The organism is Ensifer meliloti, from assembly GCF_030064585.1.
Lineage (GTDB): Bacteria > Pseudomonadota > Alphaproteobacteria > Rhizobiales > Rhizobiaceae > Sinorhizobium > Sinorhizobium meliloti.
In genome coordinates this window covers 115343-346028 of the sequence record NZ_CP120364.1, presented here as the reverse complement: position 1 = coordinate 346028, position 230686 = coordinate 115343, and the positions used below count along the sequence as shown (strand labels likewise).

Sequence of the window (230686 nt, the reverse complement as noted above, 5' to 3'; positions counted from 1 at the left end):
GCGACATTGAACACCAGAAGGACGCCGGCGAGGAGGACGAACAGCATGAGCTGGTAGAAGAAACTGTTGAGATCGCGCCGTTCGATCGCGTCGAAGAAAGGCCGGTACCAGCGGTTGAGAACGATCTGCCCGATGGCGGTGACGATGATTATGGTGAAGCTGCCGGCCGCCAGCCATAGGATAGGCTTCAAAACCGGCGAGGCGACGAAAGCGTGCCGCATCATCTCGAACTGCTGCCAGATACTGCTGCCTTCCGATGGGGCGGCGGGCGTTCGGGCCTGAGTCTCATTACCGATTTGGTTCTTCATCTCCAATTCCTTCCCCTCGGCGCACACCGCATCCCAAACTAATCCGACGGTCGGTACGCGCGGCCATTGGGCCCACGCGAAGCGCGAACGGACAGATCCGGGACGTTGTGTTTGCGGTCGCCTCTGTGGCTTGAACAATCTGCCGGCCAGGGCGAGTGCCGTATGGCAGCGCCCGGTTTCATGCTCGGCGGCGGCGATCCGCCAAGTGGAAATTCAGTGCCGAGCAGCAGTCGGTACGAAGCAAATAAGCCGTTAAAAATCTGTAATGCAGCTAAATTAGAAATCCCCATACCGTTCAATGTATGGATAACGGCGCCGCCTGAAAACCGGATTTTGGTCCGTTCCGAGGAAGTCAGACCCCACCGGCCTTGCGGAACGGCATCGGCGAGCATGCAGCCGCGACCTGCGACCCTTTGAATGTATTCGAGATTTCTTTTCCATATGTCGCATAGGAAGCGCCTGACCGACCCGGCGGGCTTTCCAGTAAACTTTTGTGATCTGCCGAGCCCAGCCGTTATCGCCGCCCTCATCCGCGCCTCGCTCGCAGTAGCCGGGCACGATTCTCGGCCTGATCGCCGAATCGAGACATCGCAACCCCACGGTGCCGAAACCGACATTCCAGTGGCCGGCTGGCGCTTTCGGTGCACAAGAGCGATTTCGGCTTGTCCATGTTACAACGATGACATAAAACGTTACCGCCGTCCTGCAGCACCGCGCGTCTCACGCGCACAAAGGTCGCTGCAGCACTTTCATCTGCTGCATGTTTTTTCCCTTGAATCGCGGTTCAGGGGGCATGCAGTGACGCGTGTCGACCCGTACTCAACAGCAAAATTCGTAAGAATTTTCATGCCAAGAGAAGGAGACATTTATGTCTATTTCACCCTCCAACATTGGCGACAAGGAAGCCGCTCCGATGCCCAACGGCGACATCGCCGCTCGCGTCAAGGCCGCGCGTGAAGCGGTCGGCTACAGCATCGAGGATCTCGCGGTCACCTGCGGCCTCGCCGTCGTCGAAATCAACGATATCGAGAATGGCACGGACTTCAGTCCAGCGAAGCTCAAGCGCGTCGCCGGCGCACTACAGGTGCCGCTCTCCCATTTCCTGCCCACAGAAATGTGAGATCGGCGGCAGTAGAAAAAAAGGGTGTGCGGTTCGTCACCCTCCGCCGCAACCGCTCAGCACCGTGACCTATTTGTAATCTAGCACCGGCCGGCTCACACGCCGGCCGGGCTGCCATTAAACGGGTGGAAGCCTCTTCTGGATGAGCTGCGTGCCGTCGAAGGGTTTTGCCAGGCGAGGCAGGGCACGAAATCGTTCAGGCAAGTCAAGCGCCGTATAACCGGTTAACAAAAGCACCGGCACCTCGCGCTCCATGAGTTCGTCGACAAGCGGATAGGCGAACTCGCCCCGCAGATTGAGATCGAGAGTAGCGATATCGAACGGATGCGCGCGGGCGGCGGAGATCGACTGAGCGAGGCTCGTGAATGGGCCGATTACCGAGTAGCCGGCAGCCACGAGATCAGCTTCAATCTGCAGTGCGACAAGAAACTCGTCCTCCACGACGAGCACCCGGCATCGGTCTCCGTGGTTCATCCGGGGGCTCCGCCCGGATAGGGAACATCGATCGTGCATACCAGCCCTTGCGGCGCGAACTCGAGATGCACTTCACCGCCAAGATCCGAGGCGAGGACCCGCTCGAGCAGCAGACGGCCGAAGCCATTATGCTTGGGCGCAACAACGGCCGGTCCGCCCGTCTCGCTCCAGCAGATCCGCAGCCGCTCACTTCCCACGTCGATCATCCACTCGATATCGACTTTTCCACTCTTGACGGAGAGTGCCCCATGTTTCGCAGCATTGGTTGCAAGCTCGTGCGCCGCCATGCCGAGTGTCAGCGCATGCTTGGGCGGCAGCATCGCCGGCGGGCCCGCAAGGGTCACATTCGTCCTGCTGTCGTCGTGATACGGCGACAATTCGTCGAACAGCACGGTTTTCAGGGAGACGCCCGACCAGCTCGCCTCCGCCAGGCGCGTATGGGTCTGCGCAAGCGCCCTTATGCGTGCATCGAAGGAACGGTGTGCCGTTTTGGCGTCGGGATTGGTCGAGAATGTCTGTCGTGCGATCGACCCGACGATCGCCAGCGTGTTCTTCACGCGGTGGCTGAGCTCGGCGACGAGGAGATTGCGCTGCGCTTCGGCCTCCCTGCGCTCCGTGATGTCCATGCAGACGCCGGTCAAACGCCTTTTGGGGCTGTTGCGTGGCGAAAGCTGTCCGAAAGCCTCCATCCACCGGATGGTCCCGTCGGGGAGCTGAGCGCGGTAGACGACGTGGTAGTCTCCGTCTGTCTCGATCGCCTTGGCCATCTCGCGCTCGATCAAGGGAAGATCGTCCGGGTGTATGTCGCGCTTGAAGTCGGCCAGCGTTCCTCCGAACGATCCGGGCTCAATACGGTGAAGCGCCTCCAGCCCCGGCGACCAGATCACCTCACCCGTTTCGAGGTTCCACTCCCAGGCGCCCATATGTCCGGCATCCAGTGCAAGCTGCAGGCGCCGTTCGCTTTCCTGGAGCGCCTCCTCCGCCTGCTTGCGCCCGGTGATGTCGACAGCGGCAGCGACAGCTCCGACTACTTCGCCTGTGACGTCGCGCAGCGGAGTCGCGTTGCCGAAAATATGTCGGGAGCTTCCGTCGTCGAAGCGCACCTCCTCCTCGAAATTCTGAACCTCTTCGCCGCGAGCCGCCCTTTGTACGGGCAGCTCCTCCGGCGACAATGCGCGCCCTTCCGAGAAAACGCGGAAGTTGGTGGGGTGCTCGCCGGGAGGCGCCGACATCGACAGGTTGCTGTCGTGCGGCAGCCGCAGAATCTCGTAGGAGCTGTTATTGCCGCTGATGACGCGGCAATCGGGCGTGCGTGCAATCCAGATCAACGCCGGCACGGCCTCCATGATCGCCGCCAACTCGGCCGCGCGCGCCCTTTCGCTCGCCTCGTTGCGGCGCAGCTGCTCCTCGGCCTGGCGCCGCGCATATTCGGCTCTCATGCGCTGGATGCTGAATCCGAGTTGTCGCGCGATGGTGAGCGCCATGCCGATCTCGGAATCCGCAAACCGGTGTGGCCGGTCGTAGTAGGTCATGAATTTCCCGATCAGCCTGCCTTCCGTGACGAGCGGGAAGAAGCCGAGCGCGGCGATGCCTTCGCCGACTATGCTCTCCTTCAGCTCTCGCGAGAATTCCGCGTCGTCGACATTCTCGACGAAGATCGGCTCGGGTTCGTTCGCTCCCGTAATCCAAGGGGAGTGTCCGTCGACAGCGCGCTGATAATGCTCCGAAAGGCCGCGCGCGGCGACGAACCGCATGGTCCCTGCCTCATCGAAGAGCAAAATTGAGGCGCGGTCGCAGTTCAACGCGCCCTGAATGGCGTCCAGTGTCGCCTCGTAGACCTCTTCTATCCGTTTGGTACGCTGTACCCTTTCGGTCAGCCGATATAACGCGGCCTGCTCACGAAAGCGGGCAGCCAGTGCCTCTGCTGCGCTTTTCGTCTCGGTGATGTCGCGGGCGATCTTGGAAGCGCCGATGATGCGGCCGGTGGCATCCCTGACGGGGGAAACGGTAAGCGAAATGTCCACCAGAGTCCCGTCCTTGCGCCGGCGCTTGGTCTCGAAGTGGTCGACCATTTCGCCTCTACGAATGCGTTCGAGGATGCCGGGCTCCTCGCTCAGGCGTTCTGGCGGTATGAGAATGGTGATCGACTCGCCGATAACTTCTTCGGCCGCATAGCCAAAAAGCCGCTGCGCGCCGCGGTTCCAGCTGGTGATGATCCCGTCCAGGTTCTTTGCGACGATGGCATCGTCGGAAGATTCGACGATCGCGGCGAGATAGCGGGAACTGCGCTCCATATCCTTCGCGCCACTGAGATCCATTAGGACATTGACGGCTCCGGTCAATGCGCCCGAGTCGTCGAAGATCGGCGTCGGATGCGGCAGAAGCGGGACCGCGGAGCCGTCCGGCCGGACCGCCACCACTTCTTCACCCCTGACCGGCTGTCCTTCTTTCAATGTGCGCGCCATTGGGCACTCGTCGTGCGGGAGGGGTGAGCCATCCGGCCGCCTCAGTTGCCAACTGACGCACCAGCGATCCTTGCCGAGCTCCGGCTCGCGCCCAGCAAGGGCTGCAGCCGCGGCGTTGCAGTAGGTGACGATGCCCTTGGCGTCGGTCGCATAAACGGGCACCGCAAGGGCGTCAAGCACGGCGCGGTAATCGGGCGTGTCTGAAGTCGTGACATCTTCAATCGTTGTTTTGGGTAGAATTTCTGCGCCGTGCATGTTCCCTCCGCAGCCGCCGCCAACTTCAAAAAACGCAGTAACCGCTGCTTTGTTCCCCGCCCGTCCCCCAAACTCTTGGGGGTTATTAAAACTTGAGCCCCGTCTAGATTAGGCCTGAGGACGCGATCAGCGGCCGGGGTGAGCGGAGGAAACCGACCATCAAACTGGAGACATTTCGATGAGCAAAACCGTATTGAACGCCGTGGGAACGCCGCTTTACTACAGCGGCAGTTCAACTGCGTGGTTCTCCGCCACCGGCTCTGGCCCCACACTCCATGGCACTGCCGGCAACGATTCCATGTGGGGCGACAGCTCCGTGAACGTCACCATGATCGGCGGTAGGGGCGACGACATCTACTATCTCTATTCGTCGATCAACCGGGCGTACGAGGCACACGGCGAGGGCGTGGACACGATAAGCACGTGGATGAGCTACACACTGCCGGCGAACTTCGAGAACCTCACGGTTACCGGAAGCGGCCGGTTCGCATTCGGCAACGATACGGACAACATCATAAAGGGCGGGTCGGGAACGCAGACGATCGACGGCCGCGGCGGCAACGATGTCCTGATCGGCGCGGGCGGTGCCGACACCTTCGTGTTTGCGCGAGGCAATGGAAGCGACCTGATCACCGATTTCAATTATGACGACATCGTACGCCTCGATGGCTACAGCTTCACGTCGTTCGAGCAGATTCTGTCCAATGTGGCTCAGGAAGGCGCCGATCTCCGGCTCCATCTCGCCGACGGCGAGAGTCTGGTATTCGCGAACACCACCGCCGACGAATTGCAGGCGCACCAGTTCAGGCTAAGCCTCGACCGTTCCGTCCTGTCTCAGACTTTCTCGGACGAGTTCAATACGCTTCAGCTCCGAAACGGTACAAGCGGGGTCTGGGATGCCAAATTCTGGTGGGCGCCGGAAAAGGGAGCGACGCTTTCCAGCAACGGCGAGCAGCAATGGTATATCAATCCGAGCTACGAGCCGACCGCTTCCGTCAACCCCTTCTCCGTCAACAACGGCGTGCTGACGATCACGGCCGCGCCGGCGTCGGAGGCGATCCGGGCCGAGACCAACGGCTATGATTACACGTCCGGAATGCTGACGACCTACTCGTCCTTTGCCCAGACCTACGGCTATTTCGAAATGCGCGCGGACATGCCGGACGACCAGGGCGTCTGGCCGGCCTTCTGGCTGCTGCCCGCGGACGGTTCCTGGCCGCCGGAACTCGACGTCGTGGAAATGCGCGGACAGGACTCGAATACGGTCATCGCCACGGTGCATTCCAATGAAACGGGCTCGAGAACGAGCATCGAAAATGCGGTGAAGGTCGCCGATGCGAGCGGCTTTCACTCATACGGGGTGCTTTGGACGGAAGAGGAGATCGTCTGGTATTTCGACGATGCGGCGATCGCGCGCGCCGATACGCCTTCCGACATGCACGACCCGATGTACATGCTCGTGAACCTGGCGGTGGGCGGCATCGCCGGCACGCCGCGTGACGGGCTCGCCGACGGGTCCGAAATGAAGATCGACTACATAAAGGCCTATTCGCTCGACGCGGACTGGCAGATCTGAACCAAGGAGTTCGAAGGCCGGCAGCCTGCGGCGCCGCGCGCGGCAGGATGCCGGCCTTCGACCGGCTATTTCTGGATGCAGGTATCCGCGGTCTCCTTGGTGCACTCGTCGAGGCCGGTAAAGACCGGGTCTTCGACCGGTTTGCCGGCGATCAGGTCCAGCATGACCTGCGGGGCCTTATAGCCCATTTCGAACGGCCGCTGCCCGACGAGAGCGGTGACCAATCCTTCCCTGGCGATCGCGACTTCCTCGCCGATCGTATCGGCGGCGCCGATGACGAACTCGTTCTTGGCGATCTTGTCGGCCATCGGCTTGAACAGATCGCGATAGGGCTGTGGCGCGCCGAACAGCGGCCATCCGCCCATGATCCCGAAAGCATCGAGGTCGGGATTGGCGGCAAGGATGTCGGTCATCGCCTGCACGCCCTTGGCGCCGTCGTCATTGGTGAAGACCGGGCAGCCTGCCACTTCCGTCCAGTTGCCTTCGCCCTTGAGTTCCGCCAGGCCCTTCTGGCCGGTCAGGGCGTCCCGCATACCCTGGGCGCGGCGCAGAATGTTGTCGGCGCCGGGATTGCCCTCGATGGTGCAGATCTTGCCGCCATCGGGCTTGGCCTTCTTGATGTATTCGCCGATGCGGTAGCCCATCAAATAGTTGTCGGTTCCGAGATAGGTCTTGCGCAGGGCAGAGTCTTCGGCGGCGAGATCCGCATCCACGGTCATGACCGGAACCGATGGATTGGCGGTCTTCAACGTCTGCGCGATGAGCTTCGCATTGGATGGCGAGATGGCGATGGCTGCGGTTTCCGCCTTGCCAAGCATGTCCTGGACGATCTGCGCCTCGCCGGCCTCATCCGAGGTCGAGGCCGGACCCGTGTAGAAGCACTCGTATTCCGAGTCCGGATTTTCCTTGTTCCACTTCTGGCAACCCTGGTTGATCGCTTCGAAGAAGGGATTGTCCAGCCCCTTCACCACGATCACGAGCTGTTTCTTCTGGGCCATGGCCGTTCCGGCGCTGAGTGCCAGAGCGGCAACGGCAAGCAATAGTGCCTTCCTCATTCCATCCTCCCTTGAAACAAGCGGACACGCGCGTGCCCGCGCCTTGAAATATGAGAATTTCGGTAGGCGGCGGCGTCGCGCAGCCGTCGATCCATCGAGGCATTGAAGAGCGGCCGGTCGCGCGCGGATCGTCAAGCAGCGCCGCGATGAAGTGCCGCCTGACCCTGCCCGTGCCCCGGGGACAAGGATCAGCATGCTCTCCTCCCACCACTAGCTAATATCCGCGCGAACAGCACGTCAACGACTATTTGTATGACAATATGAGTTTCAGCGTATGTGCGGAGCAATTTGTAGGACTATTGATTGACGCTTTCCCGCGCATTTGCGTAAATGGGAACGGTCGCCTTGCCGGGAGAGCGCGAAAGCGGGACAAGCGATCGAGGAGGCGGCCCGCTGCCTCGGGAGGCTAGACGGCTGTGGCAGTTCTCGAACTCGTCAACATTTCCAAGCATTTCGGCGCCATTCAGGCGGTCAGTGACGTGTCGCTCTCGCTCGAGCGCGGCGAGGTGGTCGGCCTCATGGGCGACAACGGCGCCGGCAAGTCGACGCTGGTCAAGATGATGGCCGGCAATTTCCGGCCGAGCCACGGAACGATCCGGCTCGACGGTGCGGAACTCGTGATGCATCGTCCGGTGGAGGCGCGGCAGCACGGCATCGAGATCGTCTATCAGGATCTGGCGCTCTGCGACAACCTCACGGCCGCTGCGAATGTCTTTCTCGGGCGGGAGATCAGGCGTGGCATCGGGCCGCTGCGCATACTCGACTACAAGGCGATGTACCGCCGCGCCGGCGAGATTTTCAGGGAGCTGAAGTCGGAGACGCCGCCGCGCAACCTCGTCAGGCAAATGTCGGGCGGTCAGCGGCAGGCGGTCGCAATCGCGCGGACGATGCTTTCAGAGGCCAAGATCGTGCTCATGGACGAACCGACGGCGGCCATTTCGGTGCGGCAGGTGGCCGAGGTGCTGAACCTGATCCGCGAGTTGCGCGACCGGGGCATCGCCGTCGTGCTGATCAGCCACCGTATGCCGGACGTCTTTACAGTCGCCGACCGGGTCATCGTCATGCGGCGGGGCAGGAAGGTCGCCGACAAGCCGATTGCCGCGAGTTCGCCTGAGGAGGTGACGGGCCTGATCACCGGCGCCATCGAACAGGTGTGAACCAATCGGAAAGAAAGCGAAGGTCGACAATGGCAATTACGCTCGATCGGGCAGTCGGACAGAGAGACCGGGGATGGCTCTCGTTCCTGTTGGCCAGCCAGGCATTCTGGGTCCTGGTGGCCGTCATCCTCGCCTGCCTCTTCCTGTCGGTAGCCACCGACTCCTTCGCCACGGCGAAAAACCTCTACAACATCACGCGCAATTTCACCTTCGTCGCGATCATCGCGCTCGGAATGACGCTGGTCATCATTACCGGCGGCATCGATCTGTCGGTGGGTTCGGTCCTCTGCCTGTGCAGCATGGTGCTGGCAGTGGTCATGCATGCCGGTTACGGCATCGAGGTGGGTATTGCCGCCTCGATCGGCACGGCGCTGGTCGCCGGCGCATTCAACGGCGTCATGATCGCCTATCTCGGCTTTCCGCCTTTCGTGATCACCCTCGGAATGCTCTCGATCGCGCGAAGCCTGGCGATGGTCGCTTCCAACAACACGGTCGTATTCGAGTTCGGCCCGGACCACGACACGCTCCTGGCTCTTGGCGGCGGCGCCTGGTTCCTCGGCATCGCCAATCCGGTGCTCTACATGATCGTCCTGGCACTTCTCACCGGCTTCGTTCTGCGCTGGACGAAGTTCGGCCGCTACGTCTTCGCCATCGGCGGCAACGAGCATGCCGCGACGCTCACCGGCGTTCCGGTGAGAAGGATCAAGGTTGCCGTATACATGATCTCCGCGCTGGCGGCCGGCATCGCAGGCATCATCCAGACCGGCTGGCTCGGGGCCGTGACGACCAATATCGGCGCAGGAATGGAGCTTCAGGTCATCGCCGCTGCCGTCATCGGCGGCGCCAATCTTGCCGGCGGCGCCGGCACGGCCTCCGGCGCTCTGATCGGAGCTGCGCTGATCGAGGTGATCCGCAACAGCCTCGGCCTGCTCGGGATCAACGCATTCTGGCAGGGCGCCTTCATCGGCGGCGCCATCGTGCTGGCGGTGCTTTTTGACCGAATCCGAAACTTCCGGCAAAGCGAATAGGCGAGGGAAGGGCGGGCTCGGCGCGGCCCCGCGCGTTCAAGAAACGGATCGCCGGCTCAGCCTTTGGCGAGGATGCGCCGCATCTCTTCCATGGCGGCTTCGCGCTGCGGATCGCGTCCGTCGGCGTAGGGCAGGGCGAACGGAACGGTTACGTCCGGCTCCACGCCGCGCCCCTCCAGCCGCACGCCGTCGTCGATCACCGCATCGGAAACCGCAAGCTCCAGTATGCTGTCGTCCGGCAGGAGATACGCGCGGCCGGCGAGAAGCGCGCCCGCCGTGCGCGTCCCGACAAGCGGGATTCCATTGGCCTTGAGCGCATAGGCGAAGAGTTCGAGGCCGCTTCTCGACCCCTCGTCTATGATGGCGACGACCGGACGGCGCCAGCGGACATTGGCGAGCATATCCTTGCCGCTGCGCGAGATCAGCCTGAAGTTCGGCGTATCGCCGACGAAGAGCTCCGCCGCGTCGGGCGGGCCGCCGCCCCAGCGTCCGCGCAGATCGACGACGACGCCATCGGCGTCCTTGAGACGGCCGGTCGCCAGTTCCCGTGCCGCGATATCGAGTCCGTCGGGACTGGAGAGCGTCCAAAGACGCAGATAACCGATGCGCCGCCCATCGCTCTCATTCACGGACACGCTGTTCTCGATCGCCTTTTCGAATGTGGGCAAAGGCCGCAGCCGCTCGACCGCGACACTGGCCGTGAAGGGTTGTGCGCCAGCAATGCGGCGCAGGCGGATCTCCACCTTTTGCCCGGTCCTGTCGCGGAAGGATTCGATTTCGCGATACGGCGCGCCATCCACGGACAGAACCTCGTCGCCCACCCGGATACCCGCCTTGTCCGCAGGCGAGCCGTCATAGACGTCGCTGACGAACGGCAGGCCGTTTTCCATCCGGGTAACCATGCCGACCCCGGCATAGCTGGCCCGGCCATCCGGCGGGAACAGCCGCTTCATGTCGTGGCGGATAGCGTAGCGGAATATGTCGGCGAGTTCGTAATAGGCAATCGAATCCTGCGTGAAGCGGGCCGTGTGCGACGCGTCGAGGCTCGCGAGGATTCTCTCGATCGCAGCATCGACACGGGGCTCCGTGCTCTTCGCGTTCAGCGGGTCGCCGCCATCGAGTTCCTGCCGTACCGCTGCGCCAAAGCCGTCGAGCGCTGAGGGATCGTGAAAGTTGTCGGCGACGAGCGTGACGACGCGGTCGAATATCGGATGACCCGAACGCGGCAGGTCGAGGCCGAAGCCTTGGGTGGGAACGAGGAGAAGCAGGAACCCGGCCAACAGGCCCCCGGGCATCTTCGCGTGCATGGATCGATCTCCGTTCTCCGAGGATCATACCGGCACATAGGCGGCTGCAGTGAGGCCTCTCTCAACAACATTCCGTGAGATCGGCGAGAGCGGCATAGTCTCTCTTTTTCCTGGAACACTTGCCCATCGCCAAAGTTGTAGGTCAGGCTGCCGATGACATGCGTAGAGGCGGGGAAATGGTCGTTTATCTTACAGGCTTGGTATCGCTGCTGCGCCGCTCTCAGCCTCGGCCCCTCCTTTGCCCATGTATTGGAGGCGCCGCCCCGGCTGTTCGTCTGGGCGCCGGAACTCCGGCGCGAGGCAACCGTCTTCAACGGCCAATTCGTGCTTTTTGCAAAGGTCGGCGGGCCGCTCGACGTGACGACGATACGTTCGGCGTGCTTTCTTTCCTACCTGCTCGCCAATGAGCGGCCGGCTTTCTGGTTCGCCCTCGCCGGCGCTGCTTTTTTCGCTGGAGGGCTGGCGGCGTGGTTCACGCTCGTCGCGCCGGCAAACGCGATCCTGGCCACCTGGAAACCGGGCCCGATACCCCCGGACTTCGAAGCGGTACGCCTTAGATGGGAGACGGGCCACATGGTCGTTGCCGCGCTGAAGGTCCTCGGCTTCGGGTCGATTTCGATCGCCCTGCTGGCACCGCGCCTTGGTGGTGGCACATAGCGCAGTGCTCAGAGAGCTATCGCCGTTGCGAGCAATACGAGGCTTACGAGGCCGAGAACGGCCCGCACGACGTGGGACCGCTCCCAGCGGTCCCGAAGGGCGGTCCAGTCCTCCTTGTCCGCGGCAGCAGAAGCGCGAGGGGCGCCGAAAGCGAAAAAGCGGGCGCCCGTTCTTCCCAGTTGCGTATCCTTGAGCCAGAAGTTGTTCACCGGGTGCGTCAGGATCCAGTACGCGGCATGCATCGCCAGCAATCCGGCGAATGCGCCGACTGTCAGCCAGAAGGCCGTGGTCCCGCTCGGCATGAGAAAGAGGAGAGCGGCAGTAAGAAGCAGCGCCGCCGGCTCTGCCGCGCCCCCGATGGTGAACCCCGGATAGTAGATTGCCTGCATCGCCAGATACTGTTCCTTAGGCAATCGCAATTTGCCCGGCAATTCGAGCGCATGGGCAAGGGCCAATGCCGTTGCTATCGCGACCAGGACGATCGTGAGAACTTCTACCGTCACGAGCATTGAGCCGATCCGATTTGTCTGCTGCAGGTTCTTCGACTTTGCGTGTCTTGCGAAGGCCCGCGGCGCCGTAGGGTTGTGCCCGAACTCCGGAGCGTCGATTCGGTTCCATCCACCTTCGGGCTCAGCTTCGGCTTCCGGTCTGCCGCAGGTGGCCGAACCGGAAGCGGCCCGGGGCGGCCGCACGCACCATCATCATCTCGCCGATCGTTTCGTGCGTCATCAGCCCGACGAGGTGGTTGGAGCCGTCCAGGACGGCGATGGCCGGCGAATGGGATTCCTGCATGAGCCGCAGGCTTTCCTCGAGGCGTTTGCGATGATGGATCGTCGGTAGGCCGCGGCGCATCGCGGCGACCACCGGTGTCGACGGGCCTTTCTCCTTCAGAGCGCGGATCATGTCGTCGCGCGTCAGCAGTCCCTCGAAGTGGCCCGCGGCATCGACCACCGGAAATTCGCGTTGCGTGGTGGCAAGCAGCGTGTCGATGGCGTCGTCGATGGTCGCCGAGCGGTCGAGGGTCGCGAATTCGGTGATCATCACATCTGAGATCATCACGCTGCCGGAGATCTCGCGGATCTGGGCGTTCTGGGCTTCCGCCGTTGCGGCCAGATAGACGAAGATGGCGATGAAGATAAGCAGAGGATTGTAGAACAGGCCGACGAAGCCGAAGACGAAGGCAAGGCCCTGGCCGATCGTTGCGGCGATCTGGGTCGCACGCGACCAGGTGAGCCGCGAGGCGAGTGCGGCCCGCAACACGCGGCCGCCGTCCATCGGGAAGGCGGGAATCATATTGAAGAGCACGAGGAAAACATTGACGCCGGCGAGCCTTGCCAGAAATCCGCTCTGGGGGTCTTCGACGCCCGCTATCTGCTCCATGCCCGCCGAGCTGCCGAGGATGGCGATGAGCACCGCGGCAATCGCCACATTGACCAGAGGGCCGGCGATGGCGATCACGAATTCCTGACCGGGCTCTTCCGGCATGCGCTCGAGTCTGGCGACGCCGCCGATCGGCAGCAGCGTTATGTCCGGCGTCTTGATCCCGAAACGCCGCGCCGCGGCGATGTGGCCGAACTCGTGGAGCACGACGCAGACGAAGACGGCGACGATGAAAGCAATCCCCTCCATCGCAGCCGGTGTCCCGCCGATCCGGTAGTGCATCAGCCATATCCAGATCAGAAGCAGCGCGAAGGTCACGTGCACGCGAATTGCCGTGCCGGCAATCGTTCCGATGCTGAAGGACCAAGCCATGAGCGATATGCTCCGTCCAGTTCTCAGGCGCGCTGAGGATGCGCCGTACCATCATGACAGTTGCGGCAGCGCCACACAATCGCAGGTGCCCTTAGCCGTCTAATCGGTTGGCCGGTGGATCGTTCCGCAGGCCTCGGCGAAACGCCGTGCACTTCCGGATTCCGGCACGCTAAAACCGAAAAAAGCGCGAGCTGCACCATGTGTATCGGGAATTTTGATATAAAACAAAACTCTTGAAATAAAAAATCATACAATTAGCTTCATCCAAAATCGACTTCAGTAAATGAGGAAACATCATGCGAGCGAAGGCTACCCTTAATCGGGAATATACAATCTCGTCCGTCGACAAGCGGGTCTACGGCTCGTTCCTGGAGCACATGGGCCGTGCCGTTTATACGGGGATCTATGAGCCCGGCCACGAAAACGCGGATAAGGACGGCTTTCGAACAGATGTTTTGGATATGGTGCGCGATCTCGATATGCCGATCGTCCGCTATCCCGGCGGCAACTTCGTTTCCGCTTACCGCTGGGAGGACGGGATCGGGCCGCGCGAGGAGCGTCCGGTGCGCCTCGATCTCGCCTGGCGCACGCGCGAAACCAACCAGGTCGGGGTCAACGAGTTCGCCGATTGGGCGAAGCTCGCGGGCACCGAGATGATGCTGGCGATGAATCTCGGTTCGCGCGGTCTCGACGACGCTCGCAACTTCCTCGAATACTGCAATCATCCCGGCGGCACCTATTGGAGCGATCTGCGCGCAAAGCATGGCTACAAGGAGCCGCACAATGTGCGCATCTGGTGCCTCGGTAACGAGATGGACGGACCTTGGCAGGTCGGTCACAAGAGTGCGGCCGAATACGGCCATCTCGCCAATGAGGTAAGCAAGGCCTTCAAATATTTCGACAAGACGCTGGAAACCGTCGTCTGCGGCTCCTCGAACGACAAGATGAAGACCTACCCGGAATGGGAGGCGACGGTTCTCGAGGCGAGCTACGACAGCGTCGACTACATCTCGCTGCACAAATATTTCGGCAACGAGGAGCAGGACACCCTCAATTACTATGCCAAGGCGATCGAACTGGACCGGTACATCGTGACGATCGGCGGCGTGATCGACTACATCAAGGCGAAGAAGCGTTCGAAGCGCGACGTCAAGATCTGCTTCGACGAGTGGAACGTCTGGTATCACGACCGCAAGGAGGACGGCGAGCGGATTGCCAGCTGGGACTGGCCGGAAGCGCCGCCGCTGCTGGAAGAGCTCTACAATCTCGAGGATGCGATCTTCGTCGGCTCTCTGCTGAACGTCTTCATCCGGAGATCGGACCGCGTCAAGATCGCCTGCATGGCACAGCTCGTCAATGTCATCGCGCCGATCCTCACCAAGGCCGGCGGTCCCGCCTGGCGGCAGTCGATCTACTATCCGCTTCAATATGCCTCAAAATACGGCCGCGGCACCGCGCTCACCGTGGCGCAGTCCGGCCCCACCTACGATTGCGAGGTGGCTCAGGACGTGCCCTACCTCGACCTGTCGGCGGTGCTGCACGAGGACGGCAAGTCGATCGCCGTCTTCGCGATCAACCGCAGCCTCGACGAGCCGCTCGGCCTCACCGTCGATCTTCAGGGCTTCAAGGGAGCGAAGATCGTCGAGCACCAGATGCTCGCGGGCGACGACCTGAAGGCGCGTAACTCGGTCGAGGATCAGAACCGCATCGTTCCCAAGGCCGGCAAGGAACTCGCCATAGACGATACGGGGACGCTGGTCGGCTCGCTGCCGCCGCGCTCCTACCACTTCGTCCTCTTGTCCGTCGCTTCTGCATAAGCCTTTCAGGCCCGGGCGGCCGGGTGACGCCCGGGCCACAATTCACTATCGGGGAGGTTCAATGTCCGGAATCAAATTGACCGGCGTCAGCAAGTCGTTCGGCGCCGTGAAGGTGATCCATGGTGTCGATATCGAAATAGGGTAGGGCGAATTCGCTGTCTTCGTCGGGCCCTCGGGCTGCGGGAAGTCGACACTGTTGCGCATGATCGCGGGGCTGGAGGAGACGACCGGCGGCGAAATCAGGATCGATGCCGAGGACGTCACCCACAAGGAGCCATCGAAGCGCGGCGTCGCCATGGTCTTCCAGTCCTATGCGCTCTATCCGCACCTCTCCGTATTCGACAACATGGCGTTCAGCCTTTCCAGCGCCCGCCGGCCGAAGGCGGAGATCGAGCAGAAGGTCAAGGCAGCCGCGGAAATCCTTCGGCTCTCGGACTATCTGGACAGCAAGCCGAGCCAGCTTTCGGGCGGCCAGCGTCAGAGGGTCGCAATCGGGCGCGCAATCGTGCGGGAGCCGCGGGTCTTCCTTTTCGACGAGCCGCTTTCGAACCTCGATGCCGAGCTCAGGGTCAAGATGCGCATGGAGATCGCCCGGCTGCACCGCCAGATCGGGGCGACGATGGTCTATGTCACCCACGATCAGGTCGAGGCGATGACGCTGGCGGACAGGATCGTCGTGCTGAAGGCAGGCGTGGTTCAACAAACGGGTGCGCCCCTCGAGCTTTATCGAAATCCGGACAACATGTTCGTAGCGGGCTTCATCGGATCGCCGGGGATGAATTTCCTGAAGGCCCGGGTCGTTCCCGGCAGCGGCGACAGGCTCACGATCGAGCTCCACGACGCCCCCGGGGTTCCGTTCGAAATTCCGGCACGGGCGGGTCTCGCCGTGGGCGAAGAGATTTTCGTCGGGGTGAGGCCGGAGCACATCACGCTCGGCGAACGGGAAGGCGGCGTTGGCCTGGACGTGACGGCCGAGTTCATCGAGGAACTCGGCGGGACCGGCTACCTGCATGCCCTCACGACGACGGGCGAGGAGATGACCATCGAGTGCCGCGGCGAGGAGCGGCCGCAACCCAAGCAGGCGGTCCGCCTGACCTTGGCACCCGAGGAGGTGTTCGCCTTCGAGGGAAGCGGCGAGCGGCTCCGTTGAAAGCGGTTTCGGATGGGGAGGACATCCGGGCGAGGAGCAATGCGGCAAAAGCCGATGGATTGAACTTCAAAACAGGAGGAGAGAGACGTGAAGAAGCTACTGAAATTTGCCCTTGCGGCTGCGCTGGCGGTCCTGCCTTCGGCAGTTGCCCATGCACAGACGGACATTACCTGGTGGGACTTCCTCAGCGGCGGCGACGGCGTCCGCATGAAGGCGCTCATCAAGGAGTTCAACGACACGCACCCCGACATCCGCATCAACGCGACCACGCTCGAATGGGGCGTGCCCTTCTACAGCAAGGTTCAGACGGCGGCCGCCGTCGGCCAGCAGCCCGACATCATGACCTATCATCTGTCACGCTTCCCGCTTGCCATTCCCTCGGGCGTTCTGCGGCCGCTGGCACCTGAGGAACTCGAGGCAGCAGGCATCAAGAAGGAAAACTATGTCGAAGCGAGCTGGAACTCGGCTTCTGGCGACGGCAAGACCTATGGCGTTCCCTTCGATGTCCATTCGGTTGTCCTCTACTATAACAAGAACATCCTGAAGGAGGCGGGCCTGCTCGGGGACGACGGCCTGCCGAAGGGCCTGGACGGCCTCGACAACTTCAACGCCGCCCTCGAAAAGATCAAGGCGACCGGCAAGGTCCAATATCCGCTTTCGCTCCACACCGACGAAGGCGGCTCGATGTGGCGGGTATTCTACACGCTCCTTTCCCAACAGGGCGCCAAGTTCATCGAAGGCGAGGAGATCCTGCCGGGGGAGGCCGGCGTCAAGGCGCTGACATCGATGGCCAACTGGGTTTCGTCCGGCTATTCGCCGCAGCTCATATCCTATGAGGCTTCGATCGCTCTCTTCACCTCCGGCAAGGCGGCCATGCACATCAACGGCGTTTGGGAAGTGCCGACGATGGTGGATCTCGAGAAGAACAACAATCTCGGCTTCGAATGGGGCGCTATCCAAATCCCGGTTCTGATGGGACAGCCTGCGACCTGGGCGGACTCCCATGCCTTTGCCGTTCCGAACAGCGAAGAAAAACCGATCTCGCCGGAGAAGCTGAAAGCCGTTCTCCAGATCATTGCCTGGATGAACGAACACAGCATCTCCTGGGCCGGCGCTGGCCACATTCCGGCCTACAAACCAGTAACCGAAAGCGCCGAATTCAAGGCCATGCAGCCGAATTCGACCTACGTCAAGCTCGCCGACACCGCGGTTTTCGATCCTGTCTCGCCGCTGGCAGGCGTTGGCGGACCGATCTACGAGGCGACGCAGAATTTCATCGTGCCTGCCTTGAATGGCCAGCTCGATCCGGCGGATGCCATCGAGCAGATGCGTGAAGAACTGAAGAGCCAGATGTAACGCGTAGATCAATGAACCGGCCGGCCACCGTTGCCGGCCGGTGGTTCGTAAATTCGGCACGGGAGGACTATTTCGGTGATGACGAGCGAGAGACGGAGCAAGACGCTGACCGCGGTTCTGATGATCACACCGTTCGTGATCACCTATCTGACGGTCTTCGCCTATCCCGTCTGTAAGATGTTCGCCTTGAGCTTTACCAACGCACCGCTGGTCGGCGAAGGCGAGTGGGTCGGCTTCGACAATTATCTGAAGCTGCTCAACCAGAAACTGTTCTTCACATCGGTGTGGAACACCGGCTATTTCGTCGTGCTCACCGTCATACCCAACACGCTGATCGGTCTCGGTCTGGCGCTGATGGTCGTACGCCTCAAAGGCTGGCTGCAGAGCCTCATCCTGGTGCTGTTCTTCCTGCCCTATATCCTGCCGGTCTCGGTCGTCACGCAGATCTGGGAGTGGGTACTCGACCAGCAGTTCGGGATTGCGCAACATGTCATCGAATTCGTCACCGGCAGGCGCATCAGTGTCTTTCGCGACCCCTTATGGGCAATGCCCATGGTGGCCCTCGTCACCATCTGGTGGACCAACGGGTTCAATCTTCTGCTTTTCATAGCGGGCCTGCGCAATATTCCGACCGACTATTACGAGGCGGCAATGCTCGACGGCGCGACGCGCTGGCAATGCTTCAGGCGCATCACATGGCCGCTGATCTGGCCGGTCACCGCGCTCGTCCTGACACTGCAACTCATCCTGCAGCTCAAGATTTTCGATCAGGTCTATCTGATGACGGAAGGCGGTCCCTTCAACTCGACCTACGTCCTGCTTCAGCTCGTCTATCGCGAGGCGTTCCGCCTCAACCACGGCGGGCTCGGCTCGGCTGTGGCGGTCTTCCTGTTCCTGATCATCGTGACCGTATCGGTGCTTCAGTACCAGCTTCTGCGCGTGAGGGGGCGCTGAGCGATGCAACGGAAATCCATCGGCAATATCCTTCTTCTGCTTCTTACCCTGTGCGTCGCCTGCATGTGGGCCTTTCCCCTCTATTGGGCGGCGGTGACGTCGATGAAGCCGGAACAGGAGGTTATCAGCAAGACGACCTTCATCCCCGACGTCTTCAACTTCTCGGCCTATTATTTCGCCCTGTTCGAGACCAATCTCGCAACCTGGTACGTGAACTCGCTCGTCACCTCGATCACGGTCACCGTGGTCGTGATCCTGATCAGCGTCATGTGCGCCTATGCGCTGTCGCAGATCGTCTTTCCTGGAAGGCGGCTCCTTTACGGGATCATTCTCGCGAGCTTCATGGTTCCATCCCAGGCGCTCGTCGTTTCGCAATTCGTGCTGATGTACCGCTTCGGCCTGATCAACAGCTGGGGCGGCATCATCTTGCCTCAGCTCATCGTCCCGGTGGTCGTGATCGTCTACAAGCAGTTCTTCGATTCCGTGCCGAAGGAACTGCGCGAGGCGGCAAAGCTCGACGGCTGCGGCGATTTCCAGATCCTGTTCCGGCTTTATCTTCCGCTCAACTGGGGGATCACGACGGCGCTGGCGATCATCACCTACATCATGGCCTGGAACGCCTTCCTCTGGCCGTTCCTCGTCACGAATTCGGAGGAGATGATGACGGTGACCGTCGGCATCACACAGGTCGACGACGCCTTCGGTGTGAAATATGCACGCGACATGGCCGTCGCCATTCTCGCGGCCATGCCGGTCGCGCTCGCCTATCTGCTCTTCCAGAAGAGGGTGACGCAGGCGCTCATGCTGTCGTCCGGCATCAAGGGCTGAGCCGACGATCCGCGGCGGTCTCGGCGGCCTCGGATCGGAATTCGTGAAACGAAACAATGCGACAATTGGCGGAAGGGCGTTACAGCGCAGATCACGCCTGAGCCGGAGCGGCAGTAGCAGAGTATGGAGACGAAGCTTCTTACAGTGGACCCGATCAAGGATGCGGATGTCGTCCAGGCCTTGGGCTCGGCAACGCGCATCGAGATCCTCAACCTTCTGCGCCTGAAGGGGCCTCTGAACGTCAACGAGATCGCGACCCATATGGGCCTGCCGCAATCGACGACGGCAACCAACCTCAAGTCGCTCGAGAGGGCCGGCCTCATCCAGACGCATACGATGAAGGCGACCAAGGGGAATCAGAAGATCTGTTCCAGCATCTACGGCGAGATCCTCATCCGCTTCGACGACCGCACCAATCTTTCAGACGACGTCGTGACCGTCAGCATGCCGATCGGCCTTTTCACCGAATTCGAGGTGGAAGCGCCCTGCGGACTCTGTTCGGTCAACAACGTCATCGGCATGCTCGACGTCCAGGAAGTCTTTCTCGATCCGCAGCGCATGCAGGCCGCACTGCTCTGGTTCACGCGCGGCTATGTCGAATACAAGTTTCCGAACAATGCCAAGGTCACGGGACGGACGGTCCGCAAGATCGAGTTCTCCGCCGAACTGAGCTCCGAGACGCCGGCCACGAACGCCAACTGGCCCTCCGACATCTCTATCTGGATCAACGGCATCAAGGCCGGCTACTGGACGTCGCCCGGCGACTACGGCGACCGACGGGGCATGTATTCGCCGGCCTGGTGGAAACTCAGCGGCTCGCAATACGGCAAGCTCAAGACCTGGACCATCGACGACCGCGGTACATGGATCGACGGCGCGATGGTGTCGAGTCAGACGATAAATTCCCTCGGCATACCGGATCATCATTCGATACGGTTCCGGATCGGCATCGACGAGAAGGCGGAGAACCCCGGAGGGCTCAACATCTTCGGCAAGGGTTTCGGCGATTTCGACCAGGACATCGACATGACGATCTATTTCTAGGTTTCCGGTGTCGGGCTCAGGTAGCGCCGTGTTCGTGGCCTCTACAAGCCAGGTCCGGAGGTGACGGATGCAGTGCGATGCCCAAGTTCTTCTAATGGCTCGCGCAAGATCTTGTCGTTTGTGAAATGCGCACAGGGCTCATATGCATGTCTCGTCCGTTTGCCTCTTCCGGTTCCTATGCGCCGGGCACGCGCCGTAGCTCCGGCGCATCCGGGCTGATGGACGGCCGCATCCGCCGTGCGGCAGAGATCCACACGAACACGAGGTCTAGACACCTGTCATGACAAAGTTTTCCGCGACGAAATTCGCAATGGCTGCGGCTGTTTTGCTCTGCTGCGGAGCCGGTGCGCACGCCGCCGACCGAGGCGAGCAAGGAGAGCTTGCACGCGTAGTGGATGAGACGATCCGGCCGCTGATGAAGGAGCATGGCGTTCCGGGAATGGCGATCGCGGTCACCGTCCGCGGAAAGAAGTACATCTTCAATTATGGCCTGGCGTCGAGAGAGAGCGGGCAGAAGGTCACCGACGAAACGATGTTCGAGATCGGCTCGATCAGCAAGACCTTCACGGCGACGCTCGCATCCTATGCCGCAGCGCGTGGGGATCTGGCCCTGTCCGATCCTGCCGGCAAATATCTGCCCGCGCTCGCCGGGACCCGTTTCGACGACATCAGCCTTCTCGATCTCGGGACCTATACCGCCGGCGGACTGCCATTGCAGTTTCCCGATTCCGTTACCGACCAGGAGAGCATGATCGACTACTACAGAGATTGGCGCCCGACCTATGCCGCCGGGACGCACAGGCTCTACTCGAACCCGAGCATCGGCCTCTTCGGCTATCTCGCCGCAAAGAGCATGGGCGAGCCTTTCGCCGATCTGATGGAGAAGAGCATATTCCCGGCATTCGGCCTGACGAGCACCTTCATAGCCGTTCCGCAGGACCGGGCGGACGACTATGCCTATGGTTATTCGAAAGCCGGCAAGCCGATCCGCGTCACGCGCGGCGTTCTCGACTCGGAAGCCTATGGCGTAAAGACGACCGCTGCCGATCTGATCCGCTTCGTTGAGGCAAACATCGATGGAACGGGCCTGGACGAGCGGATCCGGCGCGCGATCGCCGCAACGCACACCGGATACTTCGAGGTCGGCGCCATGACGCAGGGGCTCGGCTGGGAGATGTATCCCTATCCGACGAAGCTCGACGATCTGCTTGGCGGCAATTCCAGTCGGATGGCGCTCGAGCCGCACAAGGTGAGCAAGCTCGTTCCGCCCGCGGCGCCCCAGGAAAACGTGTGGATCAACAAGACCGGCTCGACCAACGGTTTCGGCGCCTATGTAGCCTTCGTCCCGGCCGAGCGCATCGGCGTCGTGATGCTGGCGAACAGGAATTACCCGATTCCTGCCCGCGTGAAAGCCGCATACCAGATACTGTCGACGCTCGAGAGCGACCCCGGATCGGCGGACGCCCGCTGAAGCCGGCCGCCATCGTACCGCGCTCCGATCGGGGCGCGGTGCTAGACCCGCATGACGAGAAGTGCGTTCCTCGACGCGTCGATTATTCAATAAGCTCTTGGGGGTACAAACAGGCAGATCGTCTTCCCATAGGCTTTGCCCGCCGCAGAGCACCAGTGGTACTCGCCGTCCGGCGACATTCGAACCCTGCTGTCGGCATAGGGGAGGACTTCGCCAGTAGCTCTGACGATATAGCCTTGCGGTCGCTCGCTGATCGCGGTCTGCGCGACCTTGCGGCAATCCATTGTTGAACAGCAGGCGCTCGGATACTGCCAACCGCTTGGAGCGTCGTGGGCAAAGGCCGTCGTTGCGGACAGCCCGGCGAGTAGGAAGAGAAATCCGCGCATGGGGTCTCCTTTCAGGAGCAGTCACCAATCCGGACTGCAGCCGGCAGGTTCGCTACGGCGGCCGTGCGTCCAAGCGCAGAACCCGCCTAGCACTTTGCGTGCTCCATGACATTGGCGCGCAATCGGCTCCGATTTAAGGAATCATGCAGCAAGCTTCAAACCTGCGGATCGGTAAGATGATCCACCCCGGCGGGGCTTATGTCAGCCGCGACTTTCGTCCCCATTGACGAGAAAGCCGTCGCTTTCGCCCTCGACCAGCTCCATCGGCCAGACTGCGTTTACCAGCGCTTGCGGATAATGGTCCTTGAAAGCAGGCATCGTCGACAGCAGCGTTTCCGCAAGCGCTATGCCGAGGTCGCGCAGCGACAGGCGGAAGCAGGTGAGCGGCGGCGAGAGAAAGTGTGCATGCGGGCTGTAGCGCCCGATCACCGCAATGTCGCGGCCCGGCCTGACGCCCGCTTCGGAGAGGCCCTGGTAGAACCCGATGGCGATCGTCTCATTGACGAGCAGGGCAGCCGTCGGCCGGTCCTTGAGGGCCAGGAGTTCGCGCGCGATCTGATAGCCGCCGGTCTCGTTCGGCGTCGATCGGAAGATCAATTCTTCCTCCAGGGGAAGGCCATGCGCGGCAAGCGCCTCGCGGCAGCGGTCGACGAAGACATAACCGAGGTTGGCATCGTCGTGCGGACGGGTGACCGCGATGCGGCGATGTCCGCGCGCAACCAGACGGTCGATGGCGATCTGCGCCATCCCCTCGAAATCGAGGTCGAGCCAGGGGCGGCCGGCATCCGTCAGGCTTCGGCCGAGCGTTACGAAGGGGATATTGCGTTCGGCCAGAAACTCTATGCGCGGATCGTGGCGCCGGGTTGCCGAAAGGATCAATCCGTCGGCAAAACCGCGCGCGACGACGCGGCGCAGGTAATCGGTGGGATCTTCCTCGGACGAGCAGAGCAGGGCGACAAGGTCGAGCTTGTGCCTGGCGAAAACTGCCTGCACGCCGTCGAAGACGCTCATGAAGAACGTGTCGCCCTGACCGGTGATCTCCGTTCCGGTCTGCATCATGAAGCCGATGATGTTGGTGGTGCCCTGCCTCAGGCTGCGGCCGGACTGGTTCGCCACATAACCGAGCCTTTCAGCCGCCTCCAGGACACGCCTGCGCGTCTCCTCATTGACGTCGGGGCGGCCGTTCAGTGCACGCGAAACGGTTCCGATCGAAATATCGAGATGCTGCGCCAGGCGCCGAATTCCCTTCATGCGAAGCGCTTTTCCTCTCTGATTACCGGTCAACCCGGTCACACCGACCCGCAATCGACGCGCCCGTTATACTGTGAAATTGAACCGGGCAGGCGGCCATAAGCAGCCCGCAATTTCCCTGACATCGACCGAGCTTTCCGAATCCCTATTGACATGTTTCGGAAAGTCCGCATAGTTCCGTAAACGTTTACGGTGGCCGAAACAAGCCGGAAACGCAGGTTTGTGGGAGGAGAATGGTGATTTTGCGCGCAGTTCTGTGCGGGTGCGGAGCTATGGCCAAAGGTTGGCTCAAGGCGATCGCCGCGGACCGCGAACTCCAGTCGGCAATCCGGATCGTCGGGCTCGTCGACGTGAATCCCGAAGCGGCTCGTGCGCTCGCGGCGGAATTCGACATCGAAGGCGCCGTTGTCGGTTCAGACTTCGATGCGGTGTTGACGGAAACGGCACCCGACATCCTTTTCGACATCGTCGTACCTGCTGCGCGCCGCGACGTGGTCGCCACCGCGCTCAGGCACGGCTGTCACGTGCTGAGCGAGAAGCCGATGGCGGCCTCGCTCGAGGCCGCCATCGAGCTGATCGAACTCGCCAGAAATGCGGGCAGGATCCATGCAATCGTGCAGAACCGCCGCTTCATCTCCGGCATACGCCGCATACGCCGGTTCATCGAAAGCGGCGCGATAGGAGATCTGACGGGCATCCACTGCGACTTCTTCATCGGCGCGCATTTTGGCGGCTTTCGCGAAGAGATGGAGCATGTGCTGCTTCTCGACATGGCGATCCACACCTTCGATGCCGCCCGGTTCATCGCCGATAAGACACCGCTCGCCGTGTATTGCCACGAAGAAAACCCGCAGGGCTCCTGGTACGCGCACGGCGCGGCCGCCACCGCGATATTCGAGCTTTCCGACGATGTGACCTTCACCTATCGCGGTTCTTGGTGTGCCGAAGGCGCCAATACGAGCTGGGAGAGCGAGTGGCGGATTATCGGCACCAAGGGCACGCTGCTCTGGGACGGCGCCGAGGCGCTGAGCGCGAACCGTGTCGCCGGCAGCGAGGGCTTCTTCCGTCCGCTCGTACCGGTCGAAGTTCCCGAAGCAGCCGATCCGCTTGAAACGCACGGGCATGCCAGCGTCATCGCCGATTTCGTCGCTGCGGTCCGCTCCGGGACCAAGCCGGAAACGGCGGGCGACGACAATATCAACAGCCTTGCCATGGTCTTTGCGGCGATCGAAAGCGCCCGCACCCGGCAACGCGTGACAATCTGAAGTGAGGCATCTGATGAGCAATCCAGCCAAATCCATCCGCGTCGGCACCATGGTCAGCGCCACAAAGGGCGAAGCCGCGAAGCGCATAGGCGAGATCGCCGATCTGGGTTTCGAAAGCTTCGAACCCTTCTTCTGGCAGACCACCAACGGGCAGGATCTTGCTGAGCTCGGCAAGCACTGCCGTGAGGCAATCGGCGACCGCGACATCACGATCTCGACGCTCGGCATGTTCGGCAATCCGCTGGAGGAGACCGACATCGACCTCCAGAGCCTGCAGGGCTGGAAGGACTGCATCGACAACGCCCATCATTTCGGCGCGACATGCGTCGCCGGCTTTACAGGACGCATCCGCAGCCGGCCGCTGACCGACAGCCTGCCGCGCTACCGCAAGATCTGGCGCGAGCTCGCCCAGCGCGCGGCCGATAAGGGCGTAAAGATCGCCTTTGAGAACTGCGCAATGGACGGCAACTGGGCGACCGGCGACTGGAACATCGCTCACAATCCGGACGCCTGGGAACTCATCTTCAACGAGACGCCGGACGACAACATCGGCCTGGAGTGGGAGCCTTGCCACCAGATGGTCTATCTGATCGATCCGCTGCCGCAGATTCGCAAATGGGCGCACAAGATCTTCCATGTGCACGGCAAGGACGCGACGATCCGCTGGGACGTCATCCGCGAGCACGGCATCTTCGGCAAGGAAAAGTTCGTCTTCATGCGCACGCCCGGGTTCGGCGACAGCAATTGGACCGACATCATCTCGGAACTCCGGCTCGCCGGCTGGTCCGGTTCGATCGACATCGAAGGCTGGCATGACCCGGTATATCGCGATGCGCTGGAAATGACGGGCCAGGTGCACGCTCTGAATTACCTGAAAGGCTGCCGCGGCGGCGACTTCGTCGCCGATCCGGCCTGAGACATGCCCGACGGCCGGCACGGGGGGCGCCGGCCCTCGGAAAAACCCGAAAGAGGAGGAGTCCATGGGTATCCGTAAATATGCAATGCTGGGCGCATTCGCCCTTGCCAGTGTTTCCTTGCCGACCTTTTCGGCGAGCGCCGAGGATGTAACGATTAGTGTCTGGTCGCTGGACCGGGACATCCAGCCGGCACCAAACTTGATAGAAGATTTCAACAAGCTGAACACCGGTATTAAAGTGGAATATCGGCAGATCCAGTTCGACGACGTGGTCAGCGAAGCGATGCGAGCCTATTCGACGGGGCAGGCGCCGGACATCATCGCTGTCGACAATCCCGAACACGCGCTCTTTGCGTCCCGCGGTGCATTTCTCGATCTGAGCGAGATGATCGCGAAGTCCTCGGTCGTCAAGCCGGAGAACTACTTCAAGGGGCCACTCGCCTCCGTGACCTGGGACGGGAAATATTACGGCGTCCCCAAGGCGACCAACACGATCGCCCTTTACTACAACAAGGACATGTTCAAGGCCAAGGGCCTGGACCCGAACAAGCCTCCGCAAACCTGGGACGAACTCGTCGAGGCGGCGCGCAAGCTGACCGACCCGGCTCAGAACGTCTACGGCATCACCTTCTCAGCCAAAGCCAACGAGGAGGGGACATTCCAGTTCCTCCCCTGGGCGCAGATGGCCGGCGGCGGTTACGACAACATCAACGCCGAGGGCGCGGTCAAGGCGCTCGACGTCTGGAAAACGATCATCGACGAGAAACTCGCCTCGCCGGATACGCTGACACGCAGCCAATGGGACGCCACCGGTACCTTCAATTCCGGCAACGCGGCCATGGCGATCTCCGGTCCCTGGGAAATCGATCGTATGCTCGAGGAAGCGAAGTTCGATTGGGGCGTAGCGCTGCTGCCCGTACCGGAAGTCGGCGCGGAACGCTCTTCGGCCATGGGCGATTTCAACTGGGCGGTCTTCGCGAATACCGAGCATCCGGAAGAAGCCTTCAAGGTCCTCGAATATTTCGTTTCGCAGGACGACCGGATGTTCAAGGACTTCGGGCAACTGCCGCCGCGCTCCGACATCGCCATCCTGGCGACCGGCGAGCCGAAAAAGGACGCGGCACTCCAGGTCTTCGTGGAACAGCTGAAATATGCGAAGCCCCGCGGCCCTCATCCCGCATGGCCGAAGATCTCCAAAGCTATTCAGGACGCCATCCAGGCAGCGCTTACCGGGCAGATGAGTTCCAAGGAAGCGCTCGACCAGGCGGCCGAGAAGATAAAGGCGGTTCTCGGCTGAGCCCGCAAGCGCTTTTCCTGGAATGATCTAAACGGCAAATGGAATTCACTGGTGGATTGTAGCGACGATCCGCCCAGGATTTTCTCCCGAGAGAGGCGATCCCCGGCTTCGGCCGGGGTCGCCGCTGCATAGGCCGCGCAAGACTCGGCCAAGGGACAGGTGATCGCCAATGAAAAGAATTCTATCGAGCATAAGGGATGGCAGGGGCTTCGATATCGGCCTTGTGAGCTTGCCGCTAGCATTCCTGTTCGTCCTCTCCGGACTGCCGCTTGTCTACAATGTCGTGATGAGCTTCCAGGAAGTCGACATGTTCAGCCTCGGCAGCTTTTCGCGGCCGTTCGTGGGCTTCAAGAATTATATCGACCTTTTCGCTCAACCCGAAACCTGGCCCATTCTCCTCAACACGGCCATCTTCGTGACCGCCTCGATCGCCGGGCAGTTCCTCATAGGCTTCGGTCTCGCGCTGTTCTTCTGGGTCGATTTCCCCGGTGCGTCGTGGCTGCGCGGCCTCTTCCTCGTCTCCTGGGTCATGCCGGGCCTCGTGGTCGGCGCCATCTGGAACTGGATTCTCTCGGGTGATTTCGGCGTCCTCAATTTTCTGCTGCGGGAAGCAGGCGTGATTTCCGCCAACATCTTCTGGCGTTCGGACCCGAACTATTCGCTCTGGGCCGTGATCATCGCCAATATCTGGCTCGGCACGTCATTCAACATGATCATGCTTTCGGTCGGCCTGTCAGGTATTCCGAAGGACCTCTACGAGGCGGCCGAGCTCGACGGTGCCAATGCGTTCCAGCGCTTCTGGACGATCACTCTGCCGATGATGCGCTCGACGATCGGTGCCATTGTCGCGCTCGGGCTCATCTTCACTTTGCAGCAATTCGATCTCTTCGCCGCCATCACGTCCGGAGGGCCGAACAATACCTCCAATGTCACGCAATACTGGGCCTGGGACCTTTCCTTCCGCCAGTATGATTTCGCCAAGGGCGCGACGATCTCGGTGATCATGATCGTCTTCGTGATGTTCGCCTCCGTCGTCTATGTCCGCTCAACGCGCCATGAGGTCAGAGGATGAGCGACACTTTCCGCAATCGGTTGATGCTGGCTGTCGCGCTCGTGCTCGCGGCCATCTATCTCTTCCCGCTCTACTGGATGTACATCACCGCCCTGAAGACCGGGTCGGCGATGTTTGCGACCCCGCCGAAATTCTGGCCGAGCGAGCCGCAATGGAGCATCTACGCCTTCGTCTGGGAGAGCCGCAACATGGCGCGGTATCTCTGGAATTCGCTCGTCATCGCTTTCGGCTCGGTGGCGCTGATCGCCGTGCTCGGCGTCGGTTGCGCCTATGTGCTCGCGCGCTATCGCAACGTTTGGGTGGACATCGGCCTGTTTCTCATCCTGATGCTTCAGGTGTTACCCGCTTCGCTGATGGTGACGCCAATTTTCGTCGGCTTCTCGCAAGTGGGCCTCCTCGATACGCCGCGTCTTGCCGTGATCCTGGCGATCGCTGCCAAAAGCATGCCCTTCTTCGTGGTCCTCGTCCGCGCGACCTTCATGAGCGTGCCGATGGAGCTCGAAGAGGCAGCGCTCGTCGACGGCAATTCGCGCATCGGCGCCTTCTTCAACATCGTGCTGCCGCTCGCCCGGAACGGCATTCTCGTGAGCGCGATCCTGATCTTCATGCAGGCCTTCGGCGAATTCGTCTATTCGAAATCGATGATCCAGGCCGTCGAACTGCAGCCCGCAAGTGTCGGCCTCAACACCTTCATGGGGCCGAATACCAATGAATGGAACAATATCATGGCCTATGCCACGATCTATGTGACGCCCATCCTTGCCGCTTTCATCCTCTTGCAGCGCCGCATCGTTTCCGGCCTCACTTCAGGAGCCCTCAAATGACCCTTCAGATCGAGCTCAACGGCGTCAACAAATTCTACGGTTCCTACCACGCACTCAAGGACATCGATCTCGCGATAGAGGAGGGGACCTTCGTTGCCCTTGTCGGCCCTTCCGGCTGCGGCAAGTCCACGCTCCTGCGGTCTCTGGCCGGGCTCGAGAAGATTTCGGCCGGCGAGATGAAGATCGCCGGGGCGCGGATGAACGACGTTCCGCCGCGCAAGCGCGACGTCGCAATGGTCTTCCAGTCCTATGCGCTCTACCCCCATATGACGGTGGAGGAGAATCTGACCTACAGCCTGCGCATACGCGGCGTCAAAAAGGCGGAGGCGCTGAAGGCGGCGGCCGAAGTGGCGACGACCACCGGTCTTTCCCACCTCATGAAGCGCTATCCTCGCGAACTCTCCGGCGGGCAACGCCAGCGGGTTGCGATGAGCCGCGCCATCATCCGTCATCCCAAGGCATTCCTCTTCGACGAGCCCTTGTCTAATCTCGATGCGGCGCTGCGCGTGCATATGCGCAAGGAGATCCGGGCGCTGCATGACCGGCTGGGGGCGACCTCCGTCTATGTGACCCACGATCAGATCGAGGCAATGACCATGGCGGATCATGTCGTCGTCATGCGCGACGGTGTCATCGAGCAGCAGGGCCGCCCGCTCGATCTCTACGACAGACCGGCCAATCGCTTTGTTGCAGGTTTCATCGGCTCGCCGGCGATGAACTTCATTCCGGCGGTCGTGGAGGCGGACGGCAGCCACTTGGCTCTCGACCTCGGGGCCACAAGGGCGAGGTTCTCGCTCATCGACCCGGTTCGGCCGGGGGCATCGGTCACGGTGGGCATTCGGCCGGAACACATCCGCATCGTCGGCGCCGGGCAGGGTGCATTCGATATTCCCGTCGGCGTCGTGGAGTCGACCGGCTCGGCCACCTACATTACCTCCGCGACCCAGCCGGAACTCATGGTCGTGGAGACGGGACGCTCCGCTGCATCCGGCGGGGAGCTTATCGGTCTGGCGATAGACCCGAAGCAATTGCATATCTTCGATGCGGAAACGGGCGTGCGGGTGGAAGCCGAAACGAGGCGCTCGAATGCGCCGTCTCCGTCGCGAGCCGCCCCTCATCCCGCTGCCGCGACCTTCTCCCCGTTTTGACGTCGTCTTGACGGGGAGAAGGGGCAAGCGGCTACGCCACAGTCCTCTCAGCGACTTGTAAGTGAGACAGAGGGCCCCGCGAGTTCCCTTCGCCCCGCCTGCGGGGAGAAGTTGGCCGGCAGGCCGGATGAGGGGCCATCGCCTCGCTAACTCTCCCGCCCCCTCAGATCCATGATCAACCGCTCCTGACCGACGCGGATCACGTGTTCCATCGCGTTGCGCGCGCCTTCTTCGTCGCGGCGCCGGATTTCCTCGACGATGCGGATATGCGCGATCGCGACGCGGTCGATCTCCGTTTCATCGGCTGTCGGACTGGTAAGCTGAAAAACGCCCATCAGCGCCGCCTCGATCAGGCTGCCGACCGTCCGCATGAACGGATTGAGCGAGGCTTCCAGGAGGCGGAGGTGGAATTCGAGATCTGCGAGCGCCAGCGTGTGGGGGCTGTGGCTGGCATCGCCCATCGCGACGGCAAGCCGCATCATCCGGGCGATGTCCGCGTCGCTGGCGCGGCGCGCTGCCAGTGCCGCCGCATAGGGTTCGAGGGCCAACCGCACCTCGCTCACATGACGCAGGAAATCCTCGTCGACACCGGCACCGAAATGCCAGGTGAGCACGTCGCTGTCGAAGAGGTTCCAGTGCGCCCGGGGCAGCACGCGCGTGCCGATGCGGGCGCGGGCGACGACGAGGCCTTTGGCGGCAAGCGTCTTCATCGCTTCGCGCAGTACGGTGCGCGATACGTTGAAGCGCGCGGCGAGATCCGTGTCGCCCGGCAGCGTCTCGCCGATCGCAAACTCCCCACCGACCACCGCCTGGCCAAGCTCCTCGACGACGAGCCTGTGGCTCGTGCGTTTGCCGCGTTGATTTCCGAAGCTCCCCGGCATGGCACCCGGTCCCGCGGCTACGCCCGCTGCCGTTCGGGACGCGACAGGTGGATGATCCCCTTCTGCAGCAGGATGAAGGCAAAGAGCAGGAGCCCGATCAGGATCTTCGTCCACCAGCTCGAAAGCGTGCCGTCGAACGTGATGTATGTCTGGATGAGACCCTGGATGAGGATCCCGACCAACGTTCCGGCAACGAAGCCGGATCCGCCGGTGAGCAGCGTTCCGCCGATGACGACGGCGGTGATGGCGTCCAGCTCGACGCCGACGGCGGCCAGCGAGTATCCGGCGGAGGTATAGAGCGAGAAGACGATGCCCGACAGGCCGGCGAGCAGCCCGGACAGCGCGTAGATCCGGATGGTGGTGGCGGCGACCGGAACGCCCATGAGCTTTGCCGTCGCCGTGCCGCCGCCGAGCGCATAGATATTCGTGCCGAAGCGCGTCCGGTGGGCGATGAGAATGCCGACCGCGAAGACGAACAGCATCAGGCCGCCTATGAGGGTGATGCGCCCGCCGCCCGGCAACTTGAAATAGAGGCTCTTTAAGGTCGCGTAGAAGGGGTGCTTGATCGGAATGGAGTCGATCGACAGTACGAAGGCCATGCCGCGGGCGAGGAACATGCCGGCGAGCGTAACGATGAAAGCCGGCATTTCGAGATAGTGGATGATCGCCCCCATCAGCGCTCCGAACAGCGTCGTGACGGCCAGCAGCAACGCGAAGGCGACGAGCGGATGCATGCCGCCATGCTCGAGTACGACGGCCAGAAAGACACCGGCAAATGCGATCACAGCGCCGATCGACAGATCGATGCCGCCCGAGAGGATGACGAAGGTCATGCCGACGGCGGCGATGCCGAGGAAGGCATTGTCGGTCAGAAGGTTTCCGATCACACGGGTCGAGAGCATGTTCGGATACTGCGCGACGCAGAGCGCGTAACTTAAGAAAAAGATCAAGATCGTCGCCGTAAGTGGAAGATATTTCTGCTTCATTTCGCTTCTCGCTCGGTCGGCTTGCCGGCTGCCTTCGGGATACTCAGAAACGAGACCCCCGTGCGGAAGCGCGGTGACTGGAGCACCAGGATGAAGATGATGATCGCCGCCTTGATGATGAGGTTGAACTCGGGCGGGAAGCCGGACAGGAGAATGCCTGTATTGATCGCCTGGATGATGACGGCGCCCAGTACCGACGCCGCAATGCTGAAGCGGCCGCCGAGCAGCGATGTGCCGCCGACGACCACCGCGAGAATCGCGTCGAGTTCCAGCCATAGACCGGCATTGTTGGCGTCGGCGCCCCGGATGTCGGCGGCGGCGATGATGCCGGCAATCGCGGCGCAGAGACCCGAGAGCACGTAAGCGGCCACGAGCAGGACGGGGGTGAGCACGCCCGAGAGCGTGCTTGCCTGCGGGTTGATGCCGATCGCTTCGATCAGCATGCCGAGCGCCGTCCGCCGAACGAGAAGGGCGACGAGCAGGCCGAAAACCAGCCAGATCACGATCGGCATGGGCAGGCCGGCAAAGGAACCGCTGCCGATGAAGATCAGGCCGGGATCATTGAAGGTGAGAATGGTTCCTTCGGTGATGAGCTGGGCTATGCCGCGCCCCGCCACCATCAGCACGAGAGTCGCGATGATCGGTTGGATGTCGAGGACGGCGACCAGAACCCCGTTCCAGATGCCGCAGATAATGCCGACCGCGAGCGTGGCGAGGAGGGTCTCGGTAAGCGAATGTCCGGACGTGATCAGCGAGGCGGCAACCGCGCCGCAGATCGCCATCACAGCGCCGACGGAAAGATCGATCCCCTTGGTGGCGATGACGACGGTCATTCCGATCGCCAGAAGAACGACGGGCGCGCCGCGGTTGAGGATGTCGATCATACTTCCATACAGACGACCATTCTGAATCTGCAGGTTTAGAAAACCGGGAAAGACGATTGAAATAGCTATGACAATTGCCGCCAATGCGATGAGCTGCGGCAGCAGGCGGCCGGCATAGGTCCGCATGATCGGAATCAAGACGCTTCCCTCCCGTTGGTCGCAGCGATCGCTTCGACGATCCGATGTGCAGTCAATTGAGCGCCATCGAGTTCGGCGACGTGGGCGTGGTCGCGAAGGACGACCACCCGCGTGCTGTAGGCGACGAGTTCTTCTATTTCCGAGGAGATGACGATGAGTGACATGCCCTTCTCGCGCAGGCTCTCGATGAGTCTGATGATTTCCGCATGCGCCCCGACGTCGATGCCGCGCGTCGGCTCGTCGAGGATGAGCAGTTCCGGTTCGGTCGCGAGCCAGCGCGCCAGAATGGCCTTTTGCTGATTGCCGCCGGAAAGCAGCCTGATCGGTTTCTCGCGATCCGCGGTGCGGATATCGAGTGCCCGGATGTAGTGGTCCGCGAGCCGGTTCTGCTCCGCGCGCGGAATCGGGCGGGTCCAGCCGCGCCTTGCCTGAAGGGCGAGCACGATATTCTCGCGCACAGACAGGTCGCCGACGATGCCGGCGGTCTTGCGGTCCTCGGGGCAGAAGCCGAACTTCTGCCGGATTGCGGCACGCGGCGAGGAAAGATCGACGGTCCGGCCATCGATCTCGGCCGTACCGCTATCGGCGCGATGGGCGCCGAAGAGGATTTCGGCGGTTTCCGTCCGCCCCGAGCCGAGCAGGCCTGCCATGCCGACAACCTCGCCGGCGCGGACATCGAGATCGAAGGGGTCGATCTTTCCGCGGCGGCCAAAGTCTCGGAAACGGTAGCGTGGCTCACCCGCGACCGCGTCGGAATGGGCGGAATGGATCTCTGTCGCCAGTTCCCGACCGATCATCATTGCGATCAGCTCGCGCCGGTCGAGATCGGCCACGTTGCGCGTGCCGACCAACTGCCCGTTCCGCAGAACGGTGATGCGATCGGAGATGGCGTAGACCTGTTCCAGGAAGTGGGTGATGAAGATGATGCCGAGCCCGCGTTCCTTGAGGCGGCGTACGATGCGGAAGAGCATCTCCACCTCGTGCGCGTCGAGGCTTGCGGTCGGCTCGTCCAGAATCAGGACCTTGCCGGAAAGATCCACCGCCCGGGCGATGGCCACGACCTGCTGGATCGCCACGGAATAGCTCGCGAGATCACGGGTGACGTCGATATCGAGTTCGTATTCCGCGATCAGTTCCCGCGCCTTGCGATTCATGGTGCGCGTGTCCACCATGCCGAAGCGGCGGGGCTGCCGTCCGAGAAAGAGGTTCTCGGCAACGGTGAGGTTCGGCAGCAGGTTGACTTCCTGGTAAACGGTCCCAATGCCCAGCCTCTGGGCATCGAACGTGTCGCGCGGGTCGGCCTCGGCTCCGTCGAGCAGCACGCTGCCGCCATCGCGGCGATAGGCGCCCGTCAGGCATTTGATGAGCGTCGATTTGCCGGCGCCATTCTCCCCGAGGAGCGCGTGAACCTCGCCGCGCCGCAGGTGAAAATCTACCCTGTCGAGCGCCTTCGTGCCGGGAAAGCCCTTTTCGATCCTTGTGGCCGAAAGGATATTGTCACTGCTGGTCTGCATGGCTGCCGTCTCTGGAATGCCGCCCGACGAACGAGCGGGTGTCCGTTCGATGGAATGGCCCGCGGCGGCTGCCGCGGGGCCGAGCGCTGAGCGGGATCAGTAGCCGAGGCCTTTCTTTTCTTCGTAAACCTTCATCGGGTCATCGGCCTGCGTGTAGAGTTTCGATTCCGTCTGGATCCATTTCGGCGGCTCTTTGCCGTCCTTGAGGAAGGCAGCAAGCGCATCGAAGGCGGGGCCCGCCATGTTCGGCGTGAGCTCGACCGTCGCATTGGCTTCGCCGGCAGCCATCGCCTGGAAGATATCCGGAACAGCGTCGATCGAGACGACGAGGATGTCCTTGCCCGGCTTCAGACCGGCTTCCTTGATCGCCTGAATCGCACCCACCGCCATGTCGTCGTTATGGGCGTAGAGAGCACAGATGTTCTTGCCCCCGTCCTCGGCCTTCAGGAAGCTTTCCATCACTTCCTTGCCTTTGGTCCGGGTGAAGTCGCCGGTCTGGCTGCGGACGATCTTCAGATTGTCGTTGCCGGAGAGCGCCTGCTCGAATCCCTTCTTGCGGTCGATCGCCGGCGAGGAGCCGGTGGTGCCCTGAAGTTCGACGACGTTGCACGGCTTGCCCGCGACGGTATCGACGAGCCATTTGCCGGCCACGCTGCCTTCGTGGACGAGATCGGAGGTGACCGCCGTCAGATAGAGATCGTCGGAGGCGTCGACGGTGCGATCGAGCAGGATAACTGGGATCTCCGCATCCTTGGCCTCCGCCAGGACTTCATCCCAGCCGGTCGCGACGACCGGAGCGAGAAGGATGGCGTTTACCCCCTGCGCGATGAAAGAGCGGATCGCCTTGATCTGGTTTTCCTGCTTCTGCTGCGCGTCGGCGAATTTGAGGTCGATGCCGCGCTCTTCCGCCTGCTGCTTCGTCAGCGTCGTTTCGGCTGCGCGCCAGCCGGACTCCGATCCGATCTGAGAAAAGCCGACGACGAGTTCGGCGGCCGAAGCGCTGCCGAAAGTGCAGGCAGCAAGGATCGTTGCACTCGCAAGTGCCTTCACGATTTTCATGATTTCCTCCCAAAGAAAGCTGCTCTTCCATGCAGCTGACCGAGAAAAAATCATACTATATTACTTTTGTAAACTCACTTTTATTCACGCCGGGACGGGCCGGTGGATTCGCCCACAGATCGTGCAGTGCGTGACATCCCGAAGGCACCTCCTCAAAGGACCGCCAATGTGCGGTTCGGAATGGCCCCGCGGTAGAGCTCCTGGATTCGCACTTTGTTTTCCAGCGCGATGATGATGTCTTCGCTGAAGTCCACACCGTGAAGCGCTGCGATCTCGGGAAGCCCCCCCGGCGTGAAGACATTGGCTTCCAGCACCTTGTCGCCGACTATATCGAGCCCGACCAGGAACATGCCGTCTTCGATGAGCTTGGGACGAAGCCGTTCCGCGATCTCGAGGATCTCAGGCGTAACCGTCGCGGCTTCGGGCGTGCCGCTCACATGCATGTTCGAGCGTACGTCGCCCTTGGCAGGAACGCGCCGGAAGGCGGCATAGACGCCGTGGCGCTCGAGCGGCCTGCCGTTCAACAGGAACAGACGAATATCGCCGGCGACCGCGTCGGGAATGTAGTTCTGCGCGATCAGGTAGCCGCCGCCGCTGGCGACCTCGAAGATCTGGTTGAGATTGGCCTCGTCCTTGGAGTTGATCTTGAAGACGTTCTTGCCGCCGGACCCTTGCAAGGGTTTCAGGATAGCCCCGCCCGGATGATCCTCGATGAAGCTGCGGATTTCTTCGATGCTTCTCGAGATCAGGCTGGTTGGCCGGATAATCTCGGGGAACTCCTGAAAATAGAGCTTGTTTTGCGCGAGCGACAACCCGTCCGGGTCGTTTACGACCAGAATGCCGCGCGCGGCGGCGAGCCGCCCGAAATTCGCGCCGACATAAACCGCCCAGGGCCGCGTGTCCGCGTCTTCGGAAGGGTCGTTCCGCAGAAAGAGCACCTGCACCTCACGCAGATCGAGCGTGCTGATCTGCGCCTGCTCGCCCTTGAGCGCTGTGAGCAGCGTCTCCGGCTTTTTCGGCTTCGTGCCCTTCAGGGTCGTTGCGCGGATCGACAGGCTGTCATCCTGGCGCAGCACGAAATCGCCCGGCGTGACGTAGCAGACCTCGTGGCCGCGTGCGAGCGCGGCAAGCGCCAGCCATGTCGTCGTATAATAGGGGGCTTCGCCTTCGATGGAGTTGACGAAAAAAGCGATGCGCATGTGTGCCGCTCCTATTGCCGCAGCATATCGAGTGGAGCCATCCGCCCGCGCGCTCTGGCAAGCCGCGACGGCGCTTCCGGACCATCCAGAAACATAGGCCGAACCGAAGGACCGCCGAGCAGCCCGCGGGCATGCAGTTCCTGCATTACGGCAAAATGGGAAGCGGCGATCTTGCCCATCCAGAAGGGCTCGAGCGCGCCCCCTGCTGCGAGATGATCGAGCAGCTGCAGAAGGCCCCGCAGGTAGATCGCGTCCTTGACGAGACCACCGCCGCGATAAACGCGCAGAACAACATTGAAGGCGTCCGCCCTCTGGAATCCGTGTTCGTCGACGAGCAGGCGGTAGACCTCCGGCAAGGAAGCGCCATCGATCATCGCGGCGCATGCGAGCACGCGGGCGGCGAGGAGACGCAGCCGCTCGCTGGTCATTCCCCCCGAAAGATATTCCGCGAAGACCGCAAGGCCCTCCTGCATTCCTTCATACCCGGCAAGGCCGGAGCGAAACAGGCGAAGCCCCTGCGCCGATCCATTGAAATAGGTCAGGAGGTGAACGCCGATTTCGTGGCTGAGGATCGGATCGACGCGATCGGGCTCCATGATCGTGCTGCGCGCGATCAGGAGCCGCCTTCCCGAAACCAGCAACCCGGCGGGAAGATCGTCCCGCACCTCCACGAGCGCTTCGAAGCCGGCGTAGCGCTGGGCATATGCGGCGATCATCTCGCCCGCCCGCATTTCGACGAAATGGCTGTCAACACGGCGTTCGGCGGGTGCTTGCGGTTGCGCGGCGACCTTCTGGCTGCGGGCGAGGACCTCTTCGGCCGCGCTGAGGAGGTTCGGCTCGACCGGACCGTACAGTGCACGGCCGAACTCGATGAACTTCCTCGTTTCACGGGCGGAGAGCATCGTCAGCTGCAGATCGACTTCCTGCTGCTTTTCACGGTAGAGTTGATAGAGCACCGGGTCTTCGAGGTGATCGAAGGGGATCGAGAACAGCGTCTTCTTTGCGGCTTCGATCTCGATGATCAAAGGCCGGTAGAGGAAACGCGGCGCGCGCGCGAAATCGCTTGCCGTGAATTCGCTCCAGGCGGCTTCCGCATTTATCGGCGTAACGGCGAGAAGAAAATCGAAGCTGGAGGCGACTTCGTCGATGCTGCGGTCGGTCCGCTCCACGGCATCGATGAATGCCTTTCTGCCGAGCGCGCGATGGGTCGGGAATTCGAGGCTGCGCGTCGATCGGGCGAAGGCAGAGAAGGCGTGCAGGGTGGCATCGAAGATGCTCGCGATCAGCCGCTCGCGCACTTCCGGGAAGATCCGGCCGGAATTGTGCTGCCGGTAGACCGGTGCGAAACGAACCCGCATCGAAGGGAATGGCAGATCGAGCGTCTCTCCCTCCAGGGCGGATTCCTGCGGCCATTCATGGAGCTCGACCCGCGGCGTCCGGAACTTCGCGGGGATCGCTTGGACTGCGTCGACGAATGCCATTGCTGCGGCTCGGATATTTCCCTCGGCGCCGGCCATCACTTCGACCTTGAAGGGCGGCAGCAAAGGAGCATTGTCGGTCAAGAGCTCATCCTGGGCGAGTTCGTCCGTTTCGAGCACCATGAAGGCGCCGAAGCGACGCTCGAGCAGTTTTCCGACGGCGGCGACGATAGGTTTCGCCGTGGCAGCGTCCGGTGCGAGCAGGTGAGAGGCGTTTGCGCGCACCACTTCGCGCGCCACAGGTGCCTCGTCGCTGCCTGACAAATGCACGCAGAGAAAGGGCAGGGGCCGGTCGATGTGAAGGCGTCCGCCGCCTTCGAACTCCTTGCGGACAGCTCTGCCTGTCTCGATTGCGGCCAACGCATCCGCCAGCCAATCGGGTGGATCGGCCTCGAGCTGGATGGGTGCGCGCGCAAGCTTCATCGACCTCGCTCCAAAGCGTCGATAAGTGCCGGCAGCGTCGCAGCGAGCAATCTTCTGAGCGCTACGAGCACCTCGGGGCGCGGCTCGCCCGTCCATTCCTCCATGAAGACCTTCTTGAATTCGACGGCGATGGCGCAGCCCGTGTCGGGGAAATGCTCATGGATGAAGCGCGTCTGCTCGCCCCGCCCCTGGAAGGCGATGTTTTCGCGCACGTCCAATGGTCCGCCGGGAAAATCGAAGGAGCGAAGCGCCGCCATGAAGCTGTCGACCACATGCGCCCATTTTCTGCGGTCCATCGAGATGGTGCCGATATTGATGTCCGGCGCATCGGTCGAAAGCGTCGGCTCCGCTTCAGGCCCGGCACGGCGATGATTGTAGCTGTGGACGTCGAGGACGACGAAGCGACCGTGGCAGCGTTCGATACCGGCAAGGAACGATGCCAGCATCTCATAATACTCGTCGTGCACGGAAAGGGATGCATCAACGACGGCCTGCGGCGGTTCTTCCGCCCATACTTGGAGACCCCAGGCCTGTTCCGGCCGCAGGTAGACTGCGCCGCCGCGGGGACGGTTGACGTCGACTTCGAACCGCGAGCGATGGACGATGATCCGGTTGCCGAAGTCGCGGATCAGGAACTCGGTGAAGGGGTCCTCCTCCCGCAGGCGTTCTTCTTCGGAAATCGCGAACATGCGCCGTACCGCGGCGCGCGTGGCATGGCCGTCGTGAATGGCGGTCGCGACGACGCTTGTATCGCCACGGTGCTGGGTCCACCAGGCGGATGTGGCGGGTGGCGTCAGATCCGCCAATAGTTCTGAGGCAAGATTCATGTCCATCGCTTCCGCAGGCGCGTTCATGGACTACAATTCCGGATCGCGATTTCGGTTCCAAGCGCCTCAGGCACGATTGATCGTCGGAAGGAGGAGTTCCACTTCGCGCTGCATCTGCGGCGACAGCGTCTCGATGTTGCTCTTCCAGAAGTCCTCCGCCTCCTTGGGCTCGTTCTCCCAATTCCTAATCGAGGTCTGGTTATCATCGATCACCACTCGGCGATGGCCGCCGAGGCGCAGGTACTCGGTCGCAAGTTTACGTGCGTTCGTCAGTTCCATGGCTGTACTCCAGGTCTTGAGATTTCGGGACGCCAGCCGGCTGCCACATATTCGAAAACGCTCCGGGCTCTTGGACGTTCCCGGTACATTGCGACTTTGATCTTGCTACCGGTTCTTCCGGCCCGGAAGAAAATCCGGTTTGACAATGACTAAGCCGCCAGTCTCACGACGTCAGAAGCCGGTAGGTCAGATAGGCGACGGCGAGGTTCGCAGCAAAGCCGAGCGCCATGAGGAACCCGTTTCTGACCAACAGTCCCAGCCCGAATATGGCGACGATCGTCATCGGAACGTTCGTTAGAAAGGGGACGAATTCGAGAAGGGGAATGGGTATGGCCAGAAAGATGCAAATGAGGCCGGCGAGCCCGTCGAAGCCGCCGAGTTAAAGGGCGCAGTCCGCGCGTCAGCCATGGATCCAGCCAGCGAGACCACTTTTTCATCGTCCTGCCCGTCCCTTCGACAAGCCGGCGAGACAGGGTCTTCCGGCGCAGAAACCGCGGCATCCAGATATGCCGCAGGCCGGCGACGATCTGCAGCGAAACGAAGGCGACGACCACCGCGAGCAGCGTGGACGCTGCCGGAATCACCCCGGCCGGTGAGAGGTTCGCGCCCGCAGCCAGGACCAGAACGGCGCCGAAACTTCGATCGCCGATCAGGAGCAGCAATTCGCCCAGCGACAAAGACGGCTGTCGGGCCGCCCGGCGACGAGCGCATCGGCGAGAGCACCAATCGATGGAGCGTCCTTCCTGTCGCGCCGGCCGCCTGAGCGAACAACATCGGTGGGCCGAGCCTTCATGAACCGATGACGCCTGGCGCGGTCGCATTGTTCGCGTCAGGCGTGGTCCGTCGAAGGCGCAGCAGAAAAATCTTATCCGTCTTCCGATGCGTTCCTCATGCCGCCTCGAGGCCGACTTTCTTGGCCTCGCCTTGCGGCGTGGAGGCGGTCTGCCTCAGGACACCCGGAAGGTTCTGGTAAATGTCTAGATAATCGCGTGTCATCCGTTCGGTGGTAAACCGTCTCTCGAAGCTCTCGCGAACCTTGCGTCTGTCGAGTTCCAGCACGCGTCCGAGGCTTTCGACCGCTTGCTCGACCGTGTCGACCAGGATCCCCGACACGCCGTCGTCGATCACCTCCGGCGCCGAGCCGTAGCGGAAGGCAAGCACCGGAGTGCCGCAGGCCATCGCCTCGATCATCACGAGGCCGAAAGGTTCCGGCCAGTTTATCGGAAAAAGGAGCGCTGCCGCATTGCCGAGGAAGTCCGCCTTCTGGCCTTCGTCTATCTCGCCGATGTATTCGACATTGGAATGGCTTACGATGAGAGGTTCGACAACTGCTTCCCAATAGGCGCGGTCCTGGGCGTCGATCTTCGCAGCGATCTTCAGAGGCATGCCGGTCCGTGCGGCGATCTCGATCGCGCGGTCGGGACCCTTCTCCGGTGCAATGCGCCCGAGGAATGCCAGATACTCGCCAGATCGTCCTTCCCGCAGCGGCAAGACCGTTGGGTCCAGCCCATGAAGCACAGTGCCCCTCCAGTTGACCGGAGGCATCGGCGCTCGCTGATGCTGCGATATCGAAACCAGAGGGATATCCGGGAAGGCCAGATAGAAAGGCTGCAGATCGGGCAGATCGAGGCGTGTATGAAGTGTCGTCACCGTTCTGTCGGCGAAATCTCTGATTAGGGGGAAATGCAGGAATTCGATATGGAAATGCAGAACGTCGAATTGAGGCGCGCGGCGGCGGACCTCTTCCAGCATCGCGATGTGATGGGGAAGGAAATCTTGCACTCTCGGATTGAGCCTGAGCGCGACATCGCAACAGGGCACCAGCTCGGCACTTGTAAGCGAATCCCCGCTGGCAAAAAGGGTCACGTCATGGCCCAGTTTTACGAGTTCTTCGGTAAGGCAATGGACGATTCGCTCCGTGCCTCCGTAAAGCTTTGGCGGGACGCGTTCTGCAAGGGGTGCGATCTGCGCAATTTTCATCGCTCAACTCCTGATATCGAGGGGCGTCGGCAGGACGTCCCTCGGCGATAAGAAGGATGTTCTCACCCCTGCACAATTGCCGGAGAGCCGCTCTTGTTCCGGAGTGCCAGCTGTGCTTGCAGAGTTGGGGCGCGCGCATGCACCTGCGGCTGCATGGGCGGCCGCCATGCAGCCGTAGGGAAGCTGCGCGCGCCACTGCCGGTAGTGATGGTGTGACGAGAAGAACCAAGAGTTTAGGATGATTTCGAAGAGACCTGAACGCAGATGATCGCAGCTTATGTAGGCCTCTTCCTCGTCGCCTTCGGGGCGGCCACCGTCCTGCCGTTCCAGTCCGAGCCGTTGCTGGTGGGGCTGCTCGCTTCAGGCAAGTTCTCGCTCGTGGCACTTATCGCCGTGGCGAGCGTCGGCAATATCCTCGGAGCCCTATGCAATTGGTTCCTTGGGAGGTTCATCGACCGTTTTCACGACAGACCGTGGTTCCCGGTGAAGGAGGCGTCGCTGGAGAGGGCAGGCGAATGGTACCGGCGTTATGGCCGCTGGACGCTGCTTTTCTCCTGGATGCCCCTTTTCGGTGACGCCTTTACCGTTATCGCCGGCGTGTTGCGCGAGCCGCTCTGGTCCTTCCTGATCCTCGTCGCCATCGCCAAGACAGGCCGATACGTCTTCCTTGCCGCGGCCACTCTCGGCGCCAAAGCCGTTCTAGGCTTCTGATGCGCTTACGTCAGCTATATCCGCACGCCTCTCAGTCTCAGTAACGCTATTTCAGCGAGGCGACGCCGAAGCGAGGATTGACCTCCATATTCACTTGGGCGGACGCGTTCGCGATTTCCTCGATGATCGGGCAGTCTGGCCGATCGTCGCCGTGACAATGACCCGCGAGATGCTTGAGAGTTCGCGTCATTTCCTGGATGGCGGCTATCTTGCGTTCCAGTTCCGCGATGTGTTCGAGGGCGACCGCCTTAACGTCGGAACTCGCCCTGGACCGATCGCGCCAAAGGGCAAGCAGTTCCTTGATCTGCTCCACCGAGAATCCAAGATCGCGTGCCCGGCGCACGAAGCGAAGCGTATGGACGTCGTTGTCGCCGTAAGTCCGATAGCTGGACGCGGTTCGAAGGGCGGGACTGATAAGCCCGATCTGTTCGTAGTAGCGGATCATTTTGGAGGAGACGCCGCTGGCTTTGGAGGCTTCGCCGATATTCATGTGTTTCTCTTTTCTGCGAGCGTTGGCGTCCGGTAGCCGGTAGCCAGTCTCGCCTAAGCATTTTTAGGTCGGGTTGACCGATTTCAGCCGCAGCGCATTGCCGAGGACGAAAACGCTCGAGAGCGCCATGGCCCCTGCTGCGAAAATCGGCGAAAGCAGGATGCCATTCACCGGGTAAAGGACGCCGGCTGCGACGGGTATCAGACTAACGTTATAGGCGAACGCCCAGAACAGATTCTGCTTGATGTTCAGGATCGTCGCCTTGCTGAGCGCGATCGCCTTCGCAACGCCGTTCAAGTCGCCGGACATCAGCACGACGTCGGCGCTTTCTATCGCGATGTCGGTTCCCGTCCCGACTGCGATGCCGACATCCGCTTCGGCGAGAGCCGGCGCATCATTGATGCCGTCGCCGATGAACGCGACCGACCGGCCGCCCTGCCGAAGCTTTCTGATCGCCTCGACCTTGCCTTCCGGCAAGACCTCGGCGACGACCTCGTCGATGCCGAGCTTTCTGGCGATCGCCTCGGCGGTGCGGCGGTTGTCCCCGGTGATCATCGCCACCTTGAGGCCGAGCTCGTGCAGGGACCTGATCGCCTGAGGCGTCGTTTCCTTGACCGGATCCGACACTGCGATGATCGCCGCCAGCCGTCCGTCGATGGCCGCATAGAGCGGCGACTTGCCGCTGGCGCCGAGCCGCTCGGCCTCGGTTGAGAAACCGGAAACGTCGATCCCGTTGGTGGCGAGCGCGCGGTCCGCACCGACCAGCACCTGCCGCCCGGACACCAATCCGCTTACGCCAAAGCCGGGCGTCGCTTCGAAGCCGTTGACCGCGGCCGTCGCGATCCCTTTGGACTTTGCCGCCGACACGATGGCCTCCGCGATCGGGTGCTCGGAAAGCGTTTCGAGACTCGCGACGAGGAAAAGCACTTCGTCGGCCTCGAAGCCCTCTGCAGCGACGAGGTCGGTCAGTTCCGGGCGGCCCTTCGTCAAAGTCCCGGTCTTGTCGAGCGCGACCACATCGGCGTCGCGCAGGCTCTGGAGCGCCTCTCCCTTGCGGAACAGGATGCCGAGTTCGGCGGCGCGGCCGGTACCGACCATGATCGAGGTCGGCGTCGCCAGGCCCATCGCGCAGGGGCAGGCGATGATCAGGACCGCTACGGCATTCACGAGGGCGAATAAGAGCGCAGGCGAGGGGCCGAAAGTGTACCAGGCGGCAAAAGTCAGCACCGCTGCGAGAATCACGGCCGGAACGAACCATCCGGTGACCCTGTCGACCAGGGCCTGGATCGGCAGCTTCGAGCCTTGGGCGGTTTCGACTAATTTGATGATCTGCGCAAGCAGCGTGTCGCTGCCGACCTTGGTGGCCCTGAAGGTAATGGACCCGGTCTTGTTGATCGTGCCGCCGACCACCGCGCTGTCGGCCGTCTTCTGGACGGGAAGGGGTTCACCGGTGATCATCGATTCGTCGACATAGGAGCTGCCGTCGATGACCGTACCGTCCACAGGGATCTTCTCACCCGGCCGAATGCGGATGACGTCACCGGCGACGACCTCGCTGATTTGCGCCTCGACGAATTCGCCGCCGCTCAAGACGAAAGCCGTCTTCGGCTGCAGGCCGACAAGCCGCTTGATCGCTTGGCTCGTGCGACCCTTCGCCCGTGCTTCCAGATAGCGGCCGAGGAGAACCAGGGTGACGATGACGGCGGCCGCCTCGTAATAGACATTCGCCGTTCCCGAAGGCAGAACTCGGGGAACGAAGGTCGCAACGACCGAATAGCCCCATGCGGCCGTGGTCCCGAGGACGACAAGCGAGTTCATGTCGGGCGTCCAGCGCAGAAGATTCGGCACGCCCTTTCGGAAGAACCGCAGCCCCGGTCCGAAGAGGACGAGCGTGGCGAGCGCAAACTGAAGGTACAGATTGTTTCGCATGCCGATCGTGCCCATGATCAGCTCATGGACGCCTGGAATGAAGTGTGACCCCATTTCGACCAGGAAGAGCGGAAGGGTCATCAGCGCCGAGATCGTCACCGCGGATTTGAGAGAGCCGAGCTCGGCTGCGCGATGGTCCTCGTCTCCTGCCGAAGCCTCGGCAGGCTTGCCCTTGCGAAGCTCGTATCCGGCACCCCGGACCGTAGCTTCGAGGGCGGACAGATCGACGGTTCCGGAAATCAGGCGCACGGTCGCCTTCTCCGTCGCAAGATTAACGGCTGCATCCGCAACGCCGGGGACGGCCTTCAGCGCCTTCTCTACGCGAGAAACACAGGAGGCGCAGGTCATGCCCTCGATCTGGAGTTCCTCAGTGGCGATCCTCGGCGCGTAGCCGGCTTTCTCGATCGCGTGGAGCACCGCAAGCGTGTCCGGTTCTCCATCGAATTGAACCGTTGCCCGTTCCGTCGCCAGGTTGACACTCGCGGACGCGACGCCCGGCACCGCGGTGATCGCCTTTTCGACGCGTCGGACGCAGGAAGCACAGGTCATGCCCTCGATGCCGAAGTCGGTGGAAACCGGAAGCGGAGCGGCTTTTTCGGTCTTTTTCAGTGCAGTCATCGGAACGTCCTTTCCCAAACTGCACCCTTCATAATCCTTCCAATAATGGGAAGGTCAAGCGCCTTTGCGCGTTTTCTTCCGGCGACGCACAAGATCGTAGTGGGAGTCTTAGAGCAGTTCCAGGAAAGTGCGGACGGTTTTCGGCCCGAAGCGCGTCGCTCTAAAGATTTAGAGCAGTTCAGTGCTTCAATGAAACACTAAACTGCTCTAGCGGTGCACGGCGTTCAGGCCCCTTGGCTGCAGCAGGCGTTGCTGACGGACGCCTTTTAGCCGGCATCCTCGATGGCGGCGACAAAGGCAGCGAGACCAATGTCGGACTCGATCGATGCGGTTTTCGCCAGGAGGTCGACGGTGACCTTGGCGTTCGGATCGACCGATTTCACCGCCTTTTCGACGGCGCTGGCACAGCGCCACAGCATGCATCTTCCAACGATGTCAGGGTCAAGGGAGCACCCGTTTTTATTTTCGGACGCTGCGGCGCGTTCGCCGGGGTCAGCGCCGATGCCGGCCGTTGCTCCATGCAAGAGCCAGCTGGCCGGCATTCATCCAACCTCGTCAGTGGCGAGACCACCCGGGTGCTGCAAACGGCTTCGACTTAGGCGCCGTCAGCCAGCCCGGCTCGCATGGCCGTTGGCTTCATTCGACGACGCAATCGTCAGACTTCGCGGCGGCCGTCTGCTCGCCTGACTGCTGAGCTTCGGCGTCCTGCTGCGACGTAGCGAGGTTCTTGTCTCCTCCGCCTTGTTGGTTGGCCAGAGGCATCGTCTGACCGTCCTTGCTGGCAGCATTGTTTTCGGTTTCCAGCGGGGCCTTGGTTCCGTCCTTGGCTATCCCCGGCTTTTCAGCACTGATGGAAGCGGTGGTGTCCGTCGAAGTCCCATCTTTGCAGGCGGCCGTGGCTGAACCGGATGCGAGGCCCGCAATCGAAATTGCTGTAAAGATCGTAGCGAGTACCCTCATTGTAATCTCCTTTATCTCCGAACCAGATGTGTGAAAACAATTCGGCAGGCCGATCGTTCCATGGCTTGCGCGGATCAAGGATTTGAAGGTCAGGAAGCGTGATCTCACTTCGGACTTGTCGATCTGCGTCAGGTCGGCTACGCATTAATTTGATTATTGTAGGAAGATTGAAATATGGAAGAGCGACAAGCCCGATCGTCCTTCGCCGCCCTGTCGCAGGAGACGCGCCTGGGAATTGTGAGAACACTCGTCGTCGCGGGACCGGTCGGCATGGCTGCGGGTGCGATAGCAGAAAAGATGGGCGTCTCACCCTCGAACGTCTCCTTCCACCTGAAGGAGTTGGAGCGGACCGGATTGATCACGCAGAGGCGCGAATCGCGCTCGATCGTCTACAGCGCCAGCTACGACGCCCTTGCCGATCTTGTGAAGTTCCTGATGGAGGACTGTTGTGTCGGACACGCCAGCGTACGTGCATCACTGAACGGGCAAAACCCGTGTCGCGTGGCATCCTCCACGCCGGCCGAAGGCGGGAACGGCTGATATGAAGTCCGGGGTCCCCGCGGGCATCGTCGCCGCACTCGGCCTCACCCAGATCATCGGCTATGGCACGCTCTATTACAGCTTCAGCATCCTTGCGCCCGCAATGGCACACGACCTCGGCCTGACCGTCGAGCAAGTGTTCGGCGTGTTTTCCGCTTCGCTGCTGGTGGGCGGCCTATCGGCTCCTCTCGTTGGAGGATGGATGGACCGGTTCGGCGCCGCGACGATCATGACTTCCGGCTCGGCCGTCTCCGCTCTGGCTCTTTTGCTATGCGCCTGGTCTCCCTCGACGGCTGTGTTCGCCATCGCCATAGTCCTCCTGGAAGTGGCCTCCGGCATGGTGCAATATCAGGCTGCCTTTGCGGCACTTGTGGAAATCCGTCCCAAGGCGGCTTCACGCAGCATCACCTATCTGACGTTGATCGGGGGCTTCGCTTCGACGATCTTCTGGCCGATTGCCGCGAGCCTTGGAGAGTTTCTCTCGTGGCGCGAAATCTACATCGCTTATGCAGTGTTGAACCTGCTTGTCTGTCTCCCGCTGCATCGCTGGATCATGCGAAGCCGGACGCCTGCAGCGGTCGAATCTTCCGGCCTGAACCGGGAAGCGATTGCCGGCGCGCTTCCCGCACACGCAAGGCGGCGTGGCATGCTTCTTGTCTCGTTGGCCTTTGCCTTACAGGGGTTCACACTTTCCGCGATACTGACGCATATGGTTCCGATGCTGGGAACGATCGGCTTCGGGGCGGCAGCCGTGATGATCGGCTCGCTCTTCGGACCTTCACAGGTTCTAAGCAGGCTCATCAACATGACATTCGGCGCAAACTTGCTGCCCCCCATGCTCGCGACCCTGTCGGCCACGCTCATCGTGGCGGGTGTCGTCGTCCTCGGTCTTTCCGGAACCTGGTTGCCAGGGGCTGTGGTCTTCGCGATCTGTCTCGGTCTCGGATCGGGCATCAACAGCATTGCGCAGGGATCGCTTCCGCTCTGGCTGTTCGGATCGGCCGGCTATGGTGCGATTACGGGAAGAATGGCCGCCGCACGGCTGGCAGCAGGCGCGATGGCACCCTTTGTCTTCTCCGTCCTGATGGAACGCTTCGGCACGGATGTCGCCTTGTTGGCCAATGCCTGCCTCGGCGCGGTCGGTATGGGGGCCTTCCTGGCGGTAGCATCGGCCGCCAAACGTCGGCCGGACGCTCTCACGCTTTGACGCTGCGCACTTCCGGACGGAAAACCGTCAACCACTTTCCTGCACGTGCTCCAGAGGTGCGATTGCCCGAGATGCGGACACTTGTTCGCGCCATCTTAGGTATGAAGTCAGATTAGGTGAGGGGGGGTGGAGTCCAGTCACAGTCTACCCAAGGAGGTCAGCTCTTGGGTAGACGGCATTTGGAAACGGTCTGGCAGGGTTCCTTCTCCGTGTCCTGATCATGGGTTTAGCAAGCTCACTTTGAGCCAACTGCTCAGCAACTTTACAAATATTCAAACTCCGCGGCTCTTTCGAAAACCGCCAGCGGACCAAGACTCTGGTCCACCGGTATACGGATCAAATTCGGGACGGTTATCAGTGACGAAAGAAGTGGGTCAGGCGCCGAAAGCGGACGATCCGACTGCGACCGGAAAGCTCACGGTGCATACGAGGCCTGTACGGTTGTCAGACAGAAAAATTTGACCACCGTGCAAATCCGCGACGGCTCTCACCAGACTCAGCCCCAACCCGGTTCCGGGTGAACCGAGCGTCTTGTCGAGGCGGTAGAAACGCCCGAAAACCTTCGTCCGCTCGGCAGCCGGGATGCCGAGGCCATTGGCAGAAACGATCAACTTCACCCATTCCGCGTCGCTGGAAAGTGTGAGTTCGACCGCCGTCCCGCAAGGAGTGTGGCGAGTAGCGTTGGTAAGAAGATTGACGCAAAGCTGCTTTACCAAATCAGCATCGCCAAAGATGAAAGCGGAGCTTTGGAAATTCAACGAGAACCGATACCCGAGGAAGCGAAGTAGGGGCCGCCATAGCCGCCATGGTAGTCAAACCGAATTTCGGCGTAGGTCTTTAGCGCGCCGTTTCGGTGTCCGAAGCGGTCAAGAAGCCGGGAAGCGCGCTTCACGACGCGGCCCAAGTCCGACCCCGATGTAACGTTCCGCACTCGACAATGGAAAGGTCGAGCGGACGAACAGCCGGCTTGGTACTGTCTTTATACCAGGCGGAATGGAGCCGGACGTCGCTCAGCAGATGAGCATTCGGTTGCGTAGCGGGGGCAATACCCGAGAGGGAGGGTGGCGCGACCGTAAGCGCTACTCACCCGGCGGGGTGAAAGCTCTTGAACAACGGTGCGAGATCCGGCTCCCAAGCTGTTTCGATCGGGTCTCGAGTCGTCGGAGGATGCGACGTTCAGTCGATGAACTCGGCGACCACCCCTGGCTTGACCATCGCCGCAAGTTCCTCCGCGTCCCAGTTCGTCAGGCGAACGCACCCGTGTGACTGAGCTTTATCGATCAAGGACGGTTCGGGCGTGCCATGGATTCCATAGGTGGGCTCCGTCAGATCGATCCAGACGGTTCCCACCGGGTTATTGGGGCCTTTGGGAAGCGTCAGGGCCTTGTCGTTGTCGCCCTGCTTGAAGTTGACGTCGGGGTCGTATTCGTAAGGGGGCATTCGCGCGACCCCCTTGACCTTGTGGGTGCCCGTGGGGGAGGGGGACCCTTCGCTGCCGATGGAGGCGGGATACGCAGCGAGCGGCGAACCATCTTCGGCGAATGCCAGAACTTGCCCGGCTCGCTTGCGCACTTCTATCCTTTTGACCTCGCCTTCCTTTGCGACGCCGGGCGTTGCAACCCAAACTGTCTCACCGACGGCAAACGACGAACCTGGATTCAGCGCCTTCAACAGGTCGAGGTCCATGTGAAACCGCTCGGACAATCTCTCCTCGACGCTCGTATAACCCAGGTGATCCATCTTGGCCTGCTTGGAATAGTCGTCGGGAATCTCGTCGACGAGATCCTTGGCGTCCTCTTCCGTGATGGCATAGGACTGGATGACAGGCTGGTCCTGCGGAAGCCGGCTGACGACCTCAGGGTCCAGCTTTCCATCGACAGGAAGACGCTGCATTGCCTCGTATCCCGCAACGGCCTTGGTGACATTCTCGCCGTAGTAGCCGTCGATCACCCCGGGAGAGGATCCCGCGCGATCCAGAAGAATCTGGAGGTGGACGATGGCCGGATCCGGGTGAGGCGGTTCCTTCGGTGGCCGTTCCGGCGCGATCGAGGCAATCGGAGCATTGTTGATCGCTTCCGGCTGAAGGTCTTCAGCACTGGCGGTGGAATGGAGGCCCAATGACAGGGCGGCTGCGACAAGGATGATGTTCTTCATGAACATCAAATGGACAGCCCGCCCGACTTGTTCCGCCCACTGATTTCCTTGCCTTGGCAGTGGATGCGGCGTGCATCTTGCACGCCGCACGGAGAAAGGCCGTCAGAGCGCCGCTTTGATCTTCTCGGCGGCTTCAGGCGAGACCCACTTCGACCACATGTCCTCGTTCTCTTCGAGGAAGCGCTTCGCACCTTCTTCACCACTGGCCTGATTGTCGGTCATCCAGGCCATGAGTTGGCTGACGGTCTCGTTGCTCCAGGAGCGCTTGGTCAGATAGTCCATGACCTCGGGGCCGACCCGCTCGGAGAAGGGCTTGGCAACCAGCGTCACGATCGTGTCGACCGGCCATGCATTCGGCTTGGGGTCGGGGCAATCCGCTACGGTGTTGCAGCGTTTCCATTCGGCCGCGTCATGGGGCACGCCGGGGTCCAGCTTGACCATCTTGTATTTACCGAGGAGGGCGGTAGGAGACCAGTAATAGGTAAGAAGACCCTCCTTGCGTTCATAGGCCTTGGCGATGGCGCCGTCCAGGCCGGCCGCAGAGCCGGTGTCGACCAGGGTGAAGCCGGCCTTCTCGCCGTCGAAGGCGCTAAAAAGCTGCGTCGTCACCACCGTGCCGCCCCAGCCCTGTGGCCCGTTCAGGATCGCGCCCTTGCTGGGGTCCTCGGAGGCAGGAAAGAGCTCGGGGTGCTTCAGCGCGTCGCCGATCGTCTTGATGTCCGGGTGTGCGTCGGCGAGGTATTGCGGGATCCACCACCCCTGTACGCCGCCGTCCGGCAGCGGGGAGCCGACTGTGATGATACGACCGTCGTCCTGGCCTTTCTTGACGACATCGGGCAGGAGGTCGATCCATGCTTCCGGCGCGATATCGGGTTGGCCCTTCTCGGCCATGGAGGTGATCGTCGGCACGGTGTCGCCGATCGTGATCTCGGCACTGCAGCCGTAGCCTTCATTGAGAATGAACTTGTCGAGGTTGGAGAGGACCTCCGCACTCTGCCAGTTCATGCTGGCAATGGTGACGGTCCCGCACTCGGCGGCACTCGACGTCGATGCTCCTGCGATGAGACCAAGCATCAGACATGTCGACGCAAGCAGCTTTTTCATTGCACTGTTCCCTCTTCTTTTTGCGGCGTCTTATCGGAAGAGCAGGGTGCCGCGTATACCCGCTCCTGCCTCGCTCGTTCCTTATCCTCCTTTGTCGCTATCCGGAGTAGCCATGCCGGGCGAAGAAGCGGTCAAGCTCTCTCTGCTCCGGGACTTGTCCGGTGAAGATCTCCACATATTCCGGGATGCGCTTCATCCGCACGGATACGTCTTCCTTCGTCTGCATCGAGATATAGCCGATCTGCACGAGATAGATCGTGCGCGCACGTACATCGGCCCGCGCCTCGTCATGCCCGAACCGCAGGAACATGCGCGTGAGCGCGTCGAGTCGCTGCTGATCGGCGCTCTGGACTTCCGCAAGAATTTCAGGCGACTGCAGGGCCCAGCTTCGCACCGCGAACTCGAACTGCGAATCGAACAGGCTGCCATCAAGCCAGCAGTCGAAAACGTTGAGCATCGCTTCGGCAATCGTCTCGGCATAGGCCTCGGATTGTCTTACCAGATTGCCGGTATTCTTTTCGCGCCAGCGCGAGACGAGCCTGTCGAGCAGTTCCTCGCGGTCCTTGAAAAACCAGTAGAAGCTCGTCCGCGACAGATTGAGCTTCTTCGCAAGCGGCTGGATCTTCACCGCATCGATGCCGGCGTCGAGCAGGGATTCGTAGGCCGCTCCAAGCCAGACATCCGGGGAACCGCGCCAGCCGCTGTCGCTCGTGATCTGCTCCATCGTTACTGTTTAACAGATCGAACGATACCCCGCAAGAAAAATGTACATCAGTGTCTCCGGTCCTGACTGCAATGCCTGATTTGTTGACACCCATGTACATTTTCACTTAGGCTGCCGACACGACCAAGCCGGAGCCCCGCAGATGCCGAACGACCCCCTCCTTCAACCGTACCAGCTGAAGCACCTGACGCTGCGTAACCGCATCATCGTGACGGCACACGAGCCGGCCTATCCGGAGGACGGCATGCCGAAGGAGCGCTATCGCGCCTATACGGTGGAGCGCGCGCGGGGCGGCGTGGCGATGACGATGACCGCCGGTTCGGCGGCCGTCTCGAAGGACAGCCCGCCGGTCTTCAACAATCTGCTCGCCTACAGAGACGAGATCGTGCCGTGGATCAGGGAGATGACCGACGCCGTGCACGAGGAGGGGGCGGCGATCATGATCCAGCTCACCCATCTCGGCCGGCGCACGCGGTGGGACAAGGGAGACTGGCTTCCGGTCGTCGCTCCCTCGCATCACCGCGAAGCGGCGCATCGCGCCTTCCCCAAGAAGATCGAAGACTGGGATATCGACAGGATCATCAAGGATTTTGCCGATGCGGCGGAGCGCATGAAGGCCGGCGGAATGGATGGCGTCGAACTCGAGGCCTACGGTCACCTCATCGACCAGTTCGCCTCGCCATTGACGAACGAACTCGATGGTCCCTACGGCGGCTCGCTCGACAACCGTATGCGCTTCTGTTTCGACGTCCTGAAGGCGATCCGGGCACGTGTCGGAGACGAGTTCATCCTGGGCGTGCGATACACGGCCGATGAATGCCTTCCCGGGGGGACCGACAAGGCGGAAGGCCTTGAGATCTCGAAACGCCTCAAGGAAAGCGGACTTATCGACTATCTGAACATCATTCGCGGCCATATCGATACCGACCCCGGACTGACGGATGTGATCCCTATTCAGGGCATGGCCAATTCGCCGCATCTCGACTTCGCCGGCGAGATACGCGCAGCGACGAACTTCCCGACCTTCCATGCGGCGAAAATCCCTGACGTCGCGACCGCGCGCCACGCGATTGCGTCCGGCAAGGTCGACATGGTCGGGATGACCCGCGCCCACATGACCGATCCGCACATCGTCCGCAAAATCATCGAAAAGCGGGAGGACGACATTCGCCCCTGCGTCGGTGCGAACTACTGTCTCGACCGTATCTACCAGGGAGGCGCCGCCTATTGCATTCACAATGCTGCGACCGGACGCGAGCTGACGATGCCGCACAGCATCGCGAAGGCGCACTGTCGCAGGAAAGTGGTCGTCGTCGGGACCGGACCGGCTGGTCTCGAGGCGGCACGCGTGGCGGGGGAGCGTGGCCACGAGGTAGTTGTCTTCGAGGCGGCGAGCGATCCGGGCGGCCAGGTCCGCCTGACTGCGCAGAGCCCGCGCCGGCGGGAAATGATCAGCATCATAGACTGGCGCATGAGCCAGTGCGAAAAACTCGGCGTCACCTTCCATTTCAACACATGGGCGGAAGCGGAGGCCATTCAGGCGGAAAATCCTGACGTCGTCATCATCGCCACCGGCGGGCTTCCGCATACGGAGGTGCTGTCGAGGGGCAACGAGCTCGTCGTGTCCGCCTGGGACATCATTTCCGGCGACGCAAAGCCGGGCACCAATGTCCTGATCTTCGATGACGCCGGCGACCACGCCGCTCTGCAGGCCGCCGAATTTCTCGCCACTGCCGGCGCCAGGGTCGAGATCATGACGCCCGACCGCTCCTTCGCGCCGGAGGTCATGGCGATGAACCTCGTGCCTTACATGCGTTCCCTGCAGAAGCTCGATGTGACCTTTACCGTCACCTACCGTTTGGAAGCGGTAGAGAAGAGCGGCAATCAACTGGTCGCCCATGTCGGCAGCGACTACGGGGGTATCTCCAAACAGCGGACTTTCGACCAGGTGGTCGTCAATCATGGGACCATCCCGCTCGATGAACTCTATTTCGAGCTGAAGCCCTTCTCCAGCAATCTGGGCGAGATCGCGCACGACGAAATGATCGCCGGGGAACCGCAATCGGTCGTCCGCAACGCCGAGGGCAAGTTCCAGCTCTTCCGTATCGGCGATGCGGTCGCGGCGCGCAACACCCACGCCGCGATCTACGACGCTCTACGCCTTCTCAAGGATATCTGACGCCAGGCAGGTCCCCAGACCTTTTCACGCCTAGAAGGACCTATCAATGTCACCTCGCAGCGATGCCCTTCAGTTGTTCATCGACAGTGCCTTTGAAGCGTTCAATCATTTCGCGCAGGCTCCGCAATCGTGCCGCTCGATCCTGCAGATTTCTTCTGCGCTCGAGGTGCCGGGCGTGGAAAGGCGGGGCCACGGAAGCCGCCTGCCGGTGTGTTCCCACCTTGAGACGGCGCTCTCCATCGAAACGGAACACGAGCCGCTGCGACGTCTGATCGATCGGTTCAGGGCAGTCGAGCCCTTTCTCGCATGGCGCCGGCGCACCGGTTGCGACGGTTCCGAGAGCGCGAATTTCCTCGAGGGCCATGCGAACGCGATGATCGTCGGACCTAGCGGTCTCGAAGAGCGCAGCGATGTCTGGCTCGGAGTTACATTGATGGCGCCGCATGTGCGTTATCCGGACCATGAGCACGCGCCTGAGGAGGTCTATCTCGTTCTGTCGAAGGGAGAATTCCGGCAGGGGGAGGGAGAATGGTTTTCACCGGGCCTCGGCGGCTCGTTCTACAACGAGCCGGGCATCAGGCACGCAATGCGATCGGTCGACACGCCGCTACTGGCATTTTGGGCATTACTGGCGGAGCCGTCTTAGGGCCTGTTGAGATTCGGGATACCCGCCGCGACTGTTTGATTTCCTCCTCCCTGTGCTCGTCATAGGGATCCAGCCAGACCGAGTCCTTGGTTTGAAAGAACTCTCCCCGCGCCGCAGACGCGGCGCTGCTGGATCTCTGTGACAAGCACAGAAACGAGGGCGAGGAGAAGCGCCATCATCCAGCTCCCAGCAGCCGTCATAGACTCCAGATCAAACTCAACAGGCCTTAGAGCGGGAAGACGCAAGCGTCCTTTAACGCCGGAACTCAGTGAATGTTGAATTCGCCATCCACCTGCCGCCACTCGTTCGGACCGATCAGCCGTTTGTGGGTGAATCGCACGGAGTGGAGCGGCCCGTCGAGATTGGTCTGCCAGAAATCGAGGAAATTTCGCATCTGGGGAAATTCCGGTGCGAGGTCGTAATCCTGCCAGACATAGGTCTGCAGGACGGATTCGAAATCGGGAATGCGGTAGAGGATATGCGCGGTTGTGAGACCGTAACCGTTGAGCTGGCGCTCGAGATCCGATGAAAATCGCATGCTTCATCTCCGTTACATATCATTCGCCGGCTCCCGGCTGATCTTGCGGGGGCGCCCCGGCATGACCTTAACGTCACAGCGAAATTCGGGTTCCTTTCCAGTCTGTTAGCAGCCGCCTCGAAGCGCTGCTAATTTTTTTGCCGGGGCCTCTTGAAATCCATTTTTAGCCCAACCAGATCATCCCGCGCGAAGTGCTCGAACGAGGCTTCGCACCCGTCCGGATTGGTCATCCGGTCCGGGATGGGGAACAAGATCATCAATGTTTGTCCATGGAGGAAAACATGGCGTTTCGACCGCTTCATGATCGTATTCTCGTCCGCCGCGTCGAGTCCGAAGAGAAGACCAAAGGCGGCATCATCATCCCCGACACTGCCAAGGAGAAGCCCCAGGAAGGCGAAGTCCTCGCTGTAGGTCCCGGCGCGCGCAGCGAACAGGGTCAGATCCAGCCGCTCGACGTCAAGGTGGGCGACCGCATCCTGTTCGGCAAGTGGTCCGGCACCGAGATCAAGATCGACGGCGAAGATCTCCTGATCATGAAGGAAAGCGATGTCATGGGAATCATCGAGGCCCAGGCCGCCGAGAAGATAGCCGCCTGATAACGCGAAGATACAGTCAACAAGCTGCCTATCAAGGAGTGAAGAAATGGCTGCGAAGGAAGTCAAATTCCAGACCGACGCACGCGAGCGCATGCTGCGTGGTGTCGACGTGCTGGCCAATGCCGTAAAGGTAACCCTCGGTCCGAAGGGCCGTAACGTCGTTATCGACAAGTCGTTCGGTGCGCCGCGGATCACCAAGGACGGCGTCTCCGTCGCCAAGGAAATCGAACTCGAGGACAAGTTCGAGAATATGGGCGCGCAGATGCTGCGCGAAGTCGCATCCAGGACCAACGACCTTGCCGGGGACGGAACGACGACCGCTACGGTGCTCGCACAGGCAATCGTCCGGGAAGGTGCCAAGGCCGTCGCCTCGGGCATGAACCCGATGGACTTGAAGCGCGGCATCGATCTCGCAGTCGATGCGGTCGTGAAGGAATTGAAGAACAACGCCAGGAAGATCTCCAAGAATTCCGAGATCGCTCAGGTCGGTACCATTTCCGCCAATGGCGACACCGAGATCGGACGCTATCTCGCCGAAGCCATGGAGAAGGTCGGCAATGAAGGGGTGATCACGGTCGAGGAGGCCAAGACGGCCGAGACGGAACTCGAGGTCGTCGAGGGTATGCAGTTCGACCGCGGCTATCTCTCTCCCTATTTCATCACCAATCAGGACAAGATGCGCGTGGAACTGGAGGATCCCTATATCCTCATCCACGAAAAGAAGCTTTCGAACCTGCAGGCCATGCTGCCGGTGCTCGAAGCGGTCGTCCAGTCCGGCAAGCCGCTCCTCATCATCGCCGAGGATGTGGAAGGCGAGGCGCTCGCCACCCTCGTCGTCAACAAGTTGCGCGGCGGCCTCAAGGTTGCTGCCGTCAAGGCGCCCGGCTTCGGCGACCGTCGCAAGGCCATGCTGGAAGACGTCGCCATCCTGACCGGCGGCACCGTCGTTTCGGAAGACCTCGGCATCAAGCTTGAAAGCGTCACGCTCGACATGCTGGGCCGCGCCAAGAAAGTCTCGATCGAGAAGGAGAACACCACCATCATCGACGGTGCGGGTTCGAAAGCCGAGATCGAGGGCCGTACCGCGCAGATCCGCGCCCAGATCGAGGAGACGACCTCTGACTATGATCGCGAGAAGCTGCAGGAACGCCTTGCCAAGCTCGCCGGCGGCGTCGCAGTCATCCGCGTAGGTGGCTCTACCGAAGTCGAGGTGAAGGAAAAGAAGGACCGCGTCGACGACGCGTTGCACGCGACGCGGGCGGCAGTCGAGGAAGGGATACTGCCCGGCGGCGGTGTCGCGTTGCTGCGGGCGGTCAAGGCTCTCGACGGCCTTAAGACCGCCAACAACGATCAGCGCGTCGGGGTCGATCTCGTGCGCCGCGCTATCGAAGCTCCCGTCCGCCAGATTGCGGAAAACGCCGGAGCCGAGGGCTCGATCATCGTCGGCAAGCTGCGCGAGAAGACGGAGTTCTCTTATGGCTGGAATGCCCAGACCAACGAATATGGCGATCTCTATGCCATGGGCGTCATCGACCCGGCCAAGGTCGTCCGCACCGCGCTTCAGGACGCAGCGTCGGTTGCCGGTCTTCTCGTCACGACCGAAGCCATGATCGCCGAAAAGCCCAAGAAGGAAGCCGCACCGGCGCTTCCGGCCGGCGGCGGCATGGACTTTTAAGCGATCGACCGGGCCCGTCCTTGCCATCGGGGGGCGGGCCTCCCTTCCGAGGGCATGTTCCTTAAAGCCTCGCTAGTCCTGGTTCCGGAACGCCGCCTCTCCGGCGTCCGACACTTCGACCCACTTCTTGTCCGGCTCGGCGTCTTTGACGTAGCTGTCGTGCCAGTTCCACCATTTGTAGGTCGGGGTCTGCGGATAGCCTTCGGGCGAATCCTCCCAGACTTCCTGCCGGCCGAGCGGCGTGATGTCGAGGTAATTCCACGTGCTACCCATCTGCTCGTCGCCGCGATTGTTGATAAAATAGGTACGGAAAACGCGGTCGCCGTCGCGATAGAACACGTTCGTGCCGTGCCACTCGTCCACCCCGAAATCGGCGTCGAAGCTGTCCGTCACGGTAAACCACGGGATCTGCCATCCCATGCGCGCTTTCAGCCGGGCGATGTCCGCCTGGGGTGCCCGCGAGACGAAGACGAGGGTTGTGTCACGGGCGTTCAGGTGGGCGAGGTGCGCAACCTGATCGGCCACCATGGAGCAGCCTCTGCAGGCGTGGTCGGGCCAGCCGAAAACGCCCGGTTCGAAAAAGGCGCGGTAGGCGATCAGCTGACGCTGACCGTCGAACAGGTCGACGAGGCTGACCCTGCCCGCGGGGCCTTCGAACGCATATTCCTTCTCTACAGCCATCCACGGCATCCGCCGGCGCTCGGCGGCCAGCGCGTCGCGCGCCCGGGTCAGGGCCTTTTCCTTGACGAGCAGCTGTTCGCGCGCAGCCTCCCAGGCCTGCGGCGGGACGACGGGTGGCGTGTGCATTGGTTTCGTCATGGCTCGGCACCTCCAGTTTGTGCGCTTCGGCAATCTGTACGCATTGGCGCCTCCTCGGGGCGCGATCCCGATCGCGCCATGGCCTGGCTGTCGGGCTTGAAGTAGTTTGGCACCGGAACGCCGATGATGGGAGTAACAAGTGTGGCGCCATTTCATTGGAGCTGCTGGTGGCCCGCGCGGCATTCCGACATATCGCGTGAGGTCGCCTTGGACATGTCGATCGAGCGGACTGACCTAGATTACGTTGGTACATTGGAGGAACGTGGCCGCGAATGATCGTATTCCTGGACTTCGAAGCGTCCTCTCTGAACAAGAAAAGCTTCCCCATAGAGGTCGCCTGGGTCTTCCAGGACGGCCGCTCGCGTTCCTATCTGATACGGCCGGCTCCGGATTGGACCGACTGGTCCGCCGAAGCCGAGGAAGTCCATGGCATATCGAGGGGTATGCTTCGCGCGGAGGGGCTCCCTGTCGCGTTCGTCGCCGAAGAAATGATCCGTGAGCTGGCCGGACACCGGCTTTATGCCAGCGCACCATCCTGGGACGGCAAATGGCTGAGCGTGCTGCTGAGAGCTGCCGGGCTGCCAAGGCATGCTCTACGGCTGAAAAGGTCCGACGAGGCCTTCCTCGATGCGGCACGGCGCAAGATGGGCGACAGATTTTCGGATCAGGAGATATCGGACCTGGTCCTCGGCGTCATCGGCGCAACCGGGCGGCCGCCCGTCCATCGAGCGCTTCCTGATGCGTGCCTCGAGCTGGATCGATTGAGAATGGTCACCAAGGCGGCGGCGGAGCGTGCCGGATCGTTGTAGCCCGTGCTCGCGTCCCCCAGTCTACGGCGCCGCGGCTTTACATTTCTTTACATTCGCCCAGAACGGTCGAAACGTTGCCCGGTTAGCTTTCCTCCATCGCAGCAGGTGCTGCGGAGCAAAGGAGACTGGCAATGGAAAACGAAGACAATGACCTGTCGGGCCGGGGCGCCGGCAAAGCCGTTTCGAAAGGATGGGGACGGCACGCCGCGATCGGCGGCCTCGCAGCCGTCGCGGCTGTCAGCGCGGTCGGATTTGCCGCCGCGCGTAGCGACGATTTCGGCTTCGGCATGGGCCGTTTCGGCATGGGCGGCCATGTGATGCACGCGCATATGGGAGGTGGCGGCGTTATGGAACACCGGATCGGCACCATGCTCGACGAGCTCGATGCGACACCCGAACAGGAAGACAAGCTTTGGGACATCATCGACAATGCCCGCGCCGAGATCAGACCGACTTTCCGGGACTTCCGCGAGACGCGCGAAGAGGTTATCGAACTCCTGGGCGCGCCGGGCATCGACCGGGCCGCCGCCGAGAAACTTCGCAGCGAGCGCATTGCAGCCATTGACGAGGCGTCGCGCAAGATGACGACCGCGCTGCTCGACGCGGCCGAAGTGCTGACGCCGGAGCAGCGCGTCAAGCTCGTCAAGCATTTGAAGGAGCGCGGGGGCCACGGCCGGTGGTAAATATGAGTCGGGCGGAAGTTTGAGCGGAGCACAGGGATGGCGGAACGGGTCTTGATTGTTGACGACGACACGCGCCTGTCCGCCATGCTGTCCGACTATCTCTCCGGAAACGGCTACACCGTCGATACCGCGGCGACCGCCACGGTGGGCATCGCCGAACTCGGGCGCCGCAACCCTGACGTCGTCATCCTCGACGTCATGCTGCCTGATATCGACGGCTTCGAAACCTGCCGACGCATGCGCGCGGTATCGGACGTCCCCATCTTGATGCTCACGGCCAAAGGCGAGGAGACGGATCGCATCGTCGGGCTGGAGCTCGGGGCCGACGACTATCTGCCCAAGCCCTTCAATCCGCGCGAGCTTCTGGCGCGGCTGAAGGCGATCCTGCGCCGCCGAAACGGGAGCGCCGCGGTTACGCGGACCCTTCGCTTCGGACGGCTCGAGATCGATCCCGGTTCCCGCTCCGTCAGGATCGACGGCCGCGAGTGTACGCTGACCAGCTACCAGTTCGATGTGCTTGTGGCGCTCGCCGAAAATCCCGGCCGCACGCTCTCGCGCGAACAGTTGATGGATGCAGTCAAGGGCGAGGAGCTGGATGCTTTCGACCGCTCGATCGACGTCCACATTTCGCGCATCAGGGCGGCCATCGAGAGCGATCCCAAGCATCCGAGGCGCATCATTACCGTGCGCGGCGCCGGCTATGTCTTCGCCCGCTATCAGGACGATACGAGATAGAGCGATGCGCAGCCGGCTGTTCCTGAAAATCTACCTGACACTGCTCGCGAGCCTTGCCGCGGTTGCCGTCGCCAGCGCCGCATTCGTATGGCTCGGGCAGGGCGAGGAGGAATCCGGCTGGCAAAGCCAGCGCGCCCGGTTCGTCGCCGCGCTCATTCCGCCGGACATGGACAACCGGACCGTCGAGGCGACCATCGAGCGGTTTTCACGCGCCTTCGATGCCGACATTGCCGTATACGACCCGCGCGGCAGGCTGATCGCAAGCGGCGGCAGCCCGATTCCGCGCGACATTCTCGACCAGCCTTGGCGCCACGGCCCGGGCAATTTTCACACCATGGTGACCGAACTGCCCGACGGCCGTACCGTGGCTGCGCGCATGGAGCGGCCCTTGCGTCCGTCCGGCCGCAATCCGCTCGCCTACCTGGCTTTGATCGCCGGTGTCATCGGGCTGGCCGCCTATCCGGTGGTCCGTCACCTGACCCGCCGGCTGGAGCGGCTGCGCGTGGGCGTGGATGCCTGGGGAAAGGGCGATTTCGTGGTTCGCGTGCCGGAGGACGGCAGCGACGAGGTGGCGGCGGTGGCCAAGAGCTTCAACAGGGCCGCCGACCAGGTCGAGCGGCTGATCAAGTCGCACCGGGCCTTGCTCGCCAATGCCAGCCATGAATTGCGCTCGCCGCTTGCGCGCCTGCGCATGGCGATCGACCTCTACGAGCAGGCGCCGAACGACGATCGCAAGCAGGAAATCATCCGCAACCTTTCCGAACTGGACACGCTGATCGAGGAGATCCTGCTGGCAAGCAGGCTGGACCACGTCGAGAAGCTCGATGCGCTGGAGTCCGTCGACCTTCTGGCTCTCGTATCGGAAGAGGGCGCGCGCAACGATGTAGAGGTTTCCGGAATGCCTGCGATCGTCGCAGGCGATGCTCGCCTGCTTCGCAGGCTCGTGCGCAACCTCCTGCAGAACGCGCTGCACCACGGCGGTCCACCTGTCACAGCCGCTGTCGCGCAGGCGGACGGTGCTGCGATCCTTAGGGTCCGCGATCACGGACCCGGCATAGCGGATAGCGAGAGGCACCGCGTTTTCGAGCCATTCTATCGCCCGTCGGGACGCAGCGAGGCCGCGGGCGGCTGGGGTTTGGGACTGGCGCTGGTGCGCCAGATTGCCGAACGTCACGGCGGCGCCGTCAGCTACGAATCTCCGCCGGACGGCGGTGCCTGCTTCGTCGTGACGCTGCCGGTGCAAAGCAAGCCTGTGAGGGATCGGTAAGGCACCGGGGTCACGATCCGTCCAAAATCCGGAGAGAGGGGCAGGACACTCTTACTTTGAACGATCACGGCACCTCGACGCGGCAGTTGGACTGCGGCAAAGTGGTGATGTACGCTTATGTGCAAAGTGGTGTCACGCTGAGCCGTTATCCGACCTCGTGCAAGTACACGCTACCGCCCACACGAGCCGTCACTTCACCAAACTATATATTTTGCAAATATTCGAGCAGTGCTAGCGTCCGCGAAGCTTGGGTTAGCTGCAGATTGAGAAGAGGGGACAGCCATGGGCGGGAAAGCGCTTGCGGATACGACGGCCCACATTCGTCGTTTGCAGCGGGGCTTATCGCCACCCCTTGTTCCAGAGGTGTTTTCGGATGATACGCGACTGGTCGGCCGGTGGTGGAACAAACCGTTCGAGTATGATTTGCCGCCGCTGGAGGATCATGTGCTTTCTGCGAAATACTCCGGGCAGGGCATGGCCTCGGTGAAGATCGGCGGTCAGACGATTTCCGCTCCCGCGGCGATGGGGACGATCACGTTGGCACCAAGAGGCCACGGTGGCTTTTGGCGTGCCGACGGCCATGTCGAGGTCTCGAACATTTTCCTGGGCCACAAGCGCCTTCTAGCCAGCGCGGATCAGGTGGGAAATGGCCGGGAGCCCGAGCTGCTTGACCGCGTCAACTTCAATGATCCCAAACTGTTCACCATCATGGCTTTGATCAATGACGAGATAAATTCGGGAGACGCGATCTCCCACTTGTACATCGATCAGCTCCTCGACCTTGTCTGTCTTCAGCTCCTCAGGGCTCATTCCGCAACTTCAATGCCTATCTCGCCTGGACCGCAGCGTGGTCTTTCGGGTTGGCAGGTCAAGCGTGTCACGGGCTATATGCGCGAGAATATGGCGGAGGATATCCGGATTCAGGAACTGGCGGACCTGGTAAACTTGAGCCGGTTCCACTTTTGTACGGCCTTCCGTATGGCCACCGGACAGACGCCATACGGATGGTTGACCCGTCAGCGCATCGCCTACGCCAAGACGCTGCTGAGAGATATGAAGCTGCGCGTCAACGATATCGCTCTGGCCGTGGGCTATGAAACACAATCCGCTTTTGCCGCTAGCTTTCGGAAAGCGGTGGGGATCACACCGACCGAGTTTCGCCGTCGGCTCTGACATCTTGCACCGGTCTCATCGGCGGAATGCTTCAGCAATGCCTGTGTTTGCGGCAGCTTGTTTGACGGCTGATGGCTGACTCTCGCCGCAGTTCTTGATCGTCACAGCAACATCCGAACAATTCCGAAAGACCGGAACAGTGAACTCGCGGCGCACGTCCTATTCTCTCTCGCCATTACTGAGCCGAAGGGGACCTTTCATGACTGACGAAACAGCAGAATTGCATCCGCCTGGTCTTACCATGTCACGCCGAGAAGCGCTTCAGGCAACCGCCGGGGCCGTGGCATTTGCCGCGCTGCCGCTCCCGGCCGAGGCAGCAGCGGATTCAACCGCAACGCCCGCGCCTCCCACGCACACGCTGCCGTTGGAAGTGACCGTGAATGGTCGAGTCCATCAGCTGGTTGTCGATCCCCGCTTGTCTGTTCTGGATATGCTGAGGGAGAGGCTCTCTCTGACCGGCACCAAAAAGGGGTGCAACCAGGGTGCGTGCGGGGCCTGCACGGTGCTGATAGACGGCCAGCGCGTCAATGCGTGCCTGGCGCTTGCCGTCATGTATGACGGCGCGAAGATCACGACCATCGAGGGCGTCGCAGAAGGAGAGGCGCTGCATCCGCTGCAGGTGGCCTTCATCGAGCATGACGCCTTTCAATGCGGCTATTGCACATCGGGACAGATCATGTCGGGGCTCGGCTGCATCAGCGAGGGTCATGCATCCTCGGCCGAGGAGATCAGTTACTGGATGAGCGGCAACATCTGTCGCTGCGGTGCCTATCCCGGGATCGTTGCGGCCGTCGCCCAGGCTGCCAAGGAGGATCGCACATGAGACCCTTCGAATTTCAACGGGCGGCCAGCGAGGCCGAAGCGATCGCCGCAGCCGCTGCCGGAGCCAGATATCTTGCCGGCGGGACGACCCTCGTCGACTTGATGCGCGAGGAGGTGGAGGCGCCGGAAAAGATCGTGGACATCAATCGCCTTCCGCTGAATTACATCCGGGCCACGGATGACGCGATCGTCATCGGCGCGCTGGCCCGCATGTCTGAGGTCGCCGCCAATCAGGACGTGCGCAGATTGCAGCCGCTCATTCCGGAGACGCTGACCGAGGGTGCATCGCCGCAGCTGCGCAACGTGGCGTCGATCGGCGGCAATCTGCTGCAGCGGGTCCGCTGTCCCTATTTCCGTATGCTGGACGCGCCTTGCAACAAGCGCGTACCGGGTTCGGGATGCTCGGCAATCGACGGCCTGAACGCTGGCCATGCAATTCTCGGCACCAGCGAGCACTGCGTCGCCACGCATCCATCCGATCTGGCCGTTTCTCTCGTCGCCCTGGGAGCGACGCTCTCCTTGAAGGGGCCGCGCGGCGAGCGAACCATTCCGGTAGAGGAGCTCTTCCGGCTTCCGGAGTCGACGCCTCATCTCGAGCACACGCTGGAACCAGGCGAACTCATCGTGGAGGTCCACATTCCAAACGGTCCCTATGCGAGAAAGGCGCGCTATTTGAAGGTCAGGGACCGATCCTCCTACGAGTTTGCCCTCGTATCGGCGGCAGCCGCTCTTCACGTGGAGAACGGAATAATCAAAGAGGTCCGCATCGCCGCGGGGGGCGTGGGCACCCGCCCGTGGCGCATGAACGCTGTCGAGCAGGCGCTGGTGGGAAAACCCGCCGCTCGCGCCAGCTACGAGATCGCGGCGGCGGTTTCGACGGAGGGAACGCGTCCGCTCTCCGGAAACGGGTTCAAGGTGAAGCTCCTTCCCGCAACGATCGTTCGGGCACTCGAAATGGCAGGAGAAGTGGCATGACGACGGCAATCGGTACCCCTTTGTCGCGCATCGATGGCCGCCTCAAGGTCACCGGCCAGGCAAAATATGCGGCTGAATTCAACCAGGAAGGCCAGGCCTATGCGGTCGTCGTGGGCAGCACCGTCGGCCTCGGCCGGGTGGAATCCATCGATAGCGCAGCGGTCGAGAAGATGCCGGGCATCTTGGCCGTCATCAGCCACGACAACGCGCAGCGGCTTGCCTATAACGAACACCGCGGCCCCATCGATCCGCCCGCCGGGGAGCGACTGCACGTCCTGCAGGATCCGGAGGTCCGTTTCTTCGGAGAGCCGGTCGCCATCATCATCGCCGAAACGCTCGATCAGGCGGAGCATGCGGCCAACGCGCTCAAGGTGACCTACTCCGCCCGCCCGCCGCAGGTCGATGCCCATGCCGGCGAGCAGGTCGTCCCGGCGGTCGCGCGCCGGCCTGGAGCCCGCACTGAAGCCGATGTCACCCGAGGCGATGCCGACAAGGCTTTCGACGCCGCGCCGATAAAGGTCGAAGCGGAATATGTCATTGCGCGCGAGAACCACAATCCGATGGAGCCCCACGCGACCATCGCCGCCTGGGACGGCGACCGCCTGACGCTTTGGAGCAAGAGCCAGTTCGTGGTCAACGAACAGGCCGAAATCGCCGCCGTCTTCGGGCTTCCGCCGGAGAATGTGCAGGTGATCTGCCCCTTCATCGGAGGCGCTTTCGGTACCAGTCTGAGAACCTGGCCGCATGTCACGCTGGCAGCACTCGCCGCGCGGCACGTCAACCGTCCGGTAAAGCTGGTACTAACCCGCAAGCAGATGTTCTTTGCGACCGGGCATCGGCCCTATACCCTGCAGCGCATCGCCTTGGGAGCGCAGCAGGACGGCAAGCTCACGAGCATCGTCCATGAAGGGGCGGGGGAGACGAGCCGTTACGAGGAGTTCATGGAGGCCCTCACTTCCGTGACGAGCTTCATGTATTCCTGCCCGAACGTCCGCACGAGCTACCGGCTGATTCCCCTCGACACCAGCACGCCGACCTATATGCGAGGGCCTGGCGAGGCAAGCGGCATTCACGCGCTTGAATGCGCGATCGACGAGCTTGCCTATAAGCTGCAGATGGACCCGCTTGCGCTGCGGCGCGCAAACGAGCCGCAGATCGACGAAGGGCGGCAGGTGCCGTTCTCCAGCCGATCGATGCTGAAATGCTACGATCTCGGAGCCGAGCGCTTTGGCTGGAGCCGCCGGACGCGCGAGCCGGGCTCGATGCGGGACGGGCGCCTTCTGATCGGTTATGGAATGGCCAACGCCTCTTATCCATGCCTGTTTGCCCCGGCAAACGCCCGAGTAAGACTTCTCCCAGACGGGACGGTGGAGGTGGAGGCGGCGGCAAGCGACATGGGGCCGGGCACCTACACCTCGATGTCGCAGGTCGCCGCAGAATATCTGGGAATTCCCGTCGAGAGAATCCGGTTTTCTCTTGGCCGCTCCGATTTTCCGTCGACGCCGCCCCATGGCGGGTCGATGACCATGGCTTCTGTCGGCTCCGCGATCAGAGCCGCATGCCTCGATCTTCAGGCGAAGGCGGCCGTGCTTGCGGCAAAAGGCGGCGGCAATGCGGGGCTCGCCGGGCAATCGCCGGAAGCGCTGGAATGGCGCGATGGCATGCTGTTCGTGAAAGGCCGGTCCGATCGAGGCGTCACCTATGCTGACCTCGTGTCCTATGGCGGGGAGAGCCCGCTCGTCGGGGAGGGGACTGCCGCCCGTGACGCCGAAACCGGACAGAAATATTCGATGCATTCATTCGGCGCGGTCTTCGCCGAAGTCGCCATCGATCCCGACGTGAAGACGATCAAGGTCAGGCGAGCCCTGGGCGCCTACGGAGTCGGCCGGGTCGTCAACCCGAAGCTTGCGACGAGCCAGTGCATCGGCGGCATGATCGGCGGCATCGGCATGGCCATCATGGAGCGAACGGTGCTCGACAGGCGCAACGGGCGTCCGATCAATGCGCACATGGCCGATTATCTCGTGCCGGTGAACCTCGATACGCCGCATATCGAAGCCCACTTCATCGATGAGGAAGACACGATCGTCAATCCGCTGGGGGTGAAGGGGCTCGGTGAAATCGCGCTTGTGGGAATGTCGGCGGCGGTCTCGAACGCCATTCATCACGCCACCGGAAGGCGGGTGCATGAACTTCCGATCATGATCGAGGGCCTGCTGTAGAACGTAGCCGCTTTCCTTTCCTCATTCCTGTGCGGGTCACAGGAATGAGGATCGCGGCTTCGACGCTGCCTCTGCTTCGTTCACGCCGAACCGCCGGGCGGCACGGCCTCCACCGGCTCCAATTTGCCGCTGAAGAGCGGCCGCCCGGCATAGAGGCCGCCGACCAATTCGAGCTCGAGCCGCTTCTCGTCCCGCTGCCGAACCTTCTCGATGATTTCGGCGACCTCCGGCAGATCCGCTCCCAACGCCTCCAGTGCTTTCTGCCCGAGAACCAGCGAGGATTCGAACGTCTCACGGATGTGGAAATCGGCGCCCGCGGTGATGAGATCCAGCGCGTGCCGCCGGTCAGAGGCACGCGCGAGAACCGGGATGAGAGGGAACTCGGCCTTGATGAGCTCGACGATTTTCGTGGCGTCGTCCGCCTTGTCCACGCAGACCACGATCGCACTGGCGCGCTCGGCGCCCGCCGCATGGAGGATGTCGAGGCGCTTGCCATCACCGTAATAGATCTTGAAATCGAATTCGTGCGCGGTGTTGATCATCTCCACGTCGGTATCGATGATGGAGATGACGTGACCTCGTGTCAGAAGGACCTGACTCACGATCTGGCCGACACGGCCGAAACCGATGATCAGGACATTGCCGCTGAGGTTCTCGGGCCGCTCCACGCCGTCCGTCGAGAGCGGAATGTTCCTTTCCACGAGACGCAGCGCCGCGATCAGCAGCGGCGTCACCATCATCGATACGATGATGATCGCCGTCAGAATGGCGTTCTCTTCGCCGCTGATGATGCCGGTGCCGAGGGCCGCGGCATAGAGCACGAAGGCGAACTCGCCGCCCTGCGCCATGAAAACCGCACGCTCGATCGCCTCCCAATTGGACGCCCTGAAGAGCCGCGCCACAAGGTAGATGACGATGGCTTTCACGACCATGTAGGCGGCCACGTAGAACAGGATCATCGCCCAGTTCCGGGCGATGACGCCGAGATCGAGCGACATCCCGACCGCAAGAAAGAAAAGGCCGAGCAGAATGCCCCGGAACGGTTCGACATCGGCCTCGAGCTGATGCCTGAACGTCGACTCCGACAGCAGGACACCAGCGAGGAAGGCGCCCATCGCCATGGAGAGACCGCCGAGCTGCATGACATAGGCCGACCCGAGCACGACCATCAGTGCTGCCGCCGTCATCACCTCCCTGGCTTCGACGCTTGCAATGAGGCCGAAAAGCGGATTGAGCAGATAACGCCCGGCGAGGACGAGGCCTGCAATCGTAACAAGCCCGATCGCGATCGAAAGCCAGTCGATCGCCCCGGACGCGGCAACGCTTCCGGGCACGATCGGTGCGAGGAAGGCGACCAGCGCAAGCAAGGGCACGATGGCCATATCCTCCACGAGGAGAATCGACACGATGCGCTGCCCCTTCGGCGCCGCCATCTCCCGGCGTTCCTCCAGCAACTGCATGACGATCGCAGTCGAGGTGAGCACGAAGCCGGCGCCGGCGACGAAGGAGGGGGCCACCGGAAAGCCGGTCAGAACGCCGACGCCCGTCAGAAGTATCGCGCAAAGGGCGACCTGTACGATGCCGAGCCCGAAAATCTCGCGGCGAAGCCCCCAGAGGCGAGAGGGCCGCATCTCCAGTCCGATGATGAAGAGGAACATCACCACGCCCAATTCGGCGACGTGAAGAATGGATGACGGCTCCTGGAGCAACCGAAGCCCGAAGGGGCCGATGGCAATCCCGGCGGCGAGATAACCGAGAACAGAGCCGAGTCCGATGCGCTTGAAAAGCGGAGCCGCGACGACGGCCGCTCCAAGCAGGGCGATAACCGGCAGCAGGTCTATGCCGTGGGACTCAGCAGCCATGTTTCGCTCCGAATTTCCAGATGACGACCGCCTCGTAGAGCGGCGCCAGCGACCGTTGAGGCCCGGACATCCTTCCACTCAACTTGCTTTGAATCAAGTTCGATCACTTGCGACAGAACCTCGATCCGCTGCAGATCCCGCTTACTCATCGCAATCAATCCCATCCGCAATCTCCCACGACGTCAAAACGCCGGGAGAGTGACGTTCTTACTTTGCAGGATCAGGACACTCCAACTTTGCGGTGTAAGCGGCGGGCGTAGCGCCGTCGGGCATGCCTCGGCCTGCGCCTCGCACGACGCTCCGGCAGGGCTTCTCGGCGATGACGGGGCGCTCAGGCCGGCCGATCGCCAGCGAGCGATCCTGCGACGTTCATCCATATCGATCTGGGAGTAGGTGCGCTCATGAGCCATTCCTGAGCATGATAGTCCATTGGCATCTATCGTAAGTCGCACTTCATCCTTAATCCGCAACTATAAGTGGTAAAATCAGATAACGCATGTTATGGAACATAAGACGGTTTGCGCAACTTCCTTGCAGTCATCATCAGCCTTTGGTCTTGGCCCTTCAATACATAACTGCATTGAGCGTGACGTAGACAGGCGAACCCGCTTCGAACCGTGTGCTGCCACGCGCGACCAGCCAGCCATCCGCACGCTCCAGGCGCGCAACGATCCGCAACGTTGGCGAAGCCTTCACGCTAACGGGCGGAGACAAGGAAAATGCTATCGACGTTGACGTGCCGTCGCTTTTGATGCGCGTTTCCGTGGCGCGACGTCGCGCTTCGTCCTGGATGGCAGGATCCTCGAGGTAAATTTCTAGATGACCTTCCGGGACCGCGCCGCCCTCGAATGTGACTGCGCCGCGAATATCCGGCGATTGTGCAGCGACTGGCCCGGCGACCGCGGCGACGGCCGCAGCTCCGACGGTCATCAATACTGTGCGGCGGTCGGTCGGGCGCTTCATCACACACTCTCCCATGGACGCCCCGCGAAACCCCTACGGTAGCGGCACTACCGCTCGGCTTGTAATTCGAAAGGATGCACGACGCCGTAGATGGGGCGCCTGGAAGCGCCCCATCTACTGTCGGGTTAGATAATAATGAAGTCGGCCGCCGAAAGCTTCAGATTTGTGCTCAGCTGCGCATATTGAATCGCCGCGATTTCTCCGGCGCCATCGGCGTCATAGGACAAGACGCCGCTATCGGCATCGTAGATGATGCGGTCGTCGGCGTCATGGGCGACGCCCCCCGCACTCCCGTAAAATGCACCCAGGGCGAGAGCGCCTTCGCCCCCCACGCTCTCGAAGATGAGGTTGTCCAGCAGGATCGTGTCGTCGATGACATTGAAGTCCTTGATCCAGTCGACATTGCCGTTTCCAAGCGCCGTCGAGAAGCGGAATGTATCCTCTCCCGCGCCGCCGGTGAGCGTGTCGGCCGCCAGACCGCCGTCCAGCAGATCGCTGCCTCCGCCGCCAATGAGCGTGTCGGATCCCGCAACACCCGGCTGGGCCGGCTGAGGGGGGAACTCGACCGATACGTTCAACTCATATGTCGAGCCAGCCGGCACGGCTTCCGCCCAGCCATCGCCCGGCGCCGTCGGTGACCAGCTGCCTTCCAGTATGTAATAGGTGCCGGTCTCCTGAGCCACGAATACCAGGCTCGAATCGCGGTTGCTTGTAGAGCCGGGGTCGCCGCCGCCGTCATCGTTCTGAGCGACGATGTTGCCGGCACTGTCGAGCAGCCTGACCCAGCTGTCATGGACATTCGGATCGGCAATTCCGTCAATGTCGATCGTAATGACCGTACCGGCCGCCAGATCGATCTTGTAGTACCCGCCCTGGCCGTTTCCGGTGGCGTTGACGGTCGTATGTAGGATCGTTGTCGAATCGAAGATGTCGGGGTCGCTGGTCAGGGAGAAGTTGTTGGAAATGTCGAACGCGGCTGCGATCGAGTTGTTCGCCGCGTCCGGTCCAAGCGTGGCGTAGCCGCTTCCCATGCCCGGACGTGGCGGCGCGTCCCCCTGATAGGCAAAATCGCCGAGCAGGGTGTCGTCACCGCGGCCGCCGTCGATCGTGTCGTTTCCGCCTTGGCCGGTCAACACATTGGCTGCGCCGTTGCCGGTCAGTCGGTCGCCAAATCCCGAGCCCGCAAGATTTTCGATGGAGACATATGTATCTCCGCCGGACTTGCCTCCAGCGAGACTGAGCCTCACGCCGCTCGTCGCGTCAGCGTAGTCCGCCGTGTCGCTGCCGGCGCCGCCGTTCAATCTGTCGGCGCCGCCGCCGCCGGTCAGCGTGTCGTCGCCAGCACCGCCCGAGAGCTCATTGGCCAGGGCATTGCCGATGAGATGGTCATCGAATGATGAACCGACGGCATTTTCAAAGCCGACGAGAATATCGTGCCGGATAACTGCGCCTCGGCCGACGATTTGCACCGGACCATCACCGTCGCCGCCGCTGGCCGTGCCGTTGGCAAGATCGATCGTCACGCCGTCCGGGCTGCCCGCGTAGACGACCGTGTCGATACCGGAACCACCATCCAGATAGTCCTGACCGGCGCCACCGATGACGGTGTCGTTGCCGGCTTCGCCATACAGGATGTCGCCATCGTTGCCGCCATCCAGAATGTCATTGCCGCCGCCGCCATTGAAATAATCACCGCCGCCTTGGCCCCAGAAATGATTTGCGGCGGTTGTGCCGATGAAGCGGTCGATGCGGTCATCGGAACCGATCAGGTTTTCGATGCTGTAGAAAGTGTCGCCCGAGGCGGTGCCGCCGCTGGCGACATTCGTGGCAAGGTTGACGAGCAGTTGGAAAGGGCTCTCCTTGCTGAAATCTACAGTATCGACGCCTGCCCCGCCCCTGAATATGTCCACGCCGTCCTGGCCGCTCAGCATATCGTCGCCGGCGCCCCCGTCGAGAATATCGTTGCCTTGGCCGCCCAGAATGGTGTCGTTGCCGCCGCCGCCGTAGAGCGTATCGTTGCCATCGTCGCTTTCGGTCTGGTCTTCAAGATCCTCGACATCGATCGTGTTGTTGATGTCGCGGCTGGCGAGCGAGTCGCGGCCGCCGATGATCAGGTCGTCTCCTCCCTGGCCGAAAATCGTGTCGTCGCCGGCGCCGCCGTCGAGCGTATCATTTCCGTTGCCGCCGAAGATGATGCTGGTCATCGTGTTGTCCCCGGCGTTGGGCGGGGACGCGCTGCCGCCGCCCGGCTGGGTCGCCGACTCGTCGGCATAGATGATGTTTTCGACGTTGGCGATTTTCCTGATTTTCAGGTTCCTGGACAGGAGGATGACCGTGTCGTTGCCGCCATTGGCCTCCTCACGCACGATGTCCTCCAGCGAATCGACGAAATAAGTATCGTCGCCGCCGTTGCCAGCCATGCGGTCGCCGCCGCTGCGGCCGTCCAGGGTGTTGGCGCCGTCATTGCCGATCAGGATGTCGTCAAACCTGCTGCCGATCCCGTTCTCGATGTAATAGTCGGCCGCATCCGCATTGTGTCCGGCGAAGATCGACACATTATTGCTGTGACCGTTGACACTGGAGAACTGTCCGGCGCGCAAGTCGAGGATCGTACCCGCGGTGGAGCCGGAGAAGTCGATCGTGTCGGCCCCGCCGGTGTCATGAATGGCAAAACCGATGTCGTGCTGCATGCCGGAGGAGGTCAATTGGTAGCCGTACTGCGTGCTCCCGAAGCCGTAGACATTGTTCCCTGTGTTGAGGTCGATGTGCTGATAGGTACGCACTCCATTCTCGTCGACGGTTGAGAAAAAGCGACGAATGATGGCCTCGATGTCGGCCATGAGCGGGGTCGAGGCAGACCAGCGGCTGGTTTCCCCGACATCGATCCCATCGAAATAGGACATGACGCTGTATTGCTGGCGATCATAGGTCCAGGTCGCATTGTTCAGATAGTTGATCTGCACGCCGCCGGGACCGCTGTAATTGTAGAGCCCGGGATGGTTCAGCCCGAATTCATGGCCGAACTCATGGATGAAGGAATCGAAGACATAGCCGCCGATATCCGTCTTATTGGGTTCCGTGTCGTGGAAACGCTGACCGATGCTGACATAGCGGTTGCTCGAATAGGCGCTGCCATCGTCCTCCTCGCCGAGCTCGGGGCTGACGACCTCCATCCAGTCCGTCGTGCTGTCGAACGGTGCGTCGTCGACGATCTCGAATTTCAAAGGGGTGACGGACGCCCACATCTGCAGGGCGCCGATCGCGGCGGCCTTGTACTCGGGGTGATCGTTGAGCTCGTAAACGTTGATCCTCAGCGTTCCCGCGGCCAGTTCCGGCGTGAGGCTGCGGGGCAACGCACCAAGGTAGTCGAGAAAAGACTCATAGTCCTCGCTCTTGCCGTAAGGGTTATCCGGCGTCTGATCGTTGATCCACCAATTGTCGCTGGTCTGGCTAGGGTTCGGCATCGTAAGCTTCCCTCTCTGACGATTGTGCGCATTTACGGCTGTGCCGTTCTGCAGCTGCCAATTTTCCACCCCGCACGCAAGGCGTGCGCCTGCCCGTCAGCCCCACCCGAAATAATGAGATTGGAAACTTCGACTTGTCACCCCCACAAAGGCGGGGGTGACGTCACGTTAGCCGGCTCGGCGGTCAGTGCGGAACGGTAGCCGCTGCACTCTGCGATACACGCCGCCAGCCCTGTGTGCGGGCAAGAAGAAGCCGCGATACAAACGCGTGAAGAAGTTTTGCCGCGACATTGGTGTAGAAGATCATCATGCCCATCGCGGCCGCCGGGGCTATGTCGCCCGCATCGTCCATGTTCAGGATCGCAACCGAGGCGAGCTTGGTGTCCGTGGCATAGAGGAACACGACCGCCGAGACAGTCGTCATGGCGTTGACGAAGAGATAGATCGCGATCTCCAGCACGGCAGGGAGGCAAACCGGCAGTGTGACCCGGAAGAAGAGCTTGTAGAAAGGAATCTTCAGAGAACCCGCCACCGCCTCGAATTCCGGGTCCAGCTGCTTCAGCGCAGTGAGCGCCGTCAGATGGGCGACGGTGTAGAAATGCGTGACCGTGCACAGCACCAGGATGGTCATCGTGCCGTAGATGCCGTGAAGCGGGTTTGCGGCACTGTTGAAGAAGAAGATATAGGCAAGACCCAGCACCATGCCCGGTACGGCCATCGGAAGCATGGCGAGCATATGGAATGTCGCCCGGCCGATGCCGAATCCCTTGGTCTTTTCGACCATGTAGGCGCCGGTGAACACGATCAGTGAGCCGATGACAGCCGTCATGAGAGCGAGCCGGATCGAATTGTAATAGGAGTCCCAGCCGCCGCCATCCATGAGATCGAAGGCATAGTTGCGCAGCGACAGGCTGAGATCGTAGGGCCAGAACTTCACGAGCGCCGCGACCTGGCACATGCCGATCATGCCGAGCACGAAGACTGCGACCAGCGTGCAGAAAGCAAAGCATGCCGCATCGAAGCCGCGCCGCGGTTTCGGCTCATAGGGTACGGCGCGCGCAGACAGCAGGGCCACTTGCCGGCGCTGTGTCAGGCGATCCACCGCGAAGGCCAGAAATGCCGGAACGAGCAGAATGACCGAGACGACGGCGCCCATTTCGAAATTTTGCTGGCCGATGACCTGCTTGTAGATATCGACGGCAAGCATGCCATATTGCCCGCCGATGACCTTGGGCAGGCCGAAATCGGTTATGACCAGCGTGAAGACGACGAAGGCGGCGGAGATCAAACCGTATCGGGCGCCGGGCACGGTCACCGTCCAGAAGGTCCGCCACTTGCTTGCGCGAAGCGACGTCGCCGCCTCGTAGTGACGGGCGTCGGCGACCGAGAGCGCCGTCGATATGATCAGAAAGGCGTGCGGCAGCGTGAAGAATACCGAGCCCACGACGATGCCGAGCGGCCCATAGATCGAATGGCCGAGCAGCAGATCCCTGAAGACGCCCTGGTTGCCGAACAGGTACACGAGCGCGATGCCCGGCAAGAGGGACGGAACGAGGATCGGGATCGTGACGATGAGCTTGAACAGCCCCTTCCCCGGCATCCGGCTCCTGTTCAGGGCATAGGCCAGCCCAAAAGCGACGACGAGCGTGACTGCGGTGCTGATCAGCGCCATCGTCACCGAATTCTTGATCGAACGGACCAGAGAAGGCGTTGAAAAATACTCGGCGAAGTTGGAGAGCCCGATCGAGCGCGAGGGCCGCAGCATCACCCGGCGGAAATTGTTGCTGTCATATTCCTGCCACTCGGTACCGCGCACCAGCTGCGAACCGGCAAGGAAGTGCGTCTCGTCGCTCGTGCCGCGGATGCGATATCTGACCGGGCTGCGGAAGCTGAAATCCGGGAAAAGCTTCGCCGCCTGCAGCCGCCCGTCGGCGCTGGCCTTGAGGTCGCTTTCCGGGAAGGCGGCGACGGCGGCATTGAGCGCCGCGGCGGTAACGGGATCGCTCCACCCCTGCCCGCTTTGGTCGCTCACCTGGAACTCGAACCGGTGGAGATCGAACGTGTAGGTGGAGAACGACTTCGACAGCATCACGAAGAGCGGTAGCGCAAGTGCAACAACCAGATAGATGCCGACGACGAGCATGACTGCGCGTTTGAGCCAGTCATCGCCGGAAATTTGCTGGCGAACGGCTCGGCCGGGCGGAAGGAAATCGACAGCAAGCGTCATTCGCGTCAGGCCTTTGCAAAAAGGAGCAGGCGTTCCTGCGGGATTTCGACCTGGATGGCGCTGCCGATCTCGATGCTCAGGCGGCGAACCGCGTTCGTCGAGAAGTCCGCCACGAGCGCCTTCTCTTTCAGGCGCGGGGCCGAGAGCCGTGTGCGCCAGAACATGCCGAGAAACTCCATATCCTCCACATGCGCGTCGATGAGATTGTCCGCATTGCCCACGGCATCGAGCCCGGTCGCCCGATGGGCGGCGGCGCCGTGCGGGATGATATCGGCCGGCCGGACAGCGGCCACGACCGATGCACCTGATGGCAGCCGGTGCTCGGCACAGGCAAATCGCGTGTGCCCGATCTCGACCTGCGCCCCCTTCCCGACCGTTGCGGGGAACTGATTGGTCTCTCCGATGAAGTCGGCGACGAAGAGTGTCTTCGGGTGGCGATAGATCTCGGTCGGCGTACCTACCTGTTCGATGCCGCCTTGGTTCATGACGACGATGCGGTCGGCCATGGAGAGCGCCTCTTCCTGATCGTGCGTGACCATGATCGTGGTGACGCCGAGCTTGCGCTGCAGCTCCTTGATCTCGTGTCTCAGATGCACGCGCACCTTGGCGTCGAGCGCCGACAGGGGCTCGTCGAGAAGCAGCAGGCCCGGCGAGATCGCCATGGCGCGGGCAAGAGCCACGCGCTGCTGCTGTCCGCCGGATAGCTGGGCCGGGTATTTCCGGCCCTGGCTGCTCAAACCGACGAGCTCCAGAAGCTCAGAAACGCGTGAGGCGATTTCGCGCCGCGGGCGGCCGATATTCTCGAGCCCGAAGGCGATGTTCTTCTCGATGGTAAGATTCGGGAAGAGCGCATAGGACTGAAAGACGATGCCATAGTCCCGCTGCGCCGGCGGCAACCTCGAAATATCCTGCCCGCCTTGGCAAATGGTGCCCCGCGACTGGATGTCGAGGCCGGCGATGGCCCGCAGTAGCGTGGTCTTTCCGCAGCCGGAAGGTCCGAGGAAACAGATGAACTCGCCCTCCTTCACCTGAAGGTCGATGTCGCGCAGCGCGACGAAATCGCCATAGGCCTTCCAGAGGCCGCCGATTTCGAGGAATGGCCGTCCTTCGATCTGACGGGTAGCGGAGGCGGGCATGGCCGGCTCCGCGGGGGCTGTTGCATGTTTCATCCGCAAGCTCCTTGGCAATATGCATTCGATGAGACTTGACGGGAACGCTCGTGGCCAAGCGCCGAACGTTCCCGGGAGATGCATGCGGATCAGGACTTGGGCTCGGATTTCGCGTCGTAACGCTTCTGCCATTCCTTCAGAATGCGGGAGCGGTTGTTTGCGGCCCACTCGAAGTCGTTCTTGATCATCTTGTCGGCGACGTCGTCGGGAAGGTTCTCGATCGGCTTTGCGACCCCGGGATAAGCCACGACGGCATAGCCGACATTGTACATCTCGTTGGCTTCCTTGCTGATCGACCAGTCGACCAGCGTTTTCGCCGCCTCGAGATTGGCCGTCCCGGCGATGATCGCCGTGGCCTCGGCTTCCCAACCCGATCCTTCGGAAGGAAAGATGATATCGATGGGCGCGCCCGACGTCTTGGCCTTGGCGCCCGGGAATTCGAAGGATACGCCTATGACGGTTTCGCCTGATGCCGCCATCTTGCAAGGCTTGGAGCCCGAATGAGTATAGGCGGCGATGTTCTCGTGCAGAGCGTCCATGAAAGACCAGGCTTCCTCTTCGCCGAACGTCTGAAGCCAGGCGGAGACGTCGAGGAAGCCTGTGCCGGAGGAATTGGGGTTGGGCATCACGACATGGCCCTTGTATTCGGGCTTCGTGAGATCCTTCCAGCTGGTTGGCGGCGTCAGGCCGAGCTTCCCGGCCTCCACGGTATTGTAACAGAGAGCCGCCACATATGCGTCCATCCCTACCCAGCTCGGCGGCTTGTCGCCGTCCACGAATCTCGGGTCGAGTGCCTCTACGTTCTTCGGAGAATAAGGTTCGAGCATGCCCTCTAACTTCAGCAGCAGCAGCGATGTCGCAGCCACGCCCCAGACCACGTCGGCCTGCGGATTGTCTTTCTCCGCCAGAAGCTTGGCCGTCATGACGCCGGTGGAGTCGCGGACCCAGTTGATCTTGATGTCGGGGTGGGCCTTTTCGAATGTCTCCTTGTAACGGTCGAGGTCGACCGCTTCGATGGACGTGTAGACCGTGAGCTCGGTTTCGGCATAGGCGGCGGAAGATGCGAGGATGAGGGCAGTCGCCGCACCCAGGAAGATCTTTGAAAACGGCATGCTAATTCCCCTTTTTGTTGGCATTCGAATTGGCAAGCTCTTGCGGCGGCAACGGCGACTTGCGCGCCCTGAAATCCGCCCTGCCTGGGAAATCTGCGGGGGATAGATCGATAAGTAAAATCTATTTATTTTATATAAGTATTGTTCCAGCTTATATAGCTTCGCGCAGGGTCTCGAGACGAAAGGAGCGGCCATCGGGCCGCTCCCTTCCTCTACTACTGGACTAGGGCATATACACATCTGACCCTCCCGCGGGACCATTGCCTTGGGGCAGACGATAAACGGTTTGACCTTCGCATGCCCAAAACGATGCCACGGGCAGAACGCAGAAGCGGGAGCGAGGGCCCGCCGCAGGTATTCTCCCCCCTTGTGGGGGAGATGGCCGGCAGGCCAGAGGGGGTCTGCTCTCCTGCTCGCCCATCAGGACTACGTGACGCAGTCGTATGACTGCATCTTCGGAGTGCTGCAGGGTATGCTCGCGGCAAATTCGTCTGCGGCAGCATGCAGAGTTTGGGTTTAACCCCCTCTGGCCTGCCGGCCATCTCCCCCACAAGGGGGAGACGACAAGCGGCTTGACCTTCACCTCTCCCAAGCGATGCCGTCGGCAGACCGCATAACTGGAAGCCGGTTTCTCCCCATGGCAACGGCTCCCGCCAGAGGAGCAGATATGAACATGCCCTAGTACTACTCGGGGGCAAGTTTCCTTACGGCCAAGGGAGCGAGAAAGTCTTGACGTTGGTGAAGCTTTTCATCGCCTCGATCACGCCTTCCTTGTAGCCGTTTCCGGAGTCCTTGATTCCGCCGAAGGGCGACATTTCTATGCGATAGCCGGGCACTTCCCAGATGTTGACCGTTCCGACCTTCAGCCCGGCTATGTATTTCTGCATCCTGCGGTAATCATTGGTGCAGACGCCGGAGGAGAGGCCGAAGGCCGTGGAGTTCGACAGGGTGATCGTTGCGTCATCGTCGTCGGGAACCCGCACGATCGGAACGATCGGACCGAAGGTCTCCTCCAGCACGAGGTCCGACTGATGCGGCACCCGATCGACGACGATCGGTGGCAGGAGCGCGCCGCTTCTCCCGGGATGGTAGAGAATGTCGGCCCCTTCCTCCGCCGCACGCATCACCCTCTCTTCGAAAAGTGCCGCCGCCTTTTCGTGAATGACGGTCCCGAGATCGGTAGAGCGATCCATCGGGTCCCCGAAACGCAAGCGTTTTGCCCGTTCGAGAACCATCGGCACGAAACGGTCCGCGACGCTCTCCTGGCAGAGAATGCGTTTGACCGCCGTGCAGCGCTGGCCGGAATTCTTCGTGGCCCCGGCTACCGCAAGGTCGGCGGCCCTGGCGAGGTCGTCGTCGGACAGGTCGTTGAGGATGATCAACGGGTCGTTGCCGCCGAGTTCGAGTACCTGGCGTTTGTAGTGCGCATTGGCGGCGATCAGTTTCCCGACAGGAACGCTGCCCGTGAAGGTGACGAGATCGACATGCGGGTTGGTGATCATTTCCATGCCGATATCGGCAGGCCAGCCGGTGACGACCGAAAGCATTTCCGGCGGCAGGCCGGCCTCGTAAAGAATGTCGGCGAGCAGCAGCGCCGTCATCGGCGTGAGCTCGGTCGGCTTCACCACCACGCAGTTGTTGGTCGCAATCGCCGGCGCGACCTTGTGCGCCACCATGTTCAACGGGTGATTGAACGGGGTGATCGCCGAAATTGCGGTCAGGGGCTCGCGCATCGTAAAAATCTTGCGCGCCTTTCCGTGGGGCGTGAGGTCGCAGGAGAAGATCTCGCCGTCGTCGCGGATGCACATCTGGCCGGCAAGGGTAAAGACATCGAAGGCGCGCCCGACTTCATAGAGCGAGTCCGCCTTCGAGATGCCGAGTTCCAGCGTGATGACGTCGGAAATCTCCTCCTTGCGGGCGGCCAGCGCCTCCGCGGTCGCCAGCAGGATTTTCTGCCGCTCGTAGCGCGTGAGCTTCGGCTGATAGGCGGCCGCGATCGCAAAAGCCTCTCTTGCGTGTTCGGCGCGGCCGGCGGGTACGGTGCCGACGACAGTGTCGTTCCAGGGATAGCGGACTTCTACGCGGTCGTCCGTGTCGACAAGGCGACCGGCTATTCGCATCGGTTCGTGGCGCACCGCGATTCTGACCTCCGCTTTCGTCATAGCCCGCCCTCCGCACCGGCCTCGGCCGCCGCCGTGACCGCGTAGAAAAACGCATCGAAATTGCGCAGCCGGGGCGCGTTCGGGAGTTCCGGCAGCACGCGGTTGACGATGAAGGGAACCTCCTGCTCGGTCAGCCCGCCATGGGAGCGCAACGGCTCGTCGAGTGCGGCCAGGTCGTGCCGGTGCTCGCTGGTGCCGAGCGTCTTGTTTTCGGATGAGACGAGTACGATGTCGCCGATGCGGTCTTCCGGCAGCTCGAAGCGCCGGCACGCCTCCTCGCGGTCGAGCACGACGTCGATGCCTTGGATCGCTTTCAGCCTTGCCATGATCTTGCTGCGGTCGCATCCGTCCGGAAGATAGGCGGTGGCAAAGGACCCGAGCGCGCCGTGATGCACGACATAGGGGTCGGTGATCGGCAGGATGACGCGGGCTGCATCCTTGCCCAGCCATTCGTCGAGCAGGTCCTGAACATAGATGACGTCGGGTGAGCCGTCCGCCTTGTGCTTCGGCTTCATGCCGTGATCGGCGGTGACCACGATGGCTGCTCCGAGCCCGTCCAGTTCGGCGAGATATCGGTCGAACATTTCGTAGAAGGAATTGGCTTCCGGGACGCCGGGAGCATATTTGTGCTGAACATAGTCGGTCGTCGTCAGATACATGATGTCGGGACGAAACTTCCTGAGCAGCTTGACGCCCGCAGCGAAGACGAATTCCGAAAGCGCTGCCGAATAGACCTCGGGAACCGGCCGGCCGAGCCAGGCGGAAGCATTGTCGATTCCGTGCTCCGCGCGGGTCGCCTTGTCCGATTTTTCGGACGAGAAGCAGACGGCGCGTTCTTCGTCGAAACGGAGCCCTTTTCCGAGCAGCGCCCGCAGCTTGTCCTTCGCCGTGACGACCGCGACCCGGGCGCCTGCATCATAGAAAGCCTGGAAAATGGTGGGCGCGCGCAGAAACTTCGGATCATTCATCATCACCTCTTCGCCCGTCGACGGCTCGTAGAGGTAGTTCCCGCAAATTCCGTGCACCGCCGGCGGGCTGCCGGTTGCGATCGAGAGATTGTTGGGATTGGTAAAGCTCGGGATGACGCTGTGCGCCAGCCGCACGGCGCCCCGTTCCTTGATGCGTTTCAGCGTGGGCATCAGCCCGGCGTCGATCGCTGCGTCGAGATAGGCCGGCTCGCATCCGTCGAGGCAGACCGCAATTGCCGGCACGCGGGGCCATGGATAGCGGCGGCCATTCACCGTCACCGAAATCTTGGACATCTGGTTCATTGTTGTGCTCCTGGAGGGGTGATCGGTCAGGCGGCGAGGCGGGCGCGCTCGGCGAGCGCGAGCGCCGGCGGGGTGGCGGTGTCGACCCTCATCTCCGCGAGGCTCTCGGCGGCGGCGGCGACCACCTTTTGCATCACATGCGAGTCCATCTGGCCGATGCAGCCGATCCGGAAGCTGTCGACGACGGTGAGCTTGCCCGGATAGATGATGAAGCCCCTCGCCTTCATCAGTTCGTAGAAGCGCTCGAAACTGAAGTTCGGATGGGCGGGGCTGAAGAAGGTCACGATAATGGGCGAGAGCCATTCGTCACCAAGCAGTGTCTCGAAGCCGAGCTGGCGCATGCCGGCGACCATGACGTCGCGGTTGTTCGCGTAACGCGCGCCGCGTCCGGCAACGCCGCCTTCCTTGCGATGCAGCCGCAGCGCCGCGAGAAAGGCGGCGACGACATGGGTCGGCGGAGTAAAGCGCCATTGGCCCGTCTTGTTCATGTAGGCCCATTGCGCATGGACGTCGAGACTCAAGGAATGGCTGCGGTCCTTCGCAGCCTCCAGTTCCGATTTTCGCGCGATCACAAAGCCGAAACCCGGAACGCCTTCGATGCATTTGTTGGCGGAGGAAACGATCGCCTCGTAGCGGAAATCACCGACACCTGCGGGCACTGCGCCGAAGGCGCTCATGCTGTCGACCAGCAGCTTGCGGCCGCGGCTGTAGACTGCCTCCGAAATCTCCTCGAGAGGATTGAGAATGCCCGAACTCGTCTCGCAATGGACGACCACGACATGGGTGATTGCCGGATCTGCATCGAGAGCGGCCGCAACCTCGCTGCCGCGCGGGGGCATATAGTCGCCCTTGTCGATCGAGACGTGAGCACGGCCGAGATAGTTGAGCGTCTGGGCGATGCGCTGACCGTAGGCTCCGTTCATCAGCACCAGAACCTTGCCGTCGCGGGGAATGAAGCTGCCGAGCATGGCTTCCACGGAGAAGGAGCCGCTGCCCTGCATGGGGACGCAATCGTATTGGCCGCTCTCGTCTCCGGCAATCGCAAGCAGTTCGCGACGCAACTCGGCCGTCATGCCCCGGAAGTCACCGTCCCATGACCCCCAGTCGCGCAGCATCGCCTCCTTTATGGAAAAGGCGGTGGTCAGCGGTCCAGGCGTCAGCAGGTACGGCTCACCCAATCTCGGCGCTTCGAGAACGTCATTCGTCTTTGCATCTGCGGGCATCTGGTTTCTCTCCTTTGAGAACTGCCGGGACAGGGCGAGGATGGCGATCTCGAATGTATCTGTAAAATCGATATTTCATATCGATACATCGATTTAGCTTATCACCCTTTGACGAGCGCAAGCCGGCTCTCGAGCAGATCCCCTCGCTGCTTCAAGATCGGATAGGCGAGCGTGGCCAGGAGGGAGTTCACCTCCTTGAGTGCCCGCGCGACTTCGAGGTGCATGTTGCTGGACTCGACGCTTTCCGCGCGCCCTGCCCGCAATCTCGCCAGATGCCGTTCGTGACTTTCCCGCACGAGCGCGCGTACCCGCTCCTTCTCCCGGACGAGCTTTCGCGCCATCGCCGGGTCATCCGACACCAGCAGGTTGAATGCGAGACGCATGTTGTCGCGCACGCTGGCGTGAAGCGCCTTGAGCTCGGTCCAGCCCTCGTCGGAGAAGTTGTTGCCGTTCTCCAGCTTGTCGCGGGCGATTTCGACCAGGGTCTTGGATACGATGTCGCCGGCATGTTCGAGATTGATGGCGATGTCGATGAGTTCTACACCCCGCCGCGACTGACGCTCGTCGAGCACGCCGCGATGGATTGCTGCGAGATAGAGCTTGATGTCGCGGTGGGCGCGGTTGACATATCCGTCGAGCCGGCGGATTTCCTCGATCTTCGCCGGGCTCGGATGCTCCAGAAGCTCCATCACCGGACAAAGCATCCGCTCGACCACTTCGCCCATGAACAGCACCTCGCGCGTCGCGGCGGCGAGGGCCGCGTCGGGGCTGTCGAGCAGAGCCTGGTCGAGCGCGCTGATTCGTCGCGCAAGTGTGTCGCTGTCTTCGGAGCTCTTGAGATCCGATTTGATGAGCGACGTTACGGCGCTGGCGGCAAGCTGCGAAAGCGGCAGGCAAACGATCACGAGGCAGGCGTTGAAGGCCAGATGGAAATGAACGAGCTGCTCCGCCGGGGTAGCGCCAAGATGTTGAAGTTCTGCCGACAAGGGGCCGATCACCAGCAAGGCGATCGCGGCGCCGAAAGCCCGGAAGAGGAGATTGCCGGCGGCGACGCGCCGCGCCTCGGCTGAAAACCCGCGCGTCAGCCACATGGCGATCAACCCGCTGCCGAGATTGGCTCCGAGGATCAGCGGCAGGCCTGCCTCGACCGGCAAAAGTCCCTGTGCGGCAAAACCGAGGATGAGGATCAGGACCGCGACGCTCGAATGCACGATCCAGGTGAAGAGCATCGCAGCCGCGAAGGCCGTCACCTGGTCCTTCGCGAGATAGCCGACGACGGCGGGCAACACGTCGCTCTGCTTCAACGGCAAGGTCGCCTCGCCGATAAGCTTCAGCGACATGAGGACGAAGCCGATGCCGAGCAGCATGCGGCCGAGTTCGCGGGGCTTGTCGCTTCTGCCCTTCAGGTAAAGCAGCCCGCCGGCCGCAAGCAGGAGCGGCGACAGCCAACCCAGGTCGAACGAAAGAACACGAACCACCAGCGCCGAGCCGAGATCCGCTCCCAGCAGGACGGCAAGGCTGGTGTTCAGGGTAAGATAGCCGCTCGCCGAAAGACCGGAGGCGAGCATTGCCACGGCGGTCGAGCTTTGCAACAGGACTGCAAGGACCGTGCCGCTCGCGGCGGCGTAAATGCGTCGCTCCCCTCCCCTTGCAAGCACACGCGTCAACGACGTGCCATAGGCGTTCTCGACGCCGCTGCGGACGAGATGCACCGCGTAGAGCAGCAGTACGGTCGCGCCGGCGAGATGCAGCGAGAGGGCAACGAGAGTCATTTTCAATCGCTCCGGAAACCAATCCGAAGACCGTCACTTTTCCCTTTACATAAATCAAATCGTTCGTTTCTATCGTTTGATTAGATCAGCTTATGATTGGGAGGGCCCATGCGTTACGTCCAGCTTCGCGCGTTCCACAATGTTGCGGTTTGTGGAGGCTTCTCCCGTGCGGCAGAGGCGCTGTTCCTCACGCAGCCGGCCGTGTCGGATCAGGTGCGCAAGCTGGAAGAGGAATATGACGTGCTCCTCTTCAACCGGAACAAGAAACAGGTGACGCTGACCCAGGCAGGTCACCAGCTGCTGGAAATCACCCGCCGCATGTTCGACACCGAGCAGCAGGCGCTCGATCTGCTTTCGGAATCGCGCGCATTGCGGGCCGGCACGCTTCGCATCGTCGCCGACGCCGCCCACCATCTGCTTCACATCCTCGCGGCCTTTCGTCAGAAATATCCGTCGGTTCAGATCTCGCTGAGGGCCGGCAACACGGAAACGGTCATCACCAGCCTCTATTCCTACGAGGCCGACATCGGCGTGCTCGGCGAGGTTCCCGAAAGCCGGGAGTTCGACATCGTCAAGCTGAACTCGACGCCGATCATCGCTTTCGCGTCGACCGAACATCCGATCGCCCGGCGCAGCACTGTCAGTCTCGAGGAACTCTCGGGCCAACCGCTGGTGATGCGCGAGCGCGGTTCGAAGACGCGGCAGAAGCTCGAGGATTTCGCAGCCGCCGCCGGCGTCGCCCTGAAGCCCGCCATCGAAGCGGAAGGCCGGGAGGCCGTGCGGGAGATCGTCGCGGCCGGTGCCGGGGTAGGCTTCGTCTCAGCCGCGGAATTCGGCCGGGACGGACGTCTCACGCCGATCGAGATCGTGGGCGCCGAAATGCTGATGGACGAGGCGTTGATCTGCCTGAAGGAGCGCAGCGGCGGAAAACTCGTGCGCGCCTTCTTCGAGATTGCCCGCTCGCTGGCGGAGAGGTGATTGGAGCAGCCCGCTTCAGGCGGCGGCTCGCGGCTCCCCGACATCCGCCCGCACGCGCTCCGACTTCGGGTCATAGGGGCACTTCAGGTGAGCGGTTGCCGGGTGGCGCTCACCGGCAAGATCGATCTCGAAACGCCCGCTTACGATGAACTCCCGATCGACCCCTCCACGATCCTCGATGAGACCGAGTGCGACCGAGCGGCCAAGCGTGTGGCCATAGGCGGCTGAGCGGACTTCGCCGACAGGTTTGCCGTCACGCAGGATGAGTTCCCCGCCCCAAAGCATCGGCTCGGGATCATCCAGGGTGAACTGCACGATGCGTCTGACAGGGGCGCCGGCCTGCTTTGCCCGCATCAAAGCCTCGCGGCCGATGAAGCCGCCCGGCTTGTCGAACGATACGGCGAAGGCGAGCCCCGCTTCGTGAGGATTGATGTCGGGCGTCAATTCGCGGCTCCAGGCGCGAAAGCCTTTCTCGATGCGGAGCACCTCGAGAGCGTAATAGCCGCAATCGACGAGTCCTAGATCGCGCCCCGCCTGGTGCAGCGCCTCGTAGACGCCCACGGCAAATTCACTGGGCACGATCAGCTCCCAGCCGAGTTCGCCGACATAGGTCATTCGGTTGGCGTAGGCCGTCGCATAGCCGATGTCGATCTCGCGGATGGTCGCAAAGGGAAAGCCCGCATTCGAGAGGTCGGCGGAGGTGATCCGCCCGAGTATGTCGCGCGCATTCGGTCCCATCAGCGCCAGCACCGCGTAAGCCGAGGTCACGTCGGTGAGGGTGACATGGGCGTCCGGTGAGGTGTTCCTGCGGATCCAATCGGCGTCGTGCACCGCCTGCGCGGATCCGGTGACGATGAGGAACCGGTCGACGGCGAGCCGCATCACCGTCAGGTCGCTTTCATAGCCGCCCCGTTTGTTGAGCATGCCCGTATAGACCGACCGGCCGATCCCGACATCGACGTCTGCGGCGCAGATGCGGTTGAGCGCCTTCGCTGCGTCGCGCCCCTGCACAAGCAGTTTGGTAAATGACGTTTGATCAAACATCCCAGCAGCTTGTCGCGTCGCGTTCATCTCCCGCTTTACCGCCTCATGCCAGTTCTGCCGACCGAAGGCATAGTCCGTTTCCGGTCTTTGGCCTGCTTCGGCAAACCAGTTCGCGCGCTCCCATCCCATCTTCGAACCGAAGCATGCACCCTTGGAGGCAAGCCGGTCGTAGAGCGGCGAGCGCCGGAATGGACGCGCCGTGTGCAGCTCGCGGTTCGGCCATGGCATCGCATAGTGCAGTCCGAGCGTTTCCTTCACCCGGTCGTGCAGCCAGCGCGGGTTGTTGTTGAAGCGCGCGAAGCGGCGAATGTCGACCGGCCAGAGGTCCATCGCCGGCGCACCGTTGACGATCCATTCGGCGAGAGCCCGCCCGGCGCCCCCCGCGCTGGCGATGCCCATGGAGTTGAAGCCTGCGCCGACATAGAAATTCCGCAGTTCCGGCGCCTCGCCGAGAATGAAATTATTGTCCGGCGTGAAGCTCTCCGGGCCGTTGTAGAATTTCCTGACTTCGGTTGTTTCGAGCTGCGGCACGCGCACGAGCGCGTTCTGCATCAGAATCTCGAACTGGTCCCAATCATCGGCCAGCAAGGCGAATTCGAAGTCGTCCGGAATGCCGTTCATGCCCCAGGGCTTGGCTTCCGGCTCGAAGCCGCCCATGACGAGACCTCCGACTTCCTCCTTGAAATAGATGTAGCCGTCCGGGTCGCGCAGCACCGGCAGGTCCGGATGCACCCCCTCGATCTTGCCGGTGACGATATACATGTGCTCGGCCGAGTGCAGGGGGACCGTCACGCCGCACATCAGCCCGACCTTGCGCGCCCACTGGCCGGCGCAATTGACGACGATTTCGGCGGCGATATCCCCCCGGTCGGTCTCGACGCCACGCACCGTCCCGTCCTTGACCGTGATGCCCGTCACGCGCACGCGCTCGATAATGCGGGCGCCGCGGTTGCGCGTCCCCTTCGCCAGCGACTGGGTGAGGTCCGTCGGATTGGCCTTGCCGTCTCCCGGAAGCCAGACGGCTCCGACGAGATCGTCCATCGCCATCACCGGCCAGAGATCGGCGGCTTCCCGCGGTGAGATCACCTCGACGGCAACCCCTTGCGCCCGCGCCGAGGCTGCGGTCCGCTTCAGCACGGTCATGCGATCGCTCGTGCGCGCCACGGCGAGCGAGCCGCAATTCTTCCAGCCCGTCGCAAGGCCCGTCTCTGCCTCCAGCTCACTGTAGAGCTGCGTCGAATATCGGATGAGGCCGGTCATGTTGGCATGGCTGCGCAACTGCCCGACAAGGCCGGCCGCATGCCAGGTGGTCCCGCCGCTGAGTTGCCCCTGCTCCAGCAGGACCACGTCGGTCCAGCCGAGCTTCGTGAGATGATAGGCGACCGAGCAGCCTATGATGCCGCCGCCGATGATGACGACCCGCGCCTGTGTTGGAAATTCCTGCGCCATGAACCGACCTCCCAATGGACTGGTGTCAGCATAGTCACGGAGTCACAGAATGCAACAACAAACGCAACAAAATGCAACATCACTCTGCGGCGACGACGAGGCGCGGGCCCTTTCGCCCGAGTGCTTCCGAGATCGTCGGGGGCGGCGGCGTATCCACGATCACACCGGCCGCCTGATGGAACCCGGGTATGCGAAGGGGAGTCAGCCGTCCGAACTTTGAACTGTCGAGGACGAAGTAGGCCTTGCCCGCCATCGCGATCATGCGCGAGCGCTGCTCGGCGCCATTGCGGGTGAAGTCGGTAACCTCGCCGTCAGGAGAAAGTCCTCCCCCGCCCAGAAAGGCGATGTCCACTCGGAAGCGGCCGATTGCCTCCAGCGCGTCGAGGCCCACTGCCGCCTCCTCGGCAGGGTCGATCTCGCCGCCCAGCATATGAACCCGGACTTGCGGCTGGCGGCACATGTGCAGCGCGATGGCGAGGCCGGTGGTGCAGACGGTCAGGTCACGCAGACCGCTCAATGCATGCGCGACGGCCAGCGTCGTCGTGCCGGAATCGAGGAAGACCACCATGCCGTCCTTCACCAGTTCGGCCGCCTTGCGGCCGATCGCTGCCTTTGCAGCGGCGTTTTCCCCGCTTCGCAGGACCAGCGCCGGCTCGGTTGCTTCGAACAGTGTGGCGCCGCCATGCACGACATCGAGCTGGCCGCGATTCGCCAGCAACTTCATGTCCCGGCGGATCGTTTCGCGCGAGACGTCGAAATAGGCGGCAAGCTCGGCAATGCTCACCGAGCCTTCGGAAGCGACGCGCCTCAATATTTCTTCGTGGCGGCGGGGCGCGAGCGCCCGGGTGTTCGGCAATTTGGACATGCGGACAATGTTGCAATATTTGTGGCGCGCCGCAAGCCACGTCGCGGGCGTGAAGCGCGCGGTGAGGGACGGCTGCGATGCAGGTGCTTAATTTGCGATTTGTGGTGTTTTGTGAGCCGAAAGGCGGCACGGCGAGACTGAGGTCATGCGGCCTGAACGACGGTCACGGCAATCATGTGGAAGACGTCGGCCGCACTGCAGCCGCGCGAAAGATCGTTGGCGGGCCGTGAAAGTCCCTGGAGGATCGGGCCGATTGCCGTCGCGCCGCCGATCCGTTGGGCGATCTTGTAGCCGATATTGGCCGCGTCCAGGTTCGGGAACACGAAGACATTGGCCTCCCCGCGCAGCGCCGAATGCGGCGCCTTGGTCAGACAGACGGCCTCGACGAAGGCGCTGTCGAACTGCAATTCGCCGTCGATGATGAGATCGGGCTCGGCGAGCCGCGCCATGCCGGTCGCCTCGACGACCTTCGAAACGCGCTCGTGAGCGGCACTGCCTCCTGTCGAGAAAGAGAGCATCGCGACTTTCGCCCGTTCTCCTGCAAGCATTTCATAGGACTTGGCCGACATGCGCGCGATGTCGGCGAGACCGGCTGCGTCCGGGTCCACGACCAGGCCGCAATCCGCAAAGACGAAGGCGCCCTTCCTCGCGTGATGGGGCTCGCAGAGCATCATGAGGAAGAAACTGGAGACGAGCCCGACGCCGGGCGCCCTGCCGATCACCTGCAATGCGGCACGAACCGTGTCTGCGGTCGTTGCGACCGCGCCGCCGACAGTCCCATCGGCCATTCCTTCGCGCACCATCATCGCGGCGAAGGTCAGCGGTGAAAGGGCGGCCGCCCGAGCCGCGGCCGCATCGACGGCTTTGCTCCTTCTGCGTTCGAGATAGGCAGTCGCAAAATCATCGGTAAGCGGAGAGCACGCCGGGTCCTCGATCCGGAATTCCTGCGGGATCGCGTCCAGGGCTGCGAGCCTCTGCGTGATCACCTCGCGGTTTCCGACGAGCGTAATCTCCGCCAGGCCTTCCCGCCTCGCCTGCACGGCACCGGCGACGATCCGGGGGTCCTCGCCTTCGGGAAGGACGATGTGCCGCGGCGCTTTCCTTGCGGCGTCGATGATGCGATCAAGAGGTTTCATCAGCTGTGTCCCAGATAGTACATGCCGGCGAGGATGAAGACGGCGATGAACAGCGTTTCGGCCACGACGAGCGCAACGGCATCTCCGCCGACTTCGAGGACGCGGCGCAGCGACGTCTTCATGCCGACGGCGACGATGCCCGCCAGCAGCGCCCATCTGGATATCGCCATGCCGACCTCGCTTGCGAGCACCGGCACCAGCCCGGCGGAATTGAAACCCGCGAGAACGAGGAACGCCAGGACGAAGCCCGGCACGAGCGGCGCGCGCTTTCCGATCGACGCGCCCTCCTGCGGAACGCCGCGCAGGACGAGGGAAAAGATCAGGACGACCGGCGCCAGCATCGTCACCCGGATGAGCTTGACGAGCGTCGCGGTCTCGCCCGCCTCCGGCGAGACCGAAAAGCCGGCTCCCACCACCTGGGCGACATCATGGATCGTGCCACCGAAAAAGATGCCGGTGGCCTGACCGTCGAGCCCGAGATACTCGGCGACGATCGGATAACCGATCATGGCAAGCGTGCTGAGCACGGTCACCGACAGCACGGTGAAGATCAGATTGCGCTCGGAAAACTCGTTGCGGGGCAGCACGGCGGCGATGGCCATGGCGGCCGAGGCGCCGCAAATGGCGACCGCACCGCTGGTGAGAAGCGCGAGACGCCACCCCCGGCCAAGCAGCCGGGCAGCCACGAGGCCGAACAGGATGGTTGCCACGATCGCCGAGACGAGCAGCAGAATGGTGCCGCCGCCGAGGCCGATCAGAAGATCTACGCTGATGCGCATGCCGAGCAGCGCCACACCGATCCTCAAGACCAGCTTTGCCGAAAGCTCGATGCCCGCGACGCAACGGCCTTCTTCCGCCAGGAAGTGGAAGGCGATCCCCAGCAGCAGCGCCATCAGCATCGCCGGCGCCCCGTAATGCTCCGACAGGAACTGGGCAGCCATGGCGACGGCGGCCGTCACCAGGAGACCCGGTCCATAGGTCGACAGGACGACCGACAGGGATTGCTTCCGTCGCTCGGTTTTGGAGATCGCGTCCATCTTTTCTTCCCGTTGAATGAGCTCGGCGGTGATCACCGCCGCGCGAGTCGCGAGAGTTTCTTACATACGTCGCTGGGTGCGCATGTCGGCGCGATCGATGCCGGCCACCGCTACCGGCTTCTTCATCGCATCGCGGCGGAAAGGCTCGCCGAGTTCCTGGTTGAGGACGACCTCGACAAAGGTGGTGATCCCCTTGGCCTGGTCCTCGATCGCCTTTGCAAGCGCCTCGGTGAGTGCGGCCGGCGTGTCGACCGTCACGCCCTTGAGGCCGCAGCCATCTGCAACCTTGGCGTAGCTCAGGTTCGGATTGAGCTCGGTGCCGACGAAGTTGTTGTCGTACCAGAGCGTCGTATTCCGCTTCTCCGCTCCCCACTGGTAGTTGCGGAAGATCACCATGGTGATCGCCGGCCAGCCTTCGCGGCCGATCGACGTCATCTCGTTCATCGAGATGCCGAAGGCGCCGTCGCCGGCAAAGCCCACCACCGGCACGTCCGGGCAGCCGATCTTGGCACCGACGATCGACGGGAAACCGTAGCCGCAGGGGCCGAACATGCCCGGCGCCAGATATTTCCTGCCCTGCTCGAAGCTCGGATAGGCGTTGCCGATCGCGCAATTGTTGCCGATGTCGGTGGAGATGATCGCCTCCTTCGGAAGCACGGCCTGGATCGCCCGCCAGACCTGGCGAGGCGACATGCGATCGGGCTCGCGCCGGCGTGCGCCGACATTCCACTCCGTTCCCGGATCGTCATCCTCATGGTCCATCGACGAGAGCTGCTGCAGCCAGGCCGAGCGCGTCTGGTGGACCAGCGCCTTGCGCTCCTCGCGGCTTGCGTCGCCGGCGGCGGGCGCAAGCTGCTGGAGAATCTGCTGCGCCACCTGTTTCGCATCACCGCAAATGCCGACTGTCACCTTCTTGGTCAGGCCGATCCGGTCGGCATTGATGTCGACCTGGATGATCGCCGCATCCTTCGGCCAATAGTCTATGCCATAGCCGGGCAGTGTCGAGAACGGATTGAGCCGCGTACCCAATGCCAGCACGACATCTGCCTTGCTGATCAATTCCATCGCCGCCTTCGAGCCGTTGTAGCCCAAGGGTCCGACCGACAGCCGGTGGCTGCCGGGAAAGGCGTCGTTGTGCTGATAGCCGCAGCACACCGGCGCATCCAGCTTCTCCGCAAGTGCCATGGATTCCTGGATGGCGTTGCCGATGACGACACCGGCGCCGTTGAGAATGACCGGGAACTTCGCTTCCGATAGCAGCCGCGCGGCTTGGGCGATGGCCGCAGGTCCGCCGGCCGGCCGCTCGAAGCGGACGATGCGCGGCAGATCCACGTCGATCACGTGAGTCCAGAAGTCCCGCGGGATGTTAATCTGCGCCGGTGCGCAACCGCGCCATGCCTTCTCGATGACCCGGTTGAGGACTTCGGGAATGCGGCTCGGATCGCGCACTTCCTCCTGGTAGCAGACCATCTCCTCGAACATCGCCATCTGGTCGACTTCCTGGAAGCCGCCCTGGCCGATGGTCTTGTTGGCGGCCTGCGGCGTGACCATGAGCAGCGGCGTATGGTTCCAGTAGGCCGTCTTCATCGCCGTGATGAAACCGGTCACACCGGGGCCGTTCTGGCCGATCGCCATCGACATCGTGCCGGTCGCCCGGCTGAAGCCGTCGGCCATCATGCCGGCATTGGTCTCGTGGGCACAGTCCCAGAACCGGATGCCCGCCTTCGGAAACAGGTCCGATACGGGCATCATCGCCGAGCCGATGATCCCGAACGCATGCTCGATGCCGTGCATCTGCAGGACTTTTACAAACGCCTCTTCGGTCGTCATTTTCATGTCATGTTCCTTTCGCGTTGAGGGTAAGGCCGACCGGGCGGCTAAAGAATTTCGTCCTTGAGGTAGTACCAGCGATACATGCCCCACTGGCCGAGGCGTCTGAAAGGCGTGAGCAGGCCATGGCTCGGCAGCGGCGACGTGAAGATCGGCAGGTCGAGTGCGCCGCCCTTGCCCGCCACCATCTGGGCCATGCGGCGGCCGGCCTGGGCGGAATACATGACGCCGTTGCCGCCATAGCCCATCGCATAGAACAGCGGCTGTTTCGGATCGGGCCGGAAGATCCGCGGCATCATGTCGTGGCTGACATCGACCCAGCCCCACCAGGAATAGTCGATCGTGATCCCCTTCAGGATCGGAAACTTTCGGTAGAGCCCTTCGAGCAGCCGATCGAGATGTTTGGGGTTGACCGCGTCGCGGCCGGTGATGGCGCTGCGGCTGCCGATCTGCACGCGGCCGTCCGGCATCATCCGGTAATAGTGGCGCAGCGTGCGCGTATCGGTGAGCGGTATCCGCGTCTTGAAGTTCAGTTCGGCGCGTTCTTCCTCGGTCAGCGGGCGCGTGACGATCGAGTTCGAGAGGATCGGCATCAGCCTGTGCCGCGTCAGCGTATGCAGGTCCGGCGAGGTATAGCCCGCCGTTGCAATGCAGACGGCGCGCGCACGAACGGTACCGCCCGGCGTAGTCAGATGATAGGCGCCGTTCTTCCAGTCGCAGCCGAGAACGGGGCTTGCCGTGTGGACCCGCGCACCGAGCTTGCGTGCCAGATTGAGGTAGCCGAAGGCGAGCTTGGCCGCGTGGATGCCCATGCCGTCCGGTTCGTACATCGCCCCCCTCGCCTCTTCGTCGCGTACGAAGTCGCGGTGGACCTCATGGCGGCCGACGATGCGCGAGCGGTAGCCGAAAACCTCGTTGAGGAGCCGCGACTCGGCTTCGAGCGCCGGCATCACCTTGTCGCGATGGGCGATATAGAGGTGGCCGCCGTCCTGAGGGTCGCAGTCGATTTCGGGCGAGCGGATCAGGTCCCGGAAGAGATCGAAGGCTTCGCTGATTTCGCCATGCAGCCTTTTGGCCACATCGACGCCCCAGCGCTCGATCCATTGCGAACGCTTGAGCCGCCCGGCGGAAATCTGCGCCTGGCCGCCATTGCGGGTGCTGCAGCCCCAGGCGACGCCATTGGCTTCGAGCACCGTCGCCTTGATGCCATGCTCTTGGGCCAGATGGATCGCGCAGGAGAGCCCCGTATATCCGGAGCCGACGATAGCGACGTCGACGTCCATATCGCCTGTAACGGGCCCGTCGTCGGCAGGCGGAGTGCCGGCCGTGCCGATCCAGTAGGTCGGCGCATAGTCCTTGCCGTCGCCCGGATTGGGCGCGCGGATCGGATCATAGGTCGGATCGAAGGGCTTCCGCGATGCGATCGGTCTGGCCAGTTGGTGTTCCATGTCGTGATCCTGCCCTGGAGGCTCTCAGTATCTCGGCTGCGGTTCGATGAGCGGTCGGTTCTTTCGGAATGCCTGCTTGCGGACGATCTTTCCGACGCGAAGCGTGAAGAGATCGCAGCCTTCCGCGACGATGCGCGTACCGTCCTCATTGGTCCCCGAGAACGTCCACTCGGAGACGGCGCGATCACCGTGGACGAAGTGGCTGTGATGATCCCAATGGGCATCCCGAATTGCCGTCCATACGGCTGAGAAGGCATCGGCGATCGCCTCGGCGCCGGCGATGCGCTTGCCGCAGGCCTCCGGGCCGGCAACGGCGTTGAAGACGCAATCGGCGGCGAAAAAGGCCATGACGTTGTCGATGTCGTGTCTGTTGAAGGCGTCGAAAAGCTTTGCAAGATCTTCGGCGGTCATGTCGAAATTCCTTTGTTCATGCCTGGGCATGGCTTCGCCGGGCGGGCGGCCGTAGGCCCGTTGAAATGCTTGAGAAGAGGTTGTCCGGGGCGGCCGACTAGGTCCGAGCGGCTGCCGTCACACCTTGCCCTTCCAGGGAATGAGCGCCTTTTCGAGGTAGCGGATCATGAGATCGAAGGCGAAGGCGAAGACGCCGATGACGACGATGCCCATGATGACCGTATCGCTGGCGAGGTATTCGGCGGCATTCAGCACCATGAAGCCGAGGCCACGATGGGCGGCCACCATTTCGGCGGCGACGAGCGTGGTCCAGCCGACGCCGATCCCGATACGCATGCCGGTGAATATCTCCGGCAGTGCAGCCTTCAGGATCACATGTCCGATCACCTGGGCTCGCGTCGCGCCCATCGCGTAAGCCGCATGGATCTGTTCCGTCGAGACCGAGCGGACACCGGCTCTGGCGGCGATCGCCATCGGCGCGAAGATCGCCAGATAGATCAGGAACACTTTCGGGAATTCACCGATGCCGAGCCAGATGATGATCAGCGGCAGATAGGCCAGCGGCGGCAGCGGCCGGTAGAATTCGATGATCGGGTCGAAGAGACCGCGCACCACCCGGTTGACGCCCATGAGGATGCCGATGGGAACGGCCGTGACGAGAGCCAGCAGGAAAGCTCCGAGCACGCGGCCGAGACTTGCCAGCGTATGCTGCGCCAAAGTGGAGTTCGAGACACCTTCCGTAAGCGCGATCACGAACTTGTCCCAGACGGCGAGCGGCGACGGCAGGAACAGCGGCTTGATCCAGCCCATTTCGGTCACGAGCAGCCAGAGCGCGATGAAAGCAAGGGCCGTGAGCAGGCTGATGTGGCCGCTCATGCCGTCGCCCGGCGCACCGTAGATCCTGCCCGGACGAACCGGTTTGCTTTTTGCGACACCCTCAAGCATGGAGGAGCTCCGGGTTGCCGGACTGGAGCTCGTCGCCATAGATGATGCCGAGGATTTCTTCACGCATGTCGATGAAGTCGCGGCTGGATTTGATTGCGCGTGCATTGCCGTTCTCCAGGAAGCGTTTGTTGAAATCGAGCTCGTAGGTATGGGTGATGCGGCCCGGACGGGGCGACATCACGATCAGCCTGGAGCCGAGGAACAGCGCCTCCTCGACGCTGTGGGTGATGAAGAAGAACATCTTGTTGGTGAGTTGCCACACTTCCAGCAGCAATTCCTGGATGGTCTCGCGCGTCAGCGCGTCGAGGGCAGCCATAGGCTCGTCCATGAGCAGCATCGCCGGATCGCAGGTGAGTGCGCGGGCGATGCCGACACGCTGCTGCATGCCGCCGGAGAGGTGATATATCATGTGCCGGTGGAAATCCTGCAGCCCGACAAGGGCCAGATTTCTCGTCGCCAGGTCCCGCCGGGTCGCCTTGTCGACACCCCTGAGCTTCAATCCGAACTCGGTATTGTCGATGACGTTGAGCCACGGGAGCAGCGCATGCTTCTGGAAGACGACGCCACGGTCGGCGCCGGGGCCGGTGATGCGGCGGTCTCCCAGCATGATTTCCCCGTCGCTCGGCGCCATGAAGCCCGCCATCAGGTTGAGGAGCGTGGTCTTGCCGCAGCCCGATGCACCGAGGGCGACGACGAAATCGCCGCTTTTGATTTCGAGATTCACGCCCTTGAGCGCGATGACCGCCTGGTCCGAATAGAGACCGGGATAGGTCAGACTGACATTGCTGACGTTGAGCGTTTCCATGTCGCAAGCCTTCCTGGAAAGTGCTGTGTCGAGGGTATCAGCGGCGCTCCTGGCCGCGCACGGCGCGCGGGCGGGAGCGCGCGTCGTCTGCTACTTGGCGGCTTCTTTCGCATAGGCGCTGTTGACGAAGGGTGCGTAGTCGTCGAGCGCGGTGTCGATCTGTTTCTGAGCGACCAGGAACTTGGCGCTCGCCTCCAGCGCCCGGACAGCGCCGCCGCCAAGCCACTTATCGGAGACCTGTTCGTCGGCGGTCGGGAAGGACAGGAGGTTCAGTGCCTGGACGATACCCTCGGCGTCGCCGCCGATCAGCTTGACCATGCCCTGGACCTGCGGCGAGTCGGCCTTCCAGCCGCTGCCATTCGCCTTGTAATCGGCATAGGCGTCCGCGAGCACCTTGGTGAAGGCGGCCATGAATTTGGGGTTTTCCTCGGCCCATTCCTTGTCGGCCACAAGCCCGTCGAAGGTCGGCACGCTCGCGGCGCCGATCGCCTCGGAATCGGAGATGACCTTGCCGCTCTTCAGGAGTTCCGACAGAGCCGGCGGCCAGACATAGGCGGCATCGATATCGCCGCGCTGCCAGGCAGCGACGATCTGCGGCGGCTTCATGTTGAGGATGTTCACTTCCCTCGGATCGGTTTTCCATACCTGTTCGAGGCCGACCAGCAGATGGAAGTGCGAAGTCGAGACGAAGGGGACACCGACATTCTTTCCCTTCAGGTCTTCCGGCTTTTCGATGCCGGATCCTTCTCGTGCGACGAGCGCTTCCGACTTGCCGATATTGTCGAGGATCCAGAAGAGTTCGAGCTCGACGCCGCGGGACGCTGCGGCCGTCGTTCCGGTCGAACCGATGACGCCGATCGGCACGTTTCCGGAGGCGAGCGCCGTCGAAATGTCACCGCCGGAGCTGAACTGGCGCCAATCGATCGTATAGCCGGCTTCCTTCGCTGCAGCGTCGAAGCGGCCGTCGGCAATCGCCGAGATGAATGGACCGACGATCTGCTGATAGCCCACGACGACGCTGGTTTCCGCCTGGGCGGCGAAGGAGGTGAGGACGCCGGCGGCGATGGCCACGGCTCCGGATAAGTGCTTGAAACTTCTAAGGTGGATCATGTCGTTACCCTCTTTGGTTATGTCGCCCCGCTTTTGCGGGGTCGCGCCGTACATTGAATGACGGTCTTTGCTTGCCGAATAGAAATAGGCCCACGCCTCGGATTGCCTTATATCCAGATAGGAAGTTAGATGAGTCCAGTTGGATGAGGTGAACAATGGCGGGCTCGACGGTCTCCGAAACGATCTTCTTCCTCGACCGGGCCAGCCAAACGGGCCTGCAGGCGCAGATCCGCGAAACGATCGTTTCGGCCGTATTGTCGGGCCGCCTGGCGCCGGGCGCCCGATTGCCCTCCAGCCGCAAACTTGCGGCCTATCTGAATATTTCGCGGATCACCGTAACGCTCGCCTATCAGGAACTCGCTTCCCAGGGCTATGTGGAGGCGGCGAGCCGGAGCGGTTACCGTGTCGCCGGCAAACCCCCGACGACAGCCATCGCGATGCAGGCCGCCCATGCTGCGGCCGATGTCATCGACTGGTCGGCCAAGTTGCGCTCGACCTTCATCGTCGCCAAGCAGATGCGTAAACCCCTCGACTGGCGAGCCTACCCTTATCCGTTCCTATACGGTCAGATGGACCCGTCGCTGTTCGACCTCACCGCCTGGCGCGACTGCGCGCGACGGGCGCTGGCGCGCGAGGATTTCGAGCTGATGGCGGGCGACTTCGCGGCGGCGGACGACATCCAGCTTGTCAACTATATCTGCTCGCGCACATTGCCGGGCCGCGGCATCCGCGCCAACCCCGACGAGATCCTGGTGACGGTGGGCGCGCAGAACGCCCTCTGGATCGTCATCCAGCTCCTATTGCGTCAGGGCGCCCATGCGGTCTGTGAGAACCCCTGCCATCCCGACATGAGTGCATCGCTTCGCTTGAGCGGCGCCGGGATCACCTTCGTCGACGTGGACAGGGACGGCCTGCCGCCCGCCGCGCTTCCGGAAAAGGTCGATGCCGTGTTCGTCACGCCCAGCCATCATTCGCCGACCGGCGCGACTATGCCGATCGAGCGGCGGGCGGCCTTGCTCGCGGCGGCCGCCTCCAAGGATTTCATAATCGTCGAGGACGATTACGAGTTCGAGATGAGCTTTCTGGCGCCCCCCTCCCCGGCCCTCAAGGCCTTCGACCGCAGCGGGCGGGTCTTCTATATCGGCAGTTTCTCCAAGTCGCTGTTTCCCGGCCTGCGTCTCGGCTATCTGGTGGCGCCGGCTGCCGTGATCCGGGAGGCGCGGGCACTACGCGCCCTGATGTTGCGGCATCCGCCGGGACACCTCCAGAGAACGGCCGCCTATTTCCTGGCGCTCGGACACTATGATGCCGTGCTGCACCGCATGCGCGAGGAGTATCATCGCCGCCACATCATCATGGACGCCGCCCTCCGGGACGCCGGATTGAAGATCGCCGGATCTGCGGCTTTCGGCGGCACGTCCTTCTGGATCGAGGGGCCGGAAGGTCTCGATGCGGACTTGCTGATGAACGCTTTGCGAAAGGACGGCGTGCTGATCGAATCCGGGTCGCCCTTCTTCCCGAAGGACGACGGCCCATGCCGCTTCTTCCGCATGGGTTACTCGTCGATCGCGCGCAACCGCATAGCCGACGGCGTGGCGCTCACTGCGGCACGGATCGCGGAGCGGGGTTAGAATGCTGCAGCATCGACGATCCGGCGTTAGCACTTCACGTACCCCAGACCCTCGACGATCTTTCCGTCCCGGACGCGCATGATGTTGACGCCGCGAACCCGGTCCGCTTCGCGCTCACTCCAGCGAAGCTGCCAGCGGATGATCCCGCGGTCGCCCATTGTGGAGATTTCCTCAGCTTTGAAGATAAGGTTGGCGGACGACGCCACTCCCTTCCAGAACGCGAGGCAAGCCTCACGCCCTTCGTAGCGAGCACCATCCGGGGCCGGCGCCGTATTTTCGAGAACACAACCCTCGCCGATGAGGTCATCCAGGTCTTCGGGGCGATGCTTCTCAAATGCGTTGTGGAAGCGCTTCACGATTTCGCGGGTAACTTTGCTGTCACTGATCATTTTCTCACCTCATTGAACGATGGAGCCGCTGTTGATCTCGAGCGCGTGGCCGATGATGGACTAGGCTCCGGTTGACAAAGGAAACGGCGATCCTTGCGACTCCCGCGTGTCGTCTTGCGGTGGCGAATGACCTCAGCAATGTCTCTCGGCCGCGTGGCATTGTCTATACAGACAGGTCTGCCTATCTCTTGACTGTACAGACCTGTCTGTTATAGTCAAGGGATGAAGCAAAAAACATCTGAAAGCCCGTCTGAGGGCGGCTCCGCGCGCCGCCGTTTGCTCGATACCGCGACTAGGCTTTTCTACGAAGCCGGCATTCATACCGTTGGCATCGACCGGATCATCGCGGAGGCGGGCGTGGCCAAGGCGACCTTCTACAAACACTTTCCCTCGAAGGATCACCTCGTCGTCGCCTATCTCGAAGAGATAGACCGGCTCGGGCGTGCGGCAGTGGCGGCGCTCCCGAAGCAACCTCCTGGAAAAATGATCTCGGCTGTCATGGGGCGTATCAGCGAGGCTGTGACCGCCGGAGGCTGGCGGGGATGTCCGTTCCTCAATGCGGCGGCCGAATACCCGGATCCGGATAGCCCTGTGCGACGGGCGATCAATGCGCGCCGCGTTTGGTATCACGACAGCCTCCGGAACCTTCTCGCAGAGGACGGCGATCCAACGCCTTCCGTCACCGCTTCCCTGCTCGTCGCGCTTTCCGACGGCCTGCTGGAAAGTGCCTATCTGGATGATGCCAAAAGCGTCCCCGCCCTTGTCAACGAAGCCGTGGCCAGGGTGCTGGACCGCCGATGAGCGCCGCTCGCCGCCCGAGCAGTACCGGTCTGCGCCAGTTCCTGGATCTCCAGCAGCAGTACGATTGGATGGAGGGCAAGACGACTCTCCGCGACACCGACAAGCGCGCCGAATCCCTGGAACTGCGGTTCAAATATGTCCCGCGCTTTGAGAAGCTGCTGCTCCGGCCGCAGGCGCCAGAGGTCCTGGAGATTCTCCAGCGCTACGGCCGCGAATGCATCCCGATCCCGCGCCGGACTGAGCGGCACTACTGGTCGGTTTCCTGTCTGCCGTCGACTGCGGGCAAGGCGCTGGTTCGCGTCAATGCGAGTTGGATGGAGCTTTTTTCGCTCTATGCGGATGGCGAGGGCATCAGCGCGCTTTTCGTGGTGCATCTTTCCGATTTCACCACCGACCATTCACTCGATCACGACCAAGTAGACGTAGGTCTTCTTGAGCGCTCCGTCGTGACGCCGGAAGACGTCGGCTATTTCTTCCCCCGAGGCGAGGACATTTTCGGCATCAAGGTCCGCGGCGCCTCCTCAATCGCCAAATTCCTCGCGGCGCGCCCAGCATTGCGGGCTATCAGGGCGTTCAACCTTACGCATATGAACCGGGGGCGGAACGCTTATCAGGCGAGCCACTGCTACAGCCTGGCGGATCATATGCTGAATGATGAGGAACACTGAATAACGGTCCAGGACATCGGCAGCGGCCGAGGAAAGCATCATGAACAATCCGCAGACTATCGGCGCTTGCCGAGTTATCGCGTCCTGCCGCTAGCTTTCCTCGATCGAATCCACCCGGTCCGGATAGAACGCCATGTGGTCCTTGATTTCACGGACCGCGTCATGCGGATTCTCATAGGTCCAGACGGCATTCTTCGAGCGCTCGCCACCGGGTGCGATGCTGTAATAGGACGCATCGCCCTTGTAGGGGCAATAGGTCCCATGATCGGTGCGCGCAAGCAGCGACATGTCGACGTCGCTGCGGGGGATGTACTGCACGGGCGGATAGGACGCCTCGCGCAATGTGAGCGCGTCGCGCGTATCGGCCACGACGCGGCCTTCGAGCTTGACGACGACGCGTCCGGGATTGCGCTCGACAGTGATCGGATGGTCGGGGCCTGGAATTCTGATCGGCTTGTCTGACATGAGCCTTCGCCTTCAGGTGGTTGCACCGCCTCTTAAATAGGGTCACGCCGCCCGCTTCCCAAGGGCCGCATCGCCTCGACGGGGTGGGATGGCTTCCTGTCCGGCCAAAACAAAATCCTGAAACATCGGAGATCTGAAAGAGTTGGGGCGGGATGCGGGCGGAAACGCGCGTGCGCCTTTCCTTGATCCCGCTCGAAGTCCAGCCAGATTGGAGATGCCGGCAGATGGTTACGAGAACAGGCGGGTGCCTTTGCGGAGCGCTGAAATATGAGGTCAGCGGAGAACCTTTACGGGTGGGACTTTGCCATTGTGCGGACTGCCGCAAGGAAAGCGGCTCCTCTTTCGTGACCTTCGCGGTCTGGCCCACCCGGGCTTTCAAGTGCTCCGGCGAAGTCAAGATATTCGCCGGCCGTGGCTTTTGCCCGGACTGCGGATCGCGGCTCTTCAACCCGGGAGAAGAGGAAACCGAAATTCGCGTCGGTTCACTGGACGACGCCCCGGCCACTCTCAATCCGCAATACGAGATCTGGGTCGTCCGGCGCGAGAGCTGGTTGCCTCCCCTTCCGGTGCCGCAATATACAGGGGATCGAAGCTCCAGCTAATATTTTCTCGTGCGCTTATTTTTATTGGTATGTGTGCTTTTTAAAATTGACGCGCGATAAGTTTTGTGATGTTTACTCCCTGCCAAGGTCAGGGACGGGAGGGCCTTCCTGCCTGGTTGCAAACGTTGAAGGCCCGCCGTTTCCAAGGGAGGGGAACCATGAACATGCCCCGCATTCTCAAAACTCTCGTCGCCGGCACCGCGCTCACATTGCTGGCGTCCGGCGCCTTCGCCGACGGCATCGGCGCATCGCTCCTGACCCAGCAGCACCCGTTCTACATCGAGCTCGCTGAGGCGATGAAAGCCGAAGCCAAGGAGAAGAACGTCGCGCTCGAGGTGGCGATCGCCAATCAGGACCTCAACAAGCAGCTCGCCGACGTCGAGGACTTCATCGTCAAGGGCGTTGATGTGATCGTCATTTCGCCTGTCGACAGCCAGGGCGTACGCGCCGCCATCGCAAAGGCGGAAGAAGCCGGCATCAAGGTGATCACCGTCGACGTTCCCGCTAATGGCGCGACGGTGACGTCGCATATCGGCACCGATAATTTCACCGGCGGCGTGAAGGCGGGCGAGCTCATGGCCGAGGTTCTCGGAAACAAGGGCAAGGTCGCCATTATCGACTATCCGACCGTTCAGTCGGTGGTCAATCGCGTCAACGGCTTCAAGGAAGCGATCGCCAAGCATCCGGAAATGGAGATCGTTGCGACGCAGACGGGCATCACCCGCGCCGAAGCCCTCGCTGCCGCACAGAACATGCTGCAGGCCAATCCCGACATTACCGGCATTTTCGGTTTCGGCGACGATGCGGCCCTTGCCGCGGCCGTTGCCGTCAAGGCCGCCGGACTGGAATCGCAGGTCAAGGTCATCGGTTTCGACGGCATGAAGGAAGCACGCGATGCCGTCGATGGCAATCCGGTGATGGTCGGCGTGATCCAGCAATTCCCGGACCAGATGGGCAAGCAGGCGATCGACACCGCCGTAAAGGTCGTCGCCGGCGAGACGGTACCGGCCGAGCAGCCGATCGTACCGGGCGTCTATACCGGGAAATAGGTCCCTCCCAGGACGGCTGCCGCCTCGGGGCGGCGGCATACCACGAGCGTATCCGGCGCATGGTGCCGGATACGCTCTGGTCCGGCTGAAGGAGGCCCGCCATGCATGGTTCCGCTGCGGATACCATTCTCAAGATCACCGATGTCACCAAATCCTTCGGGCAGGTCGCCGCCCTCAAGGGGATGCGGCTCGAAGTCCGGCGCGGCCGGGTTCATACGCTGCTCGGCGAAAACGGCGCCGGCAAATCGACATTGATGAAGATTCTCGCCGGCGTGCACGGGGCAACGTCAGGAGAGATCGTTCTCGACGGGCAGGCCTACCGGCCCGCCAACCCGCAGGAGGCCGCCTCGCTCGGGCTGGCGATCGTCTTCCAGGAATTGAGCCTCTGCAACAATCTGACGGTCGCTGAGAATATCCTCGCCACGCGCGAGCCGCGCCGTTTCGGCTTCATCAACGACAAGGCGCTCGTCGCCAAGGCGCACCGGATCGTAGCCGACCTCGGACTTCCCATCGACGTTACGGAGAAGGTCGGCAATCTCTCGATTGCCCAGCGACAGCTCGTCGAGATCGCCAAAGGCCTGAGCCATGATGCCAAGGTCGTCATTCTCGACGAGCCGACTTCCTCGCTCAGCGACAGCGAGGCCGAGATCCTCTTCGAGATCATCGGCCGGCTGAGGCAGCGCGGCGCCGCGATCATCTATATTTCGCACCGCATGGAAGAGATCATGCGGCTCAGCGACGACATCACCGTCATCAGAGACGGCGAATATGTCTCGACGCATGCGCGCGACGAGGTCACCATCGAGACGCTGATCGCGTTGATGGTCGGGCGCCGCATGGACGAAATCTACCCGCCGCCGGTGCACCATGTGGCGGCGGACAGGGCCCCGGTCCTTGCAGTCGACCGGCTGACGCGCGAAGGCGAGTTTCAGGACGTGTCCTTCGACGTGCGCGCCGGTGAGATCCTCGGCTTCTTCGGCCTTGTCGGTTCGGGCCGCTCGGAGGTGATGAACGCGCTTTTCGGCATGAAGAGCGCCGCAGGCACGGTGCGCCTCGATGGTGAGGTCGTGCGGTTCCGTTCCCCGGACCAGGCCATCGCCCGCGGCGTTGGTTTCGTGACGGAGAACCGGAAGGAAGAGGGCCTCGTCCTCGGCCATAGCGTCGAGTGGAACATATCCATGGCGGCTCTCGCAGACTTCGCCGGAGGGTTGGGCTTCATCCGCAACGGCGCGGAACGGGCCGCGGCATCCGAACAGGTCGGGAAGCTCTCGATTAAGACGAACTCGCTGGAAACGCCGGCGGGGGCGCTCAGCGGCGGCAACCAGCAGAAGATCGTGCTCGCCAAGTGGCTGCTCACGCGACCCAAGGTGCTGATCCTCGACGAGCCGACCCGCGGCGTCGACGTCGGCGCGAAATTCGAAATCTACAAGATCATCCGCCAGCTGGCGGCCGAGGGAACGGCAATTCTGCTGATCTCCTCCGACCTGCCCGAAGTCCTGGGAATGAGCGACCGCGTGGTCGTCATGCATGAGGGCGCGCCCGGCGCCACGCTCGAAGGCTCTGCCCTCACTCCAGAGACGATCATGGCTCACGCGACAGGTTTTCAATCATGACACAGAACACAGCAGCCAAAGCCGCCCTGGTTCGGGCTCTCAAGCAATATGGCGGCATCTTCCTTTCGCTGGTGATGCTCTGCATCGTCTTTTCCTTCTTCAACCCGCGCTTCATGACGGTTGTAAACTTCATGAACATCCTGCAGCAGGTCGCCGTTGTCGCGATCGCGGCCTTCGGGATGACATGGGTGATCCTGCTCGGCGAGATCGATCTTTCCGTCGGTTCGATCATCGCGGTGGCAGGAATGGTCGGGGCGCAATGCTTTGCCTTCGGAATGGGTTTCGTGCCGGCAATCGCGCTGACGCTCGCCGCCGGCGCCCTGATGGGAATGTTGAACGGGGTGCTGACGGCCAAGCTGCTCTTGCCGTCCTTCATCGTCACGGTCGCGACCATGGGTATCTATCGCGGCATGGTCAGCCTGCCGACCAACGGCGCGCCGGCCATGATCGAGAACGAAACCTGGACCGCAATCGGCACCGAGAGCTTCCTGGGACTGCCGATCATCATCTGGGTCGTCGCCGTTCTCTTCGTCATCAATCAGATCGTGCTCAGCAAGACGAGCTTCGGCCGGCGCGCCTATCTGACCGGCGGCAACCGTGAGGCGGCCGTCTACTCCGGTATCAAGGTCGACCGGCTGAAGATCCTGATCTTCATGATCTCCGGCGTGATGGCGGCCATCAGCGGCGTGCTGCTTTCCTCCCGCCTGTTCTCTGCACAGACCAATGCGGGCATGAGCTACGAGCTTGACGCCATCGCCGCGGCCGTTCTCGGCGGCACCAGCCTTGCGGGCGGCGTCGGAACCATGGTCGGCACGGTGATCGGCGCGCTCATCATCGGCGTCATGAACAACGGCATGAACATGCTCTCCGTCCCTTACTTCTACCAGCTGATCGTCAAGGGACTGGTGATCCTCGTCGCCGTCTGGCTCGACGTCCGTGCCAAGCAGGCAAAGCGCTGAACCACGACACGAGTGACATCCAAATGCACAAGATACTGACGATCGGCGAGATTCTCGTCGAGATCATCGCGACCGAGAAGGGTGACGGGTTCCGGAAGGCGACGCCGCTCATCGGCCCCTTCCCTTCCGGTGCACCGGCCATCTTCATCGACCAGGCCGGCAAGCTCGGTCAGCCATGCGCGATCATCTCCCGCGTCGGAGGGGATGATTTCGGCACGGTCAACCTCGAACGCCTCAAGGGCGACGGCGTCGACATTTCCGGCATCGAGGTCGATCCGCTCGCCACGACCGGCAGCGCCTTCGTCCGCTACCGGCCCGATGGCAGCCGCGCTTTCGTGTTCAACATCCGCGACAGCGCCTGCGGCAAGATCACGCTCGACGAGCGCATGACCCGGCTCGTCGGCGAATGCAGCCATGTCCATGTCATGGGCTCTTCGCTCTACGCGCCGAGCGTGGTCGAGAGCATTCTCGCCGCGATCGGCATCGTCAAGGCCGGCGGGGGCACGGTCTCCTTCGACCCGAATCTTCGTCCGGAGATCCTCAAAAGCCCCGGTATGCGCGAGGCGCTGCTTACGGTGCTCGCCGAGACCGATCTCTTCCTGCCGAGCGGAGACGAGCTTTTCCTCTTCACCGAAGCAAAGACGGAAAGTCAGGCGGTTGCGGAACTCCTCGCATCCGGCATCAAAGCCGTCGTCGTCAAACGCGGCGCGGCGGGCGCCAGCTATTTCGATGCCGGGGCGGCGCTCTCCCTGCCGGGCTTCCCGGTCGAGGAGATCGACCCGACCGGGGCCGGCGATTGCTTCGGAGCCACCTTCGTCAGCTTCTGGCTCAACGGGGCGAGCCCTCGCGAGGCCCTTGAATTCGCCGCCGCTTCCGGCGCCCGCGCCGTCATGCACTTCGGCCCTATGGAAGGCGCTTCGACACGCGCGGAACTCGAACGATTCATCAGCGAGCAACAGGCCTGATCATGCAAGAGAACCATCTCATCGACATCGCGCGGTGGAGCGAGCGTCCCGGCCCGCGCGGAATACCGTCGATCTGTTCCGCGCACCCGCTCGTCATCGAAGCTGCCATGCTGCGCGCACACCGGGAGAAAACGCCGGTGCTGATCGAAGCGACCTGTAACCAGGTCAATCAGGACGGCGGCTATACGGGCATGACGCCTGAGGATTTCACCCGCTTCGTCGGCGCCATCGCCGACCGGATCGAATTCCCCCGGGAGAAGATCCTGCTCGGCGGCGACCATCTCGGCCCCAATCCCTGGAAGCATCTCCCCGCCGATGAGGCGATGGCCAAGGCAGAGGCGATGATCACGGCCTATGCGAAAGCCGGCTTCACCAAGCTGCATCTCGACACCAGCATGGGATGCGCCGGCGAACCGACGGCGTTGCCCGACGCCACCACGGCGGCCCGCGCGGCGCGGCTGGCGGCCGTCGCCGAGGATGCCGTCGGCGGCCGTGGGGGCGTACTCCCGGTCTACATCATCGGCACCGAAGTCCCGATACCGGGCGGCGCGCTCGAGGAGCTAGACACCCTCGAGGTGACTGCTCCCGAAGCTGCCATCGAGACCGTGCGCGTCCATCGCGCGGCGTTCGAGGAGGCCGGCGCCGCCGGGGCCTTCAGCCGCGTCGTTGGCGCCGTCGTCCAGCCGGGCGTGGAATTCGGCAACGAGAACGTCATTGCCTATGCTCGTGCCAGGGCCGAAAAGCTCAGCGCCACTCTGGGCCAACTTCACGGGATGGTCTTCGAGGCCCATTCCACCGATTACCAGACGCCGGATGCGCTTCGCGAACTGGTCGCCGACGGCTTCGCGATCCTGAAGGTCGGACCCGGCCTCACCTTTGCTCTTCGCGAAGCCCTCTACGGCCTCGACCAGATCGCTGCCTTTCTCTTTCCGGCTGCGCGTGAGCGGACGCTTGCCGAAGTCACGGAAGCGGTGATGCGCGAGGAACCGGCGAACTGGGCAAAATACTACCACGGCTCGGCGGAAGAGCAGCGACTTCAGCGGCACTTCTCCTATAGCGACCGCATCCGCTACTACTGGCCGCATCCGAAGGCCGCTGCAGCCGTCGACGAACTCATGTCTCTGCTCGACGGCGTCGCGATCCCGGAAACGCTGATCAGCCAGTTTCTCGCCGGCAGCTACGCGCGCGTTCGCAATGGCGAGGTCGCGCCGCAGGCCAAGCCGTTGGCACTTGCCGCCGTCGACGCTGTTCTGCAGGATTATTTCGCAGCGTGCCGGGTCTAGATCAAGAAGTTGAGACGCGGGATGCGGGCGGCGGAAACCGCTGACACTTTTCCTCAACCCGCTCTAGCGGAAGCGCCGTGATCGGTGAATATTCCGAAAGATCAAATCAGATGAGCGGGGACGCTTCGACCGTGACGAGACAGATCAAGACGATGGAGGATTTTTCGGAGTTCGTCGGCCTGTCGCGCCCCACCGTCTCCAAATATTTCAACGATCCCTCATCGGTGCGCAAGAAGACGCGCGACGCCATCGAGGCGGCGATAAAGCAATCCGGCTTTCGGCCGAACATCTTCGCCGTCAACCTGAACCGCCGCCGAACCAACATCCTCGGGGTCATCGTACCCAATTCGACGGACCCGTTCTACATGGCTCTGACGCGCCGGATCGAGCACATTGCCGATCAGGCGGGGTTCCTCGCCTTCGTCCTTTCCTCGGACGGGAGGCCGGAGATGGAAGAACGGGCGATCGAAACCTTCAAGTCGATGAACGTCGCCGGCGCGATCATCGCGCCGCTCGGCGTCCAGTCGCATCACCAGAAGCTGAGTGCGCTCGGACAAAGCATCCCGCTGATCTATGTCGACTCGCCGCTCGACGACAGTTCCTCCTTCGTCGGAACCGACAATCGGCAGAGCTTCAGGCTGATGGTCGACTATCTCTGCCGTTCGGGCGGGCCGCCCTGCTATCTCGGCATGCCCCCGGTCAACAACAACGCCATGGCGCGCCAGGACGCTTATGTCGAGGCCATGCGGCAACTGAAGATGAAACCGGAGGTCGTGGAGACGACGGCATATGCCTCCTGGGACTTCGAGAAGTTCGGCTTCGACGAGACGCTCCGCATCCTGTCAAAGGGCGGTTTCCCGACGCAAACCGTTCTTTGCGCCAACGACCGCGTCGCCTTCGGCGTCATTGCCGCCGCGTTTCAGTCGGGCCTGAAGGTCGGGCGCGATGCCGACAGTGATCTGAGGGTCGCCGGCCACGACGACCATCCCTTGTCCCGCTACACCTGTCCGCCACTGACGACGGTCGCGCAGAACTACAACGAAATCGGCAGGCTGGCGATCGAACTGCTCCTGTTCAAGCTCGGCGAAACATCCGGCAACGGCGAAGCCTTTCGGGAGGACGAACGCATTTTGCTGAGCGCCGAGATCATGTTGCGCGGTTCGGCTTAGATATCACCTGAACTGTGCGCATGGCGCAAGCGCGAGTGCTCCCGAGCCGGTCCACAGGACACCCGTCAGGGCCAGGACTGTCAGAAGGCGTTCCGCGCGGATCAGGAAGGGCTGGTCGTCTCCCCGGTCGGCACAGCGCAGCGCTTGCGCGAGCTTTCCCGGAAACGAAAAGGCCAGCAAGAGTGCTCCGGCCGCGGCGAGTGTGGCCACAACGATGGATCCCGGAACGATGGTGGTCGCCCATGGGCCCCCGACGGCGCACGCCACGGCGTGGAAGGTATAGACGGCAAGCAGATGTCCACCCCAAAGGATCGGCCCGGCCAGAAGAAAGAGAATTGCGCCGGCAATGGGTGGTTCGCGGATTGGATCGTTCATGACGCACCTATCCGATCAGTCGCGGGAAGCCGTGAATCAGTCCGAGGCCCAGCAGCGACTGGGCGACGGTGTAGTGATAGAGCAGCGCGTAGCTGTCGTAGGTCACCCGCCGGACGGCATCCAGCTTCCCGGCCAGATGCCGCGCCATCGCGAACAGCCCCATGATCACCAGGGCGAAGACGAGTTGAGCGAAGAGAACGGCGCCGAGATAAACCATGGCTCCGTAGGCGTTCCCCTCGGGGCTCAAGCCGGTCGCCAAGTGTCCCCGGAGTTCAAGTGCGAACGCACCCGTCAGGCAGGCGAGCGAAAGAAGCAGAGCGACCGACATTGCCACGCGCGACGCCGAGAACACGCCCAGCCTGCGGCTGACAAGCCATAGGATACCCGAGCCGGCGAGAAGCAGCGCCGCGGACCCCAATGGCCAGCCAAGCGGCGGTGGTTCCGGGGAACCGATCGGTGCCCAGACCTCCGGCGAGACGACCCAGAGGAACAGGTAGGAAAAGACATAGGCGAGATAGAGGGACGCCGCAACGAACATCAGGACCACCATCGCCCACCAGGAGTGCGACGTCGGGCCGCTCATATAGGTGGGAAGACGGACGCCCTTGGCGATTTCGATCATGCCTTTCGAAGGCCCGGGGTCGAGCCCCCAGGCCCAGACTAGGATGAAGGCGATGGCGAGAACTCCGCAGACGGTCGCGATCGTCACCATCTTGACCGTCAGCAGCAGGAAGAACGCGGCCGTAAAGACGGCCGCGAGGAAAGGCGGCCAGCCGGGACCGGGCATCTGGATGACATATTGCGGACGGGCATGGATCGGCGAGGTCACGATCGTTTCTCGCCAACCGGTCGGAGCGTTTGGAAGATAATGATGGCCGTCGCGTACCTCCTGAGGGAGGCTCGGCCGGTCCCAGAGCGGTTCGCGACTGGTAATGTGGGGAATGCTTCGGGTCGAGTAGACGTCGTTCGGCAGCCATTCCAGCGTGCCCGCCCCCCACGGGTTCTCCTGAGGCCCATTGCCGAGGCGAAACTTCGCGGCGAGATCCACCAGAAAGACGAGAACGCCGACGGCAAGCACATAGGTCCCCACCGTGGAGATGAGGTTCAGCGTGTCCCAGCCCATTTCGCCGGGATAGGTCCAGACTCGCCGCGGCATTCCTCTGAGTCCTGTCAGATGCATCGGCAGGAAGGTCACGTTGAAACCGATGAAGATCAGCCAGAACACCCACCGGCCCAGCCGTTCCGAGAGCATCCGGCGGCTGAAGAGCGGCATCCAGTAATAGATCGCCGCAAACAGCGGAAATACGAAACCGCCGATCAGCACGTAGTGGAAATGTGCAACGACGAAATAGGTGTCGTGTACCTGATGGTCGAAGGGCACCATGGCCACCATGACGCCGGTAAGCCCTCCAAGGGTGAAAATGAACAGGAAGCCGAGAATGAACAGCGATGCGGTCGTGATCCGGAAGCGCTCCCGTCCCGCGGCGATGGTCGCGATCCAGGAAAAGACCTGGATGCCCGAGGGAACAGCGACCGCCATGCTGGCGGCGGAGAAGAAGGCGAGGCTCAGCGCCGGAATGCCTGTCGTGAACATGTGGTGCACCCAGAGCCCGAAGCTGAAAAACCCGGTGCCGATCAAGGCGACGACGATCAGGTGATAGCCGACGAGCGGTGTGCGGGCCATCGTCGGTACCATCATCGAGACGAGGCCCGCGGCCGGAAGGAAGATGATGTAGACTTCCGGGTGCCCGAAGAACCAGAAGAGATGCTGCCAGAGCAGCGGATCTCCCCCGAGTGCGGCTGTGAAGAAGGGCCATCCGAACGCCCGCTCGATCTCCAGCATCATCGTCGCCAGGATCACTGCCGGGAAGGCGAACATGATCATGCTGGCAAAGATCAGCATCGTCCAGGCGAAGATCGGCATCTTGGCGAGCGACATGCCCGGCGGCCGCGTCCTCAGCGCGCCAACGACGATCTCCACTGCCCCGGCGATCGCCGAAATCTCGATGAAGCCGATGCCGAGCAGCCAGAAATCGGCGTTGTCACCCGGCGAATACTCCATGAGCGTCAGCGGCGGATACATGAACCAGCCGCCTTTCGGCGCGAGGTCGTAGAAGATGGTCGAGAAGAAGACCAGCCCGCCGACCACATAGGCCCAGATGGCGAAGGCGCTGAGGCGCGGAAAAGGCAAGTCGCGCGCCGCCAGCATCTGCGGCAGCAGCATGACGCCGAGCGCCTCGACTGCCGGCACCGCAAAGAGGAACATCATCGTCGTGCCGTGGACCGTGAACATCTGATTGTAGAGGTCCTGGTCGACGAGGCGATTGTCGCCGAGGGCAAGCTGCGTGCGCATGACGACGGCCAGCAGACCGGCCATCAGGAAGAAGAGAAACGCGACGCCGAGATAGAGAAGACCGATCACCGTATTGTTGACAGCCGTCACCAGCCGCCAACCGCGCGGCGTCGCCCAGATGCGCTCCAGTTCGCGGACCTCGCCTTCGGGCCGGGGATCGGGATTTGGCAGTTCCATCATCCGCCTCCACCGCCAGTGTCGCGCAGGAAATAGAGGACGACCAGCCCCGCCAGGTAAACGCTGAGGACCGCAAAGGAGTCGTAACCCATCCTGAGGATTGTCCGGTCCCGCCGTTCGACCAGTCCGATGAAGAAGATCGCCGTGACCGTGATCGCGATCAGCGCTGCAAACGCCTCGAAGCGCCCGGCGCCGTTCATCACCGCGTCGGCACCTCCGGTGACATCGATGATGAAAAGAAGGGAGAGATCTATGAGGTTCGTGCCGAAGATATCCGACATGGCCATGGTATAGAGGCCGGCACGCGTGGCGCTGAACACCGTGCTGACTTCCGGCAGCGACGTCGCAATCGCCACGAGGACCGCACCGATGAAGCTCTGGCCGAGTGCGGTCGCTTCGGCGATCGCCTCTCCCGAACGCGACAGCAGATAGCCTGCGACGATGATGACGGCGCCGCAGCCCGCAGTGGCCCAGCCCACCACACGCAGCGATTTCTTCTTGCTGTCCTCGGCCTCCTTCCGCGCCCTCTCTTCCTCCTTCTCCGGCGTGACCTCCTCGTCATTCGCTATCCAGGGCCTGTCGCGCTGCGTCCGTGACAAGACCCACATGCCGAAGCCCGTGACCGCTGCAAGCAGCCACATCCACACGCCCGAGAAAAGCACCGGCACGTCGCCCACCACGATCGAGGCGGCGACGATCGACAGGAGAAGGATTTTGAAGCCGCCCTGCAGCATGACGACCGGGTCGGGAATGACCGAGGTCAGTGCCCGGCGGCCGATCAGCATGTCGGCAAGGGCGAGGATCGCCACCTGCATGGCGATGCCGCCGAGGATGCTGTTGACCGCGAGACTGGCGTCACCGCTGAGCGACGAGGTCACGCCTACCGCCAGCTCCGGCAGGGAAGTGATGCCGCCGAGAAGCACGACGCCAATGAAGGCTTGGCCTACTCCCGTCTTCTCGCTGATCGCATTGGCATAACCAGTGATTTTGACTCCTGACATCCAGACTGCCACGGCCGCCCCCGCGAAAATCGCGAGATTAAGCCAAAGTCCAAGGCCGGCGAAGTCAAGCATAGGTCACCTCAACTGGTCCAGATAGGCGGCGAGCTGCCGCAATTCGTCGTCGGTGAAGATTTCGAATGGCGGCATCAGATTTTCCGGCTTCACGTGCTGGCCGTCGCGGATCCAGCGGACGAAGGCGGCGACGTCGTTTTCGAGCGTGGCGGCGGCAAGCGAGTGCCGGCTGCCCACATGCGTGAGGTCGGGGCCGATCGTACCCCGGGCATCCGTGCCGCGGACCCGGTGGCATGCGGCGCAGCCGGAGGAGAGGAAAAGCGCCTGCCCTGCGGCCTGATCCGGATTCGCAGCCGAGGCGTCGCCGGCTTCGCCTGCGAGCCAGGAGGAAAACTGGTCTTCCGGCATGGCGATCACGTAAAAGGACATGAAGGCATGCGGCCCGCCGCAATACTCCGCACATTGGCCGCGACTGATACCGGCCTTCGTCGCTTGAAGCGTCAGCGTGTTGGTATGGCCGGGGATCATGTCGAGCTTTCCGGCGAGCCGCGGCACCCAGAAGCTGTGAATAACGTCTGCCGATGTCAGTTCCAATTCCACCGGCCGCCCGACAGGCAGCCGGATTTCGTTGGCGCTCTCGATGCGGCGTCCGGCCTCGTCCACATAGGTCACCCGCCACCACCAGCGCTCGCCCACGACCTCGATGCGCAATGCGCCCTGCGAGCGGGCCTCGGTGGTGCCAGGTGACATAAGGTAGAAGCCGTAAATCAGCAGGACGCTGAGAGCCAGGATCGGGAAAACGAGCCCGCCCCCGATGACTATCCTTTCGCCCGCGATGCGGGCACGCCAGCGCTCGCCGCCGAAAAGCGCGACCGCCGTGATCAGGCAGACCGCGAACAGAATGGCGGTCGAGAAGAGGACCAGCAGCCAACTGAGCGTGCCGATGCGCTCGGCTTCCGCGCCGGAAGGATCGAGGGCGGACTGCAGCCCGGCGCAGCCCTGCAGCGCGAGAGCGCTCGCCGCCGCGAAATATCGGGCGAGCCTCATCGGTTCACCTCCGTCATCGGAGCCGCAGCTCTTCCCGGAGGCAGTGAACCCAGATAGGCGGCGACGTCTTCGATCTGCGCCTCGTCCAGTGCGCCGGCAACCGCCGTCATGATCTTCCCATAGGGGGTCCCGATCCGCCCTCCGCGCCGCCAGAGCCGTATCTGCTCCTCTATGTACTCGGCATGCTGGCCGGCGAGGACCGGAAACTGCTGCGATTGACGTCCGGAATGGCAGCTCAGGCAGGCCGGTACGCCCTGATGCGCGATGCCGCGATTGGCAATGGCTTCGCCACGCCTGAGTTGCTCGGGATCAGGAGGCGCCGATTGATTTCCGGCGGTTGGCCGAAGCGCGGAATAATGCGCTGCCAGCTCCCGCATGGCATCCTCCGACAGAAGGTCGGCGACCGGTTCCATGGCACCGCTCGGGCGGGTCCCCTTCGCATATTCCTGGAGGCTGCGCAGGAGATAGGCTTCCGGTAACCCCGCGAGCCGCGGGATACGGTCGCCGTTCGTGCCTGTGCCTTCGCGTTCATGGCAGCGCCCGCAGGCCGTCAATGCGCTGCCGCCCACGGATCGCTCATCGCTACTGGCCTGGCTGCGCGTGAGGCCTGCCAGTTCGGGATAATTGCCTGCCGTTGCGGGCAGGCTCGCGAGGAATGCCGTGACGGCCCAGACCTCTTCGTCGCGCCGCGTATTCGGCCATGCGGGCATGCCGGTATATTTGAGGCCGTGCTTGACGATCCAGAAGATCTCCTCCGGCGGGCGGCGCTTGCCGATGTCCATCAGATCCGGAGGCGGGGGCAGCATGCCGCTGACGATCGGGTTTATCTCTTCCCCGGGGCGGTTGTGGCACGCTACGCACGCACCTTCGAAATGGGATGCCCCGAGTCGGATCATGCCGTCGTCATCGAGCGGCGGAACCTCGATCGTAAAGCTTCGGTTGGCGATCGATCGTTCGCGGATCAGCGTCAGGATCCAGGTCGTAATCCGCAGATGGTCCTTGGAGGCCGCGACGTTGTAGACCCCGGACCAGACGAACACGACGCCCGCGGTCACGAGCAGCACGGCGCCGAGCCCGACGATTTTCGCAACGGCCGTCCAGTGCAGGTTTCTCAGGTCCACGCTGCTGCACCTGTTCTGGATCCCGCCTCGTCTTTCTCCATCGTCAGAAGCCAGCGCGCGGCAATCACGATCCCTGCGAGAACATAGGTCACCGGACAGGCGACCAGCATGATAAGCCCCGCGAGCTGCTGATCGGCCAAAGTGGCGTTCACGGCTCCGGTCGCATGCGCCGTGTGGGATGCAGCGAAAGCGGGGTAGAGCGCTCTCGGCGCGAAGACGAAGAGCACGGCGAGAAGACAATAGAGCTTGCTGGTTATCAGAAGGGCGACGATCGGTTGCCAGGAGCGTTGACCATGAAGACGCAGGACCGCCCGCCAGAATAGGAATGCGGTCAGGAACAGGCTGGCATTCATCAGCAAATGAACCGTGGGAAATTCCAGTGCCCGGTTGAGAGAAGGCGGCGCATGCCAGGCCCAGAGGGCGGCGATCTGCGCAAATGTCGCGAGCGCCAGGGCCCGCCCGGCGATTTCCCGCCTCTGCAGCCGAACCCGCGTCACGGCGAATGCAGCCAGGGGCGCGGCGAGGTTCATCAGCAGGATATGCACTGCCATATGCGTCGCCAACGGCCCCATCACTCCCCCTAGTCCTCCGAGCGGCTGACCAAGACCGCGACGGTCAGGTTTCAGAAAGGTCGCCGGCGCAGGCGGCCGGTCGAAACACGGCATCGAAAGACCGTGTCGCAAGGCGAAACTGTTTGGGGTGCTTCATGGTTCCAATCCGCACCTCGTGGTTGCGAAGCCGGCCGAACCACCCGACGCGACCGCTCACGGAACAAATAGGCAGGCCCGAGGTTTCAACCGTCGACCGAACAGGAGGCACCGATGAGCCTGAATTCCGCATCGACTGCCGCGACCGTCACCACCCCGGTCCATTCGTTGCTCGTGCCGTTTCCAGTCGTCTGTTTTACGCTCGCCCTTCTGACCGATATCGTCTTCTGGCAGACGGGACATATCATGTGGCAGAACTTCTCCGCCTGGCTGCTCTTTGCCGGTATCATCGCCGGCGTGATCGCCGGTCTCGCCGGTGTGTTGGAGTTCCTGTTTCGAAGGGAGCGACGCAGGCAAGGGGCGGTTTGGCTCCATGTCGTCGGCTACATCCTCGTCTTCGGCCTCGCCTTCGTCAACAACCTCGTCCATGCCGCCGATGGCTGGACGGCTGTGGTGCCATACGGGTTGATCCTCTCCGCGGCGACGGTGCTTCTGACGATCCTCTTCGCTTTGCTTGGCCGCGCCACCCTCTATCGCAGGCAATCCGGAGTGAGCGGTTATGAATAGCTCTGCCTTCTTGGGTGTAAGATTCTTCATCGGAACCGGCCTTCTCCTCCTGGCGCTCGCAGGCTGCAGCGATGACGGCGCGGATTTCGATGTCTCGCAGCAGATCGGCCCCGATCCGGTCCTGCCGGAACCGACATCGGAGCTCCTGCCGGACATGAAAGTCGCCGAGGTCGTCGGCTGGCAGGACGGCAAGACACCGAGCGTTCCCGACAATCTCGTCATTGCCGCCTACGCGAAGGACCTTGCCAATCCGAGGACCGTCCATACGCTGCCGAACGGCGACGTTCTCGTCGTTCAATCGCGCGAACCCTCGGGCAAGCCGATAGAGCGTCCGAAGGACATGATCCGAGGTTGGGTCATGTCCATGGCCCATGGCGGTGGTGCCGGACCCGAAAAGGAAAGCAACCTGATCACGCTGCTCCGCGACACCGATCGCGACGGAACGGTGGACGAACGCCACGACCTGCTGACAGGGCTCCATTCTCCTTTCGGAGTTGCGTGGCACGACGGAACGCTTTACGTGGCGGCAGCCGATGCAATCCTTGCCTACCCCTACCAGCTCGGGCAGGCGGAGATCACCGGCGAGCCGCGGGTTCTTACGCCGCTTCCGGGTGGCCCGATCAACCATCACTGGACCAAGGACCTGGCCCTCAGCCCCGACGGGCGCTACCTCTATGCCTCCGTCGGCTCCAACTCGAACGTAGCCGAGCGCGGGCTCGAGGCCGAGAAAGGCCGTGCTGCAATCTGGCAGGTAGATCGGGAAACGGGTGCGGCCCGCGTCTTCGCGTCCGGCCTGCGCAATCCGAACGGGCTGATCTTCCATCCCGAGACCGGCGTGCTCTGGACGGTCGTCAACGAGCGTGACGAACTGGGGCCGAATCTCGTGCCGGACTACATGACTTCGGTGCAGGAAGGCGCCTTCTACGGCTGGCCATGGAGTTATTTCGGCGCCCATGTGGACGAGCGGGTCCATCCGCCGCGGCCGGACATGGTCGAGAAAGCGATCCCGCCGGACTATGCCCTTTCCAGCCACGTCGCCGCCCTGGGTCTGGTCTTCTCCAACGGCTCCGCCTTGCCGGAGCCCTTCGCCAACGGCGCCTTCATAGGCGAGCACGGGAGCTGGAACCGCAGCAGCTTCAACGGTTACAAGGTCGTCTATGTGCCCTTCGAAAACGGCCGGCCGGCCGGAAAGGCTCCGGACGTCGTGACCGGCTTCATCGAAGGCGATCAGGCACGCGGTCGTCCGGTTGGCATAGCGATCGACGGGACCGGGGCGCTGCTCGTCGCCGACGACGCCGGCAACACCGTCTGGCGCGTCGCCGGATCCGACGGCAGGGTGACGCCGACCCCTGTCGGTACGGACGGACAGAGGGATAGCCCGGTCACCAGCGAAGCCAGCCCACCGGCGGGTGAGACAGGAGGAACAGCCGGAGGGGCCGCTCCTCCCGCAGCTGGTGCCACGCCTCCGGAGCCGCCGCAGACCGATGTTGCGCCGGCTACTCTGCCGAGGGCTACGGAACAGGGACCACCGGAGCAACAGCAATAATCTGCGATCTAATCCTCGGCGTCGCCGACCGTGTCGGCGACATAGGCATCGCGCTTTCCGAGCTCCTTGGGCCGCCCTGTCGTTGAATCCCTCGCCGTCTGATGTTCTAACTCGGCATTGAGTTCAGCACCGATGATGACGATCATGGTGGATATCCAGATCCAGAGCATGAAGCCGATCAGCGCGCCGAGAGCGCCGTAGGTGGCATTGTAGTTCGCAAAATTGTCGATGTAATACGAGAACGCCAGAGATGCGACGAGCCAGCAGATCGTGCTCAGGGCCGCACCCCAGGTAAGCCACCTGAGTTTGGCTGGCTCCCGGCTCGGACCGTAGCGATAGATCAGGGTGATGCCCGCCGCTATGAGCAACAGCATCACGGGCCAGCGTACGAATCTGAGCAGGCCTTCCAGTTCCAGGTGGAGAAAGGCCAGCACTGCCGGCAACACCGCGATGGCCGCGATTAGGACGGCAGTGAGGATCAAACCGGCCAGCGTGAATCCGATGCTCAACAGAGTCAGCCGGATGAAGCTGCGCTTTTCAGTCTCGTCGTAAGCGATATTCATCGCCTCGAAGAGCGCCCCCACTCCGTTGCGTGCGCTCCAGAGCGCGAAGAGCAGCCCGGCTATGAAGCCGAGGCTCAGGCTGGAGGTTTTCTGGGACGACAGGGTTTCCAATTGATCGGTCATCATTTGAAGCGACTGCGCCGGAAGGACTGCCGCGAGCAATGTAGCCTGCTCTGCGATCGTGGCCGGATCGGAAACCAGACCGTAGATGGAAACGAGCGAGGCGAGCGCTGGAAATGCGGAGAGGAGCACATAAAAGGTGACGCCGGCGGCAATGAGCGAAATCCTGTCCTCGCTAATCTGGGAAACCACGCGCCAGAAGACGTCACGCAGGCCCCTCGCGGGGATTTCGCCCGGGCTGTCGGCCGCGCGTCCCCTGCCCGCTTCGTGAGCCTGTTCGTCGGTTCCCCTCTGTGCATCACCGGATTTCATCTGATTGTCCTCGCGCGTTCGAAAGCCCGCCATGCCCCTGATCGGCCTTACCGACGGGCGATCGCGGGTGGCATTCGAACACGCTAAGCGATGCCTTGTTCCTTGCGATCGCCGCTATTCGGCATTGCGGCGCGAAACCCTTACTTCACGACAGAGCTTCTTTTCTCATGAGAAGTGCTCCATGCTCTCGTAGTGCGTTTTCGGATTTAAAAAGAACTGAATCATGAAACCTGCGACGCTGCGCTTAACCGCCTCATTTTTGTCGGGGGCTACTCCGTTTCTTCCGGCTATCGCGGGGAACGTGCAGTACGAAAAGGGAGAAGTTCGAAGTCAAAGCCTAGGCATGAAGAATGTCGTAGATGCCAATACCGACTGCCTCGAGTTCAATGATCAATGCTCGGTTTGTTCGTTGATGACGGAGTGGTCGAGTGCTCCTCGCCCAAGATCGCATGTATCAAGGGGAGTACCGTTCCACGATGAGATCGAAATGAAGTGGCACCTACATTGGCGGCACCGGGAATTTCCAGCCGTTGGCACCGGCCCCGCGTCATCTCGGAATGATGCTGATTCCTCCGTCGGCCTCGAGAACAGCGAATTTGATTTGGTCGAGGCGAGCCAGACCCTGCTGCTCCCGGGCGGCGACAAGTATGTCCTCGATGTTGACCCGCGCTCTTCTCAAGGCACGTTCGTCGACCTTGCCGTCTGCGATGAGCACCGTCGCCGTGCCGTCGAGGAACAGAGCGATCTTCGGCGACCATTGCTTGAGGTAGGAGAGAACGATATCGACGCCGAAGAGCGTCAGGATGAGCAACGTTGCGTTGACGATGGAGAAGTCGTCGCCGAGCAAGGCCTGCTGGGTCGTCTCCGCGATGATGAGCAGCAGCACGAAGTCGAAGGTCGTCATCTGAGCAACCGTGCGCCGTCCGGAAAGCCGGAGCGCGGCAAGGAGTATAAAATAGATCGTAATACCGCGAACGACGGAGTCCATAACGTATCTCCTAGGGCCAGACGATCGTCCGCACTGCCTGCGCCGGCTCGTCATCCATGCCTATTCGATAGGAAACGACACCCGGACTTTGGGCGCGAAGGTGCAGAGTCAGCACGAGGGGCTGTCGCGAAGCGGACCGGAAGCGGTATACCAGCCCTTCATCGCCTGCTTCGGCGGAGATCGGTGGGGGATCCATATCCTCCACCTGAAAGCTCCTGAAGAATTCAGGCGACAAGATCAGGCGCCGTTCGTTCCCGCCGCCGGCCAATGACGCGTTCAGCGTGTCGGAAGCCTCCCAGCGGCTGAAACGGGGCCCATCGACAGCGCCGCCGGCGAACGTCATGGTTTGCCTCTGAAGCCAGCCCCGTGAGCCGGTAACGCCCAGGACGGCGGCAAGCAGCGTCAGGCCAAAAACAATCCATGCGACGCGCTCCACTTTCCAGAAAGACTCCTGAAAAGCGCGATGCTCTTCGATCTGCAATCCGTCCGGTCGAACTGGTGGTTGATCCAAAGCTTAGACCTCGCCCTTGAGCTTTGTAGAATGGCTGAACGGGCGGGAATGTTCCGTGGAGCCACCCTAGACGACAGCCCGCTTCCTCGCCTCGGCGCATTCCGCCGCCAGGAAATGAAGCAGTTTCCGCACAGAAGGCAGCAGCCCGCGCCGCGAAGCAAAAACGGCATGGACGATGCCCGCGCGCGGGCGCCAGACCGGCAGAACGTGAACGAGCAGGCCCACTTCGACCTGCCGCCAAACCATCATCGTCGGCAGAGATACTACCCCCCACCCCGAAGCGCCGCGCCGCAGAGCGCGGCCATGTCGTCACTAACCAGCCGCGGGACATGCGGGACAATCACAGCCTGGCCGTCGGCATGTTCGAGCTGCCATTGATAATCCCGTTGCGGCGGCCCTCCGGTCACGCTGGGTAGATCGTGCAGGTCTGCGGCGAAGTTATGGATCGACCTGCAACGAAGGCGGGGTGGCGACCACGCATTGGGTGCTGGCGTCGAGCCTGCGCATGACCAGATCGGTCGGCTCGAGCGGCGCGATCGCGTCGACGCGCCGGTTGGTGCTTTCCAGATGGATTTTGAGAGCGGGGTAGGCAGTAAGGAAAACGTCCTAACAATAGAACAATGAAAGACCGCAACGATCTCTATTACTTCGTCCAGGTGGTCGACCACGGCGGCTACGCCACTGCCGCGCGCCAGCGACATTCAGAAGTCGAAGCTCAGCCGACGCATCCAGCAATTGAGGAACGGCTCGGTGTGTGACTGCTGAACCGGTCTTCCCGCCGCTTTTCCGTGACCGAAATCGAACGCGAATACTATTATCGCTGCGTCGCCATGCTGGTCGAGGCCGAGGCGGTCGACCAGGTGATTGCGCAAGTCCGCTCCGAGCCGCGCGGCATCATCCGCGTGAGTTGCCCGGTGGCGCTAATCAACTTCCAGTTCGGGGAGTTGTTCGCGCGGCCTACGGCTTGCCGGTCGTTCATTCCACGGTCAACGTGCAGACCGGGCTCAACAAGCCGCCCGCTCCGCATATTCGGAAAGCGCTGGACGGCTCCCCGACCCAGCATCAACGGCTGGGAGGATGTGGAATTCGGCAAGGCGGTCGAGGATAACGGCCGCAGGAAGCTGATCATGGGCGCTCTGGACCGAGGCGTGCCTGACCTTCCCGGCACTCGATGCGCTGGCGGAAGGCTATGAAGTCAATGTGCCGCTGGATGCGGTGGGCGGCACGTCGATTGCCGCGCACGAGGCCGCGTTGCGTCGCGTCGAGCAGGCCGGCGCCAAGCTGATTTCGACCGTCCAGCTCTTCTGCGAGCTGCAGAGGGATGGGAAGCGCAGTGAAACCGTCCCCGCTTTCATGAGCCTGTTCATCGAACGGGCGGCACGCCTGGGATCCAGTTCTCCTACGGCGCAGCGAATAAGAATGATACAGGCGGCAACCGCAAATCAGCTGGTTACCGCCTGGGACGACAGGGCCTCTTAGATGTGCTTCGTCCTGTGCCTCGTCATGGACGGCGCGGCAGCGCCGTCCTCAGCCTCGGGGTCTATACCGACGCGATGATGATAGACGAGCTCCCCGCCTTTCCAGCCGGTGTAGAGAAGCAGCAGGACCGTGACGAGAGACAGTAGAAAGCCCCAGGGCCAGACGGCCTCAACGGAACCGTTCTCGTAACGCAGCCAAAAACCGGCGATCGCGAAGAGTACGACGACAATGTTTCCGATCATGTGCTTCCAGGCATCGTTGATCGCTCGAATACGGGCATTCCCGAGGAAATCCGTCAGTCCGGCGAGAGCAGCCAGGGCTGCCATCACGATGGCTGCACCCAGCGACCACATAGATACGTCTGCCCAGAATGAATTTCCGTTCGCGAGATAAACGATGTCACATATGAACGTTGCGACAAGAAGCGCGATCGGAAAGGGAACGAGCATCGGATGGATCGGATGCCCGCCGATCTTCGCGCTGGCCGCCAGACCCAAGAGGTCACGATCTGCCATGGCATAATCCTCCAGCACCGCAAGTCCCGGTCTTCCTGAAATGCGTAAGAAGCGGCGATTGTTCCTTGGCGATGCGAACGGCGCATGCTGCGGCTGATCAGTCGGCCGCCTTGCCGATGGTGTCGGCGACGTGAGCACCGCGCTCGCCCAACGGGAGCGGCTTGCCCGTCGTCGAATCTACCGCCGTCTGATGTTCGAGTTCGGCATTGATGAGGGCGCCGATGATGAGAATCATCACCGAGATCCACACCCATGTCATGAGACCGGCGAGCGCGCCGAGAGCGCCGTATGTCGCGTTGTAGTTGGCGAAATGTTCCAGGTAATAAGAAAAGAGCCATGAGGCGGCCAACCAAAACAAGGTGCTGAACACCGCGCCCCAGTTCAGCCACCGCAGTTTCGCCCGCTCGCGGCTCGGCCCGAAACGATAGATGAGGATGGTGCCGAAGGTGACGAGGAGCAGTACCGCGGGCCATCTCGCCGCTCGGGTCACGAGCTCGACCCAACGGTCGACCCACACATAGGCCAGTACGGCCGGCACGACGCCGATCGCCGCGATCAGCGCGACCGCGAAGAGGAGTGCCGCGAAGGTGAACGCGAGGCACAGGAGTGTTCTCGACAGAAAGCCTCTCTTTTCCCTTTCTCCATAGGCCACGTTCATCGCATCGAAGAGGGCGGCGATGCCGTTGGCTGCCAACCACAGGGAGATCGACAGGCTCACGAAGAAACCGATGCCGAGAGTGGACGGCTTCTGCGTCGTCAGGGTCTCCAACTGGTCCATGATCAGCCCGTAGGAGTCTGCCGGCAGAAGCGCCTGCAGGATACCGACATGGGTGCCGATTTCGGATGGGTCCGCGACGAGCCCGTAGATCGAGACGAGGGCACCCAGCGCAGGAAAGAGCGACAGCAGAAGATAGAAGCTTACACCCGCGGCTATCAGCATGACCCGCTCTTCGCCTATTTCGGAAAACACCCGCCAGAAGACGTCCCGCATCCCCTTGGCGGGGATATCAGCGGGCGTATCGGCTGCACGCCCCCTGCCCGGCTCCGCGGCCTCCAGCTTCTCGGCAAGTTCGATTTTGTTCGCACCCATGAATTAACGCCCGCCCGGTGACGGAACCGGCCTCCGCCTCGCCGCATGCATATCCAACGCCGCGGAAAATAGCTTGTTCCGGGACGCGACGGCTCAGAGGCGGTGCGCCTGCCCGCTTTCCGAAGCGCCGAGAATCGCATCGATGAGCCGGTGGACCTTCAGTGCCTCGCGCCCGTTGACGCGCGGTTCGCCGCTACTCTCGACGGCATCGAGAAAGTCGGCAAGCACCGCACGGTGATGGTGATGCGGGAATGCCATCGGATCGGCGCCGGCACCACCCGCCGCCTCGTCCTCGACTGAGAGTTCCGTTCCGTCGTGGAAGGAAACGGCAAGAAGCCGGCCGCCCAGACGCGCCATGCCGCGTGTTCCGATTATGTCTATCTCGTCCGGATAGCCGGGATAAGCGCAGGTGGTCGCGCTCACGGTCCCTATCGCGCCGCCGGCGAAGCGGATCGCTGCCATTGCCAGGTCTTCGGTTTCCATGCGGTGGATCCCGCTCGTCGCCGCATAGGCCTTGACCTCTTCCGGTAGGCCGGCGAGCCAAACGAGAAGGTCGAGCGTGTGTATGGCCTGGGTGAGAAGCACGCCGCCGCCGTCGCGAGCCCGTGTACCCCGGCCCGGTTGATCGTAATAGCTTTGCGGCCGCCAGTTGTGCAGCCGGGCCGAAGCACTGACGATTTGGCCGAGGCGACCTTCATCGATGAGCTTCGCAAGTTCCTGGCTGACCGTGCGAAAGCGGTGCTGAAGCACGATGCCGAGTTTTATTCCGGCGCGCTCGGCCATCGCCACCAGGGCCTCCGATCGCTCCGGCGTGATCTCCAGCGGCTTTTCGAGAAGCACATGCTTGCCCGCTTCGGCAGCCTGCCGCACCAGATCGAGATGGGTGCTCGGCGGCGTCAATATCATGACGGCCGTGATCGACGGATCATGGAAGATCGTCTCGGCGGAGTCGCAAGTCGTGAAACCATAGGAATCGGAAAAGGCATTCCGCCTCGCGGCCGTGGGACTGAAGGCGGCAGCGACCTCAACTCTCTCGTTGAGGTCCAGCAGGCTTTTGGCATGCGGCGCAGCCGCCATGCCGAGCCCGATCACGCCGATGCGCGTCTTTTTCATTCCGTCACCCCCTCAGCCAAAGTTCCCCCGGATCTCGATCTACACCCTGCATCGATGCGCGGCAAGAAAGTCATCATACAACTTCATGAAGTTTGTATGTTGACAATATATTTTACAAGCCGTAGCCATAGAGTACCTGTTGGAGGAGCGGGAGAGTGATGAGGGGACTGATCGATCCAGATCTGTTGTTTCCGGCCGAAGAGCGCACGCGTGCGCTGGCGCGGAGGCTATATGCCGAAGTAAGCGGTCTGCCGATCGTCAGCCCGCATGGGCATACGGAGCCGCGCTGGTATGCGCTGGACGAAGCTTTCCCAGACCCCGCCCAACTTCTCATCGTGCCCGACCATTATGTGTTCCGCATGCTGTTCAGCCAGGGCATCAGGCTGGAAGAGCTCGGCGTTCCGGCGCTCGACGGTTCGCCGGTCGAGACGGATGGCCGCGCGATCTGGCGGCGTTTCTGCGAGAACTACCATCTCTTTCGCGGCACGCCGACGCGGCTTTGGTTCGACTATACGCTGTCCGAGCTGTTCGGCATCGACGAACTGCCCTCCGCAGCCAGTTCGGACCGACTTTACGACCACGTCGCCGAATGCCTGACGCGCCCGGATTATCGCCCGCGCGCGCTCTACGAGCGGTTCAATATCGAGGTGATCTCCACGACCGACAGCGCCCTGGACGATCTGGGATGGCACGCGAAGATCCTGGAAAGCGGCTGGAAAGGACGGGTCGTCCCCGCCTACCGTCCCGACGCGGTGGTCGATCCGGATTTCCAGGGTTTCCCGACCAATCTCGATAAGCTCGGCGATATCACCGGCGCCGACACCGGAACGTGGTCGGGCTATCTGGACGCCCACCGCACACGCCGCGCCTATTTCAAGGATTTCGGCGCGACCTCGACGGATCACGGCCATGCGACCGCAGACACTGCCAACCTTCCGCAAGCCGAGGCCGCGGCACTCTTCGACAAGGTGCGGCTGGGCAAGGCGAATGCCGACGAGCGGCGCCTGTTCCGGGCGCAGATGCTGACCGAGATGGCGAAGATGAGTCTGGACGATGGGCTCGTAATGCAGATTCATCCGGGCTCGTTCCGCAACCACTCGCCCGCGATTCTGGCAAAGTTCGGCCGCGACAAGGGCTTCGATATTCCGACCCGCACGGACTATGTGACCGCGCTCAAACCGTTGCTCGACGCGGTCGGGCTCGAGCGCGATCTGACCGTCATTCTCTTCACGCTGGACGAGACGAGCTATGCGCGCGAGCTTGCGCCGCTTGCCGGGGTCTATCCGGCGCTGAAGCTCGGACCCGCATGGTGGTTCCACGACAGTGCGGAGGGTATGCGACGCTTCCGTGAGATGACCACCGAGACGGCGGGCTTCTACAACACCGTCGGTTTCAACGACGACACAAGGGCGTTTCCGTCCATTCCCGCGCGCCACGACGTCGCGCGCCGGGTCGACTGCGCATTTCTCGCGCGTCTGGTCTCGGAACATCGCCTGCGGGAGCATGAGGCGTACGAGCTTGCGCGGGACCTTGCCTATGGTCTCGCGAAGGAGGCGTACCGGCTCTGAGAATTCAAATCATGCAACGGGAGGAAAAGCATGAAAATCCTGGTCAAACTGGCGGCGGGCCTATTGGTCGCCGCGTCATTCATGGGCAATGCAGCCAATGCTCAGACGGTGCTGCGCTCGTCCGACACGCATCCGGACGGCTATCCGACGGTCGAAGGGGTCAAGTATTTCGGCGAACTGGTCAAGGAGCGCACGGCCGGCCGCTACTCCGTCGAGGTCTATCACTCCGCGCAGCTCGGAGAGGAAAAGGACACGATCGAGCAGGTGCGCTCCGGTGTTATCGAACTGAACCGCGTATCGATGGCGCCCTTCAACGGAACGGTGAAAGAATCGATCGTTCCGGCGTTGCCCTACCTCTTCCGTTCGGAAGAGCACATGCACAAGGTGATGGACGGCGCGATCGGCGACCAGATCAAGAAGGCCTTCGAAGGCGCCGGAGTGGTGGTGCTTGCCTTCTATGACGCGGGCGCGCGTTCCTTCTACAACAAGCAGAAGCCGATCAATACGGTTGAGGACATGAAGGGCCTAAAGTTCCGCGTCATCCAGTCGGACATCTTCGTCGACATGGTGGCAGCACTCGGGGCGAACGCTACCCCGATGCCCTACGGCGAAGTCTATTCGGGAATCGAAACGGGCGTCATCGACGGCGCGGAAAACAATTTTCCAAGCTACGACACCGCCAAGCATTTCGAAGTAGCCAAGAACTATTCGCTCGACGAACACACCATCCTTCCGGAGGTATTCGTCATGAACAAGGCCGCCTTCGACAAGCTCACGCCGGAAGACCAGGAGATCTTCAAGCAGGCTGCGAAGGACAGTGTTGCCAAGCAGCGTGAGCTCTGGGCCGCCAAGGTGAAGGAGTCGCGTGCGAAGGTCGAAGCGGCCGGCGCGAAGATCACCACGCCCGAAAAGCAGGGTTTCATCGATGCGATGAAGCCGGTCTACGAGAAGCACGTCACCGATGAGGTCCTGAAGAAGATGGTCGAGGACGTACGCGCAGTACAGTGACGAGTCAGACGGGCAGGCCTGCTGTGGCCATGCGCCTTAGCGCACAGGCCGCAGCAGCAGCCTGCCCGCCCCTTTCGATAGGAATGAAACCTTGTCTAACGGATTGGCAAAATTGGGCCGGGGCCTCTCCTGGCTGGGAACTCTCTCGCTCTGGATGGCGGGTGTGGGCCTCGTCGCGATGACGCTCATCGTAGCGTGGCAGGTGTTCTGCCGCTACGTGTTGAACGACTCGCCGAGCTGGACCGAACCCGGCGCCGTCATGCTGATGAGCTGGTTCATCTTTCTCGGTGCCGCCGTCGGCGTGCGCGAAAACTATCATCTCGGCTTCGACGTGCTGCTCTATGTGGTGCCGAAGGGCGGCAAGATCTGGCTGCGCATGATCTCCGATATCGTCGCGCTCGCCTTCGGCATCGGCATGATCTGGTATGGCGGGCAGCTCGTCGCTCTCACCTGGAACACCATCCTGCCTTCGCTGCAGATTTCCGGCGGCTGGAGCTACGTGCCCCTCGTCGCGGGCGGCGTCCTCATTTGCCTGTTCGCGCTGGAGCGCATCGTCCTCCGCCTTGCCGGGGAACCGATCGACGACCTTCTCGACGAAATGCCGCCGGCGGAGGTTGCTGCCGAACTCGAAACTGCTGAAATAAGGGCCTGACGCGATGGACATGATGATCCTCTTCGGCGTGTTCACGCTGCTGATGTTGATCGGCACGCCGATCGCCTTCTGCCTCGGCGTCGCGTCCTTCGCGACGGTTCTTTATCTGGGGCTGCCGCCGCTGGTGATCTTTCAGCGGCTCAATTCCGGCATGAGCGTGTTTTCGCTGCTTGCCATTCCCTTCTTCATCTATGCCGGCGATCTGATGGTGCGTGGCGGGATCGCCCAGAAGATCGTCGCCTTCGCGGCTTCACTGGTCGGGCACATCCGGGGCGGGCTCGGTCAGGTCAACATCGTCACCGCAACGCTGTTCGGCGGCATTTCAGGCTCGGCCGTGGCGGAAGCCGCCGCTGTGGGCGGGCTCATGATCCCGCAGATGAAACAGCGCGGTTACGGCGCGGACTACGCCGTCAACGTTACCTCGATGGCGGCCTTGATCGCGCTGATGCTGCCGCCTTCGCACAACATGATCATCTACTCGATCTCGGCAGGCGGAAAGATCTCGATCGCAGATCTCTTCACCGCCGGCATCCTTCCCGGCCTCCTTTACGCTGCCGCACTGATGGCCACCGCCTATTTCGTTGCGCGCCGGCGCGGCTATCCGACGGAGGTCTTCCCCGGGTTCGCCAGGGTCGGGCACTACCTGCTGATTTCGACGCCCGGCCTCCTGCTCATCGGCATCATCTTCGGGGGCGTACGTTCGGGTGTGTTCACCGCGACCGAGAGTTCATGCATCGCCGTTCTCTATGCGCTTGCGGTGACCGTCTTCGTCTATCGGCAGATGACCTGGCAGGACTTCGTCCAGGCAACCTTCGCCGCCGTGCGCACGACGGCCATGGTCCTGCTCATCATCGGCATGGCGGCCGCCTTCTCCTGGCTGATGGCGTTCCTGAGAGTGCCCGCAGCGCTGATCGACTGGATGAACACGATCTCGGAAAATCCGATCATCATACTCCTGTTGCTCAACGTTCTGATGCTGTTCCTCGGCACCTTCATGGATATGGGCCCGACCATCATCATCTGCACCCCGATCTTCCTGCCGGTCGCCATGGCCTACGGCGTCGACCCGGTCCATTTCGGCGTCATCATGATCCTGAACTTCGGCATCGGGCTCAACACGCCGCCTGTGGGCGCCGTGCAGTTCGTCGCCTGTGCAGTCGGGAAGATCTCCGTCTGGGAGGCGATGCGCAGCATATGGCCGTTCTACCTGGCCGGGTTGATCGTGCTCGGGCTCGTCACCTATGTTCCGGCCCTTTCTCTATGGCTGCCGGCCGTCTTCAAAGGGTGACAAACCGCATGGATCTTCTGACCGAACGCAAGCCGAAGCTTTCCGAGCGCGTCGCGAACGCAATCAGGGAGCAGGTTCTGAAGGGCGAAATACAACCCGGCCAGAAGCTGCCGACGGAGAGCCGGATGAGCGAGTTCTTCGGCGTCAGCCGCACCGTGGTGCGCGAGGCGATTGCAACCCTTGCCGCGGACGGCCTCGTGGAACCGCGGCAGGGTGCCGGGGTTTTCGTCATGGACCACCCGACGCTTGCCTTCGGCTCGATCAGCCTCGATGTCGGCAACAAGATCTCCCATGCGCTCAACGTCATCGAGGTGCGGATGGGGCTGGAGATCGAGAGCGCGGGTCTTGCTGCGCTTCGGCGCAATAGCGCCCAGGAGGCCCAGATCCAGGAGGCCTTCTTCGAATTCGATCGCCTGCTCGAGCGCGGCGAGGCAACCGGAAAGAGCGACTTTGCCTTCCACCGGGCGATCGCGGCTGCGACCAACAATCCCTATTACGTGGAGGTTCTCGATGCACTGGGCCTGCGGGCTATCCCTTGCGACGTGGCCTCACCCTGGGGCACCGAAAGCGTGCTTTCGCGGGAATATCAGGAAAGCCTCCAGCGCGAGCATCTGGCGATCCTGAAGGCGATTTCCGAAAGCGATCCGGAAGCGGCGCGCGCCGCCATGCGCGCCCATCTGGCCGCGAGCCAGGAACGCTACCGTGTCCGGCTGAGCGGACAGCAGGCTGCCTGGGGCGCCGCCAAGCGCAGCGTCTGATTGCCCACCCCTAGAGCGTTTTCGCTGCCTATCGAAGCAGCGGAACGTTCCAACACTTGAAACTACGCACTCCTGGACGGAAACCGTTACACACTTTTCCTGGAAGTGCCCTAATCCGAGGACCGTGAGCCGATGACCGCAAGCCATATCGACTACACCATTCGTTTCGCCATCGACCCGGCAGCAGCAGCCCGCATGGACACCGATGCCTTGCGTGCGAATTTTCACATTGGCGATCTGTTCCGGCAGGGGCGGATCTCGCTCACCTATAGCCACTACGACCGCATGATCGTCGGGGGTGCGATGCCGGTCGACAGGCCCTTGGCTCTCGAGACCATCCGTCCGACGGGTACGGCGCGCTTTCTCGAGCGGCGCGAGCTCATCGCCGTAAACATCGGCGGCCCCGGCCGTATCGAGATGAATGGCGAAAGCTTCCGTCTAGAGCCGCGCGACATGGCCTATGCCGGCATGGGCGAGGACGTCACCTTCTCGTCCGAGGACCCGGCAGCGCCCGCCAAATTCTACCTGCTCAGTGCGCCTGCTCACCAGGCGCTGCCAAGGCGCCATATCCGCATCGGCGACGCCAAACGGCTCGACCTCGGCAGTGCGGCCACATCGAACGAACGTTCGATCTTCCAGTTCATCCACCCCGAAGGCGTGAAGACCTGCCAGTTGGTCGTCGGCATGACTCAGCTTGCCCCGGGGTCGGTCTGGAACACCATGCCGTGCCACGTGCACGACCGGCGAATGGAGGCCTATCTCTATTTCGACCTCGATGACAGCGCCCGCGTCCTGCACCTCATGGGCGAACCGAGCGAAACCCGGCACATCGTGATGGCCAGGGAGGAGGCCGTGCTTTCTCCGCCCTGGTCGATCCATTCGGGCTGCGGAACCGCAAACTACGCCTTCATCTGGGCGATGGCCGGCGACAATGTCGACTATACCGATGTGGAGATGGTGCCGATGGAGACGATGCGATGAGCGTACCGTCGCGCTTCAGCCTTGCGGGCCGCCGTGTCGTCGTCACCGGTGCCAATACCGGGATCGGACAGGGTATCGCGGTGTCGATCGCCAGGGCGGGCGGTACGGTCATCGGCGTAGGCCGCTCCGCCATGGACGAGACCGAAAAGAAGGTCACCGACGCCGGCGGAACTTTCATTCCGGCCCATGCCGATCTTGCCGATCGCGAAGCCACACGTTCCCTCATCGACGGGTTGTGGAACGAGCATGGCCCGCTGCAGGGCCTGGTCAACAACGCGGGAATCATCCGTCGCGCCGACGCGGTGGATTTCACCGAAGCCGATTGGGATGATGTCATCGACGTCAATCTGCGTTCGCTGTTCTTCCTCAGTCAGGCCTTCGGGCGCCGGATTGTTGCCGAGGAAAGCCGCGGCAAGATCGTCAACATCGCTTCGCTGCTGTCATTTCAGGGCGGCATCCGCGTCGCTTCCTATACCGCGTCCAAACACGGAGCCCTCGGCATCACCCGATTGCTGGCATGCGAATGGGCTGCCAAGGGCATCAATGTGAATGCTGTGGCCCCCGGCTACGTCGTCACCAACAACACGGAAGCTCTGCGCGCCGACGAAAAACGCAGCGCCTCCATTCTGGAACGTATCCCCGCCGGGCGCTGGGGCACACCGGACGATATCGGCGACGCGGCGGTCTTCCTGCTCGCACCGGCCTCCGACTACATGCATGGCGCCGTCGTTCCGGTCGACGGCGGCTGGCTCGCCAGATAGGAGAAGACGATGATGCACACGAAACTTTTTGCCCGTGGCGATGAAGGCGAATGGGTAGATCTTGGACAGGGCAATCGGCGCCGGGTGATCCTGCATACCGACGAGCTGATGCTCGTCGAATTCGCCTTCGAGAAAGGCGGAATCGGCGCACTCCACTCACACCCTCATGTGCAGGGGAGCTATATCGCAGAGGGCAAGTTCGAAGTCACCGTCGGCGAGCGCACGCAGGTTCTTTCCACCGGCGACAGTTTCATTGCTCCATCGGGCGTGGTCCATGGCGTCAAGGCGCTGGAGGCCGGGCGGCTGATCGACAGCTTCACGCCGCACCGCGCCGATTTCCTGCGATAGAGCACTTCAAGTATCCGGTTTTCCGTCTGCAACCGCGTAGCCGCAAGACTTGAAGCCGTCGCGTCCCGCCTGCGTCGTGCCTTTCCTGGTTCGACGCCGCCTCACCCCTCGCGCAAGGCAAAGGCACGTCCAGCCATCCTCTCCGGGATGGCTGCCGTCGTTCCCCGTTCTACCAGCGGGCCATCCACCTTGATCGTCATCGGGCGCGGGTTCTTTCCGTGTATCGCCATGTCGATCAGCATTTCAGCCGCCTTCTGGCCCATTTCGTAGTTCGGCAGCACCAGCGTCGAAAGCGGCGGATGCGTGTAGCGGGCGAGTTCCTGGTCGTCGTAACCCATTATCGACAGGTCCTGCGGCACGCGAAGCCCGCGCTCCGAAGCTGCTTCGAGCGCCCCGATCGCCATCAGGTCGTTGCCGCAGAAGATGGCGGTCGGCGAATTGTCGATGGCAAGCAGCTCGAGCGCAGCCTCGTAGCCGCGCAAGGGGAGCCAGTCGCCATTGCGCACCAGGGATTCGTCGTAGGCGATATCGGCGGTGGCCAGCGCCTGTTTGTAGCCTTTGAGCCGATCGATGGCCGCATCCATCCAAGGTTCGCCGTTGATGAAGCCGATGCGCCGGTGCCCGAGGGAAGTCAGATGCGCGGTCGCCGCGAAGCCTCCGGCGACCTCTCCGGGCACGATCGCCATGTGCTGGCGCGGCTCGGCATAGCAGTTCAGCAGGATGGTGGGGATGCTCGCCAGTTCGCGCGGGACGCTCACCTTTCGTGTGAAGATCGTCGCATAAATCACTCCAGCGATTGCCGGATCGCGCATTACAGCGCGCAGCACGGCGCTCTCCAGGTCGGGGTTGGAACGGGTCGCGTGAGCGGAAACGAGCAGGCCCTGTTCGAAGGCGTAGTCGCGAATTCCGTCGAGGCTGACCACCGGGTGCGGACTGGTCGATATCTCGTCTACGATGAAGGCTATCGTATCCTTTTCGATCGCCGGAGCGCGGGCTAGATCCTGCCGGGTATTCGGCAGCCTATACCCGATCTTGCGCGCCGCTTCGCGCACGCGCGCCCTTGTTTCGGCCGAAATGCGGGCTCCGGACATTTCATTGAGCACGAGGGAAACGCTCGATTGCGAGACACCGGCGATGCGCGCCACGTCGGTCATGGTGGGCCGGCCGCCGTCCGCTTCCTTAATCGACGCATCGCCCCCATTGCCCTTTGCCATTTCGTTCCCCTGTCCCGCGCTGCAACGCCGCATTCAATTTGTGCATGTGCTAATAACTTTAGCCTTGACTGCTAATAATATTAGCGCAAGGTTTTCCCGTGTGAAGCATAAAGTTGCTCGCAGCCGGTAGAGGAGTACCGGCAAACCGGGAGGAGAGAACACGATGAACAGGATTTCACGTCGCGCGTTCATGCTTGCGGCCACGGCGGCCGGCGCAATCGCCGTCGCCGGCACCGTCGCTTTCGCGGAACTGCCCAAACTGGCGCAGAAGGAGACCTATAAGGTCGGTTTCGCGCAAACGGAATCCAACAATCCCTGGCGCATCGCCCAGACAAACAGCATGAAAGCCGAGGCCGAGAAGCTCGGCCATCAACTCGTTTATACCGATGCAGCCGGGTCGGCGGCCAAGCAGGTGGCCGACGTCAACTCGATGATCGCGCAGGGCGTGGATCTGATCTTCCTGGCGCCGCGCGAAGAGAAGCCGTTGATCCCCGCCGTCATGGCCGCCAAAAAGGCCGGCATTCCCGTCATCCTGCTCGACCGCAGCGTCGATCCGTCGCTTGCCAAGGCCGGCGAGGACTACGTGACCTTCATCGGTTCGGATTTCATCGAAGAGGGCAAGCGCATCGCCGAGTGGCTGGTCAAGAACGCCAACGGCAAATCGAAGATCATCGAGCTCGAGGGCACGACCGGCTCGTCGCCGGCCAACGACCGCAAGAAAGGTTTCGACGAGACGATCAAGGCGGCAGGCGGCTTCGAGATCGTCGCTTCGCAGTCGGGCGATTTCGCACGCGACAAGGGCCGGCAGGTCGCCGAGGCCCTGTTGCAGGCGCACCCCGATGCCGACATCGTCTATGCCCATAATGACGAGATGGCGATCGGTGCCATTGCGGCAATAGAGGCGGCGGGCAAGGTCCCGGGCAAGGATGTGCTGGTCTTGTCGATCGACGGCGGCAAGGAGGCGGTTCAGGCGGTCATCGACGGAAAGATCGCCGCGGTGGTCGAGTGCAACCCGCGCTTCGGACCCAAGGCCTTCGAGACGATGCTGCGCTACGCCAAGGGCGAGAAGATCGATCCCATGGTCATAAACGAGGACAAGTTCTACGACTCCTCAAACGCGGCTGCCGAACTCGCCAACGCCTACTGACATCCTTCGCCAACCGGCCGGATCGTTCGGCCGGGTGGCGAAGTCCGCAATTGCTGCGAAATCGGCCGCGGTAAAGACAGATCGGCATCGGGAGGACTTATGCTTCTGTCCATGCAGGGCATCTGCAAATCGTTCAACGGCATTCCGGCGCTTCGCTCGGCCTCGCTCGAAGTCGGCGAAGCCGAGGTGATGGCACTCGTCGGGCAGAACGGCGCGGGCAAGTCGACGCTCATCAAGATATTGACCGGCGCGTACCGGCGCGACGAGGGTGCGATCGTCTTTGCGGGAGAGGACGTATCCTTCAGCATGCCGGCGGAGAGCCAGGCCCGGGGCATTGCGACGATCTACCAGGAGATCAACCTCGCCCCGCAGCGCTCCGTCGCCGAGAACATCTATCTGTCGCGCGAACCCCGCCGCTTCGGCTTGATCGACCGGGCCGCGATGCGCGAAGGCGCCGCAGCCGTCCTGCGGGCCTTCAATCTGGAAATCGACGTCGATCAACCTGTCGCCGGCTTCAGCGCCGCTACCCGGCAGATGGTCGCTATCGCGCGCGCCGTGACGCAGAAGGCACGCCTCGTCATCATGGACGAACCGACCTCTTCCCTCGACGAGCGGGAAGTCGGCATTCTTTTCGACACCATAAGGACGCTCAAGCGCGGCGGCGTTTCCGTCGTCTTCATCGGCCATCGTCTCGAGGAGCTCTACCGGGTTTGCGACAGGGTCACCATCATGCGTGACGGCAAGACCGTGACGACCGCCGCAATGGCGGACATGCCGAAGCTCGCATTGGTGCGCCATATGCTGGGCAAAGAACTCGCGGCCTTCGAAGCGATCGCCAAGGACGCGGACGAGGGCGCGCAGCGACCGGTGCGGCTATCGGTCCGGAATGCGGGCGCCGGCGTTCGCGTGCGGGATGTGAGCCTTACGGTGCGCGAAGGCGAGATCTCCGGGCTTGCCGGCCTGCTCGGCTCCGGCCGAACCGAAACGGCCAACCTGATTTTTGGCGCGGACCGGCTGCAGCGCGGCGAAATTCGCTACAATGGCGAAGCCCGCGCCTATCGCCAGCCCGCGGACGCCATTGCCGACGGCATCGGGCTCGTCGCCGAGGACCGGAAGGTCGACGGTATCATTCCCGATATGAGCATCCGCGAAAACATGACGCTCGCGCTTCTGCCGAAGCTCGCCCGCGCCGGCATCGTCGATCGCGCCCGCCAGGATGAAATCGTCGAGCGCTACATCACGGCGCTCGCCATCAAATGCACCTCGCCCGACCAGCCTATCAAGGAACTTTCCGGCGGCAATCAGCAGAAAGTCCTGCTCGGGCGTTGGCTCTGTACCGATCCCAAGCTCCTGATTGTCGACGAGCCGACCCGCGGTATCGATATCGGCGCCAAATCCGAAATCCTGCGCCTCCTGCGCCGGCTCGCAGACGAAGGCCTCGGCGTGCTGATGATTTCGTCCGAACTGGAGGAATTGCTGGCGGCGGCCGACCGGGTAACCGTGCTCAGCGACGGAACCTCTGTCGCCGTGCTGCCGCGCAAGAAATTGAGCGAGGCTGCCCTCTTTGCCGCCATGGCACATCAGGTGGAGTAGCATGACGACGATCGAGACACAGGCGACCGCAGGCACCGTCCCCTCCGGCAAACGTTTCTTCACGCTGGCCGGGCGTTACGGCACAGTCGCCGCCTTCCTGGCCCTGATCCTGTTCAACGTCGTCTTCACTCCGAACTTCCTGTCGCTGCAGACGCTCAACGTCAATCTCACCCAGGTCGCCACGATCGTGATCGTTGCCATCGGAATGACGCTCGTGATCGCCACCGGCGGCATCGATCTTTCGGTCGGCTCACTGATGGCGATCGGCGGCGCGCTTGCGCCGATGATCTTCATGGGGACGCTGTTTCCGGTCTCCTCCATGCCCGTCGCCGTGGCGCTGGCCTTCGTTCTGCCGGTCGTCGCCACGGGGCTGCTCGGTCTCTTTAACGGCCTGCTCGTGACCCGTTTCGCCATCCAGCCGATCATCGCGACGCTCGTGCTGTTCATCGCAGGCCGCGGCATCGCCCAGGTGATGACCAACGGCAACCTGCAGGTCTTCCGGAACGAAGGTTTCCAGTTCATCGCCCTGGGGCGTGTCGCCGGCATTCCCGCCCAGGTGATCCTGATGATTGCGATCGCCGCGATCGCCTGGGCGGGAATCCGCTACACGGTGTTCGGGCGGCAGGTCATAGCGGTCGGAGGCAACGAGAAGGCGGCCCGCCTCACCGGCATACCCGTCCACCGTGTCAAACTGCTCGTCTACATGATCAGCGGCGCGCTTGCCGGGGTGGCGGGCCTCATCGTCGTCGCGCGCAATTCCGCAAGCGATGCGAACCTCGTCGGCCTCGGCATGGAGCTCGACGCGATCGCGGCAGTCGCCGTCGGCGGCACGCTTCTGACCGGCGGGCGGGCAAACATCGTCGGCACCGTGATCGGCGCCCTGGTCATCCAGCTGGTGCGCTACACCCTGCTCGCCAATGGCGTGCCGGACGCGGCTGCCTTGATCGTCAAGGCTGCGCTGATCTTACTTGCGGTGTTCATCCAGCAGCGCGCCGGAAAGTCGTGAGGGAGAACGCCGATGAATTCAGTCCTCAAGGCGCTTGCCCTCAAGTCCCCCGGCGATATGGCCCGCCTCGGCGTCATTCTGGCGCTCTTCGGCCTCATCCTGTTCGGAGCACTGCGTTACGAGAACTTCCTGTCGCAATACAACATCCTGAGCTTCCTGCGTTACAACTCCATGTTCGCGCTGATCGCGCTGGGCATGGCCTTCGTCATCATGACCGGGGGCATCGATCTCTCCGTCGGCGGTACCGCGGCCATGGCGAGCGTCGTCGCCGCGCTTCTGTCGCCCTATCATTGGGCCGCAGGTCTCTTCGGCGGCATTGCGGCGGGTCTTGCCGTCGGAGCATTGAACGGTTTCACCGTTACAGTCATGCGCATCCAGCCCTTTATCGCGACGCTCGCGACCATGCTTGCGGCCTATGGCACCGGCTTGCTGCTTGCGGGAAACCAATCCGTCTCCGTTTCCTATGACAGCGGCTTCACGGCGATAGGCCAGGACGACTTCCTTGGTTTTCCGATTCCCGCCTGGATCGCCCTTCTCGTCTATGTCGCCGGCTGGCTGGTGCTCGAACGCCTGCCCGTCGGCCGCCATGTGCTGGCGATCGGCGACGGCGAAGCGACGGCCGCATTGATGGGACTCAAGGTGAGGCGGACGCTCGCCGCCGTCTATGTCGGTTCCGGCGCGCTGGCGGGGCTCGCAGGCGTCATCCTCGCCTCGCAGTTCGGTGCCGGCCAACCGACCGAGGGAGTCGGCTGGGAACTCTTCGCGATCGCCTCCGTAGTCGTCGGGGGTACGCTTCTGACAGGCGGTTCGGGCTCGGTGGGGGCGACGCTTGCGGGCGCCCTGCTGCTCGCGATGGTGTTCAACATCCTTAATTTCGAGAACGGCCTCGGGTGGATTTCCCTTTCGGCCTACTGGCAATCCGTCATCCGCGGCGGCTTCCTGCTCATCGTCGTCGTTCTTCAGGCGCGATTGATGTCACGCCGCACAGGCGAGGAACGCGTCTGAGATGCGGCCGGGATGCAGGGTGAAGCCCGCGACAATGCGAAAGCAAGAGGAGATGTGATGACTACGACAGCAACACAGGAAACCCGGTCGGGCTACGATTTCAGCGCGTCCGTCGAAGCCTTGCAACGGGAGGGCATCACCGGACTGAAGAGCGCCTTTTCCCGCGAATGGGCCGAAACGATGCGTGAGGACATGATGACGGCCTTCTGGTCGGCCATTCAGCGGCCGGGTGGTGCCGTCGGCCGTGGGCCGCGCCGCTGGTACGTCGAGATCCATCCGCAGGATTTTTCCGGTTTCGTCGACCTCGTCACCCATCCGTGGGTGGCCGGCATGTGCGAGGCGGTGCTCGGTCCCGACTACCAGATCGTCGAGATCGGCTTCGACGTGCCGTTTCAGGGGGCGAAGTACCAGCCCTGGCACCGCGACTTCCCCTCGCCGCCCGAAACCTACGTCGAGCGCCGCATCACCTCGCTTGCCTTCAACCTCACCGGCGTGGACGTGACGGAGGATATGGGCCCGTTCGAGATCGCGCCCGGCACCCAGTGGCTCGACGGCAGGGAGTGGAAGCATGAAATGTTCCCGCCCAAGGAGAGGTGGCCCGAGTTTCAGGAACTCGCGACGCGCAAGTATCCGAAGCTGGGCGATGTTTCGTGCCGCTCCGCGCTCACCATCCATCGGGGTACGGAACATGCTTCGCCGATCGCCCGCCCGGTCATGGTCCTCGGCGTCGACGCGCCCGGCGCCGGCCACGCCGAACTGCACGACATGATGGTGACTCAGGATTACTTTGATGCCCTGCCCGTTCTGGTGAAGCAGCACCTCGTCTGCAGGGTTGTCGATGAGCTGATCCCCGTCACGCAGAAGCACGATATCGAAGGTCTGGTGATGGGCTCGACACCGACCTGAAAGGGTCCGCAGCCCGCTTTCGCGGGACCTCAAAGCGCAACCGTCGCCAGACCCGGCAGGACTTTGTCCAGGGTCAGCGGGAACTCGCGAACCCTTACCCCGGTGGCGTTATAGACCGCGTTGGCGATCGCCGCGCCGGCACCGCAAACGCCGAGCTCTCCGAGACCTTTCGCGCCGAAAGGGTTGGCCTTGTCATCGTTCTCCTCGATGAACACTACATCGAGGTCTGGAACATCGCTGTTGACCGGAACGTGGTACTCGGCAAGGTCATGATTGACGAAACATCCGTAGCGGCGGTCAAGGACGGATTCCTCCATCAAGGCTGCGCCGAGGCCCCAGGTCATACCTCCGAGAATCTGTGAACGCGCCGTCTTCGCATTGAGAATACGGCCTGCGCCGATCACGGCGAGCAAGCGCCTCGCACGGATCTCTCCCGTGTCGCAGTCGACGCTGACCTCGGCGAAATGCGCGCCATAGGAATGCTGCGAGAATGCGCGGTAGCTCTCGGTGCTCGCACCGGCCTCGACCGAACCCGTGGCGTCGAGCCCTTGGGGTGCGACACGCCGCATAAATTCCGCCAACACTTCCGTCCGTTCGCCGAAGCGGACCGCTCCTGCGGCTATCGTGACGTCGTCAGTCCCGGAATTCTGGGCCGGTGTACCCGGTTGCGTGCGCACCGCGGTCACGATCTTCCGTTTCAGCGCTTCGCACGCACGCAAGAGGGCCGTCCCGGCACTTGCCGCTCCCCAGGAACCGCCGGAGCCTGCCGTCAAGGGAAAGCGGCTGTCCCCAAGCTCGATCATAACTGCCGCAAGCGGAACGCCCAAGGCATCGGCCGCAATCTGCGTCAGGATGGTGTAGGTCCCCGTACCGATATCGGTCATGTCGAGGCGAGCGCTCACTCGTCCCTCCGCGTCGATCCGAACCAAGGCCGCCGCCGCTCCGATGTAGTTTGGCCGGATCGCAGCGGCCATGCCGAGGCCAACCAGCTTACGGCCTTCGCGCAGGCTGCCCGGTTCCGACCTGCGCCGCTCCCAACTGAAGCGCCGCGCCCCCTCCTGCATGCATGCCACGAGGTTACGCGTGGAAAACGGCACCCCGCGCTCGGGATCGAGATCGGGCTCGTTGCGGATCCTGAGCTCGATCGGGTCAAGACCCAGCCGCTCGGCCAACTCGTCCATGGCGCATTCCAGCGCCAGCATGCCCGGCGCCTCGCCCGGAGACCGCATCCACTCGCCTCTGTTGAGGTCGACCGGAACGAGCCGGTGGCGGGTCAGGCGACTGGGTGCGGCATAGAGCGAACGGGCGAAGACCGCCGTCTGCTCGCAGAATTCCTCAACTCGAGAGGTTGCCGACCAGACATCGTGTCCGAGAGCCAGCAGTTTTCCGTCGGCGCTCGCGCCCAATCGAACGTTCTGGAGCATTTCCGCACGGTGCCCGGCATTGGCGAACATTTGCTGGCGCGTCAGGGCGACCTTGACGGGTCTTCCGAGAATGCGCGCGGCCAGAGCTGCGAGCACCGAATCGGCATGCACGATGAGTTTGGAGCCGAAACCACCACCGATGTAACGGCTGATCACGCGCACGCGCTCGAGCGGAATGCCGAGCGTAGCAGCGAGGCCGGCTCGAAAGTTCGAGAGGGTCTGCGCCGAGGTATGGATGGTCACGTCGTCACCCTGCCAGATCGCCAATGTCGCATGGGGCTCCATCGGATTGTGGTGCTGGTAGGGCGTACGGTAGGTCATGTCGATCCGTACCGCCGCCTCGGCAAAGGCCGCATCGAAATCGCCCACTGCGCTATCCGTATCGAAGCCTGCATTGGTCCGCTGCGGTGCGTAGGCCGCTCCGCGGCGCTCTTCGAGGCCGAAGTCGCCGGCTGCTTCTTCGTAGCGAACCTGGATGAGGGCCGCAGCGGCGCGTGCGGCCTCGAAGGTCTCGCCGACCACAAGTGCGATCGGCTCGTCATAGTGGCGAATGCGGCCGTCGCGGAGCACGGGTCGCGCACGGGTGAAAACCTCGCGCACGGCCGGCGTGACGGCCGGACCAAATTCCGGTTGGGGCGGTGCATTAAGATGGGTCATCACGTGAAGGACGCCCGGCGTTCGTTCGGCCAGGCCGGTTTCGATTTCCAGAATGCGGCCTTTGGCGATGCCCGCACCCAGCACAAAACCGAAAGCCGAAGGGCCCTCCGCAACTTCGTAGGCATAGGTGGCGGTACCGGTAACCTTGACCGGTCCATCGACGCGGTCGACGGGTTTGCCTATGAGGCTGCCGCCGCCGCTTGTGGTATGTCGCTGCGCCTTATCCGTCATTGTTTCCACCAGTCTGCTCGGGTCACGCTTGTTCGGCCGCGGAGGCGAGCGTGTAACGCACCGTCCGCTTGCCCAAGGGAATCTTGAAGTCGTTGCCGCCATGTCCGACGGCTCCCGCCAGGGCGGCCTCCGCGGCGTCCGTCAGCACATGGTCCGATAGTGCCGCACCCGCGAGCCTGCTCTCGGCTTCCAGTGCCCGCCAGGGTTTCGGCGCGACGCCGCCCAAGGCGACACGAGCGGTTCGCACCCGATTGCCGGAAACCTCGATGATTGCTGCAACGGAAACGAGGGCGAACGCGTAGGAGGCACGGTCGCGCACCTTGCGATAAGCCTGCCGGCCCGCGGGTGGTGGCGGCAGAGTGACGCCGGTGATCATTTCCCCGTGGGCAAGCACGGTCTCCTGGTGCGGCGTCGTGCCGGGCAGCCGGTAGAGATCTCCGATCGGGATCGAACGCGTTTCACCTCCCGGAGAGACTGTCTCGACTGTCGCGTCGAGCACCGCCATGGCGACCGCCATGTCTGAGGGATGCACGGCAATGCACGCCTGGCTCGTTCCGATGACCGCATGCATCCGGTTGAAGCCCTTGAGCGCGGCGCAACCGGCGCCCGGTTCTCGTTTGTTGCAAGGCATGTTGCGGCTGTAGAAATAGGGGCATCGTGTGCGTTGGAGAAGGTTGCCGCCTGTCGAAGCCTTGTTTCGTATCTGGCCGGAGGCGCCCGCCAGCAGCGCCTGAGACAGAGCCGGGTAGCGCGACCTGACTATCGGATCGGCGGCGAGATCGCTATTGCGGACCTGAGCGCCGATATGCAATCCGCCCTCCTCGGTCGGCTCGATACGGTCGAGTCCCAGACGGCCGATGTCGACGAGATGCTCCGGGCGCTCGATACCCAGCTTCATCAGGTCCAGGAGATTGGTGCCTCCGGCGATGAAACGTGCCGCCGGTCTGCCCGCCACAGCCGCAACGGCCGTTTCCACTGTGTCGGCCCGCTGATAGGAGAAGGGTTGCATGCTTCATAACCTCTCTGCCGCATCGCGAATGGCGGCTACGATGTTGGGGTAAGCGGCGCAACGGCAGAGATTGCCGCTCATGCGCTCGCGGATTTCGGCATCCGTGAGCTTGGCGGAGGCGGCCGCAACATCGGCGCTTGCGTGGCTCGGCCAACCTTCCCTGACCTCTCGCAGCATCCCGACTGCGGAGCATATCTGTCCGGGTGTGCAATAGCCGCACTGAAAACCATCGTGTTCGATGAATGCCGCTTGCATCGGGTGAAGTTCGTCCTCACCTGCAAGCCCCTCGATCGTGGTGATCTCATCGCCTTCGTGCATCGCGGCGAGCGTCAGACAGGCATTGATCCGGCGCCCGTTCACAAGAACGGTGCAGGCTCCGCATTGACCATGGTCGCAACCCTTTTTCGAACCGGTGAGACCGATATGGTTGCGCAAGGTGTCAAGCAGCGTGGTCCGCGGATCCACTTCCACCGCGATGTTATTGGAATTGATGTTGAGCAGCACCGGCAGCGTGGGCGTCGGGGTTGCCGGCGGTGCGGCAACGGCAGCACCGATTGCAGCGGCACGCCCGACAGGCAGGCCGGCGATGAGGAGCAGCGTCGTGGCTGCACCGCCCTCGAGCACCGCTCTTCGCGTCGGTCCAATGTCCTTTTGCGTTTCGTCCATGAGTCATCTCCGGATTCGACTGCGAGGTGGCTGCACGCCGCCTGGAACACACCGAGCAGCGCGCATCGACACGACGCAACATGGCCGCCCGCGCCTGCCGTTTCTTTCAGGAAATCGGCGGGATTATCAGGATTCCGGAATAACTTTTGACCGATAAGCGTGCGGGGTGACGCCTCGCAGGCGCTTGAATGTCGTGGTGAAGTGGCTCTGGCTCGAGAAGCCGCAGGCCAATGCGATCGCGCTCAGCGTAGTGTCGGTCTCGCACAGGAGCGCCTCCGAGCGCCGGATGCGTTCCTCGAGCACATAGGCGTAAGGCGCGAAGCCGGTCGTGACTTTGAAGCGACGCGCAAAAGAATCCGAGGCAACACCGGCGACATCGGCCAAATCGCCGAGGGAAATGTCGCCATCCAAATGTGCGTCGATATAGTCACGGACCCGTTTGACGACGCGGCTGCCAAGGGAGCCATGGCGGGGAGCCGGGACGGGCTCATCAGCGAAGCCACGTATCCGCAAAGTGACGAGTGCAATCAGATGATCCACATAGGCCGAATCGGGGATATGGCCGTTGGATATCTCGCTACTCAGCGATTTCAACAGCGCGCTTATCACAGTGTCGCTCTTGTTTATCAGCACCGGTAAATCCTTCAGGTGTTCACTGGCGGGAGAGATAGACCGGGGATCGATCCACAGGGCGGAATAGATAAGATCGACGTCGCGATAGGCACCGAGGCGTTCCACCCCCGCGGGCACGAAGGTTATCGCACCGGATCGGTCTCGCCCCTCATAAACCATTTTCCCATCGGATCGGATGGAGGTCTGCGATGTGGCGCCTTCCTCTGTCAGAACGAGCACGTGATGCGGCGCCGTCCAGCGAAGTTCGGCTTCCCGGCATGCCCACCGCCGACGATCGAAAACGACCGAGGAACCGGCCCAAGAAGCTGTCGTGAACTGCGCCGGCTGCTCTCCGGCAGTCCGAATTCGCCCACTACCGAAAAGCGGCCTGAAAGACATATCTATCGTCCTGTGTTCCACCGAACCAAAAACGCGCCGGCGCCCATGCGCCATCGCCATGCCCCAAGGGTCCCACTTTCTCGCCCGCACGAACTCTCCAGCATCCACGCCGATTGCGCTACCAAACCATGTTCAAAGTGTCGTGTAGTGGCTCCCACCAGCCAAAACCCACGGGCACTGCCGGGGCAATTCCTCGCATGGTGCGCCCGTTTACATCAGGCTGTCGCAACGTCTTTCGGTTGAGATGCGTTATCTTTTGACAAGTCCGTCCCACCGGACCCAAACTGCCGCAAACGGGCGAAGAAAACGCGATGACGAAGAGTGTTTCCGTAGGTGAGGAAAAGCATGCTCCAGACCGCCTACTGACGCCGCGGCGTTCGCGGACATTGGCAATCCTTGTCGCTCTCGTCGTGGGATTGGTCGTCTGCTATTTCCTCGCCGTGCCCTTCCTCCCCGCGCTCACATGGGCGCTCGTGCTCACTGTGATGTTCCGGCCGCTGCATCGTCGGATCGAAAAACGGCTCCGCTACCCGGAAGCCGCGGCCGCGGCGACCGTGGCGATCGCCGCCTTCGTCGTGGCTGTTCCGCTCACCTTCATGGCGGAACGGTTGGTGAACGAAGCTGCCAAAGGGGCACAGATCGTCGAGGAAGCGGTGAGGTCGGGCACCTGGCGCGATGCGCTCGCCAACTATCCACGCCTTGCGCCGGTCGTCGTCTGGATCGAAACGCAGCTTGATCTGGCCGGAATCGCTGGTAGTGCGACCAGTTGGCTCACCAACTTCAGCGCCTCATTCGTACGTGGTTCCGTTGCCCAGATCGTCGACGCCATCCTGACATTCTATTTTCTGTTCTATTTCCTGCGTGACGGCCAGCAAGCACTGGGCGTGCTGAAGGAATATTCCCCTCTCAGCTCGCAGGAGATGAACCGGCTGTTCACGCGGGTAAACGAAACGGTGCAGGCCGTCGTCTTCGGCACGGTGGCCGTTGCTGCCGTACAGGGCGCGATGGGCGGCCTGATGTTCTGGTTGCTCGGTCTGCCGGCGCCTGTGGTCTGGGGTCTCGCCATGGGCTTGCTCGCCGTCGTGCCGGTGCTCGGCGCCTTTATCGTCTGGCTTCCGGCCGCGCTGTCGCTGGCCCTGGTCGGCGAGTGGGGAAAGGCGCTCATACTCGTCGCCTGGGGTGCCGGAGTGGTTGCGACCATCGACAATCTTCTCTACCCCATTTTCGTGGGAGACCGCCTGAAGCTCCACACGCTGACGGCCTTCATGAGCATGATCGGAGGGATAATCGTATTCGGGTCGGCGGGGCTGGTGATCGGTCCGGTAGCCTTCACGGTAACGCTGCTGCTCCTGGATATCTGGCGCCGGCATAATTCGAATCCCGAGGCCTGAGCGCTGCGGATAGATCGAAGCCCACAGCACACGACCGCCGGACAAAAAAAGGTCCGCCTGGAGAACCAGACGGCCCCTTTCATGAGGCAAGCAGTCAGGCGAGGATCACCACGATCTCCAGCGACGACGGTTCCACGATGACGATCCTGCCATCGGCGAGGACGAAGAACAGGTAGCCTTCGTATCTTGGGACGATCTTCACGATGCGGGTCGGCAGCGGCCTCAGCTTGACCTTGACGGTCTCCGGCACTGCCACTCCGACGGATACATCGAAGTCGACGTCGATCGGCTCGACGCTCTCTTCCTTGATGACCTGCGTGATTTCGGTTTTCTGCTCTACCGTCACGTCGACATTTCCGGAAGAACCGGAGGTCTGACCCTGCTCGGTCGACTGGGACTCGCCTTCAGCGGGCTGCTCGGTTTCGCCCTGCGCGGGCTGCTGCTCGGAGTCCTGCTGCTCGGTCTGCGTGTCGGTCCCCTTCTCCTGGGTTTGCGAGCCGCCTTGATCCTGCTGCGTCCCGGTTTCGCCTTGCTGGTCCTGCTGCTGGTCAGGCTGCTTCTGTTGATCTTGCTGATCCTGCTGCTGGCCGGTACCTTGATCCGCCGGTTGCTGCTGATCGGAGGGCTGTTGCTGATCTGCCGGCTGCTGCTGGTCCTGGCCCGTCTGCCCTTGCTGTGTCGCACCCCCTTGAGCATCAGGCTGCTGATCCTGCTGCGCGCCGCCTTGCGGACATTCCGTGCCCGCCGGGCATTCGGTGGACTGGCCCTGTGCCGGCTGTTCCGTCTGCGCAAAGACCGGGGTGGACGCAACCCCGAGACTTAAAGCGAGCGCACTCTTGATAAGGATACCCTTCATCGGATGTTCTCCATTCGAACGTCCCTTCAGGTAGCCAACTGCGGATTGACAGGATTGTTCCCTGGCAAGCCGCCTGTGCAGAGCTAGAGCGTTTCAGTTTTCACTGAAACGCCCTAGAACGGAAAACCGCTACACAGTTGGATGTAATCTAAACCTGGATGCCGCCCGCCCCGGCCCCACCGGAACGGACCGGTCCTTCGAACAGTCCCAAATCGTCGCGGCTGAATGCGGCAAGCGTCCATGCGGCAGGATCGGCTGCGCCTCGCGGGTGATAAACCAGCCTGTCCGGACTTTCGATCCGGCGCATCGCCTCATGGTCGATCACGCCGGATCGTGCCGCTTCAGCCGCACGTTCACGATCACCTTCGAACGCGTCGTCGACGAGTTCGTGCGTGAGCATGATCCCTTTGCGGGGGAGACCACGGCTGTCCTCCCGGGTCAACATGACCACGGCGACGCCGAGTTCTTCGGCCACTTCCTGCTCGACCAATACCTCGAACACTGACATTGGACCCTCCATCGATGTCCCGGCGGCGGCGCCGCAACCGCAAAGGCGTCCTCGCTACCCGTCGTCGGGGATGTGCGAATCGACGCCAAGGGTTTGAAGATTGTTGCGAACCTCCAGGACCCCGGGCACTGCCTCCACCGCTGCCGCGAGCCGGCGCGCCATCGCCAAGGTTTCGACAGCACCCTCCAGGGTCACGACGCCTCTATCGGCGCGCACGTCGATGCTGTTTGCCTCGGCTTCACCGCTTTGGCCAAGCAGATCCGTGATCACCGCTTCCAGTTCGTCGCTGTCGATGCGGTCCGGCGGCAGAGGACGACCATTGTCCGTGGGATTTTCCTCAAGACCGTCCGCGCCGGCCTCATCCACGATGAAGCCCTTTCCGCGGTCCTCATCGAAATTCGCGCCGGTAGCGCCATAGCTTCTGTTTTCGGGGCTGCGCGAGGTACTGCCGCTACCGTCCGAGTAGGGCCATCCTTCGCGAAGATCGCGCTCCTCATAGTCGCGATAGTCCTCGTCGCGCGAGAGCGCCTTTTCCTTACGGGGCACTTTCATTGCGATCTCCTTTCATTCTGCAGAAGTCAAACAAAACCGGCTGGCTTTTGTTCAATCCGGTTTCCGGTGACAGGACCCAAGGGCGGGTGCGATCACTGGGTAACCAAACCCGGTTCCGGTTGTTCCGCTCCGGCCAAAGGTCAGACGCCACGGCAGGGTCGACCGTGACGGCACGGTCGACCCTGGACAACCATTGCGAAGGAGAGCTGAAACTCGATCTGATTGGGTTACGTGGCAGCAGGCGCCGATGCAGGGCCGTCCGGGACACACAGGCTTAGGGCCCGGCCTCGTTCCCCGGCTGCGCCGAAGCCTGCTCTTTTCTATAGTTTCTTCGCCGTACCCCGCCGCGGGCCTGCGCCGCGGGGCGGAGCCTTGGCCTTCTCGGGCCCTTCGTTTCCGATGCTCCCGACGCCCCTGGCGGGTCCGCCGCCGGGCTGCGTCCCACCGGGCTGCAGGTCCGAGGCAAGACCGGAATGACCCTCCGCGTCGATTTCCCGAGCGGCTTCGTGCCAGTACCGCTCATGGTCTCCGTCACGTCTTCCGTCATTTTCCCACAGCTCATAGGCGCGTGTACGAATGCGATTGTCCCGTTCATTGTCGGTGGTCATGGGCTGGGCCTCCTGAGCGAAACGCAGGTTAGTGCCGGCCTCCCGGCTTCGCACTCCAGTCGCGAGCATAGGCGCATAGCTCCGCCGGCGGAAGCCAAGATCGACTATCCTGATTTGTCGGGCAAATATCTTTGCCTTCCATCAAGGGGAACAATCACCGGGCGGATCGATCGACCGAGACCCGCCGAGGCGAATCCCGATCGGCGTTTCACTGATCACCAATTCCACGTCTGGCGGCCGTACCAATCGTCTATGTCGCGCCTTACACGGTCCTTCTCGATTCCGTAACGCTCCTGGATCTTTCCTTCGAGCTGCTCGCGGCTGCCGGAGATCTGGTCCAGGTCATCGTCGGTGAGCTTGCCCCACTGCTCCTTGACCTTCCCTTTGACCTGCTTCCAGTTACCTTCCACACGATTCCAGTCCATGAGTAATCCTCCTGGTTCAATTGCATTGAAGATGGAACTCATGAGAACGCATTTGGTTCATCGAGTCGGCGGCGATCGTGCTTCCCGGGAGGCCGGCCGTCGGACGTGACGTTACAGACACAAAGTTGTGTTACCCAGGGAACTCGACCTTGAGGGGCTTCTCTGCTTCTATCGCACGAGGGCTGTTTCCAATCTATCCAGGGCGGGGCGGAAGATGGTTTACGATCAGGATAAGAAGCGCATGCGTCGCCGTCACGTGCTGCGGTTTTTCGCGGCGCTCGCTCTCCCCGCCCTCCTGCTCGGCTCCGCCATCGCGGCGGTGGAATGGGCTGCGCCCGATCCGCCCGCCCGTGCCGACGCCCAGAAGGCGGCAGCCCGACAGTAAAGGCGCAGGAGGGAACATCTACCCGCCTCGTGTGTTGAGCGCTCCGAACAGGAGCGACCATGAAGAAACACACTAAGGAGATCGTTTCGGCGCTGAAGCGCCGGCACGCGGTCCTGTTTGTCGGGGCGGGCGTGTCGATGAGCGTCGGGTTGCCGTCCTGGAAAACGCTGGTCGATCACATTCTGAGCGAGCTGCGCCTGGACGTTTCCGTCATGCACGATCCCGACATCTCCTATCAGACGATCGCCGAATGTTATCGCGTGGAACACGGAGACATCGCCTCGCTGTGCGAATGGATGCGGCAAAACTGGCGCGTCTCGCCAGAGCGCATCGAACGCTCGGAACTGCATCGGTTGATCGTCGAGCTCGACTTTCCGGTGATCTACACGACCAACTACGACAGCAATCTGGAAATCGCCTACGACGTCTACGGCAAGCGCTATGCAAAGATCAGCCACGCGCGCGACATCGCATCCGCGCCCGCAGGCGTCACGCGGATCATCAAGTATCACGGCGACTTCGACGATGAAGACACGCTCATCCTGACCGAACCGATTATTTCAACCGGCTGTCCTTCGACTCTCCGCTGGACGTCCGCTTTCGCAGCGACGCACTCGAGGCGACCGTGCTGTTCATCGGCTACAGCATGTCGGACCTGAACATCCGCCTGCTTCTCCACCGCATCTGGAGCACCTGGCGGAGATCCGGACACGAAAAGGACCGGCCGCCTTCCTACGTCTTCATGTATCGGCCGAATCCCGTGCAGGAAGCGGTGCTCAGAAACTGGGGCGTAACCGTTCTCGCCGGCGAAGGCGCCGATCCGCAGCAGGCGCTTCTCGCTTTCATCCAAGGTCTTCGCGCCGAACTCGGCGGCTAGGGCGGGATGAGGAACTGTCTGCGGTTTGTCCGTCCGCGTCCCGCTCTAACTGGTTTCCCTCGAAACGTTCGCGACAAGCCGCCTTACGGTTCGCTCCACGGAATTCTGCCAGGCAGGCATGGCCCGGCCGAAGGCCGCGGTGAATTTGGCGCTCGACAGCGACGAGTTTGCAGGGCGGCTTGCAGGTGTCGGAAACGCACCCGTCGCGATGTCCCGAACATGCGCCCAGGGTCCGCCTTCGGCACGGCTCGCCGCAAGAGCATGCCGCGCCAAGTCGGCCCGGCTTACGACGCCCGAGCCGGCGAGGTGGTAGAGGCCGAAAGCGGCGTCCTGATCGGATGTCGTCAGCCGCGCGGAAATATCGAGGATCGCGTCGGCAAGGTCGATCGCCGATGACGGATTTCCCCGTTGATCCGCAACGACGGCGATTTCTTCGCGCTCTTCTGCGAGCCGCAGGATGGTCTTGACGAAGTTCTTCCCGAAGGGGCTGTAGACCCAGCCCGTGCGCAGGATGAGATGGCGGGGAGTTGCCTCGGCAACAGCGCTTTCTCCGGCAAGCTTGGATGCGCCGTAGACGCTAAGCGGAGCCGGTGTGTCGCCCTCTGCATAGCTCCCCTGTTTGCTCCCGTCGAAGACATAATCCGTCGAAATATGGACGATAGGCACTTCGAGGCATGCGGCCGCGTCAGCGACCGCGCCAGCCCCGAAGGCGTTGACCGCGAAAGCCGCCTCCGGCTCGCTTTCGGCCTGGTCGACGGCCGTATAAGCTGCCGCCGAGACGACGAGGTCCGGCCGGCATCGCTCGATCGCCGGAAGGATTGTTGCCGGCTCTATGAGATCGAGATGCGGCCGCCCGATTGTAACGACCTTCACTCCCGACCGCCTATGAGACCGTTCCACGAGGCTGAGGGCCAATTGGCCCTCGCAGCCGGTCACGGCAATTCTCACGCAACGCTCCGATGCTGCTCGCCGATGCGGGTGCCGGAATAGCGCTCGCGCCGGATCGGCTCCCACCACCACCTGTTTGCGAGGAACCAGTCGACAGTCTCGCTCAGCCCGCCCTCGAAGCTCCGCTTCGGCCTCCAGCCAAGCTCACGCTCGGCCTTCGAGGGATCGATCGCATAGCGCCGGTCGTGGCCGGGCCGGTCGGGGACAAGAGTGATGAGGTCCCGATAGCTGTCACCGCCCTTTCGTGGCAACCGGACGTCGAGCAGATCGCAGATGCTTTCCATGACCGACAGATTGTTGCGCTCGGCACGGGCGCCGATATTGTAGCTCTCCCCTGGCCTGCCCCGGCTGACGACCAGTTCCAGCGCAGTCGCATGATCATCGACATGGAGCCAATCGCGGACATTCGCTCCCGAGCCGTAGAGCGGCAACGGCTTCTCCTCTGCGGCATTGATGATCGTCAGGGGGATCAGCTTCTCGGGAAAATGGAACGGGCCGTAATTGTTGGAGCAGTTCGAGACCACCACCGGAAGACCATAGGTGTGGTACCACGCACGTGCGAAGTGATCCGCCGCTGCTTTAGAAGCCGCGTAAGGGGACGAGGGTGCGTAGCGCGTCTCCTCGGAAAAAATCCCGCGGTTGAACGGAAGGTCGCCGAAGACTTCGTCGGTCGAGACATGGTGAAACCGGAAGCGCCCCCGCTCCTCGGTGCCGAGCCCCGACCAGTAGGCCAGCGCGGCGTTGAGCAATCGCACGGTGCCGAGGACGTTGGTCTCCATAAATGGCTCGGGGCTCTCGATCGAGCGGTCGACATGGCTCTCGGCAGCAAGATGCATGATCGCATCGATCCCCTCCCGGCGCATGATCTGGAGCAGAACCTGTTCGTCGCGGATATCGGCCCGGTAGAAAGCATAGTGCGGATCGCTTTCCACTGCCCGTAACGATGCAAGGCTGCCGGCATAGGTCAGCTTGTCGACATTGACGACGCGCTCGGCTCCGTTTCGGATCAGGTGCCGGCAAACCGCCGATCCAATGAAACCTGCGCCACCCGTTACCAAAACTCGCATGGTTTCTCCCCTCATGCGGTGAACTCGAAAAGAATGGATTCGTGGAGCAATGGTGCGTTCCTGTCCTTCGCGGACAGTTGCAGACGGTCGGTATCGGCAGGCCAGCCTATACCGATCTCAGGATCGTCGTAGCGGATGGACCGCTCATGCTCAGCGCTGTAATGCTCGCTTACCTTGTAGAGAACTTCCGTTTCCGGCTCGAGCGTCACGAGGCCGTGGGCGAAGCCGACAGGCACCAGAATCTGGTTCCATTTTTCGGCCGAGAGTTCGAGACCGACCCATTTCGCGAAGGTCGGCGAACCCTTGCGAATGTCGACCACGACATCGAACACCCTGCCTCGAACAACGCGAACGAGCTTCGCCTGCGCTTTGGGCGGAAGCTGATAGTGCAGGCCGCGCAGCGTGCCCGCAGCCGCGGAATAGGAATGGTTGTCCTGTACGAAGATCGCCGCGACCCCGTTGGCGGCGAGGGTCTCCGCATTGTAGGTCTCCGAAAAGAAGCCGCGCTCGTCGCCGAGCCTGCGCGGGACGATTTCCAGAACCCCGTCGAGGCCCAGGGGCCTTACTTCACGCATCCGAGAGCTCCCTGACCCGTCGCCGGAGATAGATCGCATAGTCGTTTTTACCGAGCAGGTCGGCACGCTCGAGCACCTGATCCGCCGAAACGTAGCCGAGCTCGAAGGCGATCTCTTCCGGGCACATGATCTTGACGCCCTGCCGGTGCTCGATCGTGCGCACGAAGGAAGCGGCATCGTGCAGGCTGTCGTGCGTGCCCGTATCGAGCCAGGCATAGCCACGCCCGAGGCGGCAGACGTGAAGGTCGCCGCGCTCCAGATAGGCCCGGTTGACATCGGTGATTTCCAGTTCGCCCCGTGCTGAAGGTTTTATTGAAGAAGCGATCTCAAGCACGCTGTTTTCATAGAAATAAAGACCGGTCACGGCCCAGCTCGATCTCGCCCGCTCCGGTTTCTCCTCGATTGTCTCGGCCCGACCGGTCTCTCCATCGAAACTGACGACGCCGTAGCGCTCGGGATCATCCACACGATAGGCGAAGATCGTGGCACCGCTCGGCCGGGCCGCGGCATCGCTGCAAAGCTCGGGCAGGCCGGCGCCGTAGAAAATATTGTCTCCGAGGATAAGCGCCACGGAGCTGTTGCCGATGAAATCCCGGCCGATGATGAAGGCCTCGGCAAGCCCGTTCGGCTCCGGCTGCTCGGCATAGGAGATCGCAAGGCCGAACTGGCTGCCGTCCCCAAGCAACTCCTCGAACAGCGGCCGGTCCCGGGGCATGGTGATCACCAGTATCTCGCGAATACCGGCCAGCATCAGCATGCCGAGTGGGTAATAGATCATCGGCTTGTCATGGACGGGCAGCAGTTGCTTCGAAACCGAGATCGTCACCGGGTAGAGCCTGGTTCCCCGGCCGCCCGCAAGGATGATGCCCTTCATGCGCCCACTCCGGTCGAGGTCATCATCGCGCTTGCGCTCTTGCACCGTCGCCCGGTCCGATCGCCGCGGCGCCGGCGGGACTGAGCTTGCCGCAGCGCCAGAGGCTATAGGAAGGCTCTGTGTCCCAGTCGTAATAGTAGGCAGCCGCCAATCGGCCTGCCTCGATCAGTTCGCCGAAGGTCGCGCGCATGACGCGGATCGCCTCTCCTCGCGATCGATCGTCCACCGGGCAGGAGCGCGCCTTGTTTGCGATCCCCCATTCCGTGACCCAGCAAGACTTGCCGGTTGCCGCGGTCCGGCAGAAGTCGAGAAGGCTTCTGACCCGCGCTGAAATGGCGGGCGCGGCTTTCCTTCCGGGGTAGATGTGGATGCCATAGGCATCGACCAGACTGTCGATGCCGCGTTGACGAAGGAGCGCGACGAATTCGCCGGGATCGAGCCGTTCCATCCCGCGCCTGTCGGCTTCTGCCGCGCTCATATCCGAGAGACCGGCGGAAATAACGGCTGCGTCGCGGCTGTGCACGGTCTTGCGCAGCTCCGATCTGCTGATCTCCAGCGCCTTGACGTAGTTGTCGAGGCCGCGTTCAAACCTTGCCCGCTCCCGTAGCTCGGCGATGCTGCGCGGTGTCCGGGCGCCCGGCTTTCGATAGACGGCAAGATCGCCGTTGTAGCCGGCATAGTTGATTTCGTTTCCCGGCTCGACCCCTACAAGACGAACGCCGAGGGCATCGATGCGCTGAAGCGCTTGCTGCAATTCCCTGCGATACCGGGCGAGATCCAAGTCCGACAGTCGATAGACATCCCAGATGCGGCCATGGCCCGTTCTCGGTCCTACGCTCTGGGGATAGTAACTTTTGTTTCCCAGCTGGATCTCGAGAAGGATCCGCAGACCCAGCCGATGGGCGATTGCCAGCGCCTCTATGCTCTTGTCCACCGGACGCGAAAGCGAAAGGCGGACATCCGTCGCGCCGCTTGCGGCGATGTCCGTCAGAATTCTCTCCTGGTCGCCCCGGGGCAGCCAGGCGAGATTCATCCGATTGACCCCAATGCGAGCGGCCGAAGCTTCATCGGCATGCGCGGGTGCGGAAAGCGTCAACAAAGCGCCAAGGAGCAATGCTCCCGCTCTTCGTTTCGGCGAAGTTCCGCGCCGCAAACCGTAGCGCACTTTCCCCGGAATTGCTCTAGAGCCCGACATGCGCCAGAGCATTGCGGAAGTTGGTCTCACAGGCCGAGTACCGGTCGATGACAGCCTGCGAATCGATCTTCGAAAGGAAGCTGGCGAGATAGGCCTTCCTGTCCGGCTCCCGGTTCCAGACTGCCGCCTCCAGGTAGGGGAAGCCGATGAATTCCAGCATTTCCCGCATGCGATCGTCGACCGCGATCATGAGCGAGGGCACGCCCGCCTGCATGCCGATGATGCAGCCGTGGAAACGGCGGCCGAAGCAGAGATCGCGCGCGGAGACCCAGCTTCGCCATTGATTGGTGTCGAAGAACACCAGGAGCTCGTGTTTGCGCTGCCATTTTTCCGAATGCTTGTAGGCGGTCTGGCCGGTGATGCGCCCGCTTGCGCGGTCGTAGACGGGCAAGTCGTCGTCCACGGGAAGGGAGAGATTGTAGGCGACCACCTCATCCTGGATGACGTAGCTCGCGACGCTGTCCGGTTTCAGCAGCGCGTGGGCGTCGACGATCGTGTCGGCCACGCTTCCGAGATAGCCTCCGAAGGCGATCTTCTGGGAGGAAGCGAGCTCCGGATTGGCGAGCGCGGCGAGCGAACGCTTCATCTCGGCCGGCGCGAAGAAGAGCGAGGGGCAACCCGTCGGCTTCACGAACTTCATGCCCTGTTCCCTCAGGAACTCGGCCGTGAAATAACCGCGCGTGAGGAAGAAGCTCTCTTTGTTCCTAAGCACCTCCAGGAACTTGAGCGTGCCGGCAGGCAGGTTTTCCTTGAGCCCTTCCCTCCGCTGGATACCGATCCCCATGATCACCACCGGCATCTTCAGTTTCTCGAAGACTTCCGCCTCGAGATCCGCCGAGTAGCCCGGGCGCAGGAGGTTGGCCGAAGCGAAGACGCAGATGTCGAATTCCTCGTTGAGGCTTTCATAAGCCTCGTCGGAGTTCCTGCTGTTGACGAGATGCCAGAAGGGCAAATAGGTGACGTCATGCCCGCGAAGAGCATGGGCCGCGCCCTCGCCGATCAGATAATTGCCGGTATTGGCGATCTTCTTGACCTGATCGATCAGTTCCTTCTTGGTTCTGACCTCGTCGAAATAGGGCCTGTGCCGAACCTCCGCGCCGGACACGCCCGAGACGGTTCGCTGCAGATAGGAGGGGATTCCCGTAAGCAAGATACGCATCGATTACACCTGAGATTAGAGCCTGCAAACGCTCGCGTAGATTTATTGCCCGATCCCGATCTCCCGGAGCGCCGAGCGGAACGTGCGCTCGCGATCGGAATACCTGTCGACCAGTTCGGACGCATTGAGCCCGGCCAGGTGGTCGGCGACAAATTCGGCGCGGTTTTCCGCCTTGTCGACCTCGACTGCGTCGATCGCCGGCAGGCCCGTGTAACCGAGCATCTCGCGCATCCGGTCGTCCACTGCCACCATCAGGCTCGGTACGGCCGCCTGCATCGCGATGATCGAGCCGTGAAAACGCCGGCCGAAATTGAAATCCATGGAAGACGCCCAGGCACGCCACTGGTTCGTATCGAAGAAGGTCCGCACGTCGAAGGGCGTTTTCAGTCTTTCGGTGCCCGGATAGCTCAGTTCGCCGAGCATCGTGCCGGAGGCGGAGTCGTAGACGCGGCCGTCGCCGTTCGCTTCGACGTTCATGTCGAAATGGAGGAACTCGTCCTGGATGACGTATTGGGGACGCGAACCCTCGGGCGCCAGCGCCGCGGCGTCGACGATGCAATCGTGGTTGGCACCCAGATAGCCGGAGAAGATGGTCCGCGCCTTGCCGACCGGCACATTGGGCAGCTTCTTCAGCGAGGCGCGCATGTTGTGCGGCATCAGATAAATGGAGGGGCAGCCCGTCGGCTGCACATAGGAGAAGCCCTGGTCCTTGAGGAAGCCGGCGGTCTCGAACCCGCGCGTCAGGAAATAGTGCTCACGCTCCTTGAGAACGTCCAGAAGCCGCTTCGTGCCCTCCGGCAGGCTGTTTTCAAGGTCTCGGCGGTTCTGCAGGCCGATGCCGAGCATGACGATCGGCATCTTCAGCTTTCCAAGCACTTCCGCTTCGGCATCCGCAGACAGGCCCTTGCGCAGAAGGTTAGCGCAGGTGAAGACACAGATGTCGAAATTGGCGTTGAACTCGTCGAGCCCGACGCCGTTCTGGCTGCAATTATAGAGGTGCCAGAACGGGACCTGCTTCGCATGCGGGGCAATCGCGCGCAGCGCCCCCTCGCCGATCAGGTAATTTCCCGTATTGCTGATATTGCGAAGCTCCTGGAGAAACTCCTCCTTCGTCTCGGGCTGTTTCTGTCGCTCCGAATAGGAGACCGATAATCCCTGGGCGCCGTTGGCGAGGCGCGTGTAATGACCAGGAATTCCCGTCACGAGGATCCGTGGACGCATGCAATCGACCCTTCTTCTTGAAACCGGCGGGGCCTCAGCCCACGGCCGCAACTCCGGGATTGGATGCTTCGCGCCCGCGGATGACCGTTGCGCGCGAAAGCGATGAATTGTTCACGGAACGGTCGCACCAACCGAGGAACTCGGAGAAGGAGGACGTCCATGAGCGGCGTGCCGCCGTTCTCAGGCACCCCTCCATCAGGGGCGCGAGCATCTGGCGGTTGTTGGCCACCTCCTCGATGGCCTTTGCCATGTCCCGGACCACCTGGGGATCGGCGGCGGCCTCGATGAGGATGCCGTCCTCGCCGTCGGTTATGAGTTCGTCGACAGCACCGACTGCCGTCGCGATCGGGACGCAGCCGAGCTGCTGCGCCTCGGCGATCATCAAGGGAGCGCCCTCCCAGCGCGACGGCATCAGAAGGACATCCGCCCAACCGAGGGCCTTGATCAGGTCCTTGCTTGCGAAGACCGGCGGGCGGACCTCGACGCCGAGGTCCTTCAGGCGATCCGTCCACGACAGGGTGGCATCCGCGAGGATTTCCCCGCCGATCGCCCGGGCATCGAAGGGCACGCGCGAAGCCCGCAATTCGGCGAACGCCGCAGCGAGACGGTCGATCCCCTTCTGCTGATCGAGCCGACCCATATACAGGACCCGAAGCCGATCGTCCTTGCGTTCGATGCGCCTGACCGACAGCACCTCCGCGAGCACCTTGGGCGGCACGGAGAAGCTCGCGCCGTTGGGGACGGCGAAGATCTTTTCATAGGGAACGCCGAAGCTGTGCAGATAGATCTTGAGCTGCTCCGAGCAGGTCAGGAAGGCATCGTAGCAATGCTCGTGGGCAATCGCCGCGAAGGGCTGACCGGCGGGCCTTTTGAAGGAGGTATTGTCGACCACGTGAAGGTAGCAGGCCGTGCGCGTTCCCTCTGAGCGTAGCCGCGCGATAAGCGGATGCACCGCCATGACGTGATTGTTGATCACGAGGTCGAAGCCGGAAAGCTGACCCTTGAGCGCAGCCCAATCGACGTCGTGGCCCTCGGCGATGAAGTCCTGCCCCAGGAACGAGCCGGAGCCGCCCCAGGCGGGAATGCCTTGGTCCCAGAAGTGAATATAGTCGAAGCTCTGATCGAACTCGTCGATCACATCCATCCTGGATGTGCCGAGCACGAAGAGATGGGTCTCGTAGCCGGCGGCCTTCAGCTCGCGCGAGGCCGCATATACGACCTTCTCGGCGCCGCCGAAGGATGCATTCGGAACAAGCAGGGCTGCGGTTTTCCTGCTTCCCTCGCTATGACCGAGCGGCAACACGGGCGAGCCACCGATCTCGTGGCGAAGCGCCTTGTGGAGGTCGGAATAGGGAACGAGCCGTGCCGGACGCCAGGTCCAGCGTTTGCCGGCGGTCCGCCGCAGCGGGCTGGTCGCGATGGCATTGACGCAATTGATCATCACCTGCTGGGGCGTGATGAGCGAGCGGCGCGGCAGGCTTCTCGGGAAAGGGAAGCGGACTTTCAGAATTGCCGATGTCGGCCAGACCTGCTGGTTGCCGATGGAGGCAAACCAGTCCAGCGCCTTGTTATGAATGACGTCGCGCACGAGCGAAGTGGACAGGAAGATGAGGTCGGCCGGTGCGTTGTGCTGGGCGCCGGCCTCCAGGAAGACCGGCTCGATCTTGCGCTGAGCCGCATCGTTGCCGAGCTGGACGAAGACCACGTTGGCCTTCTCGCTCAGGCGCTCCAGATGGGAGAGCACGTTCGGCAGCATCCGGGAGCGCAGCAGCAGATCGAGCGTGGCACCGCTTCCGGCGATCAGGAAGGGCGGGAAGTGAACGTTGTCAGGCTCGCCGATGCTCGCCCAGAAGGCTGGAATGATATCGTCGAGGCGAAGACGCTTGGGCGTCTTGGTCGGATCCGTAAAGAAGGAAATGGCGGCATCTTCCGTCCGTGCGAAAAGATAGCGCGGGCATTCCTCGTGCTCGAAATCGACCAGCATTGGCCGCTGGAATAGCGCCCGGTGGCGCTTTCTGAGGAAGCTCACCGAGGCGGCGCGATCCCGGTTCGCCTCCTTGAAGCGGCTTTCCGCCCTCAGCCGGTATTCGAAGGTCGTGTCGTGGCACGGCGCCCCCACGAAGCCGTGCTCGATGCAGGACAGCCAGAATTCCCAATCCTCGAAACCGTTCTGCCTGTCGTCGTCGAAGCGGACCCCCGCCCGGAAAACGTCGATCGAGATCATCGAGCCGGTGTCGCAGATATTGTCCGTGATGCAGTGCAGAAGCCGCGAGTAGCGATTGCCGTAATGGGCGCGCCAGCTCACCGAAAACGTGTCGATGTTGGTATAGATCCAGCCGCAGCCGCTGGCGCTCAGTTGCCGGTAGAGAGTCTCGATGGTCCCCGGCAGCACGCGATTGTCGGCATCGAGAAAATAGACGGCCTCGGCTTCCGGCAGATTCGCGAGCACGTAGTCGATCGCGCGATTGCGCGCCCCGCCCGGCCCTGCATTGGCCCCGAAAAGCACATGAACCGCAGGATGGCCCGCCGCATAGAGCAGCAACTGATCGAATGTCTCCTGTCGCGGATCACCATCGACGGACACCACCACTGCCACCCGGCACCCGGCAAGCTTCGAAGCGAGCACGGACTCGATCGCCTCCAGGACGAGGGCCGCATGGCCGTAAAGCGGCATTGCCACCACGATCAGGTCCGAGTTTTCTTTATTTCCGGACATTGGACGCCCCTGCGGACTGCTTTACCAATCGGAAGCCGGAGACCTTGAGCCAGGAGAAATCGACCGTATCCGTGACCGCACGGCTGAGAATCATGAGGTCCATCGGCTCACGCACGGGCTTATCCAGTTGAAAGTTCACGTTGACCGCCTGCTCGGCGGTGACCTCGCGCCAGCCGCTGAAGAAGGCCGAGGGCTTGGCAGCGCCCTTGCGCGCGAGTTCCGCCACTTCCGAGCGCGCATTGGAGTTCGCCGGAGCGAGCAGGAAGCTCACGGCCGCGGGTGCGCCCTTCGGGTGATCGATGATCGCGCTTGCGGAGAAGGAGATGGTGCCGGGTTCCACGGCGCGGCCGATCGTGCCGGCGGAGATCCCACTCGGCAGCGGGTGGCAAACGACCGCGTTCTCGTGCTCGAGGAAGCGGACGGTCTGGAATTCGGGAACGACCGGCGTGACCGAAACGTCGACGATCTGACTAAGCAATTCGACCGCCAGGCGATAGTCCTCGATGAAGTGGCCTTCGAGCAAGGCGGTCGGAGCGATCATGTTCGGCATGCGCGTCGGTTTGACGCCGGGCAGTCCCGTAAAGACGCGGAACGCTAGGGGCCGGAGATCGAGATCGGGATGCGGGGTTTCCGAGCGGGCTGTGTACCGCTCGCTCGCGATCGGATAGCCGAGTGAAAGCCCTACAGTCTCCGTGCCGGTCGTTGAGATTCTAAGCCGCAGCGTTCTCGCGGCGCCGCCGCAAGCGCGCGGCAGGGCGAGGAAATTCCAGTTTGCCGCGAGCTGCGCATAGGGCACGGTCCATTCGGCCACGCCCTCGCCATTCTCGACATAGCCCAGCATGACGACCAGCTCGCCGCCGTCCCTGGGCACGGAATGAAGGTGCAGGGCGATCCCCGCCACGCCAAGACTGGAGACCGGAAGGAGCTGCTCGACACAGCCGGTCGCAAGGAGCTGCCCGATGCCCTCGTCCTTCGGGTCGGCATAAGGATCGTGGGCGAATATCTCCGCGACCGGTTCCCAATTGCGGGCCTGGAAGGCGTCTTCCAGCGCGCGGTAATTTTCAAGCAGCGTTTCCCGCTCACGTCGCAGAATGGCGAGCTCGGCGGTTACCGACGACGTGAAACGGGAGAGCCGGCCCACTCCACCCTCCACCAGCGACCGCACGAGCGCAAGGCTTTCCGCTTTACCGTCCACGTCGATCCGCTGAAGCGGTATCTCGGGGATGGTGCCAAGAGCATTGATCGACGGGAGTCCTTCCCGCAGATCGGCTTCACCCTCATCCGAGAAGGCAAGCGCGATCAGAGGAAAGGCGTTCTGCAAGGGAAATCGCGAAGCTGCAGCCGGTTCGAGAAAATGGACTAGATGCTCGATTTCGCTCCCTTCGAAATTTTCCCGGTCCAGACCGGATGCTACGACCAGCCTTCGCTTCGCCGGCGACTGCCTCACGTTAGAAGACATCAACTCTTGCACGTAGCGACCCCAGAATAAATCGATTTATCCAGAAGATGAAAATTGATGGCCCGGAAATATTCGCGCTCCAGAACCTCATGAAGCAAACCATATCCGTGGATTCCGCAGTGCACAACAATAGATTCTTGGGGTTTTGCTCGGTATTTATACTTCAAAAATTGAACCAATATTCAGACAAACTGCGTTTCTTTCGCTTGTGCAGCATTTCGACCGGTGAGATTGCCGATCAGCGTCAACTGGCGCGCGAGGCAGTCGTCCAACCGGAACCTCTGCTCGACCGTTCTGCGCGCGGCGCCGCGCAGTTCGCGGAAGTTGTCCGGGCGGTTCAATGCCCCGACGATCGTCTCGGCGAGCGCATCGGTATCGAAGAACGGGACGAGAAGACCGTTGCGGCCGGAGCGGATGACTTCCTGAACCGGCGCGGTATCGGAGCCGACGACAAGAGCACCGCAGGCCATTGCCTCAAGCACCGACCAGGAAAGCACGAAGGGATAGGTGAGGTAGAGATGCGCCGCCGATATCTGAAAAAGCTGACGTAGCACGGAATGCGGCACGACGCCGGGGAAGATGAGCCTTTCACGCGGGACATCCAGAGACGCAAGCAGATGATCCTTCCACGATCCCCCGCCAGGGGGCGGCGCGCCGTAACTCACCCCATCGCCGCCGACGAAGACGAACAGCGCGTCCGGATGCCGCCGGACGACCTTCGCCGCCGCCTCCAGCGCTTGGGGAAAGCCCCGGTAGGGCTCGAGGTCCCGTGCCACGAAAGTGACGACGGGATCGCCGGCCTTGAGTACGCGCCCGTCCGGCAGCTTCAGGGAAGCCGCTGGGTCGGGGCGGAAACGGCGCGTGTCCACTCCCTCATGGCAAACGGCGATTCGTTGCCGCGCGTCGGCTGGATAGAGGCTCTTCTGCCAATTGGTCGGGCTGATACCGCCATCCATCGCCTCCAGCGACAGCAGCTGCGCGATGTTGCGGAGGCGCAAGCGCTTACGCGTCTCGGAGTCGGGACGGTCGTCCGGCGCGAAGCCGACATCCGCCCCTTCCGACCGATAGAAAAACTCGCAATAGCCGAGTGCCGGCACGCGCGGCAGGACATCCTTCACGAACATCATGCTGCCCCAGCCTATATGACCAAGAACGATGTCGGGGGTCTGTCCAAGGCGGCCCATCGCGTCGAAGGTTTCCGCTACCCTGTGTCCGATCCGCACATGATGGTCGGGAACGCCAAGATGGCGCGCGATGTGGGGATTCGGTTGCGGACCGGGTTCCGCCCGATGCCGGACGACCCGGACGGAAGGTATCCGCTGGTCCACGGTCTCCGTCACCAGCGTCACCTCGTTCCCCGCCTCAGCCAGATGTCTTGCCAGGGCGGCGAACTGGCCGAACCCGCGGCGGTGTACGAATGCTACATGCATCTTCATAAGCCACTTGTCAGTGATCGATCACACCTGCAGCGCCGCGCGTCCGAAGGGACGCGCAAAGCTCGTTGCAATATTTGGATTTCCTGCATGTTACCGCCCTTGCTCGGTTACGCTTTGAGGAACATGCAGATTGAGCATCAGATGCCGTAGCGTGCGGCATTCCCCCAGACGAGTTCGAGGCGGTGCAGTGTCTGGAAGGCGGTCTCCAGATTCCGCCGGTCCTGATCGCCATGGCTGAGGGCGCGTTCGTAGCCCTTAGCCGCCTGACGCAGGCCGGCGCAAAGCTGCCTGCCTTTCTCTGAAAGCCGGATGCGGGCCGAACGCTTGTCACGCTGCGATGCGATCCGGTCGATGTAGTCGCCGTCGGCAAGCTGCTTCAGATAATAGGAGATGTTCGAACCCACATAGTGGCCCCTGTCCAGAAGCTCTCCCACCGAGAGCTCCGCCTCGCCGATGGCCAGAAGAACCATCGCCTGCGCGGGACCGATATCTTCGACCCCGAGCTTCGTCAGTTCCGCACGCAATAGGCCGGAAAAGCGGCGGCTTGCACGCTCCATGACCCGGGCCAGCTCGAAATAGGTGACGAGCGAATCATCTCCGTCACGATCGTCTACAGGGGTATCGAGGCCTTTCCGCTGCGTTTCATTCGCGGGAAGGATTGCAACAGTGTCTCCAAAGTCTGCGAACGGATAGAGTATCCTGTGGTTCATCCCTCTCTCCATTGGGAACGTACTTCCAATTCCGGAAAATTACTTCAAAACTTGAAGTAATTTCATAACACCCCTGCCCCGAAATTGCGTGCTCTTGAGCTGGCGATGTTTATTGTGTCACACTTATCGCAACAATACTGTGATTTGAGTGAATCTGGACCAGATCGCCCCATGAAACCCGCGAATGCGCTAATTAGAAGATCGCCCCATGCGTGATACTGTTCGAAATCCTTTGATTAGCAAGGGCCCCAACCGGCCAACACCGGCGCAAAACGGAACAATCGCGCCGAAGCTGCTGGTTCTGCGGGCCCGGCGTGTGTTCGTCGTGACGCTTCTTTATGCAGCACTGCTCAGCGCCTGCATCAACCTCCTGCAGCTCACCATGCCCCTCTATATGATGCAGGTGCATGACAGGGTGTTGAACAGCCAGAGCATGGATACGCTCGTCATGCTGACGATTCTCGCCCTGGGCGCGCTGATCGTTCTGGGCGTGCTCGACTACATTCGCGCCCTCACCTTTCAGGCCATGGGCAGCGCCGTGGTCCGCTGGCTGAACCTGCCGGTCCTGACCGCCGCCGTCCAGGCATCGGCCGATCAGGGACTTGCGCGCGCGACGCAGTCGCTGCGCGACCTCACCGAGCTGCGCGGCTTCCTCACCTCTTCGGCGGTGAGCGCCCCCCTCGACGCCGCCTGGTCGCCCATCTTTCTGGGTGTTCTGTTCCTGCTGCACCCCCTCTTCGGACTGATCGGTGCGATCTCCGTCGTGGTACTCGTCTGCTGCGGCCTTCTCAACGACCTCCTGACGCGCCAGCTCATGAAAGAGGCAAGCCAGGCTAATATTGAGGCAGTGTCGAAAATAGGTGCGACATTACGTCACGCCGAGGCCATCGAAGCCATGGGAATGCTGCCGGCGCTCGCCCAGAAATGGCGCGCAGCGCAACTGCACGCGCTCAGCGTGCTGGAGGCCAGCGGGATCAGAAGCAGGGCGATGGCCTCGATCACCCGTTCGCTGCGCTTCGCCATCCAGGTGGTGTCGCTGGGGACCGGTGCCCTGCTGGTGATGAGACAGGAGATCTCGCCGGGCGCGATGATGGCGACCACCATTCTCGTGGGCCGCCTTCTGCTGCCGTTCGATTCCGTCATCGAGAACTGGCGCCAATGGGTGTTGGCGATCGCAAGCTGGCGTCGCGTCGAAACGGCACTGAAGGAAGACCTGGCCGTTCGCCAGACCATGCCGACGCCGCGCTCCGAAGGCGACCTGGTCGTCGACAAGCTGGTCTACGCGGCACCGGGCATCGACGTGCCGATCATCAAGGGCATCAACTTCTCGCTCTCACCCGGCGAGGTGCTTGGTATCGTCGGCCCTTCCGCGGCGGGCAAATCCACGCTGGCGCGGCTTCTGGTCGGCATTCTGAAGCCCACTGCCGGCGGCGTCTTCCTCGACGGCAACAACGTCTACCTCTGGGAACGGACCTCTTTCGGACAGATCGCGGGCTATCTGCCGCAATCGGTTTCCCTTCTCGAAGGAACCATCCGTGAAAACATCGCCCGGATGGCGGAGAGCGATCCCTACAAGGTGCTCGAGGCGGCGCGGCTCGCCGACGTCCACGACATGATCGGACGACTGCCGCTCGGCTATGATACGCCGGTGGGCGATGGTCATCTGACGCTTTCCGGCGGGCAGCGGCAGCGCATCGCGCTGGCGCGCTGCCTTTACGGCCGGCCACGCCTGCTCGTCCTCGACGAGCCCAACGCCAATCTTGATGCCCTCGGCGAGCGCGCCCTCATCCGCGCGATCGATGAGGCGCGCAGCGACGGCGCCATCGTCATCCTGATTGCCCACCGGCCGGCCATCATGCAGGTGGCCGATAAGCTGCTCGTGCTGGAAGGCGGCCGCATCAGCCAGTTCGGCCCGCGAACGGATGTGGTGGCGACCATGATGCCCGGCGAAACAAGACGCGAAGGTACCGCATCATGAACAAGGAAAAGATCCTGCCGGTTCGCCTCGACCTGCAGCCGCCCGTGAAGACTGAGAGCCCGGAGCGCCGCCTGCCGATGGCCGCGCCGGCTCGTCTCTCCGCGGCAATGCCAGAGCCGGACCTTTCGGAGGACAACACGCATTCGCCCATCCGGCGCCTCGTTATCGCCGGGTTGACGACGATCCTCGTTGCTTTCGGCGGTTTCTTCGGCTGGGCCTTTTCGACGGAGCTCAGCAGTGCTTCCGTCACCAGCGGCACGATCATCGTCGATTCTAAGCGCAAGACGGTCAGCCACTTCGAGGGCGGCGTGCTCGGCCGAATCCTCGTTCAGGAGGGGGACCATGTCGCTCCCGGCCAGCCGCTGATGAAGCTCGAGGATACGCGCGCCCGCTCCGACCTGCAGGCGCTGCAGAGCCGCCGTGTCGGCCTGATCGCAAAACTGGCGCGGCTGCGGTCCGAGCGGGCTGGCTTGCAAACCGTGAGCTTCCCGGCCGATCTTGTCTCCAAGGGCGAGGCTGCCGCGGATGCGGTGACGGCGGAAAACGCGTTCTTCGAGAAGCGAAGCGAGGCCAAGAAGAGCCGGCTGGCAATCCAGCGCAAGACGATCGAGGAATATTCGGAGAAGGCGAAGTCCCTCACAGCCCAGCTTCAGGCGACCGACAGGCAGATCGAGCTGATGAACGAACAGCGGACGGCTATAGCGACCCTTGTCGAAAAAGCCTTCGCCCAGCGCTCGAAACTCATCGAGATCGACGCACGGCTCAGCGAACTCGCCGCAACCCGCGGCGAGCTCGCGGGCGACAAGGCGCAGGCGGAAAAGGCGATGGCGGGGGCCGAGCTTGCGCTCATCGGCATCGAATCCGATTTCCAGTCGGAGATCGCCGGAGAGATCACCACGGCGCGCCTGGAGCTTGCGGAAGTCGAGCAGCGCATCACCGCCGCCGAGGACGTGCTTCGCCGCCTGGAAATCCGTGCCCCCCAGGCCGGCATCGTCGCCAACATTCAGCTGCGGACGCCGGGCAGTGCCGTCACCCCCGGTCAGCCGCTTCTCGACATCGTCCCCGAGGACGAACCGCTGCTTGTCGAGATGCATGTCAGCACGCGTGACATCGACAGCATAACGATCGGCTCCAGCACGCAAATCCGTCTGACCGCCTATAACCAGCGCTCGCACCTGCCTCTGGAAGGCAAGGTAACCTATATCGCGGCGGACCAATCCGTGGATGAGAAGTCCAACGTCGCCTATTTCGTCGCACGGGCGGAGGTGGCGCCTGAATCGCTCGCTGCCAACCCGGACATCCGCCTCTATCCCGGCATGCCCGCGGAAGTGCTGATCGTGCACAAATCGCGTTCGGCAATCGACTACCTCGTCGCCCCAGTCTCCGACAGTTTCAACCGGGCTTTTCGGGAGGACTGACCTGCTTAACTCTTGATATCTCTTCTCGTCGTAAATTACTTTAAAATTTGAAGCGCTTTGTCTGCATTTCCGTCAGAATTACTCCTAAAATTATATTGTACCAATATTGGCACAGCATGGAGATATGTTTCTGACACCCTCTTTCTATCAAAGTATCGCCGTTTTATTTTATGCATCTGTGTTGCGTTCGTAATTATTGCAGTGCACACTCCGGCACGCAATCCTCGGCTCCGTGCCGATGACGCATGCATCAAACCACGAAGAGGAGAAGCAGATGGCCACTTTGGAAGGCGGCGCATACGACGACGCCCTGTTTGGCTCCCGCTTTGACGATTTCATCCGCGCCCATGGGGGTGATGATTTCGTCAACGGAGGCAATGGGGACGACATCATCTTCGGCGACGATGGTGACGACTTGCTGTTCGGCGGCAACGGAAACGACACCGTGTTCGGCGGCGAAGGCACCGACGTTCTCTATGGCGAAAATGGCAACGATATCCTGGTCGGCGGATCGGGTGACGACCTGATCTATGGCGATAACGGCAACGACATTCTCCTTGGGGGCGCCGGCAGCGACTTCCTCCTCGGAGGCAGAGGCAACGACGTGCTGCTCGGCGGCGCCGGCAACGACGTCATCGACGGCGGCGCCGGGTCCGACCTGCTTGCCGGCGGTCAGGGCAGCGATATCTTCGTTTTCGACGGTGGCGGCGGCAACGACGTCATCCTCGACTTTACCCCCGGCGAAGACGTCCTGCAGATATCCAAGGGTATCAACGGCCTCGACGTCACCGCGCCCGAGGATCTCGCTTCGCGTATCACTCAGGTCGGCGGCAATGTCGTCATCGACCTCGGCCACGGCGACACGCTGACGCTGGTCAATGCCGACGCCGAAGACATTCAGGCCCACCCCGAAAACTACTTCACTGTCCACTGATAGTTTGAGATGCGGGATGCAGGTGGAAAACCGCAGGCGGCGTTTCATCATCCCCCATTGGCTTCGAACGGTGCGCCCTGCCCTCCTCCCGTGGGGCGCACCATCCCAGAATTAGTCAGAGGAGCGGCGTGTGACGTTTGACGACCGTACGCGGAGCGCCAGCGGCATTTTCGAGGATGCGAGGGTCTTTCGGCTCGGTTCCGAAGTGGCTGTATTGATCTCGGACGTTCGCGCCAGGTTGCCGGTGGCGGCCAAACACACGCTCGTCATGCCGGAGCAACCCGTCCCGCTCGTCAGCACGATCCTTCCTCTTACGGAGAGTGGCCAGCGCGTGCTTTGGGCCATGCGCCCGGGCGCCGTGGTGAGCCGCGGGCAGATTTACATCGAAAGCGACGTCGTTCAGACGATCGTGCTCCGGCCCGTCGGTGAACTTCCGCCCCTCGACGTGGAGGACCTGTTTGCCGCACTCACGCCGGAGGGCTGCGTAAAGTTCCTGAACAATCTGCTGACCGTTTGGCGGAGCGCGTTCCGTCTGTCCAGGGACCCGTTCTTCATCGGCCTCGTCGAGGACGCGCTTCAGGCGCTGACATCGCGGCCGGCGCCCGCCAAGATTGCATGCCCGATCGCCCAGGGCCGATACCTGATCGAGACCGCGATCAGCCCCGACTTCGGCGAGATCAGCGGCATCTATGCCCTCGGGGCCAACGCCATCCTGCCACTGGCGTCGCCAGCGCTGATCGGCGCCCAACGCGAGCACAATCTTCGTCCTTGCCATTTCATCGTCGAGTCCCCCCGATACCCCCAGTCTTTCGTGCTTGTCGGCAAAAGGGGCGTTGCCGTGCGCGAACTCTCCTCCGGCAATCCTCATTGCGCCAACCTCCAGGCCTGGTGGGCGGAACGGGGCGGTACGCCGGAGCTTCGCGAATTCGTCGTCCGCTGGCTCTCGACGACACCCGAGGGTGGACTTGCGACAGCCGTCGACCTCCAGCTACGGACACCGCTCCCGGAAAGGCGGATCGGCAGGTCCGCAATGCATCCTTCAGCGGAGGTGGACCTCGCATTGACGCTTTCCGGCGGTCTGCTTGCCGGGGGGTGGACCCATGATCCGACGGCCACTCTCGCCGGCATCGACTACCTCACGGAGGACGGCACGGCGATACCGCTCGACGGCAACTGGTACGAGTTTCCCGCCTGGGCACGCGGAGCGGACGAGAAATCGCGAGCCGACGTGACCGGCTTTGTCGCCTGGCTGCCGTCGAACGACACGCCGGGCGCCCTGCTCCAGCCGCGGTTCCAGATGCGGCTGGCTTCCGGTGCTGTGAAACCGCTCGTGCCGAAGCCGCAACCCTTCGAGGCTTCGGCGCAGCGCAACCGAATACTGCGCGCAGTCCCGCCGCAGCACGCGAACGACCAGGCGTTCCGGACGATCCTTGCCCCCGCCCTGCAGGACGTGGAGCAGAGGTTGGGAAGAGCGGCCAAGGTCGACTACACCAAGGATTACGACCTGCCCGAAAAGGCGCCCGTGGTCTCGATCGTCGTGCCGCTTTACCGTGTCCTCGACTTCCTGCGGTTCCAGCTATCCGGCATGGCGACCGATCGCTGGCTCGCAAGCAATGCGGAGATCATCTACGTTCTGGATTCGCCGGAGATTCAGGACGAGACGGAGCATCTGCTTGGCGGACTGCATCTCCTCCACGGCTTGCCGATGAAGCTTGTGGTGATGAACCGCAACAGCGGCTACGCGCGGGCGTGCAATGCCGGCGCGCGCTTCGCCCGCGGCTCGGTCGTCGTCATGCTGAACTCGGACGTCGTTCCGTCAGCGCCCGGCTGGCTGCAGAAGCTCATCCGGCCGCTGATGGAGCAGAGGAGCCTCGGCGCGATCGGCCCGAAGCTGATCTTCGAGGACGGATCGCTCCAGCACGCGGGACTCTACTTCGCTCGCGACCAGCGCGGCATATGGCTCAACCATCATTTCCACAAGGGCATGCCTGGCGATTACGCACCGGCTCAACTTGCCCGCAGCGTTCCCGGCATCACCGGTGCGTGCCTGGTGACGCGTCGGGAGATCTACGAGCTCGTGGACGGATACACGGAGGATTATGTGATCGGCGATTATGAGGACAGCGATTTGTGCCTGAAAATCCGCCGGTGCGGCTATGATATCGCCTACGAGCCGTCGGCGTGTCTCTATCATTTCGAGCGCCGCTCGATCCGCCGCAGCGAAGACTATATGCGCGGGGTCGCCAGCCAGTACAATTCTTGGCTGCACACCGAACGCTGGAACGACGACATCACCGAATTGATGAACACCGATCTCGGCGGCCGCGACCAAATGCCGGCTCTCTTCGGCATCGGCGCGGCAACGAGGACTGCCGCATGAGCGAGACTGCGCTGCGCCAGGAAAACACAGCTGCCACGGAACTGCCCGCCCGCGACGAACGCGTGGAGGCACTGCTGGGGAGCATTCTTCGAAACCGCTTCCTTCCCGAACCTAATCCCGACAGTGTCTTCGTCGGCGACGGCTCCTTCAGGGCGGTGGGCGTCGAATTCCTCGGCCACTTCATTCGGCTGGGCGGATTGCGTCCGGAAAGCCGCGTTCTCGATATCGGCTGCGGCATCGGCCGCATGGCCGTTCCGCTCACCCAGTATCTGGATTTCGAGAAGGGACGCTACAGCGGGATAGATCCGGTCGAGGGCGGCATCGGCTGGTGCCGCCGCTTCATCACTTCGGTCTATCCGAATTTCGCGTTCCAGCGTGTCGATATTGCCCATGAACTCTATAATCCGAGCGGCAAGATCAGCGGCAATGCGCTGAAACTGCCCTATGCCGACGGTCACTTCGATTTTGTGATCATGACGTCGATCGTGACGCATCTGCCGCCGGACGAAGTCCTCGTCTATCTTCGAGAGGTCGGAAGGCTTCTGAAACCCGGCGGCCGCCTCTTCATGACCGCCTTCGTGGTCGATCACGTCGCGGCGGCCAACGAGAGCGGCCGGCGCGACGCGCGCCTTTCCTTCGCCCGCGATGGCGACGGGCCGTGCTGGTACGTCCCGGACATGCCACGCCTTGCCGCCGTCGGTTTCGACGACGGCTTTCTTGACGGCGCCCTCGACCGGGCCGGTCTCGCAATCACCCTGAAGGCGCTCGGCGCCTGGCGCGGGAAGGAAGCGGAGCACTATCAGGACATCTTCGTCGCCGAACGCCGAGGAGGCGGAGCGTGAGCATGCGCGTGCTCGTTGCGGCTCACAACCATCCGGCCCTCCACCCGGGAGGCACGGAGATATTCGCCCACGACCTGTTCGGCGCCTACAAGCGTGCCGGCTGCGAAGCGCTCTTTCTCGGAGCCACGAACCAGATCCACCGCCAGGCGCGGCCTGGCACCAGCTTTCAAGGCATCGGGCCCGCAGGGGACGAATTGCTGTTGTGGTCCGGACATTTCGACCGCTTCTTCATGAGCCAGATCGATCTCTATGGCGTCGTTCCGGATATTGCGGAGCTGCTGCGCGACTTCAGGCCGGAGGTCGTCCATATCCACCATCTGCTCCTGCTCGGCGCGGAGTTTCCGCATATCGTCCGGCGAACCCTGCCGCAGTGCCGGATCGTCATGACGCTGCACGACTATTATCCCATCTGTCATCATGACGGGCTGATGGTGAGAACGAGCGGCAAGGAACTTTGCCACGGGGCGAGCCCCGACAGGTGCCATGCCTGCTTCAAGGACATCGCGCTCGACCGTTTCACATTGCGCGAACGCCATCTGAAGGCCCTCTTGAGCGACGTGGACCGGTTCGTATCACCGAGCCGGTTCCTCAAGCAGCGCTTCGTCGAGTGGGGGCTCTCGGAAGACAGGATCAGCGTCATTCCCAACGGGCTACCGCCTCGCGGCGCGGCGGCAGCGGCCCGCCGGATCGGCTCGGACCGCCCGGTCTTCGGCTATTTCGGCAATCTCAACCCCTGGAAAGGCGTGGCCGTACTACTTGAGGCGGCACGGCAGCTCATTGCCGAGGGGCTGGAGTTCGAGTTGCGCGTTCACGGCGGCGCACCCTTCCAGCGCGAGAGTTTCATCGACGAGATCACACGCCTGTTCGAGGAGACGGCACCGACCGTGCAGCAGCGCGGGCCCTACCGGCGTGAGGACGTTGCTGACCTCGTCGCAGCGGTGGATTGCACGATCGTACCCTCGATCTGGTGGGAAAATGCCCCGCTGGTCATCCAGGAGGCGCAGGCCCTCGGACGGCCGGTCATAGCCAGCAATATCGGCGGCATGGCCGAGATGATCGAGGATGGCGCAAACGGCCTCACCGTTGCGCCAAACGATCCGCGGGCGCTCGCCTCTGCCATGCGCCGCCTCGCGCAAGACGGTGCCTTGGCGCGCCGGCTTTCCGCGCACGCGCGGGAACCGGAGAACATCGACACCACCGCACGACGCTATCTCGATTTGATCGAAGCGATCGAACCGTCACGTATCGAAGCGGCATAAAGGGGAAATCGATGGCTGTTGCCGAGAAATCAAATGCCGCACCGGATCAGGATAATACGAAGCCGATGAGCGGCCGGGTCGACGCGATCGACCAGGGGCGCATCTTCGGCTGGGCGTTCGATCCGGCAGCACCCGACAAGCGCCTCACCATCCGCGTCTATCTGGACGCCAGCGTCATCGCCCAGGCGGTCGCCGACCGCAATCGCCCCGATCTCAAGCGCAACGGCATCGGCGACGGCGGCTATGCCTTCGAAATCGCGCTTCCCGAGGCGGCAGCCTCGCGCACCGCCGATCTCAAGGTGACGGCCCTGGATGCACGCGGCACCGAACAGCAGCTGCGCGTTCCGCGCCCGGACGAGCAGGCGGCCGAAGCCCTCATCGCCGCGCCGCTTGCCAAGGTTCTCGACAAGCTCGACGTCCTCATGGCGGCCCAGCGGCAGTTGCAGGTCTCGCAGCGATCTCTTCAGCGAACGCATAATGACGAGGGCGGCGAAGGCGCGACCTTGGGGCCTGCCGCAGCCGCCGAGATCGGGCAGCGCCTGAACGACCTCGATGTCCACTTGATGCGGCTCGATGGCGTGGTTGCAGCGATGGAGAAGAACCTCGGAGCCTTGCAGAAGCGGTCGAATGGAGAGTTGAAACCGCTGCTGCTCCTGCTTTTCGTTCTCGCGGGCTTTGCCGCCGGCGCTGCCCTCTCGCTTTTCGCCGGGGCATGAGGAGTACCATGGCCGGAGCAGAACAGGCGCTTCCTCAAACGTCGCAAACAGCCGCGAGGATCATGCGGGGTGGGAGGGTTGTCGCCTGCCCGATCGACGATACGCTGCTGCTCGTCATAGGCGCGGGCGCGCCTGTCGCCGGCCAGGTGCCGGCGCAGGTCAATGACGACCCCGCCACCGCGACGAGTGCCTCCATCATCGGTTGGCGCCTGGCCCCGCAGCCGCCAACGGCCACGCACGGGTTCGCGGCGCTGCTGCCCATCAATGACGCCGATCGTCCGCTCACCACTCTCCGCCTGGGTCAGGAGAGTAGCCCCAGGCGCTATATCTTCGGCCCCCGCACGCTTGCGGTTCGCGAGGGCGTGACGGTCCTCGCGGAGCTTGCTGGCGCCCAACTGACCGACGTGCTGGACTCGCTCGTGGATGCGATGATGCAGATGCCGACCGGCCGGCGAAGGCTTGCGGCAATTGTTGCCCTGACGCAGGCCCGAAAGGGTAGCGACGGCTTCCTCGAGTTCGTTGGCGAGACCCACGAGGGAGCGATTTTCCTCAGAGGGTGGGCCCGCGCCGCCGACCCCGGCAACGCTCGCGTGATTGTGTGCGGCGAAAATCCGGTCATTGCCGACTGTGGGATCGCGACCTTCTCCCGGCAGGACACTCCGCAAGGTGGCGCAGGCTTCATCGGTCTGTTGGCGGCCAGCGAACCGCTTCGCGCACGAGACGTCGAGGGGCTCGTCTATCGCGGGCGCGGGGGCTGGCGCTACGCTTCGGTTCATGAGCACCGGCTGATCGCCGGTCCTACGGACACGCCCGGGCATATCCGCTCCGTGCTGCTTCAGACGCACAGCACGCCCGCCGTTCTGCTCCGGCTGCGTTCGGCCGCCAACAGCTTCGAGGGGCGCGAGACGATCTCGACCCTTCCCGTTCCGGTTCGTCTGGGCGTCGACAATATCTTTCAGGCGAACAGCAGCGCCTTTCTGATCTCCGGCTGGCTGCTCGACCCTGATGAGCATGTCCAGAGCGTCCGGTTGCGCCGTGGACAGAGCGAGATGCGGCTCGACGATCGCTGGACGCGGCTCGAGCGCTCGGATGTGACGGATGCCTTTACCGATGAGCCGCTGTTCAAAAGCATGCTCGACCGAGAAACCCACCCGCATGGTTTCATCGTGTTTGCCGGAGGACTGGGGGCAGATGGTGCGGCCCCGCTACACCTGGAGTTGACGCTTAAGGATTCCCGCCGGGCCTTTCTCCCGCTGACACCCGCGCGGCTTCCGCCGCGTCAGGCGGCGCTCCGCCAGATCAAGTCCATCGATCCCGAAAACTGGGGGCTGACGGAAATCGTCGATCGGCAGATCGTGCCGTTCCTGTGCGCGTCGGAGAGCCCCTCGCCCGGCGTCGGGGCCATCCTCGATGCGGGTGCGTTCGACGAGGCTTCGGGGCCGCCGATCATCGTCGCTGCCGGCCAAGCAGAAGAAAAGGAGCTTGCCCCTTTCCTCGGCCTTCTGGCGCTCGATCCCGAAACACGGCACGCGCCGATCGCGCTCGTGCTGCACTCCGAATGCTTTCGACGCCAGGCCGGCCGTATCAGGCAGCTCGCGCAATTCTATCGGCTGCCGCTCAGGTTGATGTCGGCGGAAACGGACGATGTCTACGATCTCCTGGAAGCCGGCATTCGCGCGCTTTCGAGCGAGACGGTCGTTCTGCTCGCCGGCTCGCTTTTGCCCCGCAGGAGCGGCTGGTACGGCAGGCTGGTTTCCGTCTACGAGGAAAGTGGCGGGATCATCTCGCCCACGCTCGCCTATGAGGACCATTCCGTTCGATGGGCTGGCTCCTGGGCGGACGCGCAGTCCGAAAATTCGCTTTCGGGCCGTTATGCCGGTTATCCGTTGAGTGCAGTGACGGGGCTCAAGCTCACCCGGATCGCGGCGGCCTCTTTCGAATGCTGCATCATGCCGCGCGAGGCTTTCCTCGTCGCCGGAGGCTTTGCCGGCAGCTATCTCGGATACCGGCAAAAGGGGCAGGATCTCGGCTTGAGGCTCAGCCGTTCGGGGATCAATTCCTGGTGGCTGCCTTCGGTGCAGATGCTGGGCTCGGACGAGCCATTCTCCACCGGCAGCGCCTCCGCGGCTCCTCTCGTCGAGCGGATCGACGAAAGACTGTTTTCGGCCCGATGGGCTCCGCAGCCGCAGGGCGAAGGCAATCGCATCAAGGAGGCTTCCGCATGAGCGAGCGGCTCCGTGTTCTCGTCGTCTCGCATGGACATCCGGCGATGTCGCTGGGCGGGGCGGAGATAGCGTCCCACAGCCTGCATAAGGGCCTGAACACGCTGCCGGGCGTCGAGTCGATATATCTCGCCCGCGTCGGCCATCCGGTCCCGCGCCACGGCGCGTCAGCACTCATGAGTCTGCGTCTTGCCGTGGACGAAGTGCTCTTCCATGCGGATGATTACGATCACTTCTTCCTGTCCAACGGCGATACGGAGGCGATCCGCCGCGACCTCCTGCGCTTCGTCGGCGATCTGTCGCCTCACGTCATTCACTTTCATCATCTGATCGGCCTGGGGATGGAGGCGCTTTACGCTCTCCGGGAAGCGCTGCCGGAGGCGGTTATCGTCGTCACCTTCCACGAATACCTGTCGCTGTGTCACAACCACGGGCAAATGGTGAAGCGACCATCGGCCCAGCTCTGCAACAGTTCTTCGCCGATCAGTTGCCATGGCTGCTTTCCCGATATCCCGGTTTCCCGTTTCCTGAGGCGCGAGGAATTTCTGCGCGGCATGCTCGGCCTTGCCGATGCCTTCATCTCCCCGAGCATGTTCCTCGCAAACCGCTATGTCGAATGGGGTATCGATGCGGAAAAGCTCTCCGTGATCGACAACGGCATCGTCATGGGCGAGGCCGCACCCGTACGCGATCTGCCGGTCCCATCCGCCCGGCGGAACCGCTTCGCCTATTTCGGGCAGATGACACCCTTCAAGGGCATCGACGTGCTGGTCGATGCGGTATCGCGCGTGCCGGAAGAAATCTGGGGCGAGGACTCCTGCCTGATGATCTTCGGGGGTAATCTCGAGCGCCAGCCGGTTGAGTTCCAGGAGCGCCTGAAGAAGCTCATCGACGATGCCGGGCGCCGGGTGCGTTTCTATGGCGCCTATCAGAATGCCGACATGCCGAGGCTGATGCGCTCGGTCGACTGGGTCGTGCTGCCCTCGATCTGGTGGGAAAACTCGCCCGTCGTCATTCAGGAGGCCCTGCATCATCGCAGGCCCATCATCTGTTCCGACATCGGCGGCATGGCCGAGAAAGTGCAGGACGGAAGGGACGGACTCCATTTCCGTGCCGGCAGCGCCCAGGATCTCGCCGACCGGCTGTCGGAAGTGCTGGGCAAGCCCGAGGCATGGGACCGGCTGCACGCGACGCTGCGGCCTCCGACCGGCCACGCCGAATCCGCGCGTGCGCATGCCGATCTCTATCGTCGGCTTCTGAAGGACAGGCGGAGCCCTCTTGGTGCGGCGCAATATGAAGCGGCGGCACAGGCCGTAGTCTAGAGCGGGATGAGGAAAAGTGTGCGCGGTTTTCCGCCCGCATCCCGCTCTAACTTCTAGGAATCGATCACGTTCATGTTTTTAGGCCGATCCGACCTAAAAACATCGTGATCTAGACGCTTGCGGCTCCACTCAAAATGACAGTTGCTCGGGAATTCACATGCTCGTTTACGCCGACGAAAACCTGGAAGTGATACATCGGCGAGGATCGTCGCCCTATCTTCTCGTCACCTTCAACGAGATGGAGATGCAGGCGAACGGCAGCCGCTTCTGGGGACAGCGGTTCTGCGAAAAGGCCGGCATCGCCGCACTCGGCTTCATCAGCCGGCGGCCGAATTGGTTTCCGGCGGCAAGCGTGGTCGCGGCGGTCGAAGCTGCGGCTCCGATCCTTGCGGAAGCCCCGGAACGCATCCTCTACGGCCATTCGCAAGGCGGCTATGCGGCTCTGCGTTATCGCCGGCGTCTTGGCGCAAGCGTCGCCGTTGCTTTTTGCCCGCAGATCTCGATCGATCCGAAGACCGTACCATTCGACAACCGCTTCGTCCGCCACTTCGCTCCGGGCCTCCACACGAACATGGCAATCGCCCCCGACCAGGCGGCCGGGCGCGCCTATCTGTTCTACGACCCCTTCCATGCCGTCGATCGCCGGCACGCGGAGCGGATCGCGGCGATACAGAGCGAGACGCGTCTCATCCCCGTGCTTATGACCGGTCACGGCACCGTTCGGGCCTTCACCGGAACGGCGCGCGCGCTTTCGCTCATCGAGGCTTGCCGCGCGGACGACCGCGCCGGTTTGCGCGCGCTTGCCCGTTCGGCGCGGATCGGCGCCCCGATGCGCCCCTATCAGATCGCCATCGCGGCGATTGCTCGCCACCCCGCCTGGGCCGACCGGTTCCTTCAACGCTTCGGAGAAGGGTTTTCACCTGTGGAGCGGGTAAACTTTCTTTACCATCGGGCCAACCGCCACATCCGCGACGGCGCACTTGAGATTGCCCGCGACATGCTCGCGGAGGCCGTGGCGCTCCAGCCGGGCAATCTCGGCTTCGCCCGCCGCCTCGAGGAACTCGAAGGCCGCATCGCCCGCACGCGCGCCTCGGAACGGGACGAGGAGCGTGTGCACGACTTTTCTCCCGCACAGTGACATAGCCGGGGCTTGTCTCGCCTCGTTGCGACATTCTTCGCCGCCAACGGACAGCCTTCGCAATGGAAATCCGTTGCAGCCTGAGCGCGTTGCCGGCCAACCGGAGCGCACGTTTCAATGGAGGAGAGGAAATCGATGGCGGGAGAACTGGAATTCATGAGCCGGGAGGTCGTTTCGGGCCGCCTGTCGAGGCGCGATTTTCTCGGGCGCGCGGCAGCGCTCGGCGTAACGCTCGCCTCGGCCCAGGTGCTGCTCGGCAATGCCGCGCGGGCGAGCGGGCCAGCCAAGGGCGGCATATTGCGGGCCGGGCTCGTCGGCGGCGAATCCACGAACAGCCTCGATCCGGCGACCTGGGCGAGCCAGGTGCCCTATACATTCGGCCGCTGCTGGGGAGAGCAGTTGCTCGAGGTATCTCCGGCGGGCGAGATAGAATATCGGCTGGCTGAATCCTACGAAGCGTCGAAGGACGCGAAGACCTGGGCGTTCACGATCCGCAAGGGGGTGACCTTCCATAACGGCAAGGAACTGACGCCCGCCGATGTCGTCGCCACATTCGAGCGTCATGCCGACAAAAATTCGAAATCGGCTGCCCTGCCCTTCGTCCAGGAATTCGAGACCATCAAGGCAGACGGCGACAAGGTCGTCATCACGCTGCGCCAGCCGAACGCCGACATGCCGTTCATCGTCAGCGATTATCATCTTATGATCCAGCCGAACGGCGGCAAGGATGACCCGACGGCCGGCATCGGAACCGGCCCCTACAAAGTCGTCGTCAACGAGCCGGGCGTAAAGCATGTCGGCGAGCGGCAGGACGGCTATTGGGGAGCGGCCGAGCGCGGCCATGCCGACCAGATCGAAATCACCGTCATCAATGACGCAACGGCGCGCACCGCCTCGCTCCAGGCGGGCGGCGTGCACATCATCAATCGCATCGAGCCGAAGATCGTCGCGCTCGTCAAACGCATTCCCGGGGTCACGATCCGCAACGTCCCCGGCAAGGGCCACTATGTCCTGATCGCCCATTGCAACACTGCGCCCTTCGACAACAACGACCTGCGGCTTGCGCTGAAATACGCGGTAGACCGCGAGGAAATGGTGGCGAAGATTCTCGCCGGCTACGGCACTGTCGGCAACGATACGCCGATGATCAAGGGCTATCCGCTCTTCGACGACGATATCGAGCAGCGTGTGTTCGATCCGGACAAGGCTAAATTCCACTTCAAGAAATCGGGCCATGACGGTTCGATCCTGCTGCGGACCTCCGACGTCGCCTTCCCAGGGGCAGTCGACGCCGCGCAGCTTTTCCAGGCAAGCGCCGCAAAGTGCGGCATCGACGTCGAGCTGAAGCGCGAGCCCGGTGACGGCTACTGGTCCGATGTCTGGAACAAGCAGCCCTTCAGCATGTCTTACTGGACCGGCCGGCCGACGCAGGACCAGGTCTATTCCATCGCCTATCTTTCAAAGGCGGAATGGAACGACACCCGCTTCTTCCGCGAGGATTTCGACAAGCTGATCTTTGCGGCGCGCGGCGAGCTGGACGAGGCGAAGCGCAAGGTTCTCTATCGCGAGGCGGCAATGATCCTGCGCGATGAGGGTGGTGTGATCGCGCCGATGTTCAACAACTATATCGATGCCACCAGCGACAAGGTCGGCGGCTGGGTCGACGACCCGAACGGCGAACTCATGGGTGGACATGCGCTGACCAAGTGCTGGCTCGCCGCCTGAGCGTGATCCTTGAAGCAGCCGGCGGCCGATGGCCGTCGGCAACCGTTACACACCTTTCCTGGAGTGCCCTAGCCGCGGCGGCGATGCAGCGAAAGCCACCCGTCCTCGACGAGGCGAGCCTCGACGTCGCTGTAATGCGACAGCATGATATGCGGCATCTCGGCCGCCGCGGCATGCGCCCCGGTGATGACGGCGACCTCGGCGCCCGCGGATTTGCCCGCGAGCACGCCTGCAGGCGCGTCCTCGAAGACGAGGCAATCTTCGGCACGCACCCCAAGTCTCTGGGCCGCGAGCAGATAGCCCTGCGGGTCGGGCTTCCCGACCGAGACATCCTCACCGGTCACCATGTGGCGCGGCACCGGAATACCGGCCGCCTCGAGCCGGCGCGCGGCGAGTTCGAGCGGCGCCGACGTAACGATCGCCCACCTTTCCGGCGGCAATGTCTTCAGGAAGGCGACGGCGCCCGGAATTTCGACAATCCCCTCGACATCGGCAATCTCCGCCTCGGCAAGAATACGCGCCTCCTGTTCCGGATCGACCGGCAGGCCCAGGGCGCGGATCGTGTCGACGGCTCGCACGCCATGGACGATCCTCATGAGCGCCACGGGATCTATTCCGTTGCGGAGTGCCCAGGATCCCCAGACCCTTTCAACGACTGCCATCGAGTTGAGTAGCGTGCCGTCCATGTCGAAAAGGAGGGCGGCGAAATTCTTCGTGAAGATTGCGGAAGAGGACGTGTCCAAACCGGGTCCCTTGGATTTCGAGTTCACATGCTTTGCAGGTCGGCACAACTATAGCCTGAGGCGGCGTTGCACAATGCTAAAGCAATTGCTTTCCGCACGCTTATCGGCGCACTGCCCCGGTTGCAGGAACCTGCAACCCATAGAAACCACACATGGGTATGTCGTCGTGTATCGTTCTAGCTGTATCCATCCGTGACCAGAAAATCGATCGGGCCTCCCGCCCTGTCGTCATCGAAGACGGCGCAGGAGAGCATGCCGCCGAAGACGGCGCCGGAATCGACATTGGTCCTGTTGCCGACGGTGCGGGGATTGCTTGGGCTCGGCGTATGTCCGTGGCAGACATGCTTGCCCCAATAGGTACCGGAGTAGTTCGGATCGGTGCGGATCCAGAGGAGGATGTCGTCGCCCTGTTCTTCGAGCGGAATCGTCTCGTCGACACCCGCATGGACGAAAATGCGATGCCGATCGACGACGAGCGATGGCAGTTCCGCCATCCAGACGAGATGGCTCAACGGAATGGCGCCGCCGTAGGAAGCCATCGTCTCCTCGCCCCCGTTCGTTAGCCATAGGGACATCTCGGCCTGGCCCTTGCGTGCCGCCAGCAGCATGGCCTCGTGATTGCCCTTGAGCGTGATCCATTCCCAGCCCGCCCTGCGCGGCCCGCCCATGATCCGCTCCACGACGCCGCGGCTGTCCGGGCCGCGATCGACGAGGTCGCCGAGGAAGACCACCCTGCCGCCGGCGACGACGGATTCGATGCTGGCCAGCAAGGCTTCGAGTTGTTCGAGGCAACCGTGAATGTCACCGACGGCGAAGGTGAAACGCCGGCTATTCATGAATCGCTTCTCCTTTGCTCGTCCAAGACGGCGCGCTCCTTTCGTCGCTGATATGAATCGGCCATCTGAGGCCGCCCGGGGTGTCCGAGTGCTTTAGCGCATCGTCTTGACAATCGGAACCGATATTCGGAATGCCCGATGCGTAGCAGGAATAGTGGGCTCGGACAGGCACAAGACGGCTTCTTCACTTCATCCCTGTGACGGGCACAGGAATGAGGGCCACAGGGAGACCCGCCCAAAGCCTACCGGTGAGAGGATCCCTTCGGAATCGCCGAACTGGTGATCGAGACGGGATCGCTTGCGGGAAACGTATCTTCGAGGCCCTCTTCCAACTGCTCTTCCATGGCGTCCCGGTCATGCGCCTGCCGGGCATTCGCAAGCGCTCCCTCGGGGACCGAAGGAGACCGTTTCGTGCCGGTGATGGCAAGAAGCGTTTCATCCGCCTCGATGGCCGCGGCGAGTATCTCCTTTGCCTGGGAGACGGCATTCAGCCTGTTCAGGCTACCGTCGGCATTCTGCGGACAGGAGACGGAGACGACCTCCCCGTTGGTGCCGACGAATTCGACGGTGAAACCCGCCTTTCCGCCGCGCTCGGGATAGACCTGAATTCCGGCGATCTGCATCGGATTCTCCTCTGATGTACGCCCCGCCGACTGCGGATGCGGGATCGGCCTGCAGTCTACCAGATTTGGTGAAGGTCGACAGCTCGCCCGTGGGAGAGGCATAACGGAAAATCACAAAACGCCGGGCGCCCATCTCGCTTCCTGCGGGCCGCCGGCGCTTGATGCGGGTTCGCCATTCTGGGCCGCGTGATATCCCGGTGCCGGCTGGTGCTCTTTGTTTGCGGGCCGCGTGCAGGCGGCGAAGGCGTCGAGATCGCGGTTATAGACCCTCGTCTCGACGTCCATCATGCCAAGCACCGTGTGAAACAGGTTGTCGTGCGATTTCGGCTTGTCGGCGTCCTTGGCAAGACAGCCGGCGTCGACGCCCATCGCAGCCTGATACGGCTCCGAAAACCAGGCGATGAAAGGCACCTGCGTCTGCTCCTTCGGTGCAATCACGTAGGGCGCACCGTGGAGATAGAGGCCGTTTTCCCCAAGCGACTCGCCGTGATCCGACATATAGATCATCGCGCCGGCAATGCGGTCCTGATGCTTTTCGAGGAGCCGCGCGACGCTGGCGAGGATGTGGTCGGTGTAGAGGATCGTATTATCGTAGGCATTGACCAGTTCCGCGGTAGAGCAACGCATGAGTTCCGGCGTGCGGCAGTCGGGCGTGAAGCGGCGGAACGCCCCGGGATAGCGCAGATAATAAGAGGGGCCGTGGCTGCCTAGCTGGTGCAGCACGATGACGCTGTTCGAAGTCGCCGCCCCGAGCTTCCGGTCGAGATCGCCGAGGAGGATCTCGTCCAGGCATTCGCCGTTGTTGCAAAGCGGGCTGTTCTTGCGACCGGTCTGGCTTGCGAAGCTGATGAGATCGGCAATCCCCTTGCTGCCGGTATTGTTGTCCCACCAGCTCACCGAGACGCCGGCATGCGTCAGCACATTGACGAGATTTTCGGTCGAGCGCGCCTTCCAGTCGCTATACTGGCTGCGCGGATAGACCGAAAACATGCATGGAAGCGAGACGGCGGTCGCGGTGCCGCAACTCGTCGTGTTGCGGTAGTTGACGACCCCGAGAGCTTTCAATTCAGGATTCGTCTCGCGTTCGTAACCGTTGAGCGAAAAGTTCATGGCGCGCGCCGTCTCGCCGGCAACGACGACGACGACGACCGGTTTCCCCGCGGCGGCAACGCGCGCGCCCTGATGCGCGTCGGTTCCGAGCGGCCTTACGACCAGATTGCGCTCCCGATAGGTCGAAAGGCCGTAGCGCACGGTGGCGATCAGCGGCCCGGACGGATTGAACCTTTTCATGAGGTCCGTATGTTCGCGCAGCGCGTAGGCCACCGTCGCGAAGTTGGCATAGATGAGGCCTGCGCCGACGAGGAGCGATACGGAGACGAAGGCGAAATTGACCGCGGCCTTGGGCAGGAACCGGCGGTGGCGCACCCTGACCCAGACGATCAGGATCGAAGGGAGGACGGCGTAGACGAGCAGATGCCGCGCAAGGCTGAATGTCAGCAGGTGGCTGGCTTCGGCCTGTGTCGTAACGGCGGCATTGCCGATCATGTCCCGATCTATGATGATGCCGAAGGTGTCGGCAAAATACGCGGCGGTGGCGGACACCAGAATGAGAATGACCAGCGCCGGCTTCATCAGGTACTTGACCGAGAGAGGCGTCAAGATCGCGAAGAGGGCGAGATAGAGTGCCGCCGCGAAGGCAAGCAGGCTCGTCCGGGCGTGAACGAAATAGACGCTGGCATGAGCCCAGAACGAGTTGTTGGTCGCCAGCAGCAGATAGAGAGCGACGATCGCGCTCAGGCTTATACTGCCAATCTCGGGCCGGGGAATCCGCGGGATTTTCAAGCTGCTCACCTCCAAAGACGCGCCCCTTGCATGCATGGTGCGGCGTGACGTTCATGTTCCCTGCACCGTTTGCGATCCAGGGGAGCATGCCCAGTAGCCTGGACGAGCTGTCGGAAAGCTGTCGGGAAACACCGCTGGTAGAGCAGAGCTCCGCACCCGGCAGGGACTTCGCAAGTTGGCACCCCGGAAAAAACGTCCTATGGTCCGCCGTCACCGGCGCCAGAAGACTCAGGCTGCGATCTGCATGCGTTTACTCCTCGTCGAGGACAGTCCTCGCCTCACCGAACTCATCAACGAGACCATGCATGACGCGGGTTGGCGGCTCGACGGCGTTTCGACGCTGCGCGATGCCGAGGCCGCCATTGCCGCGCGCGAGCACGACCTGGTTCTCCTCGATCTCGGCCTTCCCGACGGCGATGGCCTGCAGCTGCTGCAATGGATCCGGCGGGAGCATGTCGGCCTGCCGGTGCTGATCATCACCGCCCGCGGGTCGGTCGACGAGCGTATCGCCGGGCTCGACGCCGGCGCCGACGATTATCTCGTCAAGCCGTTTCACCATCGCGAACTTCTGTCTCGCTGCAGGGCGATGCTGAGGCGAAATCCCAATGCTATACAGCCGGTCCTCGAGGCCGGCGCCCTGCGCTATGATCCTGCAACGGCGGAGCTTACCTGCGAGGGCGCCGTTCTGCCTCTTCCTCCGCGCGAGCGCTCTCTGATCGAGATCCTGTTGCGCGAGGTCGGGCGTGTCGTCCCGAAGCGCAGGCTCGAAACGGCGCTTTCGGAATATGGCCAGGAACTGAGCTCGAATGCGCTGGAACTCGCCGTCTCCAGGGTACGCAAGCGACTGCAGTCGGTGGAAACCGGTGTGCAGATCGAAACCGTGCGCGGCATCGGCTATCTGCTGCGGACGGTTTGATGAAGACCTGGAACCCGTCGCTCATCGGCATCGTCGCCCGCCGCGTCATCGCCTTCTCCCTGCTGGCGATGATCCTGCAGATCGGCGTCGTCTTCGCCGACTACTGGTTCGACGATGACGAGCTCAGCGTTCTGATGCTGCAGGAGGAGACAGAAACCCTGTCGACCGCAATCGCGACGCAGGACGGGGATCTGACATTCAAGCCCAATCACGAGCTGAAAGAGCGTTATCTGGAACGCCATGGACCGGGTGCGATCTATGTGAGGGTGCGCACCGCTTCCGGCTCGGTTCTCTTCACCAACTGCTCGGCCGAATGTTCGGAGCATTTTCTTCCGCTCACCGTCAACGCACCGACTTTCTGGAAGCGGCTGATTGCGCCCGGCAAACCCTTCAGCGTTGCCGGCGGCCAATCGTTCGAACGTCATGACGAGGTCGTGCTCGTCGAGCTCGCCGTCCTGAAGGACCCCAACGGCTTCATGTACAGCGTTCTGCTTCGGGAAATGTTCGATTCCATGATCGTGCCCATGACGCTGATGTTCTGTCTCGTGATCGGAGCCACGATCTGGTCGATTCGCAGTGCGCTCAAACCGGTGGCAGCAGCGGTGCGGGCGGCCGATGCGATCGATCCGCGCGACGGCAATGCCCGCCTGCCCTCGTCGCACATGCCCGAGGAGATCGAGCGCCTGGTCGCCGCCGTCAACCGTCTCCTGGCGCGCGTTGCAGATCTCATCCAGGCGCAGAAGGTCTTTTCCTCCTCGATCGCCCACGAAATCCGCACACCGGTTTCGATCGCCAAGATGGAACTGAGCCGCATCGACGATCCCCGCGCCCGCAACGCGGAGCGCGACCTGGACGCGCTGACCCATATCCTCGAACAATTGACCTCGCTTGCCCGAGCCGACGCTGTGGACCCCACGGCCTTTCAGCGCGCCGACCTCTCGGCGATCGGGGCGGAGGTCGCGCAGACGACTGCGCCGTTCGTTTTCGACAACGGCAAGTCCATCGAATTCGTAGACCACGGCACGCCGCCGGTGAGCGTGATTGCGCCGCTCATCGAGAACATGCTGCGCAACCTGATCGAAAACGCGGTCAAGCATAATCCACCCAATACCTGCATAGTGCTCACCTGCGGTCCCGGACCTCTGGTGTCTGTCGAGGACGACGGCAGGGGTCTCGTCGACCTGCCGGAGCACAATGACGATCTCGGCTATGTCAAGCGCTCCGGCCAGCTGGGGCTCGGCCTCAAGATCGTTCACCGCATCGGCGAGCTTCACAAAGCGATGATCGCCGTCGATACGGTTCCTGGCGGAGGAACGAAAATCACCATCGATTTTGCCTCGGCCGCATAGAGCGGGATGAGGAAACTGTGTGCGGTTTTCCGTCCGCATCCCGCTAAATCAGGTCTGCGCAGGCGATTTCATTCGATCGATTGACTTAGTCGATTGATTGGCGCATTATCGACGCATGATCAAGGACGGAAACCGACCCGCTGTGCTCCGAGCCGAACGCGGCGACGCGACACGGGAGAAGCTGCTCAACACGGCCATTGACGTCTTCGGACGCTACGGCTTCGATGGCGCGACCACACGAAAGCTCGCCGATGCAGCGGGCGTCAATCTCCAGGCGATTCCTTATTATTTCGGCGGCAAGGAAGGGCTTTATGTAGCGGCCGCCGAGCACCTTGCCTCGATCATCGGCGGCCATGTCGGCGACCTGCGGACCATGATCGTCTCCCGCCTTGCCGAACTCGACGCCGAAGGCGCTGCGATGACGCCGATGGAGGCGCGGCATTTCCTGACCCAGATGGTCCAGAGGATGATCGCTCTCTTCGTCAGCAAGGAATCGGAAAGCTGGGCACGGTTCATCATTCGCGAGCAGATGGAGCCGACCGAAGCTTTCAAACGCATTTACGGCAGCATCATGGGACCGATGATCGAAATGGCGCGCCGGCTGATCGGCGCGATCCTCGAGGACGACCCGGCCTCGGAGCACATTCGTCTGAGAACTCTCTCCTTCGTCGGAAGCGTTCTGGTGTTTCGAATGGCGCATGCAGCCGTCTATGCCCAGCTCGAATGGGAATCTGCCGGACCGAAGGAGATCGAGACATTGCATCGCCATGCCGCCGAACTCGTGGCGGTGCTCGGTGCCGAGAGGGACCGCCGGTCATGAGGAAGGTCGCCATACTCGTTGCAATCGTCGCCGCAGCTCTCGCCGGCGCCTGGTGGTTCGACCTGCCGGCGCGCCTCGGCTTTGCGCGCGAGCCGCGGCAGGCGGTGCTTTACGGCAATGTTGACATTCGCCAGGTGTCGCTTGGCTTTCGGGTGAGCGGGCGGATCGCTGAGTTGCGCGTCGACGAGGGCGATAGCGTGAAGGCAGGCGACGTGATTGCGAGGCTCGATGCCGAACCGTTCCGCCAGGCGCTCGGTGCCGCCGAAGCGGACGCCGAGGCTGCCCGGGCGACGCTGGAAAAGCTCAGGGCGGGCGCTCGCGCAGCCGAGATCGCCCAGGCGCGCGCCACGCATGAAGAACGCCTAGCAGAGCTTGAGAATGCGAAGCTTGCCTTTGAACGCGCAAAGCAGCTGCGTCCCAATGGCACGATCTCACAGGCGGAGCTCGACCAGGCAAATGCCAGCCGTGCAGCTGCGGACGCACGCGCAAGGTCGGCCCGCGAGGCCCTGGTGCTTCTCGAAGAGGGAAACCGCGCCGAGGACATAGCGGCGGCAGCGGCCCAGGAGAATGCCGCGACGGCAAAGGCCGAGAGCGCCCGCATCTCGCTCGAGGACACCCAACTTGCCGCCCCGAGCGACGGCGTCATTCTCTCGCGCGTGCGTGAAACCGGCGCGATCGTCTCGCCAGCCGATATCGTCTATGTGCTTTCGCTGACGGAACCGGTCTGGGTCCGCGCCTACGTCGCAGAACCAGACCTTGGCCGTGTGCATCCGGGAATGAAGGTGACGATCACCTCCGACACCGCGCCCGACCGCATCTATGAGGGAACCGTCGGCTTCATTTCCCCCGTCGCCGAGTTCACGCCCAAATCGGTGGAGACGCCCGAGCTCAGAACCGACCTCGTCTACAGGCTGCGCATCGTGATCGCCAATCCGGGCAAGGATCTTCGCCAGGGCATGCCCGTCACCGTGCACCTGCCGGAAGCGAAGGAGGCTTCCTGATGCCCGCCCCCGCAACGGAGCCCGGCACGGCCCCGTTCGTTCGGCTGACCGGCGTCACCAAGCGGTTCGGTACGGCGCGCGCGGCGCTCGACGCAGTCGCGGGTGAAATCTTCGGCGGACGGGTCACCGGTCTGGTCGGTCCGGACGGCGCAGGCAAAACGACGCTGATCCGGCTGATGACCGGCCTGATGCTGCCGGATGCCGGCACCATAGAAGTGCTCGGCTACGATACCCGCAGGGATCCCGCCAGCATCCAGGCGGCAATCGGCTATATGCCGCAGCGCTTCGGCCTCTATGAAGACCTGTCGGTCCAGGAGAACCTCGACCTCTACGCCGATTTGCGCGGCCTGCCGAAGACGGAGCGCAGCCGGACCTTCGGCGAGTTGCTCGACTTCACCGACCTTGCCCGCTTCACGACGCGGCTTGCCGGCAAGCTCTCCGGCGGCATGAAACAGAAGCTCGGCCTCGCTTGCGCGCTCCTGCGCAAGCCGCGGCTCCTGCTTCTCGACGAGCCCGGCGTCGGCGTCGATCCGATTTCGCGGCGCGACCTTTGGAAGATGGTCGGAAATCTGAGGACGGAGGGCATCGGCGTCGTCTGGTCGACCGCCTATCTCGAAGAGGCGGAAGCCTGCGACCATGTTTTCCTGCTCAATCAGGGGAGCCTCATGTTTTCCGGCCCGCCGGCGGAGATGACCGGCCGCGTGGAGGACCGCGTCTTTCGCCTCTCCGGCATCCGCGGCCGCCGCCGCGAAGCGCTTGCGAGATTCCTCGAAGACGAAGGGGTAGTCGACGGCGTGATCCAGGGCGAAGCCATACGGCTCGTCATGAAGGCGGGTCTTTCGCCGCCGCCGCTCGGCGACACTGCCGATGCGGTTGACGCAGCCGTCACCCCGCCGCGCTTCGAGGACGCTTTCGTCGATATGCTCGGCGGAGGTCCCGGCGGCCGGTCGAGGCTTGCGGAAACGCAGCGGGAGTTCACCGAAGACGCCGGCAGACCCGTGATCGAGGCGCGGGGTCTGACGAAACGCTTCGGCGACTTTACCGCCGCCGACAACATCACCTTCGATATTCCGCGGGGCGAGATTTTCGGTCTTCTCGGCCCGAACGGCGCCGGCAAGTCGACGACGTTCAAAATGCTTTGCGGCCTCCTGAAGCCGAGCGCCGGCGAAGGCCGCGTCGCTGGCTTCGACCTCAGGCGCAACGCCCCCGAGGCGCGCAATCGGCTGGGCTACATGGCGCAGAAATTCTCGCTCTACGGTGACTTGAGCGTCATCCAGAACTTCAATTTCTTTGCGGGCGTCTACGGGCTGTCCGGCGCGAGAAAACGCGAACGCATCGGTCTGATGAGCGAGATCTTCGACTTCCGCACGATCCTCGACATGTCGGCCAAGGACCTGCCGCTCGGCCTCAAGCAGCGGCTGGCGCTTGCCTGTTCCGTGCTCCACGAACCGGAAGTGCTTTTCCTCGACGAACCGACCTCCGGCGTCGATCCCATCACCCGGCGCGAGTTCTGGACCCATATCAACGGCCTCGTCGAAAAGGGCGTGACCGTGCTCGTCACCACGCATTTCATGGACGAAGCAGAATATTGCGACCGCATCTCACTCATCTATCGCGGCCGCTCGATCGCGCTTGGCTCGCCGGACGACATGAAGGCACGTGTCGCAGGCAAGGACCTCCCCGACCCGACCATGGAGGACGCGTTCATCGCGCTCATTCAGGGCTCCGAGGCGAAGGAGGCTGCATGAAGGCCGAGAGCAAAATGGCGAAAGCGTACGAACCCGCGGGCCGGGCCCGGCGTTTCGCTGCCCTGGTGCGCAAGGAAAGCTATCAGGTCATACGCGATCCGAGCAGTATCCTGATCGCCTTCGTCCTGCCATTGGTCCTCCTCTTCCTCTTCGGTTATGGCGTGTCGCTCGATACGACGCGCACGCGTGTCGCCCTGGTGGTCGAGGAAGCGACCCCGCTCACGCGCGATCTCGCCGCCAGCTTCGAGGCATCGCGCTACTTTTCCGTTGCCACCGGACGCGACCGCAGGGAATTCGAGGACGACCTCGTCCTCGGACGGGTACGCGGCATCCTGGTGATCCCCGCAGGCTTTGCCGCCGAGCACGCGGCGGGGCGCCATCCGTCGGTCCAGGTGATCGTCGACGGATCCGATCCGAACACCGCCAATTTCGTGCAGAACTATGCGCAGGGCGCCGTTGCCAATTGGGAGCGCCAGCGCTTAAGCGAAGGCCGGAGCCCGCCCCCGGCGATCGCCGCCGAACAGCGCTTCTGGTTCAATCCGCAACTGACAAGCCGAAACTTCCTGGTGCCGGGCTCGATCGCCATCGTGATGACGCTGGTCGGCACGCTGCTGACCTCGCTTGTCGTCGCCCGCGAATGGGAGCGCGGCACGATGGAGGCGATGATGGCGACGCCCGTCTCCGCCGCCGAACTGCTCGCCGGCAAGCTGCTGCCCTACTTCGTCCTCGGCCTCACGTCGATGACGCTTTGCGTCCTTGTGGCGGTCTTTCTCTTCGATGTCCCCTTCCGGGGATCGGTGGCGGCGCTCTACGCCCTTTCGGCGACCTTCCTGATGCCGGCGCTCGGACAGGGGCTGCTGATCTCGGCCGCGACGAAAAACCAGTTTCTCGCTTCGCAACTCGCGCTGATCTCGGCCTTCCTGCCGGCCTTCCTGCTGTCCGGCTTTCTCTTCGAGATCAATTCCATGCCCACCGTCATCCAATGGGTCACCTATGCCGTCCCGGCGCGCTATCTCATACCCAGTCTGCAGACCGTGTTTCTCGCCGGCGATATCTGGCCGATGTTCGCACGCGCCATCGCGGTGATGTTCCTGATCGGCTGCATGTTCTTCGCGCTGGCCGCGCGCAGCACCAGAAAGAGGATCGGCTGACATGTGGTGGACGCGGCTCAAAGCCCTGATCGTCAAGGAGCTGCTCGCGGTCCTGCGCGATCCGAAGGGCCGCACCGTCCTGATCGGCCCGCCGATCATCCAGCTCCTGGTCTTCTCCTATGCGGCGACGCTCGAGGTGACGAACGTCGACCTCATGGTGCTCAATCGTGACAACGGCCACTGGAGCCGGGAACTCGTGCAGCAGATCGGCGGCTCTCCGACCTTTCGCTCGATAGAGCTCGCTAGCAGCCCTCACGAGGTCCGCCTCGCGATCGATACCCAGCGTGTCCTCGCCGTAGTGGAGATCGGCCCCACCTTCTCCCGCGACATCGAGGCGGGGAGACCGGCGGAGGTACAGATGATCCTCGACGGCCGGCGTTCCAACGCTTCGCAGATCGTCTCCGGCTATCTCGGCCGCATCGTCGGCGCCGTCGCGGCCGAAACGCCGGCCGGAAAGCGTGCGTCCTCCGAGACGATCCGGGTCGAGGCCCGCAACTGGTTCAATCCGAACCTCACCTATCAATGGTTCATGGTGCCGAACCTGGTCGCGAGCATCGCTCTCCTGATCGGGCTCATCGTCACGGCGCTGTCGGTCGCGCGCGAGCGGGAGCTCGGCACTTTCGACCAGCTCATCGTGTCACCATTGCGCACCCACGAGATCCTGCTCGGCAAGCTCATCCCGCCGATGATGATCGGCCTCTTCCACATCACCATCTATATCCTCGCCGCTGTCTTTATCTTCGGCGTGCCGCTGCGCGGTTCACTGTTCCTGCTCTATGGCAGCGCCATCTTCTATCTCGCCGCTGTCGTCGGTCTCGGTCTCTTCATCTCGGCACTGTCCATGACGCAGCAGCAGGCGATCCTCGGAGCCTTCCTCTTCATGGTGCCGGCCATGCTGCTTTCGGGCTTCGCGACGCCGATCGAAAACATGCCCTCCTGGCTGCAGCCGGTGACGCTCATCAACCCGCTGCGCTATTTCCTGGTGATCGTGAAGGGTGTGTTTCTGAAGGACATTCCGGTAACCGAAGTCGTCCACCAGACACTTCCTCTGTGCCTGATCGCGATCGTCACCCTATCGTCAGCCGCGTGGCTCTTCCGCAGGCGGCTCGAATAGGATGAAACAATTGAACCAATTCACTTGCCGAACAGACCCTCGATCTCTTCTCGACCCATCAAGTCGAAATCGTCCGGCACCGTAATTTGACCCGCCAAGAAGCCGATCCGTCGTTTCTCGTGCGGGGCCGGCTGATTGAGTGGGACCACTTTCGCCATAGGTTTTCCTGCCTCGGCTATGATGAAGGCCTCTCCCCGCGAAGCCTTCTGAACCAGCCGCGACAAATGCTTCTTCGCTTCATGGATGTCGATCGTTTCCACCACTGCCTCGCCCCGCGGAATCAGCGCCGCAGAATCCGCGCTGAAGTCCCGCATTCTATCCAGCAAGCTTCGACAACACAGTAAACGTCTTCGTCAGGGCGCCATCAAGCTTTGAGAAACCGCTCGATGGCGCCGATCTCGTTCTGGCGGATGTCGTGGCCGCCGGAATGCCACTCGAATTCCACCGTCGCCTTCTGCTTCGTGAAGTAGTCCCCGAGCGCCTGTGTCATCGGAGCCGGGCAGATCGGGTCCCGCTCTCCGGCGGTAATCAGGATCTTCCGCCCGGCGAGCGCGGGATTGTCCTTCGGACGGAAAGGGATCAGCGGATGCATAAGCACGGCCTTGTCGAAGACGCCCTCTTCGATCAGTACATTCGCGAGAATGTTGGCACCGTTGGAATAGCCGAGACCGATGATCTCCGAGGCATCGTGTTCGCCAGCGAGCGCCTTCACGAAACCCGCCATCTTCTCCGTCGCACGCGCGAGGTCCGCCATGTCGTAAACGCCCTCGCCCGTTCGCCGGAAGAAGCGGGCGGCTCCATGTTCCGATACGTCGCCCCGCGGCGACACGACGGTAGCCTCCGGCAAGAGCTGCGCTCCGAAGCCGAAGAACTGGTTCTCGTCCCCGCCGGTCCCGTGAAGGACGAAAAGGATCGGACCGCCGGGCCTGCCGGCTTTCAATTTGTGCACATAGCCGTGATCGACCATCGATTTCTCCTTTGTGCGCGCGTGGTGGCGAACACTCATTCTATCCAAAGAAAGTGCGCTCCTTCCTTCGCAAGCGGAGGAGGAGCGCGCAGTGTGCTGGCCGCTAGGCTTCCAGCTTCTGCAAATGGCTTTCGAGAACCGGGCGCAGATGCTTGTGCTGTTGCGGCAGCTTCAGCGCCTCGCCCAAATGCGCGATGTCCTCGTCCCGGTCGAAGCCGGGCTCGTTCGTGGCGATCTCGAAGAGAACGCCGCCCGGCGTGCGGAAATAGATCGCCCAGAAATAATCCCGGTCGATCACCGGCGTCACATGGTAGCCGGTGTCCATCATCGCCTTGCGCACCTCCAGCTGCTTCTCGCGGTTGTCGACGGCGAATGCGACGTGGTGCACCGAACCAGCGCCCTGCGCGGCGCGGCTGATGTTTGGCAGCGTCTCCAGGTCGACGAGGCTCGCGCCGTTGCCGCCGGGCACGATCAGCCTGGTGACGCCGTCCTTGCGGTCGAGTTCCTCGTAACCCATGAACTTCAGCAGTTCCGCCGTCGCGCCTTCGTCGCGTAGCCGCATGGCGACCGAGTGGAAGCCGCGGATGGCGTGATCCTCGGTGATGCCGCCCTCGGTCCAGGGCGTACGCGGGTCGTCCTCGACCTCGACGAGAGCGAAGCCGTCGCCGTCCGGACCGGCAAAGTTCAGGCGCTTCTCGCCAAAGCTTTCCGTCTGCTTGAGACCGCTCGCACCGAGTGCCGCCAAGCGCTCCTGCCAGAAGCCGAGCGAGCCCCGCGGGACGGAGAAGACGGTCGTCCCCACCTCTCCCGTGCCCGCGCGACCGCGCGGCATCTGCGGAAAGGGAAAATAGGTCATCACGGTGCCGGGGGTGCCGGTCGCGTCGCCATAGTAGAGATGGTAGACGTCAGGCGAGTCGAAGTTCACCGTCTTCTTGACGCGGCGCAGGCCGAGCGTGTCGGTGAAGAACCGGTTGTTCGTGCGGGCGTCGTCCGCCATCGACGTTACGTGATGCAGGCCTTTGATCTGCTGGAGCATGATCCGCTTCCTTTCTGCCCGCGGCTTTGCGGGATGCGTTGATGCCGATTAGATGCTCTCTGGACGCCGAGAGCGAAAGACCGTTCCGAAAGAACGGATTGTCAATGGCGTGTTGACACGACAGACTGACCGTTAACAATACAGGCCCAGGCAGGAGAGGACTGCCTGCATGGCAGCTTGCCAGGCGTTAGAGCGCCATTTAGCATCGCGGCGGCCGCCAGCATTCGACCTGCGGCCAACACCGCGAGCGGGAGGAGGAGCCCGGGCATTCCGTGAAATACCGTTTCGTTCTTGCCCTCCTTCTCCTGCCGGCAGCCGCCGGATTGATCGCAGTCCAGGGAACCGCCGTCGCAACGCGCAGCTATATGCAGGAGGCCTCGTCGCAGGCGAACACGGCTCTGCGGCTGGCGGTTGCGGCCCTTAGCGGTCACCTGAACCGCTATCAGGCCCTGCCCGCGCTGATCGCCGACCATGACGACGTCAAGGAACTGGTGACGCGTCCGCGCGACCGGCGGCTGCGCGGGGCCGTCAATTCGTATCTCAAGGAGATCAACGAACTCCTCAAATCCTCCGACATCTATGTCATCACGCCGGACGGCAACACGATCGCGGCCAGCAACTACGATGGGCCGACGAGCTTTGTCGGCGAGAATTTCAGCTACCGCCCCTATTTCCAGGACGCACTCAAAGGTGACCAGTCCCGCTTCTATGCTCTCGGCACGACATCGCTGAAGCGCGGTTACTATTTCGGTGCGCCGGTCCGCGTCGGCGGAGAAATCCGCGGCGTGATCGTGTTCAAGGTGGATATCGAAACCATTGAAGCCTCCTGGCAGGGCGGCGAATACAGGATCTTCGTCTCCGACCCGGAAGGCATCATCTTCATGAGCGGCAATCCGGCATGGCTCTATGCCGGGATCCTGCCGCTGACGCCTGACCGGCTTGCCCGGACGGAGGGCTCGCGGCGCTATGCGGATGCAAGGCTTCGACCGCTGCCTGCCGTGCAAAGCGAGCTTTCCGGACATCGATTGCTAAGGGTGTCCGAGGGCAGCGAGCGGGAATATCTTGCCCTCTCGCATTATATGCCGGAGGCGGATTGGACCGTGAACGTGCTTACGGACACCGCCTCCGTGCGGACCCAGGCCCTGACCACGGTTGCGGCCGTCATGCTGCTCCTTTGCCTTGCCGCCCTGGCGATCGCGATTATCATCCAGCGGCGCACACGGCTCAGGGAACGCATTCTGATGCAGGAGCAGGCGCAGGAGGAACTCGAGCGCCGTGTCGAGGAGCGCACGGCGGATCTTGCGCGCGTCAATTCGCAGATCGAAGCGGAGATCGCAGAGCGGCGGCTTACCGAGCAGCAGTTGCGCCAGACCCAGGCCGATCTCATCCAGGCGGGCAAACTTGCCGGCCTCGGGCAGATGTCCGCTGCCCTGTCTCACGAATTCAACCAGCCGCTCGCCGCCGCCAAGACCTATGCCGACAGCGCCGCGCTGCTGATCGAGCGCGGCCGCACGGCCGAGGCGAGCGACAATGTCCGGCGGATTTCGGGCTTGATCGACCGCATGGCCTCGATCAGCCGTCACCTGCGCAATTTCGCGCGAAAACCCAACGAGAAGCTCGGCCCGGTTCGTCTCGACGAGGTGGTGCGCGACACGCTGGAGATCGTGGAGACGCGGTTGAAGGCGGCAGGCGCGGAGATGGACATCGATATCGGCGATGAGTTGGCGGTCCTCGCCGGTTCGGTCCGCTTGCAGCAGGTGCTTGTCAACGTGATCTCGAACGCCGCCGACGCCGTCGAGGGACTTGACGATCGCAAGCTTTCCGTGCGCGCCTGGCGCGAAGGCGGCAGGGCCGTGCTGACGGTGCGCGATCGCGGCGCGGGCGTTGCTCCGGCAGTTGCGCAACGCATCTTCGATCCGTTCTACACGACCAAGGGAGTCGGAAGAGGCTTAGGCCTGGGCCTCTCCATTTCCTACAACATCATCAAGGATTTCGGAGGCAGCCTCACCGTGTCGAACCATTCGGAGGGTGGCGCGGTGTTCCGCATCGACCTTGCCCTTGCCGGCGAAACCGGGCGGGAGGCAGCCGAATGAGCGAAAGCCGCATCCTGCTCGTCGACGATGAAGAGGAACTGCGTCGCTCCAGCGCTCAGGCCCTGGAACTCGCCGGCTTCCGGGTGGATACGTTCGCCAGCGCCGAATATGCACTCGAACGCATCGCCTTTAGCTTCCACGGCGTCGTCATCAGCGATATCCGCATGCCCGGAATGGACGGAATGACCTTTCTGCAGCGCATCCGGGAGATCGATGCCGAACTGCCGGTGATCCTGGTGACGGGACACGGCGATGTGCAACTTGCGGTCCGGGCGATGCGCGAAGGCGCCTATGATTTCGTCGAAAAGCCCTTCACCGCCCAGATGCTTGCCGGCACCATTCGCCGCGCGCTCGATTGGCGCAGTCTCGTGCTCGAAAACCGCCGCCTGCGGGCCGTTGCGGGCAAACGCGACGACGTCGAACAGCGGCTGCCCGGGCGAAGCCAGGCAATGGTCGACCTGCGCTACCGCATCAGGGCGATCGGCGCCTCCGACGCCGATACGCTGATCATCGGCGAAACGGGAGTTGGAAAAGAAGTCGTCGCCCGCGCGCTCCACGATTTGAGCAGCCGCGCGAGCGGCCCGTTCATCGCCATCAATTGCGCGGCTCTTCCGGAAAACCTGATCGAAAGCGAGCTCTTCGGGCACGAACCGGGCGCATTCCCCGGAGCGCTCAGGCCGCGTTACGGCAAATTCGAACATGGCCGCGGCGGCACCATCCTGCTCGACGAGATCGGCTCCATGCCTTTCGATCTCCAGGCGAAATTCCTTCGCGTGCTGCAGGAGCGGGTCATAACGCGCCTCGGCTCGAACGAGACCGTACCGCTCGATGTTCGCTTCATCGCCACCAGCAAGGTCGATCTGGAACGCGAGGTAGCAAGCAGCCGCTTTCGTGCCGACCTGCTTTACCGGTTGAACGTCGCAACCTTGAGAGTGCCGACGCTTTCGCAGCGCCGCTCCGATATCCCCCTGCTCTTCATGCAGCTCGTCCGCGAATCCGCCGCTCGCTACGGCCGGGACGACATCGTCGTCTCGCCCGCGCTCGCTTCGGAAATGGCCGCACGCGAGTGGCCCGGCAACGTGCGCGAGTTGCGCAATGCCGCCGAGCGCCTGGTCCTCGGGCTCGAAGTCGAACGCGAAGAGGCGCTCGCACCGGCGAACCGCCCGCGCCTGACCGACAAGGTGGCCGCCTTCGAAAAGAGCGTCATCGCCAGCGCCCTTGCGGCCCATGGCGGCGCGTTGAAGCCCGTCTACGAGTCGCTCGGCATCTCGCGCAAGACGCTGTATGAAAAGATGCAGAAGTTCGGGCTCGACAAGAAGGCGTTATCGGAGGAGCGGTGATCGGTCGGGTCGGGCGACCCTGCCATCGGCCCTGCGAGAAAAGGCCCCTCACCCTAACCCTCTCCCCGCATGCGGCCGCATGCGGGGAGAGGGGACTTTCGTGGCCTCGGCGGCACCGCGTGTCCCTTCTCCCCGTCGAAACGCGTCAAACGGGGAGAAGGTCGCGGCAGCGGGATGAGGGGCGAATCCACGCGAAAACGCCTGCCGCTGCTCACACGTTGAACGCCGCGCCGATCAGCGTCTTCGTATAGGGCTCCCTCGGCGCATCGAAGATCGCGTCCGTTTCTCCCTCTTCGACGATCCGGCCGTTCTTCATCACGATCACATAGTCAGACATCGCCTTCACCACCGAAAGATCGTGGCTGATGAAGATGTAGGAGAGACCGTGCTTTTCCTGCAGATCGCGCAGGAGTTCGATCACCTGCCCCTGCACCGACCGGTCGAGGGCCGAAGTCGGCTCGTCGAGAATGACGACCTTCGGCTTCAGGATGATCGCGCGGGCGATTGCGATGCGCTGGCGCTGTCCGCCGGAGAATTCATGCGGATAGCGGTTGCGCGACGCGGGATCGAGGCCGACTTCCTTCAACGCGGCGATGGCCCTGCGGTCGCGATCGGCACGGCTCAGGTCGGGCTCATGCACATGGAGGCCTTCGGTGATGATCTCCCCCACGGTCCGGCGCGGCGAGAGCGACCCGTAGGGGTCCTGAAAGACGAGCTGCAGCTGGCGGCGCAGCGGCCGCATCGCGCCGCGGTCAAAGCCGGAAATGTCGGTCGAGCCGAAACGGTAGTAGCCGCTGCTCGGCAGAAGCCTCAGCAGCGCCCTGCCGAGCGTCGATTTCCCGGAGCCGGATTCGCCGACGATGCCGATCGTCTGACCCTGCCTGAGCCTAAGATTGACGCCGTCGACGGCACGGAAAGCGGCCGAGGCCCCGCGGAAGAGGCCGCCAGGGATCGTATAGTCCACCGCGACATTGCGACCCTCCAGGATGATCGGGGCGTTGTCGGGGGGCGAAGCCTTGCGCCCGCTCGGTTCGGCCTCCAGCAGCATCCTGGTATAGTCCGCCTTCGGCCGCTCGAAGATATCAGCCGTCATCCCCTGCTCCACGACCTCGCCGCGGCGCATGACCGCGACGCGGTCGGCGAAGTACTTGACGATGCCGAGGTCGTGGGTGATCAGCACGATCGCCATGCCGAAGCGCCTTTGCAGCGATTTGAGCAGATCGAGGATCTGGGCCTGGATGGTCACATCAAGGGCGGTCGTCGGCTCGTCGGCGATCAGGATATCCGGCTCGTTGGCAAGCGCCATGGCGATCATGACACGCTGGCGCTGGCCGCCGGAAAGCTCGTGCGGATAGCTGTCGATGCGCCGCCCCGGCTCGGGAATGCCGACGAGCTCCAGGAGCTCGAGGACGCGCCTGCGCGCCTCCTTGAAGCTGCCGCCGCGGTGATGGACGATCGGCTCGGCGATCTGACGGCCGATGGTGTAGAGCGGATCGAGCGAGGTCATCGGCTCCTGGAAGATCATGGTGATCTTCGAGCCGCGCACCTTGTTCAGGGCCTTCGGTGCGAGCCCTACGAGTTCCTGGCCGCGATAGCGCGCCGAACCGGTCACCGTCCCGTTCTTGGCGAGCAGGCCCATGATTCCCATCATGGTCTGGCTCTTGCCTGAGCCGGATTCGCCGACGACCGCGAGCGTCTCGCCGGAACGGACGTCGAGATCGATGCCCTTGACCGCTTCGACGGTCCCGTCGGGGGTGGAAAAGTCGACCTTCAGGCCGCGTACAGCGAGAATGGAGTCCTTCATCTCTGTCATGTCAGCGGTCCTTCGGGTCGAGCGCATCACGCAGGCCGTCGCCGACGAAGTTCAGCGAGAACAGCGTCACGACGAAGAAGATGGCGGGGAAGATCAGGAGCCACGGCGCCGACTGTATGTTGTTCGCACCTTCCGAGATCAGCGCACCCCAGCTCGTAAGCGGGGCCTGCACGCCCAGTCCGAGGAACGACAGGAAGCTCTCGAGCAGGATGACCTTCGGCACGACGACGGTGACGAAGACGATGACCGGACCGATCGTATTCGGGATGATGTGCCGGCGGATGATCTGCCAGTCGGTCAGACCCAGCGCCTGCGCCGCTCCAACGAACTCGCGCCGCTTGAGCGCCAGCGTCTGGCCGCGCACGATGCGGGCCATATCCAGCCATTCGACAGCCCCGATCACCAGGAAGATCAGGATGAAGCTGCGGCCGAAGAAGACGACGAGCACCACGACGAGGAAAACGAAGGGCAGCGAATAGAGGATCTCTACCAGGCGCATCATGACGTTATCGACGCGCCCGCCGATATAGCCCGAGGTCGCCCCGTATACGACGCCGATGCCGAGCGAAACGAGACTAGCCAGCAGGCCGACGGCGATGGAGATCTGGCCGCCCAGCATCACCCGGACAAGCAGGTCGCGGCCGTTGGAATCGGTGCCGAAGGGGAAATATTCCCGCGCCACCTCGCCCTCGACCTTCAGGGTACGGCCATCGTTCTCCGTCGCGACCACCTTGGAGTTCTCGAACTCGTTTGCCCGGTCGAAATAGCGCGTGGCGCGGGGATCGATCGGCTTATCGGAGGTCACCGTGGCGGTGAAGGTTTCGCCGTCGACGTTGAATTCCGTGAGCGTGACGCGTGCACGGGTCGCCACGCCCTCCATCACGTCCTGAAGCGTCGACGTATCCGGGCGCGGCTCGAGGCTGGGGCCGATCGTGACATAGGACGGAAAGACCTGATCGTAGCTGTGAGGCGAGAAAAGCGGACCGACGAATGAAAACAGCGCGATGAGCACGAGCATGACGCAACCGGCCATGGCCGGGCGGTTGCGGCGGAAGCGCAGCGTTGCAAGCTGGAAGAGGCTGCGGCCCTTGGTTTCGGGCGTCGATGCCGGGATCTGAGCGATATCAGTCATGGCGAACCCTCGGATCGAGCAGGCCGTAGAGAATATCGACCAGAAGATTGAAGAGGATGACGAAGATCGCGATGAGGATCACGGTGCCCATTACCAGCGTATAGTCGCGGTTGATTGCTCCGAGCACGAAGTAGCGCCCGACCCCCGGTATAGTGAAGATCGTTTCCACCACGGCCGAGCCCGTAAGGAGGGCGGCGGCGCAAGGAGCAAGATAGGAGACGACCGGCAGCATGGCACCGCGCATGGCGTGCGTCACGACCACGGCGCGGGACGGCAGGCCATAGGCTTTCGCGGTGCGGATATGATCCGTGTTGAGCGCCTCGATCATCGAGCCGCGTGTGAGCCTGGCGAACACTGCAAGCTGGGGAAGCGCGAGCGCGATCATCGGCAGGATGAGGAAGCGGAGAGAACCGTCCCCCCAGCCGCCGGCGGGCAGCCACGCGAGCACGATCGCAAAGATCAGCGTCAGAACGGGACCGACGACGAAGTTCGGAACGGTGACCCCGATCGTGGAAACCGACATGACCGCGAAATCCAGGAAGCTGTTCTGCCGCAATGCGGCGATCGTTCCCGTTATGACGCCGCCGACGACCGCGAGTAGCAGCGCGTAAAAGCCGAGCTCCATCGAATAGGGCAGGCCCTTGCCGATCAGCTGCGCCACATTGTTGTCATGGTAGATGTAGCTCGGACCGAAGTCGCCCGTGACCGCATTGCCTAGATAGGTAGCGTATTGGCGCCAGAGCGGCTGATCGAGGTGATAGGTCCTCATCAGGTTCTCCATCGTGGAGGGCGGGAGAGGACGCTCGAGGTTGAAGGGCCCACCGGGGGCAAAACGCATCAGAAAGAAGGATATGGTGACGACGATGAACAGCGTCGGCACCGCACTCGCCAGCCGGCGAAGGATGAAGGAGATCATGGACTTGGCTCCGGAGGCGACGCGCGGGTGCCCGCGCGTCGCCTCTGTTCGTTACTCGGCGACGCTCAGGAACTTGCTCAGATGCGCGTTCGGCGCATTGTCCTGCCAGCCCTTGACCCGTTCCGAAACGAGCCAGAGGTCCGCCTGGGTCAGGAACGGCGCGATCGGCTGCTCCTTCATCAGCAGAGTTTCAGCCTCGTGCATGATCTTCGACCGTGCCGCCGGATCCTGTTCCTCATACGACTTCTTCATCAGGGCATCGAATTCGGCGTTTTCGAAGTGTCCGTAGTTGAAGGTCTTGTTGGTGCTGAGGCTCAGCGCCAGGAAGTTCTCGGCATCGGCGTAATCGGCGACCCAGCCGGCACGCGCAACGTTGAACTTGCCGCCCTCCTGCAGGTAGGCATAGTGCGACGACACGTCGAGATTCACCAGCGAGACCTTGGCGCCGAAGGTGTTCTTCCACATGTCGGCGACCGCTGTCGCGACACGCTCATGGTTGGGGTTGGTGTTGTAGCGGATTTCGATGTTGAGCGGCTTGCCGCCCTCGCCGTAACCGGCTTCGTTCATCAACTCGATCGCCTTGTCCTCGCGATCGAGTTGCGACATGTCGGCAAAGTCGGCCTTGGCGGGGTCGCCGTAGCTCTCGATGCCCGGCGGAACCATCGAATAGGACGGCAGCTGCGAACCGCTGTAGATTTCCTTGGCGAGGAAGTCGCGGTCGACCGCCATCGAAAGTGCTCGGCGGACGCGGACATCGTTATAGGGCTCCTGACGCGTATCGAAAGCGTAGTAGTAGGTGGCAAGCGTCGGGGAAACGTGCACCTGCTCTCCATAGGACGTGCGCAGGCGCTCGATCTGGTCGGCGGAGAAGTTGTAGGCGAGATCCATTTCCTTCGCTTCGAAACGACGGACCGATGCCGCCTGGTCGTCGATCGGATAGAAGATCACCTTGTCGAGCTTGACGTTGGCGGCATCCCAATAATTGGTGTTCTTCTCCACGGTCAGGCTGTCGTTCGGCACATGTGCCGTCAGCTTGAACGCGCCGTTCGAAACCATCACGCCCGGCTTGACGAAGTCCGCGCCGTTCTTCTCGACGCTTGCCTTGCTGACCGGAAGCGCCGTCTGGTGTGCGAGCAGTTCCAGGAAGAACGGCGTCGGCCGCTCGAGAGTAACTTCCAACGTCTTTTCGTCGACGGCCTTTACGCCGAGCTGGTCGACCGGCACTTCGCCCTTGTTGACCTTTTCGGCGTTCTTGATCGGGAAGAGGATGTTGGCGTATTCGGCCGCCGTCTTCGGATCCTCCACGCGGCGGAAGGAGAAGGCGAAATCCTCTGCCGTCACCGGCGAGCCGTCAGACCACTTGGCATCGGCACGCAGTTTGAACGTGTAGACGGTACCGTCGTCCGAAAGCTCCCAGGTTTCGGCGGCGCCCGGAACGATCTTGCCCGCGGCATCGTAGATCGTCAGGCCTTCATAGAGGTCCTTGAGGATGAACTCCTCGATGTTGATCGAAGTGTGGGCCTGGTCGAGCGTCTGCGGTTCGCCGGCATTGCCGCGGTGAAGTACCGCCTCGGCGAGCGCGGGGCTTGCCCCGATGAGCAGCGAGCCTATGAGCGCAGCGGCCCTGAGATTGAGTTTCATTGAAGCCATTTTTCTTCTCCTTCCCCTCGTTTTGGGTTCATTGATCGCAGGAGAGAAGTGCAAATTTTCAGCGAACGCAAGCGATCTGCCCGGAAAATTGCATCCTTCTCTTTAAAACGCGAACAACAATAATCGCGTAGATTGTATAGGCGTTTGCGACGAATTTCCTCCCTTTCGCGACGCGGCTCTGGCGACCGGCCCCGGCGCGCGGACATCCCCCTGCAACGTTGTAGATCGTTTCGGCATGTTGCGTTCGATACGGAAGAATGCTCCGAAAGAGCAGTCATGCAACCTTCATGAATTGTAGCGGCACTTTACGTAATATGCATAAAAAATTGCCCCTATCGCTGCAATCTTTTTGCAAATCGGCTCACCCACCTGCGGATGCCGAACGCGTCCACGTTCCGGACCGAACCTGCCGGCGGAAGCGAAAACCCGCGGCTGCACTGTGGGCACAACTGAGATTGGCAACACCACCAGAGGGCGAAAGTGGCGATTTCTGACAGGGGTATTTCTCATCCACAGCAATTTGGTCTGACGCACGTCCATCAAGCGACCGGCAGGACCGCCGGCCCGGTTGCCAAACGCCCCGCATGAACTATTGTGCCCTTGAACTGGCGCCTGGAGTGGCGCGGAGCATCAGGGAGTTAAGAATGGCATTGATCACATTGCGGCAACTGCTCGACGACGCGGCGGAGAACGATTACGCGCTGCCGGCCTTCAATGTGAACAATCTCGAATATATCCAGGCCGTCATGAGAGCCGCGGATGCGACCGACTCTCCTGTCATCCTGCAGGCGAGCCGCGGTGCGCGGGCCTATGCCGGCGATGCGTTTCTGCGCCATCTGATCCTCGGCGCTGCGGAAGAATATCCGCATATCCCCGTCTGCCTCCACCTCGACCATGGCGACCAGCCGTCGACATGCATCTCGGCGATCACCAACGGCTTCACCTCGGTGATGATGGACGGCTCGCTGGTGAAGGACGGCAAGACCGTCGCGAGCTACGAATATAATGTCGCCGTCACCGCGGAAGTCGTGAAGATCGCCCATGCGGCCGGCGTTTCCGTCGAAGGGGAACTCGGCTGCCTCGGCAATCTGGAAACGGGTGCGGGCGACAAGGAGGACGGACATGGATTTGAAGGCAAGCTCTCGCGCGAGGAACTGCTGACCGATCCCGAGCAGGCCCTCGACTTCGTCTCGAAGACCGGCGTCGACGCTCTTGCGGTCGCGATCGGCACCAGCCACGGCGCATACAAGTTCACCCGTGAACCCGACGGCGAGATCCTCTCGATCGAGACGATCGCCAAGATCAACAAGCGTCTGCCGAACACGCACCTCGTCATGCACGGTTCCTCGAGCGTTCCCGCCGATCTCCAGGAACTCTTCAACGCCTATGGCGGCAAGATGAAGAAGACCTGGGGCGTTCCGGTATCCGAGATTCAGAAGGCCATTCCGCTCGGTGTGCGCAAGGTCAATATCGACACGGATCTCCGCCTCGCCTTTACCGGCGAGATCCGCAAGCACCATATCGAGCATCCGGATAATTTCGATCCGCGCAATTATCTGAAGCCCGCGATTGCCCACATGACCGAGGTCTGCAAGGAGCGCTTTGAGGCCTTCCGTGCCGCCGGCCAGGCATCGAAGATCCGGGTGCTGCGTTTGCCGGAGATGGCCAAGCGCTACGCCGCCGCATAATTTTCCGATCGGAGGCCCCTCATCCGCCTGCCGGCACCGTCTCCCCGCAAGCGGGGCGAAGGGACTCGTGGGAGCCTCCGCCTCCTCCATTGGTTGCCGGAGATTTCCCGGCGGCGCCGCTTGTCCCTTCTCCCCGTCCGCGCGTCAGCGCCGGCAACCGGGGCGAATGGACAAGCGGCTGGGTCTTCGCGTGCCCTACATCCGGCCGCTGAGCGTGCCGCAAACCTACCCTCCACCCCCCATGCCGGTCTCATGCTCGTAGAGCTGGTCCATGCTGAGCGACGCCACGTCCGCCAGTGCGGCCTGGCCCTTGACGCGCCCGGAGCCGAGGACCACGACGTCGTCGCAGAACGAGATCGTGCTCCTGTGATGGCTGATCACGATCGTCGTGCGTCTGCCGGCCCTCGATCTCAGCGTCTCGACGATCGCCGCCTCCGACAGGCCGTCCACCGCATTCGTCGCCTCGTCGAGGATCAGGATGGCCGGATCGCGCACCAGCGCCCTGGCCAGCGCGATGCGCTGGCGTTGGCCTGCCGAGAGGCTTGCACCCCTGTAGCCGACGAGCGTCTCATAGCCCTGCGGCAGCTGCTCGATGAAGCCATGCGCTTCGGCCAGCTTCGCGGCGCGTTCCGCTTCTGCTGGCGTGGCGCTTTGACCGTAGGTGATGTTTTCCAGAATGGTGCCGTCCACCAGTTCGAGGTCCTGACTGGCGACCGCGATCTGGCGCCGCCACTGAACGGGATTGATCTGACCGAGCGGCACGCCGTCGACGAGGATGCGGCCTTCGTCCGGCTCGACGAAACGGCAGAGGAGATTGACGATCGTCGTCTTTCCGGCGCCGGAACGGCCGATGATTGCAGTCGAACGGCCGCTGCGGATTTCGAAGCTTGCGGAATGCAGCACCAGGGGACGCACTTCGGAACCGGGATACCGGAAGGTCACCCGGTCGAATGTCATGCCCTGGTGGAGGCCGTCGACCGGTGCATTGCCCTGAGGAGGCTTTGGCTTGTCGGAGGAGTCGAGAAGCCATCGCACCTCTTCGAGCGATCCGCTCCAGCCCTGAATCTGGCTCCAGGACATCTGCAGGGCGCGCATATGCGGCTGCAGTCGATATAGCAGCACGACGAAGGCGACGATCACCGGAAAGCTGACGCCGATGGACCAGGCGCTCACGACCACGGCCAGAAACAACGCCGAATGCAGCACTTCAGTCAGCGGCGGCAGCGCCCCCTGTCGTGACTGGAGCGCAAAGCCGGCCCGGCGAACGGCGTCGGATGCGGAATCGAATGCATTCTTCTCGCGTGTTTCCTGGCCGAACACGCGGATCAGCCTTCCGGCATGAACGAGATGCAGCATTCTGGAGGCAAGCTCGCTGTTGAAGGAGGTCACATGGCGGCTGGGGCCCTTGAGCGTCGCAGAGAGCGCTGCATGGGCAAGCTGGACAAAGACGAGGCCGAGCGCCACGAACAGCGTCATCTGCCAGGACATGAGCAAGAGAAAGGCGAGCAGGATGACGGCCGCCGAGCCGTGCACGATAGACGAAAGGACCGTCTGGATCGCGTCGGACGCGCGCCATGACTCGTTGGAGATGATGTTGAGCAGCCGGCCGGGACTTTGCTGCATGAAGAACGGATATCCTATCCGCAGGAGTTGATCCGAAAGCGCGCTGCGGATGGCGTGGCTGGCCTTGCCGTAGATGAAGGTGGTGAGCAGCGTGTTGGCGAAGGCGAGGATATTCTTGAGCACGATCAGCGCGAGCACGGCGGCCGCAATAACCAGGAGGCGTTCGCCGTCTCCCAAGCCCTCTCCTATCGCCTGAAAGTAAGCGGAAATGCCGCTCAAGCCGTTGGCCTGTCCATCTCCGGCGATGATGCCCAGCATCGGAATGATGAGGCCGATGCCGGCACCTTCGAGCGCAGCGCTGGCGAGGCCGAGAATGACCACGGCCGGAAGCAGGCGCATTTGCCGCCCCAGTGCGCCGCGCAGGACCTCAAGGCCTGGCAATAAGAATCTACGCATCTGCGGTCCTCACCTGAGCTTCGGTGCTGCTTGTCCGGGCCGGCGCCGTTCGGTCGGCTGCGCCGGGTTCGTCATGGCAAGCCGCGCGAAGCGCGCGGCGCCGACAATATTCATCGAAACGATCGGCCAATGCGACAGTTGCAGCTTTGGGTCGAAGCGGGCGCCGCCGAAAACTTCACCGCATGCGGACCTGACGGTCCAGCCGAAATGCTTGAGAAGCCAAGGCGCGCCGAGGAGGTGCTTCAGACAGAGCCCGCCATTGCCGAGGCTGTAATTGCGATGCAGTTCTTCGATCGCCGCACGAAGACGGCGGCCGTGATGATGATGGACGATCATGTCCGGCACGTATTCGACCGGGATGCCGAGCTGAAACGCCCGGACCAGGTAATCCGTGTCTTCCGCGGCTTTCAGCGGCGCGCCGGCACCGAAGCGCTCGTCGAAAGGACCGATGCTCGCCGCGACGTCGCGATGCATGGTCATGTTGCAGCCGAGGACGAAGCCGCCGGGGTGGACATCGCGGGTCAGACGTGCCGCGACCTTCGACCGCTTGATGGTGAACGGCAGGTCGGCAGGATCGCCGAGCTCCACGCGTCCTCCGCGGATGACCCGCGCGTCGCCATTGGCGTAGTGCCGTTCGAGGTCGGCGAGATAGTTCCTGTCCACCTCGCAGTCGTCGTCGATGAATACGAGAATTCGGCCCCGCGCGCGCCCCATCCCTGTATTGCGTGCCGCGGCGAGGCCCGGGCGAGGCTCGGTGGCGAGCGTTATCGGCATTGTCGTGGCTGCTGCCAGGCGTGCGAGTTCTTCCGGGGTGCCGTCCGTGGAGCCGTTGTCCACGACCACGAGTTCGCTCCTGATCGCCGCATGGGCATGACATGCGGTCTCGATCGATCGGATCGAGGCGCCAAGCGACCGGACGCGGTTGCGCGTGCAGACGATGAAGCTGGCGAACGGCTCCGACGCTTCGGACAATGAAGCGGCCACCGAGTGCCGGGTGGCCGGTGCTCTTGGATGTTTCTGCGCTTTTGCGGGCTGTTCGACGGCCATGTCAGGTCAAGCCATATCCGGGAAGCCATGTTCGGGAAGCACGGTCGCGGCGGGCACCGACTGCAGGTGACGCGCGAGCCGATCCACCCGCTTGCTTGCGGCAAGCGAAATCCGGCTGCACCAGGGTGCGCGAGCGGCCGCAAGCAGCCCGTATCGCTCGCGGCGGCGGATGAGGCCCCATTTCCCCGTCCGTGTCAGGAACTCATGAGTCAGTCGCGGCTGCTCCTCGTCGGCGATGAGTTGGTAGAGGAAGTAGAAAAAGCAAAGGGCGCCATCGTCATAGGCACGCCGAACCTCGCCCGGTTGCGCCGAAATCTCGCGCTCGAGCGCCAGGACCCAGTCGGCAAGACGTGCCACCGTCTCGCTCGTTACCGCGGCGCCGATCGCTTCGAGGGCAGCGGAATCTCCGAGAAGGGCATTCCGCGCCAGGTTCTCGGCGACGATGGTCAAATGGGTCCGGCGCATCTGCCGCTTGTGCTTGCTGGTCACGCTATCCTCATGGATCCGATAGGCGACCAGCGCCTCGTCGATCATGTGGACTGGGAAACGGTCGGCGATCCGCCTGAAGAGATCGAAATCTTCCGCATGCACATAATTCGGGTCGTAGCGGAGCATCTCTTCCGGGATGACGTTACGGTTATAGACAATGGTCGAATGCATGAAGATGGTGAAGAACATCGACAGGATTCGCAGGCTTCCCGGGCGGTAAATGGGATTAGGCTTGCCGCGGATGATCCGATTGCCGATCAGCATGTCGATGCCCGTGCCGGATAGGGCGAGCCGGGGCACTTCGGAAAACAATGCGACCTGCCGCGACAGGCGCGACGGATAGGCGATGTCGTCGGCATCCATTCGCGCGACAAGCTCGCCCTTTGCGAGCGCGAGGCCTTCATTCAGGGTCGCTATGAGGCCGCGGTTCTCGCGGGAGATGATGGATACGCGAGAGTCGCTCTTGCGGTATCGTTCGAGAATGTCCCGCGACCGATCCGTCGACCCGTCGTCGATCGCGATTACCTCCAGACGCTCGTAGTCCTGGCGCAACACGCTCTCGATAGCTGCGGCAATGTACGGCTCCGCGTTGTAGACCGGCAGGACGATGGAGACGAGGGGCGTCGGCATGGTTTCGGCTCGTGTGCTTATCGAAGGTTCTGGGGCTGCAAGGCTTAGTCACGACTGGCGCCAGGGATAGCCGCTGCCGCCCCCGCTCCGCCGTCCGGACGAACATAGGGAAAGTGGCGCTTCAGCCCGTTCAACGGCTTCTCGAAGAACAGCCAGGAAACCGAGGCGAGTATCAGGGTCAGGGCGCCGGCAACGACGAACCGCCCTGCCCCCTGATCCGAGACATTGACCGGGATGAAAGGCTGCGCTTGAACGACCAGGGCCAGCACGACCGCGTGGAAAAGATAGACGCCATAGCTGATCCGGCCCAGCGCCGCCAAAGGCGAAAGCGCGATGAGCCGACCGGCAAGCCCGCCGATCCCCTTCGAACAACCGCCGACCAGCATTGCGAGCGGCAGGAGAGGGACGACCTCCAGGCCAATCCAGGCGAACCACGCGACGACCGGTGTCATGGCGACCGGCTTCGACCACACGAGGAAGAGCGAAGCGAGCGAAAGCGGCATCCAGCTCAGTTTTGCCCATGCCGGCCAACCACTTCGCCATGATGGGCGGGCCGCGAGCAACGCGCCCACGGCCAGCGCATCCATCGACGCCGGCGGCAAGAGGTCCCGCGCGAGTGATGGCGTACCGGTGAGCGGCCAGTAGAAGCGGTAGGCGAGCGAGCAAACGATTACGCCGACGCAAACTCCGGCAACCGACCGGCGCGGCACGAGCAGCACGATCAGTGGCCAGACGAGGTAGAACTGCTCCTCGATGCTCAGGCTCCACGTATGACAGAGAACCCACGGCGTCCATTCGTTCTGCAGCGCGTACCAGAAATTGGACAGATAAAGGGCGTGCCACGCCATGACCTCCTTCGATCGTTCCAGATCCAGGAAAAAGACGGCGGCCAGGACGGCGAAGTAGGGAGGGAAGATGCGAAGTGCGCGGCGTGCGTAGAAGGATTTGAGTGCCGTCGCGGGCTCGAAGCGGGCAGCGTCGCGCGCATCGAGCAGCAGCCGCGTTATCAGGAAGCCGCTCAAAACGAAAAACAACCGGACGCCGAGATGGCCCAAATGGGATCCATCGGCTGCGAAGAAATGCGCGTAGAGCACCATTGAGACCGCGACGGCTCTCAGGCCGTCCAGCTGCTGGTCGCGCACCATCTGCATCAACACTCCCTCTCCGTTCGAGCTTTCTTCCGTCGACTCGCGAACAGGTGCGTCATCTGCAATCAGGTTCGTTGAGCGCTCAGCGATGGAAGCCAGCAGTCGGGCAGGCTAAAGAACTGTTCGAGGCTGAACGGGGGAATCGGGCCAAACTTTGTTCCGTCCTTCATCAACATAGTCGGCTGATCCCCAAGACGCCGGGAGTGTGTCTTGTGCGCAATATTTGGCGTCGGCGCGGTTGAATAGGCGCTGCGGTTCGGAGCAGCACGGCTCATTACGTCGAAATACAGCTGTCAGCAGATAAACATTTTGATTATTTTCACGCCGTAAGTGCCGATATTTCCTATCAAAACGTCGGCGGCGTATTGATCCACAACAACACGGTTTCGCCGTCGTGCCTGTTCGACCAGGCATGGCGGCGGCGGCTCTCGAAATACAGGGAGTCGCCCGGGTGGAGATCGTAGAACTGATCCGAATCCAGCACGAACTCCACATGTCCGGAGAGGACGTAGACGAATTCCTCCCCCTCATGCCGGTAGGCGCCCTCGCTCGAGGCGCCTGGTGCCAGAACGAAGCGATGGCAATCCATCTGGTTCTTGCCTTCGGCAAGCAGCTGCACCGTCACCCCCGGTGTCGTGCGCGGCCAGTTGCGCCACTCGCCGGCCCGCACGAGCGCCCGCGCCCTTGTCTGCTCTTCGCCGGAAAGGCTCGATACGGTGGTTCCGAAATATTCCGCCAGATTGTGCAGGACGGCGACGGAGACGCCCTGCGACGTCCGCTCCAGCGTCGAAAGCACGGATGCGGCGATGCCGATGTCACCGGCCACCTGTTCCAGCGTCTTGCCCGCGGCATGTCTCAGACTGCGCAGCTTCCGCCCGACCTGCATGTCGCCATTGTCTTCGGTCGGCATTGCCGAGCCGTTTTCGTCTTCGGTGAAGGCGCTTTCCGCCTCCAGAGCCTCCCTGATCGCTGCGGGGTTGAGGCCGCGTTCGGACCGGAACCAGGAAATGCGCTTCAGCCGGGCGAGATCGGCATCGGTATATTGTCTATGCCCCGTTACCGAACGCTCCGGCACGACGAGACCTTGCGTTTCCCATAGCCTGAGCGTCGAGGCGGACACGCCCGCTAGCCTTGCCGCCTCGGCAACCTTGTAGCGAATGGTGCCAATACCGCCCATCAATCCATATCCTCATCACCGTGCGGATCCGTGCCGTCGATCGCTGGCGGCTATCTAGCCGCGAGCGCGGCGGCTGCACAAGAAGCGTCCATCAATCCGGGTGTTGTCTCGATCAGCAAATTTGATTTGCAATCCATCCTGAAAAATGTACCTCTTCCTGAGAAAAGTTGCAGAAAAAATGCAATATATTCCCTCTCGACCAGGACGACAACGATGACGAGCCTCACAGATCGCAAGAATGCAGCCATCTCCCGCGGTGTCGGAATGACCACGCAGGTCTATGCCGATCGCGCGGAAAACGCCGAGATCTGGGACAAGGAAGGCAACCGCTACATCGACTTTGCCGCCGGCATCGCCGTGGTCAATACAGGCCACCGCCACCCGAAGGTGATCGCCGCCGTGAAGGCGCAGCTCGACCGCTTCACCCACACCTGCCACCAGGTGGTGCCCTATGAGAACTACGTACATCTGGCGGAGCGCCTGAACGCGATCGTGCCCGGCAACTTCGCGAAGAAGACCATCTTCGTCACGACCGGCGCGGAAGCCGTCGAGAACGCCGTGAAGATCGCGCGGGCCGCGACGGGCCGCCAGGCGGTCGTCGCCTTCGGCGGCGGTTTCCATGGCCGCACCTTCATGGGCATGGCGCTGACGGGCAAGGTCGTTCCGTACAAGGTCGGTTTCGGCGCGATGCCGGCGGATGTCTTCCACGCCCCCTTCCCGATCGAGCTTCACGGCGTGACTGTCGAGCAGTCGCTTTCGGCGCTGAAGAAGCTGTTCGCGGCCGATGTCGATCCGGCCCGCGTCGCAGCGATCATCATCGAGCCGGTTCAGGGAGAAGGCGGCTTCTATCCGGTCCCGACCGCCTTCATGAAGGCGCTTCGCGAGGTCTGCGACCAGCATGGCATCCTGCTGATCGCCGACGAGGTGCAGACCGGCTTTGCCCGCACCGGCAAGCTCTTCGCCATGGAACATCACGGCGTCGCGCCGGACCTGACGACGATGGCGAAGAGCCTCGCCGGCGGCTTTCCGCTTGCCGCCGTCACCGGCCGCGCCGAGATCATGGATGCGCCCGGGCCGGGCGGCCTCGGCGGCACCTATGGCGGCAATCCGCTCGGCATCGCCGCCGCGCATGCCGTCCTCGACGTGATTGCCGAGGAGAACCTGTGCGAGCGGGCGAACCAGCTCGGCAACCGGCTGAAACAGCGCCTTGCGGCGATCCGCGAGAAAGCACCGGAAATCGTCGACATCCGCGGACCCGGCTTCATGAACGCCGTCGAATTCAACGACGTGAGGACGAACCTGCCGAGCGCCGAATTCGCAAACAAGGTCCGCCTCCTTGCCCTCGAAAAGGGGCTCATCCTGCTGACCTGCGGCGTCCATGGCAACGTCATCCGCTTCCTGGCGCCGATCACGATCCAGGACGAGGTCTTCGCAGAAGCCCTCGACACTATCGAGGCATCGATCCTCGAAGCACGCGGTTGACGGCTGCCGGGCCGGCCGCTATCGCGGTCACCCATGCCGGGGCGCATGATCCGCGCCCTCACAAGGAATAGAAGCGAGGCCTGCGGTCGCCGCAGGCGTCGTGGGAGGACGCCCGATGGCCCTGACGCCCGCACTCACCAGACACATCCGGCGGCCGAAGCTCTTCGCCTCCCTCGACGAGGTCACGCGGTCTTCCGGGCAGCCGGCCGGCCCCGTGTTCGATGTTTCCAACCCATCGACCGGCGAGCTACTGGCGACGCTTCCCGACATGGGGATCGATGACGCACGCACGGCTATCGACGCGGCCGCCCTCGCCCAGCCTCTCTGGGCCGGCAAGCCGGCCAAGGATCGCAGCATCATCCTGCGCCGCTGGCATGACCTGATCGTCGAGCATGCCGACGACCTCGCCGCTATCCTGACCGCCGAAATGGGCAAGCCCCTCGGCGAGGCAAAGGGAGAAGTCCTGCACGCCGCATCCTATGTCGAGTGGTACGCGGAGGAAGCCAAGCGCGTCTACGGCGAGACCTTCCCGGCACCCGCCAACGATCGGCGTATGCTCGTGATCAAGCAGCCGGTCGGCGTTGTCGGCACGATCACGCCCTGGAATTTCCCGGCCTCGATGGTCGCCCGCAAGATTTCCCCGGCGCTTGCCGCCGGCTGCACGATCGTCCTGAAGCCCGCCGAACAGACGCCGCTGGTGGCAGGTGCGATGTTCGCTCTTGCCGAGAAGGCGGGCTTCCCCGAAGGCGTACTCAATCTCCTCTACGCCTCTGAAGGCGCCCCGATCGGGCGCGAACTCTGCAGCAATCCCAAGGTTCGCAAGATCAGCTTCACCGGATCGACGGAGGTCGGAAGGCTCCTGATGCGGCAATGCTCCGACCAGATCAAGAAGGTAAGCCTCGAGCTCGGCGGCAATGCCCCCTTCATTGTCTTCGACGACGCCGATATCGACGAGGCGGTGGACGGCGCGGTCCAGGCGAAATTCCGCAATGCCGGCCAGACCTGCGTTTCGGCGAACCGGATTTATGTGCAATCCGCGGTGCATGACGCATTCGCCGAGAAGTTCGTCGCGCGCGTGCGCGAACTCACGGTCGGTGACGGTTTTGCTCCCGACGTCGCCATCGGTCCGATGATCGACGCCCACGCGATCGACAAGATCGAGGCGCATGTGGCCGACGCCGTAGCCAAGGGAGCGCAAGTGCGCTCGGGCGGCAGCCGGATCGGAACGACCGGCACCTTCTTCGAACCGACCGTGCTTACCGGCATCTCGCACGACATGCGCATCGCCCAGGAAGAGACATTCGGGCCGATCGCCCCGATCATCCGCTTCGAGACCGCCGAACAGGTGGTGGCCGAGGCGAACGATACGATCTACGGTCTCGCCGCCTATTTCTACGCCGAGAACCTCAAGCGGGTCTGGCATGTCGCCGAGGCTCTGGAATACGGCATGGTCGGCATCAATACGGGCCGCATGTCTTCCGAGGCCGCTCCCTTCGGCGGCATCAAGCAATCGGGCATCGGCCGGGAGGGCTCCCGCCACGGTCTCGAGGACTATCTCGAGATGAAATATCTCTGCATGGGAAACATCTGACCGGGTGCCGGAACGGCCCCCTCTGGCCTGCCGGCCATCTCCCCCACAAGGGGGGAGAATATGTGCAGCTTGCCATCTGTCTCATGCTGAACGCTTCTACATGTGGACGCTTCGGCTGAAGCGTGAAACATGCCGCAAATCGTCTCCCCCCTTGTGGGGGAGATGGCCGGCAGGCCAGAGGGGGTCTGTCGGAACGATCAGTTTTCGGGCCGGCTCTTCAAGAAGCACGGATGATCGCAAGCGTATGGCGGGCGATCATCAGTTCCTCGTCGGTGGGCACGATGTGGAGCGCGACACGGCTCCCTGCCTTCGAGATGACCGAGGCGCCTGCATCGTTTGCGGCGGGATCGAACTGCGCGCCAAGCCAGGCGAGACCTTCGGAAATACGGGCCCGGATCGGCGCGGAGTTTTCGCCGATACCGGCGGTAAAGACGAAAGCGTCGAGGCCGCCCAAGGCTGCGGCCAGCATGCCGGCATCGAGCGCGCAGCGATGCACGAAATGGTCTATCGCGAAGGAAGCGCGCGGGTCATCGCTCTCCAGAAGCTCGCGCATGTCGTTCGATATGCCGGAGAGACCTTTCAGGCCGGACCGGTGGTAGAGGAGGTCCGACACGGCTTGTGCACTCATACCCTGGTCCGTGAGCAGGTGGAGAACGACGCCGGGATCCAATTGGCCCGGTCGCGTGCCCATCGGCAGCCCGTCAAGCGCGGTAAAGCCCATCGTCGTCTCGACGCTGCGTCCGTCCTTCAGCGCGCACATCGACGCGCCGCTGCCGAGATGGGCGACGATCACCCGGCCGCGGGCGACCTCCGGCGCCACCTCGCGCAGCCGACCGGCGATATACTCATAGGAAATCCCATGAAAGCCATAGCGCCGCACACCTTGCTCATAGAAGGTGCGCGGCAGGGCGTAGCAATCGGTGTGCTCGGCACGGCCCCGATGGAAGGCCGTGTCGAAACAGGCAACCTGCGGCACGTCGGGCTTGATTTCCATGGCGAGCCGGATCGGCGCGAGATTGTTGGGCTGGTGCAGCGGCGCGAGGTCCTGATAGCTTGCCAGACGGTCGAGCACCGTCGTGTCGATCAGCACCGGCCGGACGTAATCCGGACCGCCATGCACCACCCTGTGGCCGATCGCCCGGAGGTCGAAACCGCGAAGCGTCGCCAGCCAGTCGCGTGCTACCGAGAGGGCCGCGGGAAGGTCGCTAACGGCGGTCGCATCTAAGCGCCGATCGATGAGCTCGGTGCCGTCGGCTGCCGTCGCCTTCAGGCGCGGCTGGGTTCCGATGCCGTCCAGTTTCGCACGAACCTGCCGCTCGAGCCCCGCCGTGGCGATCCCGAAGATCTGGAACTTCAGGCTGGACGAGCCGGCATTGATGACGAGCAGCGCTTCCATCGGATAGGAGCTTCGCACCGAAGCGGGGCTGCCGCAAGACGACCCTTGAAATTCAGGCCGCGGCTTGCCAATTGGGAGCAAACATCAAGGAGGCCGAAAACGCGATGAGTGAAGTCGAAACGTCCGTAGAGAAACATGTCTTCGAAGCCGATGTGGCGAAGCTGCTGCACCTGATGGTGCACTCCGTCTATTCCGACAAGAACGTCTTTCTCCGCGAACTGATTTCGAACGCGGCCGACGCCTGCGAAAAGCTGCGCTACGAAGCGATCGTCGCCCCGGAGCTCCTCGGCAGCGATCCCGCCTCGCGCATCACGCTGACGCTCGACGAGGAGAATGCCCGCCTGGTCATCGAGGACAACGGCATCGGCATGGGCCGCGACGAGCTTGTCGAATCGCTGGGCACGATTGCACGCTCCGGCACGCGCGCCTTCATGGAGCGGATCGAAGCAGCGCAGAACAAGGACGGCGCCCAGCTCATAGGCCAGTTCGGCGTCGGCTTCTATTCGGCCTTCATGGTCGCCGACAATGTCGATGTCGTTTCCCGCCGCGCCGGTACCGACAAGGCCTGGCACTGGGCATCCGACGGCAAGGGCAGCTACACGGTTTCGGCGGTCGATCTCGCGGACGCGCCGGCGCGCGGTACGCGCATTACGCTGCATCTGATGGACGACGCCAAGACCTTCACCTCGCGCTGGACGGTCGAGCGCATCGTCAAGGAGCAGTCCGGTCACGTGCCGGTTCCGATCTCGATCGTCGAAAAGCCCGGAGCAGAACCGGCACAGGTCGCAGACGGCACGGCGCTCTGGACGAAGCAGAAAAGCGAGATCAGCAAGGACGATTATACGGATTTCTATCGCGGCGTTGCCGGGCAGTATGACGAGCCGGCGTTGACGGTACATTTCCGCGCCGAGGGGCGCCACGAATATACCGCGCTTGCCTTCGTGCCGGGCTCGAAGCCCTTCGATCTTTTCGACCCCGATCGCAAGGGCCGGATGAAGCTCTACGTCAAGCGCGTCTTCATCACCGACGAGGCGGAGCTGCTGCCGCGCTACCTGCGCTTCGTACGCGGCCTTGTCGACACGGCCGACCTGCCGCTCAACGTCTCGCGGGAAATGATCCAGGAAAGTCCTCTTCTCGCAAATATCCGCAAGGGGCTGACGAACCGCGTCCTGACCAGCATCGAAAAGCTTGCGGAAAGCGATTCCGAGGCCTTCGCCAAGATCTGGGAAAACTTCGGCAGCGTGATCAAGGAGGGCATTTACGAAGATTTCGAGCGGCGGGGCCAGCTTCTTGCGCTGTCGCGCTTCCGCACGACCGCGGATGACGACAAGCCGCGCGCCTTGAGCGACTACGTCAAGGAGATGAAGGAAGGCCAGTCGGCTATCTACTACCTGACCGGCGACAACCTCGCCCAGCTGAAGGCGTCGCCCCAGCTCGAAGGTTTTCGCGCCCGCGGCATCGAGGTGCTTCTCCTGACGTGCCCGGTCGACAGCTTCTGGGTGACGACCGCGCCCGACTTCGATGGAAAGCCGTTCAAGTCGATCACGCAAGGTGCGGCAGATCTCGCGGGCATCGCCAAGAAGGACGATGCGGCCGCCGCTTCCCCGGAAGCAGGCGCCGCAGTCACCGACTTCGTGAGCTTCGCCAGGGAGACGCTCGGCGAGGCTGTTTCAGACGTGCGAACCTCCGACCGGCTGACGGAAAGCGCCGTCTGCCTGGTTGCGCCCGAACAGGGACCGGACCGGCAGCTCCAGAAGATGCTGCAGGGTGCCGGGCGTATCGAGGGCGCGCCAAAACCCGTCCTCGAAATCAATCCCGGCCATCAGCTGATCGCCGCGCTTGCCACCTGCCCCTCGGAGGACAAAGCCTTCCGCGAGGACGCGGTCAAGCTTCTCCTCGACCAGGCACGCGTCCTCGACGGCGACAGGCCCGAGGACCCGCGCGCCTTCGCAGAACGGCTGTCGCGCGTATTCGGCCGTGCTTTGAAGGAGTGAGGAAAGCCCCTCATCCGGCCTGCCGGCCACCTTCTCCCCGCAAGCGGGGCGAAGGGGACTCGGGGCGGCCTCGCACTCGTCCCCTCGCCCCGCTTGCGGGGAGAGGGTTAGGGTGAGGGGGATATATTCAGGCTGAAATTAACTTATCCCCCCTTCGACGAACTCATTCCGATCTCCGCCAGCACTTCCTCCGTATGTTCCCCGAGCCGAGGCACGCCACGGTCCAGGGCAAGGGTTGCGCCGGAAAAGCGGATCGGCGTTCTGACGCCCGGCGATGTTCCCGCGGCTGCACCGGTATGCGGCGTGTCCACCCGCATCTGCCGATGAACGATCTGAGGGTCGGCAAATACGTCGGCGATGGTGTTGATGGGGCCGCCGGGAACGCCTGACGCTTCGAGCTTTTCGAGCAGCGTGTCCCTCTCGTACTTCCCGGTTTCCGCCGCAAGTTCCGGCGTCAGGCTGTCGCGGTGCTGCACGCGGTCTGCATTGGTGCGGTAGCGCGCGTCGGCCGCGAGGTCCGGTCGGCCGAGGAGTTCGCAGAATTTCACGAATTGGCGGTCGTTGCCGACGGCGACGATCAGGTGTCCGTCGGAGGTCGGGAACACCTGGTAAGGTGCGATATTCGGATGGGCATTGCCGAGCCGGCGCGGCGCCTTGCCGGAAACGAGAAAGTTCAGCGCCTGATTGGCGAGCACGCCCGTCATGCAGTCCAGCAGCGCCATGTCGATCTGCTGGCCCTCGCCCGTGCGTTCCCGCTGCGCCAGGGCCGCCTGAACGGCGATGACACCATAGAGCCCCGTGAAAATATCGGCAAAGGCAACGCCGATCTTTTGCGGTTCGCGATCCGGCTCGCCCGTCAGGTCCATGATGCCGCTCATGCCCTGGACGATGTAGTCGTAGCCGGCGCGGTGAGCATAGGGCCCGTCCTGACCGAATCCGGTCACGGAGCAATAGATGAGGCGCGGATTGACTTTCCTCAAACTTTCATAATCGAGGCCGTATTTGGCGAGACCGCCGACCTTGAAGTTCTCGAGCAGAACGTCGGCTTGCGCGGCAAGGCGGCGCACCGCCTCCTGCCCCTCTGCGGTCGTAAAATCGAGAACGACAGACCTCTTGCCGCGGTTGCACGCGTGGAAATAGGCGGCATCCAGCCTTTCGTCGTCTTCGCCTGTCACGAAGGGAGGTCCCCAGGTCCGGGTGTCGTCTCCGGCCGGGCTCTCGACCTTGATGACGTCAGCGCCGAGATCGGCAAGGGTCTGCCCGATCCAGGGCCCCGCCAGAATGCGGGCAAGTTCGAGCACGCGGATGCCCTTGAGCGGCGCTTCCATGGCGGCGGCGCTCAGAAGAAGGCCTGCAGCCCGGTCTGGGCGCGGCCGAGGATCAGCGCATGCACGTCGTGCGTGCCCTCATAGGTGTTGACGGTCTCGAGGTTCATCATGTGGCGCATGACCTGATATTCCTCGGAAATGCCGTTGCCGCCGTGCATGTCGCGGGCCATGCGTGCGATATCGAGTGCCTTGCCGCAATTGTTGCGCTTGACGATGGAGATCATCTCCGGCGCCATGCGGCCTTCGTCCATCAGCCGTCCGACCCGGAGCGAGCCCTGCAGCCCGAGCGCGATCTCGGTCTGCATGTCGGCGAGCTTCTTCTGGAAAAGCTGGGTCTGTGCGAGCGGCCGGTTGAACTGCTTGCGGTCGAGACCGTACTGGCGGGCCGCATGCCAGCAGAATTCGGCCGCGCCGAGCGCGCCCCAGGAAATTCCGTAGCGAGCACGGTTGAGGCAGCCGAATGGTCCCTTCAGCCCCTCGACGTTCGGCAGCAGCGCCTCCTCTCCGACCTCGACATTGTCGAGGACGATTTCGCCGGTGATCGAGGCGCGCAGCGAGAGCTTGCCTCCGATCTTCGGTGCGGAAAGGCCTTTCGCGCCTTTTTCCAGCACGAAACCCCGGATGGCATTGTCATGTGCTTCCGATTTCGCCCAGACGACGAAGACATCGGCGAGCGGGGCATTGGAGATCCACATCTTGGAGCCGACCAGACGGTAGCCGCCCTCGGTCTTGATCGCTCGGGTCTTCATGCCCGCCGGATCGGAGCCGGCGTCCGGCTCGGTCAGCCCGAAGCAGCCGATCCACTCGCCGCTGATAAGCTTCGGAAGGTACTTCCGCTTCTGCTCTTCCGAGCCGTAGGCGAAAATCGGATAAATGACGAGCGACGATTGCACGCTCATCATCGAGCGATAGCCGGAATCGACGCGCTCCACCTCGCGTGCGACGAGACCGTAGGCGACGTAGGACGCGCCGACGCCGCCATAGGTGTCGGGCACGGTCACGCCGAGCAGGCCGAGGTCGCCCATCTCGCGGAAGATCGACGGGTCCGTCGTCTCCTCGCGGTAAGCATCGATCACGCGCGGCTGCAGCTTTTCCTGGGCATAGGCGCGCGCCGTGTCGCGGATCATCCGCTCGTCTTCGCTCAGTTGATCCTCGAGGAGGAACGGATCGTCCCACTGGAATTGGCTTTTGCCGGCCATCTCTATCTCCCGTCGCATTGTCGCGTCTGTGTTATCGCAAGCCGGATCAAGGCTTTCAAACGAAATTGAGACACTGGCTCATGCGCCCGCTGCATGATTCATCTGATCGACGCCGTGGCGATTGGCCTTGTGCAAGCGACCATTCTTCTGAATATGCATAAAGTACATTTTCGCTCCGCCGGCCACCATGACCAACAACCGCCTTGAACGTTTCGCCCACAATCTCGATTGGAACCTGTTGCGCACCTTCGTCGTGGTCGTCGAGGAAGGCAGCATCACGGCGGCCGCAAATCGGCTGCTCCTGCAGCAGCCCGCCGTCAGCATGGCCCTCAAACGGCTCGAGCAGACCATCGGGCAGAAACTGATCGACCGCCGTCCGGGGCGTTTCGATCTGACGGAAGCGGGTGAGAAACTGCACCTCCAGTGCCGCGACATCTTCGCGGCCGTCATTCGCCTGCCGCATGTTCTGGAAACGGCGGGCGAGGAGATCACCGGCCATCTCAACATCCATGCGGTGAGCCACGCCCACAATCCCGCCTGGGACCGGAAGCTCGGCAGCTTCTTCCGCATGCATCCGAAGGTCACGATTTCCATGACGGTGGCAACGACCGTCGACGTGTTGAGCGCCGTCGAGCGCAACATTGCGACGATGGGTCTTTGCGACGGCATTATACCGGAGGGTTTGAACAAGAGCTTCCACATACGCGAACGCTACGCGCTCTACTGCGGCCGCGGCCACCGGCTTTTCGGCGTCGAAGGTGTCGATTTCCACGATCTGCGCGGCGATCCTTACATCGCCTTCATAGCGGATGTGCTCGGCGGTCAGCACATGAATTCCGTGACCGCAGTCCGCGCCGTAGGCTCCTTTGGCCAGCAGGTTCGGGGCGTCTCCTGCAACGTGGAGGAGGTTATGCGGCTGATCGCCGCCAATGTCGGGATCGGCATGCTGCCCGACCATATCGCCAGCGAGTCCGTAGCCGCGGGAGATTTGTGGCAGTTGCCCCCCTATCGCGACCTGCCGACGACCGACGTTTTCCGCATTTCGAATCCGAATTCCATTCTCAATCCGGCCGAAGCCGCCTTCCTCGCCCATGTCGCCGACACCGAAGCGTTGGATCATTGCCACCATCAGCAGGATTGATAGCGACATTTGCCACTATAAATTTGAGCGGTGCCCGAACCGTCCCTATTCTCCGCCGGCAAGTTGCGGGAGCGGTACATGCCAAACTACGACGTGGTGATTATCGGGGGCGGGATCGCCGGCTTGTCGCTCGCCTATTTTCTGAGCCCGCATCGTTCCGTCGCCGTCCTGGAACGGGAGGAGGCGCTCGGCTATCACAGCACCGGCCGCTCGGCCGCCGAGTTCGTTCTCAGATACAACGCGCCGGAGATCTGCAAGCTCGCGACGATATCGAGGGCCTTCTTCGATCGGCCGCCGGAAGGCTTTAGCGACGTGCCGCTGCTAAGGCAGCGCGGCGGCGTGATGATCGCGGGTGCCGGGAAACTCGATCGATTTGAAAAGCTGCTCGCCGAAGAACGCGAATTCACACCAGAAATCCAGCGGCTCACGAAGGACGAGGCGCTTGCCTGCGTTCCGATCCTCAAGCCCGACTATGTCGCAGCCGCCTTCCACGACCCGAATTTCTGGGACATCGAAGTCGAGAACCTGCTCCAGGGCTACGTCAAGGGCGCCCGCCGCAACGGCTGCGACATCCTCGAGCGCCATGAAATCCTTGCCGCTCGGCATCATGGATCGGGCTGGCTGCTGGGCACGGCGGCCGGTGAGATCGGGGCCAAGGTCGTCGTCAACGCGGCCGGTGCCTGGGCGGACCCGGTTGCCGCGATCTTCGGCGTAAGCCCGAGCGGCATCGTCCCGCATCGGCGCACCGCCATCACCGTCGACCTGCCTGCAGGCATAGATGCAGCAAAGCTTCCGGAAATCAACGAGGTAGACGAAGACTTTTACATGAAGCCCGAGGGAGGGAGGCTGCTCGCCTCGCCCGCCGACGCGACGCCGTGCGAAGCATCGGACGTTCAGCCGGAGGAGATCGACGTCGCCTGGGCCGCACACTACGTCGAGGAGGCGACGACGGTCCCGGTAAGAAGAATCGTCAAGAGCTGGGCGGGTCTGCGCAGCTTTTCCCCCGACCGGCTTCCGGTCATCGGTTTTGCGCCAGGCTGCCCGGATTTCTTCTGGCTGGCCGGCCAGGGGGGCTATGGGATCCTGACTTCGCCTGCGCTGGGCGCTCTGGCGGCTGCCCTACTGAGCGGCACCGCACCGCCCGCAGGCTTCCGGGCCGAAGGGCTCGATCCCCGACAATTCGACCCGGGTCGCCTGCAGAGCTGAAGCAATTTCGCGAACCGGGTCGCAATCGCGACAAATTCCCGCCCGCAGACGTGATACCTAGCTCGACAAAGGGCAGCGCGCCCAGCCAATTGGAAATCGCCGATGCTTGGTCTGCAATCGATCTCGAGTTCCGATCTCGGATCGGCCCTGACGGGCCACGGGATCATCACGGTCGACGAGTCGGCGCTCGGGCAAATCGAAGCGGGAGCAGATCGCGTCCTCGAAGAGGTCGGCATTCGGTTCGAGGACGACCCGGAGACGCTCGACCTCTGGCGCGAGCACGGCGGAATCATAAAGGACGACTGCGTTTTCCTCGAAGGGTCTCGCCTGCGTCAGATCATCAGGGGAAGCGCACCGCAGAGCTTTGTCCTTAGAGGCCGCAATCCGGACCGCGACACCAGAATAGGCGCTGGCCAACCTGCGGCCATCGCACCGATCTACGGCGCGCCGAACGTCCTGCTCCCTAACGGCCGCCGCGCTGCCGGATCGCTGGAGATTTACCGACGGCTGGTCTCGATGGCCCATGCGGCACCGGCAATCTCGAACACGGGCCACATGATCTGCGTGCTGAACGATGTGGCGGAGGCCGACCGGCCCATGGAGATGGCGCTCGCCCACCTCACACTGTCCGACAAACCGTTCATGGGCACTATCGCATCTCCGGAAGCCGCTGAACAGGTGATCGACGCGGTCTCGATGGCGGTCGGGCGGGAGCCGAAGGCCGGAGAATGCGAACTGCTGCACCTGATCAACGCCACGCCGCCGCTGACGTACAAGGAAAATCCGCTGAAGTGCCTGCGCGCAATCGCGCAGCGCCGTCAGGCTTGCATGGTGACCTCCTACATGATGATGGGAGCGACGTCGCCGGTGACCGGTGCAGGCACGTTGATCCAGGGATATGCCGAGGTCCTGGCAGGGCTGGCCCTCGCACAGCTCTGGTCGCCGGGCGCGCCGGTGGTGATGGGACTGTTCGGCATTCCCTTCGATATGCGCAGCATGCTGCCCTGCTATGGCGATCCTGCCTCGCATCTGATGCAGATCTATGCGGTCCAACTCGCTCGCCGGCTGGGCGTGCCGGTTCGCGGCGAGGGCGGCGTCACATCGGCTAAGATGGACGACGGCCAAGCCGGCAGCGAAGGCGCGCGTGCGACCGCAGCTTCGTTGCTTTCCGGCGCCGATTTCATCCTCCACGGGGCCGGCTGGCTCGAACAAGGCCGGTCAGTCTCCATCGGCAAGTTCAAGCGTGAAGCCAAGGCGATTGCCGAAAGCTGCGGCTTCGGCGCCGACCAATCCGCACTTCCGCTGCCGTTCGATCCGCGGTTGGAAGCCGACCTGCGCCGCAGGCTGCGGGGATGACGGGTCTCACAGGTCACGATGACTTCGGCCGAAGCGTTCGAGGTTCATGAACCGCACCTGTGCACTGTTACAGAACCTACACGAAACTGACACTGCGCTTTCATGAAGCGCGGATATGGCAGGGTCATACCGATGACCGGTCTCCCCGAAAGAGGAACTGCTGCCAATGTTTCAGTTGAAGAACGTAACCCGCCAGTTCGGCAAGAAGACAGCCGTCAGCTCGGTTACCTTCGACATACCGCATGGTCAGATGGTTGGCATTATCGGTCGCTCCGGCGCCGGCAAGTCGACACTCCTGCGCATGATAAACCGTCTCGTGGACCCCTCATTCGGCTCGATCGAATTCGCCGGCGTACAGGTCTCCTCGCTCAAGGGGGCGGCTCTGCGCAAGTGGCAGCGCGACTGCGCGATGATCTTCCAGCAGTTCAATCTGGTGCCTCGCCTCGACGTGCTGACCAATGTTCTCCTCGGGCGGCTCAACCATCGATCCACCGTACTGAGTGTCCTCAACATGTTCAGCCGCGAAGAGCGCATCATGGCGATCGGTGCACTGGAGCGTCTGGGGATCGAACAGACCGCCCTTCAGCCGGCCGGCACGCTCTCGGGTGGGCAGCAGCAGCGCGTCGCAATCGCCCGCGCGCTGATGCAGCAGCCGAAGGTGCTGCTCGCCGATGAGCCGATCGCGTCGCTCGACCCGCTCAACGCCAAGATCGTGATGGACGCGCTGCGCGACATCAACGAGCGCGACGGCATCACCGTGATTACCAATCTGCATACGCTCGATACCGCGCGGAACTATTGCGAGCGGGTCATCGGCATGGCGCATGGCCGGGTCGTCTTCGACGGGCAGCCGAAGGATCTTACCGCCGCCGCGGTCGCGGCGATCTATGGCGCGGAAACGGCGATCGAGGAGTCGATGACCTCGACCAGCATCAACATCCCCGCGGAACCCTCGCGGGAAACAGCATCGGCCGGCTTGAAGCCGCTGGCACTGGCCGGCCCTTAAGGTCCGCCGCGATCGAATGCCCGCGTCAAGGGCGCCTTTTCGAAACCGAGAAAGACCCCGGCGCGTCCGGGAAAACGGGAGAACGAACCCAATGCTTAAAAAAGCTCTTCTGAGCGCGGTCGCGCTTTTCGCCCTCGTCGGCCACGCACAGGCCGAAGACCTGAAGGAATTCCGCGTCGGCATCATCGGCGGCGAAAACGAAGCCGACCGCCTGCGCAACTACCAGTGCCTCGTCGATCAGCTCCCGGCAGCCATCGGCGTCGAGAAGGTCTCCCTCTTCCCGGCGGCCGACTATGACGGCGTGATCCAGGGCCTCCTCGGCGGCACGCTCGATTACGCCGAACTCGGCGCCTCCGGCTATGCCAAGATCTATCTCGCCAAGGCAGACGCGGTCGAGCCGATCCTGACGACCGTCCAGACCGACGGCTCCACGGGCTATCATTCGATCATGGTCGCCCGCAAGGACTCGGGCATTACAAAGCTCGAAGACTTGAAGGGCAAGAAGCTCGGCTTCGCCGATCCGGACTCGACCTCGGGCTATCTCGTTCCCCTCGTCACCCTGCCGGAAGCGATCGGCGCGCCGGTCAAGGAATATTTCGGCGAGACCGGCTTCGGCGGCGGTCACGAGAACCTCGTGCTTGAAGTCGTGAAGGGCACCTTCGATGCCGGCACGACCTTCGGCTCGGGCGTCGGCGAGTTCAAGGACGGCTACACCTCGGGCAACCTGCGCAAGATGGTCGACAAGGGTATCGTCGACATGAACGACCTCGTCGAACTGTGGAAATCGCCGCTGATCCCGAACGGCCCGATCGTCGTGCGTACCGCATTGAACGACGACATGAAGGCCAAGTTCAAGCAGTTCATGATGGATCTGCCGAAGACCGACGCCGCCTGCTTCTCCGCCATCCAGGGCGGCGACTTCACCGGTTTCGTCGAGGTCAACAGCGATTTCTACAAGCCGATCATCGACGCCCGCAAGGCGACGATCGGCGGCTGATCGCCGAACGCGCGTCATCCTGCGCCGGCCGCAAAGCTGCGGCCGGCGTTCGACTATCGGGCACCTGCAGCCGCCCGCTCCGGATCGTCTCGATCAAACGATCCCACTTTTTGAAACGACGCACTTCCTCTTCCCGGAAGCGCTCTAGAGGCCGGCCCCCAGCCGGAAACCCAATGGCCACTTCCGTGTCTAAACGGCACCTCAGCGAGAACGGCGCTCTTATCGAGCGTCACTGGCAGGAGCTCAACAATCGCCGGCGTCTCTATACCTGGCTCGGTCTCGCATTTCTCGCGTTGACGCTTTTCAGTTCGCTCTGGTTCGCGAACGAGTCGAACGCGGGCAAGTTCTTCGACCGGCTGCCGCACTTCTTCGATTTCGTCGGACATCTCATGCCGCGCGATCCGATAGAGATCGTTCGCGCCCTCTTCGACCTGCCTTCGCCCTATGACGACGGCAGTTTCAAATACAATTACCCGGATGGGCGCCTCTATGTGACCGAGAGCTTCTACGTCCCGGAATATGTTCACAAGATGCTGGAGACCGTGAACATCGCCATCTTTTCGACTGTCATCGGCGTCTTCTTCGGCTTCATCCTGTGCTTCCTCGCCGCGAAAAATCTGATGCCCAATCCCTGGATCAGGGGCATCGTACGCCGGCTGATGGAAATCCTGCGCGCCTTTCCGGAAGTCGTCATCGCCGGCTTTTTCCTAGCAATCCTTTCGCTTGGGCCTATTCCCGCCATCGCTGCGGTGTCGATCCACACGATCGGCGCGCTCGGCAAGCTGTTCTTCGAAGTGGTCGAGAATGCGGACATGAAACCGGAGGAAGGTCTGCGTGCCGTCGGCGCCAACTGGATCGAGCGGGTCTGGTTCGGCATGGTCCCCCAGGTGCTGCCCAATTTCACCAGCTATTTTCTGCTCCGGCTCGAAATCAACGTGCGCGCCTCGACGATCATCGGCGCCGTCGGCGGGGGCGGCATCGGGGAACTCCTGCGCCTGTCGATCGGCCAGGGGCATGAAGCGAAGACGCTCGCGATCGTCCTCCTGCTCTTCGCCACGATCTTCGCCGTCGATCAGTTCTCCGCCTGGCTTCGCCGCCGCCTCGTGGGCGACCAGGCCTTTCAGCTTGCGCAATAGGACCGCATCATGATTGCCTCGACAAACCTCGATGCGCGCGAAATGGAAGCTATCGCAGCGCGCCACCCGCATCTCCTGCAGTCGTCGGCCGCCAAGCGGCGCAGCACGGCACTGATAACGGCTGGCGTCGTTCTTTACATGATCTTCAGCTGGTGGTTCTTCTCGATCGGGCACGTGCTCGCCAATGCCAATTGGGGGATTGCCGGCACCTATCTCGCAGACTGGGTATCTTACGAAGTGCGGCCCGAGATCGCCGTCGCACCCGATGGAACGATGAGCGTGTCCTTCGGGCGCAATTCGCCGCTTGGAGACGATCCGAGCCCGGAATGGGTCACGCTCGAAAAGGAGACGGTGACGCGAACCGTCGCCGCTCCGGCGGCCGCGGCGCAAGTCCAGAAGCCAAAGACCGCCTCCTCGTTCAGCTTCATGGCGCCCAACGCGGCGCGCGGCGCCGACACGAATTCGACGCCGCAGGAAGATGCCGCCACGACCCGCACCGAAGAAGTCGTCACGCACGCCGTGGTGAAGTTCGATAGCTCCACGCGTATCGACGTCGCCGAAAAGCTGGTGACAGTCACACACTCGGGCGAGACGCTCGTGCTTCAGGTCGACGGCGCGGACAACGTGACGCCGGAAGGACCCCTTCCCTCCTGGGCGATCCAGAAGCGGCCGGGCGAGAAGGTGACGCTGTCCTTCGGCGCCACCGGCTGGGCCGAAGTGGAGGGCGACGAGGTCTCCATCCGCAATCGCTTCTTCGGCTGGGTGAATTTCCTCTTCGACACCAACTCGCCCTTCTTCGGGAAGCCCTACAGCGAAGTCGCCTCCTTGATCGTCTCTGGAGAACGGATCGATCCGGCGCGCTCAAATCTCTCCCTTGCCTGGAACAACACCCTCTACAATGCGGAATGGCAGCATCTGGACGTGTGGACCAAGCTCCTGCAGACGATCGTCATGGCTTTCGTCGGAACGCTCTTCGCTTCCTTCATCGCCTTCCCGCTTTGCTTCCTCGCGGCGCGCAACATCACGCCGAGCCGCCTCACCAATCAGTTCGTGAAGCGTTTCTTCGATTTCCTGCGGTCGGTCGACATGTTCATCTGGGCGCTGTTCTTCACGCGCGCCTTCGGGCCCGGGCCGCTCGCGGGCATCTCGGCGATCTTCTTCACCGACACGGGCACGCTGGGCAAGCTCTACTCCGAAGCGCTCGAGAATATCGACGACAAGCAGCGTGAGGGCGTCAAATCGGTCGGCGCCGCGCCGGTCGCCGTGCAGCGCTTCGGCGTGCTGCCGCAGGTCCTGCCGGTCTTTGCCAGCCAGGCCCTCTATTTCTGGGAGTCGAACACGCGTTCGGCCACCATTATCGGCGCCGTCGGCGCCGGCGGGATCGGCCTAAAGCTGTGGGAGGCGATGCGCACAAATTCGGATTGGGAAAATGTCGCCTATATGGTGCTGCTGATCTTGATGGTCGTGTTCGTTTTCGACAGCATCTCCAATCTCTGCCGATCGCGCCTCATCGGCCGTACACACTAGAGCGGGATGAGAAAAAGTGTGCGGTTTTCCGCCCGCATCCCGCGTCTCAACTTTCTGGAATCGATCACGTTCATGTTTTTTGGGTCGACCCGACCTAGAATCATTGTGATCTAGAAACGGATCGGCCGATTCGGATAATGACGAACTGATTCTGATAACTGGAGCGGGAGCAGGCGAAGCTGCAAACAATCCATCCCGCTCCGAACCGATTTGCGTTCTGAGCCGATGTCATCATGATGTTGTCATGCAAATCGGCTAGCTGCGCATTTCATCCCGCGAACCATCGACTCGGGGCAAACTGCGTCGAGGCGACTGATGAAGAAAGTGTGAACCCGTGCGCTATGCAATCTACTTCGCGCCGCCGTCCGATGACCGGCTGTCGCAGACCGCTTCGCGTTGGCTGGGACGCGACGCGTTCACCGGCGGCGCTCTGGACTGCCCGGAAAATCCGGCAATAGGACGTGAAGAGCAGATGGCATTGACGACCGAGCCCCGCCGTTACGGCTTCCACGGGACTCTGAAGGCACCCTTCGGGCTTAGCTCCAGCCGCCGTGAAGCCGACTTGATCGCGGCTTTCGACGAGTTCGCCGCGGAGATCGAGCCGTTCGAAGTGCCGGAGATCGTCCTGCATCAGATCGGCCCCTTCTTCGCGCTCGTCTCCGCCGAGCCTTGTCCGCCCCTGCAGCGCCTTGCGGAGCAGGCGGTTCGCCGTTTCGAGCCATTCCGGGCGCCGCTTTCGGAAGCCGATCTCGCCCGCCGCAATCCGGAGAGGCTTACGCAGCGTCAGCGCGAGTACCTGGCCGCATGGGGCTACCCATACGTCTTCGAGGAGTTCCAGTTCCATCTGACACTGACGGGGCCGGTGCCCGAAGAAATGCAGCGGCCCATGAGAATGGCGCTCGAAACGGTCTTCGCCGAATTCATCGGCAAGCCGCTTGCCGTCTCGACGATTGCGCTTTTCGCCGAAGAGCGCCGCGGCGCTCCTTTCACCGTCCATTCCCTGCTGCCGCTTGGCGGCGCATCCGAACGAAAGATTGCATGACATGCCCAAAGAACAGGTTTTGACCAACGCCCGCATCGTTCTGGAGGACCGGATCCTCGACGGTTCGGTGCTGATCCGCGACGGCAGGATCGCCGACATCTCCGAAGGGGCGAGCGCCACGGGCGAGGATTTCGAGGGTGACTACCTGCTGCCCGGGCTGGTCGAACTGCACACCGACCATCTCGAGGCGCATTATTCTCCGCGCCCCGGGGTTCGCTGGCTGAAGATCGCGGCCATCCAGGCCCATGACGCCCAGGTCGTCACCTCCGGCATCACCACCGTCTTCGATTGTCTGCGCCTGGGCTCGGACGAGGACAGCGGCTTTCCGAAGGGCGAGATGCGCAGCATGGCCGATGCGCTCGCCCAGGCCAAGCAAGAGGGCCGTCTGCGGGCCGATCACCTGATCCATCTGCGCTGCGAAGTGTCGACCGCCGACGTGCTGGAGCACTATGAGGACTTCCGGAACGACCCGCAGGTCCGTCTGGTTTCGCTGATGGACCACGCGCCCGGGCAGCGCCAGTTCCAGACGATGGACCAGTACACGCTCTACTACAAAACCAAGCGCGGCCTTACCGACGACGCGTTCGCCGCATTCATCGAGCGTCAGCAGGCGCTCTCGGCCCGCTATGCGACACCGCATCGAAACGCGCTCGCAAAAGCCTGCGCCGAGCGCGGCATCACGGTCGCCAGCCACGACGATGCGACGGTCGAGCATGTCGAAGAATCGATCGGCTACGGCATTCGCCTTGCGGAGTTCCCGACAAGCTTTGAGGCGGCGGAAGCCTCGCACCGCGCGGGCCTCAGCGTGTTGATGGGCGCGCCCAATATCGTGCGCGGCAAGTCACATTCCGGCAATATCGCCGCGCGCGATCTAGCGAAGCGCGGCGTCCTCGACGTGCTTTCTTCCGATTACGTTCCCTTCAGCCTGATCCATGCGCCTTTCATACTGGCAGACGAGGTCGAATCGATCGGCCTTCCCGAGGCTATTGCGATGGTGACGGCGACGCCCGCCCGCACAGTCGGGCTCGAAGATCGCGGCCGGATCGCCGTGGGGCTGCGCGCCGACATCGCGCGCGTCCGCCGGCCGGAGGGCATACCGGTCGTCCGCTCGGTCTGGCGCGAAGGACGGCGTGTCGCATGACCACCGCCGATCGAGTATCCGGAACGCTCATCGTCGTCGTCGGTCCGAGCGGTGCCGGGAAAGACAGCGTCATGGGCTTTGCCGCCCGCCATTTCGCGCAGCGGCCCGATATTCTCTTCGTCCGGCGGGCGATCACAAGACCGTCGGATGCAGGCGGCGAAGTGCACGAAAGCGTGTCCGACGCCGAATTCGAGGAGATGAGCCGGAGCGGCGCTTTTGCCGTTTCGTGGCAGGCGCATGGGTTGAGCTACGGCATCCCGGCAGAGATCGCCGAAAAGATCGCCAAAGGCATGACCGCGATCGTAAACGGCAGCCGCGCCGCCCTCCCCGCCATTCGTCAGGCGTTCGGTACGATCGCCGTTGCGGTGATCACCGCCGAGCCGCCGGTGCTGGCGAAGCGGCTGGCGGAGCGCGGCCGGGAGAGCGAGGAAGACGTGCTCCGCCGCCTGACGCGGCAGGCACCCGACATCATCGCCGATGCCGACGTAACGGTCATCGACAACAGCGGCAGGCTGGATGTGGCGGGCCGGCAATTCGTCGCGCTGGTCGAGCGGCACTCAGCTAAGCGCCATCACCCGGCCTGAAGAAGAGGCGGGCGGTTCTTTATCGCGCCTCGCCTTGTGCCAGGGCCTCCTCCTCTGCATCCTCGATCTTCTTGACCATGGGCAGGTCCACCGCGGCGGTGATAATGGAATCGAGGAGGCCGGGAAAGCGGATGTCGAGATCGTCGCGCCGCAGCGTGATCAACCGGCTGGTACCGGAGACCTCGGTACGCGTGATGCCCGCCTCGCGCAGCTTGGCCAGATGATAGCTGATATTGGTCTTGGAGCCGAAATCCGTGAAGTTCAGGCACATGGTCGGCCGTCCGGCGCGGCGGGCGAGATAGCCCACGATCGCCAGGCGCGTCGGATCGCCGAGGGCCGCTAGGACACTGGACAGGGTGATCTGATCGGCGGTGGGATGCGGTAGGGTCATTGGATCAACGATTAGCAGTCTCGGCATATTGACACGGCGAGCAACCAAGTTCAATAGTTCAATATCTTTTGAACAAGCGGGGTCTCCCGATGGACAAGCGCATCATCTGGCTCGCCGTTGG

198 protein-coding genes and 7 pseudogenes (2 of these 205 cut by a window edge) are annotated in these 230686 nt (G+C 62.6%); 99 read left to right on the top strand and 106 right to left on the bottom strand.

Going from position 1 to position 230686, the window contains the following annotated elements:
* On the bottom strand, positions 1 to 308 hold the 5' end (the start) of the coding sequence (locus tag PZL22_RS01490; protein WP_127597508.1) for an ABC transporter ATP-binding protein/permease. Its footprint begins 1513 nt before the window's first position; the window shows 308 of its 1821 coding nt (coding positions 1-308); the start codon lies at positions 306 to 308; its stop codon lies beyond the left edge, outside the window.
* Positions 309 to 1176: 868 nt separating this feature from the next.
* Between PZL22_RS01490 and PZL22_RS01485 the strand changes: the two genes are divergently transcribed.
* Complete coding sequence (locus tag PZL22_RS01485) at positions 1177 to 1428, top strand: helix-turn-helix domain-containing protein (RefSeq protein ID WP_003528529.1); 252 nt, start codon at positions 1177 to 1179, stop codon at positions 1426 to 1428.
* Positions 1429 to 1523: 95 nt separating this feature from the next.
* Here the strand turns inward: PZL22_RS01485 and PZL22_RS01480 are convergent.
* Positions 1524 to 1902: pseudogene (locus PZL22_RS01480) on the bottom strand (response regulator).
* The gene (locus PZL22_RS01475) at positions 1899 to 4622 is read right to left on the bottom strand and encodes a PAS domain S-box protein (protein ID WP_127597510.1); all 2724 of its coding nucleotides are present in this window, start codon (positions 4620 to 4622) and stop codon (positions 1899 to 1901) included. Before PZL22_RS01475 ends, PZL22_RS01480 begins: the two are co-directional and overlap by 4 nt.
* A 178-nt stretch (positions 4623 to 4800) precedes the next feature.
* On the opposite strand from PZL22_RS01475, the gene exsH reads away from it, so the two are divergent.
* Complete coding sequence (gene exsH, locus PZL22_RS01470; protein ID WP_284718415.1) at positions 4801 to 6198, top strand: endo-1,3-1,4-beta-glycanase ExsH; 1398 nt, start codon at positions 4801 to 4803, stop codon at positions 6196 to 6198.
* 65 nt (positions 6199 to 6263) lie between these two features.
* Here exsH and PZL22_RS01465 read toward each other — a convergent pair whose 3' ends face one another.
* Positions 6264 to 7253 (bottom strand): sugar-binding protein, encoded by a 990-nt coding sequence (locus PZL22_RS01465; RefSeq protein ID WP_004434499.1) that lies wholly within the window; start codon positions 7251 to 7253, stop codon positions 6264 to 6266.
* Positions 7254 to 7669: 416 nt separating this feature from the next.
* Between PZL22_RS01465 and PZL22_RS01460 the strand changes: the two genes are divergently transcribed.
* Both PZL22_RS01460 and PZL22_RS01455 read left to right on the top strand, forming a co-directional pair.
* Positions 7670 to 8410 (top strand): ATP-binding cassette domain-containing protein, encoded by a 741-nt coding sequence (locus PZL22_RS01460; protein WP_004434512.1) that lies wholly within the window; start codon positions 7670 to 7672, stop codon positions 8408 to 8410.
* 29 nt (positions 8411 to 8439) lie between these two features.
* Positions 8440 to 9438: an ABC transporter permease gene (locus PZL22_RS01455; RefSeq protein WP_004434515.1), complete on the top strand. Its 999-nt coding sequence runs from the start codon at positions 8440 to 8442 to the stop codon at positions 9436 to 9438.
* A 56-nt stretch (positions 9439 to 9494) separates the two neighbouring features.
* On the opposite strand, the gene PZL22_RS01450 is transcribed toward PZL22_RS01455, so the two are convergent.
* Entirely contained in the window at positions 9495 to 10745 is a 1251-nt protein-coding gene (locus tag PZL22_RS01450) for a S41 family peptidase (protein ID WP_004434517.1), read from the bottom strand.
* A gap of 176 nt (positions 10746 to 10921) precedes the next feature.
* Between PZL22_RS01450 and PZL22_RS01445 the strand changes: the two are divergent.
* A pseudogene (locus PZL22_RS01445) lies at positions 10922 to 11402 on the top strand (DUF1772 domain-containing protein).
* An 8-nt stretch (positions 11403 to 11410) separates the two neighbouring features.
* Here PZL22_RS01445 and PZL22_RS01440 read toward each other — a convergent pair.
* Positions 11411 to 11911, bottom strand: a complete 501-nt coding sequence (locus PZL22_RS01440) for an anthrone oxygenase family protein (RefSeq protein WP_004434522.1) — start codon at positions 11909 to 11911, stop codon at positions 11411 to 11413.
* A 121-nt stretch (positions 11912 to 12032) separates the two neighbouring features.
* Positions 12033 to 13154, bottom strand: coding sequence for a site-2 protease family protein (locus PZL22_RS01435; RefSeq protein WP_004434525.1), 1122 nt, complete (start codon positions 13152 to 13154; stop codon positions 12033 to 12035).
* A gap of 296 nt (positions 13155 to 13450) precedes the next feature.
* Here PZL22_RS01435 and arfA point away from each other — a divergent pair, with 296 nt between their 5' ends.
* From arfA to ampC, 7 genes and pseudogenes are all read left to right on the top strand, one after another.
* A complete protein-coding gene (arfA, locus tag PZL22_RS01430) occupies positions 13451 to 14971 on the top strand; it encodes an arabinosylfuranosidase ArfA (protein ID WP_017276449.1) in 1521 nt (506 codons plus the stop codon).
* Positions 14972 to 15032: 61 nt separating this feature from the next.
* Positions 15033 to 16121, top strand: a pseudogene (locus tag PZL22_RS01425) (ABC transporter ATP-binding protein).
* A gap of 87 nt (positions 16122 to 16208) precedes the next feature.
* Complete coding sequence (locus PZL22_RS01420; protein WP_004434530.1) at positions 16209 to 17477, top strand: ABC transporter substrate-binding protein; 1269 nt, start codon at positions 16209 to 16211, stop codon at positions 17475 to 17477.
* 78 nt (positions 17478 to 17555) lie between these two features.
* A complete protein-coding gene (locus PZL22_RS01415; RefSeq protein WP_004434532.1) occupies positions 17556 to 18431 on the top strand; it encodes a carbohydrate ABC transporter permease in 876 nt (291 codons plus the stop codon).
* A gap of 3 nt (positions 18432 to 18434) precedes the next feature.
* Positions 18435 to 19259 (top strand): carbohydrate ABC transporter permease, encoded by an 825-nt coding sequence (locus tag PZL22_RS01410; RefSeq protein ID WP_004434537.1) that lies wholly within the window; start codon positions 18435 to 18437, stop codon positions 19257 to 19259.
* A gap of 123 nt (positions 19260 to 19382) precedes the next feature.
* Positions 19383 to 20303, top strand: coding sequence for an ArsR/SmtB family transcription factor (locus PZL22_RS01405; protein WP_127516292.1), 921 nt, complete (start codon positions 19383 to 19385; stop codon positions 20301 to 20303).
* 280 nt (positions 20304 to 20583) lie between these two features.
* Positions 20584 to 21774, top strand: coding sequence for a class C beta-lactamase (gene ampC, locus PZL22_RS01400; RefSeq protein WP_004434541.1), 1191 nt, complete (start codon positions 20584 to 20586; stop codon positions 21772 to 21774).
* Positions 21775 to 21860: 86 nt separating this feature from the next.
* Here ampC and PZL22_RS01395 read toward each other — a convergent pair whose 3' ends face one another.
* Together PZL22_RS01395 and PZL22_RS01390 are read right to left on the bottom strand one after the other, a co-directional pair.
* Positions 21861 to 22160, bottom strand: a complete 300-nt coding sequence (locus PZL22_RS01395) for a hypothetical protein (protein WP_004434550.1) — start codon at positions 22158 to 22160, stop codon at positions 21861 to 21863.
* A 201-nt stretch (positions 22161 to 22361) separates the two neighbouring features.
* On the bottom strand, positions 22362 to 23411 hold the full coding sequence (locus PZL22_RS01390) for a LacI family DNA-binding transcriptional regulator (RefSeq protein WP_004434552.1): 1050 nt from the start codon (positions 23409 to 23411) through the stop codon (positions 22362 to 22364).
* 272 nt (positions 23412 to 23683) lie between these two features.
* On the opposite strand from PZL22_RS01390, the gene PZL22_RS01385 reads away from it, so the two are divergent.
* The 6 genes from PZL22_RS01385 (at position 23684) to PZL22_RS01360 (ending at position 29933) form a co-directional block, all read left to right on the top strand.
* Positions 23684 to 24676, top strand: a complete 993-nt coding sequence (locus tag PZL22_RS01385) for a Gfo/Idh/MocA family protein (protein WP_004434554.1) — start codon at positions 23684 to 23686, stop codon at positions 24674 to 24676.
* A gap of 13 nt (positions 24677 to 24689) precedes the next feature.
* Entirely contained in the window at positions 24690 to 25592 is a 903-nt protein-coding gene (locus PZL22_RS01380) for a sugar phosphate isomerase/epimerase family protein (RefSeq protein ID WP_004434557.1), read from the top strand.
* A gap of 64 nt (positions 25593 to 25656) precedes the next feature.
* Entirely contained in the window at positions 25657 to 26889 is a 1233-nt protein-coding gene (locus PZL22_RS01375; protein ID WP_284718414.1) for an ABC transporter substrate-binding protein, read from the top strand.
* Positions 26890 to 27058: 169 nt separating this feature from the next.
* Positions 27059 to 27961, top strand: coding sequence for a carbohydrate ABC transporter permease (locus PZL22_RS01370; RefSeq protein WP_284718413.1), 903 nt, complete (start codon positions 27059 to 27061; stop codon positions 27959 to 27961).
* Complete coding sequence (locus PZL22_RS01365) at positions 27958 to 28785, top strand: carbohydrate ABC transporter permease (RefSeq protein ID WP_004434577.1); 828 nt, start codon at positions 27958 to 27960, stop codon at positions 28783 to 28785. Before PZL22_RS01370 ends, PZL22_RS01365 begins: the two co-directional genes overlap by 4 nt.
* Complete coding sequence (locus tag PZL22_RS01360; protein WP_004434579.1) at positions 28782 to 29933, top strand: ABC transporter ATP-binding protein; 1152 nt, start codon at positions 28782 to 28784, stop codon at positions 29931 to 29933. Before PZL22_RS01365 ends, PZL22_RS01360 begins: the two co-directional genes overlap by 4 nt.
* 146 nt (positions 29934 to 30079) lie before the next feature.
* Here the strand turns inward: PZL22_RS01360 and PZL22_RS01355 are convergent, their stop codons facing one another.
* The 12 genes and pseudogenes from PZL22_RS01355 to PZL22_RS01300 form a co-directional block, all read right to left on the bottom strand.
* Entirely contained in the window at positions 30080 to 30814 is a 735-nt protein-coding gene (locus PZL22_RS01355) for a FadR/GntR family transcriptional regulator (RefSeq protein ID WP_004434582.1), read from the bottom strand.
* 17 nt (positions 30815 to 30831) lie between these two features.
* Positions 30832 to 31800, bottom strand: a complete 969-nt coding sequence (yjfF, locus tag PZL22_RS01350) for a galactofuranose ABC transporter, permease protein YjfF (protein ID WP_004434585.1) — start codon at positions 31798 to 31800, stop codon at positions 30832 to 30834.
* Positions 31797 to 32810, bottom strand: coding sequence for an ABC transporter permease (locus PZL22_RS01345; RefSeq protein ID WP_411974189.1), 1014 nt, complete (start codon positions 32808 to 32810; stop codon positions 31797 to 31799). The genes yjfF and PZL22_RS01345 overlap by 4 nt, the downstream gene beginning before the upstream one ends.
* A gap of 8 nt (positions 32811 to 32818) precedes the next feature.
* Positions 32819 to 34336, bottom strand: a complete 1518-nt coding sequence (gene ytfR / locus PZL22_RS01340; RefSeq protein ID WP_004434594.1) for a galactofuranose ABC transporter, ATP-binding protein YtfR — start codon at positions 34334 to 34336, stop codon at positions 32819 to 32821.
* A gap of 96 nt (positions 34337 to 34432) precedes the next feature.
* Positions 34433 to 35395 (bottom strand): galactofuranose ABC transporter, galactofuranose-binding protein YtfQ, encoded by a 963-nt coding sequence (gene ytfQ / locus PZL22_RS01335; RefSeq protein WP_004434596.1) that lies wholly within the window; start codon positions 35393 to 35395, stop codon positions 34433 to 34435.
* Positions 35396 to 35547: 152 nt separating this feature from the next.
* The gene (locus tag PZL22_RS01330) at positions 35548 to 36594 is read right to left on the bottom strand and encodes a glutathione synthase (RefSeq protein WP_004434598.1); all 1047 of its coding nucleotides are present in this window, start codon (positions 36592 to 36594) and stop codon (positions 35548 to 35550) included.
* Positions 36595 to 36605: 11 nt separating this feature from the next.
* Positions 36606 to 38495, bottom strand: a complete 1890-nt coding sequence (locus PZL22_RS01325; protein WP_004434601.1) for a flavohemoglobin expression-modulating QEGLA motif protein — start codon at positions 38493 to 38495, stop codon at positions 36606 to 36608.
* A complete protein-coding gene (locus tag PZL22_RS01320; protein WP_284718411.1) occupies positions 38492 to 39349 on the bottom strand; it encodes an N-formylglutamate amidohydrolase in 858 nt (285 codons plus the stop codon). The genes PZL22_RS01325 and PZL22_RS01320 overlap by 4 nt, the downstream gene beginning before the upstream one ends.
* Before the next feature lie 39 nt (positions 39350 to 39388).
* Positions 39389 to 39601 carry a hypothetical protein gene (locus PZL22_RS01315; RefSeq protein ID WP_004434611.1) on the bottom strand — a complete coding sequence of 71 codons (213 nt, stop codon included), beginning with the start codon at positions 39599 to 39601 and terminating at the stop codon, positions 39389 to 39391.
* A gap of 163 nt (positions 39602 to 39764) precedes the next feature.
* Entirely contained in the window at positions 39765 to 39926 is a 162-nt protein-coding gene (locus tag PZL22_RS01310; RefSeq protein ID WP_267902874.1) for an exopolysaccharide biosynthesis protein, read from the bottom strand.
* A gap of 103 nt (positions 39927 to 40029) precedes the next feature.
* Positions 40030 to 40422: pseudogene (locus tag PZL22_RS01305) on the bottom strand (exopolysaccharide biosynthesis protein); the annotation flags it as partial.
* A 67-nt stretch (positions 40423 to 40489) separates the two neighbouring features.
* A complete protein-coding gene (locus PZL22_RS01300; RefSeq protein ID WP_127597536.1) occupies positions 40490 to 41581 on the bottom strand; it encodes a glycosyltransferase family 4 protein in 1092 nt (363 codons plus the stop codon).
* Between the two features lie 264 nt (positions 41582 to 41845).
* Between PZL22_RS01300 and PZL22_RS01295 the strand changes: the two genes are divergently transcribed.
* Complete coding sequence (locus tag PZL22_RS01295) at positions 41846 to 42292, top strand: YqaA family protein (protein WP_004434625.1); 447 nt, start codon at positions 41846 to 41848, stop codon at positions 42290 to 42292.
* Positions 42293 to 42338: 46 nt separating this feature from the next.
* Here PZL22_RS01295 and cueR read toward each other — a convergent pair whose 3' ends face one another.
* The 4 genes from cueR to PZL22_RS01275 form a co-directional block, all read right to left on the bottom strand.
* Positions 42339 to 42782, bottom strand: a complete 444-nt coding sequence (gene cueR, locus PZL22_RS01290; RefSeq protein WP_004434628.1) for a Cu(I)-responsive transcriptional regulator — start codon at positions 42780 to 42782, stop codon at positions 42339 to 42341.
* Between the two features lie 63 nt (positions 42783 to 42845).
* Positions 42846 to 45329, bottom strand: coding sequence for a heavy metal translocating P-type ATPase (locus PZL22_RS01285; RefSeq protein WP_004434636.1), 2484 nt, complete (start codon positions 45327 to 45329; stop codon positions 42846 to 42848).
* Between the two features lie 266 nt (positions 45330 to 45595).
* Positions 45596 to 45748, bottom strand: coding sequence for a heavy-metal-associated domain-containing protein (locus PZL22_RS01280; protein ID WP_127516288.1), 153 nt, complete (start codon positions 45746 to 45748; stop codon positions 45596 to 45598).
* A 217-nt stretch (positions 45749 to 45965) separates the two neighbouring features.
* A complete protein-coding gene (locus PZL22_RS01275; protein WP_004434640.1) occupies positions 45966 to 46289 on the bottom strand; it encodes a hypothetical protein in 324 nt (107 codons plus the stop codon).
* A 174-nt stretch (positions 46290 to 46463) separates the two neighbouring features.
* Between PZL22_RS01275 and PZL22_RS01270 the strand changes: the two genes are divergently transcribed.
* Both PZL22_RS01270 and arsK read left to right on the top strand, forming a co-directional pair.
* A complete protein-coding gene (locus PZL22_RS01270) occupies positions 46464 to 46829 on the top strand; it encodes an ArsR/SmtB family transcription factor (RefSeq protein ID WP_004434642.1) in 366 nt (121 codons plus the stop codon).
* Position 46830: 1 nt separating this feature from the next.
* Entirely contained in the window at positions 46831 to 48036 is a 1206-nt protein-coding gene (gene arsK / locus PZL22_RS01265; protein ID WP_004434644.1) for an arsenite efflux MFS transporter ArsK, read from the top strand.
* A gap of 374 nt (positions 48037 to 48410) precedes the next feature.
* On the opposite strand, the gene PZL22_RS01260 is transcribed toward arsK, so the two are convergent.
* From PZL22_RS01260 to PZL22_RS01245, 4 genes are all read right to left on the bottom strand, one after another.
* The gene (locus PZL22_RS01260) at positions 48411 to 48794 is read right to left on the bottom strand and encodes a sensor histidine kinase (RefSeq protein WP_004434646.1); all 384 of its coding nucleotides are present in this window, start codon (positions 48792 to 48794) and stop codon (positions 48411 to 48413) included.
* Positions 48795 to 49212: 418 nt separating this feature from the next.
* Positions 49213 to 50196, bottom strand: coding sequence for a L,D-transpeptidase family protein (locus PZL22_RS01255; RefSeq protein WP_004434649.1), 984 nt, complete (start codon positions 50194 to 50196; stop codon positions 49213 to 49215).
* A gap of 96 nt (positions 50197 to 50292) precedes the next feature.
* Positions 50293 to 51294, bottom strand: coding sequence for an ABC transporter substrate-binding protein (locus PZL22_RS01250; RefSeq protein WP_004434654.1), 1002 nt, complete (start codon positions 51292 to 51294; stop codon positions 50293 to 50295).
* A gap of 97 nt (positions 51295 to 51391) precedes the next feature.
* Positions 51392 to 52018 (bottom strand): TetR/AcrR family transcriptional regulator, encoded by a 627-nt coding sequence (locus PZL22_RS01245; RefSeq protein WP_004434671.1) that lies wholly within the window; start codon positions 52016 to 52018, stop codon positions 51392 to 51394.
* Positions 52019 to 52160: 142 nt separating this feature from the next.
* On the opposite strand from PZL22_RS01245, the gene PZL22_RS01240 reads away from it, so the two are divergent.
* A complete protein-coding gene (locus tag PZL22_RS01240; protein WP_004434673.1) occupies positions 52161 to 54197 on the top strand; it encodes an NADH:flavin oxidoreductase in 2037 nt (678 codons plus the stop codon).
* A gap of 46 nt (positions 54198 to 54243) precedes the next feature.
* On the top strand, positions 54244 to 54843 hold the full coding sequence (locus tag PZL22_RS01235; protein ID WP_004434676.1) for a dimethylsulfoniopropionate lyase: 600 nt from the start codon (positions 54244 to 54246) through the stop codon (positions 54841 to 54843).
* Between the two features lie 265 nt (positions 54844 to 55108).
* On the opposite strand, the gene PZL22_RS01230 is transcribed toward PZL22_RS01235, so the two are convergent.
* A complete protein-coding gene (locus PZL22_RS01230; RefSeq protein WP_004434678.1) occupies positions 55109 to 55381 on the bottom strand; it encodes an usg protein in 273 nt (90 codons plus the stop codon).
* 281 nt (positions 55382 to 55662) lie between these two features.
* On the opposite strand from PZL22_RS01230, the gene groES reads away from it, so the two are divergent.
* Together groES and groL are read left to right on the top strand one after the other, a co-directional pair.
* Positions 55663 to 55977: a co-chaperone GroES gene (gene groES, locus PZL22_RS01225; protein WP_028005604.1), complete on the top strand. Its 315-nt coding sequence runs from the start codon at positions 55663 to 55665 to the stop codon at positions 55975 to 55977.
* A gap of 46 nt (positions 55978 to 56023) precedes the next feature.
* Positions 56024 to 57652 carry a chaperonin GroEL gene (groL, locus tag PZL22_RS01220; protein WP_127516282.1) on the top strand — a complete coding sequence of 543 codons (1629 nt, stop codon included), beginning with the start codon at positions 56024 to 56026 and terminating at the stop codon, positions 57650 to 57652.
* 72 nt (positions 57653 to 57724) lie between these two features.
* Here the strand turns inward: groL and PZL22_RS01215 are convergent, their stop codons facing one another.
* Positions 57725 to 58471, bottom strand: coding sequence for a DUF899 domain-containing protein (locus PZL22_RS01215; protein ID WP_033048569.1), 747 nt, complete (start codon positions 58469 to 58471; stop codon positions 57725 to 57727).
* A 272-nt stretch (positions 58472 to 58743) separates the two neighbouring features.
* Here PZL22_RS01215 and PZL22_RS01210 point away from each other — a divergent pair, with 272 nt between their 5' ends.
* The 8 genes from PZL22_RS01210 (at position 58744) to PZL22_RS01175 (ending at position 67157) form a co-directional block, all read left to right on the top strand.
* Positions 58744 to 59280, top strand: coding sequence for a 3'-5' exonuclease (locus PZL22_RS01210; RefSeq protein ID WP_004434690.1), 537 nt, complete (start codon positions 58744 to 58746; stop codon positions 59278 to 59280).
* Between the two features lie 131 nt (positions 59281 to 59411).
* Positions 59412 to 59963 (top strand): Spy/CpxP family protein refolding chaperone, encoded by a 552-nt coding sequence (locus PZL22_RS01205; protein ID WP_107592642.1) that lies wholly within the window; start codon positions 59412 to 59414, stop codon positions 59961 to 59963.
* Between the two features lie 36 nt (positions 59964 to 59999).
* On the top strand, positions 60000 to 60698 hold the full coding sequence (locus tag PZL22_RS01200; protein ID WP_004434693.1) for a response regulator: 699 nt from the start codon (positions 60000 to 60002) through the stop codon (positions 60696 to 60698).
* A 4-nt stretch (positions 60699 to 60702) separates the two neighbouring features.
* A complete protein-coding gene (locus PZL22_RS01195; RefSeq protein ID WP_004434694.1) occupies positions 60703 to 61965 on the top strand; it encodes a sensor histidine kinase in 1263 nt (420 codons plus the stop codon).
* Between the two features lie 282 nt (positions 61966 to 62247).
* The gene (locus tag PZL22_RS01190; protein WP_004434695.1) at positions 62248 to 63138 is read left to right on the top strand and encodes a helix-turn-helix domain-containing protein; all 891 of its coding nucleotides are present in this window, start codon (positions 62248 to 62250) and stop codon (positions 63136 to 63138) included.
* Positions 63139 to 63337: 199 nt separating this feature from the next.
* A complete protein-coding gene (locus PZL22_RS01185) occupies positions 63338 to 63961 on the top strand; it encodes a (2Fe-2S)-binding protein (protein ID WP_010975842.1) in 624 nt (207 codons plus the stop codon).
* Positions 63958 to 64935, top strand: coding sequence for an FAD binding domain-containing protein (locus PZL22_RS01180; protein ID WP_004434700.1), 978 nt, complete (start codon positions 63958 to 63960; stop codon positions 64933 to 64935). Before PZL22_RS01185 ends, PZL22_RS01180 begins: the two co-directional genes overlap by 4 nt.
* Positions 64932 to 67157, top strand: a complete 2226-nt coding sequence (locus PZL22_RS01175; protein WP_004434703.1) for a xanthine dehydrogenase family protein molybdopterin-binding subunit — start codon at positions 64932 to 64934, stop codon at positions 67155 to 67157. The genes PZL22_RS01180 and PZL22_RS01175 overlap by 4 nt, the downstream gene beginning before the upstream one ends.
* Before the next feature lie 80 nt (positions 67158 to 67237).
* Here the strand turns inward: PZL22_RS01175 and PZL22_RS01170 are convergent, their stop codons facing one another.
* The 10 genes from PZL22_RS01170 to PZL22_RS01125 form a co-directional block, all read right to left on the bottom strand.
* The gene (locus PZL22_RS01170; protein WP_284718410.1) at positions 67238 to 69019 is read right to left on the bottom strand and encodes a monovalent cation:proton antiporter-2 (CPA2) family protein; all 1782 of its coding nucleotides are present in this window, start codon (positions 69017 to 69019) and stop codon (positions 67238 to 67240) included.
* Positions 69020 to 69583: 564 nt separating this feature from the next.
* Positions 69584 to 69982: a hypothetical protein gene (locus PZL22_RS01165; RefSeq protein WP_004434712.1), complete on the bottom strand. Its 399-nt coding sequence runs from the start codon at positions 69980 to 69982 to the stop codon at positions 69584 to 69586.
* Positions 69983 to 70107: 125 nt separating this feature from the next.
* On the bottom strand, positions 70108 to 73446 hold the full coding sequence (locus PZL22_RS01160; protein ID WP_127597554.1) for a M10 family metallopeptidase C-terminal domain-containing protein: 3339 nt from the start codon (positions 73444 to 73446) through the stop codon (positions 70108 to 70110).
* 184 nt (positions 73447 to 73630) lie between these two features.
* Entirely contained in the window at positions 73631 to 75673 is a 2043-nt protein-coding gene (locus PZL22_RS01155; protein ID WP_127597556.1) for a putative 2-aminoethylphosphonate ABC transporter permease subunit, read from the bottom strand.
* A 5-nt stretch (positions 75674 to 75678) separates the two neighbouring features.
* Positions 75679 to 76842 (bottom strand): putative 2-aminoethylphosphonate ABC transporter ATP-binding protein, encoded by a 1164-nt coding sequence (locus tag PZL22_RS01150; RefSeq protein WP_013850625.1) that lies wholly within the window; start codon positions 76840 to 76842, stop codon positions 75679 to 75681.
* A gap of 89 nt (positions 76843 to 76931) precedes the next feature.
* Complete coding sequence (locus PZL22_RS01145) at positions 76932 to 77954, bottom strand: putative 2-aminoethylphosphonate ABC transporter substrate-binding protein (protein ID WP_127597558.1); 1023 nt, start codon at positions 77952 to 77954, stop codon at positions 76932 to 76934.
* 704 nt (positions 77955 to 78658) lie between these two features.
* Positions 78659 to 80116, bottom strand: a complete 1458-nt coding sequence (gene phnY / locus PZL22_RS01140) for a phosphonoacetaldehyde dehydrogenase (protein ID WP_127598507.1) — start codon at positions 80114 to 80116, stop codon at positions 78659 to 78661.
* Positions 80113 to 81387, bottom strand: a complete 1275-nt coding sequence (gene phnA, locus PZL22_RS01135) for a phosphonoacetate hydrolase (RefSeq protein WP_004434723.1) — start codon at positions 81385 to 81387, stop codon at positions 80113 to 80115. The genes phnY and phnA overlap by 4 nt, the downstream gene beginning before the upstream one ends.
* 26 nt (positions 81388 to 81413) lie before the next feature.
* On the bottom strand, positions 81414 to 82610 hold the full coding sequence (locus tag PZL22_RS01130; RefSeq protein WP_004434724.1) for a 2-aminoethylphosphonate--pyruvate transaminase: 1197 nt from the start codon (positions 82608 to 82610) through the stop codon (positions 81414 to 81416).
* Positions 82611 to 82711: 101 nt separating this feature from the next.
* Positions 82712 to 84382, bottom strand: coding sequence for a Na/Pi cotransporter family protein (locus PZL22_RS01125; protein ID WP_004434725.1), 1671 nt, complete (start codon positions 84380 to 84382; stop codon positions 82712 to 82714).
* Between the two features lie 108 nt (positions 84383 to 84490).
* Here PZL22_RS01125 and PZL22_RS01120 point away from each other — a divergent pair, with 108 nt between their 5' ends.
* A complete protein-coding gene (locus PZL22_RS01120) occupies positions 84491 to 85360 on the top strand; it encodes a LysR family transcriptional regulator (protein ID WP_004434726.1) in 870 nt (289 codons plus the stop codon).
* A 15-nt stretch (positions 85361 to 85375) separates the two neighbouring features.
* Here the strand turns inward: PZL22_RS01120 and PZL22_RS01115 are convergent, their stop codons facing one another.
* The 10 genes from PZL22_RS01115 to tauA all read right to left on the bottom strand — a co-directional run bounded on the left by PZL22_RS01115 (position 85376) and on the right by tauA (position 97440).
* The gene (locus PZL22_RS01115; RefSeq protein ID WP_284718409.1) at positions 85376 to 87853 is read right to left on the bottom strand and encodes a GcvT family protein; all 2478 of its coding nucleotides are present in this window, start codon (positions 87851 to 87853) and stop codon (positions 85376 to 85378) included.
* A 79-nt stretch (positions 87854 to 87932) separates the two neighbouring features.
* Complete coding sequence (locus PZL22_RS01110) at positions 87933 to 88718, bottom strand: DeoR/GlpR family DNA-binding transcription regulator (protein ID WP_003532372.1); 786 nt, start codon at positions 88716 to 88718, stop codon at positions 87933 to 87935.
* Between the two features lie 143 nt (positions 88719 to 88861).
* Positions 88862 to 89854, bottom strand: coding sequence for a phosphate acetyltransferase (gene pta / locus PZL22_RS01105; protein ID WP_003532374.1), 993 nt, complete (start codon positions 89852 to 89854; stop codon positions 88862 to 88864).
* Positions 89854 to 90891 carry a YeiH family protein gene (locus PZL22_RS01100; protein WP_017263877.1) on the bottom strand — a complete coding sequence of 346 codons (1038 nt, stop codon included), beginning with the start codon at positions 90889 to 90891 and terminating at the stop codon, positions 89854 to 89856. The genes pta and PZL22_RS01100 overlap by 1 nt, the downstream gene beginning before the upstream one ends.
* Before the next feature lie 60 nt (positions 90892 to 90951).
* Positions 90952 to 92727 carry a sulfoacetaldehyde acetyltransferase gene (gene xsc / locus PZL22_RS01095; RefSeq protein WP_003532379.1) on the bottom strand — a complete coding sequence of 592 codons (1776 nt, stop codon included), beginning with the start codon at positions 92725 to 92727 and terminating at the stop codon, positions 90952 to 90954.
* Between the two features lie 41 nt (positions 92728 to 92768).
* Positions 92769 to 94169 (bottom strand): NAD(P)/FAD-dependent oxidoreductase, encoded by a 1401-nt coding sequence (locus tag PZL22_RS01090; protein WP_003532381.1) that lies wholly within the window; start codon positions 94167 to 94169, stop codon positions 92769 to 92771.
* A 24-nt stretch (positions 94170 to 94193) separates the two neighbouring features.
* Positions 94194 to 94580, bottom strand: a complete 387-nt coding sequence (locus PZL22_RS01085) for a nuclear transport factor 2 family protein (protein ID WP_284718408.1) — start codon at positions 94578 to 94580, stop codon at positions 94194 to 94196.
* 117 nt (positions 94581 to 94697) lie between these two features.
* Complete coding sequence (locus tag PZL22_RS01080) at positions 94698 to 95525, bottom strand: ABC transporter permease subunit (RefSeq protein ID WP_003532392.1); 828 nt, start codon at positions 95523 to 95525, stop codon at positions 94698 to 94700.
* On the bottom strand, positions 95518 to 96330 hold the full coding sequence (locus tag PZL22_RS01075) for a taurine ABC transporter ATP-binding protein (protein ID WP_010975810.1): 813 nt from the start codon (positions 96328 to 96330) through the stop codon (positions 95518 to 95520). The genes PZL22_RS01080 and PZL22_RS01075 overlap by 8 nt, the downstream gene beginning before the upstream one ends.
* Before the next feature lie 90 nt (positions 96331 to 96420).
* Entirely contained in the window at positions 96421 to 97440 is a 1020-nt protein-coding gene (gene tauA, locus PZL22_RS01070) for a taurine ABC transporter substrate-binding protein (protein WP_010975809.1), read from the bottom strand.
* Between the two features lie 155 nt (positions 97441 to 97595).
* On the opposite strand from tauA, the gene pdxR reads away from it, so the two are divergent.
* Positions 97596 to 99071: a MocR-like pyridoxine biosynthesis transcription factor PdxR gene (gene pdxR, locus PZL22_RS01065; RefSeq protein WP_003532398.1), complete on the top strand. Its 1476-nt coding sequence runs from the start codon at positions 97596 to 97598 to the stop codon at positions 99069 to 99071.
* A gap of 26 nt (positions 99072 to 99097) precedes the next feature.
* Here pdxR and PZL22_RS01060 read toward each other — a convergent pair whose 3' ends face one another.
* On the bottom strand, positions 99098 to 99460 hold the full coding sequence (locus tag PZL22_RS01060) for a nuclear transport factor 2 family protein (RefSeq protein WP_003532400.1): 363 nt from the start codon (positions 99458 to 99460) through the stop codon (positions 99098 to 99100).
* 222 nt (positions 99461 to 99682) lie between these two features.
* Here PZL22_RS01060 and PZL22_RS01055 point away from each other — a divergent pair, with 222 nt between their 5' ends.
* Both PZL22_RS01055 and PZL22_RS01050 read left to right on the top strand, forming a co-directional pair.
* Positions 99683 to 100261 carry a TetR/AcrR family transcriptional regulator gene (locus PZL22_RS01055; protein WP_050543916.1) on the top strand — a complete coding sequence of 193 codons (579 nt, stop codon included), beginning with the start codon at positions 99683 to 99685 and terminating at the stop codon, positions 100259 to 100261.
* The gene (locus tag PZL22_RS01050) at positions 100258 to 100929 is read left to right on the top strand and encodes a hypothetical protein (protein WP_127516240.1); all 672 of its coding nucleotides are present in this window, start codon (positions 100258 to 100260) and stop codon (positions 100927 to 100929) included. The genes PZL22_RS01055 and PZL22_RS01050 overlap by 4 nt, the downstream gene beginning before the upstream one ends.
* Before the next feature lie 90 nt (positions 100930 to 101019).
* Here the strand turns inward: PZL22_RS01050 and PZL22_RS01045 are convergent, their stop codons facing one another.
* The gene (locus PZL22_RS01045; protein WP_003532406.1) at positions 101020 to 101394 is read right to left on the bottom strand and encodes a DUF427 domain-containing protein; all 375 of its coding nucleotides are present in this window, start codon (positions 101392 to 101394) and stop codon (positions 101020 to 101022) included.
* A 224-nt stretch (positions 101395 to 101618) separates the two neighbouring features.
* Here PZL22_RS01045 and PZL22_RS01040 point away from each other — a divergent pair, with 224 nt between their 5' ends.
* From PZL22_RS01040 to PZL22_RS01010, 7 genes are all read left to right on the top strand, one after another.
* Complete coding sequence (locus PZL22_RS01040) at positions 101619 to 101996, top strand: GFA family protein (RefSeq protein ID WP_033048960.1); 378 nt, start codon at positions 101619 to 101621, stop codon at positions 101994 to 101996.
* A gap of 158 nt (positions 101997 to 102154) precedes the next feature.
* On the top strand, positions 102155 to 103045 hold the full coding sequence (locus tag PZL22_RS01035) for a substrate-binding domain-containing protein (RefSeq protein WP_003532408.1): 891 nt from the start codon (positions 102155 to 102157) through the stop codon (positions 103043 to 103045).
* Positions 103046 to 103146: 101 nt separating this feature from the next.
* A complete protein-coding gene (locus tag PZL22_RS01030) occupies positions 103147 to 104658 on the top strand; it encodes a sugar ABC transporter ATP-binding protein (RefSeq protein ID WP_003532409.1) in 1512 nt (503 codons plus the stop codon).
* Complete coding sequence (locus PZL22_RS01025; protein ID WP_003532410.1) at positions 104655 to 105617, top strand: ABC transporter permease; 963 nt, start codon at positions 104655 to 104657, stop codon at positions 105615 to 105617. The genes PZL22_RS01030 and PZL22_RS01025 overlap by 4 nt, the downstream gene beginning before the upstream one ends.
* A gap of 23 nt (positions 105618 to 105640) precedes the next feature.
* A complete protein-coding gene (locus PZL22_RS01020) occupies positions 105641 to 106582 on the top strand; it encodes a tagatose kinase (protein WP_003532411.1) in 942 nt (313 codons plus the stop codon).
* Positions 106583 to 106584: 2 nt separating this feature from the next.
* Complete coding sequence (locus PZL22_RS01015; RefSeq protein ID WP_003532412.1) at positions 106585 to 107865, top strand: D-tagatose-bisphosphate aldolase, class II, non-catalytic subunit; 1281 nt, start codon at positions 106585 to 106587, stop codon at positions 107863 to 107865.
* A gap of 110 nt (positions 107866 to 107975) precedes the next feature.
* Positions 107976 to 109034 (top strand): LacI family DNA-binding transcriptional regulator, encoded by a 1059-nt coding sequence (locus PZL22_RS01010; protein WP_003532415.1) that lies wholly within the window; start codon positions 107976 to 107978, stop codon positions 109032 to 109034.
* A gap of 3 nt (positions 109035 to 109037) precedes the next feature.
* Here PZL22_RS01010 and PZL22_RS01005 read toward each other — a convergent pair whose 3' ends face one another.
* From PZL22_RS01005 to PZL22_RS00980, 6 genes are read right to left on the bottom strand one after another with little or no spacing between them, the layout of a single operon-like run.
* A complete protein-coding gene (locus tag PZL22_RS01005; RefSeq protein ID WP_003532416.1) occupies positions 109038 to 109409 on the bottom strand; it encodes a hypothetical protein in 372 nt (123 codons plus the stop codon).
* 7 nt (positions 109410 to 109416) lie between these two features.
* On the bottom strand, positions 109417 to 111939 hold the full coding sequence (gene ctaD / locus PZL22_RS01000; protein WP_003532417.1) for a cytochrome c oxidase subunit I: 2523 nt from the start codon (positions 111937 to 111939) through the stop codon (positions 109417 to 109419).
* A complete protein-coding gene (locus PZL22_RS00995) occupies positions 111939 to 113012 on the bottom strand; it encodes a sodium:calcium antiporter (protein WP_003532418.1) in 1074 nt (357 codons plus the stop codon). Before PZL22_RS00995 ends, ctaD begins: the two co-directional genes overlap by 1 nt.
* 3 nt (positions 113013 to 113015) lie before the next feature.
* Complete coding sequence (locus PZL22_RS00990; RefSeq protein ID WP_284718407.1) at positions 113016 to 113999, bottom strand: cytochrome c oxidase subunit II; 984 nt, start codon at positions 113997 to 113999, stop codon at positions 113016 to 113018.
* Entirely contained in the window at positions 113996 to 115120 is a 1125-nt protein-coding gene (locus PZL22_RS00985; RefSeq protein ID WP_003532420.1) for a c-type cytochrome, read from the bottom strand. The genes PZL22_RS00990 and PZL22_RS00985 overlap by 4 nt, the downstream gene beginning before the upstream one ends.
* Positions 115111 to 115692, bottom strand: coding sequence for a cytochrome c oxidase assembly protein (locus PZL22_RS00980; RefSeq protein ID WP_003532421.1), 582 nt, complete (start codon positions 115690 to 115692; stop codon positions 115111 to 115113). Before PZL22_RS00980 ends, PZL22_RS00985 begins: the two co-directional genes overlap by 10 nt.
* A gap of 249 nt (positions 115693 to 115941) precedes the next feature.
* Here PZL22_RS00980 and PZL22_RS00975 point away from each other — a divergent pair, with 249 nt between their 5' ends.
* On the top strand, positions 115942 to 116394 hold the full coding sequence (locus PZL22_RS00975; RefSeq protein ID WP_003532422.1) for a DUF2231 domain-containing protein: 453 nt from the start codon (positions 115942 to 115944) through the stop codon (positions 116392 to 116394).
* Complete coding sequence (locus PZL22_RS00970) at positions 116387 to 117940, top strand: PQQ-dependent sugar dehydrogenase (protein ID WP_284718406.1); 1554 nt, start codon at positions 116387 to 116389, stop codon at positions 117938 to 117940. Before PZL22_RS00975 ends, PZL22_RS00970 begins: the two co-directional genes overlap by 8 nt.
* An 8-nt stretch (positions 117941 to 117948) precedes the next feature.
* Here the strand turns inward: PZL22_RS00970 and PZL22_RS00965 are convergent, their stop codons facing one another.
* The 3 genes from PZL22_RS00965 to PZL22_RS00955 all read right to left on the bottom strand — a co-directional run bounded on the left by PZL22_RS00965 (position 117949) and on the right by PZL22_RS00955 (position 120434).
* Complete coding sequence (locus PZL22_RS00965) at positions 117949 to 118935, bottom strand: YihY/virulence factor BrkB family protein (RefSeq protein WP_003532424.1); 987 nt, start codon at positions 118933 to 118935, stop codon at positions 117949 to 117951.
* 547 nt (positions 118936 to 119482) lie between these two features.
* The gene (locus PZL22_RS00960) at positions 119483 to 119923 is read right to left on the bottom strand and encodes a DUF421 domain-containing protein (RefSeq protein ID WP_003532425.1); all 441 of its coding nucleotides are present in this window, start codon (positions 119921 to 119923) and stop codon (positions 119483 to 119485) included.
* A 10-nt stretch (positions 119924 to 119933) separates the two neighbouring features.
* Positions 119934 to 120434, bottom strand: a complete 501-nt coding sequence (locus tag PZL22_RS00955) for a hypothetical protein (protein ID WP_346842787.1) — start codon at positions 120432 to 120434, stop codon at positions 119934 to 119936.
* Between the two features lie 620 nt (positions 120435 to 121054).
* On the opposite strand from PZL22_RS00955, the pseudogene PZL22_RS00950 reads away from it, so the two are divergent.
* Both PZL22_RS00950 and PZL22_RS00945 read left to right on the top strand, forming a co-directional pair.
* A pseudogene (locus PZL22_RS00950) lies at positions 121055 to 121390 on the top strand (LysR family transcriptional regulator); the annotation flags it as partial.
* Positions 121375 to 121837: pseudogene (locus PZL22_RS00945) on the top strand (isochorismatase family protein); the annotation flags it as partial. The pseudogenes PZL22_RS00950 and PZL22_RS00945, both read left to right, overlap by 16 nt.
* Positions 121838 to 121909: 72 nt before the next feature.
* Here the strand turns inward: PZL22_RS00945 and PZL22_RS00940 are convergent.
* The 3 genes from PZL22_RS00940 to PZL22_RS00930 form a co-directional block, all read right to left on the bottom strand.
* Complete coding sequence (locus PZL22_RS00940) at positions 121910 to 122428, bottom strand: DUF2231 domain-containing protein (protein ID WP_003532431.1); 519 nt, start codon at positions 122426 to 122428, stop codon at positions 121910 to 121912.
* 97 nt (positions 122429 to 122525) lie between these two features.
* Positions 122526 to 123518 carry a YihY/virulence factor BrkB family protein gene (locus PZL22_RS00935; RefSeq protein ID WP_003532433.1) on the bottom strand — a complete coding sequence of 331 codons (993 nt, stop codon included), beginning with the start codon at positions 123516 to 123518 and terminating at the stop codon, positions 122526 to 122528.
* A 93-nt stretch (positions 123519 to 123611) separates the two neighbouring features.
* Positions 123612 to 124631: a Gfo/Idh/MocA family protein gene (locus PZL22_RS00930; RefSeq protein ID WP_127598490.1), complete on the bottom strand. Its 1020-nt coding sequence runs from the start codon at positions 124629 to 124631 to the stop codon at positions 123612 to 123614.
* A 158-nt stretch (positions 124632 to 124789) separates the two neighbouring features.
* On the opposite strand from PZL22_RS00930, the gene uxaC reads away from it, so the two are divergent.
* The 8 genes from uxaC to PZL22_RS00890 all read left to right on the top strand — a co-directional run bounded on the left by uxaC (position 124790) and on the right by PZL22_RS00890 (position 131995).
* Positions 124790 to 126199: a glucuronate isomerase gene (gene uxaC / locus PZL22_RS00925; RefSeq protein ID WP_003532437.1), complete on the top strand. Its 1410-nt coding sequence runs from the start codon at positions 124790 to 124792 to the stop codon at positions 126197 to 126199.
* Between the two features lie 30 nt (positions 126200 to 126229).
* Positions 126230 to 127207 (top strand): TRAP transporter substrate-binding protein, encoded by a 978-nt coding sequence (locus PZL22_RS00920; protein WP_003532439.1) that lies wholly within the window; start codon positions 126230 to 126232, stop codon positions 127205 to 127207.
* A gap of 91 nt (positions 127208 to 127298) precedes the next feature.
* Positions 127299 to 127859, top strand: a complete 561-nt coding sequence (locus PZL22_RS00915) for a TRAP transporter small permease (RefSeq protein ID WP_013850661.1) — start codon at positions 127299 to 127301, stop codon at positions 127857 to 127859.
* 4 nt (positions 127860 to 127863) lie between these two features.
* Positions 127864 to 129147: a TRAP transporter large permease gene (locus PZL22_RS00910; protein ID WP_003532442.1), complete on the top strand. Its 1284-nt coding sequence runs from the start codon at positions 127864 to 127866 to the stop codon at positions 129145 to 129147.
* An 8-nt stretch (positions 129148 to 129155) separates the two neighbouring features.
* On the top strand, positions 129156 to 129905 hold the full coding sequence (locus PZL22_RS00905) for a FadR/GntR family transcriptional regulator (protein ID WP_003532444.1): 750 nt from the start codon (positions 129156 to 129158) through the stop codon (positions 129903 to 129905).
* A gap of 132 nt (positions 129906 to 130037) precedes the next feature.
* The gene (kduI, locus tag PZL22_RS00900) at positions 130038 to 130886 is read left to right on the top strand and encodes a 5-dehydro-4-deoxy-D-glucuronate isomerase (RefSeq protein ID WP_003532446.1); all 849 of its coding nucleotides are present in this window, start codon (positions 130038 to 130040) and stop codon (positions 130884 to 130886) included.
* Positions 130883 to 131647 carry a 2-dehydro-3-deoxy-D-gluconate 5-dehydrogenase KduD gene (kduD, locus tag PZL22_RS00895; RefSeq protein ID WP_003532448.1) on the top strand — a complete coding sequence of 255 codons (765 nt, stop codon included), beginning with the start codon at positions 130883 to 130885 and terminating at the stop codon, positions 131645 to 131647. Before kduI ends, kduD begins: the two co-directional genes overlap by 4 nt.
* 9 nt (positions 131648 to 131656) lie before the next feature.
* Positions 131657 to 131995, top strand: a complete 339-nt coding sequence (locus tag PZL22_RS00890; RefSeq protein ID WP_003532450.1) for a cupin domain-containing protein — start codon at positions 131657 to 131659, stop codon at positions 131993 to 131995.
* 101 nt (positions 131996 to 132096) lie between these two features.
* Here PZL22_RS00890 and PZL22_RS00885 read toward each other — a convergent pair whose 3' ends face one another.
* A complete protein-coding gene (locus PZL22_RS00885; protein ID WP_164817767.1) occupies positions 132097 to 133209 on the bottom strand; it encodes a LacI family DNA-binding transcriptional regulator in 1113 nt (370 codons plus the stop codon).
* Between the two features lie 163 nt (positions 133210 to 133372).
* Here PZL22_RS00885 and PZL22_RS00880 point away from each other — a divergent pair, with 163 nt between their 5' ends.
* The 5 genes from PZL22_RS00880 (at position 133373) to PZL22_RS00860 (ending at position 138866) form a co-directional block, all read left to right on the top strand.
* Entirely contained in the window at positions 133373 to 134356 is a 984-nt protein-coding gene (locus tag PZL22_RS00880; protein WP_003528947.1) for an ABC transporter substrate-binding protein, read from the top strand.
* A gap of 99 nt (positions 134357 to 134455) precedes the next feature.
* Entirely contained in the window at positions 134456 to 135949 is a 1494-nt protein-coding gene (locus tag PZL22_RS00875) for a sugar ABC transporter ATP-binding protein (protein WP_003528948.1), read from the top strand.
* A 1-nt stretch (position 135950) separates the two neighbouring features.
* Positions 135951 to 136955: an ABC transporter permease gene (locus PZL22_RS00870; RefSeq protein WP_003528950.1), complete on the top strand. Its 1005-nt coding sequence runs from the start codon at positions 135951 to 135953 to the stop codon at positions 136953 to 136955.
* Between the two features lie 12 nt (positions 136956 to 136967).
* The gene (locus tag PZL22_RS00865) at positions 136968 to 137960 is read left to right on the top strand and encodes an ABC transporter permease (RefSeq protein WP_003528952.1); all 993 of its coding nucleotides are present in this window, start codon (positions 136968 to 136970) and stop codon (positions 137958 to 137960) included.
* Between the two features lie 57 nt (positions 137961 to 138017).
* Positions 138018 to 138866 carry a phytanoyl-CoA dioxygenase family protein gene (locus tag PZL22_RS00860; RefSeq protein ID WP_003528954.1) on the top strand — a complete coding sequence of 283 codons (849 nt, stop codon included), beginning with the start codon at positions 138018 to 138020 and terminating at the stop codon, positions 138864 to 138866.
* Between the two features lie 29 nt (positions 138867 to 138895).
* Here PZL22_RS00860 and PZL22_RS00855 read toward each other — a convergent pair whose 3' ends face one another.
* The 4 genes from PZL22_RS00855 to PZL22_RS00840 all read right to left on the bottom strand — a co-directional run bounded on the left by PZL22_RS00855 (position 138896) and on the right by PZL22_RS00840 (position 143864).
* The gene (locus tag PZL22_RS00855) at positions 138896 to 141178 is read right to left on the bottom strand and encodes a xanthine dehydrogenase family protein molybdopterin-binding subunit (protein WP_003528956.1); all 2283 of its coding nucleotides are present in this window, start codon (positions 141176 to 141178) and stop codon (positions 138896 to 138898) included.
* 22 nt (positions 141179 to 141200) lie between these two features.
* Positions 141201 to 142187, bottom strand: a complete 987-nt coding sequence (locus PZL22_RS00850; protein ID WP_003528958.1) for an FAD binding domain-containing protein — start codon at positions 142185 to 142187, stop codon at positions 141201 to 141203.
* A gap of 3 nt (positions 142188 to 142190) precedes the next feature.
* Positions 142191 to 142853 (bottom strand): aldehyde dehydrogenase iron-sulfur subunit, encoded by a 663-nt coding sequence (locus tag PZL22_RS00845; RefSeq protein ID WP_003528959.1) that lies wholly within the window; start codon positions 142851 to 142853, stop codon positions 142191 to 142193.
* 126 nt (positions 142854 to 142979) lie between these two features.
* Positions 142980 to 143864, bottom strand: a complete 885-nt coding sequence (locus PZL22_RS00840; protein WP_003528961.1) for a helix-turn-helix domain-containing protein — start codon at positions 143862 to 143864, stop codon at positions 142980 to 142982.
* A gap of 311 nt (positions 143865 to 144175) precedes the next feature.
* Here PZL22_RS00840 and PZL22_RS00835 point away from each other — a divergent pair, with 311 nt between their 5' ends.
* The gene (locus tag PZL22_RS00835; RefSeq protein WP_003528963.1) at positions 144176 to 145255 is read left to right on the top strand and encodes an AI-2E family transporter; all 1080 of its coding nucleotides are present in this window, start codon (positions 144176 to 144178) and stop codon (positions 145253 to 145255) included.
* Positions 145256 to 145349: 94 nt separating this feature from the next.
* On the opposite strand, the gene PZL22_RS00830 is transcribed toward PZL22_RS00835, so the two are convergent.
* The 5 genes from PZL22_RS00830 to PZL22_RS00810 all read right to left on the bottom strand — a co-directional run bounded on the left by PZL22_RS00830 (position 145350) and on the right by PZL22_RS00810 (position 148204).
* A complete protein-coding gene (locus PZL22_RS00830) occupies positions 145350 to 146111 on the bottom strand; it encodes a DUF1236 domain-containing protein (protein WP_003528965.1) in 762 nt (253 codons plus the stop codon).
* 148 nt (positions 146112 to 146259) lie between these two features.
* Complete coding sequence (locus tag PZL22_RS00825; protein WP_003528967.1) at positions 146260 to 146619, bottom strand: hypothetical protein; 360 nt, start codon at positions 146617 to 146619, stop codon at positions 146260 to 146262.
* Between the two features lie 54 nt (positions 146620 to 146673).
* Positions 146674 to 147171 carry a BON domain-containing protein gene (locus PZL22_RS00820; protein WP_003528968.1) on the bottom strand — a complete coding sequence of 166 codons (498 nt, stop codon included), beginning with the start codon at positions 147169 to 147171 and terminating at the stop codon, positions 146674 to 146676.
* Positions 147172 to 147491: 320 nt separating this feature from the next.
* Positions 147492 to 147779, bottom strand: coding sequence for a DUF2934 domain-containing protein (locus tag PZL22_RS00815; RefSeq protein WP_033048629.1), 288 nt, complete (start codon positions 147777 to 147779; stop codon positions 147492 to 147494).
* Positions 147780 to 147994: 215 nt separating this feature from the next.
* Positions 147995 to 148204, bottom strand: a complete 210-nt coding sequence (locus PZL22_RS00810; RefSeq protein ID WP_003528984.1) for a CsbD family protein — start codon at positions 148202 to 148204, stop codon at positions 147995 to 147997.
* Between the two features lie 241 nt (positions 148205 to 148445).
* Between PZL22_RS00810 and PZL22_RS00805 the strand changes: the two genes are divergently transcribed.
* Together PZL22_RS00805 and PZL22_RS00800 are read left to right on the top strand one after the other, a co-directional pair.
* Positions 148446 to 148589, top strand: a complete 144-nt coding sequence (locus PZL22_RS00805; RefSeq protein ID WP_127672122.1) for a hypothetical protein — start codon at positions 148446 to 148448, stop codon at positions 148587 to 148589.
* 59 nt (positions 148590 to 148648) lie between these two features.
* A pseudogene (locus PZL22_RS00800) lies at positions 148649 to 149466 on the top strand (SIR2 family NAD-dependent protein deacylase).
* A gap of 45 nt (positions 149467 to 149511) precedes the next feature.
* Here PZL22_RS00800 and rfbD read toward each other — a convergent pair.
* The 11 genes from rfbD to PZL22_RS00745 all read right to left on the bottom strand — a co-directional run bounded on the left by rfbD (position 149512) and on the right by PZL22_RS00745 (position 162826).
* Positions 149512 to 150414, bottom strand: a complete 903-nt coding sequence (rfbD, locus tag PZL22_RS00795) for a dTDP-4-dehydrorhamnose reductase (protein WP_033048622.1) — start codon at positions 150412 to 150414, stop codon at positions 149512 to 149514.
* Positions 150411 to 151481, bottom strand: coding sequence for a dTDP-glucose 4,6-dehydratase (gene rfbB / locus PZL22_RS00790; protein ID WP_033048623.1), 1071 nt, complete (start codon positions 151479 to 151481; stop codon positions 150411 to 150413). The genes rfbD and rfbB overlap by 4 nt, the downstream gene beginning before the upstream one ends.
* An 11-nt stretch (positions 151482 to 151492) precedes the next feature.
* Positions 151493 to 152056 carry a dTDP-4-dehydrorhamnose 3,5-epimerase gene (gene rfbC, locus PZL22_RS00785; protein ID WP_003528995.1) on the bottom strand — a complete coding sequence of 188 codons (564 nt, stop codon included), beginning with the start codon at positions 152054 to 152056 and terminating at the stop codon, positions 151493 to 151495.
* Positions 152049 to 152930 (bottom strand): glucose-1-phosphate thymidylyltransferase RfbA, encoded by an 882-nt coding sequence (gene rfbA / locus PZL22_RS00780; RefSeq protein ID WP_003528997.1) that lies wholly within the window; start codon positions 152928 to 152930, stop codon positions 152049 to 152051. Before rfbA ends, rfbC begins: the two co-directional genes overlap by 8 nt.
* Before the next feature lie 22 nt (positions 152931 to 152952).
* Entirely contained in the window at positions 152953 to 154044 is a 1092-nt protein-coding gene (locus tag PZL22_RS00775) for a hypothetical protein (protein WP_003528999.1), read from the bottom strand.
* A gap of 67 nt (positions 154045 to 154111) precedes the next feature.
* Entirely contained in the window at positions 154112 to 155284 is a 1173-nt protein-coding gene (locus tag PZL22_RS00770) for a galactoglucan pyruvyltransferase (protein WP_003529001.1), read from the bottom strand.
* A 42-nt stretch (positions 155285 to 155326) separates the two neighbouring features.
* Entirely contained in the window at positions 155327 to 156505 is a 1179-nt protein-coding gene (locus PZL22_RS00765; protein WP_003529003.1) for a polysaccharide pyruvyl transferase family protein, read from the bottom strand.
* 34 nt (positions 156506 to 156539) lie between these two features.
* Positions 156540 to 159221: a glycosyltransferase gene (locus tag PZL22_RS00760; protein WP_003529004.1), complete on the bottom strand. Its 2682-nt coding sequence runs from the start codon at positions 159219 to 159221 to the stop codon at positions 156540 to 156542.
* A complete protein-coding gene (locus tag PZL22_RS00755) occupies positions 159208 to 160680 on the bottom strand; it encodes a DUF6212 domain-containing protein (RefSeq protein ID WP_127516209.1) in 1473 nt (490 codons plus the stop codon). The genes PZL22_RS00760 and PZL22_RS00755 overlap by 14 nt, the downstream gene beginning before the upstream one ends.
* Positions 160681 to 160862: 182 nt before the next feature.
* A complete protein-coding gene (locus PZL22_RS00750) occupies positions 160863 to 162116 on the bottom strand; it encodes a glycosyltransferase family 4 protein (protein ID WP_003529008.1) in 1254 nt (417 codons plus the stop codon).
* Positions 162117 to 162253: 137 nt separating this feature from the next.
* The gene (locus PZL22_RS00745) at positions 162254 to 162826 is read right to left on the bottom strand and encodes a MarR family transcriptional regulator (protein WP_003529010.1); all 573 of its coding nucleotides are present in this window, start codon (positions 162824 to 162826) and stop codon (positions 162254 to 162256) included.
* A gap of 208 nt (positions 162827 to 163034) precedes the next feature.
* Here PZL22_RS00745 and PZL22_RS00740 point away from each other — a divergent pair, with 208 nt between their 5' ends.
* The 11 genes from PZL22_RS00740 (at position 163035) to PZL22_RS00690 (ending at position 178760) form a co-directional block, all read left to right on the top strand.
* Positions 163035 to 164804: a type I secretion system permease/ATPase gene (locus tag PZL22_RS00740; RefSeq protein ID WP_127516207.1), complete on the top strand. Its 1770-nt coding sequence runs from the start codon at positions 163035 to 163037 to the stop codon at positions 164802 to 164804.
* The gene (locus PZL22_RS00735) at positions 164801 to 166222 is read left to right on the top strand and encodes an HlyD family type I secretion periplasmic adaptor subunit (RefSeq protein ID WP_003529013.1); all 1422 of its coding nucleotides are present in this window, start codon (positions 164801 to 164803) and stop codon (positions 166220 to 166222) included. The genes PZL22_RS00740 and PZL22_RS00735 overlap by 4 nt, the downstream gene beginning before the upstream one ends.
* A gap of 274 nt (positions 166223 to 166496) precedes the next feature.
* The gene (locus tag PZL22_RS00730; RefSeq protein WP_003529018.1) at positions 166497 to 167156 is read left to right on the top strand and encodes a calcium-binding protein; all 660 of its coding nucleotides are present in this window, start codon (positions 166497 to 166499) and stop codon (positions 167154 to 167156) included.
* Between the two features lie 130 nt (positions 167157 to 167286).
* Positions 167287 to 169536, top strand: a complete 2250-nt coding sequence (locus PZL22_RS00725; RefSeq protein ID WP_003529020.1) for a glycosyltransferase family 2 protein — start codon at positions 167287 to 167289, stop codon at positions 169534 to 169536.
* Entirely contained in the window at positions 169533 to 170378 is an 846-nt protein-coding gene (locus PZL22_RS00720; RefSeq protein WP_003529022.1) for a class I SAM-dependent methyltransferase, read from the top strand. The genes PZL22_RS00725 and PZL22_RS00720 overlap by 4 nt, the downstream gene beginning before the upstream one ends.
* Entirely contained in the window at positions 170375 to 171637 is a 1263-nt protein-coding gene (locus PZL22_RS00715; RefSeq protein WP_033048625.1) for a glycosyltransferase family 4 protein, read from the top strand. The genes PZL22_RS00720 and PZL22_RS00715 overlap by 4 nt, the downstream gene beginning before the upstream one ends.
* 11 nt (positions 171638 to 171648) lie before the next feature.
* On the top strand, positions 171649 to 172353 hold the full coding sequence (locus tag PZL22_RS00710) for a hypothetical protein (protein WP_284718404.1): 705 nt from the start codon (positions 171649 to 171651) through the stop codon (positions 172351 to 172353).
* Positions 172354 to 172361: 8 nt separating this feature from the next.
* Entirely contained in the window at positions 172362 to 174578 is a 2217-nt protein-coding gene (locus PZL22_RS00705) for a hypothetical protein (RefSeq protein ID WP_003529028.1), read from the top strand.
* Positions 174575 to 175897 carry a glycosyltransferase family 4 protein gene (locus tag PZL22_RS00700; protein ID WP_127516204.1) on the top strand — a complete coding sequence of 441 codons (1323 nt, stop codon included), beginning with the start codon at positions 174575 to 174577 and terminating at the stop codon, positions 175895 to 175897. Before PZL22_RS00705 ends, PZL22_RS00700 begins: the two co-directional genes overlap by 4 nt.
* Before the next feature lie 157 nt (positions 175898 to 176054).
* Positions 176055 to 177035, top strand: a complete 981-nt coding sequence (locus tag PZL22_RS00695) for a hypothetical protein (protein WP_003529032.1) — start codon at positions 176055 to 176057, stop codon at positions 177033 to 177035.
* A gap of 135 nt (positions 177036 to 177170) precedes the next feature.
* Positions 177171 to 178760, top strand: a complete 1590-nt coding sequence (locus PZL22_RS00690; protein ID WP_003529033.1) for an ABC transporter substrate-binding protein — start codon at positions 177171 to 177173, stop codon at positions 178758 to 178760.
* A 68-nt stretch (positions 178761 to 178828) separates the two neighbouring features.
* On the opposite strand, the gene PZL22_RS00685 is transcribed toward PZL22_RS00690, so the two are convergent.
* The 4 genes from PZL22_RS00685 to PZL22_RS00670 form a co-directional block, all read right to left on the bottom strand.
* Positions 178829 to 179503, bottom strand: a complete 675-nt coding sequence (locus tag PZL22_RS00685) for an HAD family hydrolase (RefSeq protein WP_027992766.1) — start codon at positions 179501 to 179503, stop codon at positions 178829 to 178831.
* A gap of 176 nt (positions 179504 to 179679) precedes the next feature.
* Positions 179680 to 180339, bottom strand: a complete 660-nt coding sequence (locus tag PZL22_RS00680) for a metallophosphoesterase family protein (protein WP_284718403.1) — start codon at positions 180337 to 180339, stop codon at positions 179680 to 179682.
* 242 nt (positions 180340 to 180581) lie between these two features.
* Positions 180582 to 180962 carry a hypothetical protein gene (locus PZL22_RS00675; protein ID WP_003529036.1) on the bottom strand — a complete coding sequence of 127 codons (381 nt, stop codon included), beginning with the start codon at positions 180960 to 180962 and terminating at the stop codon, positions 180582 to 180584.
* Between the two features lie 111 nt (positions 180963 to 181073).
* On the bottom strand, positions 181074 to 182804 hold the full coding sequence (locus tag PZL22_RS00670; RefSeq protein ID WP_284718402.1) for a phosphoethanolamine transferase: 1731 nt from the start codon (positions 182802 to 182804) through the stop codon (positions 181074 to 181076).
* A 244-nt stretch (positions 182805 to 183048) separates the two neighbouring features.
* Between PZL22_RS00670 and PZL22_RS00665 the strand changes: the two genes are divergently transcribed.
* The 7 genes from PZL22_RS00665 to PZL22_RS00635 all read left to right on the top strand — a co-directional run bounded on the left by PZL22_RS00665 (position 183049) and on the right by PZL22_RS00635 (position 190903).
* Entirely contained in the window at positions 183049 to 183720 is a 672-nt protein-coding gene (locus PZL22_RS00665; RefSeq protein WP_010975726.1) for a response regulator, read from the top strand.
* On the top strand, positions 183720 to 185069 hold the full coding sequence (locus PZL22_RS00660) for a sensor histidine kinase (RefSeq protein WP_284718401.1): 1350 nt from the start codon (positions 183720 to 183722) through the stop codon (positions 185067 to 185069). The genes PZL22_RS00665 and PZL22_RS00660 overlap by 1 nt, the downstream gene beginning before the upstream one ends.
* A 115-nt stretch (positions 185070 to 185184) precedes the next feature.
* Positions 185185 to 185889, top strand: coding sequence for a CerR family C-terminal domain-containing protein (locus tag PZL22_RS00655; protein WP_003529044.1), 705 nt, complete (start codon positions 185185 to 185187; stop codon positions 185887 to 185889).
* Positions 185886 to 186890, top strand: a complete 1005-nt coding sequence (hlyD, locus tag PZL22_RS00650) for a secretion protein HlyD (protein ID WP_003529046.1) — start codon at positions 185886 to 185888, stop codon at positions 186888 to 186890. Before PZL22_RS00655 ends, hlyD begins: the two co-directional genes overlap by 4 nt.
* Positions 186890 to 188638, top strand: coding sequence for an ATP-binding cassette domain-containing protein (locus PZL22_RS00645; protein ID WP_003529047.1), 1749 nt, complete (start codon positions 186890 to 186892; stop codon positions 188636 to 188638). The genes hlyD and PZL22_RS00645 overlap by 1 nt, the downstream gene beginning before the upstream one ends.
* The gene (locus tag PZL22_RS00640) at positions 188635 to 189789 is read left to right on the top strand and encodes an ABC transporter permease (protein WP_003529050.1); all 1155 of its coding nucleotides are present in this window, start codon (positions 188635 to 188637) and stop codon (positions 189787 to 189789) included. The genes PZL22_RS00645 and PZL22_RS00640 overlap by 4 nt, the downstream gene beginning before the upstream one ends.
* Position 189790: 1 nt before the next feature.
* Positions 189791 to 190903, top strand: a complete 1113-nt coding sequence (locus PZL22_RS00635) for an ABC transporter permease (RefSeq protein WP_127516198.1) — start codon at positions 189791 to 189793, stop codon at positions 190901 to 190903.
* A gap of 20 nt (positions 190904 to 190923) precedes the next feature.
* On the opposite strand, the gene PZL22_RS00630 is transcribed toward PZL22_RS00635, so the two are convergent.
* The 3 genes from PZL22_RS00630 to PZL22_RS00620 form a co-directional block, all read right to left on the bottom strand.
* A complete protein-coding gene (locus tag PZL22_RS00630) occupies positions 190924 to 191163 on the bottom strand; it encodes a type II toxin-antitoxin system Phd/YefM family antitoxin (RefSeq protein WP_127516196.1) in 240 nt (79 codons plus the stop codon).
* Positions 191164 to 191267: 104 nt separating this feature from the next.
* Positions 191268 to 191870 (bottom strand): alpha/beta hydrolase, encoded by a 603-nt coding sequence (locus PZL22_RS00625; protein ID WP_102903200.1) that lies wholly within the window; start codon positions 191868 to 191870, stop codon positions 191268 to 191270.
* Between the two features lie 103 nt (positions 191871 to 191973).
* A complete protein-coding gene (locus tag PZL22_RS00620) occupies positions 191974 to 192906 on the bottom strand; it encodes a VOC family protein (protein WP_003529056.1) in 933 nt (310 codons plus the stop codon).
* A gap of 272 nt (positions 192907 to 193178) precedes the next feature.
* On the opposite strand from PZL22_RS00620, the gene PZL22_RS00615 reads away from it, so the two are divergent.
* Both PZL22_RS00615 and PZL22_RS00610 read left to right on the top strand, forming a co-directional pair.
* Positions 193179 to 194999: a sensor histidine kinase gene (locus PZL22_RS00615; RefSeq protein WP_127516194.1), complete on the top strand. Its 1821-nt coding sequence runs from the start codon at positions 193179 to 193181 to the stop codon at positions 194997 to 194999.
* Positions 194996 to 196339: a sigma-54-dependent transcriptional regulator gene (locus PZL22_RS00610; protein ID WP_003529060.1), complete on the top strand. Its 1344-nt coding sequence runs from the start codon at positions 194996 to 194998 to the stop codon at positions 196337 to 196339. The genes PZL22_RS00615 and PZL22_RS00610 overlap by 4 nt, the downstream gene beginning before the upstream one ends.
* A 211-nt stretch (positions 196340 to 196550) precedes the next feature.
* On the opposite strand, the gene PZL22_RS00605 is transcribed toward PZL22_RS00610, so the two are convergent.
* Genes PZL22_RS00605 through PZL22_RS00590 form a run of 4 tightly spaced genes read right to left on the bottom strand, consistent with a single transcriptional unit; the run spans position 196551 to position 201850 of the window.
* Positions 196551 to 198152 carry an ABC transporter ATP-binding protein gene (locus tag PZL22_RS00605; RefSeq protein ID WP_027988533.1) on the bottom strand — a complete coding sequence of 534 codons (1602 nt, stop codon included), beginning with the start codon at positions 198150 to 198152 and terminating at the stop codon, positions 196551 to 196553.
* 1 nt (position 198153) lies between these two features.
* On the bottom strand, positions 198154 to 199284 hold the full coding sequence (locus PZL22_RS00600; protein ID WP_003529064.1) for an ABC transporter permease: 1131 nt from the start codon (positions 199282 to 199284) through the stop codon (positions 198154 to 198156).
* On the bottom strand, positions 199277 to 200200 hold the full coding sequence (gene oppB / locus PZL22_RS00595) for an oligopeptide ABC transporter permease OppB (protein ID WP_003529067.1): 924 nt from the start codon (positions 200198 to 200200) through the stop codon (positions 199277 to 199279). The genes PZL22_RS00600 and oppB overlap by 8 nt, the downstream gene beginning before the upstream one ends.
* Positions 200201 to 200251: 51 nt before the next feature.
* Positions 200252 to 201850: a peptide ABC transporter substrate-binding protein gene (locus PZL22_RS00590; protein WP_003529079.1), complete on the bottom strand. Its 1599-nt coding sequence runs from the start codon at positions 201848 to 201850 to the stop codon at positions 200252 to 200254.
* 644 nt (positions 201851 to 202494) lie between these two features.
* Between PZL22_RS00590 and fba the strand changes: the two genes are divergently transcribed.
* Complete coding sequence (gene fba / locus PZL22_RS00585; RefSeq protein ID WP_284718400.1) at positions 202495 to 203538, top strand: class II fructose-bisphosphate aldolase; 1044 nt, start codon at positions 202495 to 202497, stop codon at positions 203536 to 203538.
* A 225-nt stretch (positions 203539 to 203763) separates the two neighbouring features.
* Here the strand turns inward: fba and PZL22_RS00580 are convergent, their stop codons facing one another.
* The 5 genes from PZL22_RS00580 to PZL22_RS00560 form a co-directional block, all read right to left on the bottom strand.
* Positions 203764 to 205557, bottom strand: a complete 1794-nt coding sequence (locus tag PZL22_RS00580) for an ABC transporter ATP-binding protein (protein WP_033048627.1) — start codon at positions 205555 to 205557, stop codon at positions 203764 to 203766.
* Between the two features lie 9 nt (positions 205558 to 205566).
* On the bottom strand, positions 205567 to 206604 hold the full coding sequence (locus tag PZL22_RS00575; RefSeq protein ID WP_003529085.1) for a glycosyltransferase family 2 protein: 1038 nt from the start codon (positions 206602 to 206604) through the stop codon (positions 205567 to 205569).
* 6 nt (positions 206605 to 206610) lie between these two features.
* The gene (locus tag PZL22_RS00570) at positions 206611 to 207723 is read right to left on the bottom strand and encodes a glycosyltransferase family 2 protein (protein ID WP_284718399.1); all 1113 of its coding nucleotides are present in this window, start codon (positions 207721 to 207723) and stop codon (positions 206611 to 206613) included.
* 44 nt (positions 207724 to 207767) lie between these two features.
* Positions 207768 to 208874 (bottom strand): acyltransferase family protein, encoded by a 1107-nt coding sequence (locus PZL22_RS00565; RefSeq protein ID WP_284718505.1) that lies wholly within the window; start codon positions 208872 to 208874, stop codon positions 207768 to 207770.
* Positions 208875 to 209217: 343 nt separating this feature from the next.
* Positions 209218 to 210048 carry a MerR family transcriptional regulator gene (locus PZL22_RS00560; RefSeq protein ID WP_003529089.1) on the bottom strand — a complete coding sequence of 277 codons (831 nt, stop codon included), beginning with the start codon at positions 210046 to 210048 and terminating at the stop codon, positions 209218 to 209220.
* A gap of 213 nt (positions 210049 to 210261) precedes the next feature.
* On the opposite strand from PZL22_RS00560, the gene PZL22_RS00555 reads away from it, so the two are divergent.
* Both PZL22_RS00555 and PZL22_RS00550 read left to right on the top strand, forming a co-directional pair.
* Positions 210262 to 211530, top strand: coding sequence for a 4-aminobutyrate--2-oxoglutarate transaminase (locus PZL22_RS00555; protein WP_003529090.1), 1269 nt, complete (start codon positions 210262 to 210264; stop codon positions 211528 to 211530).
* Positions 211531 to 211645: 115 nt separating this feature from the next.
* Entirely contained in the window at positions 211646 to 213121 is a 1476-nt protein-coding gene (locus PZL22_RS00550) for an NAD-dependent succinate-semialdehyde dehydrogenase (RefSeq protein WP_127614388.1), read from the top strand.
* Positions 213122 to 213338: 217 nt separating this feature from the next.
* Here the strand turns inward: PZL22_RS00550 and PZL22_RS00545 are convergent, their stop codons facing one another.
* Entirely contained in the window at positions 213339 to 214517 is a 1179-nt protein-coding gene (locus tag PZL22_RS00545) for an acetate/propionate family kinase (protein ID WP_003536475.1), read from the bottom strand.
* A 104-nt stretch (positions 214518 to 214621) separates the two neighbouring features.
* Between PZL22_RS00545 and htpG the strand changes: the two genes are divergently transcribed.
* A complete protein-coding gene (htpG, locus tag PZL22_RS00540; RefSeq protein ID WP_003536473.1) occupies positions 214622 to 216511 on the top strand; it encodes a molecular chaperone HtpG in 1890 nt (629 codons plus the stop codon).
* Positions 216512 to 216654: 143 nt separating this feature from the next.
* Here htpG and PZL22_RS00535 read toward each other — a convergent pair whose 3' ends face one another.
* The gene (locus PZL22_RS00535; protein ID WP_127516189.1) at positions 216655 to 217839 is read right to left on the bottom strand and encodes a CaiB/BaiF CoA transferase family protein; all 1185 of its coding nucleotides are present in this window, start codon (positions 217837 to 217839) and stop codon (positions 216655 to 216657) included.
* A gap of 11 nt (positions 217840 to 217850) precedes the next feature.
* Positions 217851 to 219038 carry an acyl-CoA dehydrogenase gene (locus PZL22_RS00530; protein WP_003536470.1) on the bottom strand — a complete coding sequence of 396 codons (1188 nt, stop codon included), beginning with the start codon at positions 219036 to 219038 and terminating at the stop codon, positions 217851 to 217853.
* Positions 219039 to 219225: 187 nt separating this feature from the next.
* On the opposite strand from PZL22_RS00530, the gene PZL22_RS00525 reads away from it, so the two are divergent.
* The 10 genes from PZL22_RS00525 to phnN all read left to right on the top strand — a co-directional run bounded on the left by PZL22_RS00525 (position 219226) and on the right by phnN (position 230174).
* Positions 219226 to 220179, top strand: a complete 954-nt coding sequence (locus tag PZL22_RS00525) for a LysR family transcriptional regulator (protein ID WP_003536467.1) — start codon at positions 219226 to 219228, stop codon at positions 220177 to 220179.
* A 78-nt stretch (positions 220180 to 220257) separates the two neighbouring features.
* On the top strand, positions 220258 to 221385 hold the full coding sequence (locus PZL22_RS00520; RefSeq protein ID WP_003536466.1) for an NAD(P)/FAD-dependent oxidoreductase: 1128 nt from the start codon (positions 220258 to 220260) through the stop codon (positions 221383 to 221385).
* Positions 221386 to 221487: 102 nt separating this feature from the next.
* Positions 221488 to 222741, top strand: a complete 1254-nt coding sequence (locus PZL22_RS00515) for a trimethylamine methyltransferase family protein (protein ID WP_003536465.1) — start codon at positions 221488 to 221490, stop codon at positions 222739 to 222741.
* A 166-nt stretch (positions 222742 to 222907) separates the two neighbouring features.
* The gene (phnC, locus tag PZL22_RS00510) at positions 222908 to 223747 is read left to right on the top strand and encodes a phosphonate ABC transporter ATP-binding protein (protein WP_003536464.1); all 840 of its coding nucleotides are present in this window, start codon (positions 222908 to 222910) and stop codon (positions 223745 to 223747) included.
* Positions 223748 to 223838: 91 nt separating this feature from the next.
* Positions 223839 to 224744, top strand: a complete 906-nt coding sequence (gene phnD, locus PZL22_RS00505; protein ID WP_010975698.1) for a phosphonate ABC transporter substrate-binding protein — start codon at positions 223839 to 223841, stop codon at positions 224742 to 224744.
* Positions 224745 to 224917: 173 nt separating this feature from the next.
* Complete coding sequence (phnE, locus tag PZL22_RS00500; protein WP_284718398.1) at positions 224918 to 225880, top strand: phosphonate ABC transporter, permease protein PhnE; 963 nt, start codon at positions 224918 to 224920, stop codon at positions 225878 to 225880.
* Positions 225881 to 225889: 9 nt separating this feature from the next.
* Positions 225890 to 227407, top strand: coding sequence for a phosphonate ABC transporter, permease protein PhnE (gene phnE / locus PZL22_RS00495; protein ID WP_284718397.1), 1518 nt, complete (start codon positions 225890 to 225892; stop codon positions 227405 to 227407).
* Between the two features lie 334 nt (positions 227408 to 227741).
* Positions 227742 to 228449, top strand: a complete 708-nt coding sequence (locus tag PZL22_RS00490; RefSeq protein ID WP_003536452.1) for a DUF1045 domain-containing protein — start codon at positions 227742 to 227744, stop codon at positions 228447 to 228449.
* Between the two features lies 1 nt (position 228450).
* Positions 228451 to 229590, top strand: coding sequence for an alpha-D-ribose 1-methylphosphonate 5-triphosphate diphosphatase (locus PZL22_RS00485; RefSeq protein ID WP_013850709.1), 1140 nt, complete (start codon positions 228451 to 228453; stop codon positions 229588 to 229590).
* Positions 229587 to 230174 (top strand): phosphonate metabolism protein/1,5-bisphosphokinase (PRPP-forming) PhnN, encoded by a 588-nt coding sequence (gene phnN / locus PZL22_RS00480; protein WP_284718396.1) that lies wholly within the window; start codon positions 229587 to 229589, stop codon positions 230172 to 230174. The genes PZL22_RS00485 and phnN overlap by 4 nt, the downstream gene beginning before the upstream one ends.
* Positions 230175 to 230193: 19 nt before the next feature.
* Here the strand turns inward: phnN and PZL22_RS00475 are convergent, their stop codons facing one another.
* Positions 230194 to 230565 carry an ArsR/SmtB family transcription factor gene (locus PZL22_RS00475; RefSeq protein WP_284718395.1) on the bottom strand — a complete coding sequence of 124 codons (372 nt, stop codon included), beginning with the start codon at positions 230563 to 230565 and terminating at the stop codon, positions 230194 to 230196.
* An 89-nt stretch (positions 230566 to 230654) separates the two neighbouring features.
* Here PZL22_RS00475 and PZL22_RS00470 point away from each other — a divergent pair, with 89 nt between their 5' ends.
* On the top strand, positions 230655 to 230686 hold the beginning of the coding sequence (locus PZL22_RS00470; protein ID WP_284718394.1) for an MFS transporter. The gene runs 1153 nt beyond the window's last position; only the first 32 of its 1185 coding nucleotides appear in the window; the start codon lies at positions 230655 to 230657; its stop codon lies beyond the right edge, outside the window.

Bases quoted from the DNA above. Each gene is read 5' to 3' on its own strand.
- PZL22_RS00710 (WP_284718404.1), top strand. From the start codon at position 171,649: ATGGCTGTTGCCGAGAAATCAAATGCCGCACCGGATCAGGATAATACG.
- pdxR (WP_003532398.1), top strand. From the start codon at position 97,596: ATGGCGGGCTCGACGGTCTCCGAAACGATCTTCTTCCTCGACCGGGCC.
- PZL22_RS00845 (WP_003528959.1), bottom strand. From the start codon at position 142,853: ATGGACGAAACGCAAAAGGACATTGGACCGACGCGAAGAGCGGTGCTC.
- PZL22_RS01330 (WP_004434598.1), bottom strand. From the start codon at position 36,594: ATGCGCATCGCTTTTTTCGTCAACTCCATCGAAGGCGAAGCCCCCTAT.
- PZL22_RS00885 (WP_164817767.1), bottom strand. From the start codon at position 133,209: ATGGCAAAGGGCAATGGGGGCGATGCGTCGATTAAGGAAGCGGACGGC.
- PZL22_RS00890 (WP_003532450.1), top strand. From the start codon at position 131,657: ATGATGCACACGAAACTTTTTGCCCGTGGCGATGAAGGCGAATGGGTA.
- PZL22_RS01100 (WP_017263877.1), bottom strand. From the start codon at position 90,891: ATGGACGCGATCTCCAAAACCGAGCGACGGAAGCAATCCCTGTCGGTC.
- PZL22_RS01020 (WP_003532411.1), top strand. From the start codon at position 105,641: ATGCACAAGATACTGACGATCGGCGAGATTCTCGTCGAGATCATCGCG.
- PZL22_RS00995 (WP_003532418.1), bottom strand. From the start codon at position 113,012: ATGCTTGACTTCGCCGGCCTTGGACTTTGGCTTAATCTCGCGATTTTC.
- PZL22_RS01215 (WP_033048569.1), bottom strand. From the start codon at position 58,471: ATGACGAAACCAATGCACACGCCACCCGTCGTCCCGCCGCAGGCCTGG.
- PZL22_RS01370 (WP_284718413.1), top strand. From the start codon at position 27,059: ATGAAAAGAATTCTATCGAGCATAAGGGATGGCAGGGGCTTCGATATC.
- PZL22_RS01295 (WP_004434625.1), top strand. From the start codon at position 41,846: ATGATCGCAGCTTATGTAGGCCTCTTCCTCGTCGCCTTCGGGGCGGCC.
- PZL22_RS00485 (WP_013850709.1), top strand. From the start codon at position 228,451: ATGCCCAAAGAACAGGTTTTGACCAACGCCCGCATCGTTCTGGAGGAC.
- PZL22_RS01030 (WP_003532409.1), top strand. From the start codon at position 103,147: ATGCATGGTTCCGCTGCGGATACCATTCTCAAGATCACCGATGTCACC.
- PZL22_RS01345 (WP_411974189.1), bottom strand. From the start codon at position 32,810: ATGCGGACCTATGCCGGCCGCCTGCTGCCGCAGCTCATCGCATTGGCG.
- PZL22_RS00695 (WP_003529032.1), top strand. From the start codon at position 176,055: ATGCTCGTTTACGCCGACGAAAACCTGGAAGTGATACATCGGCGAGGA.
- PZL22_RS00870 (WP_003528950.1), top strand. From the start codon at position 135,951: ATGACGACGATCGAGACACAGGCGACCGCAGGCACCGTCCCCTCCGGC.
- PZL22_RS00825 (WP_003528967.1), bottom strand. From the start codon at position 146,619: ATGTCAGTGTTCGAGGTATTGGTCGAGCAGGAAGTGGCCGAAGAACTC.
- PZL22_RS01125 (WP_004434725.1), bottom strand. From the start codon at position 84,382: ATGACTCTCGTTGCCCTCTCGCTGCATCTCGCCGGCGCGACCGTACTG.
- PZL22_RS00720 (WP_003529022.1), top strand. From the start codon at position 169,533: ATGAGCGAGACTGCGCTGCGCCAGGAAAACACAGCTGCCACGGAACTG.
- PZL22_RS01160 (WP_127597554.1), bottom strand. From the start codon at position 73,446: ATGCCGAACCCTAGCCAGACCAGCGACAATTGGTGGATCAACGATCAG.
- PZL22_RS00850 (WP_003528958.1), bottom strand. From the start codon at position 142,187: ATGCAACCCTTCTCCTATCAGCGGGCCGACACAGTGGAAACGGCCGTT.
- PZL22_RS00530 (WP_003536470.1), bottom strand. From the start codon at position 219,038: ATGGCCGGCAAAAGCCAATTCCAGTGGGACGATCCGTTCCTCCTCGAG.
- PZL22_RS01300 (WP_127597536.1), bottom strand. From the start codon at position 41,581: ATGAAAATTGCGCAGATCGCACCCCTTGCAGAACGCGTCCCGCCAAAG.
- PZL22_RS00855 (WP_003528956.1), bottom strand. From the start codon at position 141,178: ATGACGGATAAGGCGCAGCGACATACCACAAGCGGCGGCGGCAGCCTC.
- PZL22_RS00755 (WP_127516209.1), bottom strand. From the start codon at position 160,680: ATGTCTTCTAACGTGAGGCAGTCGCCGGCGAAGCGAAGGCTGGTCGTA.
- PZL22_RS01385 (WP_004434554.1), top strand. From the start codon at position 23,684: ATGGCCAAAGGTTGGCTCAAGGCGATCGCCGCGGACCGCGAACTCCAG.
- PZL22_RS01485 (WP_003528529.1), top strand. From the start codon at position 1,177: ATGTCTATTTCACCCTCCAACATTGGCGACAAGGAAGCCGCTCCGATG.
- PZL22_RS01185 (WP_010975842.1), top strand. From the start codon at position 63,338: ATGACTGACGAAACAGCAGAATTGCATCCGCCTGGTCTTACCATGTCA.
- PZL22_RS00830 (WP_003528965.1), bottom strand. From the start codon at position 146,111: ATGAAGGGTATCCTTATCAAGAGTGCGCTCGCTTTAAGTCTCGGGGTT.
- PZL22_RS01040 (WP_033048960.1), top strand. From the start codon at position 101,619: ATGGTTACGAGAACAGGCGGGTGCCTTTGCGGAGCGCTGAAATATGAG.
- PZL22_RS00990 (WP_284718407.1), bottom strand. From the start codon at position 113,999: ATGAGGCTCGCCCGATATTTCGCGGCGGCGAGCGCTCTCGCGCTGCAG.
- arfA (WP_017276449.1), top strand. From the start codon at position 13,451: ATGCGAGCGAAGGCTACCCTTAATCGGGAATATACAATCTCGTCCGTC.
- fba (WP_284718400.1), top strand. From the start codon at position 202,495: ATGGCATTGATCACATTGCGGCAACTGCTCGACGACGCGGCGGAGAAC.
- PZL22_RS00810 (WP_003528984.1), bottom strand. From the start codon at position 148,204: ATGGACTGGAATCGTGTGGAAGGTAACTGGAAGCAGGTCAAAGGGAAG.
- PZL22_RS00960 (WP_003532425.1), bottom strand. From the start codon at position 119,923: ATGGACTCCGTCGTTCGCGGTATTACGATCTATTTTATACTCCTTGCC.
- PZL22_RS00965 (WP_003532424.1), bottom strand. From the start codon at position 118,935: ATGAAATCCGGTGATGCACAGAGGGGAACCGACGAACAGGCTCACGAA.
- PZL22_RS00580 (WP_033048627.1), bottom strand. From the start codon at position 205,557: ATGCGTAGATTCTTATTGCCAGGCCTTGAGGTCCTGCGCGGCGCACTG.
- PZL22_RS01245 (WP_004434671.1), bottom strand. From the start codon at position 52,018: ATGGAGCAGATCACGAGCGACAGCGGCTGGCGCGGTTCCCCGGATGTC.
- PZL22_RS01155 (WP_127597556.1), bottom strand. From the start codon at position 75,673: ATGACGCTTGCTGTCGATTTCCTTCCGCCCGGCCGAGCCGTTCGCCAG.
- PZL22_RS01120 (WP_004434726.1), top strand. From the start codon at position 84,491: ATGCGTTACGTCCAGCTTCGCGCGTTCCACAATGTTGCGGTTTGTGGA.
- uxaC (WP_003532437.1), top strand. From the start codon at position 124,790: ATGAGGGGACTGATCGATCCAGATCTGTTGTTTCCGGCCGAAGAGCGC.
- PZL22_RS01275 (WP_004434640.1), bottom strand. From the start codon at position 46,289: ATGAGGGTACTCGCTACGATCTTTACAGCAATTTCGATTGCGGGCCTC.
- PZL22_RS01085 (WP_284718408.1), bottom strand. From the start codon at position 94,580: ATGACCGCCGAAGATCTTGCAAAGCTTTTCGACGCCTTCAACAGACAC.
- PZL22_RS01170 (WP_284718410.1), bottom strand. From the start codon at position 69,019: ATGGCTGCTGAGTCCCACGGCATAGACCTGCTGCCGGTTATCGCCCTG.
- PZL22_RS01005 (WP_003532416.1), bottom strand. From the start codon at position 109,409: ATGAACGATCCAATCCGCGAACCACCCATTGCCGGCGCAATTCTCTTT.
- PZL22_RS00835 (WP_003528963.1), top strand. From the start codon at position 144,176: ATGACGAAGAGTGTTTCCGTAGGTGAGGAAAAGCATGCTCCAGACCGC.
- PZL22_RS00565 (WP_284718505.1), bottom strand. From the start codon at position 208,874: ATGCAGATGGTGCGCGACCAGCAGCTGGACGGCCTGAGAGCCGTCGCG.
- PZL22_RS01235 (WP_004434676.1), top strand. From the start codon at position 54,244: ATGTCACCTCGCAGCGATGCCCTTCAGTTGTTCATCGACAGTGCCTTT.
- PZL22_RS01365 (WP_004434577.1), top strand. From the start codon at position 27,958: ATGAGCGACACTTTCCGCAATCGGTTGATGCTGGCTGTCGCGCTCGTG.
- PZL22_RS01455 (WP_004434515.1), top strand. From the start codon at position 8,440: ATGGCAATTACGCTCGATCGGGCAGTCGGACAGAGAGACCGGGGATGG.
- PZL22_RS00625 (WP_102903200.1), bottom strand. From the start codon at position 191,870: ATGGTCGATCACGGCTATGTGCACAAATTGAAAGCCGGCAGGCCCGGC.
- pta (WP_003532374.1), bottom strand. From the start codon at position 89,854: ATGAAACCTCTTGATCGCATCATCGACGCCGCAAGGAAAGCGCCGCGG.
- kduI (WP_003532446.1), top strand. From the start codon at position 130,038: ATGACCGCAAGCCATATCGACTACACCATTCGTTTCGCCATCGACCCG.
- PZL22_RS00635 (WP_127516198.1), top strand. From the start codon at position 189,791: ATGTGGTGGACGCGGCTCAAAGCCCTGATCGTCAAGGAGCTGCTCGCG.
- PZL22_RS00640 (WP_003529050.1), top strand. From the start codon at position 188,635: ATGAAGGCCGAGAGCAAAATGGCGAAAGCGTACGAACCCGCGGGCCGG.
- PZL22_RS01360 (WP_004434579.1), top strand. From the start codon at position 28,782: ATGACCCTTCAGATCGAGCTCAACGGCGTCAACAAATTCTACGGTTCC.
- xsc (WP_003532379.1), bottom strand. From the start codon at position 92,727: ATGAAAATGACGACCGAAGAGGCGTTTGTAAAAGTCCTGCAGATGCAC.
- PZL22_RS01285 (WP_004434636.1), bottom strand. From the start codon at position 45,329: ATGACTGCACTGAAAAAGACCGAAAAAGCCGCTCCGCTTCCGGTTTCC.
- PZL22_RS00840 (WP_003528961.1), bottom strand. From the start codon at position 143,864: ATGTCTTTCAGGCCGCTTTTCGGTAGTGGGCGAATTCGGACTGCCGGA.
- tauA (WP_010975809.1), bottom strand. From the start codon at position 97,440: ATGATCCACCTTAGAAGTTTCAAGCACTTATCCGGAGCCGTGGCCATC.
- PZL22_RS00700 (WP_127516204.1), top strand. From the start codon at position 174,575: ATGAGCGAGCGGCTCCGTGTTCTCGTCGTCTCGCATGGACATCCGGCG.
- PZL22_RS00590 (WP_003529079.1), bottom strand. From the start codon at position 201,850: ATGGCTTCAATGAAACTCAATCTCAGGGCCGCTGCGCTCATAGGCTCG.
- PZL22_RS00665 (WP_010975726.1), top strand. From the start codon at position 183,049: ATGCGTTTACTCCTCGTCGAGGACAGTCCTCGCCTCACCGAACTCATC.
- ytfR (WP_004434594.1), bottom strand. From the start codon at position 34,336: ATGCAGACCAGCAGTGACAATATCCTTTCGGCCACAAGGATCGAAAAG.
- PZL22_RS01060 (WP_003532400.1), bottom strand. From the start codon at position 99,460: ATGATCAGTGACAGCAAAGTTACCCGCGAAATCGTGAAGCGCTTCCAC.
- PZL22_RS00605 (WP_027988533.1), bottom strand. From the start codon at position 198,152: ATGACAGAGATGAAGGACTCCATTCTCGCTGTACGCGGCCTGAAGGTC.
- PZL22_RS00760 (WP_003529004.1), bottom strand. From the start codon at position 159,221: ATGTCCGGAAATAAAGAAAACTCGGACCTGATCGTGGTGGCAATGCCG.
- PZL22_RS00935 (WP_003532433.1), bottom strand. From the start codon at position 123,518: ATGGGTGCGAACAAAATCGAACTTGCCGAGAAGCTGGAGGCCGCGGAG.
- PZL22_RS00545 (WP_003536475.1), bottom strand. From the start codon at position 214,517: ATGGAAGCGCTGCTCGTCATCAATGCCGGCTCGTCCAGCCTGAAGTTC.
- PZL22_RS01130 (WP_004434724.1), bottom strand. From the start codon at position 82,610: ATGCCCGCAGATGCAAAGACGAATGACGTTCTCGAAGCGCCGAGATTG.
- PZL22_RS00860 (WP_003528954.1), top strand. From the start codon at position 138,018: ATGACTACGACAGCAACACAGGAAACCCGGTCGGGCTACGATTTCAGC.
- PZL22_RS01050 (WP_127516240.1), top strand. From the start codon at position 100,258: ATGAGCGCCGCTCGCCGCCCGAGCAGTACCGGTCTGCGCCAGTTCCTG.
- PZL22_RS01270 (WP_004434642.1), top strand. From the start codon at position 46,464: ATGGAAGAGCGACAAGCCCGATCGTCCTTCGCCGCCCTGTCGCAGGAG.
- PZL22_RS01200 (WP_004434693.1), top strand. From the start codon at position 60,000: ATGGCGGAACGGGTCTTGATTGTTGACGACGACACGCGCCTGTCCGCC.
- PZL22_RS00620 (WP_003529056.1), bottom strand. From the start codon at position 192,906: ATGCTCCAGCAGATCAAAGGCCTGCATCACGTAACGTCGATGGCGGAC.
- PZL22_RS00820 (WP_003528968.1), bottom strand. From the start codon at position 147,171: ATGAAAGTGCCCCGTAAGGAAAAGGCGCTCTCGCGCGACGAGGACTAT.
- PZL22_RS01320 (WP_284718411.1), bottom strand. From the start codon at position 39,349: ATGAACGCGCCTGCGGAAGCGATGGACATGAATCTTGCCTCAGAACTA.
- PZL22_RS01210 (WP_004434690.1), top strand. From the start codon at position 58,744: ATGATCGTATTCCTGGACTTCGAAGCGTCCTCTCTGAACAAGAAAAGC.
- PZL22_RS00940 (WP_003532431.1), bottom strand. From the start codon at position 122,428: ATGGCAGATCGTGACCTCTTGGGTCTGGCGGCCAGCGCGAAGATCGGC.
- phnY (WP_127598507.1), bottom strand. From the start codon at position 80,116: ATGACGAAAGCGGAGGTCAGAATCGCGGTGCGCCACGAACCGATGCGA.
- PZL22_RS01035 (WP_003532408.1), top strand. From the start codon at position 102,155: ATGAACATGCCCCGCATTCTCAAAACTCTCGTCGCCGGCACCGCGCTC.
- PZL22_RS01145 (WP_127597558.1), bottom strand. From the start codon at position 77,954: ATGCCGTTTTCAAAGATCTTCCTGGGTGCGGCGACTGCCCTCATCCTC.
- PZL22_RS01150 (WP_013850625.1), bottom strand. From the start codon at position 76,842: ATGAAACATGCAACAGCCCCCGCGGAGCCGGCCATGCCCGCCTCCGCT.
- oppB (WP_003529067.1), bottom strand. From the start codon at position 200,200: ATGATCTCCTTCATCCTTCGCCGGCTGGCGAGTGCGGTGCCGACGCTG.
- PZL22_RS01080 (WP_003532392.1), bottom strand. From the start codon at position 95,525: ATGCTTGAGGGTGTCGCAAAAAGCAAACCGGTTCGTCCGGGCAGGATC.
- PZL22_RS00930 (WP_127598490.1), bottom strand. From the start codon at position 124,631: ATGAAAAAGACGCGCATCGGCGTGATCGGGCTCGGCATGGCGGCTGCG.
- PZL22_RS01405 (WP_127516292.1), top strand. From the start codon at position 19,383: ATGGAGACGAAGCTTCTTACAGTGGACCCGATCAAGGATGCGGATGTC.
- PZL22_RS01055 (WP_050543916.1), top strand. From the start codon at position 99,683: ATGAAGCAAAAAACATCTGAAAGCCCGTCTGAGGGCGGCTCCGCGCGC.
- PZL22_RS01240 (WP_004434673.1), top strand. From the start codon at position 52,161: ATGCCGAACGACCCCCTCCTTCAACCGTACCAGCTGAAGCACCTGACG.
- PZL22_RS00735 (WP_003529013.1), top strand. From the start codon at position 164,801: ATGAACAAGGAAAAGATCCTGCCGGTTCGCCTCGACCTGCAGCCGCCC.
- PZL22_RS00610 (WP_003529060.1), top strand. From the start codon at position 194,996: ATGAGCGAAAGCCGCATCCTGCTCGTCGACGATGAAGAGGAACTGCGT.
- PZL22_RS00600 (WP_003529064.1), bottom strand. From the start codon at position 199,284: ATGACTGATATCGCTCAGATCCCGGCATCGACGCCCGAAACCAAGGGC.
- PZL22_RS00815 (WP_033048629.1), bottom strand. From the start codon at position 147,779: ATGACCACCGACAATGAACGGGACAATCGCATTCGTACACGCGCCTAT.
- PZL22_RS01415 (WP_004434532.1), top strand. From the start codon at position 17,556: ATGACGAGCGAGAGACGGAGCAAGACGCTGACCGCGGTTCTGATGATC.
- PZL22_RS01440 (WP_004434522.1), bottom strand. From the start codon at position 11,911: ATGCTCGTGACGGTAGAAGTTCTCACGATCGTCCTGGTCGCGATAGCA.
- rfbB (WP_033048623.1), bottom strand. From the start codon at position 151,481: ATGCGAGTTTTGGTAACGGGTGGCGCAGGTTTCATTGGATCGGCGGTT.
- PZL22_RS00680 (WP_284718403.1), bottom strand. From the start codon at position 180,339: ATGAATAGCCGGCGTTTCACCTTCGCCGTCGGTGACATTCACGGTTGC.
- PZL22_RS00690 (WP_003529033.1), top strand. From the start codon at position 177,171: ATGGCGGGAGAACTGGAATTCATGAGCCGGGAGGTCGTTTCGGGCCGC.
- PZL22_RS00550 (WP_127614388.1), top strand. From the start codon at position 211,646: ATGGCCCTGACGCCCGCACTCACCAGACACATCCGGCGGCCGAAGCTC.
- PZL22_RS00675 (WP_003529036.1), bottom strand. From the start codon at position 180,962: ATGCAGATCGCCGGAATTCAGGTCTATCCCGAGCGCGGCGGAAAGGCG.
- PZL22_RS00970 (WP_284718406.1), top strand. From the start codon at position 116,387: ATGAATAGCTCTGCCTTCTTGGGTGTAAGATTCTTCATCGGAACCGGC.
- PZL22_RS00525 (WP_003536467.1), top strand. From the start codon at position 219,226: ATGACCAACAACCGCCTTGAACGTTTCGCCCACAATCTCGATTGGAAC.
- PZL22_RS01280 (WP_127516288.1), bottom strand. From the start codon at position 45,748: ATGCTGTGGCGCTGTGCCAGCGCCGTCGAAAAGGCGGTGAAATCGGTC.
- ytfQ (WP_004434596.1), bottom strand. From the start codon at position 35,395: ATGAAAATCGTGAAGGCACTTGCGAGTGCAACGATCCTTGCTGCCTGC.
- PZL22_RS00655 (WP_003529044.1), top strand. From the start codon at position 185,185: ATGATCAAGGACGGAAACCGACCCGCTGTGCTCCGAGCCGAACGCGGC.
- PZL22_RS00880 (WP_003528947.1), top strand. From the start codon at position 133,373: ATGAACAGGATTTCACGTCGCGCGTTCATGCTTGCGGCCACGGCGGCC.
- PZL22_RS00555 (WP_003529090.1), top strand. From the start codon at position 210,262: ATGACGAGCCTCACAGATCGCAAGAATGCAGCCATCTCCCGCGGTGTC.
- PZL22_RS01115 (WP_284718409.1), bottom strand. From the start codon at position 87,853: ATGGCGCAGGAATTTCCAACACAGGCGCGGGTCGTCATCATCGGCGGC.
- PZL22_RS01180 (WP_004434700.1), top strand. From the start codon at position 63,958: ATGAGACCCTTCGAATTTCAACGGGCGGCCAGCGAGGCCGAAGCGATC.
- PZL22_RS01395 (WP_004434550.1), bottom strand. From the start codon at position 22,160: ATGCGCGGATTTCTCTTCCTACTCGCCGGGCTGTCCGCAACGACGGCC.
- PZL22_RS00520 (WP_003536466.1), top strand. From the start codon at position 220,258: ATGCCAAACTACGACGTGGTGATTATCGGGGGCGGGATCGCCGGCTTG.
- arsK (WP_004434644.1), top strand. From the start codon at position 46,831: ATGAAGTCCGGGGTCCCCGCGGGCATCGTCGCCGCACTCGGCCTCACC.
- PZL22_RS00910 (WP_003532442.1), top strand. From the start codon at position 127,864: ATGGACATGATGATCCTCTTCGGCGTGTTCACGCTGCTGATGTTGATC.
- phnE (WP_284718397.1), top strand. From the start codon at position 225,890: ATGATTGCCTCGACAAACCTCGATGCGCGCGAAATGGAAGCTATCGCA.
- cueR (WP_004434628.1), bottom strand. From the start codon at position 42,782: ATGAATATCGGCGAAGCCTCCAAAGCCAGCGGCGTCTCCTCCAAAATG.
- PZL22_RS01015 (WP_003532412.1), top strand. From the start codon at position 106,585: ATGCAAGAGAACCATCTCATCGACATCGCGCGGTGGAGCGAGCGTCCC.
- PZL22_RS00570 (WP_284718399.1), bottom strand. From the start codon at position 207,723: ATGCCGACGCCCCTCGTCTCCATCGTCCTGCCGGTCTACAACGCGGAG.
- PZL22_RS01175 (WP_004434703.1), top strand. From the start codon at position 64,932: ATGACGACGGCAATCGGTACCCCTTTGTCGCGCATCGATGGCCGCCTC.
- PZL22_RS01325 (WP_004434601.1), bottom strand. From the start codon at position 38,495: ATGAAGCTTGCGCGCGCACCCATCCAGCTCGAGGCCGATCCACCCGAT.
- PZL22_RS01190 (WP_004434695.1), top strand. From the start codon at position 62,248: ATGGGCGGGAAAGCGCTTGCGGATACGACGGCCCACATTCGTCGTTTG.
- phnC (WP_003536464.1), top strand. From the start codon at position 222,908: ATGTTTCAGTTGAAGAACGTAACCCGCCAGTTCGGCAAGAAGACAGCC.
- PZL22_RS00645 (WP_003529047.1), top strand. From the start codon at position 186,890: ATGCCCGCCCCCGCAACGGAGCCCGGCACGGCCCCGTTCGTTCGGCTG.
- PZL22_RS01230 (WP_004434678.1), bottom strand. From the start codon at position 55,381: ATGCGATTTTCATCGGATCTCGAGCGCCAGCTCAACGGTTACGGTCTC.
- PZL22_RS01025 (WP_003532410.1), top strand. From the start codon at position 104,655: ATGACACAGAACACAGCAGCCAAAGCCGCCCTGGTTCGGGCTCTCAAG.
- PZL22_RS01450 (WP_004434517.1), bottom strand. From the start codon at position 10,745: ATGCACGCGAAGATGCCCGGGGGCCTGTTGGCCGGGTTCCTGCTTCTC.
- PZL22_RS01355 (WP_004434582.1), bottom strand. From the start codon at position 30,814: ATGCCGGGGAGCTTCGGAAATCAACGCGGCAAACGCACGAGCCACAGG.
- PZL22_RS00745 (WP_003529010.1), bottom strand. From the start codon at position 162,826: ATGAACCACAGGATACTCTATCCGTTCGCAGACTTTGGAGACACTGTT.
- PZL22_RS00765 (WP_003529003.1), bottom strand. From the start codon at position 156,505: ATGCGTCCACGGATCCTCGTGACGGGAATTCCTGGTCATTACACGCGC.
- PZL22_RS01475 (WP_127597510.1), bottom strand. From the start codon at position 4,622: ATGCACGGCGCAGAAATTCTACCCAAAACAACGATTGAAGATGTCACG.
- phnE (WP_284718398.1), top strand. From the start codon at position 224,918: ATGGCCACTTCCGTGTCTAAACGGCACCTCAGCGAGAACGGCGCTCTT.
- PZL22_RS00535 (WP_127516189.1), bottom strand. From the start codon at position 217,839: ATGGAAGCGCCGCTCAAGGGCATCCGCGTGCTCGAACTTGCCCGCATT.
- phnN (WP_284718396.1), top strand. From the start codon at position 229,587: ATGACCACCGCCGATCGAGTATCCGGAACGCTCATCGTCGTCGTCGGT.
- PZL22_RS01315 (WP_004434611.1), bottom strand. From the start codon at position 39,601: ATGGAACTGACGAACGCACGTAAACTTGCGACCGAGTACCTGCGCCTC.
- PZL22_RS00515 (WP_003536465.1), top strand. From the start codon at position 221,488: ATGCTTGGTCTGCAATCGATCTCGAGTTCCGATCTCGGATCGGCCCTG.
- PZL22_RS01165 (WP_004434712.1), bottom strand. From the start codon at position 69,982: ATGAAGCGCCCGACCGACCGCCGCACAGTATTGATGACCGTCGGAGCT.
- yjfF (WP_004434585.1), bottom strand. From the start codon at position 31,800: ATGAAGCAGAAATATCTTCCACTTACGGCGACGATCTTGATCTTTTTC.
- phnD (WP_010975698.1), top strand. From the start codon at position 223,839: ATGCTTAAAAAAGCTCTTCTGAGCGCGGTCGCGCTTTTCGCCCTCGTC.
- PZL22_RS01110 (WP_003532372.1), bottom strand. From the start codon at position 88,718: ATGTCCAAATTGCCGAACACCCGGGCGCTCGCGCCCCGCCGCCACGAA.
- PZL22_RS00905 (WP_003532444.1), top strand. From the start codon at position 129,156: ATGGATCTTCTGACCGAACGCAAGCCGAAGCTTTCCGAGCGCGTCGCG.
- PZL22_RS00865 (WP_003528952.1), top strand. From the start codon at position 136,968: ATGAATTCAGTCCTCAAGGCGCTTGCCCTCAAGTCCCCCGGCGATATG.
- PZL22_RS00770 (WP_003529001.1), bottom strand. From the start codon at position 155,284: ATGCGTATCTTGCTTACGGGAATCCCCTCCTATCTGCAGCGAACCGTC.
- htpG (WP_003536473.1), top strand. From the start codon at position 214,622: ATGAGTGAAGTCGAAACGTCCGTAGAGAAACATGTCTTCGAAGCCGAT.
- PZL22_RS01090 (WP_003532381.1), bottom strand. From the start codon at position 94,169: ATGGAACACCAACTGGCCAGACCGATCGCATCGCGGAAGCCCTTCGAT.
- PZL22_RS01255 (WP_004434649.1), bottom strand. From the start codon at position 50,196: ATGTTCATGAAGAACATCATCCTTGTCGCAGCCGCCCTGTCATTGGGC.
- PZL22_RS00475 (WP_284718395.1), bottom strand. From the start codon at position 230,565: ATGACCCTACCGCATCCCACCGCCGATCAGATCACCCTGTCCAGTGTC.
- ampC (WP_004434541.1), top strand. From the start codon at position 20,584: ATGACAAAGTTTTCCGCGACGAAATTCGCAATGGCTGCGGCTGTTTTG.
- PZL22_RS01435 (WP_004434525.1), bottom strand. From the start codon at position 13,154: ATGGCTTGGTCCTTCAGCATCGGAACGATTGCCGGCACGGCAATTCGC.
- PZL22_RS00560 (WP_003529089.1), bottom strand. From the start codon at position 210,048: ATGGGCGGTATTGGCACCATTCGCTACAAGGTTGCCGAGGCGGCAAGG.
- ctaD (WP_003532417.1), bottom strand. From the start codon at position 111,939: ATGGAACTGCCAAATCCCGATCCCCGGCCCGAAGGCGAGGTCCGCGAA.
- PZL22_RS00875 (WP_003528948.1), top strand. From the start codon at position 134,456: ATGCTTCTGTCCATGCAGGGCATCTGCAAATCGTTCAACGGCATTCCG.
- PZL22_RS00660 (WP_284718401.1), top strand. From the start codon at position 183,720: ATGAAGACCTGGAACCCGTCGCTCATCGGCATCGTCGCCCGCCGCGTC.
- PZL22_RS00705 (WP_003529028.1), top strand. From the start codon at position 172,362: ATGGCCGGAGCAGAACAGGCGCTTCCTCAAACGTCGCAAACAGCCGCG.
- PZL22_RS01250 (WP_004434654.1), bottom strand. From the start codon at position 51,294: ATGAAAAAGCTGCTTGCGTCGACATGTCTGATGCTTGGTCTCATCGCA.
- groL (WP_127516282.1), top strand. From the start codon at position 56,024: ATGGCTGCGAAGGAAGTCAAATTCCAGACCGACGCACGCGAGCGCATG.
- PZL22_RS00575 (WP_003529085.1), bottom strand. From the start codon at position 206,604: ATGGCCGTCGAACAGCCCGCAAAAGCGCAGAAACATCCAAGAGCACCG.
- PZL22_RS00975 (WP_003532422.1), top strand. From the start codon at position 115,942: ATGAGCCTGAATTCCGCATCGACTGCCGCGACCGTCACCACCCCGGTC.
- PZL22_RS00730 (WP_003529018.1), top strand. From the start codon at position 166,497: ATGGCCACTTTGGAAGGCGGCGCATACGACGACGCCCTGTTTGGCTCC.
- PZL22_RS01075 (WP_010975810.1), bottom strand. From the start codon at position 96,330: ATGGAAACGCTCAACGTCAGCAATGTCAGTCTGACCTATCCCGGTCTC.
- PZL22_RS01045 (WP_003532406.1), bottom strand. From the start codon at position 101,394: ATGTCAGACAAGCCGATCAGAATTCCAGGCCCCGACCATCCGATCACT.
- PZL22_RS00750 (WP_003529008.1), bottom strand. From the start codon at position 162,116: ATGAAGATGCATGTAGCATTCGTACACCGCCGCGGGTTCGGCCAGTTC.
- PZL22_RS01375 (WP_284718414.1), top strand. From the start codon at position 25,657: ATGGGTATCCGTAAATATGCAATGCTGGGCGCATTCGCCCTTGCCAGT.
- PZL22_RS00920 (WP_003532439.1), top strand. From the start codon at position 126,230: ATGAAAATCCTGGTCAAACTGGCGGCGGGCCTATTGGTCGCCGCGTCA.
- PZL22_RS01380 (WP_004434557.1), top strand. From the start codon at position 24,690: ATGAGCAATCCAGCCAAATCCATCCGCGTCGGCACCATGGTCAGCGCC.
- rfbC (WP_003528995.1), bottom strand. From the start codon at position 152,056: ATGCGTGAAGTAAGGCCCCTGGGCCTCGACGGGGTTCTGGAAATCGTC.
- PZL22_RS01390 (WP_004434552.1), bottom strand. From the start codon at position 23,411: ATGAAGGGAATTCGGCGCCTGGCGCAGCATCTCGATATTTCGATCGGA.
- PZL22_RS01410 (WP_004434537.1), top strand. From the start codon at position 18,435: ATGCAACGGAAATCCATCGGCAATATCCTTCTTCTGCTTCTTACCCTG.
- PZL22_RS00740 (WP_127516207.1), top strand. From the start codon at position 163,035: ATGCGTGATACTGTTCGAAATCCTTTGATTAGCAAGGGCCCCAACCGG.
- PZL22_RS00980 (WP_003532421.1), bottom strand. From the start codon at position 115,692: ATGGGGCCGTTGGCGACGCATATGGCAGTGCATATCCTGCTGATGAAC.
- rfbA (WP_003528997.1), bottom strand. From the start codon at position 152,930: ATGAAGGGCATCATCCTTGCGGGCGGCCGGGGAACCAGGCTCTACCCG.
- PZL22_RS01465 (WP_004434499.1), bottom strand. From the start codon at position 7,253: ATGAGGAAGGCACTATTGCTTGCCGTTGCCGCTCTGGCACTCAGCGCC.
- groES (WP_028005604.1), top strand. From the start codon at position 55,663: ATGGCGTTTCGACCGCTTCATGATCGTATTCTCGTCCGCCGCGTCGAG.
- kduD (WP_003532448.1), top strand. From the start codon at position 130,883: ATGAGCGTACCGTCGCGCTTCAGCCTTGCGGGCCGCCGTGTCGTCGTC.
- PZL22_RS01205 (WP_107592642.1), top strand. From the start codon at position 59,412: ATGGAAAACGAAGACAATGACCTGTCGGGCCGGGGCGCCGGCAAAGCC.
- hlyD (WP_003529046.1), top strand. From the start codon at position 185,886: ATGAGGAAGGTCGCCATACTCGTTGCAATCGTCGCCGCAGCTCTCGCC.
- exsH (WP_284718415.1), top strand. From the start codon at position 4,801: ATGAGCAAAACCGTATTGAACGCCGTGGGAACGCCGCTTTACTACAGC.
- phnA (WP_004434723.1), bottom strand. From the start codon at position 81,387: ATGAACCAGATGTCCAAGATTTCGGTGACGGTGAATGGCCGCCGCTAT.
- PZL22_RS00805 (WP_127672122.1), top strand. From the start codon at position 148,446: ATGCGTCGCCGTCACGTGCTGCGGTTTTTCGCGGCGCTCGCTCTCCCC.
- PZL22_RS01195 (WP_004434694.1), top strand. From the start codon at position 60,703: ATGCGCAGCCGGCTGTTCCTGAAAATCTACCTGACACTGCTCGCGAGC.
- PZL22_RS01010 (WP_003532415.1), top strand. From the start codon at position 107,976: ATGAGCGGGGACGCTTCGACCGTGACGAGACAGATCAAGACGATGGAG.